The 230,686-nt window shown below is 41.4% G+C and carries 209 protein-coding genes, 13 tRNA genes, 1 other RNA gene and 7 pseudogenes (1 of these 230 running past the window's edge); 141 read left to right on the top strand and 89 right to left on the bottom strand.

Annotation, left to right across the window (positions count from 1 at the left end; genetic code table 11):
* From LZP46_RS11060 to LZP46_RS11035, 6 genes are all read right to left on the bottom strand, one after another.
* Nucleotides 1–458, bottom strand: the beginning of a protein-coding gene (locus LZP46_RS11060) for an OmpP1/FadL family transporter (RefSeq protein ID WP_236093854.1). 733 nt of this gene lie to the left of the window's left edge; the window shows 458 of its 1,191 coding nt (coding positions 1–458); it begins with the start codon at nucleotides 456–458; its stop codon lies off the left edge, out of view.
* A 356-nt stretch (nucleotides 459–814) separates the two neighbouring features.
* Nucleotides 815–2,437 carry an ABC transporter permease gene (locus tag LZP46_RS11055; protein ID WP_236093853.1) on the bottom strand — a complete coding sequence of 541 codons (1,623 nt, stop codon included), beginning with the start codon at nucleotides 2,435–2,437 and terminating at the stop codon, nucleotides 815–817.
* Nucleotides 2,438–2,524: 87 nt separating this feature from the next.
* Nucleotides 2,525–3,541, bottom strand: coding sequence for an extracellular solute-binding protein (locus tag LZP46_RS11050; protein WP_236093852.1), 1,017 nt, complete (start codon nucleotides 3,539–3,541; stop codon nucleotides 2,525–2,527).
* Nucleotides 3,542–3,562: 21 nt separating this feature from the next.
* The gene (locus LZP46_RS11045; protein WP_236093851.1) at nucleotides 3,563–4,681 is read right to left on the bottom strand and encodes an ABC transporter ATP-binding protein; all 1,119 of its coding nucleotides are present in this window, start codon (nucleotides 4,679–4,681) and stop codon (nucleotides 3,563–3,565) included.
* Nucleotides 4,682–4,948: 267 nt separating this feature from the next.
* Nucleotides 4,949–6,304, bottom strand: a complete 1,356-nt coding sequence (locus tag LZP46_RS11040) for an amino acid permease (RefSeq protein WP_236093850.1) — start codon at nucleotides 6,302–6,304, stop codon at nucleotides 4,949–4,951.
* A gap of 165 nt (nucleotides 6,305–6,469) precedes the next feature.
* A protein-coding gene (locus LZP46_RS11035; RefSeq protein ID WP_085947913.1) for an IS4-like element ISAba1 family transposase occupies nucleotides 6,470–7,560 on the bottom strand; the annotation gives its coding sequence in 2 pieces (ribosomal slippage) (nucleotides 6,470–7,020 and nucleotides 7,020–7,560; 1,092 coding nt in all).
* Between the two features lie 255 nt (nucleotides 7,561–7,815).
* Between LZP46_RS11035 and prpF the strand changes: the two genes are divergently transcribed.
* A complete protein-coding gene (gene prpF, locus LZP46_RS11030) occupies nucleotides 7,816–9,006 on the top strand; it encodes a 2-methylaconitate cis-trans isomerase PrpF (protein WP_236093849.1) in 1,191 nt (396 codons plus the stop codon).
* Between the two features lie 156 nt (nucleotides 9,007–9,162).
* Complete coding sequence (locus LZP46_RS11025) at nucleotides 9,163–10,098, top strand: polyprenyl synthetase family protein (RefSeq protein WP_442863508.1); 936 nt, start codon at nucleotides 9,163–9,165, stop codon at nucleotides 10,096–10,098.
* Nucleotides 10,099–10,223: 125 nt separating this feature from the next.
* On the opposite strand, the gene LZP46_RS11020 is transcribed toward LZP46_RS11025, so the two are convergent.
* On the bottom strand, nucleotides 10,224–10,580 hold the full coding sequence (locus LZP46_RS11020) for a hypothetical protein (RefSeq protein WP_236093848.1): 357 nt from the start codon (nucleotides 10,578–10,580) through the stop codon (nucleotides 10,224–10,226).
* Nucleotides 10,581–11,020: 440 nt separating this feature from the next.
* On the opposite strand from LZP46_RS11020, the gene ndhC reads away from it, so the two are divergent.
* The 16 genes from ndhC to LZP46_RS10940 all read left to right on the top strand — a co-directional run bounded on the left by ndhC (nucleotide 11,021) and on the right by LZP46_RS10940 (nucleotide 27,889).
* Nucleotides 11,021–11,566 (top strand): NADH-quinone oxidoreductase subunit A, encoded by a 546-nt coding sequence (ndhC, locus tag LZP46_RS11015; RefSeq protein ID WP_004975445.1) that lies wholly within the window; start codon nucleotides 11,021–11,023, stop codon nucleotides 11,564–11,566.
* A 6-nt stretch (nucleotides 11,567–11,572) separates the two neighbouring features.
* Nucleotides 11,573–12,250, top strand: coding sequence for a NuoB/complex I 20 kDa subunit family protein (locus tag LZP46_RS11010; RefSeq protein WP_004975447.1), 678 nt, complete (start codon nucleotides 11,573–11,575; stop codon nucleotides 12,248–12,250).
* An 85-nt stretch (nucleotides 12,251–12,335) separates the two neighbouring features.
* Nucleotides 12,336–14,123, top strand: coding sequence for an NADH-quinone oxidoreductase subunit C/D (nuoC, locus tag LZP46_RS11005; RefSeq protein ID WP_004975450.1), 1,788 nt, complete (start codon nucleotides 12,336–12,338; stop codon nucleotides 14,121–14,123).
* Nucleotides 14,124–14,137: 14 nt separating this feature from the next.
* Nucleotides 14,138–14,647, top strand: a complete 510-nt coding sequence (gene nuoE / locus LZP46_RS11000; RefSeq protein ID WP_004975451.1) for an NADH-quinone oxidoreductase subunit NuoE — start codon at nucleotides 14,138–14,140, stop codon at nucleotides 14,645–14,647.
* Complete coding sequence (gene nuoF, locus LZP46_RS10995) at nucleotides 14,644–15,981, top strand: NADH-quinone oxidoreductase subunit NuoF (RefSeq protein ID WP_004975453.1); 1,338 nt, start codon at nucleotides 14,644–14,646, stop codon at nucleotides 15,979–15,981. Before nuoE ends, nuoF begins: the two co-directional genes overlap by 4 nt.
* A gap of 11 nt (nucleotides 15,982–15,992) precedes the next feature.
* Nucleotides 15,993–18,677, top strand: coding sequence for an NADH-quinone oxidoreductase subunit NuoG (gene nuoG, locus LZP46_RS10990; protein WP_236093847.1), 2,685 nt, complete (start codon nucleotides 15,993–15,995; stop codon nucleotides 18,675–18,677).
* 3 nt (nucleotides 18,678–18,680) lie between these two features.
* Nucleotides 18,681–19,700, top strand: coding sequence for an NADH-quinone oxidoreductase subunit NuoH (gene nuoH, locus LZP46_RS10985; RefSeq protein WP_004975457.1), 1,020 nt, complete (start codon nucleotides 18,681–18,683; stop codon nucleotides 19,698–19,700).
* Between the two features lie 18 nt (nucleotides 19,701–19,718).
* The gene (gene nuoI, locus LZP46_RS10980) at nucleotides 19,719–20,261 is read left to right on the top strand and encodes an NADH-quinone oxidoreductase subunit NuoI (protein WP_236093846.1); all 543 of its coding nucleotides are present in this window, start codon (nucleotides 19,719–19,721) and stop codon (nucleotides 20,259–20,261) included.
* Nucleotides 20,261–20,779, top strand: a complete 519-nt coding sequence (nuoJ, locus tag LZP46_RS10975) for an NADH-quinone oxidoreductase subunit J (RefSeq protein WP_019836331.1) — start codon at nucleotides 20,261–20,263, stop codon at nucleotides 20,777–20,779. The genes nuoI and nuoJ overlap by 1 nt, the downstream gene beginning before the upstream one ends.
* Nucleotides 20,779–21,087, top strand: a complete 309-nt coding sequence (gene nuoK, locus LZP46_RS10970; protein WP_004975463.1) for an NADH-quinone oxidoreductase subunit NuoK — start codon at nucleotides 20,779–20,781, stop codon at nucleotides 21,085–21,087. Before nuoJ ends, nuoK begins: the two co-directional genes overlap by 1 nt.
* Nucleotides 21,084–22,979, top strand: a complete 1,896-nt coding sequence (gene nuoL / locus LZP46_RS10965) for an NADH-quinone oxidoreductase subunit L (protein ID WP_131261529.1) — start codon at nucleotides 21,084–21,086, stop codon at nucleotides 22,977–22,979. Before nuoK ends, nuoL begins: the two co-directional genes overlap by 4 nt.
* 1 nt (nucleotide 22,980) lies before the next feature.
* Entirely contained in the window at nucleotides 22,981–24,594 is a 1,614-nt protein-coding gene (gene nuoM / locus LZP46_RS10960; RefSeq protein WP_236093845.1) for an NADH-quinone oxidoreductase subunit M, read from the top strand.
* Nucleotides 24,595–24,597: 3 nt separating this feature from the next.
* Nucleotides 24,598–26,091 (top strand): NADH-quinone oxidoreductase subunit NuoN, encoded by a 1,494-nt coding sequence (gene nuoN, locus LZP46_RS10955; RefSeq protein WP_236093844.1) that lies wholly within the window; start codon nucleotides 24,598–24,600, stop codon nucleotides 26,089–26,091.
* A 126-nt stretch (nucleotides 26,092–26,217) separates the two neighbouring features.
* Complete coding sequence (gene upp, locus LZP46_RS10950; protein WP_019836328.1) at nucleotides 26,218–26,853, top strand: uracil phosphoribosyltransferase; 636 nt, start codon at nucleotides 26,218–26,220, stop codon at nucleotides 26,851–26,853.
* Between the two features lie 81 nt (nucleotides 26,854–26,934).
* Nucleotides 26,935–27,228, top strand: a complete 294-nt coding sequence (locus tag LZP46_RS10945) for a cold-shock protein (RefSeq protein ID WP_236093843.1) — start codon at nucleotides 26,935–26,937, stop codon at nucleotides 27,226–27,228.
* Between the two features lie 145 nt (nucleotides 27,229–27,373).
* Nucleotides 27,374–27,889, top strand: coding sequence for an excalibur calcium-binding domain-containing protein (locus LZP46_RS10940; protein ID WP_236095213.1), 516 nt, complete (start codon nucleotides 27,374–27,376; stop codon nucleotides 27,887–27,889).
* Nucleotides 27,890–27,927: 38 nt separating this feature from the next.
* On the opposite strand, the gene gigC is transcribed toward LZP46_RS10940, so the two are convergent.
* On the bottom strand, nucleotides 27,928–28,809 hold the full coding sequence (gene gigC, locus LZP46_RS10935) for a LysR family transcriptional regulator GigC (protein WP_019837525.1): 882 nt from the start codon (nucleotides 28,807–28,809) through the stop codon (nucleotides 27,928–27,930).
* A gap of 85 nt (nucleotides 28,810–28,894) precedes the next feature.
* On the opposite strand from gigC, the gene LZP46_RS10930 reads away from it, so the two are divergent.
* Nucleotides 28,895–29,656 (top strand): ferredoxin--NADP reductase, encoded by a 762-nt coding sequence (locus LZP46_RS10930; protein ID WP_236093842.1) that lies wholly within the window; start codon nucleotides 28,895–28,897, stop codon nucleotides 29,654–29,656.
* 4 nt (nucleotides 29,657–29,660) lie between these two features.
* Nucleotides 29,661–30,335: a hypothetical protein gene (locus tag LZP46_RS10925; RefSeq protein WP_236093841.1), complete on the top strand. Its 675-nt coding sequence runs from the start codon at nucleotides 29,661–29,663 to the stop codon at nucleotides 30,333–30,335.
* A gap of 138 nt (nucleotides 30,336–30,473) precedes the next feature.
* Here LZP46_RS10925 and LZP46_RS10920 read toward each other — a convergent pair whose 3' ends face one another.
* Nucleotides 30,474–30,896 carry a hypothetical protein gene (locus LZP46_RS10920; protein WP_070152645.1) on the bottom strand — a complete coding sequence of 141 codons (423 nt, stop codon included), beginning with the start codon at nucleotides 30,894–30,896 and terminating at the stop codon, nucleotides 30,474–30,476.
* 200 nt (nucleotides 30,897–31,096) lie between these two features.
* Here LZP46_RS10920 and LZP46_RS10915 point away from each other — a divergent pair, with 200 nt between their 5' ends.
* The 4 genes from LZP46_RS10915 (at nucleotide 31,097) to LZP46_RS10900 (ending at nucleotide 33,954) form a co-directional block, all read left to right on the top strand.
* Nucleotides 31,097–31,375 carry a hypothetical protein gene (locus LZP46_RS10915; RefSeq protein WP_236093840.1) on the top strand — a complete coding sequence of 93 codons (279 nt, stop codon included), beginning with the start codon at nucleotides 31,097–31,099 and terminating at the stop codon, nucleotides 31,373–31,375.
* A gap of 254 nt (nucleotides 31,376–31,629) precedes the next feature.
* Entirely contained in the window at nucleotides 31,630–33,351 is a 1,722-nt protein-coding gene (locus LZP46_RS10910) for a mechanosensitive ion channel (RefSeq protein ID WP_236093839.1), read from the top strand.
* 95 nt (nucleotides 33,352–33,446) lie between these two features.
* Nucleotides 33,447–33,617 carry a hypothetical protein gene (locus tag LZP46_RS10905; RefSeq protein ID WP_004975491.1) on the top strand — a complete coding sequence of 57 codons (171 nt, stop codon included), beginning with the start codon at nucleotides 33,447–33,449 and terminating at the stop codon, nucleotides 33,615–33,617.
* 169 nt (nucleotides 33,618–33,786) lie between these two features.
* Nucleotides 33,787–33,954, top strand: coding sequence for a hypothetical protein (locus LZP46_RS10900; protein WP_236093838.1), 168 nt, complete (start codon nucleotides 33,787–33,789; stop codon nucleotides 33,952–33,954).
* A 183-nt stretch (nucleotides 33,955–34,137) separates the two neighbouring features.
* On the opposite strand, the pseudogene LZP46_RS10895 reads toward LZP46_RS10900, so the two are convergent.
* A pseudogene (locus tag LZP46_RS10895) lies at nucleotides 34,138–35,340 on the bottom strand (NAD(P)/FAD-dependent oxidoreductase).
* 160 nt (nucleotides 35,341–35,500) lie between these two features.
* Here LZP46_RS10895 and LZP46_RS10890 point away from each other — a divergent pair.
* Together LZP46_RS10890 and LZP46_RS10885 are read left to right on the top strand one after the other, a co-directional pair.
* Entirely contained in the window at nucleotides 35,501–36,052 is a 552-nt protein-coding gene (locus tag LZP46_RS10890) for a hypothetical protein (protein ID WP_236093837.1), read from the top strand.
* A gap of 251 nt (nucleotides 36,053–36,303) precedes the next feature.
* Entirely contained in the window at nucleotides 36,304–36,636 is a 333-nt protein-coding gene (locus LZP46_RS10885) for a DUF4870 family protein (RefSeq protein WP_236093836.1), read from the top strand.
* Nucleotides 36,637–36,663: 27 nt separating this feature from the next.
* On the opposite strand, the gene LZP46_RS10880 is transcribed toward LZP46_RS10885, so the two are convergent.
* Nucleotides 36,664–37,536 carry a 1-aminocyclopropane-1-carboxylate deaminase/D-cysteine desulfhydrase gene (locus LZP46_RS10880; RefSeq protein ID WP_236093835.1) on the bottom strand — a complete coding sequence of 291 codons (873 nt, stop codon included), beginning with the start codon at nucleotides 37,534–37,536 and terminating at the stop codon, nucleotides 36,664–36,666.
* A gap of 123 nt (nucleotides 37,537–37,659) precedes the next feature.
* Between LZP46_RS10880 and LZP46_RS10875 the strand changes: the two genes are divergently transcribed.
* Both LZP46_RS10875 and LZP46_RS10870 read left to right on the top strand, forming a co-directional pair.
* Entirely contained in the window at nucleotides 37,660–37,869 is a 210-nt protein-coding gene (locus tag LZP46_RS10875; protein ID WP_236093834.1) for an NF038215 family lipoprotein, read from the top strand.
* Between the two features lie 76 nt (nucleotides 37,870–37,945).
* Entirely contained in the window at nucleotides 37,946–38,569 is a 624-nt protein-coding gene (locus tag LZP46_RS10870) for a LysE family translocator (RefSeq protein ID WP_236093833.1), read from the top strand.
* Nucleotides 38,570–38,632: 63 nt separating this feature from the next.
* On the opposite strand, the gene LZP46_RS10865 is transcribed toward LZP46_RS10870, so the two are convergent.
* On the bottom strand, nucleotides 38,633–39,601 hold the full coding sequence (locus tag LZP46_RS10865; protein ID WP_236093832.1) for an MBL fold metallo-hydrolase: 969 nt from the start codon (nucleotides 39,599–39,601) through the stop codon (nucleotides 38,633–38,635).
* A gap of 177 nt (nucleotides 39,602–39,778) precedes the next feature.
* Between LZP46_RS10865 and LZP46_RS10860 the strand changes: the two genes are divergently transcribed.
* Both LZP46_RS10860 and LZP46_RS10855 read left to right on the top strand, forming a co-directional pair.
* Nucleotides 39,779–40,234, top strand: coding sequence for a helix-turn-helix domain-containing protein (locus LZP46_RS10860; RefSeq protein WP_004973749.1), 456 nt, complete (start codon nucleotides 39,779–39,781; stop codon nucleotides 40,232–40,234).
* A pseudogene (locus LZP46_RS10855) lies at nucleotides 40,224–40,790 on the top strand (IS630 family transposase). The gene LZP46_RS10860 and the pseudogene LZP46_RS10855 overlap by 11 nt, the downstream one beginning before the upstream one ends.
* 13 nt (nucleotides 40,791–40,803) lie before the next feature.
* On the opposite strand, the gene LZP46_RS10850 reads toward LZP46_RS10855, so the two are convergent.
* The 3 genes from LZP46_RS10850 to metG all read right to left on the bottom strand — a co-directional run bounded on the left by LZP46_RS10850 (nucleotide 40,804) and on the right by metG (nucleotide 44,833).
* The gene (locus LZP46_RS10850; protein WP_236093831.1) at nucleotides 40,804–42,420 is read right to left on the bottom strand and encodes a hypothetical protein; all 1,617 of its coding nucleotides are present in this window, start codon (nucleotides 42,418–42,420) and stop codon (nucleotides 40,804–40,806) included.
* A 68-nt stretch (nucleotides 42,421–42,488) separates the two neighbouring features.
* On the bottom strand, nucleotides 42,489–42,626 hold the full coding sequence (locus LZP46_RS10845) for a hypothetical protein (RefSeq protein ID WP_236093830.1): 138 nt from the start codon (nucleotides 42,624–42,626) through the stop codon (nucleotides 42,489–42,491).
* 149 nt (nucleotides 42,627–42,775) lie between these two features.
* Nucleotides 42,776–44,833: a methionine--tRNA ligase gene (metG, locus tag LZP46_RS10840; RefSeq protein WP_236093829.1), complete on the bottom strand. Its 2,058-nt coding sequence runs from the start codon at nucleotides 44,831–44,833 to the stop codon at nucleotides 42,776–42,778.
* A 278-nt stretch (nucleotides 44,834–45,111) separates the two neighbouring features.
* Here metG and apbC point away from each other — a divergent pair, with 278 nt between their 5' ends.
* The 7 genes from apbC (at nucleotide 45,112) to LZP46_RS10805 (ending at nucleotide 54,737) form a co-directional block, all read left to right on the top strand.
* Nucleotides 45,112–46,365 carry an iron-sulfur cluster carrier protein ApbC gene (gene apbC, locus LZP46_RS10835; protein WP_236093828.1) on the top strand — a complete coding sequence of 418 codons (1,254 nt, stop codon included), beginning with the start codon at nucleotides 45,112–45,114 and terminating at the stop codon, nucleotides 46,363–46,365.
* Between the two features lie 373 nt (nucleotides 46,366–46,738).
* The gene (locus LZP46_RS10830; RefSeq protein ID WP_236093827.1) at nucleotides 46,739–47,332 is read left to right on the top strand and encodes a LysE family translocator; all 594 of its coding nucleotides are present in this window, start codon (nucleotides 46,739–46,741) and stop codon (nucleotides 47,330–47,332) included.
* Between the two features lie 134 nt (nucleotides 47,333–47,466).
* A complete protein-coding gene (dcd, locus tag LZP46_RS10825) occupies nucleotides 47,467–48,036 on the top strand; it encodes a dCTP deaminase (RefSeq protein WP_004975507.1) in 570 nt (189 codons plus the stop codon).
* A gap of 242 nt (nucleotides 48,037–48,278) precedes the next feature.
* Entirely contained in the window at nucleotides 48,279–50,288 is a 2,010-nt protein-coding gene (locus LZP46_RS10820; protein WP_236093826.1) for a hypothetical protein, read from the top strand.
* 13 nt (nucleotides 50,289–50,301) lie between these two features.
* Nucleotides 50,302–51,018 carry a hypothetical protein gene (locus LZP46_RS10815; protein ID WP_236093825.1) on the top strand — a complete coding sequence of 239 codons (717 nt, stop codon included), beginning with the start codon at nucleotides 50,302–50,304 and terminating at the stop codon, nucleotides 51,016–51,018.
* Between the two features lie 33 nt (nucleotides 51,019–51,051).
* A complete protein-coding gene (locus LZP46_RS10810; protein WP_236093824.1) occupies nucleotides 51,052–53,298 on the top strand; it encodes a DUF6160 family protein in 2,247 nt (748 codons plus the stop codon).
* 14 nt (nucleotides 53,299–53,312) lie between these two features.
* Entirely contained in the window at nucleotides 53,313–54,737 is a 1,425-nt protein-coding gene (locus LZP46_RS10805; protein WP_236093823.1) for a hypothetical protein, read from the top strand.
* Between the two features lie 58 nt (nucleotides 54,738–54,795).
* Here the strand turns inward: LZP46_RS10805 and LZP46_RS10800 are convergent, their stop codons facing one another.
* The 4 genes from LZP46_RS10800 to LZP46_RS10785 all read right to left on the bottom strand — a co-directional run bounded on the left by LZP46_RS10800 (nucleotide 54,796) and on the right by LZP46_RS10785 (nucleotide 61,630).
* Nucleotides 54,796–56,511 (bottom strand): proline--tRNA ligase, encoded by a 1,716-nt coding sequence (locus LZP46_RS10800; RefSeq protein WP_236093822.1) that lies wholly within the window; start codon nucleotides 56,509–56,511, stop codon nucleotides 54,796–54,798.
* 123 nt (nucleotides 56,512–56,634) lie between these two features.
* Complete coding sequence (locus LZP46_RS10795; RefSeq protein WP_236093821.1) at nucleotides 56,635–59,739, bottom strand: efflux RND transporter permease subunit; 3,105 nt, start codon at nucleotides 59,737–59,739, stop codon at nucleotides 56,635–56,637.
* Nucleotides 59,740–59,802: 63 nt separating this feature from the next.
* Nucleotides 59,803–60,936: an efflux RND transporter periplasmic adaptor subunit gene (locus LZP46_RS10790; RefSeq protein ID WP_236093820.1), complete on the bottom strand. Its 1,134-nt coding sequence runs from the start codon at nucleotides 60,934–60,936 to the stop codon at nucleotides 59,803–59,805.
* Between the two features lie 49 nt (nucleotides 60,937–60,985).
* On the bottom strand, nucleotides 60,986–61,630 hold the full coding sequence (locus LZP46_RS10785; RefSeq protein ID WP_236093819.1) for a hypothetical protein: 645 nt from the start codon (nucleotides 61,628–61,630) through the stop codon (nucleotides 60,986–60,988).
* A gap of 276 nt (nucleotides 61,631–61,906) precedes the next feature.
* Here LZP46_RS10785 and pilG point away from each other — a divergent pair, with 276 nt between their 5' ends.
* The 6 genes from pilG to LZP46_RS10755 all read left to right on the top strand — a co-directional run bounded on the left by pilG (nucleotide 61,907) and on the right by LZP46_RS10755 (nucleotide 70,559).
* Entirely contained in the window at nucleotides 61,907–62,290 is a 384-nt protein-coding gene (gene pilG / locus LZP46_RS10780; RefSeq protein ID WP_236093818.1) for a twitching motility response regulator PilG, read from the top strand.
* A gap of 36 nt (nucleotides 62,291–62,326) precedes the next feature.
* Nucleotides 62,327–62,695 carry a response regulator gene (locus LZP46_RS10775; RefSeq protein ID WP_019837497.1) on the top strand — a complete coding sequence of 123 codons (369 nt, stop codon included), beginning with the start codon at nucleotides 62,327–62,329 and terminating at the stop codon, nucleotides 62,693–62,695.
* Nucleotides 62,696–62,698: 3 nt separating this feature from the next.
* On the top strand, nucleotides 62,699–63,235 hold the full coding sequence (locus LZP46_RS10770) for a chemotaxis protein CheW (RefSeq protein ID WP_019837496.1): 537 nt from the start codon (nucleotides 62,699–62,701) through the stop codon (nucleotides 63,233–63,235).
* Between the two features lie 45 nt (nucleotides 63,236–63,280).
* Nucleotides 63,281–65,356 carry a methyl-accepting chemotaxis protein gene (locus tag LZP46_RS10765; protein WP_236093817.1) on the top strand — a complete coding sequence of 692 codons (2,076 nt, stop codon included), beginning with the start codon at nucleotides 63,281–63,283 and terminating at the stop codon, nucleotides 65,354–65,356.
* A gap of 169 nt (nucleotides 65,357–65,525) precedes the next feature.
* On the top strand, nucleotides 65,526–70,097 hold the full coding sequence (locus tag LZP46_RS10760) for a hybrid sensor histidine kinase/response regulator (RefSeq protein ID WP_236093816.1): 4,572 nt from the start codon (nucleotides 65,526–65,528) through the stop codon (nucleotides 70,095–70,097).
* Nucleotides 70,098–70,100: 3 nt separating this feature from the next.
* Entirely contained in the window at nucleotides 70,101–70,559 is a 459-nt protein-coding gene (locus LZP46_RS10755) for a hypothetical protein (protein WP_004975530.1), read from the top strand.
* Between the two features lie 82 nt (nucleotides 70,560–70,641).
* On the opposite strand, the gene dapE is transcribed toward LZP46_RS10755, so the two are convergent.
* The 3 genes from dapE to LZP46_RS10740 form a co-directional block, all read right to left on the bottom strand.
* Complete coding sequence (dapE, locus tag LZP46_RS10750; RefSeq protein WP_236093815.1) at nucleotides 70,642–71,775, bottom strand: succinyl-diaminopimelate desuccinylase; 1,134 nt, start codon at nucleotides 71,773–71,775, stop codon at nucleotides 70,642–70,644.
* A 141-nt stretch (nucleotides 71,776–71,916) separates the two neighbouring features.
* The gene (locus LZP46_RS10745; protein WP_236093814.1) at nucleotides 71,917–72,063 is read right to left on the bottom strand and encodes an entericidin A/B family lipoprotein; all 147 of its coding nucleotides are present in this window, start codon (nucleotides 72,061–72,063) and stop codon (nucleotides 71,917–71,919) included.
* Between the two features lie 120 nt (nucleotides 72,064–72,183).
* A complete protein-coding gene (locus LZP46_RS10740; protein WP_236093813.1) occupies nucleotides 72,184–73,068 on the bottom strand; it encodes a DUF1853 family protein in 885 nt (294 codons plus the stop codon).
* Nucleotides 73,069–73,155: 87 nt separating this feature from the next.
* Here LZP46_RS10740 and LZP46_RS10735 point away from each other — a divergent pair, with 87 nt between their 5' ends.
* The 11 genes from LZP46_RS10735 (at nucleotide 73,156) to LZP46_RS10685 (ending at nucleotide 75,885) form a co-directional block, all read left to right on the top strand.
* Nucleotides 73,156–73,536, top strand: coding sequence for a YbaN family protein (locus LZP46_RS10735; protein WP_236093812.1), 381 nt, complete (start codon nucleotides 73,156–73,158; stop codon nucleotides 73,534–73,536).
* A gap of 9 nt (nucleotides 73,537–73,545) precedes the next feature.
* A complete protein-coding gene (gene elsL / locus LZP46_RS10730) occupies nucleotides 73,546–74,070 on the top strand; it encodes a cell wall-recycling L,D-carboxypeptidase ElsL (protein ID WP_236093811.1) in 525 nt (174 codons plus the stop codon).
* A gap of 271 nt (nucleotides 74,071–74,341) precedes the next feature.
* Nucleotides 74,342–74,417: transfer RNA gene (locus LZP46_RS10725), tRNA-Val, on the top strand.
* A gap of 26 nt (nucleotides 74,418–74,443) precedes the next feature.
* Nucleotides 74,444–74,520 (top strand) — tRNA-Asp (locus LZP46_RS10720).
* A 51-nt stretch (nucleotides 74,521–74,571) separates the two neighbouring features.
* Nucleotides 74,572–74,648, top strand: a tRNA-Asp gene (locus LZP46_RS10715).
* 20 nt (nucleotides 74,649–74,668) lie between these two features.
* Nucleotides 74,669–74,744, top strand: a tRNA-Val gene (locus LZP46_RS10710).
* Between the two features lie 14 nt (nucleotides 74,745–74,758).
* Nucleotides 74,759–74,835, top strand: a tRNA-Asp gene (locus tag LZP46_RS10705).
* A 101-nt stretch (nucleotides 74,836–74,936) separates the two neighbouring features.
* A tRNA-Val gene (locus tag LZP46_RS10700) sits at nucleotides 74,937–75,012 on the top strand.
* Between the two features lie 65 nt (nucleotides 75,013–75,077).
* A tRNA-Asp gene (locus LZP46_RS10695) sits at nucleotides 75,078–75,154 on the top strand.
* Between the two features lie 99 nt (nucleotides 75,155–75,253).
* Nucleotides 75,254–75,329: transfer RNA gene (locus tag LZP46_RS10690), tRNA-Val, on the top strand.
* Nucleotides 75,330–75,423: 94 nt separating this feature from the next.
* On the top strand, nucleotides 75,424–75,885 hold the full coding sequence (locus LZP46_RS10685) for a DUF2750 domain-containing protein (protein WP_019837487.1): 462 nt from the start codon (nucleotides 75,424–75,426) through the stop codon (nucleotides 75,883–75,885).
* A gap of 26 nt (nucleotides 75,886–75,911) precedes the next feature.
* Here the strand turns inward: LZP46_RS10685 and LZP46_RS10680 are convergent, their stop codons facing one another.
* The 4 genes from LZP46_RS10680 to yccS all read right to left on the bottom strand — a co-directional run bounded on the left by LZP46_RS10680 (nucleotide 75,912) and on the right by yccS (nucleotide 82,510).
* Entirely contained in the window at nucleotides 75,912–76,730 is an 819-nt protein-coding gene (locus LZP46_RS10680; RefSeq protein WP_236093810.1) for a YdcF family protein, read from the bottom strand.
* Between the two features lie 121 nt (nucleotides 76,731–76,851).
* A complete protein-coding gene (locus LZP46_RS10675) occupies nucleotides 76,852–79,470 on the bottom strand; it encodes a PepSY domain-containing protein (RefSeq protein WP_236095212.1) in 2,619 nt (872 codons plus the stop codon).
* A gap of 154 nt (nucleotides 79,471–79,624) precedes the next feature.
* A complete protein-coding gene (locus LZP46_RS10670; RefSeq protein WP_070152580.1) occupies nucleotides 79,625–80,185 on the bottom strand; it encodes a YcxB family protein in 561 nt (186 codons plus the stop codon).
* 147 nt (nucleotides 80,186–80,332) lie between these two features.
* Complete coding sequence (gene yccS, locus LZP46_RS10665) at nucleotides 80,333–82,510, bottom strand: YccS family putative transporter (RefSeq protein ID WP_442863506.1); 2,178 nt, start codon at nucleotides 82,508–82,510, stop codon at nucleotides 80,333–80,335.
* Between the two features lie 245 nt (nucleotides 82,511–82,755).
* On the opposite strand from yccS, the gene LZP46_RS10660 reads away from it, so the two are divergent.
* The 3 genes from LZP46_RS10660 (at nucleotide 82,756) to gltS (ending at nucleotide 87,471) form a co-directional block, all read left to right on the top strand.
* Entirely contained in the window at nucleotides 82,756–83,940 is a 1,185-nt protein-coding gene (locus tag LZP46_RS10660) for a multidrug effflux MFS transporter (protein ID WP_236095210.1), read from the top strand.
* A gap of 400 nt (nucleotides 83,941–84,340) precedes the next feature.
* Nucleotides 84,341–85,615 (top strand): DcaP family trimeric outer membrane transporter, encoded by a 1,275-nt coding sequence (locus LZP46_RS10655; RefSeq protein ID WP_236093809.1) that lies wholly within the window; start codon nucleotides 84,341–84,343, stop codon nucleotides 85,613–85,615.
* A 614-nt stretch (nucleotides 85,616–86,229) separates the two neighbouring features.
* On the top strand, nucleotides 86,230–87,471 hold the full coding sequence (gene gltS, locus LZP46_RS10650) for a sodium/glutamate symporter (RefSeq protein ID WP_236093808.1): 1,242 nt from the start codon (nucleotides 86,230–86,232) through the stop codon (nucleotides 87,469–87,471).
* A gap of 91 nt (nucleotides 87,472–87,562) precedes the next feature.
* Here gltS and chrA read toward each other — a convergent pair whose 3' ends face one another.
* Nucleotides 87,563–88,789 (bottom strand): chromate efflux transporter, encoded by a 1,227-nt coding sequence (chrA, locus tag LZP46_RS10645; RefSeq protein ID WP_236093807.1) that lies wholly within the window; start codon nucleotides 88,787–88,789, stop codon nucleotides 87,563–87,565.
* 234 nt (nucleotides 88,790–89,023) lie between these two features.
* Between chrA and LZP46_RS10640 the strand changes: the two genes are divergently transcribed.
* The 3 genes from LZP46_RS10640 to LZP46_RS10630 all read left to right on the top strand — a co-directional run bounded on the left by LZP46_RS10640 (nucleotide 89,024) and on the right by LZP46_RS10630 (nucleotide 91,415).
* A complete protein-coding gene (locus LZP46_RS10640) occupies nucleotides 89,024–90,034 on the top strand; it encodes a patatin-like phospholipase family protein (protein WP_442863504.1) in 1,011 nt (336 codons plus the stop codon).
* Between the two features lie 355 nt (nucleotides 90,035–90,389).
* Nucleotides 90,390–90,560, top strand: coding sequence for a hypothetical protein (locus LZP46_RS10635; RefSeq protein ID WP_165492551.1), 171 nt, complete (start codon nucleotides 90,390–90,392; stop codon nucleotides 90,558–90,560).
* Between the two features lie 333 nt (nucleotides 90,561–90,893).
* Nucleotides 90,894–91,415: an acyl-CoA thioesterase gene (locus LZP46_RS10630; protein ID WP_004977311.1), complete on the top strand. Its 522-nt coding sequence runs from the start codon at nucleotides 90,894–90,896 to the stop codon at nucleotides 91,413–91,415.
* A 184-nt stretch (nucleotides 91,416–91,599) separates the two neighbouring features.
* Here LZP46_RS10630 and LZP46_RS10625 read toward each other — a convergent pair whose 3' ends face one another.
* A complete protein-coding gene (locus LZP46_RS10625; RefSeq protein WP_236093806.1) occupies nucleotides 91,600–91,812 on the bottom strand; it encodes a hypothetical protein in 213 nt (70 codons plus the stop codon).
* A gap of 519 nt (nucleotides 91,813–92,331) precedes the next feature.
* Between LZP46_RS10625 and LZP46_RS10620 the strand changes: the two genes are divergently transcribed.
* The 4 genes from LZP46_RS10620 (at nucleotide 92,332) to LZP46_RS10605 (ending at nucleotide 95,436) form a co-directional block, all read left to right on the top strand.
* Nucleotides 92,332–93,354: a CobW family GTP-binding protein gene (locus LZP46_RS10620; RefSeq protein ID WP_236093805.1), complete on the top strand. Its 1,023-nt coding sequence runs from the start codon at nucleotides 92,332–92,334 to the stop codon at nucleotides 93,352–93,354.
* Between the two features lie 92 nt (nucleotides 93,355–93,446).
* Nucleotides 93,447–93,977 (top strand): YaeQ family protein, encoded by a 531-nt coding sequence (locus tag LZP46_RS10615; RefSeq protein ID WP_236093804.1) that lies wholly within the window; start codon nucleotides 93,447–93,449, stop codon nucleotides 93,975–93,977.
* A 58-nt stretch (nucleotides 93,978–94,035) separates the two neighbouring features.
* Nucleotides 94,036–94,377, top strand: coding sequence for an FKBP-type peptidyl-prolyl cis-trans isomerase (locus tag LZP46_RS10610; RefSeq protein WP_019837472.1), 342 nt, complete (start codon nucleotides 94,036–94,038; stop codon nucleotides 94,375–94,377).
* Between the two features lie 162 nt (nucleotides 94,378–94,539).
* Nucleotides 94,540–95,436, top strand: a complete 897-nt coding sequence (locus LZP46_RS10605) for a hypothetical protein (protein ID WP_236093803.1) — start codon at nucleotides 94,540–94,542, stop codon at nucleotides 95,434–95,436.
* Here the strand turns inward: LZP46_RS10605 and LZP46_RS10600 are convergent.
* Nucleotides 95,398–95,937 carry an IS630 family transposase gene (locus LZP46_RS10600; RefSeq protein ID WP_236095208.1) on the bottom strand — a complete coding sequence of 180 codons (540 nt, stop codon included), beginning with the start codon at nucleotides 95,935–95,937 and terminating at the stop codon, nucleotides 95,398–95,400. The two genes, LZP46_RS10605 and LZP46_RS10600, sit on opposite strands and share 39 nt — an antisense overlap.
* A 16-nt stretch (nucleotides 95,938–95,953) precedes the next feature.
* Nucleotides 95,954–96,409 carry a helix-turn-helix domain-containing protein gene (locus tag LZP46_RS10595; protein WP_004973749.1) on the bottom strand — a complete coding sequence of 152 codons (456 nt, stop codon included), beginning with the start codon at nucleotides 96,407–96,409 and terminating at the stop codon, nucleotides 95,954–95,956.
* Between the two features lie 59 nt (nucleotides 96,410–96,468).
* On the opposite strand from LZP46_RS10595, the gene LZP46_RS10590 reads away from it, so the two are divergent.
* Complete coding sequence (locus tag LZP46_RS10590) at nucleotides 96,469–97,461, top strand: GGDEF domain-containing protein (protein ID WP_236093802.1); 993 nt, start codon at nucleotides 96,469–96,471, stop codon at nucleotides 97,459–97,461.
* A gap of 81 nt (nucleotides 97,462–97,542) precedes the next feature.
* On the opposite strand, the gene LZP46_RS10585 is transcribed toward LZP46_RS10590, so the two are convergent.
* Nucleotides 97,543–97,806 (bottom strand): thioredoxin family protein, encoded by a 264-nt coding sequence (locus LZP46_RS10585; protein WP_236093801.1) that lies wholly within the window; start codon nucleotides 97,804–97,806, stop codon nucleotides 97,543–97,545.
* A gap of 153 nt (nucleotides 97,807–97,959) precedes the next feature.
* Here LZP46_RS10585 and LZP46_RS10580 point away from each other — a divergent pair, with 153 nt between their 5' ends.
* The 3 genes from LZP46_RS10580 (at nucleotide 97,960) to LZP46_RS10570 (ending at nucleotide 100,255) form a co-directional block, all read left to right on the top strand.
* A complete protein-coding gene (locus tag LZP46_RS10580) occupies nucleotides 97,960–98,952 on the top strand; it encodes an NAD(P)H-quinone oxidoreductase (RefSeq protein ID WP_236093800.1) in 993 nt (330 codons plus the stop codon).
* Nucleotides 98,953–99,256: 304 nt separating this feature from the next.
* Nucleotides 99,257–99,436 (top strand): hypothetical protein, encoded by a 180-nt coding sequence (locus LZP46_RS10575; RefSeq protein WP_178318174.1) that lies wholly within the window; start codon nucleotides 99,257–99,259, stop codon nucleotides 99,434–99,436.
* A 312-nt stretch (nucleotides 99,437–99,748) separates the two neighbouring features.
* Nucleotides 99,749–100,255: a hypothetical protein gene (locus LZP46_RS10570; RefSeq protein WP_236093799.1), complete on the top strand. Its 507-nt coding sequence runs from the start codon at nucleotides 99,749–99,751 to the stop codon at nucleotides 100,253–100,255.
* Between the two features lie 133 nt (nucleotides 100,256–100,388).
* On the opposite strand, the gene LZP46_RS10565 is transcribed toward LZP46_RS10570, so the two are convergent.
* Both LZP46_RS10565 and LZP46_RS10560 read right to left on the bottom strand, forming a co-directional pair.
* Nucleotides 100,389–101,717, bottom strand: coding sequence for a hemolysin family protein (locus LZP46_RS10565; RefSeq protein ID WP_236093798.1), 1,329 nt, complete (start codon nucleotides 101,715–101,717; stop codon nucleotides 100,389–100,391).
* Between the two features lie 137 nt (nucleotides 101,718–101,854).
* Entirely contained in the window at nucleotides 101,855–102,844 is a 990-nt protein-coding gene (locus tag LZP46_RS10560; protein WP_236093797.1) for a LysR family transcriptional regulator, read from the bottom strand.
* Nucleotides 102,845–103,489: 645 nt separating this feature from the next.
* On the opposite strand from LZP46_RS10560, the gene LZP46_RS10555 reads away from it, so the two are divergent.
* On the top strand, nucleotides 103,490–105,091 hold the full coding sequence (locus LZP46_RS10555) for an isocitrate lyase (protein ID WP_236093796.1): 1,602 nt from the start codon (nucleotides 103,490–103,492) through the stop codon (nucleotides 105,089–105,091).
* A gap of 128 nt (nucleotides 105,092–105,219) precedes the next feature.
* Here the strand turns inward: LZP46_RS10555 and LZP46_RS10550 are convergent, their stop codons facing one another.
* Nucleotides 105,220–106,050 (bottom strand): copper resistance protein NlpE N-terminal domain-containing protein, encoded by an 831-nt coding sequence (locus tag LZP46_RS10550; protein ID WP_236093795.1) that lies wholly within the window; start codon nucleotides 106,048–106,050, stop codon nucleotides 105,220–105,222.
* A gap of 356 nt (nucleotides 106,051–106,406) precedes the next feature.
* On the opposite strand from LZP46_RS10550, the gene LZP46_RS10545 reads away from it, so the two are divergent.
* The gene (locus LZP46_RS10545) at nucleotides 106,407–107,033 is read left to right on the top strand and encodes a 1-acyl-sn-glycerol-3-phosphate acyltransferase (RefSeq protein WP_236095207.1); all 627 of its coding nucleotides are present in this window, start codon (nucleotides 106,407–106,409) and stop codon (nucleotides 107,031–107,033) included.
* A gap of 47 nt (nucleotides 107,034–107,080) precedes the next feature.
* Here the strand turns inward: LZP46_RS10545 and ykgO are convergent, their stop codons facing one another.
* From ykgO to mrdA, 3 genes are all read right to left on the bottom strand, one after another.
* The gene (gene ykgO, locus LZP46_RS10540) at nucleotides 107,081–107,203 is read right to left on the bottom strand and encodes a type B 50S ribosomal protein L36 (protein WP_236093794.1); all 123 of its coding nucleotides are present in this window, start codon (nucleotides 107,201–107,203) and stop codon (nucleotides 107,081–107,083) included.
* Nucleotides 107,204–107,308: 105 nt separating this feature from the next.
* The gene (gene rsmD, locus LZP46_RS10535; RefSeq protein ID WP_236093793.1) at nucleotides 107,309–107,866 is read right to left on the bottom strand and encodes a 16S rRNA (guanine(966)-N(2))-methyltransferase RsmD; all 558 of its coding nucleotides are present in this window, start codon (nucleotides 107,864–107,866) and stop codon (nucleotides 107,309–107,311) included.
* Between the two features lie 3 nt (nucleotides 107,867–107,869).
* Nucleotides 107,870–109,960, bottom strand: coding sequence for a penicillin-binding protein 2 (gene mrdA, locus LZP46_RS10530; protein WP_236093792.1), 2,091 nt, complete (start codon nucleotides 109,958–109,960; stop codon nucleotides 107,870–107,872).
* Nucleotides 109,961–110,214: 254 nt separating this feature from the next.
* Between mrdA and LZP46_RS10525 the strand changes: the two genes are divergently transcribed.
* The 4 genes from LZP46_RS10525 to LZP46_RS10510 all read left to right on the top strand — a co-directional run bounded on the left by LZP46_RS10525 (nucleotide 110,215) and on the right by LZP46_RS10510 (nucleotide 113,177).
* The gene (locus LZP46_RS10525) at nucleotides 110,215–110,733 is read left to right on the top strand and encodes a hypothetical protein (protein WP_004970721.1); all 519 of its coding nucleotides are present in this window, start codon (nucleotides 110,215–110,217) and stop codon (nucleotides 110,731–110,733) included.
* A 63-nt stretch (nucleotides 110,734–110,796) separates the two neighbouring features.
* Nucleotides 110,797–112,113: a hypothetical protein gene (locus LZP46_RS10520; protein ID WP_236093791.1), complete on the top strand. Its 1,317-nt coding sequence runs from the start codon at nucleotides 110,797–110,799 to the stop codon at nucleotides 112,111–112,113.
* A gap of 78 nt (nucleotides 112,114–112,191) precedes the next feature.
* Nucleotides 112,192–112,851 carry an adenylate kinase gene (gene adk, locus LZP46_RS10515; protein ID WP_236093790.1) on the top strand — a complete coding sequence of 220 codons (660 nt, stop codon included), beginning with the start codon at nucleotides 112,192–112,194 and terminating at the stop codon, nucleotides 112,849–112,851.
* Between the two features lie 128 nt (nucleotides 112,852–112,979).
* Nucleotides 112,980–113,177 carry a hypothetical protein gene (locus tag LZP46_RS10510; protein ID WP_236093789.1) on the top strand — a complete coding sequence of 66 codons (198 nt, stop codon included), beginning with the start codon at nucleotides 112,980–112,982 and terminating at the stop codon, nucleotides 113,175–113,177.
* Between the two features lie 328 nt (nucleotides 113,178–113,505).
* Here the strand turns inward: LZP46_RS10510 and nth are convergent, their stop codons facing one another.
* Both nth and LZP46_RS10500 read right to left on the bottom strand, forming a co-directional pair.
* The gene (gene nth / locus LZP46_RS10505) at nucleotides 113,506–114,195 is read right to left on the bottom strand and encodes an endonuclease III (protein ID WP_236095206.1); all 690 of its coding nucleotides are present in this window, start codon (nucleotides 114,193–114,195) and stop codon (nucleotides 113,506–113,508) included.
* Nucleotides 114,196–114,287: 92 nt separating this feature from the next.
* Entirely contained in the window at nucleotides 114,288–115,082 is a 795-nt protein-coding gene (locus LZP46_RS10500; protein WP_236093788.1) for an RnfABCDGE type electron transport complex subunit B, read from the bottom strand.
* A gap of 356 nt (nucleotides 115,083–115,438) precedes the next feature.
* On the opposite strand from LZP46_RS10500, the gene gdhA reads away from it, so the two are divergent.
* Entirely contained in the window at nucleotides 115,439–116,782 is a 1,344-nt protein-coding gene (gene gdhA / locus LZP46_RS10495) for an NADP-specific glutamate dehydrogenase (RefSeq protein WP_236093787.1), read from the top strand.
* Between the two features lie 71 nt (nucleotides 116,783–116,853).
* On the opposite strand, the gene LZP46_RS10490 is transcribed toward gdhA, so the two are convergent.
* The 3 genes from LZP46_RS10490 to rlmH form a co-directional block, all read right to left on the bottom strand.
* A complete protein-coding gene (locus tag LZP46_RS10490) occupies nucleotides 116,854–117,636 on the bottom strand; it encodes an META and DUF4377 domain-containing protein (protein WP_236093786.1) in 783 nt (260 codons plus the stop codon).
* Between the two features lie 139 nt (nucleotides 117,637–117,775).
* Entirely contained in the window at nucleotides 117,776–118,552 is a 777-nt protein-coding gene (locus LZP46_RS10485) for a DODA-type extradiol aromatic ring-opening family dioxygenase (protein WP_236093785.1), read from the bottom strand.
* 150 nt (nucleotides 118,553–118,702) lie between these two features.
* Nucleotides 118,703–119,185, bottom strand: coding sequence for a 23S rRNA (pseudouridine(1915)-N(3))-methyltransferase RlmH (rlmH, locus tag LZP46_RS10480; RefSeq protein ID WP_026438445.1), 483 nt, complete (start codon nucleotides 119,183–119,185; stop codon nucleotides 118,703–118,705).
* Between the two features lie 157 nt (nucleotides 119,186–119,342).
* Here rlmH and LZP46_RS10475 point away from each other — a divergent pair, with 157 nt between their 5' ends.
* Entirely contained in the window at nucleotides 119,343–120,308 is a 966-nt protein-coding gene (locus LZP46_RS10475) for a M28 family peptidase (RefSeq protein WP_442863503.1), read from the top strand.
* Between the two features lie 354 nt (nucleotides 120,309–120,662).
* Here the strand turns inward: LZP46_RS10475 and lon are convergent, their stop codons facing one another.
* Entirely contained in the window at nucleotides 120,663–123,089 is a 2,427-nt protein-coding gene (lon, locus tag LZP46_RS10470) for an endopeptidase La (protein WP_236093784.1), read from the bottom strand.
* Between the two features lie 148 nt (nucleotides 123,090–123,237).
* Nucleotides 123,238–123,834: a 5-formyltetrahydrofolate cyclo-ligase gene (locus LZP46_RS10465; protein ID WP_236095204.1), complete on the bottom strand. Its 597-nt coding sequence runs from the start codon at nucleotides 123,832–123,834 to the stop codon at nucleotides 123,238–123,240.
* A gap of 351 nt (nucleotides 123,835–124,185) precedes the next feature.
* Here LZP46_RS10465 and LZP46_RS10460 point away from each other — a divergent pair, with 351 nt between their 5' ends.
* The 7 genes from LZP46_RS10460 to LZP46_RS10430 all read left to right on the top strand — a co-directional run bounded on the left by LZP46_RS10460 (nucleotide 124,186) and on the right by LZP46_RS10430 (nucleotide 132,899).
* Nucleotides 124,186–125,436, top strand: a complete 1,251-nt coding sequence (locus LZP46_RS10460) for a YncE family protein (RefSeq protein WP_178319511.1) — start codon at nucleotides 124,186–124,188, stop codon at nucleotides 125,434–125,436.
* Nucleotides 125,437–125,533: 97 nt separating this feature from the next.
* Nucleotides 125,534–126,031 carry a hypothetical protein gene (locus LZP46_RS10455; protein WP_178319512.1) on the top strand — a complete coding sequence of 166 codons (498 nt, stop codon included), beginning with the start codon at nucleotides 125,534–125,536 and terminating at the stop codon, nucleotides 126,029–126,031.
* 518 nt (nucleotides 126,032–126,549) lie between these two features.
* Entirely contained in the window at nucleotides 126,550–128,220 is a 1,671-nt protein-coding gene (lldP, locus tag LZP46_RS10450) for an L-lactate permease (RefSeq protein WP_236093783.1), read from the top strand.
* Nucleotides 128,221–128,244: 24 nt separating this feature from the next.
* Nucleotides 128,245–128,994 (top strand): transcriptional regulator LldR, encoded by a 750-nt coding sequence (gene lldR / locus LZP46_RS10445; protein WP_019837849.1) that lies wholly within the window; start codon nucleotides 128,245–128,247, stop codon nucleotides 128,992–128,994.
* Nucleotides 128,991–130,145: an FMN-dependent L-lactate dehydrogenase LldD gene (gene lldD / locus LZP46_RS10440; RefSeq protein WP_016659249.1), complete on the top strand. Its 1,155-nt coding sequence runs from the start codon at nucleotides 128,991–128,993 to the stop codon at nucleotides 130,143–130,145. Before lldR ends, lldD begins: the two co-directional genes overlap by 4 nt.
* A 90-nt stretch (nucleotides 130,146–130,235) precedes the next feature.
* Complete coding sequence (gene dld / locus LZP46_RS10435; protein WP_236093782.1) at nucleotides 130,236–131,951, top strand: D-lactate dehydrogenase; 1,716 nt, start codon at nucleotides 130,236–130,238, stop codon at nucleotides 131,949–131,951.
* Between the two features lie 48 nt (nucleotides 131,952–131,999).
* Nucleotides 132,000–132,899: a LysR family transcriptional regulator gene (locus tag LZP46_RS10430; protein WP_236093781.1), complete on the top strand. Its 900-nt coding sequence runs from the start codon at nucleotides 132,000–132,002 to the stop codon at nucleotides 132,897–132,899.
* A gap of 105 nt (nucleotides 132,900–133,004) precedes the next feature.
* Here LZP46_RS10430 and LZP46_RS10425 read toward each other — a convergent pair whose 3' ends face one another.
* On the bottom strand, nucleotides 133,005–133,556 hold the full coding sequence (locus LZP46_RS10425) for a ricin-type beta-trefoil lectin domain protein (RefSeq protein ID WP_236093780.1): 552 nt from the start codon (nucleotides 133,554–133,556) through the stop codon (nucleotides 133,005–133,007).
* A gap of 423 nt (nucleotides 133,557–133,979) precedes the next feature.
* Between LZP46_RS10425 and LZP46_RS10420 the strand changes: the two are divergent.
* From LZP46_RS10420 to LZP46_RS10405, 4 genes and pseudogenes are all read left to right on the top strand, one after another.
* Nucleotides 133,980–135,553, top strand: a pseudogene (locus LZP46_RS10420) (sensor domain-containing diguanylate cyclase).
* A gap of 42 nt (nucleotides 135,554–135,595) precedes the next feature.
* Nucleotides 135,596–136,726 carry a DUF389 domain-containing protein gene (locus tag LZP46_RS10415; protein ID WP_236093779.1) on the top strand — a complete coding sequence of 377 codons (1,131 nt, stop codon included), beginning with the start codon at nucleotides 135,596–135,598 and terminating at the stop codon, nucleotides 136,724–136,726.
* Nucleotides 136,727–136,898: 172 nt separating this feature from the next.
* Nucleotides 136,899–137,276, top strand: a complete 378-nt coding sequence (locus LZP46_RS10410; protein WP_236093778.1) for a diacylglycerol kinase — start codon at nucleotides 136,899–136,901, stop codon at nucleotides 137,274–137,276.
* A 56-nt stretch (nucleotides 137,277–137,332) separates the two neighbouring features.
* Nucleotides 137,333–138,046: a phosphatase PAP2 family protein gene (locus LZP46_RS10405; protein WP_236093777.1), complete on the top strand. Its 714-nt coding sequence runs from the start codon at nucleotides 137,333–137,335 to the stop codon at nucleotides 138,044–138,046.
* Here the strand turns inward: LZP46_RS10405 and LZP46_RS10400 are convergent.
* The 6 genes from LZP46_RS10400 to LZP46_RS10375 all read right to left on the bottom strand — a co-directional run bounded on the left by LZP46_RS10400 (nucleotide 138,027) and on the right by LZP46_RS10375 (nucleotide 146,450).
* A complete protein-coding gene (locus tag LZP46_RS10400; protein WP_236093776.1) occupies nucleotides 138,027–139,337 on the bottom strand; it encodes an ATP-binding protein in 1,311 nt (436 codons plus the stop codon). The two genes, LZP46_RS10405 and LZP46_RS10400, sit on opposite strands and share 20 nt — an antisense overlap.
* The gene (locus LZP46_RS10395; RefSeq protein WP_236093775.1) at nucleotides 139,337–140,014 is read right to left on the bottom strand and encodes a response regulator transcription factor; all 678 of its coding nucleotides are present in this window, start codon (nucleotides 140,012–140,014) and stop codon (nucleotides 139,337–139,339) included. The genes LZP46_RS10400 and LZP46_RS10395 overlap by 1 nt, the downstream gene beginning before the upstream one ends.
* 1 nt (nucleotide 140,015) lies before the next feature.
* On the bottom strand, nucleotides 140,016–141,635 hold the full coding sequence (locus LZP46_RS10390; protein ID WP_236095203.1) for a phosphoethanolamine transferase: 1,620 nt from the start codon (nucleotides 141,633–141,635) through the stop codon (nucleotides 140,016–140,018).
* A 333-nt stretch (nucleotides 141,636–141,968) separates the two neighbouring features.
* A complete protein-coding gene (locus LZP46_RS10385) occupies nucleotides 141,969–142,670 on the bottom strand; it encodes a VIT1/CCC1 transporter family protein (RefSeq protein WP_236093774.1) in 702 nt (233 codons plus the stop codon).
* An 857-nt stretch (nucleotides 142,671–143,527) separates the two neighbouring features.
* Nucleotides 143,528–143,920, bottom strand: coding sequence for a Cu(I)-responsive transcriptional regulator (gene cueR / locus LZP46_RS10380; RefSeq protein ID WP_179991269.1), 393 nt, complete (start codon nucleotides 143,918–143,920; stop codon nucleotides 143,528–143,530).
* Between the two features lie 64 nt (nucleotides 143,921–143,984).
* Nucleotides 143,985–146,450 (bottom strand): heavy metal translocating P-type ATPase, encoded by a 2,466-nt coding sequence (locus LZP46_RS10375; protein ID WP_236093773.1) that lies wholly within the window; start codon nucleotides 146,448–146,450, stop codon nucleotides 143,985–143,987.
* Between the two features lie 149 nt (nucleotides 146,451–146,599).
* On the opposite strand from LZP46_RS10375, the gene LZP46_RS10370 reads away from it, so the two are divergent.
* From LZP46_RS10370 to LZP46_RS10345, 6 genes are all read left to right on the top strand, one after another.
* On the top strand, nucleotides 146,600–146,794 hold the full coding sequence (locus tag LZP46_RS10370) for a heavy-metal-associated domain-containing protein (protein WP_236093772.1): 195 nt from the start codon (nucleotides 146,600–146,602) through the stop codon (nucleotides 146,792–146,794).
* Nucleotides 146,795–147,297: 503 nt separating this feature from the next.
* Complete coding sequence (locus LZP46_RS10365) at nucleotides 147,298–148,299, top strand: putative oxygenase MesX (RefSeq protein ID WP_230245163.1); 1,002 nt, start codon at nucleotides 147,298–147,300, stop codon at nucleotides 148,297–148,299.
* A gap of 26 nt (nucleotides 148,300–148,325) precedes the next feature.
* Nucleotides 148,326–149,354 (top strand): methionine synthase, encoded by a 1,029-nt coding sequence (locus tag LZP46_RS10360; protein WP_070152464.1) that lies wholly within the window; start codon nucleotides 148,326–148,328, stop codon nucleotides 149,352–149,354.
* Between the two features lie 122 nt (nucleotides 149,355–149,476).
* Nucleotides 149,477–149,971 carry a flavin reductase gene (locus LZP46_RS10355; protein WP_070152461.1) on the top strand — a complete coding sequence of 165 codons (495 nt, stop codon included), beginning with the start codon at nucleotides 149,477–149,479 and terminating at the stop codon, nucleotides 149,969–149,971.
* A 71-nt stretch (nucleotides 149,972–150,042) separates the two neighbouring features.
* On the top strand, nucleotides 150,043–150,333 hold the full coding sequence (locus LZP46_RS10350; RefSeq protein WP_019836372.1) for a type II toxin-antitoxin system HigB family toxin: 291 nt from the start codon (nucleotides 150,043–150,045) through the stop codon (nucleotides 150,331–150,333).
* Nucleotide 150,334: 1 nt separating this feature from the next.
* Complete coding sequence (locus LZP46_RS10345; RefSeq protein WP_004970519.1) at nucleotides 150,335–150,736, top strand: helix-turn-helix domain-containing protein; 402 nt, start codon at nucleotides 150,335–150,337, stop codon at nucleotides 150,734–150,736.
* A gap of 47 nt (nucleotides 150,737–150,783) precedes the next feature.
* On the opposite strand, the gene ssrS is transcribed toward LZP46_RS10345, so the two are convergent.
* From ssrS to LZP46_RS10330, 3 genes are all read right to left on the bottom strand, one after another.
* Nucleotides 150,784–150,966: non-coding RNA, 6S RNA (ssrS, locus tag LZP46_RS10340), on the bottom strand.
* Nucleotides 150,967–151,076: 110 nt separating this feature from the next.
* The gene (locus tag LZP46_RS10335) at nucleotides 151,077–151,361 is read right to left on the bottom strand and encodes a cell division protein ZapA (protein WP_004970518.1); all 285 of its coding nucleotides are present in this window, start codon (nucleotides 151,359–151,361) and stop codon (nucleotides 151,077–151,079) included.
* Between the two features lies 1 nt (nucleotide 151,362).
* Nucleotides 151,363–151,914, bottom strand: a complete 552-nt coding sequence (locus LZP46_RS10330; protein ID WP_019836370.1) for a hypothetical protein — start codon at nucleotides 151,912–151,914, stop codon at nucleotides 151,363–151,365.
* Between the two features lie 64 nt (nucleotides 151,915–151,978).
* On the opposite strand from LZP46_RS10330, the gene LZP46_RS10325 reads away from it, so the two are divergent.
* Nucleotides 151,979–152,617, top strand: coding sequence for a UPF0149 family protein (locus LZP46_RS10325; RefSeq protein WP_004970514.1), 639 nt, complete (start codon nucleotides 151,979–151,981; stop codon nucleotides 152,615–152,617).
* 93 nt (nucleotides 152,618–152,710) lie between these two features.
* A complete protein-coding gene (gene pepP / locus LZP46_RS10320) occupies nucleotides 152,711–154,045 on the top strand; it encodes a Xaa-Pro aminopeptidase (RefSeq protein WP_236093771.1) in 1,335 nt (444 codons plus the stop codon).
* A 40-nt stretch (nucleotides 154,046–154,085) separates the two neighbouring features.
* Here pepP and LZP46_RS10315 read toward each other — a convergent pair whose 3' ends face one another.
* Both LZP46_RS10315 and LZP46_RS10310 read right to left on the bottom strand, forming a co-directional pair.
* On the bottom strand, nucleotides 154,086–154,418 hold the full coding sequence (locus tag LZP46_RS10315) for a type II toxin-antitoxin system RelE family toxin (RefSeq protein ID WP_236093770.1): 333 nt from the start codon (nucleotides 154,416–154,418) through the stop codon (nucleotides 154,086–154,088).
* Nucleotides 154,408–154,653, bottom strand: coding sequence for a type II toxin-antitoxin system RelB/DinJ family antitoxin (locus LZP46_RS10310; protein ID WP_004970507.1), 246 nt, complete (start codon nucleotides 154,651–154,653; stop codon nucleotides 154,408–154,410). Before LZP46_RS10310 ends, LZP46_RS10315 begins: the two co-directional genes overlap by 11 nt.
* Nucleotides 154,654–155,025: 372 nt before the next feature.
* On the opposite strand from LZP46_RS10310, the gene ubiH reads away from it, so the two are divergent.
* The 3 genes from ubiH to LZP46_RS10295 all read left to right on the top strand — a co-directional run bounded on the left by ubiH (nucleotide 155,026) and on the right by LZP46_RS10295 (nucleotide 157,906).
* A complete protein-coding gene (gene ubiH / locus LZP46_RS10305; RefSeq protein ID WP_070152455.1) occupies nucleotides 155,026–156,234 on the top strand; it encodes a 2-octaprenyl-6-methoxyphenyl hydroxylase in 1,209 nt (402 codons plus the stop codon).
* Complete coding sequence (locus tag LZP46_RS10300) at nucleotides 156,231–157,481, top strand: FAD-dependent monooxygenase (RefSeq protein ID WP_236093769.1); 1,251 nt, start codon at nucleotides 156,231–156,233, stop codon at nucleotides 157,479–157,481. The genes ubiH and LZP46_RS10300 overlap by 4 nt, the downstream gene beginning before the upstream one ends.
* 176 nt (nucleotides 157,482–157,657) lie before the next feature.
* Nucleotides 157,658–157,906, top strand: a complete 249-nt coding sequence (locus tag LZP46_RS10295; RefSeq protein ID WP_019836366.1) for a hypothetical protein — start codon at nucleotides 157,658–157,660, stop codon at nucleotides 157,904–157,906.
* A 119-nt stretch (nucleotides 157,907–158,025) separates the two neighbouring features.
* On the opposite strand, the gene rsmI is transcribed toward LZP46_RS10295, so the two are convergent.
* Nucleotides 158,026–158,868, bottom strand: a complete 843-nt coding sequence (gene rsmI, locus LZP46_RS10290; protein ID WP_236093768.1) for a 16S rRNA (cytidine(1402)-2'-O)-methyltransferase — start codon at nucleotides 158,866–158,868, stop codon at nucleotides 158,026–158,028.
* A 204-nt stretch (nucleotides 158,869–159,072) separates the two neighbouring features.
* Here rsmI and LZP46_RS10285 point away from each other — a divergent pair, with 204 nt between their 5' ends.
* The 3 genes from LZP46_RS10285 to LZP46_RS10275 all read left to right on the top strand — a co-directional run bounded on the left by LZP46_RS10285 (nucleotide 159,073) and on the right by LZP46_RS10275 (nucleotide 161,166).
* Nucleotides 159,073–159,501 carry a YraN family protein gene (locus tag LZP46_RS10285; protein ID WP_070152446.1) on the top strand — a complete coding sequence of 143 codons (429 nt, stop codon included), beginning with the start codon at nucleotides 159,073–159,075 and terminating at the stop codon, nucleotides 159,499–159,501.
* Nucleotides 159,502–159,611: 110 nt separating this feature from the next.
* On the top strand, nucleotides 159,612–160,289 hold the full coding sequence (locus tag LZP46_RS10280; RefSeq protein WP_070152442.1) for a BON domain-containing protein: 678 nt from the start codon (nucleotides 159,612–159,614) through the stop codon (nucleotides 160,287–160,289).
* Entirely contained in the window at nucleotides 160,279–161,166 is an 888-nt protein-coding gene (locus tag LZP46_RS10275; protein ID WP_236093767.1) for an alpha/beta hydrolase, read from the top strand. The genes LZP46_RS10280 and LZP46_RS10275 overlap by 11 nt, the downstream gene beginning before the upstream one ends.
* A 99-nt stretch (nucleotides 161,167–161,265) precedes the next feature.
* Here the strand turns inward: LZP46_RS10275 and nudC are convergent, their stop codons facing one another.
* The 3 genes from nudC to dnaQ all read right to left on the bottom strand — a co-directional run bounded on the left by nudC (nucleotide 161,266) and on the right by dnaQ (nucleotide 165,289).
* Entirely contained in the window at nucleotides 161,266–162,039 is a 774-nt protein-coding gene (gene nudC, locus LZP46_RS10270; RefSeq protein WP_236093766.1) for an NAD(+) diphosphatase, read from the bottom strand.
* Entirely contained in the window at nucleotides 162,039–163,682 is a 1,644-nt protein-coding gene (locus LZP46_RS10265; RefSeq protein WP_236093765.1) for a chemotaxis protein, read from the bottom strand. Before LZP46_RS10265 ends, nudC begins: the two co-directional genes overlap by 1 nt.
* A 128-nt stretch (nucleotides 163,683–163,810) precedes the next feature.
* Nucleotides 163,811–165,289, bottom strand: a complete 1,479-nt coding sequence (gene dnaQ, locus LZP46_RS10260) for a DNA polymerase III subunit epsilon (RefSeq protein WP_236093764.1) — start codon at nucleotides 165,287–165,289, stop codon at nucleotides 163,811–163,813.
* Nucleotides 165,290–165,501: 212 nt separating this feature from the next.
* Between dnaQ and LZP46_RS10255 the strand changes: the two genes are divergently transcribed.
* The 6 genes from LZP46_RS10255 (at nucleotide 165,502) to LZP46_RS10230 (ending at nucleotide 175,796) form a co-directional block, all read left to right on the top strand.
* Complete coding sequence (locus tag LZP46_RS10255; RefSeq protein WP_236093763.1) at nucleotides 165,502–168,771, top strand: lytic transglycosylase; 3,270 nt, start codon at nucleotides 165,502–165,504, stop codon at nucleotides 168,769–168,771.
* Between the two features lie 66 nt (nucleotides 168,772–168,837).
* Nucleotides 168,838–170,685 carry an extracellular solute-binding protein gene (locus LZP46_RS10250; RefSeq protein WP_236093762.1) on the top strand — a complete coding sequence of 616 codons (1,848 nt, stop codon included), beginning with the start codon at nucleotides 168,838–168,840 and terminating at the stop codon, nucleotides 170,683–170,685.
* A 64-nt stretch (nucleotides 170,686–170,749) separates the two neighbouring features.
* A complete protein-coding gene (locus LZP46_RS10245; RefSeq protein ID WP_236093761.1) occupies nucleotides 170,750–171,820 on the top strand; it encodes a microcin C ABC transporter permease YejB in 1,071 nt (356 codons plus the stop codon).
* The gene (locus LZP46_RS10240; protein WP_236093760.1) at nucleotides 171,820–172,830 is read left to right on the top strand and encodes an ABC transporter permease; all 1,011 of its coding nucleotides are present in this window, start codon (nucleotides 171,820–171,822) and stop codon (nucleotides 172,828–172,830) included. The genes LZP46_RS10245 and LZP46_RS10240 overlap by 1 nt, the downstream gene beginning before the upstream one ends.
* A complete protein-coding gene (locus tag LZP46_RS10235; RefSeq protein WP_236095202.1) occupies nucleotides 172,808–174,409 on the top strand; it encodes an ABC transporter ATP-binding protein in 1,602 nt (533 codons plus the stop codon). The genes LZP46_RS10240 and LZP46_RS10235 overlap by 23 nt, the downstream gene beginning before the upstream one ends.
* 142 nt (nucleotides 174,410–174,551) lie before the next feature.
* The gene (locus LZP46_RS10230; protein WP_236093759.1) at nucleotides 174,552–175,796 is read left to right on the top strand and encodes an NADH:flavin oxidoreductase/NADH oxidase family protein; all 1,245 of its coding nucleotides are present in this window, start codon (nucleotides 174,552–174,554) and stop codon (nucleotides 175,794–175,796) included.
* Between the two features lie 156 nt (nucleotides 175,797–175,952).
* Here LZP46_RS10230 and LZP46_RS10225 read toward each other — a convergent pair.
* The 8 genes from LZP46_RS10225 to pyrC form a co-directional block, all read right to left on the bottom strand.
* Nucleotides 175,953–176,028, bottom strand: a tRNA-Glu gene (locus LZP46_RS10225).
* Between the two features lie 55 nt (nucleotides 176,029–176,083).
* A tRNA-Glu gene (locus LZP46_RS10220) sits at nucleotides 176,084–176,159 on the bottom strand.
* A 24-nt stretch (nucleotides 176,160–176,183) separates the two neighbouring features.
* Nucleotides 176,184–176,259, bottom strand: a tRNA-Glu gene (locus tag LZP46_RS10215).
* Nucleotides 176,260–176,547: 288 nt separating this feature from the next.
* Nucleotides 176,548–177,966 (bottom strand): amino acid permease, encoded by a 1,419-nt coding sequence (locus tag LZP46_RS10210; RefSeq protein ID WP_236093758.1) that lies wholly within the window; start codon nucleotides 177,964–177,966, stop codon nucleotides 176,548–176,550.
* Between the two features lie 110 nt (nucleotides 177,967–178,076).
* A tRNA-Glu gene (locus LZP46_RS10205) sits at nucleotides 178,077–178,152 on the bottom strand.
* 149 nt (nucleotides 178,153–178,301) lie between these two features.
* Entirely contained in the window at nucleotides 178,302–178,460 is a 159-nt protein-coding gene (locus LZP46_RS10200; protein ID WP_236093757.1) for a hypothetical protein, read from the bottom strand.
* A 215-nt stretch (nucleotides 178,461–178,675) separates the two neighbouring features.
* A complete protein-coding gene (rnt, locus tag LZP46_RS10195; protein WP_236093756.1) occupies nucleotides 178,676–179,338 on the bottom strand; it encodes a ribonuclease T in 663 nt (220 codons plus the stop codon).
* The gene (gene pyrC, locus LZP46_RS10190; protein WP_236093755.1) at nucleotides 179,323–180,357 is read right to left on the bottom strand and encodes a dihydroorotase; all 1,035 of its coding nucleotides are present in this window, start codon (nucleotides 180,355–180,357) and stop codon (nucleotides 179,323–179,325) included. The genes rnt and pyrC overlap by 16 nt, the downstream gene beginning before the upstream one ends.
* Nucleotides 180,358–180,554: 197 nt before the next feature.
* On the opposite strand from pyrC, the gene LZP46_RS10185 reads away from it, so the two are divergent.
* The gene (locus LZP46_RS10185) at nucleotides 180,555–181,814 is read left to right on the top strand and encodes a GGDEF domain-containing protein (RefSeq protein ID WP_236093754.1); all 1,260 of its coding nucleotides are present in this window, start codon (nucleotides 180,555–180,557) and stop codon (nucleotides 181,812–181,814) included.
* 67 nt (nucleotides 181,815–181,881) lie between these two features.
* Here the strand turns inward: LZP46_RS10185 and tnpA (LZP46_RS10180) are convergent, their stop codons facing one another.
* Nucleotides 181,882–182,280 (bottom strand): IS200/IS605 family transposase, encoded by a 399-nt coding sequence (tnpA, locus tag LZP46_RS10180; protein WP_236093753.1) that lies wholly within the window; start codon nucleotides 182,278–182,280, stop codon nucleotides 181,882–181,884.
* 59 nt (nucleotides 182,281–182,339) lie between these two features.
* Here tnpA (LZP46_RS10180) and LZP46_RS10175 point away from each other — a divergent pair, with 59 nt between their 5' ends.
* Nucleotides 182,340–183,647, top strand: coding sequence for an RNA-guided endonuclease InsQ/TnpB family protein (locus LZP46_RS10175; RefSeq protein WP_236093752.1), 1,308 nt, complete (start codon nucleotides 182,340–182,342; stop codon nucleotides 183,645–183,647).
* 164 nt (nucleotides 183,648–183,811) lie between these two features.
* On the opposite strand, the gene argG is transcribed toward LZP46_RS10175, so the two are convergent.
* On the bottom strand, nucleotides 183,812–185,155 hold the full coding sequence (gene argG / locus LZP46_RS10170; RefSeq protein ID WP_019836347.1) for an argininosuccinate synthase: 1,344 nt from the start codon (nucleotides 185,153–185,155) through the stop codon (nucleotides 183,812–183,814).
* 363 nt (nucleotides 185,156–185,518) lie between these two features.
* On the opposite strand from argG, the gene LZP46_RS10165 reads away from it, so the two are divergent.
* The 5 genes from LZP46_RS10165 (at nucleotide 185,519) to LZP46_RS10145 (ending at nucleotide 189,635) form a co-directional block, all read left to right on the top strand.
* The gene (locus tag LZP46_RS10165; protein ID WP_236093751.1) at nucleotides 185,519–187,552 is read left to right on the top strand and encodes an NADPH-dependent 2,4-dienoyl-CoA reductase; all 2,034 of its coding nucleotides are present in this window, start codon (nucleotides 185,519–185,521) and stop codon (nucleotides 187,550–187,552) included.
* 129 nt (nucleotides 187,553–187,681) lie between these two features.
* Nucleotides 187,682–187,771, top strand: a tRNA-Ser gene (locus LZP46_RS10160).
* A 177-nt stretch (nucleotides 187,772–187,948) separates the two neighbouring features.
* On the top strand, nucleotides 187,949–188,410 hold the full coding sequence (locus LZP46_RS10155) for a hypothetical protein (protein WP_178319571.1): 462 nt from the start codon (nucleotides 187,949–187,951) through the stop codon (nucleotides 188,408–188,410).
* A 7-nt stretch (nucleotides 188,411–188,417) separates the two neighbouring features.
* Nucleotides 188,418–188,771: a DUF2513 domain-containing protein gene (locus LZP46_RS10150; RefSeq protein ID WP_178319572.1), complete on the top strand. Its 354-nt coding sequence runs from the start codon at nucleotides 188,418–188,420 to the stop codon at nucleotides 188,769–188,771.
* A 3-nt stretch (nucleotides 188,772–188,774) separates the two neighbouring features.
* Entirely contained in the window at nucleotides 188,775–189,635 is an 861-nt protein-coding gene (locus LZP46_RS10145; protein WP_178319573.1) for a trypsin-like peptidase domain-containing protein, read from the top strand.
* Between the two features lie 3 nt (nucleotides 189,636–189,638).
* Here LZP46_RS10145 and LZP46_RS10140 read toward each other — a convergent pair whose 3' ends face one another.
* The 7 genes from LZP46_RS10140 to LZP46_RS10110 form a co-directional block, all read right to left on the bottom strand.
* Nucleotides 189,639–189,815, bottom strand: a complete 177-nt coding sequence (locus tag LZP46_RS10140; RefSeq protein ID WP_171290418.1) for a hypothetical protein — start codon at nucleotides 189,813–189,815, stop codon at nucleotides 189,639–189,641.
* Nucleotides 189,808–190,128, bottom strand: coding sequence for a hypothetical protein (locus LZP46_RS10135; protein ID WP_178319574.1), 321 nt, complete (start codon nucleotides 190,126–190,128; stop codon nucleotides 189,808–189,810). The genes LZP46_RS10140 and LZP46_RS10135 overlap by 8 nt, the downstream gene beginning before the upstream one ends.
* Nucleotides 190,128–190,559 carry a DUF5681 domain-containing protein gene (locus LZP46_RS10130; RefSeq protein WP_004998933.1) on the bottom strand — a complete coding sequence of 144 codons (432 nt, stop codon included), beginning with the start codon at nucleotides 190,557–190,559 and terminating at the stop codon, nucleotides 190,128–190,130. Before LZP46_RS10130 ends, LZP46_RS10135 begins: the two co-directional genes overlap by 1 nt.
* A gap of 35 nt (nucleotides 190,560–190,594) precedes the next feature.
* Nucleotides 190,595–191,311 (bottom strand): hypothetical protein, encoded by a 717-nt coding sequence (locus LZP46_RS10125; protein WP_178319575.1) that lies wholly within the window; start codon nucleotides 191,309–191,311, stop codon nucleotides 190,595–190,597.
* A gap of 571 nt (nucleotides 191,312–191,882) precedes the next feature.
* On the bottom strand, nucleotides 191,883–194,027 hold the full coding sequence (locus LZP46_RS10120) for a phage NrS-1 polymerase family protein (protein ID WP_236093750.1): 2,145 nt from the start codon (nucleotides 194,025–194,027) through the stop codon (nucleotides 191,883–191,885).
* A gap of 139 nt (nucleotides 194,028–194,166) precedes the next feature.
* A complete protein-coding gene (locus LZP46_RS10115; protein WP_178319577.1) occupies nucleotides 194,167–194,409 on the bottom strand; it encodes a helix-turn-helix transcriptional regulator in 243 nt (80 codons plus the stop codon).
* 206 nt (nucleotides 194,410–194,615) lie between these two features.
* On the bottom strand, nucleotides 194,616–195,818 hold the full coding sequence (locus LZP46_RS10110; RefSeq protein WP_178319647.1) for a tyrosine-type recombinase/integrase: 1,203 nt from the start codon (nucleotides 195,816–195,818) through the stop codon (nucleotides 194,616–194,618).
* Nucleotides 195,819–196,952: 1,134 nt separating this feature from the next.
* Between LZP46_RS10110 and LZP46_RS10105 the strand changes: the two genes are divergently transcribed.
* The 7 genes from LZP46_RS10105 (at nucleotide 196,953) to LZP46_RS10075 (ending at nucleotide 202,020) form a co-directional block, all read left to right on the top strand.
* Complete coding sequence (locus tag LZP46_RS10105) at nucleotides 196,953–197,213, top strand: hypothetical protein (protein WP_002058491.1); 261 nt, start codon at nucleotides 196,953–196,955, stop codon at nucleotides 197,211–197,213.
* A gap of 17 nt (nucleotides 197,214–197,230) precedes the next feature.
* The gene (locus tag LZP46_RS10100; protein WP_058972171.1) at nucleotides 197,231–197,812 is read left to right on the top strand and encodes a hypothetical protein; all 582 of its coding nucleotides are present in this window, start codon (nucleotides 197,231–197,233) and stop codon (nucleotides 197,810–197,812) included.
* Nucleotides 197,813–197,823: 11 nt separating this feature from the next.
* Complete coding sequence (locus LZP46_RS10095) at nucleotides 197,824–198,204, top strand: hypothetical protein (RefSeq protein WP_058972172.1); 381 nt, start codon at nucleotides 197,824–197,826, stop codon at nucleotides 198,202–198,204.
* 113 nt (nucleotides 198,205–198,317) lie between these two features.
* Nucleotides 198,318–198,617, top strand: a complete 300-nt coding sequence (locus LZP46_RS10090) for a hypothetical protein (RefSeq protein WP_058972173.1) — start codon at nucleotides 198,318–198,320, stop codon at nucleotides 198,615–198,617.
* A gap of 111 nt (nucleotides 198,618–198,728) precedes the next feature.
* Entirely contained in the window at nucleotides 198,729–199,766 is a 1,038-nt protein-coding gene (locus LZP46_RS10085) for a DUF932 domain-containing protein (protein ID WP_079548917.1), read from the top strand.
* A gap of 144 nt (nucleotides 199,767–199,910) precedes the next feature.
* Nucleotides 199,911–200,984 (top strand): YqaJ viral recombinase family nuclease, encoded by a 1,074-nt coding sequence (locus LZP46_RS10080; RefSeq protein WP_086260878.1) that lies wholly within the window; start codon nucleotides 199,911–199,913, stop codon nucleotides 200,982–200,984.
* A 139-nt stretch (nucleotides 200,985–201,123) separates the two neighbouring features.
* The gene (locus LZP46_RS10075; protein WP_017395932.1) at nucleotides 201,124–202,020 is read left to right on the top strand and encodes a recombination directionality factor; all 897 of its coding nucleotides are present in this window, start codon (nucleotides 201,124–201,126) and stop codon (nucleotides 202,018–202,020) included.
* 190 nt (nucleotides 202,021–202,210) lie between these two features.
* On the opposite strand, the gene cadR is transcribed toward LZP46_RS10075, so the two are convergent.
* Nucleotides 202,211–202,618 carry a Cd(II)/Pb(II)-responsive transcriptional regulator gene (cadR, locus tag LZP46_RS10070; RefSeq protein WP_032000534.1) on the bottom strand — a complete coding sequence of 136 codons (408 nt, stop codon included), beginning with the start codon at nucleotides 202,616–202,618 and terminating at the stop codon, nucleotides 202,211–202,213.
* 95 nt (nucleotides 202,619–202,713) lie between these two features.
* On the opposite strand from cadR, the gene LZP46_RS10065 reads away from it, so the two are divergent.
* The 3 genes and pseudogenes from LZP46_RS10065 to LZP46_RS10055 form a co-directional block, all read left to right on the top strand.
* Nucleotides 202,714–203,610 (top strand): cation transporter, encoded by an 897-nt coding sequence (locus LZP46_RS10065; protein ID WP_004964805.1) that lies wholly within the window; start codon nucleotides 202,714–202,716, stop codon nucleotides 203,608–203,610.
* Between the two features lie 3 nt (nucleotides 203,611–203,613).
* On the top strand, nucleotides 203,614–204,126 hold the full coding sequence (lspA, locus tag LZP46_RS10060; protein ID WP_000905420.1) for a signal peptidase II: 513 nt from the start codon (nucleotides 203,614–203,616) through the stop codon (nucleotides 204,124–204,126).
* A 21-nt stretch (nucleotides 204,127–204,147) separates the two neighbouring features.
* A pseudogene (locus tag LZP46_RS10055) lies at nucleotides 204,148–204,360 on the top strand (transposase family protein); the annotation flags it as partial.
* Between the two features lie 32 nt (nucleotides 204,361–204,392).
* Here LZP46_RS10055 and merR read toward each other — a convergent pair.
* Complete coding sequence (merR, locus tag LZP46_RS10050; protein ID WP_042893593.1) at nucleotides 204,393–204,827, bottom strand: Hg(II)-responsive transcriptional regulator; 435 nt, start codon at nucleotides 204,825–204,827, stop codon at nucleotides 204,393–204,395.
* Between the two features lie 71 nt (nucleotides 204,828–204,898).
* On the opposite strand from merR, the gene merT reads away from it, so the two are divergent.
* The 7 genes and pseudogenes from merT to LZP46_RS10015 all read left to right on the top strand — a co-directional run.
* Complete coding sequence (gene merT, locus LZP46_RS10045) at nucleotides 204,899–205,249, top strand: mercuric ion transporter MerT (protein ID WP_001294659.1); 351 nt, start codon at nucleotides 204,899–204,901, stop codon at nucleotides 205,247–205,249.
* A 13-nt stretch (nucleotides 205,250–205,262) separates the two neighbouring features.
* Nucleotides 205,263–205,537, top strand: a pseudogene (merP, locus tag LZP46_RS10040) (mercury resistance system periplasmic binding protein MerP).
* 27 nt (nucleotides 205,538–205,564) lie between these two features.
* Nucleotides 205,565–205,990, top strand: coding sequence for an organomercurial transporter MerC (gene merC, locus LZP46_RS10035; RefSeq protein WP_000522996.1), 426 nt, complete (start codon nucleotides 205,565–205,567; stop codon nucleotides 205,988–205,990).
* Nucleotides 205,991–206,028: 38 nt separating this feature from the next.
* Nucleotides 206,029–207,714, top strand: a complete 1,686-nt coding sequence (gene merA, locus LZP46_RS10030) for a mercury(II) reductase (protein ID WP_042893591.1) — start codon at nucleotides 206,029–206,031, stop codon at nucleotides 207,712–207,714.
* 16 nt (nucleotides 207,715–207,730) lie between these two features.
* The gene (gene merD, locus LZP46_RS10025) at nucleotides 207,731–208,093 is read left to right on the top strand and encodes a mercury resistance co-regulator MerD (protein WP_025467726.1); all 363 of its coding nucleotides are present in this window, start codon (nucleotides 207,731–207,733) and stop codon (nucleotides 208,091–208,093) included.
* A complete protein-coding gene (locus tag LZP46_RS10020) occupies nucleotides 208,090–208,173 on the top strand; it encodes a hypothetical protein (protein WP_425265850.1) in 84 nt (27 codons plus the stop codon). Before merD ends, LZP46_RS10020 begins: the two co-directional genes overlap by 4 nt.
* Nucleotides 208,170–208,745, top strand: a pseudogene (locus LZP46_RS10015) (ISL3-like element ISPpu12 family transposase); the annotation flags it as partial. The gene LZP46_RS10020 and the pseudogene LZP46_RS10015, both read left to right, overlap by 4 nt.
* A gap of 67 nt (nucleotides 208,746–208,812) precedes the next feature.
* On the opposite strand, the gene LZP46_RS10010 reads toward LZP46_RS10015, so the two are convergent.
* Both LZP46_RS10010 and LZP46_RS10005 read right to left on the bottom strand, forming a co-directional pair.
* A complete protein-coding gene (locus LZP46_RS10010; protein WP_123793610.1) occupies nucleotides 208,813–209,409 on the bottom strand; it encodes a putative adenosine monophosphate-protein transferase Fic in 597 nt (198 codons plus the stop codon).
* Between the two features lie 12 nt (nucleotides 209,410–209,421).
* Complete coding sequence (locus LZP46_RS10005) at nucleotides 209,422–209,592, bottom strand: YhfG family protein (protein ID WP_000935322.1); 171 nt, start codon at nucleotides 209,590–209,592, stop codon at nucleotides 209,422–209,424.
* Between the two features lie 301 nt (nucleotides 209,593–209,893).
* On the opposite strand from LZP46_RS10005, the gene LZP46_RS10000 reads away from it, so the two are divergent.
* The 7 genes and pseudogenes from LZP46_RS10000 (at nucleotide 209,894) to tnpC (LZP46_RS09970) (ending at nucleotide 219,618) form a co-directional block, all read left to right on the top strand.
* On the top strand, nucleotides 209,894–212,179 hold the full coding sequence (locus LZP46_RS10000) for a type I restriction-modification system subunit M (protein WP_236093749.1): 2,286 nt from the start codon (nucleotides 209,894–209,896) through the stop codon (nucleotides 212,177–212,179).
* On the top strand, nucleotides 212,179–213,531 hold the full coding sequence (locus LZP46_RS09995; RefSeq protein WP_236093748.1) for a restriction endonuclease subunit S: 1,353 nt from the start codon (nucleotides 212,179–212,181) through the stop codon (nucleotides 213,529–213,531). Before LZP46_RS10000 ends, LZP46_RS09995 begins: the two co-directional genes overlap by 1 nt.
* Nucleotides 213,528–216,779: a type I restriction endonuclease subunit R gene (locus LZP46_RS09990; RefSeq protein WP_236093747.1), complete on the top strand. Its 3,252-nt coding sequence runs from the start codon at nucleotides 213,528–213,530 to the stop codon at nucleotides 216,777–216,779. The genes LZP46_RS09995 and LZP46_RS09990 overlap by 4 nt, the downstream gene beginning before the upstream one ends.
* 63 nt (nucleotides 216,780–216,842) lie before the next feature.
* Nucleotides 216,843–216,962, top strand: a pseudogene (locus LZP46_RS09985) (IS3 family transposase); the annotation flags it as partial.
* 282 nt (nucleotides 216,963–217,244) lie between these two features.
* Nucleotides 217,245–217,628, top strand: coding sequence for an IS66-like element accessory protein TnpA (gene tnpA / locus LZP46_RS09980; protein ID WP_004691518.1), 384 nt, complete (start codon nucleotides 217,245–217,247; stop codon nucleotides 217,626–217,628).
* Nucleotides 217,625–217,960 carry an IS66 family insertion sequence element accessory protein TnpB gene (gene tnpB, locus LZP46_RS09975; RefSeq protein WP_000618087.1) on the top strand — a complete coding sequence of 112 codons (336 nt, stop codon included), beginning with the start codon at nucleotides 217,625–217,627 and terminating at the stop codon, nucleotides 217,958–217,960. Before tnpA (LZP46_RS09980) ends, tnpB (LZP46_RS09975) begins: the two co-directional genes overlap by 4 nt.
* A gap of 74 nt (nucleotides 217,961–218,034) precedes the next feature.
* Nucleotides 218,035–219,618: an IS66 family transposase gene (tnpC, locus tag LZP46_RS09970; RefSeq protein ID WP_236093705.1), complete on the top strand. Its 1,584-nt coding sequence runs from the start codon at nucleotides 218,035–218,037 to the stop codon at nucleotides 219,616–219,618.
* 153 nt (nucleotides 219,619–219,771) lie between these two features.
* On the opposite strand, the gene cap3 is transcribed toward tnpC (LZP46_RS09970), so the two are convergent.
* The gene (gene cap3, locus LZP46_RS09965; RefSeq protein ID WP_002058114.1) at nucleotides 219,772–220,233 is read right to left on the bottom strand and encodes a CBASS system CD-NTase/cGAS isopeptidase Cap3; all 462 of its coding nucleotides are present in this window, start codon (nucleotides 220,231–220,233) and stop codon (nucleotides 219,772–219,774) included.
* Nucleotides 220,226–221,893, bottom strand: a complete 1,668-nt coding sequence (locus LZP46_RS09960; RefSeq protein WP_236093746.1) for an E2/UBC family protein — start codon at nucleotides 221,891–221,893, stop codon at nucleotides 220,226–220,228. Before LZP46_RS09960 ends, cap3 begins: the two co-directional genes overlap by 8 nt.
* Nucleotides 221,894–221,958: 65 nt before the next feature.
* On the opposite strand from LZP46_RS09960, the gene tnpA (LZP46_RS09955) reads away from it, so the two are divergent.
* The 3 genes from tnpA (LZP46_RS09955) to tnpC (LZP46_RS09945) all read left to right on the top strand — a co-directional run bounded on the left by tnpA (LZP46_RS09955) (nucleotide 221,959) and on the right by tnpC (LZP46_RS09945) (nucleotide 224,332).
* Complete coding sequence (gene tnpA / locus LZP46_RS09955; protein ID WP_004691518.1) at nucleotides 221,959–222,342, top strand: IS66-like element accessory protein TnpA; 384 nt, start codon at nucleotides 221,959–221,961, stop codon at nucleotides 222,340–222,342.
* Entirely contained in the window at nucleotides 222,339–222,674 is a 336-nt protein-coding gene (gene tnpB, locus LZP46_RS09950; RefSeq protein ID WP_000618087.1) for an IS66 family insertion sequence element accessory protein TnpB, read from the top strand. Before tnpA (LZP46_RS09955) ends, tnpB (LZP46_RS09950) begins: the two co-directional genes overlap by 4 nt.
* A 74-nt stretch (nucleotides 222,675–222,748) precedes the next feature.
* Complete coding sequence (gene tnpC, locus LZP46_RS09945) at nucleotides 222,749–224,332, top strand: IS66 family transposase (protein ID WP_236093705.1); 1,584 nt, start codon at nucleotides 222,749–222,751, stop codon at nucleotides 224,330–224,332.
* A gap of 157 nt (nucleotides 224,333–224,489) precedes the next feature.
* Here tnpC (LZP46_RS09945) and LZP46_RS09940 read toward each other — a convergent pair whose 3' ends face one another.
* The 6 genes from LZP46_RS09940 to LZP46_RS09915 all read right to left on the bottom strand — a co-directional run bounded on the left by LZP46_RS09940 (nucleotide 224,490) and on the right by LZP46_RS09915 (nucleotide 230,684).
* Complete coding sequence (locus LZP46_RS09940) at nucleotides 224,490–225,791, bottom strand: CBASS cGAMP synthase (protein WP_032000675.1); 1,302 nt, start codon at nucleotides 225,789–225,791, stop codon at nucleotides 224,490–224,492.
* Nucleotides 225,792–225,805: 14 nt separating this feature from the next.
* Nucleotides 225,806–226,882 (bottom strand): CBASS cGAMP-activated phospholipase, encoded by a 1,077-nt coding sequence (locus LZP46_RS09935; RefSeq protein WP_050675315.1) that lies wholly within the window; start codon nucleotides 226,880–226,882, stop codon nucleotides 225,806–225,808.
* Between the two features lie 316 nt (nucleotides 226,883–227,198).
* A protein-coding gene (locus LZP46_RS09930) for an IS3 family transposase (RefSeq protein ID WP_127820945.1) occupies nucleotides 227,199–228,274 on the bottom strand; the annotation gives its coding sequence in 2 pieces (ribosomal slippage) (nucleotides 227,199–228,022 and nucleotides 228,022–228,274; 1,077 coding nt in all).
* A gap of 125 nt (nucleotides 228,275–228,399) precedes the next feature.
* Entirely contained in the window at nucleotides 228,400–229,479 is a 1,080-nt protein-coding gene (locus LZP46_RS09925) for a hypothetical protein (RefSeq protein ID WP_032000678.1), read from the bottom strand.
* Nucleotides 229,480–229,506: 27 nt separating this feature from the next.
* Nucleotides 229,507–230,340 carry a YagK/YfjJ domain-containing protein gene (locus tag LZP46_RS09920; protein WP_236093745.1) on the bottom strand — a complete coding sequence of 278 codons (834 nt, stop codon included), beginning with the start codon at nucleotides 230,338–230,340 and terminating at the stop codon, nucleotides 229,507–229,509.
* A gap of 56 nt (nucleotides 230,341–230,396) precedes the next feature.
* The gene (locus LZP46_RS09915; RefSeq protein WP_236093744.1) at nucleotides 230,397–230,684 is read right to left on the bottom strand and encodes a hypothetical protein; all 288 of its coding nucleotides are present in this window, start codon (nucleotides 230,682–230,684) and stop codon (nucleotides 230,397–230,399) included.
* Nucleotides 230,685–230,686 lie beyond the last annotated feature (2 nt).

Raw genomic sequence — 230,686 nt, 5'->3', positions numbered from 1 at the left:
GCAGTTTGAATTACTGGACCTGCATAAAAATTCCAATTTTGATTCGGCTGAAAGCCGAATAAGAAAGTTAAATTTTCAGTTGTAACTTCTGCAGATGTGCCACCGGTAGCATCTGTAAAATTTAAATTAGGTGTATTGTATTCAGTATGAGCTCCAAAAGGTTGATCATAAAGTAAACCAAAGGAAAAGTTATCTGTAAGCTGAAGCTTTAACGCTGCTGCTGGAAAGTAATAATCATTTGCCAAATCACCTGTGTCTTGAGACGGTAATCCTGGAGCTAAAGGCGTAGATCGCCCTGATACATCCGCATCTAATACGGAAATACCTGCTTCAAAGTAATTACCCGGTTGCAGGAAGGCTGCAATAGATTGTCCTGAACGGTCCATTGCTGCAGCAAATGCACCTGTCATTGGTACAGTTGCTAAAATCATTGCTGTGCTAAGTGCTTTTAATTTCATTATACATTTCCTTTGGGCTATAAAGTCTTTTATGACAGTTTTTGTTGATGCTTTAAGCTTTCATCTAGGATGATTTCGGCTTGTACAAACCGAGACCATTTGTTACTCCATGTGACAAAAATATCACAATTAAAATAAGAGTAAATGCTCTAGAAAAAAACTATTCAGTATAAAAATTAAACTAAATAGAGTATTTGTTCTAATTGGTGTGGGTTTTTGGTTTGTTGGTGATTGAAATTAAAGAATAAAATTTAAAAATCAATCTTTTGTTTGAGTGTTTTTAATTGGTTAAAAAAAATACTTTTTATCAAAACTCATTTTGTTGCAAGGCATATCTTGCAACAAAATGGGGTGCATTAACGTGGGGTTTTTCCAAGCTTTGCCAAAAGAATGACAGGAATCAGCCCAACCAATACAATTAGCAAAGCAGCCACAGCACCATCTTCATAGGTTCCTCTAGAAGCTTCTGCATATAGCTGGGTGGCGAGCGTTTCCATATTTAGAGGACGGAGCAATAAAGTTGCTGGTAGCTCTTTCATGCAGTCTACAAAGATTAATAAAGCTGCAGAAATAATGGCAGGGCGTAATAATGGCAAGTGCACACGCCATAACAATGCAAAGCTGTTTTGTCCTAAATTACGTGCAGCATCATCAAAAACACCATGAATACGGTTATAGCCTGACTCAATGCCACCTACTGAAATAGCTAAAAAACGCACAGCATAAGCATAAATAAGGGTAAAACTAGTACCGAGAAATAATAAACCTGTGTGTATCCCTAATTTAAACTCTAAAAAATCTGCAACGGCATGATCAATTTTGCCCAAAGCCAACATGAGACCAATGGCTAAAACAGTTCCTGGAATGGCATAGCCTAAGCTAGAAATGCGGCTAAACCAGTTGTGTTTGCTAAAACGTGCCGCACTGACAATAAAGAAACCAATCAAAATGGTGACGATGGTGGCAAGGCTGGCAAGGATTAGTGTGTTGATTGAGGCTTGGATTAGGAAATCTGAAAAGCCTGCATATTGAATGCGTTTGTAAGATTCTACAAGTAAGTGACTGGTGGGAATTAAAAAGCCAATACAAACAGGAATTAAGCCCAAGCCTAATAACACAAGCGCTTTAAGCCCTTTGACCGATTGTGCAGGCATTAAACGGCTGCGTTGAGCCGAGTTCATATAGCGCTGTTTACGTCGTCCTAAACGCTCTACTAACACCAATAAGGTAATAATCATCAACATGAAAATGGCAATTTGTGCAGCACTGGCTAAATCGGACTGATTGGTCCAGGTTGAATAAATCGACAAAGTTAAGGTTTTAATGCCTAAAAATTCTGTTGCACCAATATCATTAATGGTTTCCATTAAAACCAGACTAGTACCCACAGCAATTGCAGGACGTGCCAGTGGAATTGCAACACGTAAAAACACTTGATCGGGTTTTAATCCTAATGTACGTGCAACCTCAATTAAACTGGCCGATTGCATCAGAAACATTGCACGGGTGCTTAAATACACATACGGATACAGCACAAAGCTAAGCAAGAAGATGCCGCCCCAAACGGTACGAATATTAGGAAACCAAAACTGTTGTAATTCTAAATTAAACCCATCCCGCAGGATACTTTGCACAGGGCCAATGGGGTGCAAAATGTCGATATAACTATACGCAATAATATAAGTTGGTACGGCTAAAGGCAGCAGTAAGGCCCAATCTAAAAATGCACGACCTCGGAATTGATACGCTGTTACAATCCATGCGCTGCCTGTACCAATCAGGATGGTGAGAATACCCACGCCCAACAATAAAAACCCTGTTTCTGCCAACGTGTGTGGAATAACATAACGCAGCAGATGCCCCCAAATTTCGCTATCACCTTGTAATGCCGTCCAAATTAAAGCGAGCACAGGTAAACAGGCGAGTAGCGTCAATAACCCACTGAGCGAAAATAAAAAATTAAATTTATTTTTAAGCATTGCAATAGAGGTATTAAATAAGGGGGAGGGAACAGCTGAGCATCTTACAGTGCAAAGCGCTGCACTGTAAGACAAAAGCAGAAAATTTTAGCGGTTAAACTGGACTTTATCGACCAATAAGTTGGCGGCTTTGCGGTGACGTGCAATATCGCTTAAACGAATTGAATCAATATTCAGTTTGCCAAAACTAGCGATAATCGGGTCAATTTTTACCCCAGGTTTGACAGGGTATTCAAAGCCGTTTTGTGCGTAGATGGCTTGCGCATGATCTGAAGCTAAAAACTCGAGCAGTTGTACAGCTTCTTTACGGTTTGGTGCATGTTTAGAAACCACTGCACCCGATACGTTTACATGCGTTCCACCATTTTTAAAACGTGGAAGTACCACGTTAATCGCATTGCCCCAGCGTTGTTGTTCCGCATCACCTGTACGCATCGTGCCGACATAATAGGTGTTGGCAACGCCAATATCACAAATTTTACCTAAAATATCACGTGCCACATCACGGTCACCACCGCTGGCTGGGCGAGCTAAATTGGCTTTCACACCACGCAACCAAGTTTCGGCTTGTTTTTCACCATGATGGGCAATATAAGCCGCAATCAAAGCGGTGTTATATGGATGGTTGCCTGAGCGAATACAGATTTTATTTTTCCATGTTGGATTGGCTAAATCTTCATAAGTAATCGCATTAAGCGGTGTACGGTCTTTAGAGGCATAGACGGCACGTGCACGCATCGACAAGGCATACCAATGACCATTGGCAGCACGTAAATTGGCAGGAATTGCACTATTTAAGGTTTTAGAACTCACGCGCTGAGTTAAACCACTTTCAACCAAATCAACCAAATTTCCAAAATCTACAGTCAACATAACGTCGGCAGGAGAACGACGGCCTTCTGCTTTCACACGTTCTAATAAACCATCTTTAATAAAAACCGTATTCACTTTTACCCCAGTTTTTTGGGTAAATTCAGTCAATAAAGTTTGAATGAGCACAGGTTCACGTGTGGTGTATAAATTGACTTCCGCTGCTTGTGCGACACTTGTACCAAATGCAAGTAAACCTGTAACAAGTAATGATAAATTCGACAATGGTTTCATACAGTATTCCTAATTAAAAATTTAAACCTGAACAGTAGCTTGAGTAGAAGATGAAGCAGTGGGTGATTGCTCATCAGAAGCCAAGTAATAACAGTTGTTTAAATCGACAGAAACATAGACCTGGTCAGTAGGTTGAATATCTTGAAGATGACTGACTTGTGCTAAAAGCGTGAGATCATGATCGCGTAGTTTTAGATGCAGTTGTTGCGCATGCCCCATAAAACTGGATGACACAATGCTTGCTGGCAACGCATTTTCACTTGGTGTTTGGCTGATACGTAATTGATGCGGGCGGAAGCAGCAGACCAGTGAATCTTGAGCGGTGGTATGTTCTGGTAAATCTATCTTGCCAAATACAGTGTGAATTTCTTGCTGCTTGATTTGCACTGGAATTTCATTCAATGCAGAAAAATAACGTGCAGCAAACAAGGTTTTCGGTTGTAAATAAAGTTGTTTCGGTGAACCAATTTGAATAATTTGCCCTTGGTGCATCAAAATAATTTGATCGGCAATTTGCAGTGCTTCTTCTGGGTCATGTGTCACGATAACCGTAGTCGTTTTAGTTTGTTTGAGCAGTTGAATGGTGTTTTGACGAATTTGATCACGCAGGCGATGATCCAAATTTGAAAAAGGTTCATCCATTAACAAGACTTGTGGTTCTGGTGCTAAGGCACGTGCTAAGGCAACGCGTTGTTGTTCGCCGCCTGAAAGTGTATATGGATAGCTGTCTTGATGATGCAACATAGAAACATGGGCTAAAGCTTGTTTCGCAATAGTTTCCCGCTGCGCTTTGGGAAATTTCTTTAAGCCAAAGATAACATTGTCTAACACACTTAAATGTGGAAAAAGTGCGTAATCCTGAAAAACTAAACCAATATGGCGAGCTTCTGCAGGAATCTGTGCTTGTTCACTCCACAAGGTATTCTGTTCTAGTTGAATTGTGCCGCTGCTAGGTGTTTCCAAACCTGCAATCAGACGCAGCATCGTGGTTTTGCCACAGCCTGAATGACCTAATAAACATACAATTTGTCCACTCATTGCCGACCATGTTGCTTGTTGCACTGCAAAACGCGAGCCAAACTTTTTACTGAGCTGTTGGATCGTCAAGACATTGGCAGGTTGAGCAGCGTACGCATTCATAGTTCATTCACACGACAAATTTCGTGCTCAAATAATAACTAAGAATTCTTCTCATGTAGAGTCTTTTTATCATTTAGAATGTAAATGATGTAGCTTTTGCTACAAAAAGTTGAAATATCAACTGAAAACAATAGGTTGGAATTTAAATTATTTTAAGTGCAGCACTTTATTTATGGGCTATTAAAAGGGGGGCTTAAAAGCAAAAAGTTACTGCCGAAGCAATAACTTTTTAATTTTTAGAAATCTGTACTATGCGTACTATGCAAATTAAGATTTTTTCGCATTAAGCACTTTATATAAAATGTACATCAAGACCACCCATACAGGAATCATAATGACAGATTCTTTAAAGCCTTGAGTCCACATAATATAAAGTACCACTGCAATAAACGCTAAAACTAAATAGTTGCTCAATGGTGACCATAGCGCAGGGAACTTGGTTGGAATCGCTAATTTTTTCAGTGTGCTAGTAAATTTGAGGTGAGTCAAACTGATCATCGCCCAGTTTAAAACCAATGCACCCACGACAATATACATGAGGTGGCTTAAAGCTTCTTCAGGAACAAAGTAGTTCAACAATACACAGCCGAAAATTAATACTGCAGAGAATAATACTGCTGGAATTGGCACACCTTGTTTATTCACTTTCAGGAAAATCTTTGGTGCGTTGCCTTGTTTGGCTAAACCAAACAGCATACGGCTGTTGGCATACATCCCACTGTTATATACAGAAAGTGCCGCAGTCAAAATCACGAAATTCAGTAAGTGAGCTGCCCATTCAATGCCCATTTGACTAAAAATCATTACGAATGGACTTTTATCTAACCCACCTAAATCTAACTGATTCCAAGGCACTAATGATAATAGAATGGTGAGTGAACCGATATAGAAAACCAGAATACGGAACACCACTTGATTAATGGCTTTAGGAATGGTTTTTTCAGGATCTTGCGCTTCTGCGGCTGCCATACCAATTAACTCAATGCCGCCAAAGGCAAACATGAGGAATGCAAGCATAAAGAACAGACCTTCAAAGCCATTCGGGAAGAAACCACCATGCGTCCAAAGGTTGCTGAATGATGCGGTTGAATTGGCATCTGCAGAAAGTAAGAGATATAAACCAAAGACAATCATCGAAACCACAGCTGCGACTTTAATGATTGCTAGCCAGAACTCTGATTCACCGTAGAACTTTACATTGCCCAAGTTAATAATGGTAATTACAATGAAAAAAAACAGTGCAGAAGTCCAAGCAGGAATATGCGGCCACCAATAGTTAATATATTTGGCAACTGCGGTGAGTTCTGCCATTGCCACCAAAATATACAAAATCCAGTAATTCCAACCTGCTAAAAACCCGGGGAATTTACCTGCATATTTATAGGCAAAGTGACTGAATGATCCTGCAACGGGCTCATGAACAATCATTTCCCCCAATTGGCGCATAATTAAAAATGCAATAAGACCACCAATGGCATAACCCAAAATAATAGAGGGGCCAGCAGATTGGATGACCTGCGCGGAACCTAAGAATAAGCCTGTACCAATTGCGCCACCCATGGCAATCAATTGAATATGGCGGTTCTTTAAGCCACGCTGAAGTTGTGAAGACTCGTTGTTCAAAGTATTCAGCCCGACAAATGAAAAAGTGACAAGATTGTAATAGATCAAATTTCATTAGCCTAGTAGCTAGGTAGTTATGAGTTAAATTTATGTAAATTATAAAAATAAGTTTATTGGTTTTTTATTTTAAAAATTAGTATAATTAATCTCTGTACACGACAAATTTCACAGAACCCTTATCCTATCAGGATTCTGCCTTCTTAAAATTGCCAAAATTTCCTTAAACTCTTCTTTTTTCCCAAAACCAATTAAACGCTGAATCGCCATTTGAACATAGTCTAAACCATAGCGAAATAAACTCATTGAGAGTCGTCCATGCTTCTTTATTTTTATCGCTTTTTTTTGATCATGTTGCCATTCACCCGTTAAGTAACACCAACAGAAGCTTATAGCTAACACCGCAATCAATTTTTTCACTCGTCTAGGGTCTGTCAAGCGCGTATTTTCAAGATTAAACCCGCGTCCTTTGAGACAACTGAATAAGGTTTCAATTTCCCAGCGTAATGCATAATCCTGAATAGCATTGGCATTAAACTGAGGAGAAACGACGAGTAAAAGCTCTCCATTTTCTAACTGTAGTGCACTTATATATAGTTTCACCCGACCAACCAAAATCCGTCGTTTACGACATTCAATTTGACCAACTTTAAGATGGCGAAATAAATCACTAATTTTATGATTCTTTCCTAAATGATTGGTGACAATGAAGTTTTTTTAACACGAATGCAGAAGTTGATGTCTTGTTCAATTAACCATGTAAACCACTGCTCACCGATAAACTCTCTGTCTGCGAACACATTCACAATACGGTCTTTACCAAAAATGGCTATAAAGCGTTGAATCAAAGCAATGCGCTCTTTCGTATCTGAATTTCCACGTTTATTAAGCAATGTCCAAAGGATAGGTATCGCTATTCCACGATAAACGATTGCGAGCATCAGGATATTAATATTTCGTTTTCCCCATTTCCAATTGGTTCTATCTAAAGTCAGTTGCACTTGGTCGAATGAAAACATATTGAAAATCAACTGAGAAATTTGACGATAATCAAAATACTGACCTGCAAAGAAGCGCTGCATACGTCGATAAAATGATTGTGGTAAGCACTTGATGGGCAAGGCTTTAGATGCAGAAGAAAGATTACATGTTTGCTTTAAAATAATCACAAGCATGATGAGCGCAAAGCACTTTAAATGTGACTTGTTCCATTTTAGAGATTTGTTTAAGATAAGATATAACTCATTGAGATGTGTCATAGTATTCGTCGTTAGAAAACAATTATTATGACATTATTTCAATGAGTTATCTATTTTTGTCGTGTACAGAGATAATTAATATATTAATTTTATTTTTACCATATAAATCAAGATGACTGGTTAGGGTAAATTTTACCAAATGTTGTTTTTTTATACTTAAGTCAAGGCCGCGATACCTTTTGAATAAAAACCGTTATGATGCAAAAAGGTCTTTTTATATGGCCATAACAATCAGAAAACAAGGGAATAAAATTCATGCGTTTTGCACCACAAGTTAAAATTCCAGCAACATATATGCGTGGCGGTACCAGTAAAGGCGTATTTTTTAAACTTGACGATTTACCTGAAGCAGCGCAGCAGCCAGGCAAAATTCGAGATCAAATTTTGTTGCGTGTAATTGGCAGTCCAGACCCCTACGCCAAGCAAATTGATGGAATGGGTGGTGCGAGCTCGAGTACCAGTAAAACCGTGATTTTAGCCAAAAGTACTCAACCCGATCACGATGTTGATTATTTGTTTGGACAAGTTTCGATTGATCAGCCATTTGTAGATTGGAGTGGTAACTGCGGTAACTTAACAGCTGCAGTCGGGGCGTTTGCAATCAGCAACAGCTTGGTCGATGCCAGTAAAATTCCAGAAAACGGTATTTGTACCGTACGCATTTGGCAAAAAAATATTGAAAAAACCATAATCGCGCATGTGCCAATGATGAATGGTCAGGTGCAAGAAACGGGTGATTTTGAGTTGGATGGCGTGACTTTTCCTGCCGCAGAAGTACAAATTGAATTTTTAGACCCTGCCGATGATGGCGAAGAAGGTGGGGCAATGTTCCCCACTGGAAATGTAGTGGATACTTTGCGTGTGCCAGATATTGGAACATTCCAAGCGACTTTTATTAACGCGGGTATTCCCACAATTTTCCTCAATGCAGAAGAAATTGGCTATACAGGCACAGAACTGCAAGATGCAATCAATGGTGATGCGCAAGCATTGGCTCGTTTTGAAACTATTCGCGCTTATGGGGCTAAACAAATGGGGTTGATTCAGGAAATTGCTGAAGCTGAAAAACGTCAACATACGCCAAAAATTGCCTTTGTTTCTGCCCCAAAAAGTTATGTATCTTCAAGTGGCAAACAGATTCAGGCTGAAGACACTGATTTGTTGGTCCGTGCATTGTCGATGGGTAAATTACACCATGCCATGATGGGCACTGCAGCTGTCGCAATTGGTACAGCTGCAGCTATTCCAGGAACTTTGGTTAACTTGGCTGCAGGCGGGGGCGAGCGAGAAGCTGTACGTTTTGGACATCCATCAGGTACGCTTCGTGTGGGTGCGCAAGCTGTACAGGAAAATGGACAATGGCAAGTGAAAAAAGCCGTGATGAGCCGTAGTGCGCGTGTATTAATGGAAGGTTGGGTGCGCATACCTGCGGAAACATTAGAATAAGTTTTGCTTTGAGCAAATAATAGCTAACTAAATACAGCCTCTATCTCGATAGGGGCTTTTTTATGGCTGGAATGTTATATCAGTTCAGTTAAGGCTTAAAAAACTTTGAATTATAGGTACAATGCAGCTACACAGGTAGCTTACTGCTTATTAGACATGAACCAATCACTCGAGGCGAATGTGTCATCTCTTCACGATTTACAGGCGCATGCATTAACCGCAGCCCAACAACGTATTCAGCCAGACTTGCTTACCGCTTTAGAGGCTTTTGCATTGCCAGAACCGTTAAAATCTGCTGTGCATCATGCAGTCATGTTGGGTGGAAAACGTGTTCGTCCTGCCTTGTGTTATGCCACTGCAGCATTAAGACCGAATCAAAACTCTGCTGCGGTACGCCGTGCTGCGGTTGCGATTGAACTCATTCATTGCTATTCATTGGCTCATGATGATTTGCCATGTATGGATAATGACTTATTGCGTCGTGGGCAACCGACATGTCATGCAGCGTTTGGTGAAGATACTGCGCTGCTGGCAGGCGATATTTTGCAGTCGATGGCATTTGAAATCTTAGGTAGCCGATTGTTTGATCAGTCTGCTGCAGTTGATCAAGGCATTGTGCTTAAACAGATGCAAATTTTAGCCACCGCTTCTTCAAAAATGGTGTGTGGACAGGTTTTAGATTTGCAGTCTGAAGGTAAACAGGTGGATCAGGCGACTTTGGAAAATATCCATCGTAATAAAACAGGTGCGTTAATTTCTGCAGCCGTGATGATGGCAGCGGTGACCGTGTTCGATGGGCGAGATAAAGCGATTCCGCAATTACGTGAATATGCACAGGCGATTGGTTTAGCCTTTCAGGTACAAGACGATATTTTAGATATTATTTCGGATACTGAAGTATTGGGTAAAACTGCAGGGAAAGATCAAGAAGTTGAAAAATCGACTTATCCTGCACTTATGGGCTTGGAAAAAGCACAAGCTTATGCACAAGAATTGCACGATCAAGCCTTTGCTGCATTAACATATTTTAAAACTGACAACGTCTTAGCATTAAAGCAGATTTCAGAGTTTTTATTGTCACGTAAAAGCTGAATTATTTTAGATAGGGAGCTTATGGCTCCCGATACCTAAAAGCGAGCAGATGCTCGCTTTTTTTTGCTTTATGGAAAGTGTTAGCTGTTTTAAACGACACACTTTAATGCAGATTCTATATGGCTTTATTCTTGAAGCGTTGCATCAGGTGGCAAAATTACTTTGCCTTGTTTTAAGCTGTCTAAAGCTTCACGATTAAAATCGACCAACAAAGAATTGTTTTGTGGATCAATCGCATAATGGCTAATTAGTTTTTGATCGCCCTGTAAGGTTTCAAGGCGGTATTCATCTGCAATATTCATAATGCCGTCTAAATTGATGGTGGCAGATGCTTTGTCTTGGCGAAATAATTCATAAATATCACGCAGGTCAAAAATTGCATTTTGTGCATCAGGATGCTTTTCAAAATAATTTTGCAAATGACGAATAAATAATTGCGCAAACATAAAGTAATTTGGTTTGTGGGTATAGTCTAAGCTCATGTGTTTACTCCTTATTATTCAGATTTTTAATGCTTACTAGGAATAGCACACTCTGGGCGAAAAATTAAAGAAACTCAGGGCTTAAGTTGCAAAAAATACACAAACTTTTGTGTGGCTTAAACTAAGCTGAAACCTGAAGTTGCGATGATCTCTCTATAAATTTAAAAACTTTGCAACGAAGCGCTTAATTGGTGTTATGGAAAAAATAATCACAACTGATTTATCTATTTATTAAAGCGATTAAGAGCCCTGCTGAGTAGTGGAATTCTAAAATATCAAGTATTTGAATAAAAAATCATCCGAAAGACTAAGACTTATGAACTAGCAAGTGAAATCATAAATCAGGTACAATTGGCGTGATTAATTTTGTGTTTGGTGTATTTGAAGGCCAATACATACATTCTTTGTTAATAAATAGGCCTGCCAGGAGTTATCCCCGCATGAGTGCCATTACTCCATACGAATGGGCAATTATTGCCTTCGTGATCGGCGTTACATTTTTATGCGTCTTTATGCTGACTGTTCCTTTACTCCTTGGGGGTAAATCATGGGGGCGTGCGAAGCAAGAGCAGTTTGAGTCGGGTGTTGTAGGTGCTGGTGGAGCACGTATCCGCTTATCTGCAAAGTTCTATTTGGTTGCAATTTTCTTCGTTGTTTTCGACTTAGAAGCACTTTATCTATACGCATGGGCAGCTTCTGTTCGTGAAGTAGGTTGGGTGGGCTTTGCAACGGCTGCTGTATTTATTTTAGTTTTACTCGTTGGCTTAATTTATGAATTATCAACCGGTGCGCTGAACTGGGCGCCATCTGATAAGCGTAAAGCAGCAGGGATTAAACCTAAAATTGGTTCGCCAAATATGGATCTTGCAGAAATCACACGCTTTAACTCAATTGAAGAATTGGTAACGGACCCTACCGGTCAAATTCCAGCTCAATCCTCTGGTCGTGTAAAAAAATCTGCGACTACCTCATCTGACAAGGAGTAACTCGGGATGAAATATACCTTAACCCGTGCGAATCCCGATGCTGATCAATATCCACTTCAAGAGCGTCAGATCGTAACCGATCCGCTTGAAGAAGAAGTGAATAAAAATGTGTTCATGACTCGTTTAGAGGACTTGGCACATACAGCAGTAAACTGGGGACGTAAGAACTCAGTTTGGCCGTTTAACTTTGGCACATCGTGCTGCTACGTTGAGTATGCAACCACCTTAACAGGTGTGCATGACTTGTCACGTTTTGGTGCAGAGGTTATTCGTGCTTCACCGCGTCAGGCAGACTTAATGATTGTTGCAGGTACGTGTTTTGTGAAAATGGCACCTGTAATTCAGCGTTTGTACGAGCAAATGCTTGAGCCTAAATGGGTCATCTCAATGGGCGCCTGTGCAAACTCAGGTGGTATGTACGACATTTATTCAGTTGTGCAAGGTGTGGATAAAATCATTCCTGTGGATGTGTATATTCCGGGTTGCCCACCGCGTCCTGAAGCATTAATCCAAGCATTGATGTTATTACAAGACCAAATTCAATTAGAGCGTCGTCCGTTATCTGCGGTGATTGGTGATGATCTTAAGCCAGTGTATAAGCCGAAGATGATGCCAGAACGTGACCGTAAGAATGCACAGCGTATTGCGGTGAAAAACTTACGCTCTATGGATGAAATTAAATAATTTAAACGTACAAATATTGATGCACCCGACGGGTGTAGTTGTCGTTTAGGTTGACTGAATTTGTATTAAATAGGAAGCCAAGCCAATGGCTGAAACTGACATTGCTATGCCAGAATCAACTGCAGTTGATTCACGCCCAGCATTTGCAATTGTAGAAGAGCTCAAAACCAAATTTGGTGAGAACTTCTACGTGCAAACGACTTTTGAAGATTTTCCAACAGTCTGGGTTGAGCGCGCACGTGTACAAGAAGTTTTAATGTTCTTGCGTACAGTGTCACGTCCATACGTGATGTTGTTCGACTTGTCTGCGGTAGATGAGCGTTTGCGTACTCACCGCGATGGTCTACCTGCGTCTGACTTTACTGTGTTCTATCACTTGTTATCGCTTGAGCGTAACACGGACATTCGTATTAAAGTTGCGTTGAATGAGAGTGATCTCAACATTCCAACAGCAACCAACATTTGGCCAAATGCCAACTGGTACGAGCGTGAAGCTTACGATATGTTTGGTATCAACTTCGAAGGGCATCCAATGCTTCGTCGTATCTTGTTGCCAACATATTGGGAAGGTCATCCGTTACGCAAAGAGTATTCTGCACGTGCAACGGAATATACACCGTATATGCAGAACCAAGCCAAACAAGACTTCGAGCAAGAACACCTTCGCTTTGTGCCTGAAGATTGGGGCTTAAAGCGCGGTAATAAAGACGAAGACTTCATGTTCCTGAACTTGGGTCCTAACCACCCATCTGCGCACGGTGCGTTCCGTGTAATTTTGCAGTTGGATGGTGAGGAAGTGAAAGACTGTGTGCCAGATATCGGCTATCACCACCGTGGTGTGGAAAAGATGGCTGAGCGTCAAACTTGGCATTCATTCATTCCGTATACAGACCGTGTGGACTACTTGGGTGGTTGTGCCCAAAACATGCCGTATGTCATGGGTGTGGAACAACTGGCAGGCATTACTGTGCCAGACCGCGCACAATGTATCCGTGTCATGATGTCGGAATTGTTCCGTATCAATAACCACTTATTGTTCATTGGTACTGCAATTCAGGATGCGGGCGGTATGACCCCTGTATTCTATATGTTCGCAGACCGTCAAAAAATCTACGATGCGATTGAAGCTATTACGGGTTACCGTATGCATCCAGCATGGTTCCGTATCGGTGGTACCGCACACGACTTACCAAACAACTGGCAACACCTGATTCGTGAAATCTTAGAGTGGATGCCAAAACGTATGAACGAATACTACACTGCGGCATTACGCAACTCGGTATTCATGGGTCGTACGCAAGGCGTAGCGCAGTATGATGCGAAATCTGCCTTGGCTTGGGGTGTGACAGGTACTGGTTTACGTGCAACAGGTATCGACTTTGATGTGCGTAAATACCGTCCATACAGTGGTTATGAAAACTATGACTTCGAAGTACCTGTAGAGTACGAAGGCGATGCTTACGCTCGTGTACTGGTTCACTTCCGTGAAATCGAAGAGTCATTGAAAATCATCAAACAATGTCTAGATAACATGCCATCTGGTCCATATAAAGCAGACCATCCATTGGCTGTTCCACCACCAAAAGATAAGACATTACAAGATATTGAAACCCTGATTACGCACTTCTTAAGCGTGTCTTGGGGTCCTGTAATGCCTGCTGGTGAAGCATCTGTAATGGCAGAAGTGGTGAAAGGTGCATCGAATTACTACTTGACTTCAGATAAGTCAACGATGAGTTACCGTACCCGTATTCGTACACCAACTTTCACGCATTTACAGCAAATGCCTTCTGTGATTAACGGCAGTCTGGTATCTGACTTAATCATTTATTTAGCGACCATTGACGTCGTAATGGCAGACGTGGATCGCTAAGGGGTAAACGCATTATGATGATTTTGACTGATAAAAAGCCACGTGTGAATGTTGAAGGGATTTTGACTGCGGAAGAAATCCATGAAATTGAACATCACATTGGTCATTATCCGTACCCACGTGCAGCATCTTTAGATGCCTTGAAGTGTGTACAGCGCCGTAATGGCTGGGTAGATGATGCGCAGTTAAATGCGATTGCACAGCTTCTAACCATCAGCGTTGCTGATTTAGAAGGTGTCGCAACATTCTATAACCGTATTTATCGCCAGCCTGTAGGTCGTCACGTGATTTTATTGTGTGACTCGATTGCATGCTTTTTGATGGGTGCAGAAACACTTGCAGAAGCATTCCAGCGTGAATTAGGCATTCAGTTTGGTCAAACGACTGCAGATGGTCGTTTCACGTTATTGCCAATTTGCTGTTTAGGAAATTGCGATAAGGGTCCAACCTTGATGATTGATGAAGATACTCACGGTTTAGTTGAGGTGACATCGGTGCAACAGTTATTGGAGAAGTATGTATGAATACCGAACCAAGACCAATTTATGGTGACGGTAACCCAGAAACGCATCCATTAACTTGGCGTTTAAGCAAGCAAGAGCACGTGCGTAATGCAGATGATTACGAAGCCCTAGAAGGTTATGCAGGTTTTAAGAAAGCGATTTCTATGCCGCCTAAAGATGTGCTTGAAGTCATTAAAGCTGCGACAGTAAAAGGTCGTGGTGGTGCAGGCTTCCCAGCAGGGATCAAATGGTCACTGATGGCGCCAAACGACAATTCAGGTCCACGTTACCTGATTTGTAATGCCGATGAGATGGAACCGGGTACTTTCAAAGACCGTTTGTTGATGGAAAAACTTCCACACCAACTGATTGAAGGTATGCTGATTGCTGCGTACACGCTTGAAGCAACCCACGGCTATATCTTTATTCGTGGCGAATACATCGAAGCTGCACAGTACTTAAATGAAGCGATTGAGCAAATTCGTGCCAAAGGTTATTTGGGCGAAAACATTTTAGGTACTAACTGGGGCTTTGAACTATACGTGCACACGGGCGCAGGCCGTTATATCTGTGGTGAAGAAACCGCATTGATTAACTCGCTTGAAGGTCGTCGTGCTAACCCACGTACTAAACCACCATTCCCGCAAGTTGCAGGGGCATGGGGTCGTCCAACGATTGTCAACAACGTAGAAACCTATAACAACTTACCTGCAATCATGTTGCGTGGTGCAGAGTGGTATATCGGTTTATCTGCAGGTAAATCGAAAGACCCTGGCACAAAAATTTACGGTGCTTCTGGTAAGGTGAAATTCCCAGGTCTATGGGAGCTTCCATTTGGTACGACTGCACGTGAAGTAATTGAAGACTATGCGGGTGGCATGCGTGATGGCTTGAAGCTAAAAGCATGGTTACCGGGTGGTGCATCTACCGACTTCTTGGCAGCAGAACACATTGACTTGCCAATGGATGCAGAAAGCATCATGAAGGCAGGTTCACGTTTAGGCACGTGTTTGCTTATGGTGGTCGATGAAACCCAATGTATGGTTTCTGCAACCCGTAACTTAGAAGAATTCTTTGCGCGCGAATCATGTGGTTTCTGTACCCCATGTCGTGATGGTTTACCGTGGGCTGTAAAAGCACTCAAAGCAATTGAAAATGGCGAAGGGAAAGAAGAAGACATTCAACATCTTCAAGAACTCACCAAAAAATTGTGGATTGGTAAGACCTTCTGTGCTCACGCACCAGGTGCGATGGAGCCATTAATGGGCGCACTCAAATATTTCCGTGGCGAGTTTGAAGCAAAAGTGGCAAATAGCCGTCCTGCTGCTCAAGCTAGCAACGTAGAACAAGCTTAAGGAATTCGACTATGGCTACAATTCATGTCGATGGAAAATCGTACGAAGTCAATGGCTCGGAAAACTTGCTGCAAGCATGTTTGAGCCTTGGGATCGACATTCCGTACTTTTGTTGGCATCCATCCTTAGGTTCTGTCGGTTCTTGCCGTCAATGTGCCGTGACCCAATATGCGAACCCTGAAGATACTCGTGGTCGCTTGGTGATGTCATGTATGACACCTGCTGCTGACAATACCTATATCTCGATTGAAGACAAGGAAGCAACTGAGTTCCGTGCTTCAATTGTAGAGTTCTTGATGACCAACCACCCACACGACTGTCCAGTCTGTGAAGAAGGTGGTCACTGTCATTTACAAGATATGACTGTAATGACGCAGCATGACCGTCGTCGTTATCGCTTCACCAAACGTACGCACTATAACCAAGAGCTAGGTTCGTTCATTGCACATGAAATGAACCGTTGTATCGCATGTTATCGTTGTGTGCGTTACTACAAAGACTATGCAGGCGGTACAGACTTTGGCGTTTATGCCAACGCATCACGTGTGTACTTTGGTCGTCCTGAGTCGGGTACTTTAGAATCTGAATTCTCTGGCAACTTGACTGAAGTATGTCCAACAGGTGTATTTACCGACAAAACACACTCTGCACGTTATAACCGTAAGTGGGATATGCAATATGCGCCAAGCGTATGCCAAGGCTGTTCTTCTGGCTGTAACATCTCTCCGGGTGAGCGTTATGGCGAATTGCGTCGTGTAGAAAACCGCTTTAACGGTGAAGTTAACCAATACTTCCTGTGCGACAAAGGTCGTTTCGGTACAGGTTATGTGAACCGTGAAGATCGTCCACGTCAGCCACAGTTCCGTAACGGTGCGAGCGTAGAAACCGTTTCTGTAGATACTGCGCTTGATACGATTATTGCCAAAGTTCAAGGCAAAAAAGTTTTGGGTATTGGTTCACCGCGTGCATCGCTTGAATCAAACTTTGCTTTGCGTGAGTTGGTTGGCCAAGACAACTACTCAACAGGTTTATCGCAAAAAGAGCAAAACTTGGTTGAACTTGCAGCTTCAATCATGCAAACCGAAGGGATTTACAACCCGGGTATGCGTGAAATTGAAGACTACGATGCTGTGTTAATTTTGGGTGAAGATTTAACCCAAACTGCACCACGTATGGCATTGTCTGTTCGTCAAGCGGCGAAAAACAAAGCCAAAGAAATGGCGGCAGAGCGTCGTACTCCAGACTGGTTGGCTGAACCTGTGCAACGTATTGCGCAAGATGCAAAATCACCAATTTATATTTTAGCTGCAACGCAAACTCGTTTAGCCGATGTTGCCACTGGTGAAGTTGTTGCATCTCCAAACGACATTGCACGTTTAGGTTTTGCCATTGCTGCTGCGGTAGTAGGTGACGTGATCACAGGTTTAGATAACGATGCCAAAGCATTTGCACAAACTATTGCCGACACGTTAAAAGCTGCGAAAAAGCCATTGGTGATTTCAGGTACAAGCTTACAAGAAGCTGCCATTATGGAAGCGGCTGCACAAGTGGCACAAAACTTGGGTGCAAACGCAGGTTTAACCCTAACTGTGCCAGAAGTGAACTCAATGGGCTTGGCAATTTTAGGTGGTCAAAGCTTAGAGCAAGCATTTGCACAAGATTATGATGCTGTGATTGTGGTTGAAAATGACTTATACCGTCGTTTACCTGCGGCACAAGTTGATGCCGCTTTGGCAAAAGCACAAGATGTAATCGTGTTAGATCATGCTGAAACAGCAACAGTGCAAAAAGCCAACATCGTACTTTCTGCAGCAAGCTTTGCTGAGGGTGATGGTACTGTAGTGAGCCAAGAAGGTCGTGCTCAACGCTTCTTCCAAGTGTATGACCCAAGCTACTACAAACCTGAACTAGCAATCAAAGAATCTTGGCGCTGGTTACACGCACTTGAAACAGGCTTAAAAGGTAAAGCAATTTCTTGGACTGTTTTAGATGACGTGATTGAATCTGTTGCGAAAAATATTCCAGCACTTGAAGCAATTCAGGATGTTGCACCAGATGCAGGTTTCCGTGTACATGGCTTGAAAGTTGCGCGTGAACCACGTCGTTACTCAGGTCGTACTGCAATGCGTGCGCCGTTATCTATTCACGAGCCAAAACAACCTGTCGATGTCGATTCTGCACTAACTTTCTCTATGGAAGGTTATGTTGGTAACCAAACACCATCGGCACTTGTACCATTTGCATGGTCTGCAGGTTGGAACTCACCACAAGCTTGGAACAAATTCCAAGACAATGTGGGCGGTCACTTAAAAGGTGGTGATTCAGGCATTCGTTTATTCGATCGCTTAGCAAAACGTCCTGCACGTAGCTATGTGGCACCAGCACCTGTGCTAGCTAATCCTGAAAGCTTCCGTTTAATTCCAATGCATCACATTTTTGCATCGGGTGAATTTACGGTGAAAACACCTGTAATGGAAACGCGTATTCCTGAAGCTGTATTTGCTGTAGGCACGCAAGATGCGCAGCGTTTGAATGTACAAGATGGTCAAACAATTACCGTACAAGCAGGTGAAACGTCTATCGTACTGCCAGTACAAGTGATTGAATATTTACCTACAGGTTATATTGGCTACCCAATTGGTCTTGCACCAACGGTATCTCTTGCAGAGCCTGTTTCAGTCGCGGTAGGAGTGTAATTCATGCAACAAGAATTAATCCGTCAGACGCCGCTGTGGGCTGAGAACTGGCCAATTGCCTATTCAGTCATTCAAGCGATTGTCATTTTACTGGTTGTGGTATTGATTGCTGCACTCATGTCTTTTATTGAGCGTCGTTTACTGGGCTTATGGCAAGACCGTTATGGTCCGAACCGTGTAGGTCCAGGCGGTATGTTCCAGATTGTTGCCGACATGCTTAAAATCATGTTCAAAGAAGACTGGACACCTAAATTTGCCGACAAACTAACCTTCCGTATGGCACCAGCAGTTGCAATGGCAACTGCGGTACTGTCGTTCATGGTTATTCCTGTATCACCTTATTTAGGTGTTGCAGACATGAGCATTGGCCTGTTGTTCTTTATGGCAATGGCTGGTATTGCAGTCTATGCGGTGTTATTTGGTGGTTGGTCATCAAACAACAAATACGCATTGCTTGGTGGTCTACGTTCAGCAGCTCAAACCATTTCGTATGAAGTGTTCTTGGGTATTTCACTTATGGGTGTGGTTGCAATTGCAGGCTCATTCAACATGCGTGAAATTGTTGAAGCGCAACGTGATGTTTGGTTTGTGATTCCACAATTCTTAGGGTTCTTGATTTTCGTGGTTGCTGGTGTTGCGGTAACACACCGTCACCCATTTGACCAACCAGAAGCAGAACAAGAATTGGCAGAAGGTTATCACGTAGAATATGGCGGTATGAAATGGGGTATGTTCTTCGTTGCAGAATATGTCAACGTGGTACTGATCTCTGCGCTTATCGTGACTTTATTCTTCGGTGGATGGCTTGCGCCGTTTAACCTTGAAATTCCATTCATTCCAGCAGCTTTCTGGTTCATTATCAAAACAGCATTCTTTGTAATGATGTTTGTCTTGGCACGTGGTTCTTTAATGCGTCCACGTTATGACCAAGTGATGAACTTTGGTTGGAAAATTTGCTTGCCATTGGCGCTTGTTAACCTTTTGGTAACTGGTGCTGTGATTCTTATGAATCATTCGGCCTAAGACAGCAGGGAGAACAATATGTTTAAGTTTCTAGCTGGGTTTGGGTCAATTGTACGTTCACTGTGGATGGTTTTCTCACACGTGACACGTAAACGTGACACCATTTTGTATCCGGAAGTACCAGCCGATGAAATTGTACCTCCACGCTTCCGTGGTCGTATTGTGTTAACACGCGATCCAGATGGCGAAGAGCGTTGTGTTGCATGTAACCTCTGTGCAGTTGCATGCCCAGTGGGTTGTATTTCACTACAAAAAGCAGAACAGGAAGATGGTCGTTGGTATCCGGAGTTTTTCCGTATCAACTTCTCACGCTGTATTTTCTGCGGTATGTGTGAAGAAGCATGTCCAACGACTGCAATTCAATTAACGCCTGACTTCGAGTTAGGTGAATATGTGCGTCAAGACTTGGTCTATGAGAAAGAAAACTTACTCATTTCAGGTCCTGGTAAATATCCTGACTACAACTTCTACCGTGTAACGGGTATGGCTGTTACAGGTAAAGACAAGGGTCAAGCGCAACGTGAAAGCGCACCTATTGATGTACGGAGTCTATTACCATGATGTGGCCGTTTTATTTGATGGCACTCGTGGCCATTGTTTCTACGGTTCGTGTAGTAACTAACGCGAACCCAGTACATGCTTTATTAAGCCTGATCGTGTCATTACTTGCTGTTGCAGGTATATTCATGATCGTGGGTGCACCATTTGCTGGCGCTTTGGAAATCATTGTTTATGCGGGTGCGATCATGGTCTTGTTCGTATTCGTGGTGATGATGCTCAACCTCGGTCAGCAAACTGTTGAACAAGAGCGTAAATGGTTGACTTCATCAACCTGGGCATACCCAGCTTTGATGAGCTTCCTGATTGGCTTGGTTTTAGTGTGGTCATTAAGCTCAGACTACACTGCACCAAGCGCGCTTATGGGCACCGAAATGGTGGGTCCAAAAGCAGTGGGTCAAGCACTCTTTACTCAGTACTTATTGTTGGTTGAAGTTGCCGCAATGTTATTACTTGGAGCCTTGGTTGCAGGCTTCCACATCGGTAAACGTGAACCAAGTGCAGAAGAGGAAAAAGAATAATGGGCAACATCCCTTTAGAACATGGTTTGATTGTCGCGACCATTCTTTTTGCACTCGGTTTTTACGGTGTGATGGTGCGACGCAACCTACTATTTATTTTAATGGGCCTTGAAATCATGATGAACGCTGCTGCATTGGCGTTTGTCTTGGCTGGTAGTGCATGGGTACAACCAGATGGTCAGATCATGTTTATCCTGATCTTGACACTTGCTGCGGCAGAGGCGTGTATCGGTCTTGCGATCGTCCTTCAGTTCTATCATCGCTTCCATCATTTGGATGTGGATGCTGCTAGTGAGATGCGCGGATGAGTTATTTATATCTAACAGTATTGTTTCCGCTCATTGGTTTTATCCTTTTAGCGGCAGGGCGTAACAACTTACCTGAAAAAGTTGCTGCGATTATTGGCGTAGGTTCAGTAGGTCTGTCTGCATTATTTGCGTTAATTGCAGGCATGGACTTTGTAAACAACGGTTCGGTTGCAACGACTCAACATTTATGGACTTGGTTCAATGTGGGTGGTTTTGCACCTGCGTTTAGCTTGCACCTAGACGGTTTATCTTTACTCATGCTGGGCATGATTACAGGCGTGGGTTTCTTAATTCACATCTTTGCATCATGGTATATGCGTGGTGAAGAAGACTTTGCACGTTTCTTCTCTTACTTCAACTTGTTCGTTGCGAGCATGTTGTTGTTGGTACTTGGCGATAACTTGGCGTTATTGTTCTTGGGTTGGGAAGGTGTAGGTCTGTGCTCTTACTTGCTGATTGGTTATTACTACCAAAACCCTGCAAATGGTTTTGCAGCAATCAAAGCATTTACCGTAACACGTGTGGGTGACGTTTTCCTACTGATCGCGTTGTTCTTGTTGTATCAACAATTTGGTACGTTGAACACACAATACATCGTAGAAAATGCAGCCAATGTAATGACTCAAAGCTCGTCGATCACCATTTGGACAGCGTTAATGTTGTTCTTGGGTGCTGCGGGTAAATCTGCACAAATTCCGTTGCAAACTTGGTTAGCCGATGCGATGGCAGGTCCTACACCTGTATCTGCATTAATCCACGCTGCAACCATGGTCACTGCGGGTGTTTACTTATGCTGCCGTATGTTCAGCGTATTTGAACTTGCACCTGAAGTGATGTTATTCATTTCAATTACAGGTGCTGTGACCTTGCTAGTTGCTGGTTTTGCAGCATTGGTTCAAACCGACATCAAACGTATTTTGGCTTACTCAACTATGAGTCAGCTGGGTTATATGTTTATGGCAGTTGGTGCAGAAGCATACCAAGCGGGTTTGTTCCACATGCTCACTCACGCATTCTTCAAGGCATTATTATTCTTGTCTTCCGGTGCGGTGATTTTGGCTTACCATCACGAACAAAACATTTTCAAAATGGGTGGCTTGTTCTACAAGAACAAATTCCTGTTTGCATGTTTCGCGATTGGTGGCGGTGCATTGGCAGCGATTCCATTCTTGACCATTGGTTTCTTCTCAAAAGACGCTATTTTGGCAGCAGTTTGGACGCAAAGTCATATCGCAGGTATTCCGCTATATAACACCTTATATTGGGTGGGTGTAGCAGGTGCATTCTTAACATCAATTTATACATTCCGCTTAATTTGGGTTGTATTCTTTGGTAAAGAAAACACACCGTATCACGAGATCAAAGGCGCAACTTATTGGTTTCCATTGGCAGTGCTTGCCGTACTTTCAACTGGTTTAGCAATTGTATTAAAAGCGCCAGTGATGAGTATTCTTGATGCTGCAAAAATCCCAGCATTTGTGATTCCTGAAGCATTAGAAGCAGGTGCACATGGTGCAGAGTATGTTGCAATTGGTGTGGCTTTGGCTGGTTTAGCTGTAGGTGTTGTGTTATTTGCCTTTGCTTATAATGCGGTAAAAGGATTCGCACAAACTTCATTGGGTGCAGGTCTTGCCAATATTTGCCGTAATGCACTTGGTTTCGATGCGTTGTATGACATCGTATTTGTAAAACCATACTTGCTGATTGCCAAACTATTAGGTCGTGATCCAGTTGATGGCATGTGGTTAGTACTGCCTGCACTGGTGAAAGGTGGTCATAGCTTCACAAGTTCACGTCAAACTGGTTCATTACGTGAGTACGCATCGAGTATGGCACTTGGTGTGGTGGTTTTACTAATGATCTTGATCGTGATTCAGGTCGTGGGGAAATAAGATGGATACTCCAAACAATTTAATTCTACCCGCGCTGATCCTTGTTCCGTTCATTGCAGGTTTTATTTGCTGGCTGGTCGATAAACTCGACGATAAATTACCGCGTTACATTGCTTTAGTGGGCATGCTCGTTACTTTGGGCTTAACCGTCGCATTGTGGCAAGGTGCCAGCTATAACTATGAATTAGGCGCTCAAGTTCCAACTTGGTCGGCTGAATTTATGTTGCCTTGGATTCAAACCCTAGGCATCAACATTCACCTAGCGGTGGATGGCTTATCTTTACTCATGGTGGGATTAACCGCATTACTGGGTATTTTAGCGGTAGGCTGTTCATTTGGTGAGATTCAAAAGAATGTCGGTTTCTTCCACCTTAACCTTTTATGGTCTTTGGGTGGGGTAATTGGTGTATTCCTTGCGATTGACTTGTTCCTGTTCTTCTTCTTCTGGGAGATGATGCTTGTACCAATCTACTTCCTGATTGCGTTATGGGGTCATAAAGGTTCAAACGGTCGTTCACGGGTTTACGCTGCAACCAAATTCTTCATCTACACGCAAGTTGCTGGTTTAATCATGTTAGTGGGTATCTTAGGTCTAGTGATCTACGGATACATGATGTCAGGTACAATTTCGTTCAACTACAACTATTTATTGGCTGTGGCGAATACCCTTGACGCACAATTACCAGCAGTCGCTTATGCCTTCATGATCTGTTTATTCATCGGTTTTGCGGTAAAACTTCCAGTTTTCCCATTACACGGTTGGTTACCAGATGCACACGCACAAGCGCCTACAGCGGGTTCTGTCGACCTTGCAGGTATTTTGATTAAAACTGCAGCATACGGTTTACTACGTTTCGTGATTCCATTCTTCCCAGCGGCTTCTGCTCAGTTTGCTGACATTGCCATTATTTTGGGTTTAATTGGTGTGTTTTACGGTGCGTGGTGTGCTTTCCAGCAAACCGATATGAAGCGTTTACTTGCGTATACCTCTATTTCGCACATGGGCTTCGTATTACTTGCAATTTATGCAGGTAATATTCTGACTTACCAAGGCTTAATGATCATGATGTTGGCACATGGCTTGTCATCTGCAGCTCTGTTCATTATGTGTGGTCAAATTTATGAGCGCGTACACACACGTGACATGCGTTTAATGGGCGGTATTCGTGGTCAATTCCAATACCTTTCATTCTTCCTGATGTTCTTTGTGGCAGCGTTAGTTGGTATTCCTGGTTTAGGTAACTTTATTGGTGAATTCCTGATTTTAATGGGTTCATTTGAACAGTTCCCAGCCTTCACAATTATTGCGGCAATCAGTTTAGTTTTTGCAGGTGTTTACGGTTTAATCCTGATTCACAAAGCCTTATTTGGTGTACCAAATGAAGAGCAAAAACAACACTATGCAAATCCGTTAAAAGATTTAAATGCACGTGAAGTTGTGATTCTTTCAATTTGTGCGCTGGGTCTAGTATGGCTTGGTCTCTATCCACAAACCTTCCTTGATATTTCAAATTCAAGTATGGCGTGGTTAGCAAATAGCTACATCCCAGTTCAAGAAGTAGTTGAAGTTACACAAGAAGTAACAGCTCAACTCGAAAATGTGGAGATCCAATAAGCCATGAACTTCACAATGTCATTTTCTGAGCTTATGCCTTTAGCTCCTGTGATGATCGTGGCTTTAACTGCGATTATCGTGATGATCCTTACTGCAATTAAGCGTAACCATAACTTAATTGCTACAGCATCAGTGGTGGGCTTGAACCTCGCTGCTGCTTACCTTTTACTCATGATGTTTGGCGGGAATTTTGCTCCTGCCAGCGTGATGGGCATGTTTATGATTGATCCGTTCACTTTGTTATATCAACTGGTGATTCTGATCGCAGCATTGGCATGTTCTACTTTGTCGCATGCGTATATTGAAACGTATAAAGACAACCGCGAAGAACTCTACATCTTAATGTTATGTTCGGTTACGGGCGCTATGTTGATGGTGGCAAGTTCGCACTATGCATCGTTCTTCATTAGCCTTGAGTTAATGTCAATTCCTGTTTATGGCTTATTGGCATATACCCACCAGCGTTCTAAATCTTTAGAAGCGGGCGTGAAGTACTTGGTATTGTCTGCAACTGCTTCAGCAATGTTGCTTATGGGCATGGCGTACATTTATGCATACACAGGTTCATTGTCGTTCTATGACTCTGTACAAGCATTAATGCAAAATATCCAACAGCCATTGGTCGTTTTAGGTTTAGGCTTAATTGTCTTTGCAGTGGCATTTAAACTCTCTTTGGCACCATTCCACAAATGGACACCAGACGTTTATGACGGTGCACCTGCACCAATCGCAACTTTCCTTGCGACTGCGGCAAAAGTAGCAACCATTGGTGTGTTTGTGCGTTACATGTTGGGGTCAGGTGCAATCCTGATTGACTCGATTGTGACCATCATGACCATTATTGCTGTGCTTTCAATTTTGCTAGGTAACTTCCTTGCTGTACGTCAAGTGAACTTGAAACGTATTTTAGCTTACTCATCAATTGCACACTTTGGTTATTTGATGATTGGTTTAATCAGCATGTCTTATGCAAGCTTGGGCAATGTCAGCGTTTATGTGATTACTTATGTCTTAACCACGATTGGTGCGTTTGGTGCAGTCGCATTAATGTCTAGCCCGTATAACAACGTAGCTGAAGCAGAAAGCTTGGCTGACTACCGTGGTTTGTTCTGGCGTCGTCCAGTATTGACTGCTGTCTTAACCGTGATGATGCTTTCTCTTGCGGGTATTCCACTCACTGCAGGCTTCATTGGTAAGTTCTTGGTAGTGATGGCTGCGGTCACGACTCAGCACTGGTTCTTAGCTGCGATGATCATCGTAGGTTCAGGTATTGGTTTGTACTACTACTTGCGCGTTATGGTGGTGATGTATATGACACCGCCAGATGAACCAAAAATGGACGCTGTTGATCATTGGGGCCAAAAAGTGGGCGGTATTATGGTATTGGTTGCAGCTTTAGCGGTATTGGTGATTGGTGTTTATCCAGACCCAATTATCAAAATGGCACTTGAAGCTGAAATTTTGTCACCCATCCATTTCATGCTGTCACAGCAATAATTTGAAAGAAGTTTAACTTTCAGTCAAAAAGCCTTCATAAATTGAAGGCTTTTTGGTTTATATATACAATAAAAACAGCATATAATAAAACGATATTTGCTTTTCTTTCCTTTTAGGTGTTCTCCCGTGGCTATTCATGAAATCCGTCATCCACTTATTCGTCATAAATTAGGGCTATTACGTCGTGCAGACATCAGCACCAAAAACTTCCGTGAATTAGCACAAGAAGTGACCATGTTGCTGACTTATGAGGCGACTAAAGATTTGCCAGTGGTCGAGCACGAAATTGCGGGTTGGAATGGTGCAGTCACTGTGGACCGTATTGCGGGTAAAAAAATTACGGTTGTGCCAATTTTACGTGCAGGTATTGGCATGTTAGATGGTTTCTTGAACCTGATTCCAAGTGCTAAAGTGTCTGTACTTGGCTTGGAACGCGATGAAGAAACTTTAGAAGCGCGTACTTACTACAAAAAATTAGTACCAGATGTACAAAATCGTATCGCGATGATTATTGACCCTATGCTTGCCACAGGTTCATCTTTAGTGGCAGCAATTGATTTGCTCAAAGCCAGTGGTTGTAAAGACATCCGTGTGATGGTTTTGGTTGCAGCGCCAGAAGGCATTCAACGTGTAGAAGCCGCGCACCCAGATGTGGTGATCTTTACTGCATCGGTTGATGAAGGTTTAAACCAAGATGGTTATATTGTGCCTGGCCTGGGTGATGCAGGCGATAAAATTTTTGGTTCAGTCCAAAAAGATTAAGCTGAATGTTGGTAAAAAAGAGGCATTAACTGTCTCTTTTTTATATACTCACATATAGTGCAGCTCGTAAAAGGTTAAGCCATGAAATCTGAACAATATCAAGGGAAAATCAAACAATACAATGCCGAAAAAGGCTATGGATTTATTGCCGCACCTGAAGGTGAAGTGTTTTTCCATATCTCAGATTTTCCTGCGGCTGAAGGCGAACCAAAGCGCAATGATCGGGTTAAATTTAATGTGGTCCAAAATGGTGATCGTTATAAAGCCATTAATATTGAACCTGTAGAAGATAAATCCAAGAAAGCGAAAAAAGCCAAAGCGGTGGCTGCAAATACGTCTATTACGTCTGCATTGTTATCGAACTTAAAGGGTTAATTTTAAATATTTTCATGAATAGAAAGGGGCATTTCAGTCTCTTTTTTTATACAATAATCAAAAACTAACGTGTAAAGAGTAATTTATGTTTTTAGAAGGGAAAATAAAAACTTATAACGAAGAACGAGGCTTTGGTTTTATTTAAATAGAAGGAGAGCCAAAAGATTTGTTTTTTCATATTAAAGATTTTCCTAATAAAAATCTGCCACCAAAAGTGGGAGAAAATCTAAAATTTCGTAAAGTAGAAGAAAATGGCAAGTTCAAAGCAGATAATATCGTCCGTCTAGATATTAAGGTTGCAGTCGAAAGGCATACGCCTCAATCAAGGGCAATTCATACGACAAAGCAGATTCAAAAAAGACAGCAGAAGTCTGAAAATAACTCATCCAATTTTGTGACTTATATGGGTATATTGATTATATTCGTCTTGGCTTATGCAGTATTTAATAAGTACCAAGCTTGGCAAAATAGCCAGCCTGAAGCTTTATCAGTACAAAAAGCAGTAGAAGTTCCAGTTGTCGAACAGAACTTTACTTGTGATGGGCGTGAGCACTGTAGTCAAATGACGTCTTACGAAGAAGCGTTATTCTTTATACGAAATTGTCCAAATACTAAAATGGACGGTGATGGTGACGGCATACCATGTGAGAGTCAGTTTTAAGTGTTAAAAAAGAGTACCTTGATTGGTACTCTTATGAATTATTTCGCGTCGCAGAACTTCATAAATGCCCTTAAACCAGGCCCTTGGTATTTCTGACGATGCACCAACATGAATAAGGGGCGCGTCAGTTGCCAGAAAGGTGTATCTAAAATCACCAATTGACCTTTTTCCAGTAAAGGTTCAATCGCCAATCGTGAAATACACGACATACCAATTCCACCTGCGACAATTTTTAAAATCGCTTCGTTATGACCCAAAGTTAAACGAATATTGGCATCAGGCAGGTCTTTTAAAATTGCATTGTCAAATACTTCACGAGTACCTGAACCTTCTTCACGTAAAATCCACTCGGCGTCTTCGAAATCTGCGATACTTAAAGCACGGTTTAACTGCGCTAAAGGATGACTTGGTGCACAGCACACTGCGAGCTCATCATCACGCCAATGAATACATTGGAGTTGTGGTAAGTGACAAGAGCCTTCTATCAGGGCTAAATCTAGCTGAAACTGATTTACAGCTTCAATCATTTGGCGGGTATTGCCCACTTGTAATTGTAAATGCGCTTGTGGTTGAATTTGCAAAAAGTCTGCCATTAAATCAGGCATCAAATAGTCACTGATGGTGAGGGTTGCACCTAAACGCAAATCGATGCTTTGCAGCTCGCCTTTAGCAGCCTGTTCAAATGCTTCACAACGCCCCAAAATTTCTAAGGCTTGAGGCAATAAAAAACGACCTAAATCGTTCAGTTGTAGGCGCTTACCCAAACGGTCAAACAGTGGAGCGCCTAAGCCATCCTCCAAATCTGCTAAGGCCATACTTGCAGCACTTTGGGTGAGCTTAACGGCATCACTGGCTTTGGTTACTGTCCCTTCTTGGGCAACTGCTACAAAAACCGCCAACTGGCGTAAAGTCATGCGCATGAATCAAGCCTTAACATTTAAAAAATATTCATAAATTACCCTGACATGCTAACATGAGCACAGTCTTTCATGCCACGCTCAAATCATGTCAATTGAAAAATTTACTTTAGAAAAAGTGCTTTCGGTTCATCGTTGGACCAACACCTTATTTAGCTTCACCATGACCCGACCTGCGCATTTTAAATTTACCGCAGGGCAGTTTGCACGTATCGGGTTAAAAGTGGGCGATGAATTGGTAGTACGTGCTTATTCGGTGGTGTCATCACCCTTTGATGAAACTTTAGAGTTTTTCTCGATTGTCGTGCCAGATGGTGCGTTTACTTCTAACTTGCAGCACCTTCAAGTGGGTGATGAACTGTACTTGGAAAAAATCCCTTATGGTTTTTTGACCTTGGCGCGTTATCAATTGCCTGCACCACACGATTTATGGTTGTTGGCTACAGGTACAGGTCTTGCACCGTTTTTATCCATGCTGCAAGATTTTGAAACGTGGACAAAATATCAATATATCTATTTGGTTTATAGCGTGCGTACCGCAGCCGAATTGGCTTATGTCGATAAAATTCACGAAATTGCCGAAACTTTTGGAGAAGGGCATACAGGCTTTAAATTTATCCCAATTATCACTCGCGACCCTCAAGCAGCTTTGCATGATCGTTTGCCTGTATTAATTGAAAATGGTGAATTGGAACAGGCTGCAGGCAGTGTACTCAACCCTGAAACTAGCCATGTGATGTTATGCGGTAACCCTGCCATGGTTGATGATACTAAAGAAGCCTTAAAAGCACGTGGTTTAAGCATGAATCGCCGCGGCGAAGGTAATATTGCAGTTGAAAATTATTGGTGAGGATGTGATACAACTATTCAAATATCAACTGTTCAAATATATAGCCAGCGCAGGGCTGATGTTTATAGTCGCACAAACCGTACAGGCTGAAACGGTGGAAACTCAGGTTGCTGTGCAAGATCACGTACTCATTTATGATGGGCCACTTAGCCCTGAAGCCAACGCACGTGCAGCGGAATTACTTAAACAGTCAGATAAAATTGATACCTTAAAAATCAACAGTCGGGGTGGCGAGATCGGCTTAGGTATTGATTTGGGCAATTTGGTCTTTGACCATCAACTTAATGTAGAAGTTGCGCAGTATTGCTTTTCTTCTTGTGTCAATTATGTGTTTGCTGCGGGCAAAGTCAAATATTTAAACTTGCGTAGTCAGCTCTGTTTGCATGGCGGCAGTTTGCAAAAAATGCAATTTGAAAGTGCTGAAATGGAGCAAATGTATAACGATTACATTGGCCCAATCCGTGCAAAGGAAACCGCTTTTTTTCAGAAAATTAAAGTTCAGCAAAGCTCAATCATTGCAGGGCAGACTCCTGAATATGAGAAGTATCAAGACTGTGTCGGTTGGCGTTATACATCTAAGAAAATGCGCAGTTTTGGCATAGATCAGGTGCGTTTTAAGCAGGTTTGGTGGCTGCCTAAATCGAGTTTTGAAAATAAATGTATTTTCACAATTCGCTAAAAATTGGTTGTTGAGGTGATCTTCACCATTCATATAAAAACCTCATCTACAATGCTGCAAATGAGGTTTTTGATTGGTGTGATACAATTTTGAAAGTAACTTTTGAGGGCAATACTTGAAAGTGATTCTTCAAAGAGATTAGTGCACAAACATATCCATATATTCGCGGATTTCCTGAATCGCGCTATCGACATCGCTACTTAGCCAAGTCGGTTCAAAAAAACCTGCATAATGCTCTAAGCGTTCTTGTGGAACCACCAAACGCACAGGACATTCTTCTTCAATTAAGCGCCACGGCAAAATTGGCACTTCATTATCCAAAAATGCAGCAATGTTGCGAATGTCAATGATCATAGCATTTACACAATCTGGAAATGGCATGACCGAAAACTCTTCGGTACGGCGACGAAAATATTCTAAATCGCCCCATTTAAGCAGATAGCTTGGCTTGCTAAATTCAATAATACCAATGAGATGCCCATCACGGGTATAGTGCAAGGCACATTGATGAGTGACGTCAGTGTCAAGATCAAGCGATACACTTTGTTGACGATACGCCATAAAGTTCAAAGTACACAAAAAACGGTAGGTGATTATAGCGCATTTCCCCGTGAGAGGCAGCTTTGTCGATATTGGGCAACATAGGTGGTACTTGAGGTATATTACATCTTTTCACCATCTTGCTATGTATTTTCACACAATAAGCGTGATGAGCTTGTTAGTATAAAAATTCATCAGATAAATACATAAGTGAGGGGAACATGCCACATGATTTGAATAAACCACCTCATGTAAACTCAGCTGAAGATATTAAGCGAAAAAAACGTATTCCAGTATATATGCTTGTACTGGTGGGAATTTTTTTATTGGCATTGCTGATTTACATGTTGGCGGATCGCAAACCGAGTCCAAGCGAAGCACCTCCTGGACATCCGAATCCAACTGTACAACAAGCAACGCCAAATAGCACGACTACGGGCACAGCTGGAGATGAAGCACGTGCGGATGACAGCAATACTGCAACAGCAACAGATCAGTAGTTTAGCCTAAGCGTCAAAAAATCGTATTTATAAATTTAGCCTTGCCTAGTTGCAGGGCTTTTTTGTGGATTTTCGCAAGCTTTATTATCCCTCCTTTGTAGAATTGTTGCGATTCTGCATCTCAAGGTTGAATAAAAAATATGCAAATTCTATGGTGGGTAGAGCTTAACTCAATAATTTGAATCGATAAAAAGCAGTTTTGCGCTGCAGCGCAAACCTAAAAATGAAGCTAAACACCATGAGGATTAAACAAGATGAATGATTATTTAAATGGCAACCTACATGGTAGAGGTTTTAATGCCATGTATTATTGGGAGCAATTTCAGCCCATTTTAGCTGCAGTCGCAATTTTACTTGTCGGGTGGGTGATTGCATTATTGGTTGCGGGTGGAATTAAAAAGGTTCTACAAAAATTGGGTACGGATCATAAATTATCAAATGCAACGGGGCATCGTTCAAATATTGAACTGATTGTGTCACGTGTCGTGTTTTGGGTGATTTTAATTATTGCGGTCATTGGAGCGCTAAATGTGTTGAATCTGACCAGTGTCAGTGGGCCATTCAGTAATATGATTCAGCAGTTCTTACTGTTTATTCCTTCTTTGCTTGCTGCTGTTGCTGTTGCTTTTATTGGTTGGATTTTGGCAAATCTGGTCAAAGTGGGCATGCAAAAACTGTTGGCACGTACCCAGTTGGATGAAAAACTCAGCGCCGATGTCGGTGTGAGTGGCTTAAGTCAAAATATCAGTGAAATTGTTTATTGGCTGATTTTATTGCTGTTCTTGCCAATTGTACTTTCTATATTAGGCTTAAACGGTCTGTTGTTCCCTGTGCAAAATATGGTGAATGAAGTTGTGCTTTATTTACCGAATATTTTCATTGCAGGCGTGATTGTTTTTGTCGGATATATTTTGGCAAAAATTGTTCGTGGCATTGTCGAAGGTTTACTGGGCAGCCTGAATATTCAACAGCATGCTGAAAAAGTTGGCATCTTTAAAAATTCAAATTTACCTAAATTACTCGGTTCGTTTGTTTTTGCCTTAGTTATTATCACAGCTTTAATCATTGGTTTTGAAGCACTCGGCATTGAAGCTATTTCGCAACCTGCAACAGCCATGCTGTATGAAATTATGAATGCGATTCCGCATATTATTGCTGCGGGTCTGATTCTTATTTTAGCGTATGTTGTGTCACGCTTTGTTGCCAATATTGTGGTAGAAGTGGTTGCAGGTACAGGTGTAGATGAAATTCCTGCCAAACTTGACCTACAACGTTTTTTAGGCACAACTAAAATTTCATGTGTAGTCGGTTATCTGATTGTGTTCTTTACCATGTTGTTTGCTGTATCTGAAGCAGCAAATCGCTTGGGCTTTGAGCAAGTCAGTGGCTTGATTGCCATGTTCATCCAGTTTGGTGCCGACATTCTGTTGGGTGCTGTTATTCTGGTAATGGGCTTCTGGCTAGCAAATTTGGTGGCCAAAGTGGTACAACGTGGCGAATATAATAGCTCACGTTGGTTAGCGAACTTGGTCCGTATTCTCATTATGGGCTTAGTGGTGGCGATGGGCTTACGTGCGATGGGTATTGCTGACTCTATCGTGAACTTGGCCTTTGGTTTAACTCTCGGTTCTGTTGCAGTGGCTTTCGCACTTGCCTTTGGTTTAGGTGGTCGTCAACCTGCAGAGCGTGTGTTAACTGATTTGATTGATAAAGCTAAACGTGAGGCAAATCAACCGAATCCTTTGCACAAGACAGAAACGGCAACGTCAGCATCAAGTGTGATGACACCTATTGTATCTGAGCAGCCGCAAGCGTCTGTAAGTGATGTGACTACAACACCTGAAGCGGCAACTGATCATGCAGTGCCAGATACCTTAAAGGTTGATCCTGAACATCCACCAGTCAACAACCCATTTGGTTCGACAGGTGATGCTGAACCAGATGTCGATGAACATCCAAAAAATGACCCGAAATAACCTGTTCAAATTTTGATTTGAATCGCTAAGATGATTGACCAATCACCGTATTGGTCGATTTCTTTTCGGTATTCATTAAAAAAGAGGAAACGATAATGTCCAAATCAGCACCCGATAAGTTTTTTGCCCCAATCGTGATTGCTGGCATCACCATCGGCTTTTTTGTTGCAGCCTATAAATTTGTTTTTGCCAAGCCAGAAGCCACCGCAAAACCAACTGAAAATGTTGAGAAAAATCATCCAAAAGAGGATAGACCAAGCTCTTAAATTATGTTAAAAATTAATCAACTTTGGCAGGAATGAGCCAAAGAATGATTTGGATAAATCAGATCAATAGCTTGGAAAGCTTGATGAGGGTTTAAGGGAAAAATAAAAAACTTGGGTTTTAACCAAGCTGAAATATTTGAGTCTTAAAATTCGCGCAAGGATGACAATAATGAGAGAAATCAATATGCTAAACAAATTACGTATCTGTTTAAGAGTTCAAGTGGCAAATTCGTTACCAATGCATCAGCAAAATGCGGTGCTCAAAATGCAGCAAACTGAATCACGTTTGGCAAATACGCCAAAATTAGTATTATTTCGTACCGATTATTTAGAATAAAATAACAGGATTCACGTATTGCTCAGTCGTTAAAGTGCGTGATGGTGTTAAAGAAAAAGCCAGTTTAGAAAAAACTGGCTTTTGTTATTTTAAAATTTGATCGGCAAGATCAATATTATTCTGTTTAGACTCGAAGCATTTTTATCACATTCATTTATTTGCATGTTTCATCTAAAAGCGAACTTAAACATACTCCGATGCTGCATGTGCAGATGACCATGCCCATTGAAAGTTATAGCCACCTAAATGTCCCGTTACATCTAAAACTTCCCCAACAAAATACAAGCCTTTTTGTTTTTTACTTTCCATAGTTTTAGAGGAAACTTCTTGGGTATCTATACCGCCTAAAGTGACTTCGGCAGTACGATAACCTTCTGTGCCTGATGGTTTGACTTCAAAAGCATTTAAACGTGCTGCAATATGTTCTAGCTTGTCATCACTAATATTGCCAACTGCAGTTTCAGAAAGCGTAGGCCAAATTAGTTGCTGTAACTCAGCTACTACACTTTTTGGCAAATGTTCACTGAGCAAGGTGCGCAGTAAGACTTTAGGACTTCTTTGCTTTTTATTTTTAAAAAAGTCATAGAGTTCTAAGTAAGGAAAAAAGTTAATTTTAAAATTTTGTCCGACATCCCAATAATTAGAAAGTTGTAAGGCACTTGGCCCACTTAAACCACGATGGGTAAATAGCAGTGCTTCGGTAAAACTATTCAATGAATTTGATAAAGTCACATCCACCGCATTGCCGCTTAAACGTGTAGTGATTTCTTTAAAGCTGTCTGAGAAGGTAAAAGGCACTAAACCTGCGCGGGTCGGGTAAACACGATGACCAAACTGTTTGGCAATTTCATAACCGATGCCTGAACCACCTAAAGTAGGAATAGATAAACCACCTGTGGCGACGACCACAGCACTTGCTTGGAAATACCCTAAAGTCGTTGCAATTTGAAAACCTTAATCATCTAGGGCATTCACAGCTTTGACTTCACAATTGGTTTGAATATCGACCAAATTGGTTTTTTCACATTCGGCTAAGAGCATGGCTAAAATTTCTTTAGCGCCGTTTAAAGTGAATAATTGCCCGTGTTTACGTTCTTCATATTCAATGCCGTATTCGCAGACCAAACCAATAAAATCCCAGTTGGTATAACGGGTGAGAGCAGAAATGACAAAATGTGGATTATGTGAAATATAATGGATTGGTTCGACTTCTAAGTTGGTGAAATTACATTTACCACCACCAGACATTAGAATTTTTTTGCCCACTTTATTGGCTTTTTCCAATACCAATACTTTACGACCACGTTGTGCTGCCATGTAAGCAGTCATCAGCCCCGATGCACCCGCACCTAATACCAAAACATCATATTGATTTGCAGTTGCCATGTTGCACCGAGAGAAATGAGAAAGCGCATTATTATAGACTTTATCGTTTGTCGTTGCCGCTTTTTTGCAATTGAATTGTGGTTGAGATGTCAGTCATGCCCCTGAAACACACGGAAACTGGGGGAGAATTACGCCTGCTTATGCACGTGAATGGGTGATTATGATTACCAACTTTGCCTATTTAATTGACAGCCCTGAATTTAAACATATCTGGTTTAATCATAAAGCGGTGATGGGGCATAATTTCTTAGGTAATAAAGGTCAAGTGGTCGCAGATGGTGGTTTCTTTACCGAAGCAGATTATAAAAAAAATTATGATCAGATTATGAAGCGAGGCACGATCCGATTAGGCGTATCTACAATATGTGGCGGTGAAGTTTTAGGTGTAGATACTTGGTTATTCTATGCACATTACTTTAATACCAGTATTGGGATTATCGGACATGAATTTGGACACCATTGGGGCGGACATAGCAGTGCTTGGTCGCTCAGCGGATATGGTTTGCAAGAGGTGAATGGACAGTTACACCAATATTTGCAGCGCAAACAACGCTTGCCGTATATGGATCCAGATTTAAACAAGTTCCACTTAACGCCACGTGACCAAATGTACAATGGTGTGGCTGCGCATATGCGCACCCCTCGTCCAGATTCTCATGTGAATCATTTGGAAAGATACTTTGCAGCAAATCCGCTTAAAATAACCAAGTGATTTATATTTTGATTTCCCATCCAGCGCTTAACGCAGCGTTGGATGGTTTTTTTATGCGTTTTAAGATATACAATTCTCAATGAATATAATTCTACATACAGAGTTTCAACAAAACTTTCATAAAACTCTTTTATGATGTTTCTATCTTTATTTTATGCTGATATAAAACACAATTTATTCATCCATTCATGATCTTAAATATATTTAATTATTGGTTTTAAACTGTATTTTTATATAACAAGGAAAATAACATGACACAAAATATTGATCTCAATCAGCTGAAACAATATAACCTGATCACCTATATTTTATATTTAGTCGGTTTTGTGGTGGGGATTACAGGTTTAATTGCTATTATTATGAACTATGTCAAACGCAATGAAATGCGAGGAACATGGTTGGAAAGTCATGTCGATTGGCAAATTAAAACTTTTTGGTACAGTCTAATTGGCTATGTACTTGGCTTAATTTTAAGTGTGATTTTGATTGGATACCTGCTTATTTTGGTGGTATTTGTTTGGCATGTTTATCGTTTAGTGAAAGGTTTAATTGCCTTGAATGATAATAAACCGATTCAAGTTTAACCGTATTATATTTAATTACTCGTTTAATCAGGCAGGTGTAATATGCCTGCCTTGTAAACCGCCTGTATGAATCACCAAAATACGCTTTTTATGATTCAATTCATTTCTTTGTAGCATTTTTGACAATCCCCATAGCATTTTTCCAGTATAGACCTGTTCTAGGGGAATTTGATATTGATCTTCAAAGGCGCGAATAAACGTCAGTAATTCAGGTGTGGTTTTGGCATAACCGCCACAGCAAAACTCATCAGAGATCTGCCAATTTCTTTTTATGGTTAGTTGTTTGACATCCTGCGTTAAAAAATTTCCTTTTAAAGCAGAAAAACCCAAAATCTGTTGATGTGGATGACTCGCTTCAATCAAACCTGTAAGCGTGCCACCTGTACCAACGGCACAACAAATCAGATCAAACTGATGTAAATCATCGGCACTTAAAATTTCCTGACAGCCCTGAATTGCCAATGCGTTAGTGCCACCTTCAGGGAGAATATAGGCATCGGGATATTCATGCTGCAAATCCTGTAAAAAATCTGGACCACTTTTCTGACGATATATTTCACGTGAAACAAATTGAAATTGCATGCCCATTTTATGGGCTAAAGCCAAAGTTGAGTTAAAAGGGCGTTCTGCCAACTCTTCACCACGGATGATTGCTGTACTTTTCCAACCAAACAGCTGAGCGGCAAAAGCGGTTGCAGCAATATGATTTGAATATGCGCCACCAAAAGTTAGAACGTGTTGATAACCCTGTGCTTGCGCAGCTAAAAAATTATATTTTAATTTATAAAATTTATTGCCCGAAATATAGGGATGCACTAAGTCAAGGCGCTTTATCCATAGCTCACGGCCATAAAAATTAATACGTTGTAAAGGAATTTCTTGCGCGATGGTATCGAACATACAGATCAGCAATAAGATTAATCACATAATTATAAATGGCACGGTAACAAACACAATGAATTTACGTGCTGAATGAATGCTATGCTCGAACGATAAATATAAAAGAAGAACAGGAGAAAAAACATGTCATTCTTTTCTCATCAATGGTGTTCTTTATTTTTGCTTAGTGTGATTCTGGGTTTATGTGGATGTGATGCCGCAAGTGTGCAAGAAACACAAACGCAAAGCTCAAACAAAATAGAAACTCGCGGAGTGATTATGGTGGGCATGCCTGTACATGAACATCACTATCAATTGGTTACGGCATCTAGTAGGAAAATGAGCCATAAATAATTTGACCAAATAGTACAACCATGGAAATAAAAACCGTAAAATAGCTAAATTGATTTTGCTGCGTCAGGTGTTGGTTTTGGAATCCTTGCTTATATTAGGTTCAATTGCGATGGCATTAATGTTGGGGGCAATGAGTCCTGGGCCTACCTTTATTTATGTGGCAAAAAATTCGATAGCCATTTCACGTAAGCATGGTTTATTTACTGCTTTAGGCACGGGTACGGGTGCCGCAATTTTTGGTTTATTGGCGGTGATGGGGTTGCAGGCTATTTTATTGGCAGTGCCTTCAGCATATTTGCTGCTTAAAATTTGCGGTGGTTTATATCTGTTATTTTTGGCTTATAAAATTGTGAAGCATGCCAAAGAGCCTATTCAAACCAATCTTGCGGATGGGCAGCAAATGTCGCTTCGCCGTGCGTTTACCACAGGTTTAATTACGCAGTTATCTAACCCTAAAATTGCAATTGTGCTTGCCAGTATTTTTACGGCTTTGTTGCCTAAAGAAATTCCAACTTATTTTTATGTGGTGCTGCCAATTCTGTGTTTTTTTATTGATGCAGGTTGGTGCTCATTAGTTGCAGTGGCTTTGTCTGCAGAAAAACCACGTAAAGTCTATTTGAAGTTTAAAGCGGGTTTTGATCGGCTAGCAGGGGCAGTGATGACAGTGCTTGGGTTAAAGCTGATTTTTGGGATGAAGTGAGTAATATGTGTATAGTGCCTTCATTCAAACCTTCTCCTAAATGGAGAAGGTTTTTTAGAATCATTAATCTTTAAAATGAATAGGCATCCATTGATAGCTCTTTCTATCCTGAGAATAGATATGACCGATCCCTGGGAAGGGTAAATGAGGAGCTGCAATAGTCTGACCTTGCTTCGCATATTCGGCAAAATGTTTTAAACGGGTTTGTACCGCAGTTTTAGGATCAACATCGAATTCGATTGCTGTTTCAGGTTTGTCGAATTGCAATGTATGCGAATGTACGATGTCACCGATAAAAACGACTTCCTGATCTGCGACTTTCAGCTTAAAGCTGTAATGCCCTGGGGTATGGCCAAAGGATGGTTTAAATTGGATGTCACCCAATGCCAATGATTTGTCCGAGAATACCTTCACTTTTTTGGCTTTTTCATACGGCGCTAAAGCCGCTTTAATTTTTTCAACTGTGCTTAAGAAGCCTGCCTGTTTGTCTTTTGGCAGTTTCTTCACTGTCTTGGGATTCAGCCAGAAATCGTATTCTATTTTTGAAATATGCAAAGTGGCATTTGGATAATGCGCTACGCCGTTGTTGGAAATACCGCAAACATGGTCAGGGTGTAAATGTGTCAGAAAGACACCATTCACTTGTTCTGGTTGATGGCCTGAGGCTTTTAAATTGTTATAGATTGAACCTAAGTGATCGCCAAAGCAGCTGGCTGCACCGCTGTCGACCATCAAGAGTTGATTGCCTATATTGATCAGGAAGGCATTCACGGAAGTTTGGATGCCTTTGGCCTGGTCAGCATAGTATTTTTTGAGAATCTCGGTTTTTTCAGTGTCATTTAAGCCTTTAAACATGGATGGGTTGAGGTGGTTTGTACCATCGAGTAGGGCGGTGATTTGGGTATTGCCGATTTGATGATGGTAATAGCCCGCTACTTGTTTTTGTTGGGCAATAGTCGGTTCAGCAGCGTAAGTGGTGAGGGCTGTGGTGCTTAGAGCGAGTGCTAGGAATAGTGGTTTTAACGTTTTCATGGGTTTTTTGTAAGTTCTAAATGGATAAGTTATTTTTAGCATGAAAAAATTTGATTATCCATTTAGCGCTATATACAAATAAGGGTAATTCTTCTTCCTATAAATTAATCTTGGTCATAAGTTGACAAAAATAATTAATCATGCGAAAAAGTTTTTTTAGTTAACAGATGTTCACACATGCCTCGAATTGTTTCTGTACCACTTAGTTTAGAACAGCGAGAACGACTCATTTTTCTGGCCAAGCATGCAAAACATTGGCGTGAAAGACAACGTGCCCAAACTATTCTCTGGCTTTCTGAAGGTAAAAGTGTTGCGGAAGTTGCCACTCTACAAGAACGTATCCCAGAAACCATAAGGCTACAACGCCGACGTTGGGAATTGTATGAGTTTGAATCGATTAAAGAAGGTCATCGCTCAGGTCGGCCCAATACATTGATCTCAGACTATCAGGCAAAAATCCTAGATTGGGTCAATACAAGTCCACTCAATGCAGAACAAATCCGAGTCAAACTACATGAAGAATACGAAGTGTCCGTGTCTGTTGAAACCATTCGTAAGTTTTTACGTGATTCAGGTATGGTCTTCAAGCGTACCCGTCATAGCTTGAAAAAAAAGAGATCCGATTGCATTTGAACAAGCAACACAGCAGATTGAAAAATTACGAGAGCAAGCGGCACGTGGTGAAATTATATTAGGTTATGTTGATGAAACAGGGTTTTCATCTACACCTGATAACCGCTATGCATGGACAAAGATAGGTGATGTTCATGCGGTTGATGCAATAAGATTAAAACGAGTTAATGTCATGGGGTGTTTGCTTTCAACGGGGAAACTGGTGACAAGTTGTTTACAAGAGTCAGTTACAAGCACTTGGTTTTATGCCTATTTAACTGGAATAGCTCAACAAGTAAAACAGACTTATAACCTTCCATTGGTTCTTATTGTTGATAATGCCTCGATTCATAGAAGTAAAAAGATGGCTGATTACAGAGAGCTACTTAAAAGTAACTTTTCGACGAATTTGTATTTTATTCCAGCTTATAGCCCTGAGTTAAATCGAATCGAGATGGTATGGAAGCAGATGAAATATTATTAGCGAGATTTTCAAGTCATGACAGCTGATAAAATAGAGCAATGGGTGGAGAGAGTATCAAACCAATTCGGAAAAGAATACATGTTTACTTTTTAATGACAGCTTATCTCTAATGAAAAACCATTTTTGCTAAAGTTCTCATATTCATATTATTTTTCATTTCTTCAAACGCTTTAAAATCATCTTTTTTAGCTTGATAAAGCTGTTTAATTTCCTCATCACTTTCTAAGTTAAATAAAGATTTTAATCCACCAAAATGGTTCATAAAAGTTCCCCACTTATAGGCTTTCTTAAAACTTTTGTAGCCTTTAGGATTAGATAAACTAATTAAAAGATACTCTTCCAAAAAGCGTTCTTGATGCTTACCTGCAGCATAACGAATTGTTTCAAAAGCACTATCCATAAAATTTAATGCTTCTTGATACTGATTTTTCTTAAAAGCAAGAACACCGCGAATCCATTGTTCTAACCATGGATAAACGACATCATTTTTACATAATTTATAAGACTCAAACCATGTATCAAAAGATATTTTGTTCTCAAGGACATCAAGGTGACCTTGATGGTAATTTTCAATATTTGTTAAAAACTCTGTAGGATTCGCTTGTGATTGCAAATAGCGAAAACCATCTTTTAATGTAATTAAATTAAAATTAGCAGGAAAATTATCATCAGAATCAGATAGATCATTCGTATGACCTACTTGCTGTACATGTAAAGCTAATTCTTCACCAGCTTGTAAGCAGTTTGTTGAGAAAGATTCAAATACGGCAAAATTTACCATTTCATCCACATTTGTATTCTGTTCAATGCTATAAGGATCTTTTTCTATAAGATCTTTTTGTCTTCTAATAGCTTGTTTAACTTTATTCTTAAACATATAAAAATCTTTATGAATTGCATCTATGTATATCCGTAGCGTAGTAATAATGCTTTCTAAAGTATGTACCCCATAAACTTCTTTAATTTTCTGAATACAATATGTACAGAAACGTGCAATAGCTAAAAAGAATAAATATATTTCTTGTTTCTCTGCTGAAATGGAGTTAGCAATAAAAGCCCTATCAAATACAGCCTTGATACGACTGAATGGTGGAAGAGATTGGTTAGTTAGCCACTTTCGCGTATTCCAAATATCTTTTTCATCTTGGTTGTCCTCATTATTTTTCAATTGGTTTTTAAGTAAAATGTGAAATTCTTCGTGAGATAAGCTCTCTGAATTATAAATCCACTGTATAATATAGCTTAGAGGTGTTTGATCTTCTGATCCTAAAAACCAATAAAAATTTTGTGGTGCATGAATTTCTTGAAAAAAATCAGCATAACTTTCTTTATGTTTTAAGAGTGAGATGGGTAATCTAGGTAAAAGAGTAGAAAAGATAATAAACTCAAACGACTTCTTTTTTTCTAAATATGTATGATTATCTAAAACAGTAGCTAAATAACACTGAAAGAACTCTTTCAGTGTATCTAGAATGCTATTATGCAATTGATACGATGGAAAGAGATCAGTTATTGCATTAATTAAGGCTTGAACGTGATTACTGAAATTCTCTAGATAATTTGAACCATCTTCATCTGCTAATCTTTGAAGACTTTTTTGTAGACTTTTATTTTCAATTTTTAAATCTAAAATTTGTTCAGATTTAGATGGGATAATCCCTAAAGCATCATAAGCAAATTTAATTAAATCACCTTGCGATGGAAATTGTGCCAAAGCGTACATAAAAAAGCCCTCTTAATTATAAATGAAAAAAAGAAGCACTCTTTAGAATGCTTCTTAAAACTTAAAAATTACTTTTTATGATTTGGATTTAATTGCTGACCACGATTACCTTGAGCACGATCATAGGCAATATTAGTCCCATTTGTTCCTTTATTTGCATTTGATTGATTAGCTGAGTTACTTTGTGGGGTGGTTTGTTTACTCATTTTAAAATCTCCATGATGTTGTGTTTGAGTACACGCATCATAAAAAATTAAGAATTTAAACTCGAAGAATTTTGGCGACAAATTTTATTTGAGCTGAGTTATAAAAAAGCCCCTACATCAGTAGAGGCTTTTTATCTTAATCTCAAATATTAAGACACTTTATCACCCGGTTTAGCACCACTTTCAGGTGAAATCACCCAAACACCTTCGCCATTACCCGCAGCGAGTACCATCCCGTTAGAAATACCAAAACGCATTTTACGTGGTGCAAGGTTAGCCACCATCACCACCAATTTGCCTTTTAAATCTTCTGGTTGATAAAATTCACGAATACCGCTAAACACGTTACGAGGTTCAGCTTCACCAACATTTAAAGTCAGTTGAAGAAGCTTATCAGAACCTTCAACAGTAGCCACTTCAAGAACTTCTGCAACACGTAAATCAATTTTGACAAAGTCATCAATGGTGATAATTTCTGCTTCACCTACTTTAGGCTCTGCTTTTTTCTCTTTGGCTTTTTCCTTTTTCTTTTCAGTTTTTGGTGCTTCAGCAGGAGCAGCTAAAGAATCCTTAGATGCATCTACCATAGCAGCCACAGCTTTCGGGTCTACACGTTGCATGAGTGGTTGGAACAACGCAATTTCATGACCGACTAAAACAGTTTTACATGATTCAAAGTTAAAGCTATCTAACTGTAAGAAGGCTTGAACTTGTTCAGCCAAGGTTGGCAGTACAGGCGCAAGATAAATGGCCAATTGACGGAACAGGTTAATCCCTACAGAACATACATCATGTACTTGTTGTTCTTCACCTTCAATTTTGGCTAAAGCCCAAGGCTTTTTCTCATCAATATATTGGTTGGCGCGGTCAGCAAGCGCCATAATTTCACGAATAGCAGTAGAAAATTCACGCGCTTCGTATGCTTTGGCAATTGAATCACCTGCAGCAATAAAGCTTTGTACCAACTCAGGTTCTGCGCAGTTTGCACTTAATTTGTTATCAAATTTGGTGTTGATGAATTTGGCACAACGGCTGGCAATGTTCACCACTTTACCTACAAGGTCAGAGTTTACTTTCTGCACAAAATCATCCAGATTTAAGTCAGAGTCTTCAACTTTGTCAGACAGTTTTGAGGCAAAGTAATAGCGTAAATATTCAGGGTTTAAATGCTGTAAATATGTTTCTGCTTTAATAAATGTGCCGCGAGATTTTGACATTTTTTGACCATTTACAGTCAAGAAGCCATTTACAAATAAACCTGTAGGGGTGCGATAACCCGCACCATCTAACATCGCAGGCCAGAATAAAGCGTGGAAATAGACGATGTCTTTACCAATGAAGTGATAGACTTCTTTGTCTGAATCTTTTTTCCAATAATCGTCAAAATTCAGGTCGGGGCGTTTGGTTTTTACGTAGTTTTCAAAACTCGACATATAACCAATTGGCGCATCAACCCAGACATAAAAATATTTATTTGGTGCATCTGGAATTTCAAAACCAAAATATGGTGCATCACGTGAAATATCCCAGTCATTTAAACCGTTTTCAAACCATTCATCCAATTTGTTGGCAATTGAAACTGGCAAACGACCTTCATCGCGCGTCCATTTTTGTAAATATTCACCAAAATTAGGCAATTTAAAGAAGTAATGATCTGATGATTTTTCTACAGGCGTTGCACCGCTCAAAGTCGATTTTGGATTAATCAGCTCAGTCGCGTTATAGGTTGTGCCGCAAACTTCGCAAGAGTCGCCGTATTGATCTTCTGCTTTACATTTCGGGCACGTGCCTTTAATGAAACGATCAGACAAAAACATGCCTTTTTCAGGATCAAATAATTGCGTAACAGGACGAACAGCAATATTGCCTGCATCACGGTTTTTGACATAAATTTCACTGGCACGTGCGCGGTTGGTGTCGCTATGCGTTGAATCATAATGATCAAAATGCACGCCAAAACCGTCAAAATCACGAATGTGTTCTTGTTGCACATTGGCAATTTGCTGTTCAGGGCTAATCCCGTTGGCTTCGGCACGCAGCATGATTGCTGTACCATGCGCATCATCCGCACAGACATAAGTCACGTCATGTCCCATTGCACGCATGGCGCGAACCCAGATATCTGCCTGGATATAACCGAGTAAGTGACCCATATGGATCGGACCATTGGCGTATGGTAGGGCGTTAGTGACTAAAATTTGACGCACGGATATAACTCTCTCAAATAGGGACGATGCAATTCGGGCAATTTTACCTTAGATAGCACATAGATGCACAAGGGATTCCATGAATTCTTTTCAAATCCGCCTAGAAGGCTAAATACAATATCTAAACAAGCTCTTGGTCTGCATTTGAAGATAAACCATGTTGAAAACCAAGCAATATACTCAGAATTAAGTATTTCAGTGAAAGCACGACTTAACCTTATACTGAATTATCGTTACACTATGAAAATCGCGGTATTTCCAAACTTTGGAGTAAATCTATGTCTTGGCTTTCTTCACTTAAATCAGTTTTTTCACCTTCGCATACGGTGAATGAGGAAGCTATTCAGCACGTGCTACAAAGTTATGTATTGCCTGAATCTGAACATGCTTTAAAAGACCGTATTTCTCAAGTGAATGTGCAAGGTGACATCCTGCAAATCACCATCAATACTTATCCTGAAGAAAAACAACATTTACAACAAATTCATGATGAACTGGCAGATGCTTTAGAAAAATGCGGCATTAAAGAACTGAATATGCATGTGATTCAGCAGAAATCTGGACAGAAAAAAGAAAGTTGTGGGCATCAACATGCTGAAGGTGAAAGCTGCTCAACATCGACCACACAGACCGTAGCATCTCATTTACCGCCAGTAGTCGATGCTGCAGGTCAAAGTTCAATGCAAGAAGCCGATCCGAATAATCCACCGATTCAAAAAGCTGCGCCACAACAGCGCGATGTGCCGAAACATCCGCGTATTCAAAACGTAATTTTGGTATCTTCGGGCAAAGGCGGGGTTGGAAAATCTACCACTACTGTAAATTTGGCTTTGGCATTACAAAAGCTAGGCTTAAAAGTTGGCGTATTGGATGCCGATATTTATGGTCCAAGTATTCCGACCATGCTCGGCAATGCAGGCAAAACTCCAATGATTGAAGCTGAGCAATTTGTACCATTGGATGCTTTTGGGATGCCTGTGTTATCCATCGGACATTTAACAGGTGATCACAATACACCTGTAGCGTGGCGTGGACCAAAAGCCACAGGTGCATTAATGCAGCTCTTTAATCAAACTTTATGGCCAGATTTAGATGTGTTGATGATTGATATGCCACCAGGAACGGGGGATATTCAATTGACACTTGCACAGCGTATTCCTGTAACGGGAGCGGTGATTGTGACTACACCACAAAATGTTGCCTTAATGGATGCTGTCAAAGGCATCGAACTATTTAATCGTGTGCAAATCCCTGTCATGGGCGTAATTGAGAATATGTCGACGCATATCTGCTCAAACTGCGGCTACGAAGAACAAATTTTTGGTCAAGGTGGTGGCGATAAACTGGCAGAACAATATGCCATTCCGTTACTTGGGCGTTTACCATTGAATGTCAGTATTCGTGAAAATGTCGATGCAGGTACGCCGTCAGTGATTGCAGGCGATGATGCTGCCGATAGTTACATTGCGATTGCTCAGCAAATTGCAAAAAAACTGCCTAAAGCTGAAAAAGATCAGAATCGTATTTTCTAGTGAGGGATCTCAGCTTGGAATGATTGCAGTTGCAGTCATTAAGTTATCATTCTTTAAATTTTGACTGATTCATCTTTAAAAGCTAAGTCACAATATTTTGAAAATTTGGCTCACTTCGGTGAGCTATTTTTTTTGATTAAAAAATACACAAGCATCTGATTTAATGGTGTTTAATCTCTAAATATCCTAAAAATGTTAAGATAAAATGACTTATAAGTTACCATTTAATTAAAAAATATTTTTTATATAAGTAATTGAATAAGAATAATAAATTTAAAATGTTAAACTGATCAAGAATTTGTCTTACAAAATACTTTTTGCCAATTGCAATGAACTATTTTAATCTGCGCTCATTCAGTAGTGAGGTCAATGCATGATTTCATGGTTTTTTATCGGTTTGGTGATCACAATTTTATTGACACCAGGGCCAACCAATACCTTGCTTGCATCATCAGGTATTCAGGTTGGTATCCGCAAATCTTTCCGATTAATTCCAGCAGAAGCATTGGGTTATTTGATTTCTATTACACTTTGGGGTGCCTTAATTGGTACGGTGTCTACTCATCTCCCGTTGTTGCCCACCATTCTAAAATTATTCAGTGCAAGCTATATTATTTTCTTGGCGATTAAATTATGGCGCACGGCTAAAGTAGAGCAAAGCTTTAATCAACCTACGATCCGTGCGAGTGAGCTATTTTTAGCGACTTTACTGAATCCTAAAGCATTGTTGTTCGCCTCTGCAATTTTCCCAACGATTGCATGGGTAAAAGCAGACTATTATGTGGCACACATGTTGGCATTTTTATGTTTAATCGTGCCGATTGCTTTTTTCTGGACATTTATTGGTTCGGTGCTCGCTAAAAATAATATTAGCTGGCTCAATCAGTGCAATCTACAAAAAACAGCTTCTATTGTGTTGCTGAGCTTTTCAATTCCTTTAAGTTATTCGGCTTTGTTGAGTCTATAAAGCTAAAGTTGTGTCCACCACAAATAATCATTGCACTTAAAAAAGCGGTGCGAGGGAAACGGCTGGTTTTCATTAACTTAGATTTCAGTTAAAGTACAGCACAGTTAAACATTCATATTTTGGATAGAAAATAAATGGCAATTAAGTCTGATCGTTGGATTCGTGAAATGAGCGAAAAACACGGCATGATTGAACCGTATGCAGAAAACCAAGTTCGCTTTGACGAAAATGGAGAGAAACTCATCTCCTATGGTGTTTCTAGCTATGGTTATGACGTACGTTGTGCACGTGAATTTAAAGTCTTTACCAATGTTCACTCAGCAATTGTCGATCCAAAAAACTTTGATGAAAAAAGTTTTATCGATATTGAATCAGATGTGTGCATCATTCCGCCAAACTCGTTTGCCTTGGCGCGTACCGTTGAATATTTCCGTATTCCGCGCAATGTATTAACCGTGTGTTTAGGTAAATCGACCTATGCACGTTGCGGTATTATTGTGAATGTGACGCCACTGGAACCAGAGTGGGAAGGTCATGTAACTTTAGAATTTTCCAATACCACGAACTTACCTGCACGTATTTATGCAGGCGAAGGTGTGGCACAAATGTTGTTCTTTGAATCAGATGAAGTCTGCGAAACTTCGTACAAAGACCGTGGTGGTAAATATCAAGGGCAGACAGGCGTTACCTTGCCTAAAGCATAAGTTATTAACTCATCATAATTTTTCTGTTGAACAAGCGAGCCCATGTGCTCGCTTTTTTTTCATTCATCGGAAAGCTGTGCAGTTTAGCCAGTTTGTTTTGCATTTGCATAAATATTCAGCATAATTAAATATGAGAATGCTTTGGCATAATCACGTTTTTAAGGATAAAAACACTCAAATAAATAGCCAAGCTGTAGATAAATAAAAAAAGATGCGGAGCATCAGATAAAAGGAAGGTCGAGATGACTGAACACGCAATTACTTACCCTTTTCGTAAGCATTGCTTAGCCACTGCGATAGGCTTATTTTTGGCGAACCCGAGTTATGCTTTACAAGCACTCTCCGATGACTCTTTGTCAAATACCACAGGCGAAGGGGTTGCTTTAGTCCTTGATGATTTCAAAATGGTGTTTCAGCAACCGAATGACCTATCAACAGGGTCGAGCTATACACGTGGGTTAGAAAACCCAAGTCAATATGATACGGGCTTTATTCGTATTATCCCGACGGGGGAGAATTATCAGAATATTTCAGAACATACCTATAAGAAAGTTTATAATCAGGTTTATGATGCTGAATATTTGGCAGGTGTTTCAACTACATCAACATTATATCAAAGTACCTATACAACGACTTTTAATAACTATAAAACACAAAATTATAGCTCTACAAAAACAGCAGTGAGCAGTGAAATCTCAGTTGGTGTACGTCAAAGTCTAGTAGCAGAATACTTTGAATCTGACCTAATGCAAGAATATTATCAACAGCGTTATACTGATTATTATAATGAAGGAAGGATTAATGCGACGAAGGATGGAACGACTATTCCTAGTGCTGCAAATCCAACTTGGAGGAATAAAGATGCATCTACCAAGTATGCATTACAGAATACCTATGAAATGATTGAAATTTTATATGGTAATAGAAGTACTCAAACTGTACCTTCAACACAGTGGACGCAAGGGGTTACAAGAGTTAATCATATTGATACTGAGGTTGCTCAAACTGTAGAAACTGTAACTCAAGAGCGGCTAAACCTTGAGGGTGATAAAGTTGCAAAAGCAGCAGCTACAAATGCAATCAAAGAATTAGAATTATTAGCAGTAAATAACGCAACTCAAGCAGCAAAAACAGCAGCAGCACAAACTTCAGTGGGTTCACTCAGAACTAAAGCAGATGTCTTTATTTATGGTCTGGCATTATCTAAAAGTGATAACTCATTAAGCAGTCGTTATAGCAATCAAGGCTTTAACTGGGGTTCAGCAGATAACCCATGGTTATTCCGTGCAGGCACAGAAAAAGTAAAACAATTTAAAAATGTAGAAAAAGATGTTGGTTATTTAGCATTAGAGGCACCGCTCGCAACTACAACGCCAACTGAAAGTGATAATAATATTAAATTGGGTTTTTGGACTGATATTTTTTCGCGTCAGTTGAACTCAAGCGCAGAGGTTGATCCGAGCACTGGAGCACCAAAATCGGGTTTAGATAAAGAGCACCGTTTACGTACTCAGTTTATTGCCAATGGTTTAAGTTTAAATGGTTCACAGACTCGACTATTTCAGACTTTAGACTCGGATAACCCAAATCATCATCAAACCTTGGGTATGGCAAGTGTATTGCGTTTAAATACCAATGATAATCCTGCGAATTTAAGTTTCACAGACTCAAACTTAGACAGTAAAGGAATTCGCATTAGTACAGCAGCAAAGTCAGACACTTTAGATGGAACTGCGGTCACACCAGCAATAGATGGTTCATTAGCACCAGTTTTTCATGATATAGAAGGTTTGTATTTATACAGCCCAAATATCAATTTAGTTTTAGGGAATATGTATCAGCCTTTTGTGGTTGGTTCTGAGGGCAATAATATTGTGCTGGAAGTAACACGTATTCCGAATGTTCCTGAAATTTACAATAAAATTTATCAAAATTATGAAGATGGAAAGGGTGGATATTTAGGTTCTACAGCATTTACAGGTTCTACCTGTAATGTGGTGAGCTGTGGCACACCGCTAAAAGCCAATGCCAATGACAGTGCTGCGATGTATCAAGGACGTAATGCGACGCATAGTAGTATTGCAATTGGTACTGTAGAACGCTTGCCAAATAATATGTTGCGTGCCAAGGATCATGATAATGCTACAGGTGTTGTATTTAAAGGTGTGGATGGTACTGCTAAGAATCTAGGTTCAGTTGCAATAGATGGTGTGCTGATTCAGCACCTTAAATTTAAAACAACAGGTCTATAAAAGGAGAATCATCATGTTGAAAAAACTGATTTGTATTGCATTGATGTGTAGTCCTTTGACCCATGCCAATTTAATTGCACTGGAAAATCATGAATTAACGCAGGCTACTGGTCAAGGTGGAGCAGACCTCAGTTGGACGTTATCGTTAAACCATGAATATGCCGAAAATTTAGAACTCAGCAATATTTCTAAATTTAATGGTGGGACTAAACCTACAGAAGTTTATTATCGCTATAGTAAAAATTGTGCTGACAATAATGTGCTTTGTCGTTTAGCCATTGCACCCAATAACCATGAAGATAATAACGGCAATAAAAAATGGCTGGTATTTAAACAAATTCAGGGCACCATACAAATAGATAAATTTTCTTTAGATGGCACGACTATTATTAACTATAAAAATGACCCACAAACGGCAATGCAGCTTAAGTTTTATGATGATAAGCCATTAAAAATAAGAAATTTGGGTTTCGCTGCATTATCTATTGAAACAGGTACAGGGCAGGGAGCAAATGAAGGTTATGCAAATTCAGAGGTATATACCAAATTTCAAGGAAGAAATTATCAACAAGATGGTAGTTATAACTTAGTTCAGCAAGATGTACCTTTGTTTGATCAGGGCGCTGAAAAAGGATTTATGGGCTTAAATATTCACGGCAATATGCACATGTCTGGCAATGTGAAAATATTTAGCTACAATTGTACAGGTTCAGCAGCAAGTCGTTGTTGAATATAGGATTAAGTACAGTATAGGGAAATAACAATGAAAAAAATAATGCAGTTGAATTTATTAACATTGAGCGTACTTTGTGCGCAACAAGTGTATGCTTTAGAGCTGATTGCAGACCAGCATTTGTCTGATGTAAGTGGGCAAGATGGTATTGTAATCACCCATGAAATGTCTAAAGCCACGATTAATCAAGTCAATTGGTATGATCCTGATTTAGTGGCTGGAACTCAACAGGGTTTAGGCTTACATAATGTAGAAATTAAAGGACAGAATAACCAGCCTATTATCAGTAAGCTTGCTTTAGATGTGGGGAAAACTGATGTTGGCGCAGGTGTGCGTATCGATGCGAGTATTGATGCTTTTCAATCGACTGCAGATTTAAACTTGGTCAAAAAAAACTGTGTCGGAAATAGTTGTACTAAAGAAACACAAAGCTTGGGTCAGTTCGGCTTAGAAACTAAATCACCTTTAAAAGTTTTATTAGAAACCAAAGCAGGTTTATTCAATCAAAATGAAACGGCACATTTAAACTTCCAGTTACAGAATGCCAAAATTAGTCATGGTTTAGGTAAGCATAAATTATCTATGCATGATTTTAACTTTAATTTTGCGACTGACGGCTATATGTACATTGATGCCGATGAGGGATTGGTCTTTACCACTAAAAATGGCACCACCGACCATTTTGTGAATCTTGGACGAGTGAAAGACCTGAGTGATGTTGCTAGTAGCCGACAAAATGCAACTAACCCTGGGGTCAATATTGACTTGCGTTATGATGATAAAAATTTAATTCGCTTTGGTGCATCAGGTGCGGTAAGCAATGCGAAATTGTTTTTTAATGGGCATCAAAAAAATGTTGCCAATTTTGACGTTTCGAATAAGGTCAATGGTGTAATTGAAACTAAAAATACCGCAGTTACAGGCTACGATACTGTGGTGGGGCAAGGTGGTTTGCATTTGGGCTTATCTGCTGATTTTACCAATCAAAATACGGCAGGCTTGGCTGCAGGGCAATTACCAACAACCTTAGAAATTGGGCACACAGGAAAAGGCAGTTATGCGGTTGAGTTTTCGAATTTAAGACCGCTAACCACACGTGATGCACAAGGTAATTTACACAATAAAAATGCCTCTATCGATTTTGGCGATATTTATATTAATACCGTACAAGCGAAAAACCTCAATTTTTTAGTCAATGAAAATATTAAAAATACCATTGGTGCAACCAGTCCTATTTTAAACCAGTTGCTATCGAGTAAGCTTGAAGGTGACCAGTTCTCACTGATCGCTGTTCGTGGTATGGACTTTCAGTCTATTGCAGCCAAAGCTAGAATTATTTCTGACAACTCTTTAAATGAATTGACAGGAGATGGTGGTTCTTGGGGTATTGGGATTCCAATTTATAATTTAAATGCCAATGTGGCCTTGTCGGGTAAACAATATCTGTCACCTTATGATGGAACGAACAAAACTGGAATTGGTTATAACGCTATTGTTTCTACCGAAGGTTATGGCATTGATTCAAAAACAGGCTTACCAAGTACCACTTCTATTATCTTAATTGACGGGCAAGACAGCCTGCATGCTGGTGAAGCTGTCAACTATTATGCTGGTTTAAGAAATATTGATGCATTAATTCAGTCCGACGGTGTGATTGGTTATGAAGATGAAGGGATTTATATTCGTGCAGATCATTTATTGATTGCAGCAAAAGCAGAGTTAGCGATTGGACAATTACCAGGTTCAAAGTACAACTGCGTCACAGGATCAACTAAATGCGGTGGCTTTGTACCTTACGATAATTTCTCTAAGAAAGATGATGTGTTGACCACAATTGCTTTTAAATTAGATGGCAATGGTGAATTGTTGGTAATTCCTGGAGTGGATCCTACCGATACTAATCCGAACTCAAACTTTTTGTCTTTTGATGCGAACTTTAAGTTTAGAAGTTTAGATAGCACAGAAAAGGCAGATCCGAAGAACTTAGGTAGTTATTTTAGTTTAATTAATGAAGATCAAGTGAATAATGAAACTGTTCAAACTTCTTCAATAAACTTGAATCGAATGGAAGGTCATTTAGGTGTTAAAGGAAAAGTTGTTGTCAGTGCAGATACGGTCACTTTAGACAATCAAGTTAAATTTAATTATAAAAATGATATTGCTCAACCCTTTAAAACAGACTTTGCAATGTCTACCAATGGCAATATGCAGAAAATCGCATCTGTCGTGCTTACAGGTGGAACCATGCGCAGCACATTGGGCATTACGCCACGCTAAAGGATAGAAATAAAATGAAAAAAACAATTTTAGTTGCATCTATTTTAAGTACAGCTTTTTCATTCAATTCTGCTCAAGCGATGCAGGCTTTAAATGATGATCAGTTATCTCATGTACAAGGTCAGGCACTTTTGAACCTGATGACTGCGACAGATCAATCGCAAGGGTTAAATTTTTATAAACTAAGTGTTGATGCACTCATGGAGCTTAATGCCAACATTAAAACGCTACAACTTGGTTGTGGCGGTGTAAATAACGCGATTGGTGGTAAAGCGGGATGTGATATTGATATTTCTAATATTTCGTTAAGTGGTTTGAATGAATCCTATGATTCAACAGGTAACCCAAAGTTTAATGGTGAACGTGCGGGTACCAGTGCACAAATTACCAATCCATTTATTGAATTTGCGATTAGTGGAAATAGTGCGTCAACACGTGAAGTGGTTGGTTTTCGCTTAGGTGCTGAAGAAATTTTAGGTCTACTGACTTTGGGTACAGATAACGTGCAAAACCCAAATGACGGGATTAAAAGTTTCAGTGGTTATATGAAAATGGCACAAACGCAAGGGAATTCATTTACTGAGCAAGCGATATTTGGTATGACCGATGATGAAATTATTTCTGGTCGTTTAAAAGCTTTGGGGCAAACAAGACAGTTTGATAGTAAGCCATTTACAAATGGTGTTAGAACAGAAGGGCATACCGGGATTACAGTTCCTTCTATGAAAGTAGATTTTACTATGCCAGAAACGGTGGTTACAGGTCAACGTATGACTGCTGCCAAAGTGAGTGGTATTCGCTCATCTATTCCTTCTATTCCTTTAGCTGTTGCAGAGCCGGGTAAGAGTTTACCGGGTAGTGTTCAAGGAACTCCTGATTTCTCTCAAGACCAGCTTTATGTAGAATTCCCTGCTTTATTATTTGGTTCTCTTGGGACACACTCATTCTTTAAAATGGCAGCAGGCTCGAGTTTGGATGAACTTAATATGGATATTACTTTTGTTCAAGCTTTGAATATGATTCACAATATTCCACTCAATGGCACAGGAGGGTATTTATCTCTGCAAAGTAAACCTGTGCATTGGCAAGGAGCCGATCAGGGTGATGTTGCTCAACAAGGGTGGTGGATGTCTTTTAAAGAACCTATACAACTGGGATATTTAGCAACAACAGATAAGGTTGATATTTCTGCGGTATTACCACAAGTAGCTACAGCGATTAGTGACTATTTGCTCAATAAATCCGAACCAATTGATGTTGGTGCTTTTGAGGCTTTAGGTTCTTTGGCTGGCGTAGCAGTTGAAAAAAAATTGAATATTAATGTAGGTCAATTTACGAATTATGCAACAGGAAATCCAGCTACGATTACATTAAAGGATAAGCTTTTAAATAACCAAAATGTTACCCCTAACTGTTATGGTGGTATGAAATTCTGCTAATCCCAAATGAAAAAAATCCCGCAACTTGTGCGGGATTTTTTATACTCAGTGTTCAATCTTATTTGGCAATTTTGATGAGTAATTCTTCTTTCGTAAGGTTGCTAGATTCAGCATCACGACGACCTTTATATTCAAAAGTACCTGCATCTAAACCTTTCTCACCAATCACAATACGGTGCGGAATACCTGTAAGCTCAAGGTCAGAGAATTTCACCCCAGGACGTTCATTACGATCATCCAGTAATACATCATAACCCGCAGCTTGAAGTTCAGCATAAAGTGCTTCTGCTGCTTCTAATGTGCGAGGTGATTTATGTGCGTTCATTGGTACAATCGCAATTTCAAATGGTGCGATGGCTGCAGGCCAAATAATCCCTTTATCATCAAAATTTTGTTCAATGGCAGAGGCAACGACACGTGTTACTCCAATCCCATAGCATCCCATGGTAACAGTAAACGGTTTGCCATCTTCACCTAATACTTTGCAGCCCAACGCTTCTGAGTATTTAGTACCAAGCTGGAAGATATGACCGACTTCAATACCGCGTTTAATTTGTAGAGTTCCTTTGCCATCTGGAGATGGATCGCCCTCAACGACGTTACGTAAATCGTAAACTTCAGTATATTGTGCATCGCGTTCCCAGTTCACACCTGTTGCGTGTTGATCAACTTGGTTTGCACCTGCAACGAAGTCAGACAATATCGATGCAGCACGGTCTACAATCACTGTTATGCCTTTTTCAACCAAACCTTGTGGACCAACAAAGCCAGCAGTTAAACCTAAAGCTGCAATTTGTGCATCGGTTGCAAAAGTAAGTGGTGCAGCAATCTGTGGATGCTTTTCTGCTTTAATTTCGTTGAGTTCATGGTCACCGCGCAGGAATAATGCAATCACAGGCACTTGACCTGTTTCATCTGCAACACCTTGAACCAAGAGCGCTTTGACTGATTGGTTACTATTTGTGCCTAAAAATGCAGAAACTTCCGCAATGGTTTTTTGGTTTGGTGTATCCACAATGTTGAGTTCTTGGGTTGCAGCAGCACGTTCACCCACCAAAATAGCTTCAGCCATTTCAATATTGGCTGCATAATCAGATTCGGTAGAGAAGGCGATATCATCTTCACCACTTGAAGCCAGAACGTGGAATTCATGTGAACCAGAACCACCAATAGAACCTGTATCTGCCTGAACTGGGCGGAAGTCTAAGCCTAAGCGCGAGAAAATACGGCAGTAGGTGTCGTACATTACATCATAGGTTTCTTGTAAAGAGGCTTGATCGGTATGGAAAGAATAAGCATCTTTCATAATAAATTCGCGTGAACGCATTACCCCAAAACGTGGGCGAATTTCGTCACGGAATTTGGTTTGAATTTGATAGAAGTTGATTGGCAATTGCTTATAACTTTTTAATTCGTTACGTGCCAAATCGGTAATGACTTCTTCATGTGTTGGACCGAGTACAAAAGGATTGTCGTGACGGTCATTAAAGCGCAGTAATTCAGGACCGTATTGCACATAACGACCTGATTCTTCCCAAAGTGAAGCAGGCTGAGTGACAGGCATAAAGGTTTCTAAAGCACCTGCGCGGTTCATTTCTTCACGAACAATGGCTTCAACTTTATTTAGCACACGCACACCCATTGGCAGCCAAGTATATAAACCTGAAGCCAATTTACGAATCATACCCGCACGTAACATCAGCTGGTGAGAAATCACCTCGGCATCGTTTGGGGTTTCTCTTAACGTAGCAAATAAAAAGCGACTCGCGCGCATGGAAACTGTCCTAAAAAGTGAAGCGTTAAATGGAGTTTTTTCAAAGCCAGATTATACAATAAAAATCGGGCTAAACTTGCGTTAAAATTTAGCCCGAACGATTGTGTGACTTTGCGTGAGATTTTAAGAAATCAGTTTACGCGTTTGGCGTAACATAAAATTCTTAAAATCATCTAAGTAAGTGAAAATGACAGGTACGACCACCAATGTGAGTAGGGTGGATGTAATTACACCGCCAATGACTGCGTGTGCCATAGGCGCACTTTGTTCGCCGCCTTCACCCAAGCCAAGTGCGAGTGGCACCATCCCCATCACCATTGCACTGGTGGTCATTAAAATAGGGCGTAAACGGGTTTTCCCTGCAGCTATAATTGCATCATAACGTGAATCGCCCTGATCCATGGCTTTTTTAATAAAATCAATTAGTAAAATCGCATTTTTGGTGACCAATCCCATCAGCATAATAATACCGATAATAGAAAACAGGTTCATGGTCGAGTTAAAAATAAACAGTGCCAAGAATACTCCAATCAACGATAAAGGTAGGGAAGCCATAATTGCTGCGGGGTGAATGAAACTGTTGAATTGCGAACCTAAAACAATATAAATAAACACAATAGACAGGGTAATTGCAGTCAGTGCATAACCTGCAGATTCAGCCATGTCAGCATTGGCGCCTTGAGTGTCGAAGCTATAACCTGCGGGTAATTTAAAGTTATCCTGAATTTTTTGAATGTCGGCACCAATGTCACCTGCAGGACGTCCAGCAGTGTTAGCTTCGACCAAAACTTCACGGGCCAAATCACGGCGGTTGATTTGCGCTGCACCTAAACTTTCTTCAAACTTCGCCACACTTGCTAGAGGCACTAAAATATTTTGTCCATTGGCATCGGTTTTTTGTGAAGTTAAATACATATTTTGCACATCGCTCGGCAAGCTACGATGGTTTTCTGTAAGGCGAACATTGACATCGTAGGTTTCGCCACGTTCATCTTGCCAAGTGGTGACATCATCCCCCGCAATCAGTGGGCGGATAATATTGGCAATTTGATTTACCGATAGCCCTAAATCGCTGGCAAGGACACGGTTAATATGAACAGCTAATGTAGGTTTAGGAGCTTTTAGCGAGCTTTCTAAATCGACAATACCATTCACCTGAGCAATTTCGGTCATAAAGCGGTCAGAGATTTTTTGTAATTCTGCTAAATCAGGGCCTTTAATAGACACCATCACAGGTTTTTGCCCACCAGAAACCGTTTCATCGGCAGATGCGACAGAGGTGATGGTGATGCCTGCAATACTTTGTAGACGCTGGCGGAATTCATTATTGAGCTCAGTCAGCGTTTGTTGACGTTCATTACGCGGGCTGACAGTTACACGCAAGTTAACATGATTTTTCCCGCGATCTGTCACGCTGTTAATTGCCCCGTAAGTCGCACGTACTTCAGGGTGTTGACGAATGATTTGATCTACTTGTTTTAATTTTGCTTGTGAATATTCAAGTGAGGCATCCACAGGTGTTTCAAATTTAATCCGAATTTCACCTTTGTCAGGTACAGGTACAAATTCTGTGCCAATCAGTTTAGATAATCCGAGTGCGGCAAATAATGAAGCTACGGCAATCAATAAGGTAATAACGCGAAATCGTAGCGCTAATTTTAAAAGTTTTTCATAATGATGACTTAAATTGTCGAGTTTGTTGGAAATCCAGTTTAAGAAACGTTTTACCCGTCCAGGTTGTTTATTGGGATTGGGTTTTTCTGCCCAATGTGCAGACAGCATTGGGTCTAGGGTAAAACTGACAAACATGGAAATCAGTACTGCAGTACTGACGGTTACACCAAATTGATAAAAAAAGCGTCCGATAATCCCGCCCATAAATGCCACGGGTAAAAATACCGCAACAATGGTTAAGGTGGTGGCTAAAACCGCCAAGCCAATTTCTTTGGTGCCATCCAAAGCAGCCGTGACGTGGTCTTTGCCCATATCTGCATGACGCACGATATTTTCACGAACAACAATTGCATCATCAATCAATAAGCCAATACTGAGCGAGAGCGCCAGTAAGGTCATCATGTTGATGGTAAAGCCAAATGCCCAAATAAAGGTGAGTGTACCGAGTAGGGCGATGGGCAGGGTCAATCCTGTAATGGCGGTAGAACGGAATGAACCAAGAAACAATAGTACAATCAGGACGGCTAGAATCGCACCCTCAATAATGGTGCGGGCTACATCTCGGATACTGCCTCGAATCCCTTTAGAAGAATCCGCCACGACTTTTGCAGTCATGCCTGCAGGCAGTTGGGTTTGAATACGTTCCAAGGTTTTGTAGGTGTTATCTACCACTTCAATGATATTAGAGTCTGAGCTACGCAAGATATCGACAGCAACCGCAGTTTGCCCATTTAGAAACGCGCTGGTTTCTAGCTCTGCCTGAGTGTCTTGAATTGTTGCCACCTGTTTTAAAAAGATTGGCGCACCATTTTTATTGGCAATAATTAAATCGCCAAAAGCCAGAGGGTGAATGACTTTGGATTGAATTTCGACCACCAATTCACTATTGGCTTGTTTGAGTGTACCGCCTGGCACTTCAATATTTTCAGCTTTGAGGGTATTGATCACCTGATCCACACCTAAGCCAAAACTCATTAATTTTTGTGGATCGACCTCAATTCGAATTTGTCGCTGTGCATCCCCCAATAAATTGACAGTTCCGACGCCAGACACAGTACGCAGTTGTGGTACAACCTGTTGATCTAAATAGGAGCTTAGATCTCGCAAGGACATTTGTGAGGATTCAAACACAATCGACATAACCGCATTGGCAGTGGGGTCGTAGCGCTCCACTACAGGGTCTTGAATTTCATCTCGAAAACCTGCACTGACTGAAGAAATTTTATCGCGTACATCTTGTGCCGCCACTGCCGAAGGAACATCTAAATTAAATTCGGCTATAATGGTAGATAACCCTTCACTGGATTGTGAAACCAGTTGTTTTAGTCCAGAAATGGTGTTGATCTGATCTTCCATTTTTTTGGTGATTTCAGACTCAACTGTTTCAGGTGATGCACCCGGATAGCTGGTATAAACCACTACAAATGGAAAATCGACGTCAGGAAATTCTTCCACGCCCATACGTTGCCATGACGCCAAGCCAAGTACCATCAGACAAAACATCATCATGATGGTAAAAACGGGATACTTGACGCTAACTCGGGTAAACCACATAACAACGATCCTGATTTTTTATTTATTGGACATCTGCACTACTGCATTGAGATGAAATTCAATTTATTGAGGGTTATTCTGAATGATCACCTGCTGCTGGATTTGATCGGGGGTAAACACCACTCGACTCACTAGATCATTGTTCTGTAAGCCTTGAATCACAGCAGAATTATCACTGTAGCGTTGTTCTAAAACTGTAATATCGACACGGGCAATTTTACGATCTCGAATCACCCAAACATAAGGTTTGTTTTGGATATCGTGAATGGTATTGAGTGGAATGATCTGTCCTGAAATTGTCGTGTTCGCTAAAATATAACCATCCACAAATGCCCCAATACTTAAAGAAGGAAGACGCTCAAGCGGGGTCGCAAAAAACTCAATTTGACGACTGGCTAAATCTGCAACAGGGGAAACGCGACTAATTTGTGCATTAAATATGTTTGCTTGACCTTGAAGTTGATATTCAATTTTTTGACCAATTTTGAGTGCAGCTTGTAATTCGCTTGGTAATTTTGCTTGAATTTCTAATTGCTTCGGATCGACGATTTCAAATAAGGTTTGTCCTGCAGCTACTGTTTGCCCAGGCTCAACCTGACGTTGTGTAATGACACCATGAATAGGGCTGGTAATTGTGCCATCTTGATCGGCTTTTAAAGCGATATCAACATTGGCTTGTTGCGCGCGTACACTTTCCATTTGTGCACGGTAATCTAGCTGACTTTGCTCATATTCCACTTGCGAAATAAAACCCTGATCGAGCAAACGCTTTTTTCGTTGCATCATGTTTCGGGCTTGGTTGGCTTGTGCTTGCGTTGCAGCTAAATTGGCGCGAGCTTGAGCCAAACGTGCAGCATTATCCTGATTATTCAAGCGCAGCAAGGTTTGACCACGTTGTACGCTATCGCCCACTTTGACATAGACTGAAGTTGCTGTGGCAGTCACTTGTGCTTGAATACTGCTTTGATTGACTGCACGTACTGTGCCTGTAAAGGCAGTTTTATTAATGGCACTGCCTTGTTGGGGTGACACTAAATCTTGCTGAATAAGTTCAATTTTTTCTGATACTATTGTTTTATTTTCAGTTTCTGGTTTTTGGCAGGCACTCAGTAAAATACATAATCCGATAGTACCAATACGAAAAATAGGTAAATACTGCCGATGAAACCTAACGGCGATACGCTGTGCAATGTGCATGCATATTTGTCCTTAATGATTGCCAAAATGGCAAGCTAATTCAAATCAATTATTCAAGTGCTTTCAAGCGAGTAATAATTTTGTCGTATTCAGCTTGAGTATTTCGATAGCTTGTTTGTAAAGATTGAATCATATTTTTTTTAAGCTCGATGTTTTTTAAGTTATTGTCCAAATTGTTTTTTATTTGCGCAGGCACAGGTTTGACCTTGCGTAGATACTCCATTTCTTGACGTTTAAAAGTAATACGGTCATTTTGCAGCTGCTTGAGTTGTTCTTGTTGGAAAATAATTTGCTTTTTAATATGTGCTAAAGCGTTATTGCGTTTAATGATCGCAGTTTGACTATTGGTATAAGCGTTTTTTAAACGCTGATCAGATTCCATCTGATGCGCTTGAGCAGCACGCTGTGGAGCTTTTTTAATATCCGCTTCGGTGTTGTATGGACGTGCGCGCTGAATCACTTGCATGTTACGGTCTAATGCTTCATAGCCATGACGAATATGATTAGGTGTCACATTGCTACTAATATTTGCAACGCCATGTTGATCATAATAGCGATACCACACCGCTTTGTTCTGGCTATCAGCCATGAGTGGGGTAGAGGGTAATAGCAGTAAAGTAAGCATGCCCAATTTAAGTGACTGCTTATTTTGTTTTAATTTGACAGCGAGTGATTTTGCAAAAAAAGTGCTCACGTTGTCCCCCACAATAAAGTTGACTAAATTACTTAAATTACACGTAATAATAGTGTTATATTAGATCAAAATTAGGAATTAAAAAAATACAACCGATAAAAAAATATCAATGGTCACACGAAAGTGTGAGCGGTTTGGTGATAATGGTGTAAAAGTGTAGCTTTACACTAAATATGTTCATTGAAACTACAAGTAAAGATATGTTAAAAATACCATCAATGTGTAAAATTTTTCTAATCAGTTGCTTGTACAAACAAAAATGGGAAGGGTCATTGAATGGACGATAAATTCCAAAATCTAAAAGTCATGGTGATTGATGATTCAAAAACCATTCGCCGTACAGCTGAAACACTTTTGCAACGTGAAGGTTGTGAAGTGATTACCGCAGTTGATGGATTTGAGGCTTTATCCAAAATTGCGGAATCAAATCCAGATATCGTATTCGTAGATATTATGATGCCACGCCTTGATGGTTACCAAACGTGTGCCTTAATTAAAAACTCGCAAAACTACCAAAACATTCCTGTGATTATGCTATCTAGTAAAGATGGTTTATTTGATCAAGCCAAAGGACGTGTTGTGGGTTCTGATGAGTATCTGACTAAACCATTTAGTAAAGATGAGTTATTAAACGCCATTCGTAACCACGTGACAGCATAATTATTAGTTAGTTAAATAGATTTATTGGGGAAAATAATGGCTCGTATTCTTATTGTAGATGATTCACCTACAGAAACATTCCGCTTTAGAGAAATCTTGACCAAGCGTGGGTTTGATGTCATTGAAGCAACGAATGGGGCAGATGGCGTGACCATGGCCCAAGCTGAATTACCAGATTTAATATTAATGGATGTAGTTATGCCAGGCGTGAACGGCTTTCAGGCAACACGTCAAATTTCGCGTGGTGATACTACTAAACATATTCCAATTGTAATTGTGAGTACCAAAGATCAGGCCACCGATCGTGTTTGGGGAAAACGCCAAGGTGCAAGCGATTACTTAACTAAGCCTGTTGACGAAAAACAATTAATTGATGTGATTAATCAACACCTTAATGCAGGATAAGTTATGGCTGCAAATGGTTTTATTGAATTACTTCGGCTATCTAAACGTGGAAACAAAAACTACGTTAGTACCGAAAATGAGGTAAACCGCTGGTCTGGTATTGCTTTTGAAATGATGGGGCAATATTTCGTTGCTCCATTAGGAGAAGTTTCTGAGGTAATTTATCCACCGAAATACACGCCAGTACCTAATACCCAGCCTTGGGTAGTGGGTCTAGCGAATATTCGAGGAAGATTACTTTCAGTTTCAGATTTGGCACATTATGTTTCTGGGCAAAGTAGCCAATATTCACCTACTCAAAAGGTAATGTGTATTAGTCATAATGACCATTATGTCGGTTTAGTTGTAGATCAAGTTTTGGGTATACAGCACTTTAATAAGAAAAGTTTCTTTTCTAAACACAATGATTTAGATAGTAATTTACAAGAATATTGTCAGGGGTATTTTCACCAACATAACCAACAATGGCATGTTTTCTTATTGAGTCGTTTATTGCAAAACCCAAAATACATGAACGCATCTATAAAATTTATAAATTAACTGTCGCGCACCTAAAAATGAAGGCGTCAATCGGGGAGAAGCTGCATGGGCTTTAAACTTAAAAAGAAAAATTCAGGCGAAGAAACCGTCCGTAAAGCAAGTGGTCCAGGTTTTTTTGCAAAACTACAGGCGCGAACAGAAGAGTTTGCGAGTGTATTTGGCGAAACAGAAAAATCTAAGCCACTTATTTTAGGTGCAGCTTTTTGTATCCTCTTATCGCTTTTCCTGTTGCTATACCTTTTTTATAGTGTGCCGCGTAATAACGACTTTACCCGTAGTTTGGGTGAATTACGTCTGTTATCACAAACCATTTCACGTCAAGCAACTGAAGCCACGGCATCAGGTACACCTGAATCGATTAAAAACTTAACAGATTCACAAAAAGCCTTTGCTGCTAATTTAGAAACAGTGAAAGACATTCATGCAAATACAGATACCTTGCGCGAAGTAGAAACACAGTGGAAATCGGTTTCTGAAAATATTGATTTGATTGCTTCACAACAAAAAATTATTAACCAGCTTTATGACACGAGCATTGCAATTGGTGAAACCATTCCAGGTATTCAGGCGGAATATAATTTGATGGTTGACCAAATGGCACGTCAAGACATGCCAAGTAGCCAAGTGGTTATTGCCAAGAACCAAGTATTCATTGCAGAGCGTATTTTACGTTCAATCAGTTCTGTATTGACAGGTACAGACAGTTCTCGTGAATCTGCAGATGACTTTAGTGCCGATACAGAAACGTTTGGTGCTTACTTAGCAGCGCAGTTAAATGGTAGTGCAGAACTGGGCGTACAGCGTATTACTCAAGAAGATTTACGTAGTTCATTAGAAGGCATTCAAGCAGAATATGAAGATGTATTGAAATCTGCGGCTGCAACGGTTTTAAGTAACTCATCACAAATTGTAAAAGTACGTCAGGCATCATCTTCTATTTTTGACCAGTCAGATAAACTTTTAACCAATTTAAATAAATTGTCTGGCAGTTCAGGTTGGTCGATTGCGATTCCTGCAATTGGATTGATTGCAGCATTACTTGCATTCTTGTTCTGTGTATTCAAACTCTTGAACTTACGTGGTGAAGCCGATAAAGCTCGCGTGGTTCGTCTACAAGATGAATATGACCGTAACCAAAACGCGATTTTACGTTTACTTGATGAGATTGCTGACCTTGCGGACGGTGACCTACGTTCTTATGCAACAGTATCGGAAGACTTCACCGGTGCTATTGCCGACTCGATTAACTTCGCGATTGACCAATTACGTGACCTGGTATCTCGTATTCACGAAACATCGCACGAAGTTGCACAATATACGGCAACCACACAGAACATTACGAACCAGCTTGCAGAAGCATCTGAGCATCAGGCGCAAGAAATTGCAGGTGCATCTGCCGCTATTAACGAAATGGCCATGTCAATTGACCAAGTATCTGCCAACGCCGAAGAATCAGCAGCGGTAGCAGAACGATCAGTACATATTGCATCGAATGGTGCAGATGTTGTAAACCGTTCAATCGAAGGTATGGATATTATTCGTGAGCAGATTCAAGAAACCTCAAAGCGTATTAAGCGTTTGGGTGAATCTTCACAAGAGATTGGTAACATTGTTGCCTTGATTAATGATATTGCTGACCAAACGAACATTTTGGCATTAAACGCAGCAATTCAGGCATCTATGGCGGGTGAAGCTGGTCGAGGTTTCGCAGTCGTAGCCGACGAGGTACAGCGTCTAGCGGAACGTTCAGCATCGGCAACTAAGCAGATTGAGACACTGGTAAAAACCATTCAGACCGATACCAACGAAGCCGTAATTTCGATGGAACAAACCACATCTGAAGTTGTACGTGGTGCGAACTTATCTAAGGATGCGGGTGTTGCACTGGATGAAATTCAAACGGTATCGAGCAACCTTGCGAAATTGATTTCTAACATTTCGGATGCTGCAAAACTTCAGTCGGCTTCTGCTGGTCACATTGCAACCACGATGAACGTTGTACAGGAAATTACCTCACAAACGACCAGTGCAACTTTTGATACTGCACGTTCGGTATCTGAGTTAGCCAACATGGCAGAATCGTTACGTGAATCTGTAACTGACTTTAAACTACCTGAATAAGCGGGATTCCAGCTTGGGGAAAGGTGTACCTATACACAGTTATGGGTACACCATCATTCAGAGATAAAGCATCGCAAAGATGAACTTAACTTTTGGGTTAGGGGCATTCAGGATGGTTACAATTAAGTTGAAGTACCTTTTGGTGCTGAAAACGTAAGAAGCCTTAGCTATGAAAGAAATATTAAAAAATTTAGTCGAAACAATGACGCTTCCTGAAGATAGTTATCTTGAGCAAGATGCAGAAATTCTTGAAATTTTTGTCGAAGAAATTGAAGAAATCTTCGAAGAGTTAAATCCATTATTTACAACATGGTTTGCTAACCCAACAGATCAAGAAACTTTAGTGACTATTCGTCGTCACTTTCACACTTTAAAAGGCTCGGGTCGCATGGTGGGTGCGAAGTCTGCGGGCGAATTGGCATGGACGGTTGAAGATACTTTAAACCGTGTGCTTTCGGGTGCGGTAACACTCAATACTGATATTCAACAATACGCAAAAACTGTTTTCAATCTTTATCAATACAAGCTTTATCCAATTTTTAAACAAGTCGGTTTAATTGATCTTGATTTACGCCCATTGGTGCTTTTAGGACAACAATTACAACAAAACCAAACTCCTGAACCTGCACTGGAAGAGTTGCTAGTTCTAGCGGATCAACTGACTGCAACTGATATGCCGACAGGACTAGAGTTGGCGGATGCTGCAATTAAAACAGCAGCTGTCGCAGCAGTTGAATCATCTGAGGATGTAATGACTGCTGAAGAAATGCTGCAGACAGAAGTTGCACAAGAAGCGGCTGCTGATGCGAGCCTATTGGCTGAAACTCTGGCTATTTTTGTGGAAGAAGCTGAAGAACATTTAGCGACCATTGATCAGTTCTTGGCGCAAGATCAGATTCACTCACAAGACTATAATGGCTTAATCCGTGCTTTACATACACTGCGCGGCAGTTCATCTATGGCGCAAATTGATCAAGTTTTTCAAGCCAGTTCTAAAGTTGAAAACTTGTTTAAAACATTTGTGCAAGATGAAATTGAATCCACCTCTAAAGAAACTGCGCTGTTGGTGCAATATGCAGAATTTGTCCGTGATTATTTGCATGTACTTCGCCAAGGTTACTGTGATGGTTTAGATGTTATCTATGCAACTTTTAATAAAGCATGGGATAGCTACGGCTTTACCACCAGCGATACAGAAGACTCTAATCCTCAAGGTTTGGTATCGAGACTCATCGAACTGAATATTGATCGTTTACTTGATGCTGAATTTGAATTTGATAAATTGGCGCAAGCGCAATTCCCAAGCTATTTAGAAGAACTCAGCGCACAAGCGCAATTATTGGTAGAGCATACCGATAACCGTGCATCAGTGGGTATCCATCAATTTACTGAAGAACTTAAAGCAGCTTACGACAGTGTTTTAGCCAAGCCAATTTTGCTTAACTCTGAATATGGTTATGAGTTATTTGCACAGGCGCACCAAGAGTTTATTCATTTATTTGATACCTTGGCTGCGGGTCAGCGTGTTACGGTTACTGAAGATATTCAGAAAACCTTAAATGACTTAACTGCATTCGTGCAGCAAGACATTGATGCAATTGCACTTGAAGATGCAGAAACATCGGTGAGCGACAATGCTGTAGAAAGAGCAGTTGTTGCAGAACCTGAAGCGGTGCCTGCTGTAGTTGCTAGCGAAAGTTCGGGCACGGTGAATTTATCGCAATTGTCACAACGTATTGCATCAGATCAACAAAACATGCATGCCGATGATGCCAATAAAGACTTCGATACTGATTTGCTGGATATCTTTTTGGAAGAAGCAGAAGAGCTTTTGGTGGGTATGGATGATGACGTCAATACTTGGTCAAAAGACGCCAGCGATACTTCGGCTTTAAACAACTTAATGCGTTATTTGCACACTTTGAAAGGTGGCGCAAATATGATTTCTGCGACGCATATTGGTTTAATTGCACACAACCTCGAGTCGATTTACGAGCGTATCATTAACAACCAAATTGTTGTTTCACCTGCGTTAATTCAAATTATCCGTTTGGTGCAAGATGATATTGCAGACCGTATTCAGACCATTCGCGATGAGCGTGTGGACTATGCTGCACCAGAGTCAATTGCGATTTTAGGCAACATTGTCAGCTTGGCACAAGGCGATGCAGATGTGTCAGTCACAAGTGCTGTAACCGCTGCGCAGCCTGAACAGGCTGTTGAAGCAGAAGAGGTTGATGCACAGCCTGTGTTGGCGGCAGAAGCCTTGCAAGACATGACTGCAGATTTAGCTGAAGATGACGCAGTTATTGCTGATGAGGCACATCTTGAAGACACCGCTGCTGCGTCATTTGAACCGCTCACAGATACTGCAAGTCATGAAGCAAATGCTGAATCTGAAGATGAGCAATTACATTCAATTGTGGTTGAAACTTTCCGAGAAGAAGCGGAAGAAATTTTGGATGCTGCAGATCAGCGCTTGAAACAATGGTTTGAGCAGCGTAGTGACCGTAGTGTCTTGCTTCAATTACAACGTGCGGCGCACAGCTTAAAAGGCGGTGCACGTATGGCTGAAATTGAGTCTGTTGCGCAAATTGCCTATCAACTGGAAAGTGCCTTTGAACAGTTTGCAGTGCATCAATTTAACTCAAATGTTTATGATGCCTTGCTGCAAACCACATTGGCATGGTTGCGTGATGCAATTTTCAAAGCAGATTACAGCAATTATGACAGCTTAAAATCAAGCTTATCGGCGATGCAGTTTGTAGATGTATCTGCACAATTGCCTGAGCGGTTAACGCATAACGACTTGTTATCACCAAGCCGTAGTTATGAGTTTGTTCAGGGTGATGGTACAGAGCCACCTGCAATGTCGGGTGAGTGGGGCGAAACCACACAGCTGGATAATAGCAATGAGATGATTCGTATCTCTGCCGATTTAGTCGAGAAAATGATTGACTTATCAGGCGAGAACTCGATTAACCGTTCACGTATTGAAATGGAGCTTGGGCAACTGGGCGGTACGTTGAATGAGATGGAATTGGCGATTAAACGTCTTGCCGATCAGTTACGTCGAATGGAAGGCGAGCTAGAATCGCAAATTATTGCCAAACATGGTTCTGAAAACTCACGTTATGCAGACTTTGACCCATTAGAGATGGACCAATATTCATCGTTGAATCAGTTGTCTAAATCTCTGGCAGAATCTGCATCGGACTTGGTGGACTTTAAGAGCACATTGGCTGACAAAATCCGTGATGCCGAAGGTTTGTTATTACAACAATCACGTATTCAGGCCGAAATTCAAGAAAGCTTGATGCGTACACGCCTTGTACCATTCTCGCGTTTATTGCCACGCTTACAACGTATTGTGCGTCAGACTTCATCGACCTTGAACCGTCCGACAGAATTGGTGGTTAATAACACTGAAGGTGAATTAGACCGTACTATTCTAGAACGTTTGGTGACACCTTTTGAACACATGCTGCGTAATGCGGTCGACCACGGTATTGAAGACCCTGCGCAACGTGCTGCTGCTAATAAACCTGAGGTTGGTAAAATTGAACTGAACATCACCCGCCAAGGCACAGATGTTGTGGTGACTTTTGTGGATGATGGTAAAGGTATTGATGATGCCAAGATTAAAGAAAAAGCATTGAGCTTAGGTTTAATCAAATCTGATCAGAATTTAGATAAAAATGAAATTCTGCAATACATTTTCCACCCAGGCTTTACAACAGCACAATCGGTTACACAAATTTCAGGTCGTGGCGTTGGTTTAGACGTGGTACAAAGTGAGATTAAGGCGCTCGGCGGTCACGTTTCTGTAGATTCAACATTAGGTCAAGGCACAACCTTTAGTATTCGTGTACCAACGACGGTTGCGGTATCCGATGCCTTAATGGTTAAAGTTGGTGATCAACAATTTGCTGTACCGTTGGCGCAAATTGACCGTATTGTACGTATTGCACCAACCACTTTGGAATCTTACTTCAATAGCAATGAAGATTTCTTCCAAATTGATAACCAGACCTATAAGTTACGTTACTTATCTGAGTTCGTTGGCAATCAGCCATTACCGCGTTTAAGCCATGTGGGTCATTCATTACCTGTCCTGTTAATTAAAGGCAGTACAGGTCAAACCATTGCCTTGCTGGTCGATCAGTTGATTGGTTCGCGTGGTCAAATTGTTGTGAAACCAATTGGACAACAGTTCTCAAGCATTGGTGCAATTGCAGGCGCAACCATTTTGGGTGATGGTCAAGTTTGTTTGATTTTGGATGGTCAGCACATTGCCCGTCAAATTCTTGCAACGCAACGTACTAAACAAGCCAGCGATCAACGTAATAGCCAACGTCGTGATACGCGCCGCTTAATTATGATTGTGGATGACTCAGTCACCGTACGTAAAGTAACTTCACGTCTGCTTGAGCGTCAAGGTTATGACATCGTGACTGCCAAAGATGGTGTCGATGCCATGGAGCAGCTTGAAAACGTCAAACCTGACTTGATGTTACTGGATATTGAAATGCCACGTATGGATGGTTTTGAGGTGACTAATCTTGTACGCCACCACGACATGCATAGCAATCTGCCGATCATCATGATTACGTCACGTACAGGTGAAAAACACCGTGAACGTGCGTTTAGCTTGGGTGTGACGCATTACATGGGTAAACCGTTCCAAGAGGCAGAATTGCTTGCCAATATTGAACAATTATTAGCAGTCAGTCAGGGGTAAACGATGAGTCAGACGAATAGTCCAAATTTACTCGGGCAAATCAGTCAGCAAGAGCTGCAACATTTAATTACCGTATCTACCGGTTTTATTGATGCTTATATTGTTGAATGTCATGGTAAACAACCAATGCTGATACCTCAAAATATTGTGTTGTCAGCGCTGGATAACGCCACTCAAGTTAAAACTGTGGAATGGCACGAATCGCAATTGCCTGTTTATGCGGTCAATGACCCAGAGAAAAAAATGGGCGTGGCACTGGTCATTGAAGGTGATGAAATGGAGCAGCGTTTTGCTTTGATGTGCAATGAAATGCCTAAAACACTGCGCTTGCGTATTTCTGAAGTAGTGGATGATGACCAACAAACCACGACTGATCCTGCGGTATTCCAATATGTCCGTATGGGTGAGCAGGTCTTTCATGTACCAAATTTACAATACATTCAAGAAAACTTGACGATCTAAACGCAATTTTCTCCGTTGTAAAATAGAAAAGGAACTCAAAATAGAGTTCCTTTTCTGCTTCATGCAACTAATCTTATAGGGTTTAAGTCAATAACCCTTCCAAAATCTGTTCATAAATTTCTGCTAATGGCTCTAAATCAGCCACATCAACATGCTCGTTAATTTGGTGAATGGTGGCATTGAGTACGCCTAATTCCAACACTTGCGCACCTGTTGGCGCAATAAAGCGACCATCAGATGTACCGCCACTGGTCGATAATTCTGTTTCAACACCTGTGACATTGCGAATGGCTTGACGTGCAGCATTAACCAATTCACCTACAGGGGTTAAAAATGGCAAACCTGAAAGCGTCCACTCGATTTCATAATCCACTTGATGGCGATCTAAAATTTCCAAGACGCGAGCTTTTAGTTCGTCTGCAGTCACTTCAGTCGAATAACGGAAGTTAAAGGTCACCGTCATATTGCCAGGGACAACATTGGTCGCGCCTGTTCCTGCTTGAATATTTGAAATTTGAAATGAGGTGGCAGGGAAGTATTCATTGCCATGATCCCACACCGTTTCACAAAGTTCCGAAATCGCTTTAGACGCGGTATGAATCGGGTTAATTGCCAAGTGTGGATAAGCCACATGACCTTGTTTACCTTTTACAGTCAAGACTCCATTCAGTGAACCACGACGCCCATTTTTAATAATATCGCCTAATTTATGCGTACTTGAAGGTTCACCGACCAAACACCAAGTCATTTTTTCCTGACGTGCTTCTAAAGTTTCAACGACTTTTACGGTGCCGTTAATGGATGGGCCTTCTTCGTCTGAGGTGATCAAAAAGGCAATTGAGCCTTTGTGATCAGGATGTTTGGCGACAAAGCGTTCAGAGGCAACGACCATGGCAGCCAATGCTGTTTTCATATCGGCACTGCCACGACCATAAAGTTTGCCATCACGAATTTCAGGTACAAATGGATTGGTATTCCATGCGTCTAAATTGCCAGTCGGTACAACATCGGTATGACCTGCAAAGCAAAAGACAGGTGCTTCTGTACCTTTACGCGCCCAGAGGTTATCTACATCGTCAAAACGCATAGACTCAATCTTAAATCCAATTTTTTCTAAGCGTTCTGCCATGAGGTTTTGACAGTTGTGATCGACAGGAGTGACAGACGGTTGGTGTAAAAGCTGAAGGCTTAAATCCAGAGTAGCAGAAGAGGTCATGAGAGTTTCAGACGTTTATCAAGAATAAGTAATAATAATAGGGGAAAAATGCAACAAAAGTGAAATTTTAGCGTGAAAAAACCTTGTCCGAGAACAAGGTTTTTTGTAGTTTTTGTGAAAATATTTCTGAAATGCTCAGAATTATTTGCGGATTTCTTGTTGGGTTTTTTCAGCAGTATTACTCACCGCATGACCTGCAGAAGATACGTCTTCGCCCACACCTTTAATTGTATTACAACCCGTTAAAATAAAGGCTAATAACAGTGAAGTCGCTAAAATTTTTTTCATGTTCATCTCCAATATGCGCTAGATAGATTATTTTGATGTGTTTTTAAGCATAGAAAATAATCAGAATAATAAATAGGTAACTTTTATGGTGCTTGCGTAATAAAATGTTGAAACTGTTATTCAGCGTGTTAAAGGGGGATAGCTAATCAGCGGTGCAGCGCGGTACATATAAAATTGTGAATGTGCTGCCTGAAAATATAAACCATCTCCCCACCATTGATTCGGATGGCTACTGACTTGAGCATTTTGGCAAATCCATTCATGCCGTTGCAGGCGATAAAACTGTTCTGCTGGCGCTGGAATATCACTCCCCCAAAGTCCTAAACGACGAGCGCGATTGACCCAGTGTGGCACAAGTATTGTAGCTGATTGTGCCAAGTGATGTATGGCGAAATACAATTGTCCTTTGAGTACGGCAAAGCGACGTTCAATTGACACATCTAAAGCTTGTTTAAATTGAAATTGCTTTTGACTAAAATGATTCAGTTTTCGCGCCAAAGTATCGGAGCGGTTTAAACCATACCAATGTGCCAAAGAGCAGTCCGTTTCAGCTAAATAGTATTTTAAAGCCACTTCCCAGTGTTCAACCTGCTTTGTGTCATGGTTGTGCAGTAAAAAATCCAGTTCACCCACAGTTTTAGCACCATCAATAATTTGAATACTGTGCCCCAATAATTCGAAGGGATGATAGTCACGATCACGCAGCCAAAACCACATCAACATTTCAAAGCGTAAGCCTAAACGGGTACTTTTCAGCTGATTTAAAAACTCGTACACCGCTTCGGGATGAGAATCTAAATAGGCTAAACGTGATTGATAAGCTTGATAATGCTTTTGCCAAAAAGCATTTGCATGGAATTCAAAAGTATGTTGAATGGGCAATTGCTCAGGCACAGCAGATAAAATATTCGGGCTGGCCACACTAAAAGCCAACTGACGGATAAGCGGGGTTTTATAAGTCAGCCAGACTTCGGGCATAAGCTCGGATTGATGCAACTCAATCATTATGAATCCATACTGAAAAATGCAGAATTACAACGGAAAATTAAAAAACGCTTTATACTACCGCAATTCGAAGTTTAGGACAGTAGTATGCAACGCTTGTTATGGCGAGGTTTAGTGGTGATCTTTGCCATCCTTGGCTTTATTGGTGCATTGTTACCAGGTATGCCTACTACTGTCTTCTTGATTTTAGCAGCTTGGGCATCATCACGTGGTTGGCCGCAAATGGATAACTGGTTACTGAATCATCCTAAATATGGCAGTACACTCAGGGATTGGCGTGCTAATGGCACAGTACCGCGTAAAGCCAAATGGTTAGCAACGATCATGATGAGTATCAGTGCCGTGATAATGCTGTTTACAACTGCGCCTGTTGCGGTCAAAGTTTTTACCAATACCACCATGTTGGTGGTGTGTATTTGGTTGTGGTTACGTCCTGAACCACAGCCGCTTAAGAAAGAAGAAGAATAGGGTAACGCAATGACTTTTTTATATACACAAGCAGATATTTTGATTGATTTAGCCGAGCAAACTTTATATTTGCCTAAGCATCAGAAATTTTATGTCATTTCTAGTGGGGTGAATGGCATTGGTGAAACTGAAAATAGTGGTAAAACACCGCGTGGTTGGCATGAAGTCGCTTTGAAATTTGGTGAAAATGAACCTGAAAATGCAGTGTTCATTGCGCGTCAACCTACGGGTGAAATTTACAATTTAGATTTAGCCGAACAATTTCCTGAACGGGACTGGATTTTAAGCCGTATTTTATGGCTTAGTGGTCTGCAAGAGGGTTTTAATCAGGGCATCGGCTGCGATACTTTTCAGCGTTATATCTATATACATGGCACACCAGACACAGAACCAATGGGCATTCCTGCATCGCATGGCTGTATTCGGATGCGTAACCAAGATATTTTAGAATTGTTTGAACTGATACCAGAAAAAGCGCTGGTTTATATTTCTGAACACAAACTGGATTTAAATAGTTTAGGTTTACTTAGTTGATGGTGCTTGCGAGGTGAATTTAGATGAATAATGTTGCATCTATCACTACCTAAAAGCTGGCTGATTGAGCAGGTAGATTGCAGCGCTAACAAGTTGAAAAGCACATTAATTTTGTTTGAAAACTAAAATAACCTGCAGAATTTGTTTGTTTTTATAGCGGATCACCTATTTTTTAATCACTTAGTCACAAAAAACTGAAAACAAGCCGAAAAGCGTTTGACAGGCGGTAAAGATTCTCTATAATGCACCTCACAAACGATAAAGACGTTAAGGGCGCTTAGCTCAGTTGGTAGAGCGTCTGCCTTACAAGCAGAATGTCGGCGGTTCGATCCCGTCAGCGCCCACCAAGCCTTTACGTTATAGATTCTTACGTGCAGCGGTAGTTCAGTTGGTTAGAATACCGGCCTGTCACGCCGGGGGTCGCGGGTTCGAGCCCCGTCCGCTGCGCCACTTAAGATTCTTTAACCATCGTTTGTACCACAAGAGTGACTTTGTGTAAGTGCAGCGGTAGTTCAGTTGGTTAGAATACCGGCCTGTCACGCCGGGGGTCGCGGGTTCGAGCCCCGTCCGCTGCGCCATTTACATAAATTTCTTTTGAGGGCGCTTAGCTCAGTTGGTAGAGCGTCTGCCTTACAAGCAGAATGTCGGCGGTTCGATCCCGTCAGCGCCCACCAGATTCTTTTGCGATGCAGCGGTAGTTCAGTTGGTTAGAATACCGGCCTGTCACGCCGGGGGTCGCGGGTTCGAGCCCCGTCCGCTGCGCCATTCAAAAGAGAAGTTTAAGTTTACTGATAGATATAAACTTAAATGATGCAAAATTTGACAGTTTTGCAAAATCAGAACAAAATGTTGTTTTGATCTTTTTAGGGCGCTTAGCTCAGTTGGTAGAGCGTCTGCCTTACAAGCAGAATGTCGGCGGTTCGATCCCGTCAGCGCCCACCATATTTTAGTATAGATGCTTGACATACATACAAAAAAGCCCTTAATTGCTTAATGCAATTACCGTTGCAGCGGTAGTTCAGTTGGTTAGAATACCGGCCTGTCACGCCGGGGGTCGCGGGTTCGAGCCCCGTCCGCTGCGCCATTTTTCATTCCCTGATATGAAAAGTGAGTTTCAAAGTTCAAGACGACGTTCTTTCCTTGTTTTGCATCGTAAAAAATAACAATGTTATTTTTATCTTCAGGGCGCTTAGCTCAGTTGGTAGAGCGTCTGCCTTACAAGCAGAATGTCGGCGGTTCGATCCCGTCAGCGCCCACCATATCTTTTCATACACCTTCATCTCATATTTCTTGCATATTGCAATAAATTCGCCTAGAATTTTTTATCTATAATAATACTTATATCCGTGACTTATGAGAAATCCTTATCAACGAAAAGCTGCATCTAAGCAAGCGCCGCAAATTTATAATGTGCAAGATATTTACAAGCAATTTATTGAAACCATTGTTTCTCAGGGGCATGTTTTTGCATTGTATGAAGATGGTTGGGCGCTTTGTGCTACCCCTACAGGGCAGCGTGCTTTTGCAATATGGCAAAATAAAAGTCTAGCTAAACTGTTAATCAAAGACAATTGGGCCAATTATCAAGTTGAAGAAATTTCACTGAAAGATTTTATTGAAAAAGTGATTCCGTTTTTACGTCAGGAAGCCACTAATGTTTCTATGAATCTAAGCCCTGAAGGGCAGAATGTATTGGTTGCTCCTGAAAAGTTATTGCTAGATCTAAAAAATTATTTGTATCAGGTGTATATACAAAAACCTGAATTTTTTAAAGAGATGCAAATTCCTTTGCCACGCTCAATTCGTTTGAATTAAGCGATGTGCATGTTAGATTTTATTTTTCAATACTCATTGAGCAGCCAACCACTGATATAAGCAAAATATTCGCGTAACCACGCGTTATAGCGGCTATAGAGCGGTGTTGATGCGCTCAAGATACTGAACTGTGTGTATCCCTGTCGTTTAGCAATAGCTGCTGCACGGAGGGTATGAAAATCACTCGTGACAATCGTAATTGGTTGGGTTTTATCTGTGCCGATTTGATGCAGCAAAGGTTGACTGTTTTTTAAATTGAGTGCCGTACTGGTACTTTGGGTTTCTAAGATAATGCGTGATGCTGCAATTGCATAGCGTTGTTGTAAATAGTTGGACATCACCTGCGCTTCAGTGAGTTGTTCCGCAAAAGCGGGGCCACCACTGACAATTAAATAACTGTGTGGATGTTCTAAGGCATAAGCTGCTGCGGTATCTAGCCGTTTGGCGAGCGTGGGCGATGGTTGTCCATTTTCTATGCCACTGCCGAGTACAATCACCACTTTGGCATTGTTGCTTGCAGTATTTTGCTGCTGTGTACTGAAATGAATATAAGCAAAAAAGATTAATAGGCTGATGCACCATAACCAAAATATGCCCCAACCGAATTTCCATAACCAATCTAAGCGTGTATGTTGTTTTAAGTGGCTTTGAATCCAAGTATAGAAAATGGCATAACACAGCAGCATCGTGCCTATTAAAACAGGTAAAACGGTGCCGAAATGAATTTTCTTTAAGCTGATGAGATAGACACCATCCAAAACTAAAATTAATCCAATTAGGCTACTTAATATTCTTTTGAATAGACTAAATTGCGGCTGTACGTGACTTTCTTGCATGCTTTGCATAACTGTATTGTACTATGATGCTGTACAAACAGTATAGCCGAAGCTGCTTAAAAATTTAGCCCCAACTGAAGTATGTTTCGGTTGAGGCTATGGGTAAAATTAGGTGAATTACAAGTTGAGATTAATACACATCTCGGCGATAACGTCCTTGCTGACGTAATTGTTCTAGTTGAGTTTCACCCAAAATATCTTTTAAAGCTTGGTCGACATCACTGGCCATGCCTTGAATACTACCGCAAACATAAATCACGGCACCTTGTTCAACCCATCGTTTTAAATCTTCAGCCTGTTCATGTAACTTATGGTGAATATAGACTTTATCGGCTTGATCGCGGGAAAAAGCTAAATCAAGCCGTTGTAGCACGCCTGTGCTTTGCCAAGCCTCGATGGTGCGTTGATAAAAGTAATCGTGCGCTTGCTGGCGTTCACCAAAAAACAACCAGTTTTGGGTGTAATTCAGGCGGGTACGTGCATGCAATAAGCTCATTAAACCCGCAAGTCCTGTGCCGTTGCCAATACAAATAATTGGGCGGTCATCATCAATTAAATGGAAAGATGGATTATTGCGAATGCGTAGTGCGATATTTTGTCCGATTGCTGCATGAGCAGTTAACCAACCTGAACCTAAGCCCAGCTCACCTTGAGCATCAAATTTTTGACGTACTACAAGTCTCAAAACCTGTTGTGAAGGAATACTGGCGATTGAATATTCACGACTAGGTAAGGGTGCAAGTTGTGCCAATAATTCATCTATAGTTTTAAATGTTTGAATAGGGGCTGTCAGGTCTTTATATGCCAAAGCGTGTGCTAGGGTTTGCTGACCATCCGCAATAATGGTATTGGCATCGAGTTGATGTTGTTTTAAAAAATCCTGAATCCGTACAGTACTGTTTTCTGGTTGAATTTCAGCAATATCACCTGCAGCCCAATGTGCTTCGTGCTGCGGGACAAGTTCAATATTAAACGCAGGGGCACCTAAACTATTCGGATTGAGCAAATCACGTTGTTGCAAACGCCATGTATCAAAAGTTTTGTCAATTTGCATGCTTTGTAATTCAAGCTGTGTCACCTGTGCCAATGCTTGATTCCAACGCTGTACATCTTCAGGATTGGCATTGTCTACCTCAATAGTGTCAAACAAAGCATGAGCCTGATTGCGTTGCAGCCATGCAGCAAGACGATGTCCAAAATCGCAATAACTGTCAGGATACTCTTTGGAGCCTAGGGCTAAAACGGCATAACGTAAATTAGAGAGATCTAAGCTTTGGGACATGATTTTTTTCACAAAGTTAGAGGATAAATCTGGGGCATCTCCTGTGCCGTATGTGCTGGCAACAAATAAAATTTGAGTATGGTTTTTGAGGTCAGTTATCTGCAATTCTTGAATAGCTTTGACTGTGACAGGTTGATGTGCCTCTTGCAGACTAGTTGCAGTGCGCCATGCCAATTGTTCGGCAGTACCTGTTTGGCTGGCATAGACGATGAGCCAGTGTTCAGCATTTGGGTCAATCTTAAATTGAGTTTGGTTTTGACGTGCAGCAAGAGTCAATCGCTTTTGTTTACGACGTTTTAAATATAGCATCCAGCCTGTGACAAAAAACAGCGGCATCATCAAGGCAGCAAGCATGGCTAAAAATTGATAAACAGGTCCAAAGAAACTACCGCGATGCACAGGCAGCATGCTGCTCATGATTTTTTCATTAAGCTGTTTGTCTGCATATAATTCAAGTTGAGTAATACGTGCCTGTTGATAATCAAAAGTAGCGCTATTGCGGGCACGTTCATGTTGTGGAATGACATCGACAAAGTTAATTTCAATTTCACTATTGGCATGTTTAGGCACGTTAAAAGTGATGCTCGAATAATCCTGCTCTAACTGCTGCGGGAAATGTTGCCATGCCTGCGTCAAAGCAAGATTAATTTGTGCCTGATCCAGTGTATTTTTTTTGGTAGGATCCGTGCTATTTGGGCCATGTTCCACAACTTGTGTCTGCCTTGCTTGATGAGGTGTTTGAGCGTTTTGATTTTCTTTTTTATTGCGTCCCTCTGCTTGTAATTGTGCTTGTGGTCTTTCTACGCCCATGACTTTAAACATGCCATTGCGCCACCAATCATACGACCAATATAGCCCTGTGCATGCCATAACAAGATAGAAGATCACTACCCATGTACCGACCACAGCATGTAAGTCCCAAATAAAATTGCGACCTTTGAGTTGTGGTTTAATCGCAAACCATTGTTTGAATGAATGGCGTTTCGGCCAGCGCAGATAAATGCCACTTAACACAAAGAACAACAACATGAGGGTACATGCGGCTGTAATTTGCTTACCAATAGGCCCTACGGTTAAATTGCGGTGTAATTGTTGGATAAATTGGAAAAATTCACGTCCCCGAATTTCAGGCAACACTGCTGCCGAGTAAGGGTTAATCAGGATATTTTGTCCACGTTTTGCACCTTCTTTCGCAATATTGATGGTTGAAGATGCAGCCGGGTCTTTTGCAACGGTGATGCTATTAATTTTATAGTCAGGTTGGGTACGCTGAAAATGTTGATAAATTTCTGCAGGGCTTAGTTTGGGTTTTTGCTCAACTTGAACTTGGTAACTGTTCGGATTCAACCATTTTAGAATTTGTTGTTCATAGGAATAAATTGCACCTGTCACGCCCATGAGTGACAAAATAAGCCCTGCTGTAATTCCAAGGAACCAGTGAATTTGGAAAAAGGCTTTCTTCAGCATAAGCGTTGGTTGTTGAGTATGAATTGTGATGCAGAATAATGCAGAGATGAAGTTAATGCAAATGCTATTTATTCTCATTATCGTTCATTATTTTGATTTTAAGAAAAAAAACCTCCATCGCAAGGGATAGAGGTTTATTTTTAGATCGGGATATTTAGATTTGCTTGGCTTCGCCTGCAGCTTCGGTTAAATGCTTGCGAATGGTGTTGAACGAAAAGTTCTTGCTGTCCATGCGTTTAGGTAGAATATAAGCACCTTGCTGACCTTTTACTTTGAAGTTCATCAAAATAAATTCAGGGGTGTTGTACCATTCATATACATCTTTCCAGCCGATTGCACCCACGCCTTCTTGAGCGCCCATTTGCTGACGCATTACGATTCCATGTGGTTGTACGCCTAAACGAATCCCTTTAATTTCTTGAACAGGAAATTCATTCATTTTGCGTTTAACGTACCATTCCAAGCCGTATTTACGCACCAGCAGGTAGAGTGCCACACAGACAATGGCGACCCAGCAGAAAATGGTCGAATAATTTTTTAATAGCAGAATGCCTAAAATGGAAAGGGCGACTATCACCCCCATAATAATCCATGCTTTCATGCCAATTTTATTGGTACTGCGCCATATTACCAGTTGAGCGTGACGTTGTTCTTCTTCAGAAACTTCGTAGATTACAGGCTGTAGGGTGTAGGCGTATAAACTTTTCGCGGTCATAGTGAAACTAACAAATTTAAAACTATAAAAAGTTTAGCATTAATTGCTGTCATTCAGTGAGTATATTGTCGCAAAATCATGCTAAGGTCGATGAATACATATTGTGCTTAGGCTGAGAAAGTAGACATGGATCCTTTGCAGAATGATTTATAAAGACGCCAGTTCAGTTGCATCCTGATCATGTTCGTGGCTTAAACTTTGTTTTAAGCGACTTAATTGCTGCAAGATACTCATCATCAAAGATAATTGCTGCAAAATAATCAATGATTTTTGATCTTGCTCATTGTTTTGACTTAAAAGCTGACGAATGGTTTGCAGCATATTGTGTGCGCTTAAATCAGGCGTTTCATCGTTGAGTAAAGCACCTTGAATATCGTCCATCGCTTGATCGAGCAGTTCCAAGACTTCCTGATCTTCAATTTTGTCACGATGCGCACCCAGTGCAGCGATATAACTAATAAAGGTGTGATTCAGACACAAGAACTCAAAGGCCTGAGCTTTTTGATCAGGATCAAAATCAGGTTCGGTGGCGAGTGTTGAAATCAGTGAAGCAACTTCTGCGTCGGCATTGTGAGCAGCGCGGCGCACCACACGATAATTCAAGCCGTTATTGCGCCCATTTTTATATTGTTGAATCACTTCTGCCAAATAGTCACATTGTGCGGTGAGTGAGCGACGAATCGTGCGTGATAGACGACGGAATTTCCAGTCGGGGAAGATAAAACTCACGCCAAACCATGCCAGTGCACAACCAATTAAGGTGTCGACCATACGTGGTACAGCTGCGGCAAAGCCCAAACCTTCTAGATTAAAGTTCATCAGCGCCAAAATAGTCATAAAAGCAGTCGCTTGTGCATATTGTTTACTGCGTAATTCAAAGAACAACATGCCACTAATAATTAAAACCACCAATTGCCCTTCTACGGATGGCACAAAATATAAAATGGTGTAGCCGACCACTATCCCTGCCAGTGTCCCAATAATACGCAAACGTAAACGCCGTTTGGTGGTATTAAAGTTAGGCTGCATGACAAACAAGGCGGTCAGTAAAATCCAGTAGCCATATTGAATATTGGTGACTTGTACAAAAACATAGCCAATTAACAGTACAATCGACAAACGAATGGCATGGCGGAACAAGACAGATTCAGGGGTTAAATGCTGTTTGATACGGATGACAATATCATCCCAGCTTTTTAAGTCGTCATCTATGAGTTGTTGTTCAATTTGCTTGGATTTATCCAGTTTAATATTACGTTCGGTTTCAAGATTAAGCAGTTGAGCGTCAATTGATTTTAGGTTTTGATATAAGGCAAACAGTGCATTAATCCAAACCTGGTCATATTGCTGCTCGCTGCGCAGCTTTTCTAAAGACTGTTTAAGATTTTCAAAAGCATGTTTAAAACGCTTGTTATGCACATAAGGTTTACGATGCAGAATACTTTCACTTAAATCTTTACAGGCTTTACCTTGAATAGACAAAATGCGCTGGAAGCGAAATAAAATATCGCTGTGCTGAAATATTTTCGCCAGTTTTTGATAATCAATATGTGCAGAGTCGGCACGTTCATGAATGTCTTGTGCGACAAAATAATACTGTAAGCTGCGTCGGGTATCTTTTTGCCCGCGGTCACCTTTTAAACGCGTCAGCAAAGCAGTTTTTAAGTCGTTAAAAATCGCAATTAATTTGCCATTTTCAAGTGATAAATCAATGATGCTTTGCTGATAACTAGATGCAGTCATATCCACATCGAATAGATTAGATTTGGCAAATAAAAAATCACCCAGAGAAGAATAACTGAGCGAAAGTTTGTCTTGTAAAGCGCGAACAGGAAATAGTAAAAAGCTGATGGTCGAAATTACACCGTACCAGATTGCGCCCGAGACCAAAAGTAGCGGCTGCATGTACCAGTCATCAAATAGATTGACACCTAGCATGGCATACACTGATACCACCAAACAGCCATAAGAAATAGTGGCATAACGCCGTCCGAGCGAACCGAGCAAAATTAAGACAATACACGACAGGATTAAGCCTGTGGCAAATAAAATAGGGTGCGGAAATAAAAACTGTATCGAAGTGGCGGTAACAAAGAAACCAATATAAGTATAGAGCTGATTGAGGATACGTACCGAAAAACGGTCATCTATATCACTCAAACCTGCGGCAACCACACCTAAAGTTAAAGGAATGGTAGCAACTTGCATTCCCATAAAATAGGGAACAAAAGCAGTTCCCGCAAATGCAATGAGCATGCGGATGTTATACATAAATGTGGTGTTATAGGTCGCTTGTTTGAGCTTAATCAGCCAAGGTTTCAACATCGTTCCTTTAAGTAAATTTTTTTTCTAAACAGTGATTATGCTATGAGATGAAAGGTTGCGTACATTGTAACTGTAGATGAGTGTTTAGAGAATTAAATATGTGAAAATTCATCTTTAATCACTACAAATGATATTATGGAGCGTGCAAGCTTCTCTATACATTTGTCATTCCACCTTAAAATATGAGCATATCGAAAACTTTACCAAGTTCAAATAGTACGCCACCATCTGCGCCAGAACCCAACATGCAGCAATATTCGACAGCCTGGATTTTGTTGTTGGCGTTACTGACCTCGCTTGGGCCTTTGTCGATTGATATGTATTTGCCTGCCTTGCCAGTAATGGCAAGCGAGTTTGGTGTATCGACCCAAATGGTCGCAAACAGTTTGCCTGCTTATTTTTTAGGTTTGGCATTGGGACAACTGATTTATGGACCGCTGAGTGATCGGATTGGACGTAAGCCGCCTTTATATATTGGCTTGGTATTGTTTTCACTGGCCAGTATGTTGTGCGTGTTTGCACACAATGAATGGGGATTGATTGCTGCACGTATTTTGCAGGCGTTGGGCGGTTGTGTGGGCGTGGTGATTGCACGAGCCGCCATTCGTGATCGCTTGGATTTGCAAACGTCCGCTCAAGCTTTTTCGAGCATGATGATTGTGATGACCATTGCACCCATTATTGCACCAACGCTGGGTGCATGGGTGCTTAGATGGATGAATTGGGAAGCCATTTTTGTGGTGCTGACCTGTGTTGGAATTATTTGCTGTTTATGTGTACATTTCTTTTTTAAAGAAACTTTAGCCAAAGAACGCCGTTTAAAGTTGAGTTTTCAGCAAGTCCTGACCTTATATTTCGCAATTTTAAAAGATCGTGATTTTCGTTTTCCAATGTTAGCAGGGTGTCTGACAGGTGGGGCATTGTTTTGCTATATCAGCGGTTCAAGTGCGCTCATGATGGATCAATATGGCTTGACTGAAACGGCTTTTGCTTATGTGTTTGGTGCCAATGCCTTTGGCATTATGTTGTTTTCGACCCTAAATAAAAAAATCAGTAGAAAATTGGGCGTGTTGCAACGCTTAAAACTAGGCAGCTTCATTCAACTGAGTGGTACGGTCATTCTATTGCTTGCAGGTAGTTTGGGGTATGCACCTTTGGCATTGGTCATGCTCGGTTTATTTCTTGCAGTGTCTGGGATCGGTTTTACAGGCCCGAATGCCATGGCGCTGGCAATGGCAAAACAAGGCGCACGTGCTGGAACAGCCAGTGCGATCATGGGCAGTGTGCAATTCTTTTGTGGCTTGATTGGTGGGATATTACTTAACTTTTTAACAGGCAGTGCTTTGCTGAATATGGCGGTATTAATGTTGCTATTTATTGGGTCTGGTATGTTTGCCGTTTTTCATATTTTACAACCTCAATCAGACTGAGTTGAGGTCAATACTTTTTCAAATGGTAATTTTTTTCGTAAAAATCGGGCTTTTAGACAGAACTGAAATATATACAATAGTCTAATAGTGGGGTAAATTCTTGAAAAATCAACCTATTTAAAGTATTGAATTTTATATGGTTTAATTATTTTAATCTGTAATTATGATTAATTATGATTTCTTATTCGGGAAAACTGATTTTAATAAACGTCATAACTTGATAGATTGAAGCCTGTAATAAATGACACAAATTGTAATATTTTAAATATTTGAGTGTCTTGGACTATTTGGCAAAAGTGTTTTGATTTTTAAGCCATTTTTATAATTCGATGTGAAATCGATAGATGACGAACAAAATCATCATGCACGGATGCAGCGTTGTTTTATTTTGGAGAGATAAATGAGTCAATTACTCAACGGTCAATTTATGATCAAAGGTTTAGCTATTGCTGTTACAACTTTAATGGTAGGTACTGCACACGCAGCAAAAACTGAGCAACAACAAATTCAAGAACTTCGTCAAGAAGTTGAAGCGTTAAAATCATTAATTCAGCAACAACAGCAAGTACAACAACAGCAGCAAACTCAAATTGCCCAAGTACAACAGGCGAAGCCTGCTGCACCCGCAAGTGTATTAAGCGCATGGAAATCTAAATCTGGTGCAGATGTTTCTATTTATGGTTCGATCCGTGGTGATGCAAACTATATTATTGATGGTGCTAATAATGACTTTAACTCAGCACATACAAGCAAAGAAGAAGCAAGTGACAAATTACGTGCTACCGCAAAAGTCACCCGCTTAGGTTTAGACTTTAATACACCTGTTGGTGATAACAAAGTAGGCGGTAAAGTTGAGGTTGACTTTGCAAGTTCGGACAATGCTAAGTCAGACAACTTGCGTATCCGTCATGCTTATTTAACTTTAAACAACTGGTTATTCGGTCAAACGACATCGAACTTCTTGTCAAATCATGCACCAGAAATGATTGACTTTGCAACGAATATTGGTGGTGGTACAACACGCGTCCCGCAAGTTCGTTATGGTTATAAGCTAGCACCTACAACTCAGTTATTCGTTTCTGCTGAAGAGGGGAATAGTTCAGGTGATAGCCTTACCTATCGTGTACCAAATTTGACAGCTAAAGTGGTACAAACTTACGCTGGAGGTAAAGGCTCTGCTTCTGCACGCGCATTGGTTGAACATTACAAATCAGAAGCAGCAAATGATGACAAAACAGGTTGGGGTGTTGCTGCAGGTGCGAATTACCAAGTTGCAGAGCCTTTAAAAGTATCTGCTGATGTCTCTTATGTTAAGGGTAACAACAACTACTTATATGGTAATAACTCTGCATTTGTTGTTGATAGTAATAGCATTGAGCAAAACGAAACGATTGGTGTACAAGTGGGTGCAACCTATAAGTTCTCTCCACAACTACGTTCAACTTTAGCGTATGGTGCTTTATTTGCGGATGATGGTACAGACTATGCGCGTGCAGCAAATAATTCTGATAATAAAGAGAATGAGAAAGTACAACAAGCATGGATTAACTTTATCTATTCACCTGTAAAACCAGTCGATTTAGGTATTGAATATATTAATGGTGAGCGTAAAAACTTTCATGGTCAAAAATTCAGTGATGACCGTGTAGGCTTTATGGCGCGCTATAGCTTCTAAGTCACTCCTTTTGAGCACAATCCAAAACAGAGCTTAATTTTAAGCTCTGTTTTTTTATGTTGAAAATTTATGTTATCAATTCAATAACTTAAATTTTATCCAGTTTTATAAAATGTTGTAACTTTCACTTATAGCTGAACACAATCATTAAAATTTATAGAAAAAATGCAGAAAATAGCAGCTTTTTGTCAAAAAAAATGCATAATGATCGACCTTTAATCTTGCTGTTTTTTGTCAAGTGGTTGAATATCTTTATCGGAAGGTATTTATCCACCTCAGATATTTGGGAGCTTATATGAGATTACCTCTCAGTGTTAAGCCGATTCAGTTGTTTGCACTAGAAGTCACCCCGAAAGTGAAAATGCTGTCTTTTGTCTTTCTTTTCTTCTGTTCTAGGCAAACGCAGATCATAACGCTTGAGTGAAACCAAAGGATGGGTTGGTTGAGCGAAATGCATACCTCTTAAACTTCGGTCAAATACGATACTGTTTACATACTTTGTATTGCGGCATTTTTTAGTTGATTTAGAGTCATAGTGATGCAAATGCTTTGGTTTGCATAGACTGTTCTTGATCATATTAAAAATAACCTGCAATCACTATATGGATATTGCCATGGAATTTACTTTTAATGCGTTTTATACGCTGATTGCTGCGGTCATCGTCCTGCTCTTAGGACGGCTTTTGGTCAATAAAATTGATTTTTTAAAACGCTATAACATTCCTGAACCTGTTGCAGGTGGTTTGGTTGCCGCAATTGTTTCATTGTTGGTGCATCAATTTTGGGGTTATAGCATTACCATCAGTAGCGCATTACAAACCAGTTTTATGCTGATTTTCTTCGCCTCGATTGGTTTAAGCGCGAACTTTACAAAATTGCGTCAGGGCGGAATTGGTTTAATTATTTTCTTGATTGCAATTTCCACATTTATTGTGCTGCAAAACTTTGTCGGCATTAGTCTTGCAACATTATTAGGTATTGATCCACTAATTGGTTTAATTGCAGGTTCGATTACCTTAACGGGTGGTCATGGTACTGCGGGTGCGTGGGGCGAAATTTTTGAAACCCAGTATGGTATTCAAGGGGCGTTGGCATTAGGTATGGCCAGTGCAACCTTTGGTTTGATCATTGGTGGTTTAATTGGTGGTCCACTGGCCAAAACCTTAATCAACCGTCATCAATTGGCCGTACCACGTACTGAAGAACAAATTGAAAAACGTGACAATACGCCTGCAGATCAAGACTCTAATGAGTTTATTCCATTTGAATATCCGCATCAGGTGCGTTTAATCACAGCAGATAATGCCATTACCACTTTGGGTTTATTTGCAGCGTGTTTGGCATTTGCCGAGTTTATGACAGGCGCTGCCAAAGGTACTATGTTTGAATTGCCAACTTTCGTTTGGGCATTGGCGGGCGGTGTGATTCTGCGTAATGTCTTGGAAAGTATTTTTAAAGTCAATATTTTTGACCGTGCGATTGATGTGTTTGGAAATGCGTCGTTGTCTTTATATTTGGCGATGGCTTTGTTGTCGCTTAAATTGTGGCAATTGGCAGATTTAGCAGGTCCGTTGATGGTGATTTTAGGTGCGCAAACTATCACCATGGCGTTATATGCGGCTTTTATCACGTTCCGTCTTATGGGTAAAAACTACGATGCAGCGGTATTGGCCGCAGGGCACTGTGGTTTTGGGATGGGAGCAACACCTACCGCGGTTGCTAATATGCAAGCCATTACCAATATGTATGGCCCCTCTTATAAAGCATTCTTGATTGTGCCGTTGTGTGGCGCTTTCTTTGTCGACTTGATTAACGTTGCGGTGATTCAGTCTATTCTAAAATTCTTTGGTGGCTAAGCTCCAAAGCATTCAGGCTTGATTCAGTCATCCACAAAAAATGCCAGTTCAATTGAACTGGCATTTTTATTTGATCTGTAGCATTTTTAATTTAAGCCATGAAATGCAAAAATGCTGTATAGACCAGGAAACTACCAATTAAACTGAGCCAAATAGGTAGTTTGGATTTTAATAATCCAATCACCAAAACAATAAACAGCAGATCAGCAATACTCAAAATATGACGCTGTGCCATTTCGAGCACCATATACAGCAGCAAACCGACTACAGCTGCATTAATCCCTGTTACCGCATGACGGATATAGGCTTGCTGCATTAACCAAGACCAATAAGGCAAGGTCGCAAATACCAAAAAGAAAGATGGCAGAAAAATAGCCAATGTAGCTAAAGTCGCATTCAGCAGCATAGATTCTGTCATTGGAATCAAACTGCCCAAATATGTTGCAAAGCTGAACAGTGGGCCAGGCACCAATTGCGCCATGGCATAACCCAAATCGAACTGTTCTGCACTGACTAAGCCTGTGCTAACAAAATCTTGATGCAATAAAGGCAAAATGACATGCCCACCGCCAAAGACCAAAGATGCGGCTTTATAGAAACTTAAATTGGCTGCATAGAGTAAATGAGGTTGTAGCCAGTTTAGCGCGGATAGCACAATAAAAGGTGCAACAAAAAGTACTACCCAAAATGCAGCATAACGACGGTGTTGGGGTAGGTGTGCCGCAGTAAAATGTGTATCTGTCGCCGTTGTATTGGCGGATGAGAGCGTTGCAGTGGGTGTTGTACGTTTGGCCATCCACATGCCAAAACAAGCTGCAATCAGAATCACCAAAACTTGATTGAAGCTCAAGGGCATCAGATAAATAAATAGGGCAGAAGCAAACATTAAGGCATATTGCCAAACCGTTTTACAAAAACTACGCAACATTTGCCAAAATGCCCAAGCTACCACGGCCAATACGATCAGTTGAATACTGTGAAAGCTATTTGAAGACAGGACATCTAAATATTGATGTCCCAAAACTGCAACCAAAGCCATAAACAACGCTGAAGGTAGGGTGAAACCCAACCAAGCTAGGACTGCACCCCAATAGCCTTTTTGCAAATAACCAATCGCTAACCCCACCTGACTACTAGTTGGGCCAGGTAAGAGTTGTGCAAGTGCGATAATTTGTGAATACTGGGATTCATCTAGCCATTTGAGTTGTTGCACAAAACGCTGATGGAAAAACACCAAATGCGCTGCAGGCCCACCAAAAGACAGACAGCCTAATTGCAGAAAAATCCAGAATAATAGGGAATAAGAAGGTGGTTGCATATTATTTTAGATTGATTCAAATTTTACGCCACTGTAGTCGCTAGAAGTGACAATTTAACGAATTACTACAAGGATCGGTTAAAATAATAGATAGACTATGGGCGCTCATGCAAGGTAAAAACAGAGAGCATAACTGTTGACGTTAAGAGGGTTGCTGTATCAAGTAGGCTGATCAACCTTGACACGATTGGCGGTGAAATATCGACTGAAACCTATGGATTCAAGAAGGTCATTATGAAAATTGGGTATGTATCTCTTACAGCATTATTGATGGTGGGATGTCAGGCAGTGCCATCACAGCAGCAATTTTCGACTCAAACTCTACTTGAGTCGCAGCCCATGGTTGAAGCAGAATCGCGCCTGAATCAAATTGATTTTCGGCAATTAAAACAACAAAAAAAACGTCCAGTTGTCGCCTTGGTTTTGGGCAGCGGTGGTGCACGTGGCTATGCACACATTGGAGTAATTGAAGTACTTGAGCAATACGGTATTCAGCCTGATTTGATTGTGGGCAGTAGCGCAGGCAGCATTGTTGGCTCAATTTATGCCAGTGGTAAAAATGCACAGCAATTACGTGAAATTGCCATGAATATGAAAGCCAATGATGTGCGGGATGTGACTTTAGATTTAAAAGGCTTTTTTGATGGTAAAAAAGTTGAAAATTATGTCAATGCACAAGTCGATCAACTCCGTTTGGAGCAATTTAAAATCCCGATGTACGTGGTGGCGACTGAATTAAAAGAAGGCAAAAAAGTCGTATTTAATTATGGCAATACGGGGCAGGCAGTGCGTGCGTCAGTGTCTATCCCAAGTATGTTTGTACCTACTAAAATTGCAGAACATGAATATGTCGATGGTGGTTTAGTGAGCCCTGTACCTGTCAAGGTTGCACGCGATTTAGGGGCAGATATTGTGATTGCCGTGAATATTTTGGCGCAGCCTATTCATACTGAAACCAGTAATGTGTGGGGATTGTTTAACCAAAATATTAATATTATGCAAAAGCATTTGGCCAATGAAGAATTGAAACTGGCAGATGTGGTCATTCAACCCGATTTACGTGAAAAAGCCCATATTTTTGATGTGAAAGGGCGCGAAGCGACCATGTTGGCAGGCGCAGAAGCAACTGCAGCGCAATTAAATAAAATTGATCAGGTCTATCAACAGCATCATTATGCGCATGGGCATAGAATTGTAGACTATAAAGTGAGTAATACTTTTGGGCTTTATGGACAGTTTAAATAGCTGTCCAGATCCTTCATTTAGGTCAATTCAATGAAATCAACAGATTTAACTTAAGTCTAATTAGGTGCTTGATAAAAATAACTTTAATGTTAGATTGCTTAGATTTATTATTTGTAAGTATTTGATATTATAGTTTAAAAATAAAGATACCATAAAGATATCTAAATACTGAGATGAGGTATTTAGACTTAAAATCAATTTTTTAGCGTGTTCTTTTGCACCGTTTCCATTTATTCTATGTAGCATTTACTGAATTCGTTTTTTAAGCAGTTTACCAATTGAACATGCTTCCAAGACAGCCTAACTTTTGTGCTTCAGGACTTTAAAACTTTATAAAAAATCGAGGGGATACTTCATGCACGGCTTTGAAATTGGACAGCAGGTGAAACTTGCCACTATGGAGCAAGTTATTTTTACAGTGACGATGATTAATCCAGATGGTTCTTATGTGATTGAAGCTGCCTTAAGTACCGAACAAACTTTGACTTATAGCAATGTGTCGCAGGAAATGCTGCGCTTGGCTTGAATGCTCCCACTAAATGAAATTTCTTGGCTAAAATAGCCGAAATTTGCTTAAATAATCCATTAAATAAAAGATTTTAGATTGTTTTTTGAACACTTGAAGCGATGGTATTCACTGTATATTCAATTTGAACAAATATTCTAATTAAAGAAATGGATTAAAAAATAACAGCTTGGGAGTCTTAGTCTTTAGTCTTATAATTTTAAATAAATGTTCACATAAACAATATAAATAATAATGATGCAGTTGTTGCCGAAATGAACATTCAAACTTTTATAAACGCGATATAATAATACGCTCATATCTTACTGTCTTTAAAAGAGTCTAGAGAACGCGATGTCACCATTAGATCAAATTGCCCCAGTGTTAGATGACCAGTCAGAATTAACCATGACCGTGTTAATGACACCCGACATGGCAAATTTCTCAGGGAATGTACATGGTGGAACAATTTTAAAACTATTAGACCAAGTGGCGTATGCATGTGCGAGCCGCTATTCTGGTAGTTATGTGGTGACCCTTTCGGTTGATAAAGTGAACTTTAAAGAGCCGATTCATGTAGGGGAATTGGTGACTTTCCTTGCTAGTGTGAATCATGTGGGTCGTACTTCAATGGAAATTGGGATTCGTGTAGAAGCACAAAATATTCAAAAGCGTACAGTGCGCCATACCAACAGCTGTTACTTCACTATGGTTGCAGTCGATGAAAATGGTAAACCAAAACAAATCCCTGCGTTGAAATTAGACAATGACTGGAAGCGTTGCCGTTTTGAAGCAGCAGAGCAACGTAAAGTTGCACGTTTGCAAGAAAATCATCATCCATCTTGCAGCATTTATAAGAAAACTGAACAAAACTAAGTTTTCATCAAATTTAGCTGAAAACCTGTTTGCAATTGTAGACAGGTTTTTTTGTGCCTATTTTTTAATTTTGTCCAAGGCAATATTGATTGGCTTTGTAGATAAACAAAAACTGAGTAAACCGAGAGAGTGGCGGAAAACTCATTTTTTGTATTCGATTTACATTTTTAAATGTATCTAAGTTTTAAGGCTGTTGCGTCGATGCAGCAGGGGTTTCAGTGCTTGCTTCAGATGCAGGTTGTGCAGCAGCTTGTTCTGAAGCTGGTTCAGCCACAGTTTCCTGCGTTGAAACAACCACTTTTTCCTGTTCTTGAACTGTCGATTCAGCCTTTGCAGCAAAAGTAGTTGCAGTGGCAAAAGCAAAAGTTGAAGCGAGTAAAATTTGTGTCAATTTCATGGTTTGGCATCCTTATTTAAAGTTTTCACGAATGATCAAAATGTTCAGCACAAGCATGAAGTAAAAAAACTTATTGCGGCTAAAGTGTTCAAGTCAGTCATCACCTGATTTGAACGGGCTGAACAGGAACTCATGCTAACAGCCATTGGTGTAGGATCAATGCTTGCAACAAAGCAAAACAATGACGGTTACTTGAACCGCACAATGATGATGAATAGGTTTCATTTTGGTAATTTTTGTTAAATAAAAGTAGCCAAATTTAGCGAAAATGACTGTATTTTATGCAAGAAAACTGCAGGGTTAGCAATAAAACATAACATCAAGCGACTAAAACTTGGTGAATCTGCTAAAACAAGTGGCAAATCATTACGCAATAAATGTAAGAAAATTTTTCAAGTCACGACATCAATGAATATCAACAATTGGATAAATTTGTGTGTGTTTAGATTCAGATTGAACTAATCGCTAAACTTGCTTAGCATGCTTGAGTTGTTTGAAATTCAATAAAGTGAGCTTATTTTGAAATTAATTGCACCACAAAAAGCAGTCCCGACGCATATTATTTCTGGTTTTCTCGGTGCAGGAAAAACCACCTTATTGAAACAGTTACTCAGCCAAAAACCAGAACATGAAGTTTGGGCGGTGCTGATGAATGAATTTGGACAAATCGGGGTCGATCAACAACTCTTACCTCAGCAACAGGGTTATCAAGTCAAAGAATTATTGGGCGGTTGCTTATGTTGTAGCAGCCAATTGCCTATGCAAATTGCCTTGTCGCGTTTATTGTCTGAAGCGAAGCCTGACCGTTTATTCATTGAACCGACAGGTTTGGGGCATCCTGCGCAACTCGTGGAACAATTGACTGAACCACATTGGCATACCCATTTATCGATGCGTGCCTTGGTTACGGTGGTCGATGGATCGCGTTTGCATGATCAGGCGTGGACGCAGCAAAACTTGTATGCCGATCAGCTCAAAGCTGCACAAATTATTGTGGTGTCACATGCAGATCAAATGCAGGTGGCAGATGAGCAGGCGCTGGTGCAGTTGCAACACGAATATCAAGCCTATGCGCAAAAATGGTTGAAAGCGGAACAGGGTAATCTGGCTTTGATTGAAATTGATACGCTGTATGTCGGCACACAGCGTAAAATTCAGCCTTTATTAAAATTACAAAAAACGCTGATTCAAGCTGCAAATACGTCTGAACCAGAAATTAAACAGTTGCCATATCATTATGTAGAAACTGCTCAGGGTTATTCGGTAGCGGGCTGGAAATTCCCTAAACGCTGGCAATTCGATTTTTATCCACTTCTAGATTTACTCTGTGAACAGCAAAATTGGTTGCGCATTAAAGGGATTTTTTATACCAATCAGGGCTGGAAAAGTTTTAACTTCAATCCCCAGCAATTTAACTATCAATCTACCGATGAAGGCATAGACAATCGGGTGGAAATTATTTATCAAACCGAGCTTGATTGGGAAAAATTTGAGGCTGAACTATTGGGGTGTCGGGTTGATGCTGCTACGGCTTTTGAATGAAATCTATGTGCTCTCGGGCAAACGATAAAGCAAAATCCCAGAAAATCTATTATGCTTAGCGGCAAATTTGAACATGGTTTTAGGAATAGACAATGGCGCTAAAAGCGACAATTTATAAGGCAGATTTGAACATTGCCAATATGGATGTGCATCAATATGGTGACTATCAACTAACCATGGCATTACATCCTTCTGAAACCATTGAGCGTTTGATGGTGCGTATTTTGGCATTCGCACGTTATGCAGATGAAGCTTTGGAATTCACCAAAGATTTGTTTGAAACCGATGAGCCTGCTTTGTGGGAAAAAGACTTAACAGGGCAGTTAATCAAGTGGATTGAAGTCGGTTGCCCAGATGAAGATAAAGTCAAAAAAGTCAGTGCACGTTGTAAGCAAGTTGCGATTATTGCCTATGGTTCATCGGTAGATGAGTGGTATAAACGCAACAGTAAAATCAAAACATTAAATAATGTTGAAGTATGGCAATTATCGCAAGCGAGTACTGAAGCCATTCAAGCTTTATGCGAACGTACCATGCAGTTGCAGTTGAATGTAATGGATGGTGAATGGACACTGATTGGCGCTCAAGCACAGGCGCAGATTGAGTGGATACAGTTACAATAACACTTACCCGAGTTGGCAATTATCTTAAACATCGAAGTGTAAATATTTGGAGATGAACATGACTGCGGAATTAGAAATTATTGATTTGGTGGTAGGAGAGGGTAAAGAAGCGGTCAAAGGTGCTTTAATTACTACGCATTACACAGGTTGGTTGGAAGATGGCACAAAGTTTGATTCATCCTTGGACCGCGGCAACTATTTCGAAACCGTGATTGGCACTGGTCGTGTGATTAAAGGTTGGGATCAAGGTATCATGGGGATGAAAGTGGGTGGTAAACGTAAACTTGTGGTACCTGCGCATTTGGCTTATGGTGAGCGCAAAATGGGCAATATCATTCCTGCCAATTCGAATTTAATTTTTGAAATTGAATTGTATGATGTGAAAACACGCGATCAATAAATCCTGTTTAATTTAGCCAAACCGCTAGAATTTAAGTCATTCATCCGATGTCAGTACGGTCTAATATGAATGACTTAATTTTTTTACTTTAAATTTAGTGCAAGAACGATTAGATTGAAAAATAAGCACAATAGGGTTTTTGCATTTTTGAAATTCATTCGGATGTGGCACAAGCGTGCATTATTATTCTTGATTTTACTGTTTAGTATATTCACTCCACAGTGTGTGTTGGCACAATATGAGTCTGCACCTAAATCTTATTATCTACATCAAGAACTGCTGAATTCTGTTCAATTTACTGAAGATAAAACGAGTATTTTGAGTGGGCAATGGTTGTTTTATCCGCAACAATTAATTCAAGAACCCAGTGCGGTACTGGCATCGAATACCGTTGAATTGCCTGCTTCATTTGAAGATTTAATGGGCAATGCCAATACGTATGGCACTTTTATTGGGCACTTTCAAATTCCAAAAGAGTTTTTAGGCAGGCGTATTGCGATTTGGATTCCCAACCAGTATGGCGCATATCGGGTATTTTTAAATGGCGATCCATTGGTGCGTGTTGGCACAGTCGGTGCAGATGCTAGTCATCACCAAACCGAAAATGCCCCACGAATTGCGTATTTTGTCCCTGAAAGTGAATATTTTACCCTAACCATTCAAGCGTCTAGTTTTCAAAGCTTGCAAGGTGGTTTAAAAAATCCAATGAAAATTGGTTTAAGTCGTACCATCAATCAACAGTATCAGCGTTTGATGATGAGTATTGCCATGATTTCTGGGGCAGTACTTGGTGTTGGTTTGTTTACCTTGATGTTTTCGGCATTTAGTCTTGCAAATGGCGGCAAGACCAAGCTTATGTTTATTTTTGGCTTGTTTATTGTTTTTCTAGCATTACATAATTTATTTTCTCCGCCCTATGCTTACACCACTTTCCTGAATTTAAGTTGGTCTTGGGGAATAAGGCTCGAATATTTATTTAGTTTTCTCGCGATTTTATTTTTCCTGAGTTATAAGCTGTCATTAAAAAGTAAACATGTATTCTTTTCCGAATTGGTTTGATACTCTCTCCACCCATTGCTCTATTTTATCAGCTGTCATCACTTGAAAATCTCGCCAATAATATTTCATCTGCTTCCATACCATCTCGATTCGATTTAACTCAGGGCTATAAGCTGGAATAAAATACAAATTCGTCGAAATGTTACTTTTAAGTAGCTCTCTGTAATCAGCCATCTTTTTACTTCTATGAATCGAGGCATTATCAACAATAAGAACCAATGGAAGGTTATAAGTCTGTTTTACTTGTTGAGCTATTCCAGTTAAATAGGCATAAAACCAAGTGCTTGTAACTGACTCTTGTAAACAACTTGTCACCAGTTTCCCCGTTGAAAGCAAACACCCCATGACATTAACTCGTTTTAATCTTATTGCATCAACCGCATGAACATCACCTATCTTTGTCCACGCATAGCGGTTATCAGGTGTAGATGAAAACCCTGTTTCATCAACATAACCTAATATAATTTCACCACGTGCCGCTTGCTCTCGTAATTTTTCAATCTGCTGTGTTGCTTGTTCAAATGCAATCGGATCTCTTTTTTTTCAAGCTATGACGGGTACGCTTGAAGACCATACCTGAATCACGTAAAAACTTACGAATGGTTTCAACAGACACGGACACTTCGTATTCTTCATGTAGTTTGACTCGGATTTGTTCTGCATTGAGTGGACTTGTATTGACCCAATCTAGGATTTTCGCCTGATAGTCTGAGATCAATGTATTGGGCCGACCTGAGCGATGACCTTCTTTAATCGATTCAAACTCATACAATTCCCAACGTCGGCGTTGTAGCCTTATGGTTTCTGGGATACGTTCTTGTAGAGTGGCAACTTCCGCAACACTTTTACCTTCAGAAAGCCAGAGAATAGTTTGGGCACGTTGTCTTTCACGCCAATGTTTTGCATGCTTGGCCAGAAAAATGAGTCGTTCTCGCTGTTCTAAACTAAGTGGTACAGAAACAATTCGAGGCATGTGTGAACATCTGTTAACTAAAAAAACTTTTTCGCATGATTAGTTATTTTTGTCAACTTATGTTTTTGCTCAGTTCGCGCTATTTGCATCGTTGGGTATATAGCGCGGCAATGCTGTTATTAAGCTTTAATATTAGGGTGACGCTGTGGGCAGAACCCACTATTTTTCAGCAGTTCGCATTTTATAGTTCTTTTTTCTTTGTGCTGGTTTTGGCAAATTTTGCCTATGGGTTTTATCAAACTCTGCGTTCAGGAGAGCATTATTCCAAAATCAATTTTTGGGCAGTAATTATTCTGTGTGGCACATTTATTCATGATTTTTTATTAATGTTGAATCTGGTCAATTCCATTCATTTATCATTTATTTCGACCAGTATTTATGCATTGCTCATCATGTTTCAGCAGGCACGAAATTATGCCTATCACACAGTGCATATTGAGCGCTTGAACCAAAAGCTGATTCATTTAAACAACTCGTTAGATTTAAAAGTGCAGGAACGCACTGAACAACTCAGTCTTTTGAATGAAAAACTGGAAATACAGATTAATACTGATGCATTAACAGGGGCGTATAACCGCCGTGCATTAAATGAAGAAATTCAGCGTTTGTATTTTGAAACCTTGCAAAATAAGCGACATATTTTGGTTTTTGCGATGCTCGATGTCGATTATTTTAAAAAATACAATGATCATTATGGGCACTTAAAAGGTGATCAAATTCTGCAAAACTTAGTTAAGGTTTTACAAAACACTTTGCCTAAAAATGCGTTTGTGGCACGTTATGGTGGCGAAGAGTTTGCCATTTTACTGCACGATATTCCACACCCTGCAATTGCACCACTTATGCAAAAAGTCTTGCAGGCTGTGCGTGATGCAGCTTTTGAGCATGTGGCACGAGAAGACCATAAACAATATGTGACTTTAAGTATGGGTGTGGCATGGATGACTCGTGAGCAAGCATACACGCACGTGGATGATTTTATGAAAGCCGCAGATGCGCATTTATATCAAGCCAAACAGGCAGGACGTGATCAGGTGGTCATTCAGACTTAAAATGTTGCAGTGACTCTTCATGACTTAAAGATGGCTTTGAATTTTTTATTGAAGCTGTGCGACAGAAACATTGCCCAATAGTCATTCAACAATTCGCTCATCTTTAAAAATTAAGGTGGTGAGTAAACCAAAGACTTGATAGCGCAAAGTCAAAATTGAAGATTGATCAACGTTCACTTTGCCAAACTTTACCGAAGCATCAAAAAGTTGGGCGAGCTGATCAAAAAATGGGGCATTTTGAACGCAAGGCGTACACCACGTTGCATAAAGACGAATCACCGCCACGCCTGTTTTATATTCAAACTCAGGGTAATTATTTTCGTTGTGTTCTACAATTTCTGACATCAAACACGCTTTAATCATAAATGAAAATTGAATCACGCATGAAAACAACACGGTACGAGAATTATACCTAAGTTGATCTGGGTTTTAATGCTTTGTTGTTATATGTTCAAATAGTAAAAATTCATCTCCATTTCAAACAATCAGGGATTTTCCATGACACAAAACACAATGCAGCAGATTATTATTACAGAACAAGGTGGACCAGAAAAATTAGCCTATGAAACGGTTGCAATACCTGAACCACAAGCCAACGAGGTTTTGGTTAAAGTCCATGCTTTTGGTTTAAATCGTCCTGATATTTTACAGCGCCAGGGGCTGTATCCTATGCCTAAAGGTGTGACACCAGTGCCAGGCTTAGAAGTAGCAGGTGAAGTGGTTGCTGTGGGTGCAGATGTCAGACAATTTAAAGTTGGTGATGCTGTGTGCGGCTTAACCAATGGTGGTGGTTATGCAGAATATTGTGTTGTACCTGAAAGCCAGACTTTGATAATTCCAACAGGTGTCAGTTTTGTACAAGCCGCAGCGATACCTGAAACATTTTTTACTGTGTGGGCCAATGTATTCCAAATGGGCAAAGCCAAAGCGGGCGAAACGGCATTAATTCATGGTGGCACCAGTGGCATTGGTACAACTGCTTTAATGCTGTGTAATGCCTTAGGTTTAAAAACCTTTGCCACTGTAGGTTCAGATGAAAAAGTACAGGCAATTTCACATCTCACCACAGCCATTAATTACAAAACTCAAGATTTTGAACAAGTGATTAACGCAGCGACAGACAATGCTGGGGTAGATATCATTTTAGATATTGTTGGTGCACCGTATTTGGAACGTAATTTAAATTTATTACGCCGTGATGGTCGCTTGGTGTATATCGCATTTTTGGGTGGTGCAAAAGCCAAAGAGGTGAAACTTGGTCAAATCATGATGAAGCGTCTTACTATTACAGGTTCGACCATGCGCGCCCGCAATCCTGTAGAAAAAGCTGAAATTGCCAAAGGGTTGCAAGAGATCGTTTGGCCATTGTTAGCAAAAGGTGAATGTCTGCCTATGATTTATAAAACTTTCCAGTTTGATCAAATTCAACAGGCACATGCCGAAATGGATACAGGCGAGCATGTGGGTAAAGTGGTAGTTGAAGTGATTTAAAGACTCAAATTTAAAATCAACATGCATAAAAAAACTGACTGAGTGTCAGTTTTTTTAGGTGTATTTTATAGAGGATTTTAACAAAGATTTTTTTGAATCAGTTTTAGCAATTATTTTAATCATAATTACATAAATATTCCTTTAAACTACAATTCAACACAATAAATTTTTTCCAAATAGTCAAATATTAAGGAGGTGTAGGACACACCCTGTCAATAATAAACCTTATCTTTATATTCATTGAATTCATTCTCAAGATTACAAAACGGTTCATGTAAAATAATTTGATAGAGAGAGCAGGCTTATGAAAATTTTATCTGCATATACGACAAAGCACAGTCTACGTGCATTAAAACGGTTACACAAAAATATTGTTCGTCAGCAAATCAATGTTGGGAACTTAAATAAAATGTATCGTGCGATGCTACATTTAGAGCGCTATATTGACCGCCTCGATCATGATAAACGCGAAAACTTGTATTGAGTGAAAAGTAAATCTGTTAATTATTTTTTACTAAAAAGTACAAGTGGATTGAGAAATTAAATCTGTTATTTATTGGATTATTCATTTGAAATAATGGGTTTTAAATAGACGATGAAATTCAGGAGAAAAACGAAGGGAACAATAAGAAATTTAAAATAAACAAGGATGATCAAAACTGAAAGATCAATTTTAAACTGCTGCACTGTAATAGGTACAGCACAGCCTTGTGTGAACAATTGATTCGGAATGTGTCGAGCTTTTAGCTAAATTATGCGAAAATAGCGTTTTGCTATTTTTGTCCAAGGACAGTACATGATTGACCAATCTCCTGAATCATTAAGTGATATCGAAATACTCGACATTTTGCAGTCTATGAAAAGCGATGAGTTAGACACAGAGGCAAAAGAAATTATCCGTAATGGTGGGAAAGCAGGTCGTCAGGAAGCGCATAAAGCAGCGTTGGTGGCATTGAATCAATCATTCGAAAGCAAATTCGTAGAAGCGGTAAGTTTGGCTTTGCAGTTAAACGAAGCGCAAATGAAAAAAATCCGTTATAAAAAAGACCGTGTGCGTATTTTAAAAGCACGTGGGATTGATTATTTAGCCATTGATGGCGCAGAAACTGCGCAAGTATTGGCTCAGGTTGCACAAGCAATTGTGCGTGAAGATGCTGTGGTAACGCATGATTTGCACAATATTTTTCCTTTCTGGAAGGAAGGTTGGCCAATGGTGCAATTCGACAATGCCTATAAAATTTTAGCTGAAGATATTGCGATTCATTATCAATCGGTATTAGATGAATTGATCAGTAAATATTAAATAGATACTCAGCTGAATTTTAGATGTATCAGTTAAGATTTGAAAAAAGCACCACTTCATTTTGATGTGGTGCTTTTTTGTAAATGCTAGAAAATGTAGATGCAATCAGGCTGAACGAATACAAGGAATCTCACTATCCATCTGCTTCAGTGTTGTTTTGTATTTCCTGCGTTTCTACAACTCGTGTCACTAAAAGTTGGTCAATTTTAAAATGATCGACATCGACTACTTCAAATTTATAACCATCAAAAAGTACGGAGTCGGCAGGACGCGGGATTTTACGTAGCTTATACATCATAAAACCTGCAATGGTTTCATAATTTTCATCATCTGGCATTTCATCAATTTGCAGCGCGTGTTTAATGTCTTCAATTGGCGTACTGCCATCAATTAACCAAGAGTTGTTATCACGTTTAATGATCTGCTGATCTTCTTCAATAGGTGTTACCCAATCGCCCATCACAGTAATCATAATGTCAGACAGGGTAATTACGCCTACAACCAATGCATATTCATTAATCACTACGGCAAATTTTTCTTTGGTCGAGCGGAAACGATCTAACACTTCAGAGAGCGTGAGTGTATCTGGAATGGTTAATACATTACGGATGGTGCTTTCATTCAGTTGTAGTAAAGATTGATTATTGAGGATTCTGACCAAAATATCTTTAGCATCAACATAGCCGATCACATCATCAATATTTTCACTACAGACTAAAAATTTCGAATAAGGATATTCTGCAAGTTTTTGACGAATACTGGCTTCTGATTCCTTTAGAGTAAAAAACACCACATTTTCACGTGTGGTCATACTCGAAGGTACGTTACGTTCTTCAAGTTCAAACACATTTTCGATAAAGTGATGTTCCTGCTTTTGTAAAACACCTGCTTGAGCACCAGCATCCATGACTGCAGAGATATCATCAAACGTAATATTGTCTTCGCGCGTGGTATTGACTTTAAATAAGCGGAACAACACATTGGCAATCGCATTAATCATCCATGCCAAAGGCTTGCATACCCGAATAAAAATTTGAATCGGGTTAATCACCGATATCGCAATTTTTTCAGGGGCAATCATTGCCAAACGCTTAGGCATCAGGTCAGCAAATAAAATAAATAGGGAAGTCACTAAGGTAAATGACAAGGCAAAACTAAGCGTTTCAGCCCATGGCCCTTGATAGAAGCGTACTACTAAGTTGTAGAAATAAGGACGAAAAGCACCTTCACCTAAAATACCACCTAAAATGGCAACTGCATTTAAGCCAATTTGGGAGGCAGCAAAAAAGTCAGCTGAATTTTCTTGCAGGTCTAAAACTTTTTGAGCACGTTCATCGCCTGATTCAGCTAGAATTTTCAGTTTAACTTTACGTGCACCAGCCAACGCAATTTCAGTAAGCGATAAAAAACCAGCTCCGACAATGAGGATGAAGATAATAACAATATTCTGGAAGAGGCTCACGAATCCACCTGTGGATTATATTATTTTAAATATAACAATTTGAATCTTTATTCAATCATGATTAAACAATGAGGAATATCTAAATATTCCTCATCTGAGTATAAGCGTTTGTGCCAATAAGTTCAGTGAATTTTTAATTAATAGGCTGAAAATTGAGAGTTATTCAATAAAAACTCACGGTTTTCTTCTTCAATCATTTGCCGTGCCACATATAAAATTAATTGGCGTAACCAACGGTGTGCAGGGTGATGATGTAACAACGGACACCATGCCATCTTTAATTCAAATTCTGGAATATAAAATGGCGGGTCTTTAATGAGCAAACTTTGGCTTTTGGCCTGTAAGAGCGCAATACGGGTAGGCAATGTTGCGACTAAATCCACATTAGATGCAAGTAGTGCAGGCATTTGATAATGACGGGTAAACACAGAAATTTTACGTTTTTGTCCAATACGCTCTAAAGCCTGATCAATCCAGCCGAGACCTGCTTGTTTTTCAGGATTCACTCCAAAACCAACGCCCATACCTGTTTTAGAGACCCAAATATGTTGTGCATCTAAGTAGCTTTTTAAATTGAGGTTATTGGCAGCAGGGTGTTTATGATTGAGCAGGCAAGAGAAACTATCACGCCAAACTAAAACTTGATGGAAACTTTGAGGAATTTCATTAAAACGGTTAATCGCTAAATCAACTTTACCTTGCTCCATGTCACGGTAAGACACATCACTTGGTGTTAAAAAGTCCAATACCACATTGGGTGCTTCAGAGCGTAAAGCTTTAACCAAGCGTGGTACTAATGTGGCTTCTGCGTAATCGGAAGTCATAATCCGAAATACACGATTTGAAGTATAAGGACGGAACTCGGTACGAGGTTCCAAAATCATAGAAAGGTCAGATAAAGCATCACGGATACGCGGTTGTAATTCTAAGGCGCGTTCAGTTGGTGTCATACCTTCAGAAGAACGAATCAGCAGGGGATCATTAAATAAATTGCGCAAACGGCGTAAAATGTTACTCATTGCAGGTTGGGTAACACCCAATTGTTCTGCAGCACGGGTTACATTTTTTTCACGAAGTAATACGTCAAGATAAATTAATAGATTAAGATCAACCCGCTCCAGATTCATAAAATAAATACCGAAAATAAAATCACTAAATTATAGGGATTATGCCATAAGCCGTAAGGCTTGTGTATAAATGATGATGAAAAAAACGACGAGATAAACAGTAAAAAATCTGAATAAAAACAGCCAGCCCCATCATTATTTCCTAAAGCAATGTAGGTTGCCTAGTACTGCATCTATACTTTTTAATTTTAAATGCAAAAACACTTAAAAGCATTGGCTGAATTGATAGCAAATTCTATATTGTCTGAAAATTATGCAGTTACGTTGAGCTGAAAGGCATCAAAACTTTGCTATAAAATGGCAGATATTGCCAATGCATGTATTTTTTATGAAAGGCAAGACTTAAGTCTAATGCAGAAAATATCGGCACAGAGATGAATTTGTAAGCAAAGATATTTGATTGATTTTCTAAATAAGGTTTTTAAAATCAATATGTTGTGTTTTTATTGTTTTTGTGAATTAAGACTTTGATCTATACATTTTTTTAAAAAATACCGAGAATTACACTAGAATATTGGATTAATTCATTCAGTCACTCTACTCTGTATCCATCGTAACGAAGTGCTCTAAATCTGAGCAATCAAACATAAGCGCGATTTAGCCTTCGATTGATAAATCCTAAATAATATTACAGGGTACAATATCATGACTACATACCAAACAGCGATTGATGCAATCCGCGAATTAAAAGCAAAATTCGGCAACACTTGGGCAGACATCAGTCCTGAAGATGCTGCGCGTATGCAAATGCAAAACCGTTTTAAAACTGGTTTAGACATTGCTAAATATACAGCTGCGATTATGCGTCGTGATATGGCTGCTTATGATGCAGACTCTAGCAAATACACTCAATCACTAGGCTGCTGGCACGGTTTTATCGCTCAGCAAAAAATGATTGCGAACAAAAAATACTTCGGTACAACTGAGCGTCGCTATATCTACCTTTCTGGTTGGATGGTTGCTGCACTTCGTTCAGAATTCGGTCCACTTCCTGACCAATCTATGCACGAAAAAACTTCTGTTCCTGCATTGATCGAAGAAATCTACACATTCTTACGTCAAGCTGACGCAAAAGAATTAAACGATTTGTTCCGTGCACTTAAAAAAGCACAAGACGCTGGTGACACTGCTAAAGCTGCTGAAATCACTGCACAAATCGACAACTTTGAAACTCACGTTGTGCCAATTATTGCGGACATCGACGCTGGTTTCGGTAACGAAGAAGCAACTTACTTATTAGCTAAGAAAATGATCGAAGCGGGTGCATGTGCACTTCAAATCGAAAACCAAGTTTCTGACGCGAAACAATGTGGTCACCAAGCTGGTAAAGTAACTGTTCCACACGAAGACTTCATCGCTAAAATCCACGCGTTACGTTATGCGTTCTTAGAAATGGGTCTTGACGACGGTATCATCGTTGCACGTACTGACTCTGAAGGTGCTGACTTAACTCAAAAAATCCCAGTAGTTAAAGAGCCAGGCGACATCGCTTCTCAATACATCAGCTACTTAGACACTCAAGAAATTGACATCTCTGAAGCGAAAGAAGACGAAATCCTAATCAAGCGTGATGGTAAATTACACCGTCCTAAGCGTTTAGCTTCTGGCTTGTACCAGTTCCGCGAAGGCACTCAAATTGACCGCGTTGTACTTGACTGTGTAACTAGCTTACAAAACGGTGCTGACCTTCTTTGGATCGAAACTGCGACTCCAAACGTAGCTGAAATCGCTCACATGGTTAACCGTGTACGTGAAGTTGTTCCAAATGCGAAACTTGTTTATAACAACTCTCCATCGTTCAACTGGACACTGAACTTCCGTCAACAAGCTTACGACCGTTGGGTTGCTGAAGGTAAAGACGTTTCTGCATACGACCGTGCTAAGTTAATGAGCGCTGAGTACGACAACACTGAATTAGCTGCTGAAGCTGACGAAAAAGTACGTACATTCCAAGCAGACGCTTCTCGTGAAGCGGGTGTGTTCCACCACTTGATCACACTTCCGACTTACCATACTGCTGCGCTTTCTACTCATGAGCTTGCAGAAGGTTACTTCGGTTCTGAAGGTATGTTGGCTTATGTTGCTGGCGTACAACGTAAAGAAATCCGTGGTGGTATCGCTTGCGTTAAACACCAAGCAATGGCTGGTTCTGACATCGGTGACGATCACAAAGAAATCTTCTCTGGTGACAACGCGCTTAAAGCAGCAGACGAAGCTAAAAACACAATGAACCAATTCAACGCGTAATCGCTTGATGGTTTAAAAGAAAACCCTGCTGATGCAGGGTTTTTTTTATGGCTATTTAAAATAGTCAAAGAACTTTGAAACATCCTTAAATTGATGTTCCTTCATTTATGAAATGCAGCAGCTGTAACCTATTTAATTTTGATCACATCTGCCTGTGCAGAAGTAGGGTAATTGAAAGACACCTTAATCCATTGTTTTTGTTGTGCGGGGATAGGCTCTAAAAACTGTGGATCGACTACCGCAGTATATTCCTGATACTGCTGATCGACCAAAATTAAATCACTGGCATGTAATTGCAATGCTTGATTAGATTGATTGTGAATTGCCAGAAAATAATCGTGTGCCATCACAGGGTCGTTTAACTCTTTGACCTCAACATTTTGTACGTGTTCAGCCTGAATATCGACATGCTTCAGCGCATTACTGACTTGCATACTTTCTACAGGATGTAGGAAAACCTGAGTTTCAATTTTCTGTTGATTTTGTATATTTTTTTGCTTGTATAAATTGAATTTAAGACCGTGAGTTGTAAGCTGAATGCGCGCGTAGGCTTGCCCATTTTCTGTGTTGAGCAACCATTCATTTGCAGTGGTTTGTGATGGGTGTTGGTTCTGTTTGTCTTGCTGATTGTTGTCCTGAGCAGCTTGAATCGTTCCTGTCACTAGGTTTTCGCGATGGCGCTGTTTCCAACGTTTAATGTCGCTCAGTTGAAAGGTTTGATCATCATTCAGGCGTAAGTGAATCACATGTTGTTCACAGTGGTCACAAGGTAATAAGGCTTTAAAGTTACCTGTAGCTTGTCTTGACCAAGAAGTTGCTGATTTTTGAACTTCAGTTTTGGGCGTAATTTGTGGCTCAGAAGGCAAAGCGGATTGATATTCCCTGCTTGGATCAGTTGACCCGCAAGCTGCTAAAAGTAAGCTAAGTGTACTGAGTGCAATCGGATAACGATTCAGCATAAATGTTCTGAACTTCAAACTTGTCTTGCTGCCACCTTAAACTTTCACCTTGTATCTGAAAAGCTAATTTGCCTTATATTTAATGAAAATTTGTAGCAAATCATAACAAGCCCGGTGTTTTAAAGTTTTAAGTTTCACTTCAAGGATTACATCGGATTAGACCGTAAAAAACTCAGCAAACTGTGCGTAAATTTATATATTTACCATTTTAAACTTGCTTGAATCTAGCAATGAATAAGCGCAAAAACAGTATGATTTTGCATGGAATGAGAAAATTGAGATGAGTGCAGGGAATTTTTATACATTTATAAAGTATTTGTTTATTTATTCATCGTTTTAGACTTTTATATTTGTCGATGCTTGCTAGAATTCGCACACTTTATTTGGGGTATGCGGTTGTGTTTGAAAAGTTAGCTGAGCGAAGCTTAAATTTAATGGGTTGGGAAATCGACAATCATTGTCCGTTGGAATTAGACCAATATGTGATGATTGCAGCACCGCATACCAGTAATTGGGATGCCTTATATGCACGCTTAGGGCTTAAAGCTTTGGGCGTCAATGTTCGCCTGACCATTAAAGACAGCTATATGAAATTGCCGTTTGGGCCGTTTGTCCGTGCCATGGGTGGTATTGGTATCGACCGTCGTCCGAAAGCACGAGGCGAACCACGACCAAGTATGGTTCAGCTCATGACGGACTTATTTAAAACCCATCCTAAATTGGTGATGTTGGTGACGCCAGAAGCCACACGTGCGCGTCAAGAACAATGGAAAACAGGTTTTTATCATGTTGCGTTAAATGCAGGTGTGCCAATTGCTTTGGCGTATATGGACTATGCAAAAAAGAAAACGGGTGTGGGAAAAATTGTCCATCCAACTGGTGATTTTGAAAAAGATATGGCTGAAATCATGGCATTTTATGCGCAGGTTCAAGCGAAATTTCCTGAAAGTTTTAGTGTCGATACACGTTACTATTCAGAATAAGCACGCTATTTGAGTGTAATAATCTATCAAAACTAAAAGACAGGGGATTAGCCCTGTCTTGCTTTAAAACGTGGATTGGATTTGCTAATCACAAATAATTTGCCACGACGTTTCACAATTTGACAATCGGCACGCGATTTTGCACTTTTTAAAGATGAACGAACTTTCATGAAGATAAACACCACAATATGTAATGTTATAATATAACATTAATAGATGACTCTTGAAAAGTGTCGATAGTCATAAAATTACCGCGTATCTTTTAAGGGGAAAATTTAAACAATAATCTTTTGGTACAAGCCTGCACGTACAGTGCCCGCTTTGCTCTCTTTAATTTTTTGCCATGTATGCGGTAATTTTAACAGGTTTAAATCACGATCTGCTTCAACATAAATCAGACCTTGTGCTGCAATGAGTGGATCAGCCAACGCTGCCAATTCTTCCCATAAATCTAAACTGTAGGGTGGGTCTAAAAATACCAAATCAAACTGATCTTTCAGTGTTGCCAAGGCATGCTGTGCGGTAGAAACTTTTAATTGTGCTGTGCTTTTATTCACACGTAATAATTCTAAATTTTGCTGTAAAAACTGCGCTTGTGTGCGGTTTGGCTCAATCATGACCACGTGTGCCGCACCGCGGGACAGGGCTTCAAAAGCTAAAGCGCCCGAACCTGAACAGAGGTCTAACACTTTGGCGTTTTGCACATCCCACATTAACCAGTTAAATAAGGTTTCGCGTACTCGGTCAGGCGTTGGTCGTAATCCCTCAATTGAAGCAAAAGCCAACTGACGACGTTTCCATTCTCCACCAATAATGCGTAGTTGATTTTTCATGGATTAGTCGCTCTCAATTGGGTTAGTGGGTACAACTGCTGCAGGCGCAGCTGCAGGTGAATTGGTTGGAGCTGAACTCGGAGTAGTTTGCGAAGGATTTGGGTTGAGCGCAGGATGATTGGTTGCTGTATTCGGATTATTCACGTTATTCGTATTTGGTGCAGTAGATGACGGGACTTCACCACTTGGTAACTCACTTGGTTTTAAACCCGCAGTCATTAAGCCACCACTTACTTGTGCGGCAGATGGACGAATAGGCTTTTTATTTTTATTGAGTAACCAATAATCTAAAATTGGACGCGCCAAGGCTGTTGCGGCAGAACCACCACGACCATTTTCAAGAATAATTGCAATGGCAATTTCAGGGTTTTCAGCAGGTGCAAAACCGACAAACAAGCCGTGGTCAAGCTGACGATCTGTCAATAAGGCTTCATTATAGCGTTTGCCCTGTGCAATACTTTTAACCTGTGCTGTACCCGTTTTACCTGCAACTGAATATTGTAATCCGCCTTTAATCCCTTTACCTGTACCAGATTGAATCACATCAACCATGGCATCGCGCATTTTAATCCAGTCTTCTTCTGTGCCGTTAAAATCAATTTTACCGTTGGTGCCATTGTGAACTTTAAATGGTTTCGCGCCACGACTTTCACGTAACACGTGCGGTGTAACTTTAAAGCCTTTGTTAGCGGTGATGGCGGTAGCCATTGCTAATTGCAATGGTGTCGAGGTAAATGCACCCTGACCAATACTGACGGAAATTGTTTCACCTTTCATCCATTTGGCTTTGCGCGTACGCATTTTCCAGTCTGGGTTTGGGTATAGCCCTGTGCTTTCACTCGGTAAATCGACCCCAGTTTTTTCACCAAAACCAAATTGACGCATCCACTCATTCATTTTTTCAATGCCCATGCGATACGACAATACATAGAAGTAGGTATCACATGACACGATTTGTGCTTTGTGCAAATCGACAATACCGTGACCTGTTTTTTTATGGTCACGGAAACGGTGGCTGTCACCCGGTAAAGTGAAATAACCATAATCCTGAATGGCTGTTTTCCAATCGACATAGCCATAATGAATACCGCCTAAACCAAACATCGGCTTAATAGTAGAACCAGGTGGATAAACACCTTGTACCGCACGGTTATAGAGCGGCTGATCTAAATTATCGCGTAGGGCTGAGTAGTCGTTATGACTAATGCCTGTGACAAATAAGTTGGGGTTAAAGCTAGGACTAGAGACCAAAGCTAAAATTTCACCTGTGCGTGGGTCGAGTGCCACAATTGCACCACGACGTTCTGCCAATTGTTCTGAGGCAACAACTTGTAAGCCATAATCCAATGACAAAAACAAATCATTGCCACGTACAGGGTCTTTACGTCCTAAATTGCGCAGAACATTACCATGCGCATCGGCTTCTACAGATTCGTTGCCAGGTACGCCATGTAGTAAGTGTTCATAAGATTTTTCCACCCCAATTTTACCAATTAGGTTCGTGCCTGCATAAGCATCTTTGTCAATTTCTTTCAGTTCTTTGTCGTTAATACGTCCTACATAACCAATCACATGCGCAAATAATTCACCATGTGGGTAATAACGGGTCATCTGAGTTTCAATATTGACCCCAGGGAACTGAAATTTGACTTCACTAAAACGCGCAATATCTGATTCATTTAAATTTAGCTTGATCGATACACGTTCGGTTTTACGTGAAGTTTTAATCCGACTTTTAAAGCGTTCAATATCTTCTTCAGTCAGTTGTAAAACAGGTGTCAGTCGCGCAATGGTGTCATCAATATCTTCAACATCTGCTCGGCTTAAGGTAGCAGAGAATACAGGGTAGTTATCGGCCAATAACACGCCATTGCGGTCATAAATATAACCACGTGCAGGCGCGAGTGGTTGTAATCGAATACGGTTTTTATCTGATGCAGTTGAAAATTCATCGTAGCCACTAATTTGTAAAAAGGCATAACGTGCCACCAAAAGCAGCAAGAAAAAAACCACAACACCCACCGAAAAAAAGATGCGATTGCGAAAAATACGCTTCTCTTGCTGAGCATTTTTTAACGGATAGTGTTGTTTCATACAAAAATTGGCTTAACAAAAATGAGGGAGAACGAATTTGGACTATTCTAACGCATCTATTGGCAATTTTGAGTAACCATGTTTGACTGAATTGCCCGATTTATCCTAGAAGATGGGCGCAATCTTAATTTTTGACTTTAGCGACATCAAAATTGTAATTTGCTGTATATAAGAATCCTGACAATTCTGCTAGAGTCAAAACACGAAAACAGGACTGTTTTTAAAATTAAAACAAATGGACACTGGTGACAATAATGACAAAAGTCTATTCTTTCGTGGCATTACTTGCCTTTTCAAGTTTTAGCTTTGCTGGGAACACTACTTTTTTACCTGAAGCAAAAATTAGCGCAGATAGCGCAAAAACCTGGAATGTAGGGGCGGGTATTACCCAAAAATTACTGCATTTGAATGGTGAATGGGTCAATCCCTATGGCATTGCCTATCTAAAAGCGGGGGCTTTTTTAAATGGTGACCATGAAGTCGGTGGGCAAACAGGTTTTCGTTACCCATACCACCTCACAGGTAAGGACAAAAATGGTTATTATATTGGCGCTTACGCAGGACACCTAGAATCTAAATGGGTGGATGGTGAAGAAAAAGCGCGTTTAGGTGCAGGCATTGATCTGGCTTATGTATTACTGAGCCCTGAACGCATCAGTAGCTTTAGTGTTGGCATTGGCGCAGGTGAAAAATTGGAAGATCGACAAGGGCGAGTGATTGCGGAAACTGAGCCTAGACTACAATTTTCCTATACGCTCAGTATGGGTTTGTAGTCAGAATAGTGACTTTTAACTACTTTAGAATCTTGTAATTAGAACTAAATATGGAAAAAATGCATGCTTGAGTACGTCAATCAGTTGTGGCAAACCTTTTTGAATCGTCCAGATTTTTGGGCCGTGCTCAGTATTATTCCTGTGACTGCTTTTGTGACTTGGGCGCACGTGTGGATGGCACTAAAAATGGTGTTCTATCCAATTAGCTTTTGGGGCTTTCACCTTGGGCCTATTCCTGTGGGATGGCAGGGGATTGTTCCGCGTAAAGCAGGGCGTATTTCAGGCATCATTACCGATAACACCTTGTCAAAACTGGGCTCGTTGCGTGAGTTTCTTAACGCCATGGACCCAGAAGACATGGCGCGTATTATTGGTGAGCAAGTGGGTTTTGAACTTGAACACTTGATTGATGAGGTCATGTTAGACCGTAATGCAGTGCTTTGGGAAAACCTACCCTATTCGATTAAACGCCGTATTTACGCACAGGCGCATAAACAATTGCCAGGTGTGCTGCGTGAATTGGTGACTGAACTGACCTTGAATGTTGAATCCTTAGTGGATATGCGTGAAATGGTGGTTAGCCAAATGGAAGGTGACCGTCGCTTAATGGTTCGTATGTTCCTCAAAGTCGGTCAAAAAGAAATTAATTTTATTTGGCATATCAGTGCATTAATTGGGATGTTCTTTGGTATTTTCCAGATGATTGTTTGGTTTCTGGTGCCATGGCACTGGACGGTCCCATTTTGGGCGGCAATTTGGGGCTTCTTGACCAATTGGATTGCCATTTGGATGGTATTCAACCCAGTCGAACCACATTACGTGAAATATCCGCAGTTCTTTAAATTGACCGAAAATCGTCAATTTCCGTGGATCAAGCCAGTGATTCCACGCATTGGGACTTATAATATTCAGGGTGCGTTCATGAAACGCCAAGATGAAGTCTCGGATGTGTTTGCAAAGGTAGTAACAGAAGATCTGATTACGTTAAAATCCATTATGACTGAAATGATGTATGGCAGTAAAAAAGACAAAACCCGCCGTATTGTCAAACGCCACATCAACGCAATTATGGAAACACCATTGGTTCGTACCTCTTTACAGTTGTCTTTGGGGCCAAAAGAGTATGCCAAACTCAAGACTGACTTGATTGATCGTTCGATTGAAATTACGATGGTGCCTGTATGCGACCCTGCCTTTAATGCGAGCCGTGCACAGAAAATTTATCAAATGTTCAGAGATCGTATTCGTGAACTGACGCCAAAAGAATTCCAGAATCTCTTGCGCCCTGCCTTTCAGGAAGATGAGTGGATTTTAATTGTCTTGGGTGGTGTAACTGGTTTTATTGCTGGTTTAATACATTTGTTTGTCGCTTTCTTATAAGAGGATGCTGGCTGCGTAAAGGGCGATGGCTCTGATGCAACGAGTGTCAAATACATTGTTAAAATGAGGATGTTTTTTATGCGCATTATCTTACTCGGACCACCTGGAGCAGGTAAAGGTACACAAGCTCAGTTGATCTGTAAGCGCTACAATATCCCACAAATTTCAACCGGTGATATGCTCCGTGCTGCAATTCGTGAAGGTACTGAATTAGGTCTACAAGCCCAAAGCGTTATGGATGGTGGAGGTTTGGTATCTGACGAACTTATCATTGGCTTAGTTAAAGAGCGTATTGCGCAGCCAGATTGCGTGAATGGTTGTATTTTTGATGGTTTCCCTCGCACAATTCCACAAGCTGAAGCTTTGGAAAGCGAAGGCATCAATATTGATCATGTGATTGAAATTGATGTTGCAGACGAAGAAATCGTACAGCGTTTGTCTGGTCGTCGTCAGCACCCTGCGTCTGGCCGTATTTATCACCTTGTTTACAATCCTCCAAAAGTGGAAGGTAAAGATGATGAAACAGGTGAAGACTTAGTACAACGTCCAGATGATCAAGAAGAAACTATTCGTAAGCGTTTAAAAGCGTATCACTCAGAAACTGAGCAATTGGTTGGCTTCTATCAGGGTCGTGCTGCTTCTGGCGAAAATGCACCAAGTTACAACAAATTGAATGGTCTTCGTCCAATTGAAGAAGTTCAAGCAGATTTGTTTGCGATTTTAGACCAAGCAAAATAAGCCTAGGTTTTAGACCAAGTCTGTTTAAATGAAAATAAAACCGTTTAAACAGGCGGCTTGTTTTGACTTTAAAAGAGTCCTGATTCATATTAGGGCTCTTTTTATTTGTTTCAGTTTAGGAGAGTGCTTTGCAACATGCTGCTGTGATCATCATGCTATTGGCAAGTATTGCTGTTTTAGGCTTTCTTGTTGTTGTGAGCTATAAGTTATTGCGCAATACACAAGCTCAAAATTCGTCTGAAAAAAAATCAGGCAAGCACTATCAGTTGCATCCGAAACTTAAACAACAGCAACAACGTCAGTCTGAAGATTCTCAGGATAAATAAACCATCACACATCTGCAAAAGATTGCAATTTTAAATTTGGGCAGTTTTTATAAAACCTTATGAAAAAGAATAAAATTCTATTAATAATTCTTGTGGTTGGTATTATTACTTTAGGTATTGTAATTTTTATAAAATCTCAAGCAGTTACAGAGACAAAAAGATTAGGTAACGGTGAAAATACCAACCATGAAGAAACAAGTTCATCTCTGAACAATCTTGTGTATAGATTGCACAGTTATCCACACTATTTTGGATGATCCACATTGCTTTAATGATTTAGCTTGTCTTCAATAAGTTTAGATCACTTTGCAAAACTCTACCGAAGCACTTACTTAGATACGGGCTCGTGATGAATTTCATGCAGCTTAATCTGGCGGTGTGCACCAAATTCAAAGCGATCTGGCCAGTTACACACATCAGACACTACACATTCACCACATTTAGGCTTTCGCGCAATACAGCAATAACGTCCATGCAAAATTAGCCAGTGATGCGAGTCAATCAAAAACTCTTTGGGAATGACTTTAATTAAACGCTGTTCGACTTCTAAAACATTTTTACCCACAGCCAAACCTGTACGGTTACCCAAACGGAAAATATGCGTATCAACCGCCATAGTGGGCTGTCCAAATGCAGTATTTAACACCACATTGGCAGTTTTACGTCCCACGCCAGGTAAAGCTTCTAAATCGGCTCGATTATCAGGCACCATACTGCCATGTTTTTCGATAAGAATTTTACAGGTTTTAATAACATTTTCGGCTTTGGAGTTATACAGCCCGATGGTTTTAATATATTCCTTTAAGCCTTTCACACCTAAGGCATAAATTGCTTCGGGAGTATTGGCAACAGGAAACAATTTGTCAGTGGCTTTATTGACGCTGACATCGGTGGATTGTGCAGATAATGTCACTGCAATCAGTAATTCAAAAGGGTTGGAAAAATTCAGTTCGGTTGTTGGATTTGGGCGTTGTTCACGTAAGCGTTCAAAAAAAGTCTGAATTTGTTTTTTGGTCATATTTTTAGACGGATTTTCTTTAAGCGTTGTGCTTTTGGCAGTCGTTTTTTTAACCGCTTTATTGGTCAGACGTGCATTTCTTTCGGGCATGTTTATGCTCCTAATTCACGTAACTGTTGTTGTAGATTGGCAAGCAACAGCCGTTTTTTTTCATCTTCACGCACACTGAGTTGTTTTTCGAGTTTTTTAATTTGCGTGCGTAATTTTGCCAGTTCGATGGTGGTTTGTGCATCGGCAGTAGAAATCTGTTCATTTTTTTGTACAGGCAACTCAATCACAGGAACAGCAGCATCGGTTTGTGCAGAAAATTGTGCAAACAGCTCAGTATCAATTTCTGCACGTACTACGGGGCCTTTACGTTGCAGACGGCGTTGTTCTTCACGTTGAATGTGGGCGTAGTAGCGTTGACGTAAATCATTCTGTTCTGCAACACGTGCGCTTTCAGAAAGCAGAGGTTGTGTATCTTCCACCAAGTCAATGCAATCGACAGGACAAGGTGGAATACATAATTCACAGCCTGTACATAAATCAGTCAAAATGCTGTGCATGAGTTTGCCTGAACCTAAAATTGCATCGACAGGACAGGCATTAATACATTTGGTACAGCCAATGCACTCATCTTCACGTATAAGCGCTTTCATACGTTGTGGACGTCCATCTGCCTGCACAGGCCAAACACTGGCTTCTGCGGTCAATACAGGCCGTTGTAATAAGTTTGCTAGTGCATCCGCAACAGGTTGTCCACCAGGTACGCATTTATTGGCCGCTTCACCTTCAGCGATCGCTTTGGCATAAGGTAAACAACCATCACGATGCCCGCATAAACCGCATTGGGTTTGTGGAAGCAGCGCATCAATATTTTGGATCAGGGCAATTTGCGAATTCATGGACAAACCAATGCCACTTTAACAGCAGTAGAAAAACGGAAGATAAAGCTAGGGCAAAATTCTAGGTCGATGATTTTAGCACGATTTCTGCTTTTAGGCTTGTGCGCAAATTCAGAACAACAATTGCTAGCTTTTTGGGCGAAAATGCTCAAAACTATGAATTAATTTGTTACATTAACTTATAGGCTTAACACGCTAAAAAATAAGTTAAATTTATGAAAATACAAATGTTTTAAAGTTTTTTGAAAAAAACTATTGTAGATTGTTAACAAAAGATATTTAATATTTTGCGCCAAAATATATCATTGATTGAAATTTTGACCAATTTTGATCCATTTTCTGCTGAGGATTAAGCGTTGAAATACAACAGCCTTAACGAATTCCTAGATTACGTTAAAACACGTGATGCACATCAACCAGAGTTTCTTCAAGCTGTAGAAGAAGTAATGACTAGCCTTTGGCCATTCATTGAAAAGAACCCTCAATATGCAGCACATGGTTTGCTTGAGCGTTTGGTTGAGCCTGAGCGTGCGATTCAATTCCGCGTTTCATGGGTAGATGACCAAGGTCAAACTCATGTAAACCGTGCATTCCGTGTACAGTACAACTCAGCAATTGGTCCATTTAAAGGGGGAATGCGTTTCCACCCTTCAGTGAACCTTTCTATTTTAAAATTCTTAGGTTTTGAACAAACCTTTAAAAACGCTTTGACTACATTGCCAATGGGTGGTGGTAAAGGCGGTTCAGACTTTGACCCTAAAGGTAAGTCTGAAGGCGAAATCATGCGTTTCTGCCAAGCGTTGATGATTGAGTTATACCGTCACTTAGGTTCTAACACAGATATCCCTGCGGGTGATATTGGTGTGGGTGGCCGTGAAGTAGGTTACATGGCGGGTATGATGAAGAAGCTCAGCAATGACACTTCATGTGTATTCACAGGTAAAGGTTTGTCTTTCGGTGGTTCTTTGGCGCGTCCAGAAGCAACGGGTTACGGTACTGTGTATTTCGCTGAGGAAATGCTCAAAACACGTGGCGATAGCTTCAAAGATAAAGTCGTTGCAATTTCAGGTTCAGGCAACGTGGCACAATTCGCTGCAGACAAAGCGATGTACTTGGGTGCGAAAGTCGTTTCACTTTCTGACTCAAACGGTACTGTGTACGTGAAAGAAGGTTTCACACCTGAATTACTTGCTGAAGTAATGGAACTTAAAAACGTAAAACGTGGTCGTATTTCTGAATTTGCGTCTAAACACGGTTTTGAATATCTTGAAGGTCAACGTCCTTGGGGTATCAAGTGTGACATCGCGCTTCCATGTGCAACTCAAAACGAACTTGATGCGAATGATGCAGCAGCGCTTCTTGCAAACAGCGTAATCTGTGTGGCTGAAGGTGCGAACATGCCTTCTACACTTGAAGCTGTAGAGAAATTCGTAGAAGCGAAAATTCTTTATGCGCCAGGTAAAGCATCAAACGCCGGTGGTGTGGCAACTTCTGGTCTTGAAATGTCTCAAAACGCAATCCGTTTAGGTTGGACTTTCGAAGAAGTTGATGAGCGCTTACATGCAATCATGAAAGAAATTCACCGTAACTGCGTAAAATTCGGTACGAAAGAAGACGGTACCGTGAACTATGTAGACGGCGCAAACATCGCTGGCTTCGTAAAAGTTGCTGATGCAATGCTTTCTCAAGGCGTATTCTAAGTCTGACTGAGTTTAAGCTTGAAAAAAAACCGAGGTGAATGCCTCGGTTTTTTTATATTGCGATTTTATCGTTATAGAGTGCCTTTGACTGCTTCACGCTCTACGGTCATGTCGAATACATAGGCATATTTAGACTGGTCAGCTGCCGGATTTTTAATTTCATAACGTTTTACCCGAATAATCTGACGCTCATTCGATGAATGCTGAAAACCTTCGATCTGATCGTAAAATAAAGTCCAGTCTTTATCGACCTGAGTCTTTAAGCCTTTTTCATCATATTTGATTTCTTTCACCTGTAAGCAGGTTTGCTGAGCTACACCCATACAGGCTTTAGTCTGTGACGAAACTTCCAGGAAAATGGTTTCTGCCTGACCTTGGTATTTGGTTTCCGGTGTCATTTTTCCGGTAAAGACATATTTTTGACCATCAGCTGCAGTAATACTCAGTTTTGGCTGATTGGCATCATTTAGATCCAGACTAAACGGAATATTACGCTTTTGCAGAAGCTGGCTGATAAAACGTTCCTGTTCCATTAATGGTGCATCACATGCCATCATGGTGCCCATCATGTCACCCGTACTCAGGGTATTATCTTCAACAGTCCAGCTCGTGCCAAGGCCATTACAGCCAGAAGCTACACTTAGTCTGCCTCGTTGATCAAAGCTCAGAACAATCGGGCGTTGCAGCCCACGATCAAGTTCCCAGGTATAAGCGGGCAAAATTTGTGTAGGCGTTTTTAATGTGGTGGATAGAGTAGAAATAGCCGGATCTCCTGAAGTGGCAGGAAGATGTGAAGATTGACATGCAGTTAAAGCCAAAGGGAGCAGGGCAAGCGCAAAAATACTGAATTTCATTGGTTTATATTCTATGTGCTAAAGTTTCAACGTGATTATAATCAAGAGATTAACAAAAAATATGGATACAAATCGTAGCTTTTGCTAACAAAATGTATCCAAATTAAAAAGTCAGATTTTAAATAAGCGGAGCTATCGGTTAGTCAAAACGATAAATATCCATACCGAGTGAACCCATGCTAAAGCTGCTATGTACAATGTTAAATCGATCTCCCGTACCCATTGCAAAAAACAGCGGTGCAAAGTGTTCTAGGGTTGGGTGATTACGTGCTACATGTGGCAATTGTTGCCAATCTAGTACTGCATCATAATTGCGATGACTTAAATGCTGCACCACACGATTACGGAAACTAAATGCCCATTCAGGCACAGCCGCATTGGGTGTATTCCATGATAATTCACGTAAGTTATGGGTGATACTGCCTGAGCCAATCAGTAAAATTTGCTGTTCACGTAATGGCGCTAAACTTTGCCCAATGTGATAAATCTGTTCGGCGCTCATATTCATGGGCAAAGAAATGGTAATCACTGGAATATTGGCATCGGGATACATGTGCAGTAACGGCATCCACACCCCATGATCATGTGGGCGTGTGCTGTTGGCATGCGCAGCAAAGCCTGCATCTGCCAGACGTTGTAAAATATCTTCGGCAAGTTCTGGCAAGCCCGGAGCAGGGTAGCGTAGGGCGTATAATTCTTCTGGAAATCCACGAAAATCATGCCATGTTTCAGGGCGAATACCTGTATTGACCTCCAGTGCATTACTTTCCCAATGCGCCGACATTACGACTATGGCCTGCGGTGTTGGCAAATTTTCACTTAAACGGCTGAGCGCAGGCCCAACCTGTTCAGGATTGAGTGCCAACATGGGTGAACCATGCGAGATAAATAAACCGGGTAATGTCTGTAAGTTCATGCCAAAATCCCTAAAGCCTGCTGTTCTACAGCATCGCAAAAAAGTGTGTATAGCGAAATGTACTTTTATTCAACGCTATGTTGCAGCTTTGCAACGTCGTTTGAGTTGAAGATATTTTGATAACTCAACGTACAAATTGAATAAGTTGATTTAACCTGCACGATGATAAGGATGATTGTGGTTAATGCTCATGGCACGGTATAGCTGTTCAATGAGCATCACGCGAACTAAAGGGTGTGGTAGAGTCAGTTTAGACAGTGACCAATGCCAAGCTGCGGCTTTTCGTACCGCTTCAGAGTGACCATCTGGGCCACCAATCGCAAGCACGACATCATTGCCTTCTAGCATCCAGCCTTTCATGGTTTCTGCAAGTTTTTCGGTGCTGAACTCTTTGCCGCCCACTTCCAAGGCAATTAACAGCTCATTGTTTTTCATGGCATTTAAAATGCTATCACCTTCAATTTGGCGATATTTTAGAATATCGGCCTCAGAATCATTTTTGCCACGTTTCGCCATTGGGAGTTCGACAATTTGGGTCTGAACAAAGGGTTGAATGCGTTTGAAATAGTCTTCAAAACCAGTTAACACCCAAGCTGGCATTTTTTGTCCGATGGTCAGAATTCGAATTTTCATAAGCGAGTGCATGTAGCGGTCAATCAGAATCTCGCATTATAACCATGATTCAACACAAGCGCTGTGTAACGACACAATTTGCAATTGAATTTGCCAACAGGCTGTTGCTTTAATACTCAGCAATCTTATTGGTCTTTTTTGTCTTGGAATTATCAGCATGCGCGCGTTTCAAAGTCAGCAGTTATATTCATGGATATTGGGCGCGGGTATGGGATTGATGACCACTGCTACATTTGCTGTGCCTGAGGCTCAATGGGCAGAACCAAACAATTTGCAAGTCTATATGCAGCAAGTGATTGGGCAGCAGGGTTTGGGTAATTCCGAACAGTATCGTCATTATAAAAATGTGAATGAATTGAATCGGGTTTCGGCTTGGATTCGTGAACAGATGCGTGTATTTGGCATACCCTGTCAGTTTCAGAATTATGTGGTCAATCAACAAAGCTATCGCAATGTGGTATGCAAATTAAACGTAGGTGCGGCTAAAAAAACAATTTTTGGTGCGCATTACGATGTGTATGGACAGCAGCAGGGCGCAAATGACAATGCTTCTGGCGTGGCTGGGGTAATCGAAACAGCACGAATTTTGGCGCAGGAAAAGAATAAACTTAGTCAAAATGTCGAATTTGTATTCTATACCTTGGCAGAGCCGCCATTTTTTAAAACCGAGTCGATGGGCAGTTTTATACATGCCAAATCTGTGCAGGCAGAAAAAGAAAAAATCCGTGCGGTGTATGTGCTGGATATGATTGGTTATTACGACAGTAATTTGGTGCAAAATTACCCAATCGGTTTAAAGTGGATTTACCCAAGTCATGGCAATTTTATTGCGGCATTGAGCAATATGCAGTCACGTGAAATGAGTGCAACCTATTGCAATGCGATGCAGCGTTTGAATCAATTGCAATGTGAGCGTGTGGTCGCACCGACTTTCGTCAAGGGCATGGATTTTTCAGATCATTTAAATTATTGGAAATATGATATTCCTGCCATTTTAATTACCGATACAGGCAGTTATCGCAGCACACTTCGCCATACCACAGGTGATACTTTAAAAACAGTAAATTTTGAAAAAATGGCACATGTCGTGAATGGCTTGGTTGCACAGATTTTATCACCTTGATGATTGATCGCAGCGCATAAAAAACGCAGCCCTGAATTGAACTAGTACTGCGGTTAAAAGGTCATCCACCTGGAGATATGGATGACCAGAACATGAAGCACGCTTCAATCAAAAGCGTCTGATCAATTTATCGGTCTAAATAGACCAAACAAGAAACATACAGCGCGATGTATCTTAAATTTATATATGTGGATGGTTTACCTATTTTTCAAGGAAATTGAATTAAAAATAGGCTATCCATTTGAAAAATAATTAAAAAATTATTCAACTATTTTAAATCTAGAGTCTAAATACAACAAAAGAGCACCGTAGTGCTCTTTTGAGATGTTCTATGCTTAAAGCAGAGTAACTTGCTTAATGACGTGCGGCTTTGCCTGCTGCTACTGGCTTCACAATCGGTGCCTTGGTTAAAGGCTTAGGCATACTGGTCAGTGCCAAAGGCAAGATTTCATCAATGCTTTTCACAGCTTTGATTTCCAAACCTTCTTTGACATTGTCTGGAATTTCAGACAAGTCACGCACGTTTTCCTCTGGAATAAATACCAGTTTGATACCACCACGATGTGCCGCAAGAAGTTTCTCTTTCAAGCCACCAATGCGCATTGCACGACCACGTAAACTGGTTTCACCAGTCATGGCAATATCAGGACGAATTGGAATACCTGTAAACGCAGACACCAACGCTGTGGTCAATGCCAAACCTGCAGATGGACCATCTTTAGGTGTTGCACCTTCTGGCAAGTGTACGTGCACATCGGTTTCGGCAAATACACTCGCTTCAATGCCTAAGCTGTCAGCACGGGTACGCACAACGGTCATCGCAGCTTTGATCGACTCTTGCATCACGTCACCCAATGAACCTGTGGTGATGAAATTGCCTTTACCTTTCATGGTTGCTACTTCAATGGTAAGTAATTCACCACCCACTGAAGTCCAAGCCAAGCCATTTACGCGACCCACTTCGGCTTCTTCTTCTGCCATACCATAGTCAAATTTGTGTGGACCAAGGTAATCCGGCAAGTTTTGTGAAGTCACATCTACCTGTAGGTTTTTGGCTTTTTTGCTGACTGCTTCTTTCACCACTTTACGGGCAATTTTTGACACTTCACGCTCAAGACTACGCACACCTGCTTCACGCGTATAGCGCTGTACAATGTCACGAATCGCTTCCTCATGAACCGTCAATTCTTTAGCACGCAAGCCATTATTTTTGATGGCTTTAGGTACAAGATAGCGTTCAGCAATATTCACTTTTTCATCTTCGGTATAACCCGGTAGACGAATCACTTCCATACGATCTAGCAGAGCTTCTGGAATATTCATGCTGTTGGCAGTACAAATGAACATCACTTCAGACAAGTCTAAGTCTAGATCTAAATAGTGATCGTTAAACTTGTTGTTTTGTGATGGATCAAGCACTTCTAACAAAGCAGATGCAGGGTCGCCACGGTAATCCTGTGCCATTTTATCAATTTCATCGAGCAAGAACAGTGGGTTCTTCACACCGACTTTGGTCAATGACTGTACAATTTTACCTGGCATCGCACCAATATAGGTACGACGGTGACCGCGAATTTCCGCTTCATCACGTACGCCACCTAGTGCCATACGCACAAACTCACGTCCAGTGGCTTTTGCAACCGACTCACCTAGTGAGGTTTTACCTACACCTGGAGGGCCAACCAAGCATAGAATTGGGCCTTTGAGTTTTTTCACGCGCGACTGCACAGCAAGGTATTCCACAATACGGTCTTTGACTTCATCTAAACCGTAATGATCAGCATCTAAAATTTCTTGTGCTTTCGCCAAGTTGATGCTGACTTTGCTGGCTTTGTTCCATGGCGTATCTAAAATGACTTCTAGATAGTTACGTACCACAGCTGCTTCGCTAGATGCAGGTTGCATCGCTTTAAGTTTACGGAACTCAGCTTCTGCTTTTTTACGTACATGCTCAGGCAAGTCTGCTTCTGCCAGACGTTTTTCAATTTCAGCGACATCATCTTCCGCACCGCCGTTTATATCGGACAGCTCGCGTTGAATGACTTTCATCTTCTCATTTAAGAAGTATTCACGCTGATTTTTTTCCATCTGACGTTTAACTGAGTCATGCAAAGTTTGCTCAATCTGCTGTTCTTCAGACTGTTGCAATAAATAAGTCATTAACTCCGTTAAGTGAGCTTCAAACTCGTCGTGCTCAAGGAATTTTTGTTTAATATCAATGTTCAACGGCACGCGAGTTGCAACAAAGAACAACAATTGCGATAAATCTTCAATTTTATTGGCAGCAGCAATCAGTTCACGTGCATTGCGTAATTTTGCTTCAGCATATTGCGCAAATAAGGCACGTAATTCTTGCAAGCGTGTTGCTTGGGTATTCTCATCCATCGCAACAGTCATTGGGCTTAAGCTGTGCTCTGCAGTTAAATACGCGTCTTCATCAATAATTTTTTCGAGTTTGGCGCGGAATAAGCCTTCAATCAGCACTTTAATACAGTTTTCATCATTTTCGTGATTTACAACTTGCACAATTTTCGCGACAGTACCGTATTGATACAAATTGTCGTGATCAATTTCTTCTGTAAGCGAATCTTTTTGCGCAACTACAAATACTAGATTGTCACTGTTACGAGCCACATCAACTGCATTGATCGATTTTTCACGACCTACAAATAGCGCGATTTGCATGTGCGGATAAACCACCACATCACGTAGCGCTAAAAGCGGTAATACACTTGGAACCTGAGGCTCTAAGGTTTCTTGATTCATAATAATTTCAGACATGGGCACTCCTAATGAGTGACAACGGTGTTGCCATTTTTTTAATAGTGATGGGTATTTTTTAAAATACAAGGGCAGGTCAACATAAATTGTTTAAAAAAGTAGCTAAGTATTTGATTTTAAATTGACCTATTCAGTCAAAATGATCAATTTAGCGTTTCAAGTTGCGTTTAAACTGTAAAAAATGTTGTGGAGTCAGTAAGGCATCTACAGGTTGATCCCAATTTTCACGTGGCAAGTTTGCATGAATCAGCTGAAAATCATGTGCGATACCTAAGCGATAAGGACGCTGTGGAGCAGAGGCTAAAGTGCGGTCATAATAACCACCACCCATTCCAATGCGGGTGCCATGCGTATCGCAAGCCAATAAGGGCATCAAGACTAAATCTAAATGGGAGATGTGTTTTCCGCGACTTGTTCTTGGTTCTTGCATCCCCAAACGATGATGGGCAAAGCGATGCTGACGATATTGTTGTGGGGTGATTTGTACCCACACCAAGTGTTGATTCATGTTGCAAATCATGGGTAAATACACTTGTTTGCTATGCACGAAGCAGTATTCAATGATGCGCTGTGTATGAATTTCACCAAAAGCATGTAAATACATACCCACTTTTTTTGCGTACTGAAATTTTGGCAGTCGTATTAGCCGCTGCAAAACAGCTTGCTGTGCGTGTTGCTGTTGGGTACGCGTGACTGCTCTGCGTTGTTGTCGAAGCTGTTTACGCAAGGTTTTAAGTTCCAACAACTGCATCTCGGCACATCCTTATATTCTTGAGTTTAAATGCTTGAATGGGTATGGGATTACTGTCATTTCATCGACAAAAACAAGCTTTTATCATACTTGGCATTTTAACAGGATGTGATGCTGTATTTCTGTTTATCTGAAACTTGACCTGCTATCGGCTAGTCTAGCTCGAACCCTAGACGCAAAATTACAAAAACTCTTATGCTATTGCCCAATCAATGCCACGCCAACAATCTTCAAGATCGCTTCAAGATGGATTAGGCAGGCTTTAGTTAAAAACAACAAATATGTAAAAACACAAGCCAAAACAAAAACAACACTTTCATTTTGCTGTTCAGGGAGAACAAGAACATGAATTATTCCAACAAGGTGTTTAAACATCTACTTCAAGGCGTGCTGGCTTTAGGAAGTTGTGTCAGCGCACAAAGTTATGCAGATTCGACCTATTTACCGCAGCCACCGAATACCCAACAAGTCTTTTTTGTCGGCAATAACTGGGATGGCACAGTGACGGTGATTCACCCTTCACAAGACTTTGGCAAAGTGGGTGTGGTCAATATGATTCCTGACCGCAAAGAGCGTTTATTAGAAATTCATTTAAATCCAGTGAAATTGATTGCCTACACTTACATTCAACAAACTGCAGGTGAGGGCAATGACCAGTTGGTGGATGATATGTATTCCACGCCAGATGGACAGTCGATTGTGGCTTCACGTCCAAGTTTTGCCGATGTGGTATCCATCAACATTAAAACGGGCAAAATTAATTGGCGTACGCCAGTCGAAGGTTTCCGCGCAGACCACATGGCGGTTTCACCAGATGGACAACGTGTTGCTGTGTCGGCATCGTCAGGTAATGTGGTGCATGTTTTAGATATTCATACAGGTAAAGAATTGGGGCGTTTTGCAACAGGGGATAAGCCGCACGAAAATATTTACTTTGCAGGTGGAACGAAAATCTTAAACTCTGCGATTGGTAACGTAGAAACTTCGATGGATGCACAGTGGCAAGATTTTACCAAAGGTAAGCGCTTTATTACCATTGCCGATGCCAACAATTATAAAGTTCTGAAAAAAATTGATTTCCGACCTGCGTTAGATGCCTTTGGACGTAAAGATTTATCCAACTCAGTGCGTCCTATGGTGCTAAGTAAAGATGAAAGCAAACTTTATGCACAGGTTTCATTTTTTAATGGTTTGGTGGAATACGACTTAAAAACCGATAAAGTCACCCGTATTGGACAATTACCGGGCAGCAGTACAATTCCAAAAGACCGCAGTAAATGGGTAAATGATTCACGTCATCATGGTTTATCCATCAGTGCAGATGGCGAAAAATTCTGTGTGGCTGGTACGATGGATGATTACGCGACCATTGTAGACCGTCAGAGTTTAAAAGCAGGCAAACTGATTCCTGCAGGTAAACCATATTGGGCAACCCGTAGCCCAGATGGAAAAAGCTGTGTGATTTCAGAAAGTGAAACCGATGTGGTAACGGTGATTGACTTTGCTACGGGAGAAAAAGTCCGCAGTGTGCCAGTGGGGAATCACCCACAGCGAGTGCGTTTGGGTTATGCACCAAGCGATTGGTCGACGCCGTAATTTTTAAGCCGATCATAACAGGCAAAGCATGCTAAGGCGCTCAAGACGATATTTGAATTGAGCGCATTTTAGGATGGTTTGCTTATGGAGCATGCACATGAATGGGACTCGATGGCTCGGTATTGGCTTTTTTGTTTTGGCGGTCGCGGTGTTGTTTACCGTGGTGTATGTGTTTCAACCACCGAATAAGACTGTTTCGGAAACAGTGTGGGTGAAACCGAACACGGCTTCCACAGAGATAGAAACAACGCAAAGTCTATATTCAGATGAATCTGAAAATGTACTGGAAACAAACGCTATGCTAGAGCGTGCTGCGGTATCTGCAGTTGAAATGCAGCAATTAATCCAGCAACGTGATCAGTTGTATTTAGGCTTTAAGCAAATTAGTACAGGTTTAAGCCAAGGGCAAAAGCCTGATTTAAACCGTGTACAAAGTATGTTGCTACAGCAGGAACAATTGGTACAAGCAGGCGTATTAAGAGCAGAAGATGCAATGAACTATAGCCAGTTTTTAAAGCAAATTTTACCTGAAATTGCAGGGCAAATTGATTTGCATATTTCGCGTTTAAAGCGCCTGATCGTGGTGACAGGTTAAGCCACAGTAAGGTGTGAGTTGCTGTTATAAATACACGATGACGCCATTGTTGCAGTCAATAATGGCGTTATTTTTTTGTCTAAAAAATTCTTTTAATCCACATGTTTTTAAGCCGAATAGCGGCCACTTGAGCTGAATTTATCCATGATTCCTTTGATCAAGCGTTCAATTCATCTTAGAAGAAAGCACACGTATTTTACTGTATTGGACTAAAGTTGTATAAAGCTGTGCCGAATAAATTTAGTTTTTCCTTCCTTTTAAAAACTGCAGAAAAAACAAAGTTTAAATTTTTCTTCACCGTATTTTTTATGCTGCGAACAAAGATCATCTTTATTTAAATTGGTATGACCATATAAATAAATAACCAGACCAATGTTGACATTTATTTGTATAAAACTATTATTTGTTGCAAATATTAAGAGTATTTTGATTTTTATCTTAATATTGGTCAGACCAAAATTAGAATTTTACCTCTATGCTTAGACCTATGTTTACGTTTGAGTGAGCATTTCAAGGAGATGACAATGCTTCAACATTGGCAACAGATCTATGATCCAATGGCAAATATTTGGATTTCGAGTCTTATTGCATTAATCCCGATTATTTTTTTCTTTTTGGCACTGGCTGTATTTCGCTTAAAGGGAAGTGTTGCGGGAACAATTACGGTGATTTTGGCGTTATTAGTGTCTTTATTCGCCTATGGCATGCCAGCACCAATGGCTTTTGCTTCATTGATCTATGGCTTTTTTTACGGTTTATGGCCAATCGCATGGATTATTATTGGCGCATTATTCTTATATAAAATCTCTGTAAAAACAGGGCAATTTAACATTATTCGCTCATCTATTCTTTCGATTACAGAAGATCAGCGTCTCCAGATGCTATTAGTCGGCTTCGCGTTTGGGACATTTTTAGAAGGTGCAGCGGGTTTTGGGGCGCCAGTGGCAATTACTGCAGCTTTATTGGTGGGTTTGGGCTTTAAGCCTTTATACGCTGCGGGTTTATGTTTAATTGTGAACACTGCACCGGTTGCGTTTGGCGCAATGGGGATTCCAATTATTGTGGCGGGTCAGGTTTCGGGTGTAGAAACCATGGAAATTAGCCAGATGGTTGGACGTCAGCTGCCATTTATGGTGCCAATTGTGCTGTTCTGGATTATGGCAATTATGGATGGTTGGCGCGGTGTGAAAGAAACTTGGCCTGCAGTATTGGTGGGTGGCGGTGCTTTTGCCATTGCACAATACTTGACCTCTAACTTTGTTGGGCCTGAGTTACCTGACATTACAGCTGCGATTGCATCTTTGGTCAGTTTAACGGTGTTGTTTAAATTCTGGCAGCCAAAACACATTTTCCGTTTTAGTGATGCAGATACAAAAGTAGATGCCAACTTGGTTGCAGAACAACAGCAAAAATACAGCATAGGGCAGATTGTTAAAGCATGGTCACCTTTTGCAGTATTAACGGTGATGGTCACCATTTGGAGTATTAAACCGTTTAAAGATTTATTTGCCAAAGATGGGGCAATGCATGACTGGGTAATTTCCATCAAAGTGCCATTTTTACATCAATTGGTGCAAAAAATGCCGCCTGTGGTGGCAGATGTCAAAGACTACGATGCAATCTTTAAGTTCGATTGGCTGAGTGCAACGGGTACTGCAATTATGATTGCGGCTGTCATCACCATCATTTACTTAAAAATGAAACCGCGTGAAGCTGTTAAAACTTTTGCAGAAACCATCAATGAGTTAAAAACACCGATTTATTCGATTGGGATGGTGTTGGCTTTTGCTTTTATTGCCAATTATTCAGGCATGTCTGCGACTTTGGCACTGGCTTTGGCTCATACAGGCAATGCTTTTACATTCTTCTCGCCATTTTTAGGTTGGATTGGAGTGTTCTTGACAGGTTCAGATACATCAGCCAATGCCTTATTTGCTGCCTTGCAAGCCACAACTGCACAGCAAATTGGTGTACCAGAAGTGTTACTTGTTGCTGCCAATACCAGTGGTGGAGTAACAGGCAAAATGATTTCACCACAATCGATTGCAATTGCCTGTGCGGCAGTGGGTTTAGTCGGAAAAGAATCTGATCTATTCCGCTTTACCGTGAAACACAGTATCACGTTCACCGTAATGATCGGTATTATTATCACTCTACAAGCTTATGTGTTCCCATGGATGATTCCATAACCACATGCACAAGAGGATAGCCGCATGAAAGTCTCCGACAAAGTTGTACAAGACCTGCGCACACTGGTTGAAAAAAATCAGATGCAAGTCGGAGACCGATTGCCTGCCGAAAGAAAGTTATGTGAACAACTCGGGGTTTCCCGTTCCTCTTTGCGTGAGGCTATTCAGCAATTGACCAGTCAGGGCATGCTGGTCAGCAAAGTTGGAGCGGGTACTTTTTTGCAACAGCTACCCACCAATTGGTCGCAATATCAAATTGTGCAGCCTTTAAGTAACCTGATTGATGAAGACCCTGCTTATCGTTTTGATGTGCAGGAAGCTCGAATGGTGCTTGAAGGTGGTACGGCATGGTATGCCGCACAGCGGGCAACCGCTGAGGATTTGAAAAAAATCCGTGCATGTTATGAGCAAATCGCCCATTTTCAAATTTTAGGTGATGACGATCAGGCAGCAATTGCCGATGCCAAGTTTCATTTGGCAATTGCCGAAGCATCGCACAATTTGGTGCTCATTCAAATGATGCGTGGCTTATTTGATTTGTTGCAATACAACGTAGTTTTGGGCAGACGCAAAGTCTATACCGAAGCCCACCGTTTCGATCAGTTGCATGATCAACACTTTCAAGTGATGGATGCAATTGAACGCCAGGATCCAGAAGCTGCCCGTTCGGCAGTGTGTGGACATATTGAATTTGTAGTTCAACAAGTACGTATGATAGACGAGGAAGATGCGCGTCGTCAGCGTGCGAGTCGATTAAACAGGATAGCGCCATGATTATTTCTTCTGCGAATGATTACCGCGAAGCAGCTAAACGCCGTTTACCGCCATTTTTATTTCACTATATTGATGGAGGTGCGTACGCGGAACAAACGCTAAAAAGAAATGTGGAAGACCTTTCACAGATCGCCTTGCGCCAACGTGTTTTGAATGACATGTCGGCTTTGAGTTTAGAAACCACTTTATTTAATGAAACCTTGTCAATGCCTGTGGCGTTGGCACCTGTGGGTTTAACGGGCATGTATGCGCGCCGTGGTGAAGTGCAGGCTGCGGTAGCAGCAGACAAAAAGGGTATTCCGTTTACATTATCTACAGTGTCGGTGTGTCCAATTGAAGAAGTGGTGCCTGCCATTTCACGCCCAATGTGGTTTCAGCTTTATGTATTGCGTGACCGCGGTTTTATGCGCAATGCTTTGGAACGTGCTAAAGCCGCAGGCTGTTCAACACTGGTCTTTACAGTAGATATGCCTGTGCCTGGTGCACGTTATCGGGATGCACATTCGGGCATGAGTGGTCCAAATGCTGCTATGCGACGCTATATGCAGGCAGTGATGCATCCAAACTGGGCATGGGATGTGGGTTTACTGGGTCGTCCGCATGACTTGGGCAATATCTCCAAATACTTGGGCAAGCCGACTGGACTGGAAGATTATATTGGTTGGTTGGGCAATAACTTTGATCCATCCATTTCATGGAAAGACTTGGAGTGGATTCGTGAATTTTGGGATGGCCCGATGGTGATTAAAGGCATTTTAGACCCTGAAGATGCTAAGGATGCTGTTCGTTTTGGGGCTGACGGAATTGTGGTGTCCAATCACGGTGGTCGTCAGTTAGATGGTGTGTTATCTACTGCACGTGCCTTGCCACCTATTGCTGATGCAGTAAAAGGAGATCTAAAAATTCTAGTGGATTCAGGTATTCGTAATGGCCTAGATGTGGTGCGCATGTTGGCGATGGGTGCGGATACTTGTATGCTCGGACGTGCCTTTATTTATGCACTAGGCGCTGCAGGCGGGGCGGGTGTGAGTAATTTACTCGAATTGATTGATAAAGAAATGCGCGTCGCAATGACCTTAACGGGTGCTAAAAACATTCAAGCGATTAACTCAGATTGCTTGGTACAACTTGAGCGTGAACTGAAAGGCTAAATTGCCAGCAAGAGCGATCAATCCATCAACTGATACGTTTGGCTGAATCGCTCAATTGTATTTTTCATCTTGTTTCAGGACTTGTACACTATGCCACAGACAATTTCTTCTGCAACACAATTTGATGCTGCAGCAACCCTCAAAAACTTGGTCGATATTGTGGGAAAAGCGCATGTATTGACCCATGAATCAGATACTCGTTTATATCGTCAAGGGCGACGTTTTGGCGAAGGACAGGTTTTTGCGGTGGTCACGCCAGGTTCTTTATTGCAGCAGTGGCAAGTGTTACAAGTGGCTGTGGCAGCAGATTGCATTATTATTATGCAAGCCGCCAATACTGGACTCACGGGTGGTTCTACCCCTTTTGGTGATGACTATGATCGTCCTGTAATTTTGATCAACACCCAACGTTTAAAAGGTATTCAGCTCATCAACGATGCCAAGCAAGTGATTTGCTTGCCTGGTGCAACATTGGATGCTTTGGAACAACAATTGGCGCCACATCAGCGTGAGCCACACTCAGTCATTGGTTCATCTTGTATTGGCGCTTCGGTGTTGGGCGGGGTATGTAATAATTCAGGTGGTGCATTGGTCAGACGTGGCCCTGCCTATACTGAGTTGGCCTTATATGCACAAGTCAATGAACTGGGCGAGTTGCAACTCATCAATCATCTGGGGGTGAATTTAGGAAACTCGCCAGAAGAAATTTTAACCAGACTTGAGCAAAAACAATATCGCCCTGAAGATATTGAATATTCGGAACATTGTTGTGCTTCTGATCAGCGTTATGTGCATGATGTTTCCCAAGTCGACGCCGATACGCCTGCACGGTTTAATGCCGACCCGAGCCGTTTGTTTGAAGCTTCGGGTTCGGCAGGTAAAGTCTGTGTGTTTGCAGTGCGTTTGGATACGTTTGAGAAAATTCCGAGTCAGGTGTTTTATATCGGCAGCAATCAGCAGGATGATTTAACCGCGATTCGCCGTTTTTTATTACGTGATTTGCCGCGTGTACCGATTGCTGGCGAGTATATTCATCGAGATGCCTATGACATTGGTGCAGAATACGGCAAAGACAGCTTCTTGTTTATCGAGAAGTTTGGCACCAGTAAAGTACCTGCAGCTTTTGCCATGAAAGACAAAGTTGATGGTTTTCTAACCCGTTGGGGCATGCGTGGATTGTCGGATAATGTTTTGCAAATGTTCACGAAACTACTGCCAAATCATTTACCAGAACGCATGAACCAATTTCGTGATTTGTATGAACATCATTTAATTTTGCGCATTGAGCAGCAAGATGTTGCGGCAGTACAGCAGTTTTTACTGGATTATTTTATCACGCGCAATTCCGGCAGTTTTTTTCTATGTAATGAAGATGAAGGTCGCAAGGCTTTTTTGCATCGCTTTGCAGTGGCAGGTGCTGCAATCCGTTATCGTGATACACACCGAAATGAAGTGGAAGACATTGTTGCTTTAGATATTGCGTTAAGACGTAATGATCAGCAATGGGTTGAAAATTTACCCGAAGAGTTGGAGCAGGCGATTATACATAAGTTGTATTATGGTCATTTTTTATGTCATGTCTTTCATCAGGACTATATTATTAAAAAAGGCGTAGACCCATTGGCAATGGAACATCAAATGTGGTCATTGCTAGATGCACGTGGGGCAGAGTATCCTGCAGAACATAATGTTGGGCATTTATACGTGGCGAAGCCTGCCCTCAAGCAGCATTATCAAAAATTGGACCCGACCAATTGTTTTAATGTGGGCATTGGACATAGCTCAAAATTAAAAGCTTGGCGTTAAATAAGGATGAAAACTGAGCAGTGAAACTGATTCTAAGGATAGAGGGATATGTTTAAGTTAGATAGCAGACTGCTACAGATTTTTTATTATGTGTATAAATTAAAAAATGTGTCTGCTGCCGCAGATGCGTTGGGCATGAGTCAGCCTGCGGTTAGTAACTGTTTAAATAAAATTCGTCAGCATTTTAATGACCCATTATTTTTAAGGGTGGGCAATGAAATGTTGCCAACAGAGTTGGCGAAACAGATTTTTTCACCGATTAGTGAAATTCTTAATAAAATTGAAACGGTTAATAACTTTAAAGTCGATTTTGATCCGACCCATTCCGATCAATTATTTACCTTGGCAATGACCGATGTTTCGCATTTGGTTCTATTGCCAAAGCTGACAAAGTTTTTAAAAAAATATGCACCTTCGGTACGGATTAAAATTCGTCCTATTACCCGTGAAACCAGTTATCAAATGGCAAATGGTGAAATTGATTTTGCGATTGGATTTTTACCTGAATTAGAACAGGGTTTTTATCAGCAGCAATTATTTTTACAATATTATGTGGTGATAAGTCGTAAAGATCATCCACGTATTTGTGAAAAAAGTTTAGATGTTGAAGCTTATATTCGTGAATCGCATGTCGATGTGGATACCAGTATAGGTCACTACCATATTGAAAATGAATTAAGCAATCGCGGTTTAAGACGTAATATTTTAATGAGTATTCCAAGTTATTTAGGGGTTGGTTTAATTGTGCAAGAAACCGATATGATTGCGACAGTACCTTATTATTTAAGTGAGGTATTGTTGGCACGTGGGAATTTACAAGTAGTAAGTGCGCCGTTGAATTTTCCAACTTATCCTGTACGACAGTATTGGCATACGTCTTGTCATCACCAAACCTGTCATCAGTGGTTAAGAAAAGTGATTTTTGATTTGTTTAGCCAGCATCCTTAATTAATGGTGTTTAAAGTAAAATTTTTATAATTTTTTAAATCATCATTCACTAATTCCCTCATCTTCAAAAGAGCAGGCTAGGCTGAGGGAATTAGTGATTCTTTTTTATAAGGCAATAAAATTGAATTTCTGACCACGATTTTGATTGCAGCTATACATTTTCATTTTTCCATTATAAATGTCTAAACATTCGCTTGTATCTAAACTACGAATACACTGTCCATCGAGATACCATTTTTGGTTACATTGTCCATTAAAGGTATAAGCAATAACTTCAGCATCATCATGTTTCTGTTTTCCTGCTACATCTAGGCATTTGCCTTGCACGGCAATGTTTTGATCAGGATGGAAAATAAAATGCTGATTGGTACCATCATGACAATGTGAAGTCTGAATGGAACGTTGATTACTGCGACTAAAATCTACGCAGCGACCATCATAGGTTTTAATTTTGACTTTTTGTTGCCATGTTTGTGCAGGATAAGGCATAGGTGTTGGCATATAAATGGTTTGTTGTGCAGGACGTTCTACAGGTGTACTTGCTGGAATTTGAGGTTGAATGACGATATTGGGAATCTGCCCCGATGCTGTTCCGTCAACTACAATACATGCTGTTAAAAGTGAGCAACTGCTTATAGTGAAAAGTGTCTTAAACATAAGAGAAAACAATATATTTATTAAGTGCATAGGATAAATTTAAAGCATGGAATAAATATTTATTTTTTGTAATTTTGTGTGTAATTGACCAAAAAATTTTATCTATTAGACATGGTTTCCTAGACACGGTTTTCAAGCAAAAAATTAAGTATGAAAAAACTTCAACTCGCGATTCTATGTATTCTTAGTTTGCTAGTGGGTGCATTCTTGGGAGGTGTGTGGTAGAAGTTCTATTTACAGGATATATTTATGAATTGAGGTGGTGGTCAGCAACAAGGGAACTATCTAATTTGTGCAATTGAACATCAAAAATAGACAACTAAAATTCAACTGTATTGCTTTAAATTATGTGATTGAGTTGTAAAGTTATGTGTTAAAATTGGCACTTGTCACAGTTTTTTGAATTTTTTGGGGTAGGAACTGTTGAAACATTTTTTACTAAGACTCGGATTGAATCTGCGTAAACTTATTTTAATTTCCACAATTTTAAGTGTATCAGGCTTATTTGTCGTAAGTGTATTTATTTTAAATTATGTAATTAAACAACAATTAATTCAAAATTCACTTTCGATCAATGAAAAATATGCAGAAAAAATTGCCACCAGTGCCAATCAACATTTTTCAGATATGCTGCAAGAGTTGGATTATAGTGCACGTTTATTAGAAAAAAATTTTTATAATACACAACTTAGAAAAGAAGAAGTACAACGCTTAAAAAATCAATCGAATAATTTTAATAGTGTTTTATTGGTAGGGCAGAATAAACATATTTTAGCTTATGCACCTAATACATTAAAACTTAATTTTAATCATGCTTATAGTAGTGTTGGTATTGATGGATCTATTGAAAAAAAGAAAACTTATATTTCATCTCCCTATTGGTCTATAAGTAATAATTTAGTTGTCATGATGTCACAACCTATTTATGATAAAACACATCAATATTTAGGCTTGATCAGTGGTACGATTTATTTACAACGGAAGAACTTATTAAATACCATGCTCAATACTCAGTATGATTATAAAAAAGTTATATGTATGTGATTGATCAACATAATCGTATTATTTTTCATCCAGATAAAAATCGCATTGGTGAAAAAATTATCAATAATACAGGTTTGGATTATATTAATCATCATAAAAAGGGATCAATTCGTTTAAAGAATAGTTTAGGTATAGATAATTTGGCGGGTTTTGCACATATTCCAAGTGTAAATTGGATTGTAGTTTCTCAGCAGCCCACAGATGATTTACTTGCCCAAGCCAATACCTTGATTTTAAAAGTATCGATTGGTGTCTTTATTTTCTACTTTTTTATTTTTTTATTGATTTGGTATATCTCAAGCTTTATTTCTTCACCTTTGAACCGCTTGGCACGTATGGCAAGTATGCTCAATCATGCTGAAATCCAAGATAAAATTAAAGAAGTTGATCCATGGTATTTCGAGGTTTTAAAGTTTAGAACCTCATTATTAATGAGTTCGGAAACCTTTAGTCATCGGATTGCGGAGTTAAAACATCATGTCAATACGGACCCGTTGACAGGTTTATATAACCGTCGTGGTATGCAATTATTTTTAAATGAACTGCTAGAGACTCGTACCGAATTTGCAGTATTAGCCATTGATATTGATTTTTTTAAGAAAATTAATGATCAGTATGGACATGATCAAGGTGACGTGGTACTTAAAACGCTCGCGCAACTAATGCTAACTAATTTTAGGGAACAGGATATTTGCTGTCGTTCCGGGGGCGAAGGATTTTTTGTGCTGATGACGACTGCCGACCCAAGTGTGGCATACAAAGTTGCGGAGCGTTTAAGAACGACCATGCAACAAACCAATATTGATGGTATGGGTCAAATCACCATCTCAATTGGCATCGCTTTTTGGCCTCAAGATGCAGAAGATGTTTCTGATGTACTGAAACTTGCAGATAATAAATTGTATGAAGCTAAACTTGATGGACGTAATTGTACAAAGTCTACGGCTACATGAGGATTTGGAAAGATTCCTATTCAGCTGACAAAGAGGTATGCGATGGAAAAAGATCAAGATCCAACGATAGTGGTTGAAGACAGTCCTGAACAAGAAAAATATGAACTTTTGAAAGAAAAGCTGAAATACAAACAGGCGGAGCGCGAAAATTCTAAAAAAATTGATCATAAACAAGTACGGTTGAACATTCAGGCGGATGCCTTACCAAGCAAAACCTTTTTTATTATGAATGCTTTGGCAGCAATTATTGCGGGCTACGGTTTATTGTCAAATTCAGCCGCAGTGGTGATTGGTGCAATGCTAGTTGCGATGATGCTAGGTCCCATTTCAGGTATTGCTTTAGCCTTTATTGATAATCGTTGGTTGTTTTTTAAAACGGCCTTTAGAACCTTAGTTTTAGGTGTATCGATGATTGTCAGTATTGGCATCATTTTAGGTCTGATCAATTTTAACTTGCCCATCACCCATGAAATTTTGTCTAGAACTCAGCCCACTATTATGGATTTAATGATTGCACTTGCGGGTGGTGCGGCAGGGGCATTTGCAGCCGTTTCGCCGCGTCTGTCTGTGGCTGTTGTTGGTGTTGCAGTTGCGACCGCTTTAGTACCGCCGCTGGTTGCAAGTGGCATATTAATTGCGCATCTAGAATGGAAACATGCAGCCAACGCGCTACTGTTGGCACTGACCAATATTGTCGCGATTCAAATTAGTTCTTCACTGGTGTTATGGGCAGCAGGTTTTAGACGCGGTTCCGATGAAGAAGTAAATAGCACAGTAATTGAATTTATTAAAAGAAATATCGTGAGTCTTTTAGTACTTTTTGCGCTGGGTATCTATTTAAGCTTTAACTTTATGATGATGTTAAATAAACAGATGTATGAACATCAGGTAGAAAGCTTGATTGAAAGTCAATTTAATCAGCATAATAATTTAATTGATACGGTGCAGTTTGATCGGCGTAAAGAGATGACTCTAATTCGCGTAGTATTGCGTGGAGATATAGCGCCAAAAGCTCAACAGATTTCTGCATTAAATCAAAAACTGGCACAGGATCCACGCGGAAAACCCAGTGTTGTTCAAGTGCGCTTTATTCCTGTGCAAATTATTCAAGCCATAGAAAGTCCTGATTTTGAGATGAAGCAAGTTGAAGCCGAGCAGTTGATACAACCTTAGATTAAGAAATTGATGGTATTTATAGCTTACTTTAGATGGCGTCTTATTATTCAATAGGCACTCATAATGTTACATATTGCACCGATTTAATTTAATAGTCTCAAAAGGTTATAGTTAAGCCAATTTTAAGCTAAACCACTTAACATCCGATTTATTTCAAATCAGATTCACTATGCTTCCACGCTCTCCTCACAAAGGCACTTCTGGTTTACAACGGATTTTGAACGCCACAGGTTATTCTTTGGCAGGCTTTAAAGCCGCCTTTCAAAACGAAGCGGCATTTCGGCAAATCATTCTGATTAATTCACTGCTGATTCCACTCAGTTTTTTCATGCCTGTTAGTCATGTCGAACAAGTGCTCATGATCGTGGTGTGTTTACTTGCCATCATTATCGAACTGATTAATTCAGCCATTGAAGCTGTGGTCGATCGTGTTTCAATGGAGCAACATCCCTTGTCTAAAAATGCCAAAGATATGGGCAGTGCAGCGCAATTTGTTGCTTTGGCAATTATCGCATTGACTTGGGGCGCATGCCTGATTCCTGCTTAATCCTTCAAAAAAGCATAAAACAGACTTTAAAATAGATAGTGAGTTGAGTATTCCTCATGCGGCATCAGCATTCAAAATTTTTACTTCTGAAAGCAATTTTACTCCTTCTGAGTTTGCTGATCTTGCTCAATTTTTTTAGCGTTGCAGGCATGCTAGATTTACACCTCATTCAACCCTTTATGGATGCTCATGCAGAATTTCCACTTCGACAAGACTGGGCATTGGCTGAATTAAATCATCGGTATGTCAAATATATCCTCATTGCGGTATATCTGAGTTATTTACTGGCTTGGTTGCTGTCTTTCAGATTTCAAAAATTACGTGCTCGTCGTTGGGAGTTTGGCTATTTCTTTTGGATGGTGGTGATTTCGACCAGTGTGATTGCAATACTTAAATCACAGTCGGCACATGCTTGCCCGTGGGATATGAGTATAGCCACATCGCATGGTGTTCGGTGGGATTTAAGTGCAACAGCAGGGCATTGTTTTCCAGGGGGGCATGCCTCAAGTGGTTTTGCTTTATTGGTAGGATATTTTGTTTATCGGGTTGCTCAACCTAAACGTGCTTATTTTTTCTTGATTGCGGCTTGCATTTTAGGCATGGGGATGGGCTGGGCGCAAATGATGCGCGGGGCACATTTTTTTAGTCATAATCTTTGGACAGGCTGGATTACTTGGTGTTTGAACGTAGTCGCTTATGCGTTCTTGGCGCATAAATTGCCACAATCAAAATCTAACTTAAAACCCGATCTTAACGCATCGGAAATTTAACCTGCACACACAAACCACCTAAACTGTCACTTTTAGAAAACTCTAAACTTGCACCTAAGCGTTGGGTGGCTTTATCTACAATAGGTAAACCTAAACCGCTGCCAATTTCTGCATGGTTGTGAATACGGTAAAAACGCTGTCGAATTAGATTGAACAGTGCGGGGTCAATACCTGCACCACTGTCTTCAATTTGCAAAATTGCATGTTGTTCTTGCTGAAAAATAGTCACATTAATCACGCCTTGTTTGGGCGTATATTTAATCGCATTATCAATTAAATTATAAATAATGGAATGCAAAGCAGAACTTTGCCCATGAATATTCAACTCTTGGCGTTGTTCGACACCTAAATCAATATCTTTTTGCAATGCCAATTGAATGAGCTGTTCCACACAGGCAATGGTCATTTGATTTAAAGATAGAGTTTGATTGCTTTCAATCAGACTATCTAAGGCATCTTGCTTGGCTAAGCTTAATAATTGATTGACCAAATGCTGTAAACGCAAAACCCCTTGGCTTAAATTATTGAGGGCATCACTATGTGGAAATTGCTGCAATAAAATTTGTACTTGTAAGTTGAGTGCAGTGAGCGGGGTACGTAATTCATGTGCAGCATCGGCAACGAACTGGCGCTGTTCCTGCTGTGCGACAGAAATTCGCGTAAATAATTGATTCATTTCCTGAATAGTAGGTGCAAGCTCAACTGGATAATCTAGCATGTGAATTGGGTTGAGATCCTGCGCTTTACGACGTGCCAGTTCACTTTTAAAGTCATTTAGAGGTCGGAAATTATGGCGAATTAGCCAACTTAAAGCCAAAAGGGCAAAGGGTAAAAATAGTGCATAGGGAATAAACATATTTGCTGCTAACTCTAAAGCTAAATATTGGCGCACAGAGTTTTGCTGGCTAATTTGAATTTGCAGATTTTCCTGCGGCAAAATATAAGTACGCCACAATTCAACTTGAGTTTGATGACTATAAAACCCTGGTTTTTCTACGGGTTGTAGTAATACATCTTGAGGGTGTAATTGTGGTGTTGCATCAGCATATGCCCAAATATCGACAAATAAGTCTTCTTCACTATATTTTTGATTTAAATTGATTTGGCTTCGCGTAGGTTTTGGGTGGTTCGCTGCAATGCGTTCCGCCAAACTTTGCATTTGAGCATCTAAAATTTCATTGATCTCTTCTAGGGCAATTCGATAGGCTGCAAATACCAAAACGCAGCCCAACATGACACTAAAGATAGAAACATAAACAATCAGACGTTTTTGCAAAGAATAGGATTGCATTAAATTTGCCCTAAACGGTAACCTAAACCACGAATAGTACGAATAAAGTCCTTACCTAGTTTGGCGCGTAAATGGTGAATATAGACTTCAATTGTGTTGCTACTGACTTCACTGTCAAAATCATATAATTTATCTTCTAAATTATTTTTAGAGAAAATTTTATTTGGGTGGCTGAGCAAAGCCATTAAAATTGCCCATTCACGATTCGACAGTTCAATATATTCACCTTTGAATTTTGCCAAATGTTGTTCGGTATCTAAGACTAAATCGCCATAACTTAAAATATGTGCAGTATCGTTTACAGGATTTTGTGCGCTGCTGCGTCTGAGTAGGGCATAAATTCGCGCCAGTAATTCATCAAACTCATAGGGCTTAATTAGATAATCATCTGCGCCCTGATTCAAACCATCAACTCGTTGTTGCAATTGATCACGCGCAGAAATAATCAGCACGGGCAATTGTGGATGTAACTGGCGAATATTTTTTAATACCTGCATGCCGTCCATCATGGGTAAGCCTAAATCCAGCAACACCAGCTGGATATCTTGCTGCTCTAATTGCTTTAAGCCATCCATCCCGTTATTCACCCAAGTAACATCAAATTGCTGTAGCTTAAGCAAGGTCTGGGTCGATTCGGCAATCATAAAATCATCTTCGATGATTAATATTTTAGGCATGTTACGACTCGTGCTGCGGTTGAGTGGTATATGGAGTAGGACATTGATTCAGCATATCATTTTTCGGGTCAATTACTTTGCTGTTTACATCCAGCAAGCCCAGTAAACTTGGGAAAAGATTATCCTGACTCAATGTTGCTTGACGTTGTGCTTTTAAGCAATTCACTTGCGCAGAATTTTGTTGTTGCCAGGTTTCTGAAAACCACATCAGCATAGGTACATGGGTCTGTTGAGTAGGCGCCATAGAATATGGTGCACCGTGCAAATATAAACCATGTTCACCTGTCGATTCACCATGGTCAGACAAATACCAAAAACCGGTTTGATAGTGCTTTTGTTGCGCTAAAGTTTGAATCAACTGACTTAAAACATGGTCGGTATAGACAATCGAGTTGTCATAGGTATTGCGTAAGGCATCGGCACTGCACCCCTGAATCGCATTGCTGTTACACGTCGGTTGGAAGGGTTGATAAGCTGCGGTTGAGCGTTTGAAATAAGCAGGTCCATGACTGCCCATTTGGTGCAATACAATTAAATGTGAGCGCGTGTCTTTCGGGTCCAGTTGAGCAAGATAAGCCTGTAAACTGTCTACTAAAATTTCGTCTAAACATTCACCGCTGGCATCACACCATTTTTGTTTTAGCGCTGCAGGAATTTGATATTGCTGCACCCGATCACAGGCACCTTTACAGCCTGAATTGTTATCAATCCAAGTGACTTGATAACCTGCACGCTGAGCAATATCCAGTAATCCTTCACGGTGACTTGCCAGTTGTGCATCATAATTTTGGCGTGGCATCCCCGAGAACATACACGGCACAGAAACAGCCGTGGCTGTACCACAAGAGCTGACTTGAGTGAAATTAATCACAGGCAGCTTAGAGAGTTCAGGGTTGGTATTTTTTGCGTAGCCATTCAGCGAGAAGCTTTCGGCACGTGCAGTTTCACCAACCACCAACAGCATAATTTTGGGTGCTGTGCCTGTTTGCGCACGTTGAATTAAATGTGCATCTTCACCATAGCGCAGCAGCGGCAAATTCTGTTTGGGTGCTTTCTTTTTATAATACGATAGACTAGAGGCAATCGCATTTTGTGGAGAAAGCATGCCTTTTAAATCACGATGTTCACGGAAGATTGCAGCATAATCCACATAAAAACAGAACAATAAACCCAAAATCAGCACAATAGAAACTACACTACCCAAGGTCTTTTGCAGTAATTGTCGAGCAAAATGAGTCGGCTGAATTTTAATAGACCACACCAAGACCAATGGCAGCAGCACAAACAGCACACTCCAAACCACCAAACGTACAGACCAAAGATCACGTACTTCGCGTACATCGGTTTGCAGCATATTTTGAATTTGGTCTGCGGTAATCACTACGCCCAAACTATTAACAAAATAAGCGCTGAATCCACCAACTACAATCAAAATACTTGCTAATATTTTGGCATTCCAACGCCAGTTCAGCCATTGCAGCAACAGATGATATGCTGACACAATCACGATCATAGTTGCGATCAATAGGCCTATGGCTTTAATTCCTTGATAAGGTGTGAATTGTTGAATTTTCTCATAAAATCCATAGTTCAATACCAAGCTTAACCATAGGGCAAGCATTAGATTGAAATAGAATAAAGAAATCGGTTTTTGCCAAAAGCGCAGTCGGTCTAAGAAAGACGGAGCAAGTGGTGAGTGGGGCTGCTTAGACATCGTCAATGATTCAAAAGACTTTAAGATGCTTTAGCCTAAAATTTGAAACTTAAAACTGACTTAAAATTGTGGGCTGAATCTGTCGTAATTTTATTTGAATAACTTTGAAGATAGAAATTTTAGAGATATAAACTTTGCATGGATAAGCTGTTCATTCATGTTATTTCTGAAGCTTGCCCTATCTCTGAACATATTTTTATTCGAAGACAGGGCAGATTTTTATACTGAATTTTCTAGGTTTTAAGCCACTGCAACATGGAACATTGAACCAATCCACGCACTAAATACCATGGCGACAATACCCCAAATCATGACGCGCAATGCGCCTTTCCACATACTAGCACCACCGACATAGCTGGCAAGCGCGCCCATAACCCCTAGGCTGATTACACCGACCAACATCACACCTTTATCTAACAGATGCTCAGGTAAGAGTAAAATAGACACCAACGGGAATAATGAACCTATAGTAAATGCCAATGCCGATGAAAAAGCTGCCATAAATGGCTGCGCTGAGGTGTGTTCTAAAATACCAATTTCGTCACGGGCATGGGCATCTAGAGCATTGTGAGCAGTCAGTTGTATGGCAACTTGTTCTGCCAATTCGGCATCTAAACCACGAATCATATAAATATTGGTGAGCTCTTTTAGCTCATGCTCTGGGTTGAGTTTTAATTCACGTGCTTCCATCGCAAGGTCATTTTTTTCAATGTCTTGTTGAGATTTCACTGAAATATATTCACCCGCTGCCATAGAAGCAGCGCCCGAAATTAAACCCGCAATACAGGTAATCAACAATGTTTGTGAAGATGCACCACTAGCTGCCATCCCAACGACCAAACTCGTCACAGAAATGATCCCATCGTTCGCACCCAATACTGCAGCACGTAACCATCCAGATCGTGAAATATAATGTTTTTCGAGGTGGTAAGAATGAGGCATAGATCAAATTCTCTTGTTATTCAATTTTCATTGATTGATGTGTGATATAGCATAAATCATTCTAAAAAATTTATCGTTTAAAAATGAGAGGTATTTCACAAAATAGATGAAGTCGTAATGTGGTTTTTGAGTTTGAGCTTGGAGTTTTTTATAAAATTTCCTTAAATTTCAACCTTTAAATGCCTTAAAAAATGATCAATAGCTTGTAAGATGATAAAAGAGATTGATTCAATCAGGCTTGCAAGTAAATAGGAAATATCGTGATGTCTTTTCAGAATATTGTCGTACCTGTAGTGAGCGAAGTCAGTCTAAAAACCATTCATCGGTTGGGTGCAGGGTAAAGTATGCCTAAATTATCTCGTGACTTAGTATCGCCAGACGTATTTGACTTAAAGTCATTTATTTCTCCTCGCATTAGGGGTAGATGTCGCACTTGCAGAAGTCATACGTGGACACGGTACAATTTATGATGCAGAAGTCTGTGATGCTGCGGTTCGTTTAATTAATGAAAAAGGGTATGAATTACCGCGCTAAAATATGCGTAATGAATAGTGCTAAAACTTGATTGTTGTGCAGTTTATCGGAGAGATTCTTAAAAAGTGTTAAATTTATCTCGTAAATTATATAGAATGCTCACTAATTCAAATTGTGTTTATATATAATACGCTCCCATAAAGTAACAGATATTCCAAGTTTCCCCCCACACTTCCCCAAAGTGTGAGTTTTTTTATGCTATGTATTAAAAAGATAGGGATGTAGATTTCCTAAGTTAAATTTAAGCTGACAGATACAACAATGGTTTCTAACAAGTGGATAACTGTCAGGTCTTGTTTGAATGGGGGAAGCTTAATTCCAAATCACTTGCCCAATTCAATATCTTTCAAAATCACACAATCTGCCTGTTCATCGCCAGAGCAATGGTCTGCAGAACTTTGTAGCCAATTCGCCATTTCCTGTAATTGCGCAATCTTCTGTTTTAAGGTTTCAATATGTTTAAGCGTGAGCTGCTTCACCTCTGCACTTTGTCGGTCAGCATTTTTCCATAAACCTAGCAATTCTTTCATTTGCTCAGAAGAAAAACCCAAATCCCGCGCATGTTTAATAAAAGACAAAGTTTTTAAATCTTGCTCAGAATAAATCCGATAACCCGAAGCAGAGCGTTTGGCGCTATCCAACAAACCAATTTGCTCATAATAACGAATCATTTTGCTGGAAATACCCGATAGTTTAGAGGCTTGACCAATATTCATGTGACTTCTCTCATAAAAAGGGCATAGAACAATCTTCTAAACCCTTTGTATGTTGCATTTAAACCTATGCTGCTTGGAAATATTTTAAGCGGAGCGCATTCCCCAATACAAATACTGAAGATAATGCCATCGCACCCGCAGCAAAAATAGGCGAGAGCAAAATACCTGCAAACGGGTATAGCACGCCTGCAGCAATTGGAATCAAGGCAATATTATAAATAAATGCCCAAAATAGATTTTGACGAATATTGCGGATGGTGGCTTTACTCAATGCAATTGCATTGGGTACACCTTGTAAATTTCCCGACATCAACACAACTTCAGCCGCTTCAATTGCAACATCTGTACCTGTACCAATCGCAATTCCAACATCAGCTTGTGCCAAAGCAGGGGCATCATTAATACCATCGCCCACAAAAGTCACACGCCCGAATTGATGTTGTAATTCACGTACAACATCGACCTTGCCTTCAGGTAAAACCTCGGCCACCACATGATCAATCTGTAAGCGGGCAGCAATCGCCTGAGCCGTATGTCGGTTATCACCCGTAATCATCGCCACTTTTAAACCCAGTTGATGTAAGGCTGCGATTGCAGCAAAAGTCGTATCTTTAATCGGGTCTGCAACGGCTACAATAGCTGCCAGTTGTTGATCAATCGCCATATAAATTGGCGTTTTGCCTTCTTGTCCTAAACGCGCAGCTTCTGCATCAAAAGCGCTAACATCTAGCCCGATTTGCTGCATGTAACGATCTGCACCAATCTGAATACGCTGACCATTCACCAGTGCTTCAATGCCTGAACCTGTGATGCTGTCAAACTCGGTCACAGGCAGTAAACTGACTTGCTTTTCTGTTGCGGCTTGCACAATCGCCAATGCAATAGGATGCTCAGACTTCGCTTCTACCGATGCTAAAAGTGCAAAGACTTGATCTGCTTCAAAACCCGATTGCACATGAAAATCAGTCAAAGTCGGTTTGCCTTCGGTGAGTGTTCCTGTTTTATCCACCGCGACCACTTTGACGTCTTGCAAAAGCTGCAAAGCCTCGCCTTTACGAAACAGCACGCCCATTTCTGCGCCACGACCTGTTCCTACCATAATTGAAGTAGGGGTGGCTAAACCCATTGCACATGGGCAGGCAATAATCAGAACTGCAACGGCATTGACCAAACCAAAGGTCAGGGCAGGTTCTGGGCCAAAAATAAACCAGACCATAAAAGTCAGTGCAGCCAATAACATAACGGCAGGTACAAACCACATGGTTACTTGATCCACCAAGGCTTGGATGGGCAATTTAGAACCTTGCGCCTGCTCGACCATGCGAATAATTTGCGCCAACACCGAAGCCTCACCAATGGCGGTAGCACGAATATTCAGTGTGCCATTTTGGTTGATGGTGCCGCCCACAACTTGATTGCCCACTTGTTTGGCTACAGGAACAGGTTCACCCGTAATCATCGACTCATCTATATAACTATGACCTTCGACTACCTCACCATCTACAGGAATGCGCTCACCCGGACGGATTTCAACAATGGTATTGGAGCTCACTTCTGCCACAGGTACTTCAATAATTTGACCATCCCGATGAATACGGGCAGTTTTGGCTTGCATGCCAATTAAATGCTGAATGGCTTGTGAAGTGCGCCCTTTAGCTTTGGCTTCAAAATAACGACCCAGCAAAATCAAACTGACAATCACTGCTGCAGCTTCATAATAAACATGCACTGTGCCTTCGGGTAAAAGCTGTGGCATAAATGTTGCCACCAATGAAAAGCTGTATGCAGCCAAAGTTCCCACAGCCACCAAAGAGTTCATATCAGGCGCAAAACGTAATAGCGCAGGAATCCCTTTTTGATAAAAACGACGTCCAGGTAAAAGCAGTACCAATGTGGTTAAAACAAATTGAATCCACCAGCTTTGTTGTTGTCCAATATTGTGCATTACCCACATGTGAAATGCGGGAATCATGTGTGATCCCATTTCTAGAATAAATACAGGCAAGGCTAAAATGAGTGAAATCACTAAATCACGTTTCAGTTGTTGCTGTTCTAGATTCTTTTTATCGTTTTGTTCATTAGCGTCGTGTTGCAGCAGTTTGGCGTCGTAACCTGCTTTTTGAATCGCTTGAATTAGGTCTTGGCTAGAAACTGTGGCATTCGGCTGAATCCATGCGCGTTCAGTCGCCAAATTGACATTGGCTTGGTCTACACCAGACACTTTCTTTAAGGCTTTTTCGACACGCGCCACACACGAAGCACAGGTCATGCCATCAATAGACAGTTCGATTGGTTGAATGGCAGCTACATCAAAACCTGCACGTTGCACCGCCTTAATGAGCAGCGCACGGTCTAAAGGTTGCGATGCGTGAATCAGTGCTTTTTCAGTTGCAAGATTAACTTCAGCTTTTTCTACACCATCAATTTTTTTTAAGGCTTTTTCGACCCGCCCGACACATGAGGCACAGGTCATACCTTCTATAGACAAGGTTTCCTGATAGAGAGAGGCATTTTGGTGTTTTGCGTCCATGGTCATCTCAATAATTTGGGGGATGTGCTTAGCATATAGATTGACATGATGGTAAGGTCAAGTAAATTTTAGCTCAGAATAAGCTTGACCTTGCCAGCATGGTAAGCTTTAAACTACAGATCAACAAATGCAGAAGTGTGGAGTTCGCAATGAAACTATTGATTGAAAATATGACTTGTGGCGGTTGTGCACGTGGCGTCACTGCAACGGTTCAAGATGTTGATCCTGCTGCAAAAGTTGAAGTCGATTTAGTAACTAAAATTGTGACTGTAGAAAGCACTGCAACCGTAGATCAAATTACGGCTGCATTGGCTGAAGATGGTTTTCCTGCACAAGTTCAATAAAACTGCATCATCTATCATGCCCCAAAGTGTGAGCTTATAGTAAGGTCAATTGGTCAACTGACGAATTGACCTATTTTTTTGTCTGCTAATTTTTACTTGTTGTTTTTTGATATGACCAACTGCATACATTTTGATCACGAAGATGCTCAACCAAACCAATCAGAAGCTGAGATTTTTTAACTTGAAGCTGAGTTTCATTCATTCAGGGGTGAAATCTGCTGAATGAACGATGTGCTGTCATCTAAAATCTACGCTTCAATATTTATCGGAATAAAAATATTTTTTGGTTTTAACTTGTTGTTATTGAAATATTTATTTTAATTTTTAAATTTAAGGGATAACAGAAAAACCATCATTTTTAGATGTTCTACTGCTTGCTTTAAATTAAGGTGAATAAAATTCACTTTGGACTGAGGTTAAATCATTTTTATTCACTTTGTCATTGCAGTATAAATACCCTCATTCAGAAATTTTAACTTTTTAAATTTGGGTAGTAGATCATCATGACCAAGCCATTCACCTGTTCAATTAAACGCATTCGTTTTGACGAAAACTATGAACCTGCTAACAGCACGCGTTTAACCACCAACTTTGCAAATTTAGCGCGTGGTGAAAGCCGTCAGGAAAATTTACGCAGAACCTTAGCGATGATCAATAATCGTTTTAACTCGCTCGCATCTTGCGATAACCCGAAAGGTGATCGTTATTCGCTTGAAATTGACATCATTTCTGCAGAAATTGATATTGAAGGAAACGGCAAAACTTTCCCATTCATTGAAATGCTAAAAAGTACGATCACAGATCATCAAACAAATGAACGCATTGAAGGCATGATTGGTAACAGTTTTTCTTCTTATGTCCGCGATTATGACTTTAGTGTGGTATTGCCTGCATTCGGCTGTAAAGTGAATGAAAAGCCTGAAAGTTTTGGCGATTTACACGGGAAGCTTTATCAGCATTTGGTCAGTTCAGCAGTGTTTCAAACTGAGTTTCAAAAACAACCAGTGATTTGCCTGAGCGTATCAACCACGAAAACTTATTACCGCACAACCAATGTGCATCCTGTTTTAGGTACAGAATATAAAAATGATGAATATTCACGTACCGATGACTACTTTGAAAAAATGGGTTTAACCGTGCGTTATTTCAAACCTGAAAATAGCAATGCACCGCTTGCGTTCTATTTCTCTGGTGATTTACTGCGTGATTACACAGATTTTGAGCTGATCAGTGCCATCAGCACCATGGAAAGCTTCCAGAAAATTTACCGTCCTGAAATTTATAACACCAACTCACCTGCAGGCGAGGTCTATCAGCCAAGTTTGAATTATCAGGATTATTCATTGACCCAAGTTGTGTATGACCGAGTTGAGCGTGCTCAGTTGGCAGTGAAGCAGGGTAAATGGACTGAAGAAAACTTTATCAAGCCTTATCAAGACATTCTTGAACAATGGGCTGCTAATTTCGTACCGCCGCATGCTGCTAATCAAGAACGTGTTGCTTAACTTAAAATACAGATAGAAGATTCAAAATGACTATTTTATTACCGACATCAACGGCTGGCAGTTTACCTAAACCTTCGTGGCTGGCAGAACCTGAAAAGCTTTGGTCGGCTTGGAAATTAACAGGGCAAGAATTACTGGACGCAAAACAAGATGCGCTACGTCTATCACTGCATGAACAACAGCAAGCAGGGATTGATATTGTGAGTGATGGGGAACAAACCCGCCAGCATTTTGTTACCACTTTTATTGAACACCTTGAAGGTGTCGATTTTGAGAAACGTGAAACAGTCAAAATTCGTGATCGTTATGATGCCAGTGTCCCTTCTGTGGTGGGTGCAGTTTCTCGGCAAAAACCAGTATTTGTCGAAGATGCCAAATTCTTGCGTTCACTGACAGATCAACCTATTAAATGGGCGCTGCCTGGCCCTATGACCATGATTGATACTTTATACGATGCACACTACAAGAGCCGTGAAAAGTTGGCATGGGAATTTGCCAAAATCCTGAATCAGGAAGCGCGTGAACTTGAAGCTGCAGGAGTAGACATCATTCAGTTTGATGAACCTGCGTTTAACGTGTTTTTTGATGAAGTGAATGACTGGGGCGTGGCAACATTAGAGCGTGCTTTAGAAGGTTTGAAATGTGAAACGGCCGTGCATATTTGCTATGGTTATGGCATTAAAGCCAATACTGATTGGAAAAAAACACTCGGCTCAGAATGGCGTCAATACGAAGCAGTTTTCCCAAAATTACAGCAATCAAATTTGGATATTATCTCACTCGAATGTCACAACTCACGTGTTCCGATGGATTTGCTTGAACTTATCCGTGGTAAAAAGGTGATGGTGGGTGCGATTGATGTCGCAACGAATACGATTGAAACAGCCGATGAAGTTGCAGATACATTGCGCAAAGCATTGCAATTTGTCGATGCTGACAAGTTGTACCCATCGACTAACTGTGGAATGGCACCATTGAGTCGTCAGGTTGCACGAGGCAAGTTACAGGCTTTGGCTGCTGGTACGAAGATTATTCGCCAAGAATTATCTAGTTAAGCGTTCGATCAGGCGAAGTGAATTCAAGCCAAGTGAATTTAAGTTAAGTGAATCAGGGATGCTTTTTCAGGCAAAAAGCATCCTTTGAACTTTCTAAAAAAGTTGAGTGTTGGAATACGGTGATGGTTAAAGCAACAGACTTCAAAAATGCAATGTCTTTCTTATCAAGTGCAGTCAATGTAGTGACGACAATGGGAGATGCAGGACGTCATGGTTTTACTGCATCTGCGGTATGTAGCGTGACAGATACACCGCCAACATTATTGGTGTGTATGAATAAATCATCGCGTTCACATCTCAGTTTTTTAGAGAATAAAGTGCTGTGTGTGAATGTGCTGAATGCAGAACAAGAACACCTTGCCAATTCGTTTGCCTCATCAAAATTAAGCTCAGATGAGCGTTTTAAGCTGGCGGAATGGGGTGCTTTAGAAACGGGTGCTCCTATATTAAAAAATGCATTAGTGAGCTTTGATTGTGAAATTTCGCAAATTCAAGAAGTCGGAACGCATACTATTTTTATTTGCCCAATAGTTGCCATTCAAAAAAATCAACAAGATCAGGCGTTGGTTTATTTTAATCGTCACTATCATCAAGTTGGTGAAACTGAGTTTGTTTAATTCGCTATAAAATATTGCAATATGCGATAATCAGTTTATACTTGATTTATAGCAAAATGCGATAAAATATTATGCATGTGATCACCCACGCTAGAATTATAGAGGCAATGCACAAGTGGCCACAGGCTGAAACAGCACTCGATGGTTGGTATCGAATTATTAAGGCAAATGATCCGAAAGACTTTGCCGAAATGAAGCAGTTATTTCCAGCAGTTGATAAAGTTGGAAAGTTTCATGTATTCGATATTGGTGGGAATAAGATTCGACTTATTGCTGTTGTGATGTATCAGGCAAAGCGTGTGTATATTCGTCATGTGTTATCCCATAAAGAATATGACAAAGGTCATTGGAAGGAGGATTAGTATGAACGCAATGATTAAACAGGCTGTAGATCACTGGCACTACGTTGCTCCTTTGCTGAGTAAACCAGAAAATGAAAAAGATTTTCATGCACTTGTCGAGGCTTTAGATGAGCTTTTAGATATTGTTGGTGATGATGAAACGCATCCTTTAATGGGGCTGATTCATCAACTCGGTGACTTGGTTTCTGTTTATGAAAATGAACACCTGCCTATTCCTCATGGAGATGGTCGTGCTGCTTTAGCTTTTTTGATGGCGCAACATGGATTAGGTCAATCTGACTTGGCAGAGGTTGCAACTCAATCTGTGATTTCGGAGATTTTAAGTGGCAAACGCCAGTTGAATATTCGTCATATTAAAGCGCTGTCTGAGCGGTTTAAGGTTTCTGCTGATACATTTTTCTAAACGATTTTATATTTTTTAGACATTTTATTTTTAGATATTTAAAAATAAATAGCTCCGAAGATGCCGCTGCATGTCGTTACCCTGAACCCGAAAAAGTTCAAGGCGGACGCGACGCATACTTGCTGGGTTTCCCATACGAGATGGGCATACGCTCTAAATATGCAGAACACAATCCTAAGATTTAAGTATCGGCAGGGATATAGACTCGCTGGCGAACACCTCAGAGTTAGAATTAGTATAACCCATCTCAGTTGCTTGGCAACTCATGTTCACGAATTAACTGTAAAGATAGAGCTTGTTTGCATAGCCTTTATGCAAACTTAAGTCAAAAAAACGACACTTAAGTAAGGGCTTCAACTTCTTGCAAAATGGTGCTGAGTAAACGCTCACAATGCTCATAATGCTGCAAAGATTTATTCATAGAAAGAACCTCTTGCATCAACTCTAAAGCCACCACAATAATCAGTTTGCTCGGTTCCATATTGGGCGCTTTACGACGAAACTCATCATAGCGTTCATTCAATAATTGTGCTGCACGCTCTAAATCTTCTCTTTTTTCTTCAGTTGTGGCTAAACGGAAACTATGTCCTAAAACACGTAAATCAATTGGAATTTGAACTGACATATTAACCTTCCTCGCTCACTTCGGCAGGGTGGGCAAGTTGTTGAATTTCTTGCGCATGATGATCTTGAGCTGTACCTAAAATTGCAAGACGCTGAATAATAGCTTCAACTTTGGCTTTGGCATGCTCATTTTTTTGTAACAATCTTTCACGTTCTTGTTTGAGTGTCTGAATTTCATGCTGATTCATACGCTGATCATTCAGCATTTTTTCTTTCAGAATGCGTAATTCATTGCGCTCAGCCAAAATTTCCTGAAAGCGGTTTTTCAAATCAGTACAGCTTTTTTCCAAACGACTGTAACGGTCTGCCAGTGCTGTCGCATCTTGGTTTAACTGCTGAAATTGCGCCTGAGTGCTGCTTAATTGCTCAGTCAGATTCTCAATTTCATCTTGCTTGGCAGTAATAATGCTGTTTCTTTGCACAATTTGTGCATGATGCTGTTCCTCAGCAGTTTGCTTGGCTGTGCTGAGGGCGGTATTTTCACTTTCATAATGATCAATTCGTGTTTTTAAAACACCAATATGCGCTTGTAGACGCTGTAATTCTTCTAACATATCGTGGTCGCACAGTATTGCAAACAAAGGTAATATATACGAAGTATAGAGATTGGATAAACGAATGCAAGACGATATTTCAGGTTGGTCGGAATGGTTCCGCAATTTTTCTAACATTGAAGAAATTTCAAGCCCAAGTGAGTTACATGGCTTGCTGACAGGTATAGTTTGTGTGACAAATGCACCAACTGAAACCGAGTGGCAGCAGATTTTAGAAACCCTCAATGTGCCAGAATTAGAGCCAGCCGCACTGTCACTTTTAACCGATGAATCGGAAGATGTCGCACATGCTTTGTCTGAAGATGAGTTAGATTATCTGCCGTTATTGCCAGATGATGAACATCTTTTACAAGAACGTGTGCAAGCTTTGGCAGATTGGTGTGCAGGCGTTGTGCTTGGTTTTGGTTTGGCTTCTGGGCATATTCGTTCAGATGAAATTGAACTGATTGAGCATTTACAAGATGTTGCTGCGGTTGAATTTGAAGATTCAGACAATGACGAAGAAGGCGAAGAAAGCTATCAGGAATTGTATGAATTTGTACGTTTGATTCCTGTGAGTTTATCTGTTGGGCGTAAAAAAGTACCAGTAGAAGAAAGCTCTTTATTGCAAAACTTACATGCTAAGTCGCGTCAACAAACTGCACAAACCACACAAAACGCAAGTGCTGTTGTTGAAATGTTTACGCCACACCGTCCGAGTTAATCGGGCGTTGTGTGCCTAAGTATGTCGGTGTAAGGTGCTTTAAGTCATTACAACAATCATATTTTCATCATTTTATATATGTAGACCGTATTTATGAAAAAACTGACTCAAGTCGAATTTAAAGAACGTCGTGATCAACTTGCAGAACTGATGGGGCCCAATAGTGTCGCAATTATTGCAACCAGTCCTGTGGCAATGCGGAATCGTGATGCAGATTATAAATATCGTGCCGACAGCAGTTTTTTCTATTTAACAGGTTTTGCTGAACCTGAAGCAGTCGCTGTGATTGAAACCTATGAATCAATTGATGAAGGTTATACCTACACCTTGTTTTGCCGCGAACGTAACCGTGAAATGGAAATCTGGAATGGTTATCGCGCAGGGCAAGAAGGCGCAATTGAGCTATTTGAGGCAGATGAGTCTTTTGCAATTGCGCAATTAGATGCAGAAATCATTGCCAAAATTGTCAATAAAGACACGTTGTATTATCGCTTAGGGCATCAGACTGAATTTGATCTACGTGTTGCGGCATGGAACCAACAAGCCGATGCACAACATCGTCAAGGCAATACTGCACCTGCTAAAATTGTTCAGTTAGATCGTTTGCTGGATAAAATGCGTTTGCATAAAACTGAGTCTGAATTGGAGTTGATGCAAATTGCCTCAAATATTAGTGCAGAAGCGCATATTCGTGCTATGCAAACAGTAAAAGTAGGCATGATGGAATATGAGCTAGAAGCTGAACTGAATTATATTTTTGGTAAAAATGGCTGCGTACCTGCCTATAACAGTATTGTCGGTGGTGGTGAAAATGCCTGCATTTTGCATTATGTCGAAAATGACAAAGTGCTTAAAGATGGCGATTTAGTCCTGATAGATGCTGCCTGTGAATATCAGTGCTATGCCTCAGATATTACCCGTACTTTTCCCGTGAATGGTCAATTCAGTCCAGAACAAAAAGCACTGTATAACATTGTATTGGATGCGCAAATTGCAGCAATTGAAGCTGTACAAATTGGTAACTCCTATAAAGAACCACACCATGTTGCGGTGCGTATTTTGGTGCAAGGTTTGCTTGATCTAGGCATTATGCAGGGCGATTTAGAAGAAATTATTGCTTCAGAAAGTTATCGTCAGTTTTATATGCACGGTACAGGGCATTGGTTGGGCATGGATGTGCATGATGTCGGTAGCTATAAACACGGTGAAGACTGGCGTGTGTATGAAGAGGGTATGGTGGTGACCATTGAGCCAGGTCTGTACATTGCACCCGATGATGAAACTGTAGATGCTAAATGGCGTGGTATAGGCATCCGTATTGAAGATGATATTGTGGCGACTGCGAACGGGCCATTGAATCTGACTTCAAAAGTGGTGAAAACCGTGGAAGAGATTGAAGCATTGATGGCAAAAGCAAAATCTGCTTAATTGGGTCTAATTAAAGCTGGTCAAGTGATCAGCTTTTTTATTAGAAAGCGCGTGTAAATTTTGAGTAAGTAAATAATTTTAAGTCTTTGATCCGCTTTTTTGCTTCATCATAAACAATGTTATCAGCACGCTTTCCAACGGTAATGAGCAAAATAACGACCTGATCATCTTTGACCTGATAAATAAGTCGGACACCCGCTTTTAATAATTTGATTTTATAGCAGCCAGCAAGATCACCTTTAAGCATGTTCTTTGGAATATGTGGCTGCTCAATGACTTTGGCTAATTTTTTCTTGAATTGGTCGCGGATAGCACTCGGAAGCTTTTCCCATTCTGCAGTGAAGTCCTTGTGACGTAAAAGATTATAAGTCATCTAATGTGACTTCCTCGAACATCTCTTTAGGATCATTCATGCGTTTACGGACAAGTGCCAATAGTTCAGCATCTTCTTCTGAAAGCAACGCTTTCTGTACTGGAAGCTTTCCAGTCGTTGCCACATATTCAAGAATATTGGTAAAGAAATCGGTAGGTGAGATACCTTGTTCTTTAAGGATTGAATAAGATTTTTCTTTAAGGGCTTCATCGACCCTGAAATTAACAGTAGCCATCACTTCTCTCAGTTATTGAATGTATGGAAATATTGTAATGCAATATGCATTACAAAGATAGTTTGTATAATAACCATTATGTGAGATCATTTTTATCGTTGAGCTTATTCTAAAATCAATCATCAGCCATCAATAATACTAAGTATTGAATTTATCTTCTCTTGTGTCATACATGGCTCGGAGCAAGAAGATGGGGGATTAATAATTATAGTTTGAATCGGACATTTGCCAGAAGTCTAATCATCTTCCATAGCTTCAACACTAATTCATTATAAAAATAAATGACTTTGCGGTAAGATAAAATCCATTACAGATTATACGTATTTCGATTGAATCTTTTGAAGTCGAATACCTCATAAAAAGGATCAAGGCATGCAACAAGAAGTGATCATTGTAGGCGGTGGTATGGTCGGGCTAAGCTTAGCCTTGATGTTGGCTAAGTCAAACATTGCAGTGAAGTTGCTAGAAGCGATTCAATACCCCAATTATGATGATGCCAACCTTGCGCCGTATCACTCCAGTTTTGATGCACGTAACAGTGCCTTGTCGCGTCGCAGCGTACAAATTTACCAAGAGCTAGGTTTATGGGATGCCTTGCAAGAACATGCTACGCCTATTTTAGAAGTTCAAATTACCGAACAAGGTAGTTTTGGCAAGGCACGTTTATTGGCCGAACAAGAAAAAGTCGAAAGCTTTGGTCAGGTGATTGAAAATGCATGGTTAGGTCGGGTGTTACTGACCGAAGTGCGTAAACAACCTTTGATTGAATTGATTGATGGTGTACAGGTCACCAGTCTTAAACAAGATACAGATTTTGCCTATATTGAAGCCGTTCGTGGTCAGGAACAATTACAGCTTGCTGCCAAACTACTGATTGCTGCCGATGGTCGTGATTCTTTCTGCCGTAAAGCCTTGGGCATCGGTGCATCGGAACATGATTATGACCAAGTGGCGATAGTGACGACAGTACAAACCTCCAAACCGCATGCACATGTCGGCTTTGAGCGTTTTAGCCATTTAGGGCCTTTGGCATTGTTACCACTACCAGGTGAATATCGCCGTTCTGTGGTGTGGCCTGTACCAAAAGGTACAGAACATGAATGGATAGGCGATGAAAATGATCAACACTTTTTAAATGCCTTGCAACAAGCCTATGGTGATCGTGCAGGGAAATTTGAAAAAACAGGACGTCGTTTTAGTTTTCCATTATCACAAGTTCTGGCGGAAAAACAGGCGGTTGGTCGCGTTGTACTGATGGGCAATGCAGCCCATACCATTCACCCAGTCGCAGGGCAGGGCTTTAACCTGTGTATGCGAGATGCATATGTCTTATTGCGTTATCTCACCGAACAGGCGGCTCAGTCAGGAGATTTAGGTGATGCTACAATGCTGCGTGACTATGAACAATCGCGTTTGAAAGATCAGCAGCGAGTCATCAAATTCTGTGACAGTGTCGTACGAGGATTTAGCAATCAAAACCCAATCCTGAAATTTATGCGCAATACAGGCTTAGTCGCGTTTGATACTATTCCAGGCATTAAACCTTTGGTCGCCAACTATGCCATGGGGTTAAAAGCATGAGCACAGCAAATCAACAAACTCAAGTTTTAGATGTCGTCATTATTGGTGGGGGCTTGGTGGGGGGCTTAACTGCACTCTTGTTGGCACAAGGGGATGTGCAGGCGACAGTTTTAGATGCGGCACCTATTTTAGATGCAGAGAAAACTCTTGCAGTTGCCAATCCGCGTGTATTGGCTTTAAGTCAAGCAACCATCCACTTGTTAAAAACAGTTGATGTCTGGTCTAAACTGGCGCGACACATGCCGTATAGCGGCATGCAAGTGTGGAATAAAAATGGCTATGGCGAAATTAATTTTGGGGTAAGTGCCGCACGTACACCCGCCATTGAGCATGCTCTGGGGTCAATGGTTGAGCCAAGTATATTAAATCTAGCGATTCAGCAACAAATGTTACAACAAGTGCATGATTATCGCACTCAAGTCAAAGTGACGCGTTTAGAGCGCGGTGTAGGAGTTTGGCATATTCATTTAGCCGATGGTACGCAATTACAGACCAAATTGGTGATTGGGGCAGATGGTGCCAACTCCTTTGTGCGCGAACAAGCCTATATTGATTTTGATGTACTGGATTATCGTCAGGCAGGTTTAACCTGTGCAATTCGTACTGCGTTGCCGCATCAGCATGTTGCACGTCAAATATTTTTAGAAACAGGTCCTTTGGCCTATTTACCGATGGCGAGTTTACAGGATGAGCAGGAAGGGCATTGGCAGTCGATTGTTTGGACTTTACCTGATGATTATGCCGAAGAATATGCCAAGCTCAATGATGCCGACTTTACTCAGCTTTTGACTCGTGAAAGTCATCATATGTTGGGAGAAGTCTTAGAGGCAACCCCGCGTGCTATTTTTCCACTGAAAGCACGTGCAGCGCAGCGCTATGTGCAAGATGGTCTGGCATTGATTGGTGATGCCGCGCATGTGATTCATCCACTTGCAGGGCAAGGGGTGAATATTGGTTGTCTGGACGCTGCAGTACTGTGTGATGTACTACTGCACGACTTTAAACGTGGCGTTTGGGCGCATGAGCAGACCTTAAAGCGTTATGAGCATCGCCGTAAAGGACAAAATGATGCCATGATGCATAGCATGTCTGCGATTGGCTGGATGGAAACCACCACTTTATTCCCGGTGGTGTGGGCACGTAACTTTGGTTTGAAACAGGTAGAACAGCAGCCTGCGCTAAAAGATGCCTTCATGGCACAAGCCAATGGATTAAGTCTGTTACAAGACACACGCTACGAGGTTTAACCCTAAAGAGTCGTTTTTTGTACGGTCATACATACGTTATTACCAATTTGATTAAAAAAGATACGATTTTTTTAATCTAGACTCTATGCGAAAGGTCAAGAGATTGCTAAATTTCATCGTAATTCATAACCAGTTTTCACTTGGACTAAATTGAAGTCATTTGTGGGGAGATTAAGATGACGGACATGAACGATTACGATGATGTAGAAGATTCAACTGTTGACGAAGATGAAGCGAAAGCTGCCGAAAAAGGCGCTGCAGATTCAGAAGAAAGCGCTGCAGATGGAGATTTAGCAGAAGCAGAAACTTTGACCGTAACTGCCAAACTGAAACAGCGTCAGGCATTGGAAGATGAAGTTGCTGCATTCTTGGCACGTGGTGGAAAAATTACCGAAGTACCACCAGATGAGTCTGCACGCGACTAAGAGGTCGTATTCAGGCAAGTTGTACTGACTACGGTCGAAATATATAAAAAAGCATCACCTTCAAGGTGATGCTTTTTTATTGAACGTATATTCAGAATAATGCAGTAAGCTAAACGTGCTTAGTCTGCTGCTTGGCTTAACTCCAGTGCACGTTGATAGGCAATTTTCTTTTTAATTCCTGTTAGATCAGCAGCCAATTGTGATGCTGCTTTTACCGATAAATCTTGCAATAAACGCTGCAATAGCTGATCTAATTTTTCTTGTTCAAGGTCTTTTTCTTCGCTCGCTCCACCCACCACCAATACAATTTCACCTTTTTGTTGATGATGATCTGCTGCGATAAATTCAGCCAATTCGCCCAAAGTCATCTTTTTAATGGTTTCAAAGGTTTTGGTAATTTCACGGGCAAAGCCAACAGGACGGTCTGCACCAAATACGCCCGCCATATCTTTGACCGAATCTAAAATTCGATGCGGTGCTTCATAAAAAATCAGGGTTTGGGTTTCATCTTTTAGCTTTTCAAGTTGCTGTAATCGCTGTGATTGTTTAGACGCGAGAAATCCCTGAAAACTAAAGCGATCACTGGGTAAACCAACTGCACTTAGCGCTGCAATGGCTGCACATGCACCGGGTACTGGAATCACACGGATACCATTGGCTTGTGCTGCACGAACCAATTTAAAACCTGGGTCGCTAATCAGTGGCGTACCTGCATCGCTAATGAGCGCAATATCTTCGCCATTGAGTAATTTTTGGACTAAAATATCAATCTTGTTACTTTCGTTGTGTTCATGGCAGGCTGTAAGCGGAGTTGAAATATTAAAATGTTTCATTAATTGTGCAGAGGTGCGGGTATCTTCAGCAGCAATTAGGCTGACCGATTTGAGCACATCAATTGCACGGTAGCTCATATCATCTAAGTGACCAATTGGGGTAGCAACAACAAATAACTGGGCACTCATTGAGTTTTCTCCGTGGGAAATAACAAACTAAAATAAAAAAAGATCAAACACGAAACAACGGCAGTATTGGCTTGCGTCTGATGCAAGTTACAGACCAAACGCGTATTCTACCTGAATTGCAGTCTGACGTGTGAAACTCGCGTCATCTCACCTCAGTGAATACTATGATTGCGCAGCATAACAAAATAAAAAATTGGATATAACATGAATCAAAAAACACTCCAGCAAAACATTGGCACATGGGCAGAGCAGGCGGCTTGGCAATATTTACAACAACATGGCTGGCGCATGTTGGAGCAGAATTATCACAGTGCTTTTGGTGAAATAGACGGTATTTTTATTCAAGCAGAACAACTGATATTTGTAGAAGTTAAAGCGCGTTCACAAACTGGCTATGGCAAAGCCTATGAAGTGGTGTCTACATCTAAGCAGCGTAAAATTATGAAAACCGCCCTGCAGTTTTTAACAAAATATCCACACTATTCAGAATATTATTGTCGTTTTGATGTGATTTGCTTTGATTTTTCTCGGCAATTTGCAAAAACAGTACAGCAAGACTTTTCCAAATACCCGTATGATTTGCAATGGATTGAAAATGCTTTTACTTTTGATGCAGACTTGATTAATCTTTGAGTGAAATTTAAAGCAAAAGCATCAGTCGGTGTATTGTTGATCGTGCAAATCTAAGGATGAAATGCACAGCACAAGCCAGAATTGAAAGAAAATAATAGGAGTCTTGCTGAGTGTTCAATCGTATTGCAGTGACCTTGCTGTGTGTAGCAAGTTTATCGGGTTGTGCAAGTTTTATTTCAAGTGGTACAGGCACTGCGCCAGTGGGTACAGAAAGTGGTGCACGCTCACTTGGGCAAGTGTTTATAGATAATTCTATTGAACGTACTGCAAAAATTAATTTATATAAATTGGATTCACGTTTTAAACAATCGCGTGTCAATATAGAAAGTTTTCATGGCAATGTGTTGTTGACAGGGCAAGTGCCTGACGCGCATTTAAAACAGTTGGCAGAAGACAATGTGCGTGCCATGAGTGATGTAAAAACCATCCATAACTATATTACAGTGGGTAATCAAATCAGTTATAGCACTATTATGCAGGACACTACGGTCACTGCAAATACACGCGGCTTGATTATGAAAGCGCCTGTAGTGTCAGACAGCAAAGTGCGTATTCATACCGAAGATGGCGTGTTGTATGTGATGGGACGTTTAAACAATGCGGAATCGCAGGATTTAAACCAAGTGCTACAGCAAGTAGGTAATGTCACTAAAATTATTACCTTAATTGATAATATTGAGCTACGACCAAGCAATAACGCGAACTTTGTAAGTCCAATGGTTGCTCCAGAAACACAAACGCCTGTCGCGATTGACCCAGATCAGGTTGAACCGACGCATGTTCAATAATGTGGAACACTTGTTTAAACAACTAAATAAAACTTTAGAACAGGCGAAACGTATTTATGAAGAATTTCGCCTGTATAGTTTGGGTAGCTATGCGCTGAACCGTTTAACGCCACGTCAGGGTTATACCGTTCAAAGCAATATTGCTTATGGTTTACGCGCACGGCATCGTTTGGATTTGTACCGCACCATAACACCACGCCCACAGCGTCCACTCATTGTGTTTGTGCATGGTGGGTCATGGTCACATGGCGATAAGCAAGATTATCGTTTTGTGGGCGAAGCTTTTGCAAAAGAAGGCTTTGATGTCGCGGTGATGAACTATCAGCTCGCGCCACAACATATTTTTCCCACCTATATTGACGATTTAACCCTTGCGTTGAATTACTTGACTCAGCAGCAACATAAACTGGGTATTGCCACTGCACAGGTGGTGTTGATGGGACATTCTGCTGGGGCATTTAATGTGATGTCTTTGTTGTACCATCCACAGCCGTATGCTTTAAGATGTAAAGATCACATCCGTGCGATTATCGGCTTAGCTGGGCCTTATCATTTTGATTATAAGGATGATCCGCTATGTGCCGATGCCTTTGATCAAGAGGTGCCATATCAGGATGTGATGCCGTATTATTTTGTGGAGTCGAATTCAGTCAAACACTATTTATTGGTGGCAGAAAAAGATCAAATTGTGGGTGCAAATAATGCCACAGATTTCGATCACGTATTAAAGAAATATGGCAATCACAGCGAAATTATGGTCATTCCAAAAACAGGGCATGTCAGTGTCATGGCATCGGTGTCGAGTCTGTTTAGCCGTTTCTTTGCGACCAAACGTCAAATTATGCGTGCTTTAGATCAGGCGCTTAAAGATGCGTGATGTTGATTGATCCTCCGCATTGAATTGAAATGGTCATAAAAAAACCGTTGCAGCTTATAGAGTGCAACGGTTTTTTTAATGCAAGACTGCAAATTAGATTTATAACCACGCTTTGGTATCATCAGCCACAGGCGTGCCTTGAGTCACATGCATAATCATGGCATGGGCGATACTGCCTTTAAATGGAATATCAGGCAGTTGATCAAACTTAAAGAACTGCGCATCTCGAATTTCTTCTTCCTGTAACTGAATTTCACCACCTGCATATTCAGCTTTAAATGCGATCATTAAGTTACTTGGAAAAGGCCACGGCTGGCTGGCAAGATACTGAATATTTTTAAGCTGTACGCCAACTTCTTCAAAAGTCTCACGACGCACGGCTTCTTCAAGTGTTTCACCCACTTCCACAAAGCCTGCGATTAAACCGTAAATGGGCAATTTATTGCTTGCATGACGTGCCAATAAAACTTCATCTTTACCACGGGTAATCACGGTAATGACACAGGGATTTACGCGCGGATATTGGTGATAGCCACAAGCAGGGCAGACCATGGCATATTGAGTCGCATGGGCTTCGGTTTTATGACCGCAATGGCTGCAGAATTTATGATTGCGACGCCATTCGAGTAACTGAATAGCACGGCTGGCTTGTTCAAACTGCTGCGTGTTCCAGACTTGTAGAAGTTGTCGGATTGGAACCAGTTGAAATCCTTCAGGTATAGACTCATCGTCAAGCAGATCTCGGGCAATCACTTGATCACCCGAGCTAAAACTTAAATCACTTGCCAACTTTTCTACACGTGGTAATTGGAAGTTTTCATCGACTAAAAGCTGTTGTCGCTGAAATATATATGCAAGTGAGAGTTCAGTCATTAGGCTACAGTTTTCAATTTTTCACTACTGTCCAATGCTACCTTAAACATGCTGTGTAGAACAGGCTGTTTGTTCTTTAAATTGTCAATCAGCATGTCTGCGCTCGCAAGCGTATCCAAGATATTGTTGACTTGCTCAGCTGTTAAGTTTTGCCATGCTTCAACTTGTGCATACACAAAATCTGCAGATACTTTCAGTGCTTTTTGACCATTTTCAGCATTTAAGAACAGCATAGCCCCTGCAACTTCACGAATTTGTGCAGAAGTATGCTCTAAATCTGCAACGTTTTGATTTTCTAGGTGAAGTGTTAGTGTTTGCGTGATGAGGTCAATCAGTAATTTGGTTTCATTCAGTAAGGCTTCATGTGCTTCATCTAAACGATCTAGCGAAATGTTCATGTTATTCACGCGTAATTGTAAACGGCTAGAAGTGTGATGACGTTCAAGCACACCAATAGAGTTCATCGCCGATAAAATCACGTTCATTAATTGCTGAGCAAAGTTTTCATCTTTAAGCAATTCAGGTCGACTTAAAGATTCTGCTTGACGTTGTAAGTCCAAATGCGCTTCATTTAAGTTCAAGACTTTAAATAAATTGGCTAACTCTGTTAATTTGCTTTGCAATTCCAGCGTTTTTTCAGGACTCATGTTTTGATAGTTGTATTCGATGTCATTGCGAATTTGTGTCATTTCAGTGGTCACTAAATTGCTAATGGTGTGCATGGTGTCAAAGTCTGGACCATACAAATGACGGCTGAATACTTGTAACTGCATGTCGGTGAGTAGGTCGTCACCAATATTGATTTGACTGCGAATATGTTGAGAAACTTCATCTTCCTGACTAATGCACAAGCTTAAAACATTGGCAAGGTCAGACAAGCTGGCGGTAAAGCTTTCTGGCGTAGCAAAGTATTGACGCATATTGTGCTCAATACCAATAAAAGTACGCAAACGTGGCTCATTCAACAACAAGTTATCAATATGGTTAAAGGCAACGTGTACTAAGCCCCAATATTGCTGACTAGGATGTTGTTCTGCCAAGCCTGCCAAATATGTTCCTACTAATTTGATTGCTTGAAGATCCATTACAGATTCTTCTTGCTTGAGCAGTTTATGTAATGACAGCTTATATAAGCGATGCACATAAGCCGATTTTTCTAAAGAAGGCACTTGCGGCAATTGGAAACTTGGGGTGATGCAGTCCAGTAAAGTTTCGATATGCTGACCTTCTTGGGTCAACGGTTTCCCCAATGCCAATTCTAAACGGTTTAAAGTATCGAGCAGAAATTGTGGGATTTTAACTTCACGTAGGCAAATGAACTCAATATAACGCTTGAGCATGGTGGTGCCTTCGCTAAGTGCAATCACTTCCTGCGTGTTGATATTGCTTGGGTTCCCCATAATTTTACGCATGAGCTCTGCTGAGTATTGCGCAATTTTTGCCAAGCTTTCCATATCAATTAAGGCTAAAACCTGAGCACACTGCTCAAATTGATTCAGTGCATCGTCAATCCCAAAAGGCAAAGTTTGATCTTCAGCTAGGGTGCTTACTGCGGATTCAACCAATTTGATAGAATTATCAACCTCATTTTTTATTATCAGCAAGGCAGTTGGATCAAAATGTATAGAGGTTTGGTAAGACATGGATCTGCACCTTTCCTAGAGTTTTATCTGTTTGTTGGTTCTTTGCAAAATACACAAAGTCCTATTTGCTTTAACTATAACTGAACTGGCAAATCTTTAAATACATAAAATTACAAAACTTGTCGATTTTATTTGGCAAAAAAGCAAGGTTTACCGTGTTTTTCTTCGAATTGTTTGATCCAGTTCTCATGTGCAGCTAATTCTTCTTCAGACGGTAGAATGACAGCAAGATCAATATCAATACTTAAACGATCGCTTTGACGTTGCTGTTCTTCACTTGCAGACAGGGTATCCATATCAAAGGCGACTTGTCCCCCCGTCATTGCCAAGTAAACGTCGGCTAGAATTTCAGCATCCAGTAATGCGCCGTGGAAGGTACGGTCACGTGCAGGTATTTCATAGCGTCTAACGAGCGCATCGAGTGAGTTTTTTTGCCCAGGGTGTTTGCTTTTTGCCATCAGCAATGAGTCGGTCACTTCGCATACTTCGGACAAATTGCCCAAACCTGCACGACTGAACTCCATATCCAAGAAGTTCATATCGAAGCTAGCGTTGTGCGCGATAATTTCTGCACCTTTAAGATACTGATACAGCACATCAGCAATTTCGGCAAATTTGGGTTTGTCTTTTAAGAACTCATCTGAAATGCCGTGAATGTTTTCTGATTCACCGACCAGTTTCTCAGGCTGAATATAAATGTGGATAGAGCTGCCCGTGAGTTTACGGTTAATCATTTCTAGTGCACCGACTTCAATAATTCGGTCACCATCTTGATAGTAAAAACCTGTGGTTTCGGTATCAAGAATCAGTTGGCGCGGGCCGTGTAAGCTTAGCGTGGCAGGGGTGACCACAATATGCGGATGCGATTGAGTTGTGTTCACTGCGTCAACGCGAGCTGATGGATTGGTTTTTTCTACTTCTGCTTCGTCTGTGATTGTTGATTCAGTTGCAGGCACGTTCTCTGCTGTTTCAAGTTCCGTGTCAGTTGTCTGATGAGTTTCCTGAAGCGAATTTTGCATATCTTCTGTTTCAGCCTCGGCATCATCGCCCATTAAATCAAAACCAAAGGGGTCATCTAACAACCAGTCAGATTCGGCTTTTTTTTTATCATGTTCTGCTATGTCTGCTGCGGATGTGACTAAGGTTGCGTTGAGGGTTGGATTTGAGTCTCCTGTTTTTAACATTTTGCTGACTTGATCTGCACCCACATTGGCGAGTTGATCTGCCATTTCATTGCCCGCATGTCCTGCATGACCTTTAATCCAGTTCCATTCAATTTCACGACCTTGACAGGTGGCATCTAGTTTTTGCCAAAGATCAGGATTTTTGACATCTTTCCAGTTTTTCTTTTTCCAGCCGTGAATCCACTCAGTAATGCCTTGTTTGACATAATTGGAGTCAGTCCAAATAATCAGCTTGGCATCCGTTGGGCAAAATAAAATGCCTTCAATCGCTGCAGTCAATTCCATACGGTTATTGGTGGTTTGAGCTTCGCCACCATATAATTTATGTTCTGCTTGTTCAGTAACAATATACGCACCCCAACCACCTAAGCCAGGATTACCACGACAAGCACCATCAACATATAATGTGATTGTTTGAGACATAAATCAGATCCGAAGGTTGTGCAAAATAAATCAAAATGAAAAGCTATTGTATATCGCAAATTCAGTTTAGACGTGTAAATCCTGTCTATTTTTTAATTTCTTGTAACATTTATAGACGAAACGCGCTAAATTAATGCCTTGTGTCGTTGTCTAGCTCTACTACAATGGCAAGTCTAAAAAATAATTTATATACGAGTTGTTTGGATTTTTTTATGTATAAACCAACCACGCGCATGTGGCAGCCGACTTTACCTTCATTTTTAAAAATTACAGTTTTAGGTTCAGCATTAGCTGCCCTTGGCTTGATGACGGGTTGTAGCTCGACGCAGGGTGCGAGCAAGCCACTCACTTCAAGTCAGGTTGGGTCGGGTTATTTAGATGCCAGTACTTTAGATGGTCTGGAAGATCTACTCTCTGCAACCGATATGCGCGCGGTAGAAGGTGACCGTTTATTAATTTTAAAACACGGTGATGTCTGGAAGCGTATGACCGTTGGTTTCAAAATGGATTTAAACCATTGGAATCCACGTATTGAAGCGCAGCGAGGCTGGTTTATTTCACGTCAGCCGTATTTGGATCGTTTAAGTGCACGTGCGTCACGTTATTTGTATCACACAGTTAAAGAAGCTGAACGTCGTGGCATGCCAACTGAATTGGCGTTATTACCTGTCATTGAAAGTTCTTATGACCCTGCCGCGACCAGTAGCGCAGCTGCCGCAGGTTTATGGCAGTTCATTCCAAGTACGGGGCGTATTTACGGCTTAAAACAAACTTCAATGTACGATGGTCGCCGTGATGTCGTGGAATCGACTCGTGCTGCCTATGAATTTTTGGGCAGTTTGTATAATCAGTTTGGTTCTTGGGAATTGGCATTGGCAGCTTATAACGCAGGCCCGGGTCGTATTCAACAAGCCATTAACCGCAATAAAGCTGCAGGTTTACCAACCGATTATTGGTCTTTAAAACTGCCGCAAGAAACCATGAACTATGTGCCGCGTTTCTTGGCGGTGGCACAAATTATTAAAAGCCCGCATGCTTATGGCGTGTCTTTGCCGCCAATTGCCAACCGTCCACACTTCCGTGAAATTAATGTAGGTGCGGTAAATTTAAATGATGTGGCCAATATTACAGGGCTAAGTCGTGCCGAATTGTATTCGCTTAACCCAGGACATCGTGGGGATCGGATTGATAGCCAAAGTCCAATGCGTATTTTGATTCCTGCAGATTTAAGCCCGACAGTCGATGCACGATTGAAAAAACTCCAAGGTGGTGGCGGTTTATTGGCAAGTAATAACAGCAATACCCCATCGTTTTCATCTTCTGGTGTGACCATTACACCGTCTAAATCTGAACCACCTTCGTTAACGACCAGTACAACAACCAGAACGACTACAAGTAAACCTGCAGCATCTGCGGCAGTCACGACTACCAATACACCAAGCACAGCATCAACTACAGCCAGTGTTTCAAAACCAGCAACCACTACGCCTGCACGTTTGTCACGTACCCCACAAGGTTCGGACGCTTTGGCTGCATTTGCTGCGGGTAGCGATATTCCAAGTGCGCCGCGTATTCCTGTTGCTGTTACACCTGCTGCCAATATTCAGCCTGTGCGGATTGAGCCACCAATTTCCAGTACTGAGCGCGAGCAAATTCTTGCAGCAGTGCAGGCTGAAGGTAGCAATAAAACTGTAGAAGAAGTATTGCAACCTGTAGCTTCTAAAGCCGAACAAGAACAACTTGTGGCAGAGTTGAAACAAATTGCGCCGCAAGGCACTGAAATTGTCGATCCATACGATGGCAAAATTAAGCTGACCGCTATTCAGACCAGTCTGTCTGTTGCAGAGCAGCAAGGTAAAGAATTAACCAAAGGTTTTGCTTACCCGAAAAGTGTGGCAGAAAATACGCGCCCAGATTCAGAAGAAGCAAAGCGTAACCAAGGTAAGAACTATTTACGTACGGAGTCTGAGGTGGTGGTCGTACCACCAAAAGGCAAACGTACCACGTATACCGTGTTAGCGGGGGACACCTTGGCTAGCATTGCTATGAAAAATGGCTTGAACTGGCGTGATATTGCCAAGTGGAACCAAATTGCTCCAGATGCAACTTTGTATGTGGGCACCAGTATTTATTTATACGATGCCAAGCCACAAGTACAGGCAGAGCCTGCTAAGCCAAAAACCATGCCAGAGCAGTACGTGGTGCAAGCCAATGACACCTTAACAGGTGTTGCCAGTCAGTTTGGTTTAACTGTAAAACAATTGGCAGACTTGAATAACTTAAGCACCACCAGTGGTTTATTTGTAGGGCAGCGCCTAAGTTTAAAAGAAACGGCTGCATCTAAAGCCAAAGCAGAAGCCGACAAAAAAGCTGCAGAACAGGTTGCAAGAATCGCAACCAAAACTTACGTGGTGAAGCGCGGCGAATATTTAAAATTGATTGCAGACCGTTATGCCTTGTCGAATCAGGAATTGGCCGATTTAACCCCAGGATTAAACCCGAACAGTAGCTTATTGGTTGGGCAGCGTATTAATGTGCCTGTGAATGAAGTGACCGCACAAAAAACGGAAGCGAGCAAAGCTGACGCCAGTAAGTCAGAAACAAAAGCAGCAGAGCCAAACTATCCGACTGAAAACTACCAAGTACAGCGTGGCGATACTTTATCGAGCATTGCCAACCAAGCCAAAATTTCTTTGGCTGAGCTCGCCAGTTTAAACAATTTAAGCACTCAAAGTGGGGTACGCATTGGCCAAACCCTTAAAGTACCTGCAGGTGTTAATGTGCCTGAACGTTATACGGTACAACGTGGCGATACCTTATCGGCGATTTCGACAAAATTTAATCTAAGCCAAGACTATATTGCAGACTTAAACAATCTAAGCCGTAACAGCGGTTTAAGAGCAGGGCAAAGTCTGAAACTCACGGGTGATGTTCCTGAGAAAAAAGTCCAAGTTGAAGCGGTGGCTGAAACCACCAATGACATTCACGTGGTCAAAGCAGGGGAAACTTTAAGCAGTATCGCGCGCCAATATAAATTGCAATTGAATTATTTGGCAGAGCTGAATGACCTTTCACGTACTGCCAATGTACGCATCGGGCAACGCTTAAAAGTCGATGCCAGTGCTGCAAAAAATCAAGTAAAAACTGAGGTCGTAAGTGCTGCGAAAAGCAGCAGTAGCAAAGCCACCGAAGCTTATACCGTTAAAAGTGGTGAGTCGTTAAATTCGATTGCTAACCGTGTAGGTGTATCGGTTGCTGAATTGGCGAGTTTAAATAACTTAACGCCACGTTCAGGTTTACGCATTGGACAAAATATTCAAGTTCCCAAAACCGTAACTGAATATAAAGTGAAACGTGGGGATACGCTGATTGGCTTATCCAGTCGTTATGGCATCGACACCAAAGCATTGGCAGATTTAAATGATATGCAGCCAAATACTCAATTGCGTATTGGCGATGTGATTAAAGTCCCGAATCTGTAAAGTTTAATCCTGAGGATGTCATGTTTTGACGGCATCCTCAGGAATACTGCACAAGGAGCTGTGTGCATGTCATTTGCCATAAAAAAGACACATCAATATCTGGGCTGTATTTTAGGTTGTGTGGTCTTGCCGCAGTTTGGATGGGCTGCGTTACAAACCACGCCCTATATTGCCGTACATAGCCAGCCTCAGTATGTGGGGCGCTCGGCTATGCCTTATGCCAACCCGCAAGCGCCCAAAGGTGGCGATTTAATTCGTGCCAGTAATGGCACTTTTGATAATTTAAATGACATGAATGGCAAGGGCAGCTCAACCGATGGGGTGAGTTTTATATTCGATTCACTCATGAGCAGTTCTTTAGATGAGCCCGGGGTGATGTATCCCTTATTGGCAGAAAAAGTCAGCTATGATCCGAAGCAAACTGCATTCGTCATTTTTCATTTAAATCCTAAAGCCAAATTTAGTGATGGCAGCCCAGTTACAGCAGATGATGTCAAATTCAGTTTTGATGCTTTTCAGACCAAGTCCAATCCGGGTTTACAAATGTATTTATCCGATTTAGATAAAACCACGGTCTTGTCTAAGCATCAGGTCAAAGTGAGTTTTAAATCCAATAACAATGCCGAAATGCCACTGATTTTGTCGCAAATGCCAATCTATTCTAAGAAAGACTGGCAAAAGCGTGATTTTACCCGCATTACCCTAGAACCGATTTTAGGTTCAGGGCCGTATCTTATTGAGCGGATTGATGCAGGGCGCAGCATTACTTATAAGCGTAATCCAAATTATTGGGGCAAAGATTTACCCGTAAATAAAGGGCGCTATAATTTTGATCGCCTGAAGTATGTTTATTATCGTAATCTAGATATTGCCTTTGAAGGGTTTAAGTCGGGGCAATACACGCTGCATGAAGAATATACCGCACGAAAATGGGTTACGGAATATCGTTTTCCTGCTGTGAATGCGGGTATGGTGGTCAAGCATAAATTTCAGCACCAAAACCCCATTCCGACCCAAAGTTTTGTTTTTAATACCCGCAGACATGCGTTTCAGGATATTCGCTTTAGGCAGGCTTTAACCTACGCTTATGATTTTGAATGGCAAAACAAAGCCTTGTTTTATGGGCAATATCACCGTTTGCAAAGTTATTTTTCTAATAGCGAGTTAGAAGCCAAAGGCACTCCTTCAGCCGCAGAATTGGCTGTTTTAAAACCCTTTTTAGCCAAGCTGCATCCTATTCAACGTCAAGGCGTATTGCAAAATTGGCAGTATCCTGTGACCGATGCCAGTGGCTTTAACCGTAACGGTTTGCTGAAAGCCCGTGAACTGCTTTTGAAAGCGGGTTATCGCTTTCAGCAAGGTAAATTGATAGATGCCAAAGGCAAAGCCATTCAAGTTGAATTTTTAATCCATCAGGATGGTTTGCAACGCACATTAGTGCCTTTTGTGCGCAATATGAAACGGCTGGGCGTTACGGTAAATATTCGGCATGTCGATGTGCCGCAATATATTGAACGCATGCGTCGTGCCGATTTTGATATGACCACCAGTGTCATGCCGCAATCTTTAAGTCCGGGCAATGAACAGGCACAGCTTTGGAGTAGTGCTGCCGCAGATCAACCAGGAAACTACAATTATGCAGGCATTAAAAACCCAGTGATTGATGAAGTGGTACAACAGTTGATTCGTGCACCTAATCGTGAACAATTGATTGTGCGTACCAAAGTTTTGGATCGTTTATTGCGTGCGGGGTATTATCAAATTCCAACCTATGGCAAAGGTGAAAACTGGTATGCCTATTGGAATATGTATCGTCAGCCCGCCATCAAACCTAAACTATCGGCAGGAATTGATTATTGGTGGAGTGATGCGGCACAAGCCAAGAAAGTTGCACATTATTTACGTCAACAATAACGATTTTAAAACTCAAGCATGACAGTGTTTGCGATAAACCAGAACATTGCCAAAAGGTAAGCACATGGGCACATACATACTCAAAAGATTGCTCCTGATTATTCCAACCTTGTTTTTCATTTTATTGATTAACTTTGTGGTGATTCAAATTGCACCAGGCGGGCCAGTCGAACAAGCAATTCAGCAAGCCGAAGCTTTTCAGGGCATGGGGACGACAGGCGGTGAAACTGCTGCAACATCCAATAGCAGCAATTATCAAGGTGCTAAAGGTTTAAGTGATGAAATGGTCGCAAAAATCGAAGCACAATATGGATTTGATAAACCCGCACATGAACGTTTTTGGCAAATGCTCACGAGCTATGTGCAGTTCGATTTTAGCACCAGTTTTTTTAAAGACAAACCTGTGACCCAATTGTTATGGGAAAAATTGCCCGTATCGCTATCTTTAGGTTTATGGAGCACCTTGCTGATTTATTTAATTTCTATTCCATTAGGTATTAAAAAAGCCCGTCAGCATGGTTTGTTGTTTGATAAAGCGACTTCTATTTTGTTGGCGATTGGTTATGCCATTCCTGCGTTTGCCTTTGCTATTTTACTGATAGTATTTTTTGCGGGTGGTTCATATTTTCAGTGGTTCCCTTTACAGGGTTTGGTGTCTGAGAACTTTGCACAATTAAGTCTGTGGGGAAAAATTACCGATTATTTCTGGCACATGACATTGCCTTTATTGGCGATGGTGATTGGTGGTTTTGCAGGGCTGACTTATCTCACCAAATATTCATTTATGGAAGAATTAAACAAACAATATGTGTTGGCGGCACGTTCTAAAGGCCTAACCGAATCGCGTGTGTTATATGGGCATGTGTTTCGTAATGCCATGCTAATCGTAATTGCAGGTTTGCCCGAAGCGTTGGTGGGTATTTTCTTTGTCGGGAACTTGTTCATCGAAATTATTTTTAATTTGGATGGATTAGGCCTGCTTGGTTTTGAGGCGATTGTGCAGCGTGATTATCCTGTAATTTTTGGTACTTTGTTTATTTTTACCTTATTGGGCTTAATTCTGCGCTTAATCAGTGATGTGTTATATCAGGTGATTGACCCACGTATTAGTTTTGAGTCGCGAGGGGCAAAATAATGTCACCGATCATGCAGGCGCGCGTGCAGCGTTTTAAACAGAACAAATTGAGTTTTGGTTGTTTAATTGTCTTTATCATTATTTTTGTATTGTCTTTAGCGGCAGAATTGATTGCCAATGACAAACCGTTATTGGTCAAATATGAGCAATCTTTATATCTGCCAGTGTTCAAGGCTTATCCTGAAACGACCTTTGGCGGTGTATTTGAAACTGAAGCCGATTATAAAGACCCTGTGGTGCAACAACTGATTGCAGACCGAGGATGGGCAGTTTGGCCGCTCATTGAGTTTTCTTACCAGACTCCGAATTTAGATTTGACCGTGCCTGTACCTTCAGCACCAACTGCACAAAACTGGCTAGGTACAGATGACCAAGGACGTGATGTGTTGGCGCGAATTTTATATGGCTTGCGCGTATCTCTGTTATTTGGTTTTGCACTGACTTTTGCATCGGCAGCTCTAGGTATTTTGGTCGGGGCAATACAGGGCTACTATGGTGGTTGGGTCGATTTAATTGGTCAGCGTGTTTTAGAGGTGTGGGGTGGTTTACCGATGCTGTTCATGGTGATGATTTTGGTCAGCATGTTTACCCCAAGTGTGTATTGGCTATTTGTAATTATGCTGCTGTTTGGCTGGACGACACTGGTCGGCTTAGTTCGGGCAGAGTTTTTGCGCGCCCGAAATTTTGATTATGTCCGTGCAGCGCGAAGTTTAGGCGTAACCGATCGTACCATTATGTTTCGGCATATTTTACCCAATGCCATGAGTTCGAGTTTGTCGCAGTTGCCTTTTATGCTGACCGCCAATATTACAGCTTTAACCGCACTGGATTTTTTGGGTTATGGTTTACCGCCCGATGCAGCATCTTTAGGGGAATTGCTGTTACAAGGTAAAAATAATTTAAATGCGCCGTGGTTGGCGTTGTCAGGCTTTTTTACCTTAGCGATTGTGCTGTCCTTGTTAATTTATATTGGAGAGGCGACCCGTGATGCATTCGATCCAAGACGTTAATCCTTCAACTGCATCACAGCCTGCAGTATTGCTAACAGTCAGTCATCTGCATATTCGGCAGCAGCAACAGGTTTTGCTGCATGATTTAAACTTTGAGCTGCATGCAGGCGAAACTATTGCATTAGTCGGTGAAAGTGGTTCGGGAAAATCTATTAGCAGTTTGGCATTACTAGGTTTATTGCCTGAACATCTACAGGTGCAAGGTCAGGTAATCTTTGCAGAACAGGACTTGCTTCGCCTTAAACCGCAACAATTGCGGCAAGTTCGTGGTCAAAAAATTGCCATGATTTTTCAGGAACCGATGACGGCTTTAAATCCGTTGCATCGCGTGGAAAAAATTATTGGTGAAAGTTTGTTGCTCCAAGGTTGGAGCAAGGAAAAAACGCGTGCACGGGTATTGCAATTACTTGAAGATGTTGGCATTTCTCAGCCTGAAGAAAAACTAAAGCGTTACCCACATGAATTATCTGGGGGGCAACGTCAGCGAGTGATGATCGCAATGGCGTTGGCACTTGATCCCGATATTTTAATTGCCGATGAACCAACCACTGCTTTAGATGTCACTTTGCAGGCGCAGATTTTGGATTTACTAAAAAGCATGCAAGTGCGTCATTATATGGCTATGATTTTGATCAGCCACGATTTGAACTTGGTCAAACACTATGCAGATCAGGTCATTGTCATGAATCAGGGTCGGGTCGAAGAACAGGGCAGTGTGGCAGATATTTTTAATAGACCGCAGCAAGCCTATACTCAAAATTTGTTAAACCATGATTTTGACGAAGCTTTGCAAATTGATGAGTTGCCGACTATTTTGGCGTTAGAACAGGTGGCTGTGAAATTCCCGATTAAACAAGGTTTACTGAATCGGGTTAAAGATTATGTGGTTGCGGTTGAACCGTTAAGCTTCGAACTTCCGCAAGGTCAATCGATTGGTATTGTTGGTGAAAGCGGTTCGGGTAAAAGTTCATTGGCACTTGCCATTGCAAGACTGATTGAAAGTGAGGGAAAAATTGAACTACATGGGCGAGATCTGAATCAACTGAATGAACGTCAATTGCGTCCCTTACGACAGCAGTTTCAAATTGTATTTCAAGATCCGTTTAGCAGCTTAAATCCACGTTTAAATGTGGAACAAACCATTGGTGAAGGTTTGACATTGCAACATTTATCCAAACCTGAAATCATTCAGCGCATAGATGAAGCTTTAAGCAAAGTAGAATTGCCTGTGAGTTTTAAACAGCGCTATCCGCATGAATTGTCGGGTGGGCAACGTCAACGGATTGCATTAGCACGTGCGTTGGTGCTGCGTCCTAAACTGTTAATTATGGATGAGCCGACCTCTGCCTTAGATCGTAGCACCCAACGCGCTGTAGTGCAGTTGTTGCGCCGCTTACAGCGGCAAGAACAGATAAGTTATTTGTTTATCAGCCACGATTTGCAAGTGGTGAAAGCGCTTTGTCAAAAAGTGTTGGTGCTCCATCAAGCTAAAGTTATGGAATTTCAAGATACTGCACAGCTATTTAGCCATCCGCAAACGGAATACACCCGTCAATTGATAGCAGCCAGTGAGTATTAAACCTTCAATATTTTTAAACAGCTATTTCGGCTGGCTGACTTGTTTTACCATTATTGACAATAAGATTTGTCAAAATGGCATTGACCTGTTCTGAAAAATCTTTAGAGTAAAAAGACCAATAAAATACAATACGGAACAGTGTATGAGCCATCTTGCCGAAACAATTCAGATTCGTAATAGCATGTTTAAAAATCGCATTATCAAAGGTGCCATGAGTGAGGCGCTTGCCAACACGGCAGGGCAGCCGAATAGCCTGCATTTAGGTCTATATGAAGCATGGGCAAAAGGTGGTTTGGGCTGTGCCATCACTGGCAACGTAATGGTCGATTTACGTGCCAAAAATGAACCGGGTGTTGTGGGAATTGAATCAGACCGAGATATAGAAAAGCTCAAACAGTGGGCAGAAGTTGGTAAACGTCATGGCATGGTGCAACTGGTACAGTTGTCTCATCCTGGACGTCAATGTCCGAAAGGCTTGAATAAAGAAACGGTTGCACCTTCGGCTGTGCCTTTTAGTCCAAGTTTAGCTTTGAGTTTTGGTACACCACGTGAACTACATGAAGATGAAATCCTCGATATTATTCAGCGTTTTGCCAAAGCTGCACAGATTTGTGAGCAAGCGGGCTTTGAGGGGATTCAACTGCATGGTGCGCATGGCTATTTGATCAGCCAGTTTTTATCGCCACTGACCAATAAACGCCAAGACCAATGGGGCGGCAATATTGAAAACCGTATGCGCTTTTTGATGCAAATTTATCAAGCGGTACGTGCAGCGACCTCAGACAATTTTATTGTATCAGTCAAACTAAACTCTGCAGATTTTCAACGTGGCGGCATCACTGAAGAAGAAGTGATTAGCGTGTTTAAAGCCATGGATGAAGCAGGTATAGATATGATTGAAATTTCAGGTGGTACTTATGAAGCACCCGCGATGGCAGGCTCTAAAGCTGATAAACGTAAACCAAGTACCATTGCCCGTGAAGCCTATTTTTTATCTTTTGCGGAATTGATTCGCAGTCAGGTGAAATGCCACTTAATGGTGACAGGTGGTTTTAGAACGGTAGTTGCCATGAATGCTGCTTTGGACAGTGGTGCATGTGACTTTATTGGGATCGCCCGACCATTTGCGGTAGAAACCGATTTAGCCAACCGTTTGTTGGCGGGTCAAGATGTACGTTACGGGGTCGATAAAATTAAAACTGGTATCCCGATGATTGATAAAATGGCAATTATGGAAATTATTTGGTATGCCGCGCAGTTCAAAGCAATTGCACAAGGCAAGCGTCCAAACCCGAAACTCTCGCCTTTAAAAGTCTTTTTCAAATATTTAAAAGGCAATTTAACTGCGGTGATTAAAGGACAGGTCAACTCACGTAAATCAGCTTGATTCGTATTTTTCAAACCTCAGTGGACGGATTCAAAGCTTAAACTATGGTTTTTGAATCAGTCCGCACAGATTGAAATATAAAACTAATGCGTTAGATAGCAAAAAGCCCAAGTCATATTGATTGGGCTTTTTGTTGAGATGTAAACATCTCGAATATGGCGTCCCTACGGGGATTCGAACCCCGGTTACCGCCGTGAAAGGGCGATGTCCTAGGCCTCTAGACGATAGGGACAAATAGAAGTTTATATTTTCAAACCATGTAACAACCAATGCAGTTGTTGAGAATATGGCGTCCCTACGGGGATTCGAACCCCGGTTACCGCCGTGAAAGGGCGATGTCCTAGGCCTCTAGACGATAGGGACTTAATAAAATATTACTTCTGAAATTGGCGTCCCTACGGGGATTCGAACCCCGGTTACCGCCGTGAAAGGGCGATGTCCTAGGCCTCTAGACGATAGGGACGTTTCAGAGGTGGGCGTATAATAGGGCGTATAAAGGGGGGTGTCAAACGCTTTTCGGCAATAATTCTGAAAAAAATGATCAACTGAATAAAATTAAAACTATTCTCCTGTCGTAATATGTTTGAAGCGCTAAAAATCATGCTTTTCAAGTTATTTTTAAATGGACACATTTATTAGAGCAGCATGATTTTCTTTGTATTTTGCAGTATTAATTGCTAATCAACACAACTCAAAAAACAAGGCAATCCGAAGATCGCCCCTATTGTTTTACATCATCGCTAAAAAAGCATTATGATTTTTTGTGATAAATCATGTAATAACTGACATAGCACAACACAATAAAAATCATACAGCCGATAAAACCTACTAGCATTTCTGGGTCAAATAACATACTCAGGCAAGTTATAAAACAGAACACAAAACCTAAAATAGGCACTATTGGAAATAGCGGTGCAGCAAAACCTAAATCCTGTACGGTTTTGCCTTGTTTATACCATTGGCGACGGAAGTTAAACTGGCTTAAACAAATACTCATCCAGACCACAACCATTGTAAATGCAGCCACACCTAAGAGGTTTTTAAAGATGGTTTCTGGCGCAAATTGCTCAGACAATAAACCTGGCATTGCTCCGAGCATGGTGACGATGACTGCTATATAAGGAATACCACGCGCATTCACCTTAGAAAAAATCTGTGGCAATTGCTTTTGGTGTGAGAGCGACCACATCATTCGTGAAGCTGCAAATAAGCCTGAGTTCGCTGCAGAGAGCAAGGCTGTGATAATCACAAAACGGATAATATCTTCAGCATAAGGAATGCCAATCTGATTAAATACCGTCACAAAAGGGCTACTGCTTACCCCTTCTGCAGCCAAACCTGCAGCCTGATGTGGTAATAAGGCACTAATTACCACAATAGTACCTACAAAGAAAATCAACAGGCGGAAAATTGCAGTATTGATTGCTTTAGGCACGTTTTTGGCAGGGTTTTTGGTTTCACCTGCAGCAACACCAATTAACTCCGTACCCGAAAAAGCGAAATTAACAATCAACATGGTGGCAAAAATAGGGAATAGCCCTTCAGGAAACCAGCCTTGTGCAGTTAAATTGCTAAATAAAGGTGCCGAGCTATAACCTTGATAGGATACAACACCAAAAATTGCCATTAAACCCAAAACAATAAAGGCAATAACAGTCACGACCTTGACCAAAGACAGCCAAAACTCAGATTCTGCAAACAAGCGTGTGGAAATCATATTTAAACTAAATACGACACCACCAAAAATCAGTGTCCAAATCCACATGGAAATATGCGGGAACCATTCCTGCATTAACAACGCGGCGGCGGTAAACTCTGTGCCCAAAGTGACCGACCACGTGAGCCAATACAACCAAGTGATGGTATAGCCCGTGCCTGGCCCAATATATTGTTTAGCGTATGCGCCAAACGAACCTGAAACAGGCATGTGTACGGCAAGCTCACCTAAACACAGCATCACCATATAGGCAATTAAACCACCAAAAATATAAGCGATGATGGCGCCAACGGGGCCTGTTTGTGCAATGACTTCACCTGAGCCTAAAAATAGACCTGTGCCAATGGCACCGCCTAGTGAAATCATGACCAAATGTCGAGTGCTCATGGCACGTTTTAAAGGCATAGTATTACCTTGATGCACAGCACCATTTTGATGATTCGATGACGGCATAAGTGTTAGGAGAAAATATGGAATGAAGCGAAGTATTGTAGAGAAAAACTACAAATCTGCAATCTTGAAATAATAAATTTGGATTAGAAATGATCGTATAGCAAGATATATGGCGTCCCTACGGGGATTCGAACCCCGGTTACCGCCGTGAAAGGGCGATGTCCTAGGCCTCTAGACGATAGGGACGATGCGAGGTGAGGCGTATATTATGAATTTTTTGCGACAGTGTCAAACCTGAATCTAAAAAAACTGCCGCACTATTTGTTATTTGCTTAAAAAATAATACATCTTTAAAAATAAATCAGTGCATGTAAATTTGAATACGGTGCATCATTTTAATGATCAGGGGTTTGATATTGTTTTTCAGTGGTTGTTGTTTGTGTTGCTGCGGGTTGAGTGTTTGGTTCAGGTTGGGCAGGCTCACGATTCACAATATAAAGATACAACGCAGAAGGCGCGAGAATGACCAAAACCAATACAATTTTTTTCAACATGGCAGAATCAATAACACAAATTGGAATATTGCCATTATAACCAAAGTCAGCTTAAAAGACTGCATGCATAAAAACTGATTCAAAGTAAAAATGATTTCGATACTCAGCCTTGAGGTTGAAAAGCATGAATCAAGACCACAATATTAAAAAGAAAACAGGATGACAAATGCAGTTTGTCATCCTGTAAACCTCTCAATGTTTGAGTACCAATCGTATTATTGATCTGTGTTGAGTAAGTTCTCTACCATGTGCGGTGCAAGTTTATTCAGAATAAAACAAAACAGTTCTGCAGTTTTTTGCGTATCGTATAAAGCTGAATGTGCTTCTTTGCCATCAAACTCAATACCTGCCTGAATACATGATTTTGCCAACACTGTTTGACCAAACATCACAGCACTTAAAGTCACTGTATCAAACACTGAAAAGCTGTGGAATGGGTTTTGGTTCTTCGTACCTGTGCGGGCAATGGCTGCTTGCACAAAGCCTAAATCGAAATGCGCGTTGTGACCGACCAAAATGGCATGGGTGCAATTTTGTTGGCGACGCACTTCATTGACCGATTTGAAAATCCGTTTTAATGCAGTTTTTTCATCTTCAGCCATGGCCATACGCATAGGATTGAAAGGATCAATCCCAATAAAGTCCAACGAGCGGCGGTCTAAATTTGCCCCTTCAAACGGGTTGATATGCGCATGACACGCTTCGCCTGGTACAAATTTGCCTTCCGCATCATAAACAATTGGAATAGCTGCAATTTCTAACAAGGCATCAGTTTGGGCATTAAAGCCTGCGGTTTCCACATCGACCACCACAGGCAAAAAACCACGAAAACGTTGCCCCATCACGGGCAAAGTTGTATTTGTCACACTTTTCTCCATTGAATGGTTTTACCCGCATATAACGGAATAATTTGTTCACCATCCAAGTAGTCTAAACTGGTTGGAATGATTTGCTCTTCTTTTACCAAGGTAATGGTGTTGGTATTACGCGGCAAACCATAGAAATCTGCACCAAACAAGCTTGCAAAGCCTTCTAAGCGCTCAATACGTCCAGCTTGATCAAAAGCTTGTGCATACAGCTCAATTGCCGTAGGTGCACTATAGCAGCCTGCACAGCCACATGCATTTTCTTTGGCATTTTTTGAGTGCGGTGCGCTATCTGTCCCTAAGAAAAACTTAGGATTTCCGCTAGTCGCGACTTCCAATAAGGTTTGCTGATGGGTTTGACGTTTTAAAATAGGCAAACAATAGAAATGTGGTTTCACACCACCCACCAACATATCATTACGGTTAAATAATAAATGTTGTGGGGTAATGGTTGCAGCGACATTCCGGCCTTGTTCTAAAACAAATTGTGCTGCTTCAGAGGTGGTTATGTGCTCAAGCACCAATTTCAAATTTGGAAATTGTTGTAATAATGGTGAAAGCACTTCATCTAAGAAGCGTTTTTCACGGTCAAAAATATCGACATGATTATGCGTGACTTCACCATGCAATAATAATGGCACTTGTTGTTCTTCAAGTTGCTCTATCACCGCATAAACTTTACGAATGTCGCTTACCCCATTGTCTGAATTGGTGGTGGCACCAGCAGGGTAAAGTTTAATAGCATTTACATGCGCCGAGGCTTTAATTTTCTTGACTTCTTCAGGAGAGGTTTGATCGGTAAAATACAACACCATACGCGGATCAAAATTTACACCTTTAGGAACATGTGCCATGATGCGTTCACGATACGCTTCTGCTTCTCCTACCGTTTTTACTGGCGGAACAAGGTTAGGCATACAAATTGCGCGTGAAAATTGCTTGGCAAGATCAGGAACAGTACGTTGTAGTGCTAAACCATCACGTAAATGAGCATGCCAGTCATCTGGCTGGATAAGAGTAATTGTATTCAAGGCGCTGCCAGTTTGAAAAATAAAACAGATGATAATCTATAAATGTTAAAATGATAACGCCGAAAGCCATAAAAAATAGAAATGCCTGAATGAATAGTTTAGACATTGTGTTATTTTTAAACCATTAAAAAAATTATATTCAGGCTGTTACAGGTTTGCTGTGCAACAATCGTGATTAAATGGAATTTAAAGCATCCATGGAATACAAATATAAGTTAGCCAAGCTACAGTACGACAAAGAAAAAAATGAAGAGTTGATTAAACATCAACGTAAACGTGCGGGTCAGGTTTTTCCGAAACAACTCGAAGTGGAGTTTTGGAAACAGCATCTTGAACAAGCACGGCATAACATTAACCAATATTTTTGGTCGGGCGTACTCATCTACTTTATTATCACTGTGATGATTATTACTGGGGATTACTGGATTATTGATCGAAATTTTTTTAAGCACGACTTTATCCATTCCTTACTAGGCCTAGTCAATGGTGCATTTTGCTTACTGACCCTGTTCTTTTTTGCCCATTATAAAATTTTACGCTCATATTATGCCTATGCGGCCATGGCTATGACTTTTTGGGCCATTGTGTCGATGACTTGGCTGACCATGACAGTGCTTACCGAAGTGTTTAGATATCAAGCCATGATGATCATTAGTATGATTTATATTATGGGCTTTGTACTGACAGGGGTGAAGCCGTTTCACATGCTGCTGACAGGGCTAATGGCTGCTGTGGTTGCCATGATTATGTTATTAAGCTTGCATATTCCAATTGATGTGATGGTGATGGGGCGGGTGTTGGTTGGCAGTACGGTAGTGGGTTTTTTAATCAGCAAAATGCTGTGTACCCGAGAGCGGATGATTTTTTTGGTGATGCACCAAGCTCGACTTAGTGAAAAAATTAACCGTATCCATGCCGAAGAGTTGTTGCATTTAAGTCAGCATGATGCGCTGACCAAAGTGTCTAACCGACGTACCTTTGATGAAATGCTGGATAGCTATTTTGAACAGGCACGGCATGATGAAGTACCATTATCCCTAATCTTTATAGATGTCGATTTTTTTAAAAAATATAACGATCATTATGGGCATCAAAAGGGAGATGAAGTCATTTCAGCGATTGCCAAATCGATTAAAGACTCGATTCGTCACATGGATTTTGTCGCGCGGTATGGTGGGGAAGAATTTGTGGTGTTATTGCCAGAAACAGATGCACATGGTGCTTATGCTGTGGCTTCCAATATTTTTAAAGCAGTTGAGCGTTTGGCGATTCCCCATAGCCAATCTTTAGTTTCCAGTAATGTCACAATCAGTTTAGGTTTTACTGTTTATAAAGGTGAGGCGGAAATTTTTAAAAGCGATTTCTTGCAACGTGCAGACCAAGCCTTGTACCGTGCGAAACAGTTGGGACGTAATCAAATTTATTACCACACTGTGCAGGTGGAAGAGGTCCTGTAAGTTTTTCTATCTCCAAGTGAAAGAGGACTCCACCCGTCAGTCAGGGTGGAGGTGAATTTCACAAATTTCAAACTTGTTGATTCTGAATATATTGTTTGATTATTTCCAAAGGCGCACCACCACAAGACCCTGCAAAATATGATCTTGACCATAAAACAGGTTTTGTATAATTCCCTCTCAAGTCTAAAAACTCATTTCGCATTCTTCTACTTGTTACAGACTTTAAATTATTAACCAATTTGCTTAACTGTACCGTTGGTGGATACTGAATAAGCATGTGAACATGGTCGGATTCACCATTACATTCCTTTAATTCAGCATCAAAATCTTTACATATTTCAGTTGCACACTCATTGAAATATTTATGATGCAACTCACCTAGTATTTTTTTTCGATATTTCGTTATAAAAACTAAATGAACATGAAGATTAAAGGCTGAATGTCGGTTTTTATATATCTCACTCATTGAAAAAATATACCTAAAATGTTAGAATCAGCACCATATTAACAGATACACACTCATTAATGAAAATCAACAAAGCGTATAAATTTAGGCTTGAGCCTAATGTCGAGCAAGAGGTTATTTTAAATAATCTCGTTGGCTCTGCACGCTTTGTTTGGAATCAAATATTAGCAATTTCATTTGAAATGTTTGCTCAAAATAAACACATTAATGCGGTGAATCTAGTAAAAAAGATAACAGCACTGAAAAAGAATCCTCAGTTTAGCTTTTTAGATGGAAATTCAAATGCTGTGTCACTTCAACAAAAAGTTCGTGATCTTGCATCAGCATGGGGGAGGTTTTTCAACCCTAAAGAACATGCTCGACTAAAAGAAAAAAAGCGCAAACCTAAGAAACCTAAATTTTTTAAATTGGCTGATGGTACTGAGGTTCAGTTGCGCCCACTTATGCCTAGATTTAAGAAAAAATCAGACGGTTATGATTCCATTCGCCTTGTACAATTCGATAAATACTGTTGGGTTAAAGGAAATAAACTCAAACTCCCTAATGGCGTAGGTGTTATTAAATTCAGGAAGTCGCAAGAGATTCTAGGTACAATAAAAAATGTGACGATCAGTAAGGTGTCAGGACGTTGGTACGTTTCATTCTGTACTGAAACAGAACTTACTGAAATGCCGATCCACCCATCAAAATCAGCGATTGGTGTTGATCTTGGTGTTAAGAAATTAATCACTACCTCAAATGGTCAGGTCTTTGACCCGATCAATAGCTTTAAAACCAATCAGATTAAATTAGCTAGACTTCAACGGAAGCAGAGAAAGAAAGTTAAATTTAGTCAAAATTGGAAAAAACTGAATTTTAAAATCAATAAACTACATCATCACATTGCCAATATTCGTCATGACTACTTGCAAAAAATCACTACAACGCTCAGCAAAAACCACGCAATGATTGCTGTTGAGGATTTAAAAGTAGCAAATATGTCGAAGTCAGCAAGTGGCACAATCGAAAATCAAGGAAAGAATGTAAAAGCTAAGTCAGGCTTAAACAAATCAATCCTAGATCAAGGTTGGGGCATGCTCGTTAGTATGTTGGAATATAAGCAACAATGGCGAGGTGGATTACTTGTAAAAGTTGATCCGAAGTACACAAGTCAAACCTGCTGTGAATGTGGTCATGTAGCAAAAGAAAACCGACAAACTCAAGCTAAATTTGAGTGTGTCGGATGCGGTTATGTTGCGAATGCGGATTTAAACGCATCTCGTAATATATTGTCGGCAGGACATGCCGTTTTGTCTGTGGAGGGTGGATGCGGTAAAGGTCGCCCTAAGAAGCAGAAAGCAAGCGAAATCCGTGAGGAAGTCGCCTAAGAGCTTTGCTTTTAGAATCTCCCACTTGAGTGAAAACGAAAGTGGTGGGAGTATGTCAATGCAGCTTTCATTTAGTATGAATTTTTTAGTCTTCATGTTTAAACGTATATAAAAAAGCCGCTCAATTTGAGCGGCTTCGATTTCACAAAATGATCAGCAAGTGATTATTTGTTTTTGTCTTTCAATTGAGGCACTGCAGAACCTGAACCAATCGACAATAAGCCAGAATTGGTATAAAGACCTAATTTAGCGCGTGTATCGGTAATGTCTAGGTTACGCATCGTTAACTGACCAATACGATCCATTGGCGTAAACATTGAATCACCTTTCTCCATGGTTAAACGCTCAGCTTCATAAGTGAGGTTCGGAGATTCAGTGTTCATAATGGTATAGTCATTACCACGACGTAACTCTAAAGTCACAGTACCTGTAATCGCTTTCGCCACCCAACGCTGTGCAGTTTCACGTAACATTAATGCTTGAGAATCGAACCAACGACCTTGATACAATAAACGGCCTAAACGTAAACCGTTAATGCGGTATTGTTCAATCGTATCTTCGTTATGAATACCCGTAACTAAACGCTCATAAGCAATGTGTAATAATGCCATGCCCGGTGCTTCGTAAATACCGCGAGATTTCGCTTCAATAATACGGTTTTCGATTTGGTCAGACATTCCCAAACCATGACGACCACCAATACGGTTCGCTTCAAGAATCAACTCAACAGGGTTTTCAATACGCTGACCGTTCAGTGCAACAGGCATACCTTCTTCAAAGGTTACTGACACTTCTTCGGCTTTCACTTCAACGTCATCTTTCCAGAATGCTACGCCCATGATTGGGTCAACAATTTTGATGCCAGCATTTAGGTACTCAAGGTCTTTCGCTTCGTGTGTTGCACCGAGCATGTTTGAGTCAGTTGAATACGCTTTTTCTTTTGACATTTTATAGTCAAAACCATTGTCGATGAGGAATTGTGACATTTCCGCACGACCGCCCAACTCATCAATAAAGGTTTGGTCTAACCATGGCTTATAAATTTTAAGCGCAGGATTGGTCAATAAACCATAACGATAGAAACGCTCAATATCGTTACCCTTATAAGTTGAACCATCACCCCAAATGTTGACGTCATCTTCTTTCATGGCAGTCACGAGCATCGTACCTGTTACTGCACGACCAAGCGGGGTGGTGTTAAAGTAAGGCATACCACCTGTGCTGATATGGAATGCACCACATTGAATGGCAGCAATACCTTCCAAAGCCAACTGTAAACGGCAGTCAACCAAGCGTGCTTTTACCGCACCATATTCTTCTGCTTTCTTTGGAATGGCATCATAGTCATCTTCATCTGGCTGCCCCAAGTTTGCGGTATACGCATACGGTTCAGCGCCTTTTTGCTTCATCCACAATAAAGCAGCTGAAGTATCTAGACCACCAGAAAAGGCGATACCGACTTTTTTGCCTACTGGTACATTCTGCAAGATAGTTGCATTATCAGTCATTGCTAGTCCTAATTTTTTAAAATATGCACCACATTTTGGTGGCCAAGGAGAATTCTAAACTGCAAATTATAGCACTCTTTAAAATGCTTGTTTTCGTTAAAAAAGCACATTTGATAAAAAAATCAGGTTCTCGCTTAAATTTTCATTTAGAAATGGCAAACTGAGGATAGAAGATGATAATCAAAACAGATATTTTTTGGGCATCATTAAAATGCTCTATTTTTAACAGTTTGAGATCAAGGAAAGCGGTAGATTGACGTTTGCGCCACGCAGTCTAACTTTAGAGTCATAAACAGTTTATAAAAATCGGTTAAAGTATTATTCATGCAACAAGTTGCAAAGCTAATTATATAAGGATTCATCATGACAACTCGCTATGCAAACATTCTAAAACCATTACATTTAGGGTTTACCACCATTAAAAACCGTGTCGTGATGGGTTCAATGCACACGGGATTGGAAGATCGTTTTTATAATTATCCAAAACTGGCTGCTTATTTTGGCGAACGTGCTAAAGGTGGCGTGGGTTTGATTATTACGGGCGGTATTTCACCTAACCGTCAAGGCTGGTTATTGCCTGCGGGTGGTACCATGAATACATTGGGTGATGTTGCACCGCATCGACTGGTGACACATGCAGTTCATAAGCATGGCGCGAAAATTTTAATGCAAATTCTGCATTCAGGACGCTACGGTTATCAGCCATTTGTGGTGTCTGCAAGCCCGATTAAATCTCCAATTTCACCATTTAAACCTCGTAAAATGAGTGAAAGACAAATTTTAAATACCATTGAAGATTACGCCAAAACAGCCAGTCTAGCCAAAATGGCAGGCTACGATGGTGTCGAAATTATGGGTTCGGAAGGCTATTTGCTGAACCAGTTTTTAAGCCGTCATGTGAATCAGCGTGAAGACCAATGGGGCGGTTCGATTGAAAATCGTATGCGTTTTGCTTTAGAAGTGGTGAAAGCTATTCGTGCTGAAGTAGGTGAGAAGTTTATTATTTGCTTCCGTTTGTCGATGCTTGATTTAGTACATGATGGCAACACCATGCAGGAAGTGATTACCGTTGCCCAAGCCTTGGAGCAAGCAGGTGTGAACTTACTCAATACTGGTATTGGCTGGCATGAAGCTCGTATTCCAACTATTGTGACATCTGTACCGCGTGCTGCTTTTGTGGATTACACAGCCGAGGTGAAAAAGCATGTTGAAATTCCTGTGATTGCCTCTAACCGTATTAATATGCCTGATACAGCAGAAGAAATTTTGGCAGCAGGTAAGGCGGATATGATTCAAATGGCACGCCCATTATTAGCAGATGCATTCTGGGTTAATAAAACTGCGACTAATCGTGTCAATGAAATCAACACGTGTATTGCCTGTAACCAAGCATGTTTAGATCATACCTTTAAAAATCAGCGTGCGACTTGTTTGGTCAATCCGCGTGCAGCCTACGAAACTGAATTGGTCTATGAGAAAACCAAGCAACCGAAGCGTATTGCCGTTGTGGGCGGTGGTGTTGCGGGAATGTCTGCAGCCACAGTTGCTGCCAGTCGTGGGCATCAGGTGACTTTATTTGAAGCCAGCAATGAAGTGGGTGGGCAATTCAATTTGGCTAAAGTCGTGCCAGGCAAAGAAGAATTTCATGAAACCATCCGCTACTTTAAAGTGCAAATTGAAAAAACTGGGGTCGATTTACGTTTAAATACCAAAGTCAACCGCGAGCAACTCGAACGTGAAGGTTTTGAGGAAGTTGTAATTGCAACAGGTGTTGTACCACGTGCTTTAAAAATTGAAGGTAGCGATGCACCGCAAGTATTGTCTTATGCAGAAGTATTACGTGGCGCACCTGTTGGTCAAAAAGTTGCTGTGATTGGTGCAGGCGGAATCGGTTTCGATGTGTCGGAGTTTTTACTGAAACCTGAACATCAGCCACAACCACAGCCATTAGTAGAATGGCAGCGTGAATGGGGAGTTGATCCAAATCCTAATTATGTGACTGAAGGCGGTATGTTGGCTCCAGAAGTACATCCACCTATTCGTGAGATTTACTTATTACAGCGTAAAACTACAGCTTTAGGCGCGGGTTTGGGTAAAACATCAGGTTGGGTGCATCGTGCACAATTGAAAAAACATGCAGTGCGTATGTTACGTGGGGTGCAGTATAAAGCCATTAGTAACGAAGGTTTGTGGATTGAAATGGCTGGGCAATCGCAACTGTTGCGTGTGGATAGTATTGTAGTCTGTGCTGGGCAAGAATCAGTTAAAGATTTAATGCCGAAGGCAGATGAAAATACTTTGGCTAATTATCATATTATTGGTGGGGCGAAACTTGCTGCAGAGTTAGATGCAAAACGTGCGATTCGTGAAGGAGCAGAGTTGGCAGCACAACTTTAAAAAGTTTAGGTGCTATGCTGTTGTTTTGATGAAACATACAGATAATTTGGTGAAACAATATTCATTTGATTGACTGGGTGCTATTTTTTACTTGTCATCAAATCAAAAGCTTCGTATCATGGCCCACATGGAAGCGTGGCAGAGCGGTTTAATGCACCGGTCTTGAAAACCGACGAGGGTGTGAGTCCTCCGTGAGTTCGAATCTCACCGCTTCCGCCAAATATCAACGACTTAGCCCTGACATCCTCAGGGCTTTGTTGTTTCTAGGGTTATGTAACGTAAGCCTGTAGTAAGCAAAAACAAAATTAAAAATAAATATCTTTCATTAAATCAGTGTATTGAAGTTCTTCTCTATGATAATTTACTTTGTATATTTCTTAGACTAAAGACAATGATATGAAAAAAATAATTGTGAGTATTTTAGCTTTTTCCATTTCTACTTTATCAATGGCTTATAAGCCACCAGTAGGCGAGAGTAAAAGTATTTCAGTAGAAGTTCAAGCAACAAAGGAAGAAATATTTAAAGCTTCTAAACGTACTTTGGCTTTAGAGGGATACCAGATAACAAGTTCAGACTTGGATGCAGGTGTGATAACCACAGCTTCTAAGGACTATAGAATAGATCCAAGTTATGCTGATTGTGGCAAGGTAATGGGTATTGATTATCTAAAAGATAAGCGAACAAAAACCACAGTAGCACAGAATATTATTATTGATGACAATTCTTTAAGTATTAAAAGTAATATTCAAGGTGAATATAAAGTTGGAAGCACAACATTTGATGTGACGCTAACTTGCTTGTCAAAAGGTTTAATTGAAGCGGATTTAGCAGACAAGATTAAAAGTAATCTAAAGTAGGGTAGAGATGAAAAGAGATTGGGAAATTATTAGACAGGTTCTTATTGCTGTTGAAGAAGATAGATTTGAAGACTATCTCCAAGAAACCGAAATGGAAAATAAAATATCAGTACTTGAAAATACTGTGCTTTTAATAGATTCAGGCTTCTTAAATGGCAAACCATTGTTAATGAGAGGTAGTGTAGCTCATGTGTCTATTAGTGGTCTTACTTGGGAAGGGCATGACCTTTTAGATACTATTAGAAGTAAGCCTGTATGGGAAAATATAAAAACTACAGCTTTAGAGAAGGGGCTTGAATTAACTTTTGACGTTGTTAAAGCACTTGGTGTTAAAGCTATTGCAATGATTGTAGGGAATTAAATAATGGAAGTTTTTACCATCGCGGAACAGCTTTATTACTTAACCTTAAAAATAAATACGTTAAGTGCTAACGGAGAACAAGGCTCTGGCACTGGATTTATTTATGGATATAAAAGTAAGCAAGATCCACAAATTGATTATTTATTTTTAGTTACCAATAAACATGTGATAGAAAATACAGTATCGGGTTCTATTGTGATGCATCTAGGAGAAAATAATCAACCCAAAATAGGTGAGACATTCAATTTGGATATTCAAAATCCTGCTTGGCAAGATATGTGGTTGGGGCATCCCGATCCTAATGTTGATATAGCTATTTGTCCTTTTGTCCCATTAATAAATTTTGTGAAGCAACAGTCGGGTAGACAGCCATTTTTTAGATGTGTATCAAATGCTAGTGTTCCCACCGAAGCTGTACTAAAAGATTTAGATGCATTAGAAAATATTACCTTTGTTGGTTATCCAAATGGAATTTGGGATAGTTATCATAATTTGCCAATTGTTCGAAAAGGCACAACTGCTACACCATTACAAATAGATTTTGAGAATCAACCTAAGTTTCTTATAGACGCTTCTGTGTTTGGGGGTTCCAGTGGTAGTCCAGTCTTTTTATGTGAAACTGGTGGGTATACTGATAAGAATAATAATACAATTATGGGAGGAAGTAGGTTCTACTTTTTAGGAGTAGTTGCTGCCGTTTATCTCAAACGTAATATAACTGATGTGATTTCCGTTCCAATTCCAACGGCAGTAAAACCAGCGGTTCAGTATCAAGAAATGATTGATTTAGGGATTGTATTTAAATCTCGGACTGTTAATGAGGTTGTTGAAGCTTTCTGCGCATTAAACAAAATAACTTTATAATAATTAACTCCTAGTATCATCTACTAATTGTTGTTGATGTGGTACAGCAATAGCTTCCCACTCATCATAAGATAAAATAGGTGGAAAAGCGGCTACTAATTTAATAGTAGTCGCTTTATTCTTTCTGTTGGTTTCGACTTTAGCTAAACGCCTTTGAAAGTCTTTTAATACCTTAGCCATTATCGGTATGACCACAATTAGGGTTAGGGTATTGTGCCCACAGTTGCCCCTGTAGCATGTTTTTAACCGTTACTGGTACTGTAGGAGGTACATAGTCGCTAAATGGGTGTAATGGGCTATTTAGCTTTTCTTCAAGCTTTGCAAATAAGGGTTTAATAAATACTTCCTCAAGTTCATCGCTAGAAGCATATAACGCCATGATGTGCATTAGATTATGCATTGCAACCAAACGTTCACTTGGTGAACCATGTGCAATATCCTGTGTAAATTTAAAACGTAAAAATTCATATTCTTCTCGTGTTGGCAGGTTCATTAGTGTTTCTCCAGTGCATTAATACGTTGTTCTAATTCATCAATCTGACGAATACCATTTAAAGCATTAATTGCTTCAATAATTTGTTTACCCACATCAGGCGCAACATTGCCGTCAGCAATAGCCTGTAAAACAGATTGTGCTTGTTCGGTTACACTTGCTGTGGCATCTAATTCAAACTGGACTGTTTCAGTCTGAGCTTTAAGCGTTGGCGCAATACGTGAAAGGACTAAGCTAGCCGCTTGCATATCGCCTGAAAGAGCAGATTGAATCACTACTTTGGCAATATCATCAGCATCAGCGAGTAGGGATTGATTTACTTTCATTCGTTTATCAATAATCCCTTTTGGGCGACCTTGTGGGTTAGGGGAGTTCATCCCCTTACGCCAATTTGGATTTCCTGCTGTTTTAGTCTTTGAATTTGTGGTCATTACAATTCCTTGATCTAAACTATTAATTATCAATTTCAAAGATCGACACGTTGGTCTTTTAAAATGAACGCTTGTTCTGCTTCATTTTTTGCTTTGCGAAGTTTTTGAATAACGTGTGATGGTTTACCTACTGCTTTTTCTACTTCTTTAAATACCAAGCCACCACGTTCACCCAGTAACGTTGCTGCATTCTTCATTACTTTTAATCGCTTAGCTAAAGCAGGATTTTGAATTTCATGGAGCTGACGTGTGTAATGTTGAACTTCAATATCTGTTAAGCCTGAAAGGTATGATGGAGCACCTAAAAGAGCTTGAAGTGTTTGCAAGTCTTTTTTCTGCTGTGCTTCTTCAATGAATTTGCGACGCTTGCTGTTATTCATATTTTTAACATGCGAGCGGATTTCATTAGCCACAGGGTCATTAGCACCTGCTTTCAAAGGTGTGGTTAGTTCCTTTTCAATATGAGCAATGCTTTTACTTAGGTTTGCATTTGCAGAATCAATAGATTTAGTAATTTTAAGAAGCTTCTTATTGGCAAAGTCATCAGTTTGGATTAATTGAGCTGCTTCATTCCAAACAGGATTTCGCTTACTTGCTTCACGTGCTTTATGAATATCATTGATACCTTCGTAGGCTTCACTCAATGCTTGTGCAGCAATGTGAACATAAGAAGCAGTTTCTTCATCATAGCCTTGAAGGTGCTTGATATTGTCGGGATGTAGTGATGGTGTAATTAGAGGATATATAGACATTTTGAACTCGCATACTGGTTGCATAATTACTTATTGCTTACAACATACGAAAAACAAATTAAAATGGCGACGAAATCAAATAGATGCAAATTATTTACAGCAAATAACAAATTATATGGGGGTATAAACAAGCGTTTTTGTAGTGCGAAAAACAGCCGTTTTAAGCGAGTTTTTAGGGTAGCCAGTACCTTTGTACCAACCGAGTGCTTAAAGAGGCTATTTACCCCTGAAAGTCGTGCTAATTTCGTTATGTTTAAACCTGTATTTCGGGGTAAAGGGTTTAGTAATTTAATTAGCAGCAAGTAATCATATTTTTAACCACAGTATTAATAAGATCGCTGGGGCATGTAATCTATTGAGCTAAGAAATAGTTATACAAATGAACGAAAATAATAAGTGAACCCCCTATATGAGAAAAAAATAATTTTGTATAGGGGGGTGGGTTCACCAGTAGGGTTCGCTACCTAAAGGTATATACCCTCTAGCGAACCCTATTCGCTAGGGTATCGGGGGTAGGTCGGGTTCACCAAATTAACCTACTGGTGAACCCTTAGCGAACCCCTAGTGAACCCTAATAATTTGGTGAACCCCCTAGTGGTGCTTGGTTCGATATAACTTTTAAGTGGGGATTGCCATTGTGTTTATCGCTTTTAATTTTTTCTGTTGCTAATAAACGGTCAACAGCAGAGTAAATTCTCTTTTGGGTAATATCCCATTTCACTTTCATTTCATTTAGCTGACCTTTTAGTGAGTTTTTACTTGGGTAATTACCTTGACTACACTCACGAGAAATCCAGTTCCAAATAAAAATATCATCCGATTTATCAAGCTCAGCTAATTCTTGTTTTTCTAACTCTGATTTTTGTATTGTGGTTATATCGATTATTGGGGACACTGCTAATGAAGTAATTGCTTTACCATTATCCTCATTGCCAGTATTAATTATATTCAATGTAAAATTATAATCTAAAGAATCATCGCCATCTTTAGATTTGGCAATTTTAAAACTTGCTTTACGCTTGTTTTTATCTGCAATACATTCTAAAGCAAAGTCTAAAGAAGCATATAAACTGGAGTGTCCTCGCATACCTTTATCATTAGCTTTACCAGTGTGGTGAACAATCAATACAACGCCTCCAAGCTCTTGTTGAATATATTGGAAAGTTTTAATCATATAGCCCATATCTTTACTACTGTTTTCATCCATGTCGCCCCCTGCCTGAGCAAGTGTATCAATGCAAATAACACCTCCATCTAACCCAGCATCTTTAATTTTTTCAATTAGATAATCAATATTAGAGTTGTCTCTAAAATTAATATTAATGTCACGATTAAGATTATTGATATTTGAGTTGGTACGGTTATGAATTTTCCAAGCTTTAATCCTTTTAGGTATTCCAGCATTGCCCTCTAAAGCAATATAGATTACAGGTTTCTTCTTAGTATCTTTTCCGAACCAAGCTTTCCCATTACCTATATGGGCTAATAGGTCGATTGTTAAAAATGACTTATATGAGCCTGATTTGCCATAAATAGCGCCAATACCAGTTTCAGGGATAATGTCATCCACTAGCCAAGACGGAGGAGGTAGCTTTTCTAAATCTTCATCAGTCATGAAAAATGGTAATTTGGATTTATTAAACTTTTTTTCAGCATGATTTTTTAATAATTGCTCAGCAATTTCTTTTCCCTCCTGAATAGATTTTGCTGCCTCAATATTATCTACCATCGTATGTAAACGAGCTTTATTAATGGTGCGATTAATATAATCTTTACGCTTTGCCTTTTTTCGTTTTCCAAGGTTTGATTGATGCCATAAACGAATAAGTTGTTCGTTATTAGGTGTATAGAATGCAAGGATTTGAACTAACGATGCATCAGCTTGACTGTGGTCAAGACCAATAGTATGTAAATCTGTATCTAATTCAGCATTCCATAATGCTAGAAATTTATGCTTATTTTCTGCATTAAAAGCTTTTTCAATAATTAACTCATCAGATTCAACTTGAGGTTGGTCATCTATTGGCTCAATGTCACTTGTTAACTTTAATGGTGATAATTGCGTCACCATATTATTCAAAAATTCAGAACGTTCATTAATTGAATGATTTTTGTAGATATTACCTGTACAAACAATAAAACGTTCTTGACTATAAAGTTCAACACCTTCACGACGTCGACCCTTGCCAATATTGCCTTTGACCCATATATGGAATCCTTTTCCACTTCGAGAATATTCAGTAAAACTTGCAAAGTTTAGAATAATACGCTGATAGAGTTCATATTGGTCTGGTGTAGTCCATTGCGATGCGTCTGTGCAGTTACTAGCATCCTTAACATCAAGGTCAATACAGGTAAATGGATCGTCTGCGCTTAGCATGTATCCAATGCAGTAACCTTGCTGTTTTACTTCAATACCGTGTTTGTCTGTGTGTGACGTTACCCTGTCACGATTGTTCCATGCAAAGGTGCAAGCATCATTAAAGTTCATCCATGTTGCAGGGTCATTTGATTTAGCAGGAACGGGATAGCCATCTACAACATAAAGGGGGGCTTTACTTGCTCCACTTACAGCCCATTGAGCACGCTCTTTTAATTCCTCGGGAATATTAGCCCACAGATTTGAATCATTAATAATGACAGAGGTTTGCTGTGGGGCTTGGCTGCCTTGCGTAGTTTGCTGTGGTAAAATAGGGGTACGGTTTAAGCTATTCATGCCAGTTTATTCCTATCAAAAAGACTGCTTCGGCAGTCTTTTTTTTGATTGTATGTTTACGATAGGCTTAGGTCGGGAGAGGTGTTGGACACAGGTTTCAATAAGCGCAATACGTTTAAGGTTTAGAACAGAAAATTAATTATTTGTCGGAGGTTTGAATTGAATACGAAGACGTACTTGAATGCGCTTGTGCTTCAAGCCATGCCATTAAGGTTGAACGTAAATAACGGACACGTGACTGGGTATCTGATCCCACTTTAATAAATTGTGGTCCTTTACCTTTAGTACGCCATATTTCAAGGGTGTTCTTTTTAAAGCCAAGTAATGAAGCGGCTTCTTTAGTCGTCAGTAAATCTTTATGATTGTTTGCTGAAATAGTCATGTCAAAAGTTCCTTTAGTAATGAGCTATCTGACATGCAATAAAAAAGGGACAGATAGCTCAAGTTTAAATTAACCTTGAAGCCTCTATCCCATGATAGATACAAGCTTAATAATGTAACCCATGTTACGTGAATATTAAGCGAGGTGTTTGCAGTTAAAAACAACTATATTATGTTTTATGTTAATGCACAAATGATTTTTTATGATTAACTTTTATCAATCCAATCAGCCACTTGCTGAACTTCGGGGCGTAAATATTGCAAGTGCGTAGTTTCTAAATAATGAATTGCTGTAACCCCTTTAGGCACATGGTTTGTCAGCAATTCAACCTTGTTTAAATCAATACCACAATGCGCCACTCCTATTGTGGTAAACGTCCGTCTAAGGTCATGTGCTGTAATTGGTGTTCCAGCAACTTCACTCATACGTTTCAATGAATCTCTAGGGTCAATAATGTGTCCTGACTTTGACCATGAAGCAAAAACAAAAGGTGAACTCTCTGTTCTAGGTCTAGCTTTGAGCAGCTCTATTGCTTGAGTTGATAAGGGTAAATAGACAGGATTGTGGTTTTTAGGGTCGGGTATATGCCACCATGCTTCCTCTAAATTAACTCTATCCCAAGTTAAAGAACGAGCTTCGCCTAATCGTGCGCCTGTGAGCATTAGGAAAATAATTAAATCAATGCTTGCTAGAGTTTCACGGTTAAAAGCAGTTTCCCTTGTTGACCACAGGTATTTCCAAACATCATTTACCTTAGAATCAGGAATACGACTGGTACGAGGTTTTAATTTCACCATTTTCTTTTTAAGAATATTTACAGGGTTTTCCTGAATTAATGGTGTGCCATCTTCCTTTCTATATTCATCGATTGCGTAATTAATTAATGCTCTTAATACGCTGAATGCTTGATTAGCTTGGGCAGGTGCAGGGGCATTACCACGTAAACCATGTTCTTTAAGTTGGTTGTAGCGTTTATTCACATCCTCACGGTTTATGGCTGCAATAGGAGTATCCTGCCATGCTTCAAAACTTGTGGTCACATGTCTACGAATTTCACTTTGCGAACTTGCTTTAAGCGACCTGTCTTTAATGTAAGAGTCGCAGACTTCGCGTAACGTAATAGACATTAATGCATGTGCTTTTGCCTGCGCTGTTGGGCTTGTACCCATGCGCATTGTGCGTAAATGCTCGCGGGCAATGTCACGTGCTTGGTCAGGGGCAAAGACACCATACTGCCCGATAGTAATGCGCTCAGAGCGACCATTAACACGGTTTTGCACAATAAAGCTAACACGACCTTTAGGGGTAACTCGAATACCGAAACCTTTTAATTCAGTATCCCATTCAAATTTATCTTTGTTGATTGGTGCAGGGTATTTGTCGATGAAGCTCTTAGTCAACTTAGGCATGATAGAACTCCTCACCGACATTGTAGTTGGCGATAAATGTAGTATGATTCATTTGTTGTTTCCTAGTAGGGATATAACCACAGGCAAGGACTATTGGCGTAGTCGCTTGCCTTTTTTGCACTGTAACTCGTAAGCAATTTGTAAGCGATACAGGGAAAGCATAAACAAGCTACATAAAACAAAATATAGCTTCAAGGCATTGTTTTGTAAAGGAATGTATGGCTTACTAAATGTTAATAAAGCCCAGTAAAGTGTAAGTCCCAATAACTTGAAAACCGACGAGGGTGTGAGTCCTCCGTGAGTTCGAATCTCACCGCTTCCGCCAAATTTTAAGATAAGCCCTTGTATTTGCAAGGGCTTATTTTTTGTCTGTGTTTTTACCCCACAACCTACCCCTCATCAAATTTCGGATTGGATTGGCTTTTTTTAGCTGTATTTAGAAGATTAAGGAATGTAGTTTAAAAAACTGTATTTAAATCTAACTATATTCTTATTCAAACATTTCATAATTCTAAATATTTTCACTATTCATTCACTTAGCTTGCTTGACGCTATATAACGTGCAGATTATCCTTAGCCTGCTGACCTACATCGTCAGCGGGTTTTAGCAGACCCATTTACCTAAGTACACTAAAAAGTCTAACTTTTTGGTGGGTATCCCTACGTGCCCCCCTCTGCGGCGGAACGGGAGGGGGGACGTCTTCGGACGTGCTGATTTCTTAGGTATCAGTCTGCTAACCCGTCTTCTGTTTCGCCACCATCATTTAGCAGTGATTTGGTGAAACTTCTTTATACCTAAGGAGTACGCCATGTGCTTACATCAAGACCGTCTTTTATATTTCTCTTTTTTTTATGTGTGTGCCCGATCTACACCACAGGGGTAATGTGACCTGATGCTCTGTATTTCACGCATTGCTGTGTCGATGACTTTCTAAGAATAAAACTTTTTCAATTACATATTACCGATATGAAGATGAATCTCTCATGCTGTTTTGAGGGGCGTAGATTTGTGTGCTTTATCGTCTATAACACTTCAAAAAAACATAGATATTCATTCCAATATTTATGACATGGGGAACACTGTGTCTGATTAAGACCAAGACCAGTGATGCCTATAAAAAAGAGAAAATGATGATGTTTAAAACTTTCCTAAAAACGACCCTGATTTCATCACTACTTGCAGGCGCATCATTGGCGCAGGCAGGCTGGTTTGCACAAGCCAGTGAATCCTACCTTGTTCAAGCACGTCATACAGGCGGTGGGGTTTATCAATGTCTTTATAAAACCAATCCTGGCAACCGTGGTTGGCGTAATTTCACGGTGAACTTTCAAGGTGGTTGTCCACGCTTTGTTCACTTTAATGCGCAGAATGGTCAAGTCACTGTGCCCAACTAAATGAGGGGAACATTCAAATGACCCAAAAAACCATATTGGGCTTGGCGGCAATCTTAGCCCTGACCTTGATCAGCATCGCAGGCTTCTACTTCTTTAGCCCTAAATACGCAACTGAAAAAACGGTTCCAGCCAACACTTCTGAGGTCAGCTCTGCACAACTTTTAGAATCCGCCGGTTCAGAAGCAGTATCCACTGAGATTGCAGCAGCAGAAGTGGATGGGATCGATGTCAAAGAATTGACCACGGGAAGAAAAAGTCTAAGTCCATCAGATCATGAACCTGAATTGCTGAGTTTTGAGTTTGATCAAAACCTTAAGGCGGTGGATACCTTACTGTCGATGCTGCCCTATGATCAACTGCCTGAATTTGAGCAGGACAATATAGACAAGTATCAACGCTATATCTTTGCCAAAGCCGCAAAAGATACAGGCAAATCAGTGCAAGACTTTAGCTTGCAAGAACATGGCGCACTGGAGTCGGAGCAAGCGGGTAATCGCTACTACGTTTATAAATTTGATAACGGCACAGACTGTGAAATCCATTTGGCCAGCATTGATTTAAATACAGGCGATTATGGCGTGAGCTATAACTACTGCTAAGGATGAACTAGATGAAGCAACTTTTAAAACCCTTACTCATCGCAGTGACTACAACGACAGGCATCATGTTGAGTGGCTGTAATGCAGGTCTTGATCCAAACACGTTTACGGTCGAACTCGATGTAATTGATACCAGTAACTGGTATGCCCAAAATCAATCCGCTACGGTATTGACCATCCGTTCCAATATTGCAGAGCCTATCGATGTCAGCCATGTTTCTGTCAATCATGGACAATGCCGTTATGAAGGCTATCGTCGATCATTGGAATATCCGCAGCATTTTAAGATGGGGCAACGTTTAAGACTGAAATTAACAGACTGTAGCTACAGTAATGTGGTGCAGGTTGATGTCGAAACAGATAAAGGCACTGCAAGCTATAACTTTCAATAGCGACTCTCCTCGCCAAAGTAAAATTTAAATCAAACCGTGTCCTCAATGGGCACGGTTTTTTTATGCCCTCAATTCAGCTTTTCGTACCCAATTCATTTAACAAGGAATATTCAATGTCCTTAATTCAATGCCCCTATTGTCAATCCACCTATGTCAGACAGACTGATTCAAGTCATGCAAACGCCAACTATTTCGAACAACTGCAACGCTGTATTTCACCGACACAGATGGCGCTGTTCGGCATGCAGCTTGCCAAAAAGGCAGGATTCCCGCCTTTTACAGGCGCAGCCATCGGTGTTGTGGTGGGTGGTGTATTGGTTATTGTCAGTCAGTACTGCTATGAAAAATATTACAGCAATGCCGAGCAGTATCTCTGTTTGGATTGCCAACAAACGTTTGCATGGGTGCCGTAATCGCATCTCTGACTTTACACGGTTACATCTTTGAATAGATGGATTGTTTAAACCCTTACAGCGCATTTCTGCATTTTCACATCTTTCACTTTTATTTAAGGAATAATCAAAATGGCACATCAACTTGAACAAATGGCGTATGTCGGACAAACCCCGTGGCATGGTCTGGGCAATCAACTTAGCCAAAACCAACCGATTGAAGTCTGGGCCAAGCAAGCAGGTATGGATTGGCGCATTGAATCATCCAATGTCAGTTACATGGCTCAAAACTCACGTGGACAAAGCATCATCATGCCGTATGAAGAACAACGGGTACTGTACCGTTCAGATACTCATGCCCCTTTATCGGTGGTGAGTCAGCGTTATCAGGAAGTCCAACCGATGGAAATTCTGGAGTTCTACCGTGATCTAACCGAGCAATCCGGCTTTGAACTGGAAACCGCAGGTGTACTTAAAGGTGGGAAAAAGTTCTGGGCCTTGGCACGCACAGGCCAAACAGCAGAATTGAAAGGTGGGGATGTCAGCAATGGCTATATCCTGCTGGCAACAGCATGTGATGGCACCTTAGCCACAACCGCACAATTCACCAATATCCGTGTGGTGTGCAATAACACCTTAGCGATTGCCTTACGAGGGCAGAGTTCCAATGCAGGCGTGGTCAAAGTACCGCACAGTACTAAGTTTGATGCCGACAAAGTCAAAGATCAACTCGGTATTTCAGTGAAAACATGGTACGACCACATGTATGAAATGAAACAACTTACCCAACGTAAAGTCACCCAGAAGGAAGCAGCAGCTTATTTTGATGCGGTATTTAACAACAATAGCCTAAGTGCGATGGAACAGGAGGATAACATTATTCAGTACTACCGTAATGTCGCGTCTCAAGCCAATCCACAACCCAATAAAACTGAACCGAATGGACGTGCCATGACCAAAGTCATGAATATGTTTAATGGGCAGGGACGTGGGGCAGACTTATCTTCAGCCAAAGACACCGCCTATGGACTGCTTTGTGCAATCACCGAATTTGTAGATCATGAACGTCGCGCGATGAGTACCGATCACCGCCTTGACTCTGCTTGGTTTGGTGCAGGCGCAGCATTGAAACAACGTGGATTGGAACAAGCTTTACACTTAGCTGTTTAAGCTTGATTTAATCTTGAGATTTTATCATCAGGGCATGTGATCAGCACGATCAAGTGTCCTCCTAATCAACGATCCCTCTTTGCCACATCTTCGGATGTGGCTTTTTTTATGCCGTTTTAAAATCAATGATAGAAGGATAAACCCATGAATCAGATTATAAACCCAACAGTAACGTCTCAATCTCAGTATTTACCAACTATAGCCAATGACAAGCCTAAACAAAGTCAATCAGGTTCAAAACGCAGCTTAAATGCCAAACGTCTGATCAACACCAAACAACTGGACTATCAGGCATGGCTGGAAGTGCGTAAACAGGGAATAGGCAGCAGTGATGCCGCAGCTGCCTGTGGCTTGAATCCTTATATGTCGATGCTAGAACTGTGGATGATTAAAACAGGACGGGTACAGCAAAATATTGAAGATGAAAGCTCAGGACATGCACCTTTATATTGGGGCAAACAGTTGGAACCCTTGGTCGCAGAATACTACAGCATGCACACCAACAATAAAGTCCGTCGGGTCAATGCTGTACTGCAGCATCCTGATCCTGACAAAGCCTTTATGTTGGCAAACTTGGATTATGCCGTGGTGGGCAATGAAGAAGTACAAATACTGGAATGCAAAACTGCAGGGGAATATGGTGCCAAACTGTGGAAGGAAGGCGTACCTCTGTATGTACTGTGTCAAGTACAACATCAACTGGCGGTGACAGGCAAGCAAGCGGCACATATTTGTGTGTTGCTGTGTGGGCAGGAAACCAAAATCTACAAAGTCAGTCGTAATGAAGCTCTGATTGAACAGATCATTCAGGCAGAACGGCTGTTTTGGGAATGTGTAGAAAATGATGTTCCACCAGCAGTGGATGCCAGTGAATCGGCAGCCAAAGCTTTACAACAGCTCTATCCTGAACATACCCCACTGAGCTGTGTTGATCTAACGGAGGTGGAACTTGCCAATGAACTGTTTGATCAGCTGATACAGGAGAAACAGCAGATTGAACAGCACCAAAGCCAATTTGACCTACTTAAACACCGTGTTCAGGCACTGATGCAGGAACATGAACGTGCCGTATTTCAGCAAGGCTCGGTGACTTGGAAAAAGAGCAAGGACAGTATCAGCCTAGACATCAAGTCCTTACTTCAGCACCAACCTGAACTCATCCAACAGTACCCACTGCAGAAAGCAGGCAGTCGTCGTTTCAACATTTATCACGATTAGCTCAAAGTTTAGAGTTAATCACTCAGCAAGAAGAAATCTGAAATCCCGTGCAGCCCTGCATGGGATTTTTTTATGCCGATTTTATTTTAAGCACATAGGACAACACATCTAAACATCTCAACGACAGAGGAATTTCAACATGATTAAAGGTTTAGCAATCACACCACCCATCTTGGGACGGATCAGTATTGGCCGTGTAATAGAAAAGAATGGCAAGCGTCTGCCAGAGAAAGACGATCAGTTCACCATTACCAGTCAAATACAGGGTAAGGACGGTTGGATTAAACACCCCTTGGATGAGCAATTGCGTAGTCAAGCACCGAATCAAAAGCTGCGTAGCATCCCTGTACGTATGATCTTCAATGACCCTGAACTCAATCTTCGAGCTGAATATAGTTTATTTGACCGACAGACAGGTCGCCCGATTTGTGTGGGGAATGGTCAGACGTGTCAGCGTATGACATCACAAGGTGTAGAGCAACATCCTTGTCCATCCCCCGACTTATGCCCACTTGGACAGGGTGGACATTGTAAGCCTTATGGACGCCTGCATGTCAATTTAGGCGAAGCCGATGAGTTTGGGACTTTTATCTTCAGAACCACTGGTTTTAACAGCATTCGCACTTTGGCAGCACGTTTGAATTACTACCATGCGGCATCAGGTGGTTTGTTGTCGTGTTTGCCGTTGCAGCTCACGTTGCGTGGGAAAAGCACAACCCAAAGCTATCGTCAGCCCGTGTATTACGTGGATTTAACGTTACGGGAAGGCGTGGATTTACAAACAGCAATTCAGACAGCCAAGGAGATTGACCAACAGGGAAAACAGGCAGGGTTTGATCAGGCGGCATTAGATCAGATTGCACGGCAGGGTTTTGCCAATGCCAAGTTTGAGGTGCATGCAGAGGAGGGGATGGAATTGCTGGAGGAGTTTTATCCACACAGTGACAGTGCTGTAGATACAGAGCATTCAGCGCAATTGAGCTATGTGCAGGAGATTCAGCAGGGGTTGCAGCAGAGTGTTAGAGCTGTGAATTGAGCACAGTTGAATTATCTAGTCAGTTTGGTAAGTCAATTAATGGATTCTGAACAAGTTGGCTAGTCACTAATTGAAGGGAGCTTTGGCTCCCTTAATTTTTTTGGGTAAGCGGATTAAATGGTTGATCTTACCTTTGCATGAGAGTGAGGCAAACCGGCATCTCATCGGATTATCTGGTTGGCACTCCAACCTACTGCTGATGCATGCTTCCCTCGCTAATTCCAGCAAGAACCCCACACGCCTTAACTTCCCGGTCATCGTTGCAACGCGCTCTTAGTGAAACGAGTTCTTTCTCAAGCGCCTGTAGAGCGGTTATCTGCGAGCGCACATGAGAGATGTGATCATCGAGCAAGGCATTGACAGCGGTACAGGACTGATGAGGGTCGTCCTGATAGCGCTTTAGTTCGTGAATTTCTGCCAGTGACAGATCCAGGATGCGGCAGCGACGAATAAAGGCCAGCCGCTCAACGTGTTTCTCGGTATAGACACGGTAACCGTTCTCCTGCCGACCAGGCGGCGGCAACAAGCCCTGCCGTTCGTAGAAGCGGATCGTCTGTGTATCTACCCCTACTGACTGTGCCAACTGACCAATACGCATCGGGTTCCTCCGCAACGGATTCTCTACGCTATTGACATTATAGCTACTATATAGTTTTAAATGAAAACCCGATCACATTCAAGTGGAGTCATATCATGAGTAAAAACTGCGGAGGCCCCTGTGGCGACCATGCAAGGCCTGCGGCGGATATCGATATGCAGGCCTCCTCCGAGGCGCCAGGGAGATGGGTCAGTGTTTATGCCGTGCCGAAGATGGACTGTCCATCAGAAGAGCGCATGATTCGCCTGGCCCTGAACGGCGTTGAGGGGATTCGGGCACTGTCCTTCGACTTGTCGAACCGCCGGTTGAAGGTCGTGCATGACGGCGAGGCTGAGCCCATTACCGCGAAACTGGCGACCTTGGGGCTAGGCGCCTCGCTTCAGGAAACCGTCATTGCCGACCCAGAGACGATCAAGGCCGCTGAGAGCTCGGCAGTCTCTGCTACGCAGGAGTCAGGCACTCTGCGCGTGTTGCTCGGTATCAATGCGATCATGTTCGTGGTGGAAATGACTGCTGGCCTGATCGCCCAGTCTACCGGCCTGATCGCTGATTCCCTGGATATGTTTGCCGATGCAGCCGTCTATGGTCTGGCTCTCTATGCCGTAGGGCGCAGTGCGAAAATGCAGGTACGTGCCGCGCATCTGGCAGGGGTACTGCAACTGATTTTGGCTATCGGCGTACTCGTCGAGGTGGTGCGACGCTTTGTTTTCGGTAGTGAGCCTGAATCGCTGATGATGATGGCGATCGCCTTCGTCGCATTGATTGCCAATACCAGTTGTCTGCTGCTCATATCCAAACATCGGGAGGGCGGAGCGCACATGAAGGCAAGCTGGATATTCTCGGCCAACGACGTGGTGATCAACCTGGGGGTCATCACCGCCGGCGCTCTGGTCGCGTGGACCGGGTCCAATTATCCGGATCTGATTATCGGCACCATCGTGGGGGTAATTGTACTTAACGGTGCTAGACGCATTTTGGCGTTGAAGGGTTAAATAATGCTCATTATTGGCAAAAAGCTCTCGCCGTATGCCCTATTGTCCATATCGGGCCTGCTGGCAGCGTCTGATCAGGCCGTAAAATGGCTGGTGCAACAATCAATGGCATATGGCGAGTCTATTTCAGTGACCTCATTCTTTAACTGGGTACACGTATGGAATACCGGTGCCGCATTCAGTCTTTTTGCGAATGGTGGAGGCTGGCAGCGCTACTTTTTTATCGGAATCGCGGTAGTGGTCTCGATTTTTCTGATCAAGCTGATCCTTGAAAATCGTCATAAAGGAGAAGCCATCGCTTACAGTCTTATCCTCGGTGGCGCCATGGGCAACCTGATTGACCGGGTCTTTCGCGGCTATGTTGTGGATTCCTTTGATTTCTATTGGCGAGACTGGCATTGGCCGGCCTTCAACCTGGCTGATATTGCAATTGTCCTCGGTGCCTTACTTTTAGTTTCCAGCAGCTTGTTGGGTAAAAAAGCAAACACCAATGCCGAGTCGGATGGATCTGACTGACACCTACGCCTATACAACACCATGACCGAACTTCCCGACAACATCCTTGACCTGCCGCAATACCAAGTACTGGGCTGCAAATCAACCGACGACGAAATGCACTTCGAGGTGGACGTGCCCGATCCCATCGCCTGCGAGGAATGCGGCGTGCAGGGTGAGTTCGTACGGTTCGGCAAGCGTGACGTTCCCTATCGTGATCTGCCCATCCACGGCAAGCGGGTCACTCTCTGGGTGGGGGCACCTCAGAAATCGGAAAATAAAGCACGCTAAGGCATAGCTGACCTTGCCAGGCCTGCTTCGCCCTTTAGTGACGCAATCAGCGGGCAGGAAACGTTCCCTTTCCGCGCATGGCAGGCGCACATCAGTTCAGACAGCACGGCCTCCATGCGTGCCAAGTCGGCCATCTTCTCGCGCACATCCTTGAGCTTGTGCTCGGCCAGGCCGCTGGCTTCCTCGCAATGGGTGCCATCCTCCAGCCGCAGTAGCTCGGCGATTTCGTCCAGGCTAAAGCCCAGCCGCTGGGCCGATTTCACGAACCGCACTCGTGTTACATCCGCCTCGCCATAGCGGCGAATGCTGCCATAGGGCTTGTCTGGCTCCGGCAGCAGGCCCTTGCGCTGGTAGAACCGGATGGTCTCCACATTGACCCCGGCCGCCTTGGCAAAAACGCCAATGGTCAGATTCTCAAAATTAATTTGCATATCGCTTGACTCCGTACATAACTACGGAAGTAAGCTTAAGCTATCCAAACCAAATTTGAAAGGACAAGCGTATGTCTGAACCACAAAACGGGCGCGGCGCGCTCTTCGCCGGTGGGCTGGCCGCCATTCTTGCGTCGGCCTGCTGCCTGGGGCCGCTGGTTTTGATCGCCTTGGGGTTCAGCGGGGCATGGATCGGCAACCTGACGGTATTGGAGCCGTATCGGCCGATCTTCATCGGCGCGGCGCTGGTTGCACTGTTCTTTGCCTGGCGGCGCATCGTCCGACCGACCGCAGCCTGCAAGCCGGGCGAGGTGTGCGCGATTCCGCAAGTGCGCACCACCTACAAGCTCATTTTCTGGTTCGTCGCCGTGTTGGTCTTGGTCGCGCTTGGTTTTCCCTACGTCATGCCATTTTTCTACTAATCAGGAGTTCATTATGAAAAAGCTGTTTGCCTCCCTCGCTCTCGCCGCTTTCGTTGCCCCCGTGTTCGCCGCCACTCAGACCGTCACGCTGTCCGTGCCTGGCATGACCTGCGCCTCTTGCCCGATCACTGTCAAGCACGCGCTTTCCAAGGTGAGGGCGTGAGCAAGACCGACGTAAGTTTCGACAAGCGCCAGGCCGTCGTCACCTTCGACGATGCCAAGACCAACGTCCAGAAGTTGACCAAGGCGACCGAGGACGCGGGCTATCCGTCCAGCCTCAAACGCTGATCCGTTAACCGAACTCGGGAGCGACACATGGGACTCATCACGCGCATCGCTGGCAAAACCGGCGCGCTCGGCAGCGTCGTTTCCGCGATGGGCTGCGCCGCCTGTTTTCCTGCCATCGCCAGCTTTGGCGCGGCCATCGGACTGGGCTTCTTGAGCCAGTACGAGGGGCTATTCATTGGCATCCTGCTGCCGATGTTCGCCGGCATCGCGTTACTCGCCAATGCTATCGCTTGGCTCAATCATCGACAGTGGCGACGCACGGCGCTCGGCACGATAGGCCCGATCTTGGTGCTGGCAGCGGTGTTTTTAATGCGGGCTTACGGCTGGCAGAGCGGTGGACTGCTCTATGTCGGCCTGGCCTTGATGGTTGGGGTGTCGGTCTGGGATTTCATCTCGCCAGCACATCGCCGCTGCGGGCCGGACAGCTGTGAATTGCCAGAACAACGTGGCTGACGGCAACAGCCGTAGCCACCACAGAAAAGGAAAAATACATGACCACCCTGAAAATCACCGGGATGACCTGCGACTCGTGCGCGGCTCACGTCAAGGAAGCCTTGGAGAAAGTGCCCGGCGTGCAATCGGCGCTGGTGTCCTATCCGAAGGGCACAGCGCAACTCGCCATTGAGGCGGGCACGTCATCGGATGCGCTGACTACCGCCGTGGCCGGACTGGGCTACGAGGCAACGCTTGCCGATGCGCCACCGACGGACAACCGCGCCGGCCTGCTCGACAAGATGCGCGGCTGGATAGGGGCCGCTGATAAGCCCAGTGGCAACGAACGCCCGTTGCAGGTCGTCGTCATTGGTAGCGGTGGCGCGGCAATGGCGGCAGCACTGAAGGCCGTCGAGCAAGGCGCGCAGGTCACGCTGATCGAGCGCGGCACCATCGGCGGCACCTGCGTCAATGTCGGCTGTGTGCCGTCCAAGATCATGATCCGCGCCGCCCACATCGCCCATCTGCGCCGGGAAAGCCCGTTCGATGGCGGTATTGCGGCAACTGTGCCTACGATTGACCGCAGTAAGCTGCTGGCCCAGCAGCAGGCCCGCGTCGACGAACTGCGGCACGCCAAGTACGAAGGCATCCTGGGCGGTAATCCGGCCATCACCGTTGTGCACGGTGAGGCGCGCTTCAAGGACGACCAGAGCCTTACCGTCCGTTTGAACGAGGGTGGCGAGCGCGTCGTGATGTTCGACCGCTGCCTGGTCGCCACGGGTGCCAGCCCGGCGGTCCCGCCGATTCCGGGCTTGAAAGAGTCACCCTACTGGACTTCCACCGAGGCCCTGGCGAGCGACACCATTCCCGAACGCCTTGCCGTAATCGGCTCGTCGGTGGTAGCGCTGGAGCTGGCGCAAGCCTTTGCCCGGCTGGGCAGCAAGGTCACGGTCCTGGCGCGCAATACCTTGTTCTTCCGTGAAGACCCGGCCATCGGCGAGGCGGTGACAGCCGCTTTCCGTGCCGAGGGCATCGAGGTGCTGGAGCACACGCAAGCCAGCCAGGTCGCCCATGTGAACGGCGAATTCGTGCTGACCACCGGACACGGTGAATTGCGCTCTGACAAGTTGCTGGTTGCCACCGGTCGGGCACCGAATACGCGCAGCCTCGCGCTGGACGCGGCGGGGGTCACTGTCAATGCGCAAGGGGCCATCGTTATCGACCAAGGCATGCGCACGAGCAACCCGAACATCTACGCGGCCGGCGACTGCACCGACCAGCCGCAGTTCGTCTACGTGGCAGCGGCCGCCGGCACCCGTGCCGCGATCAACATGACCGGCGGCGACGCAGCCCTCAATCTGACCGCGATGCCGGCAGTGGTGTTCACCGACCCGCAAGTCGCCACCGTGGGCTACAGCGAGGCGGAAGCGCACCACGATGGCATCGAGACCGACAGTCGCACGCTGACACTCGACAACGTTCCGCGAGCGCTTGCCAACTTCGACACACGCGGCTTCATCAAACTGGTCATCGAGGAAGGTAGCGGACGGCTCATCGGCGTGCAGGCGGTGGCCCCGGAAGCGGGCGAACTGATCCAGACGGCGGTGCTCGCCATCCGCAACCGCATGACGGTGCAGGAACTGGCTGACCAGTTGTTCCCCTACCTGACAATGGTCGAGGGGTTGAAGCTTGCGGCGCAGACCTTCAACAAGGACGTGAAGCAGCTTTCCTGCTGCGCTGGATAAAAAAAGGAGGTTTTCAATGAGCGCCTACACCGTGTCCCGGCTGGCCCTTGATGCCGGGGTGAGCGTGCATATCGTGCGCGACTACCTGCTGCGCGGATTGCTGCGTCCGGTGGCGTGCACCCCGGGCGGCTATGGCCTGTTCGATGATGCCGCCTTGCAACGGCTGTGCTTCGTGCGGGCGGCCTTCGAGGCGGGCATCGGCCTGGACGCGCTGGCGCGGCTGTGCCGGGCGCTGGATGCTGCGGACGGCGATGAAGCGGCCGCGCAGCTTGCCGTTCTGCGCCAGTTCGTCGAGCGTCGGCGCGAAGCGTTGGCCCATCTGGACGCGCAACTGGCCTCCATGCCAGCCGAGCGGGCGCACGAGGAGGCATTGCCGTGAACGCCCCTGACAAACTGCCGCCCGAGACGCGCCAACCCGTTTCCGGCTACCTGTGGGGTGCGCTGGCCGTGTTGACCTAGAGAGAGTGCGCAAGGGCCTCAGAAAGGAGCTGAAACCGTCCCAGAGCCGGACTCTCAAGGGAGACCGGAAAATCCTGCTGAAACGCGCTCACGAAGTCTCAGACCGGGAGCGCCTCATCATGGAGACCTGGACAGGCGCGTTCCCGCAACTGCTGGCCGCCTACGAGCACAAGGAGCGCTTCTACGGCATCTGGGACGCCACCACACGGCTCCAGGCAGAAGCCGCCCTGGACGAGTGGATAGCCACCATCCCGAAGGGCCAAAAGGAAGTCTGGAGCGATCTGGTCAGGGCAGTGGGAAACTGGCGCGAAGAGACCATGACCTACTTCGAGACGGACATGCCCGTCACCAACGCTTACACGGAGTCCATCAACCGACTGGCCAAGGACAAGAACCGTGAAGGGCGCGGTTACTCCTTCGAGGTGATGCGGGCACGAATGCTCTACACCACGAAGCACAAGAAGAAGGCACCGACTGCGAAGGTCTCTCCTTTCTACAAGAAAACCATCGGTTACGGACTGCCGGACTTCGCAGAGGAACTCAACTACGGAGTCGATCTATCAACCATCTGAGGGTGGTATCAGATTGATGGGGTGAAGGTGCCCCATCAACCATTAAATCCGTATACCCATTTTTTTGTTATTCAGGAGTGATAATGCAGGCTTCAAAAATAGCGATCAGTCCATCTAGCCGGCAGTTGAATCCATCAATATTGGCCTGAATCCAAACTTCTTTATTGTCAATTTTATCCCATTGTACGCCATAGCCGCAGTGGGCGAGTAAATGCTCAAAGAAAATACGCTGAGTGCGTCCATTGCCTTCTCTGAAAGGGTGAATGACATTAAGTTCACAATAAAAATCAGCGATTTTTTGGATAAGTGCTGGTTTGGCTAAACCTTGAAAATAGTTCTGCTGCTCAAGTTGCTTGAAGAGCTTATTGGCTTCAATTTCAATACGCGGGAAGGTACAAAAGCGGGTATCGCCTTTGGCAATATCCACTTGTCTTAGTTCACCTGCCCAGACATACAGGTCTGAAAAGAGCTGAAAGTGAATGGATTGCAGGTATTTGAGATCGTAAGGTGGCTCCGCGTACTCAATTCGTGTGCTGGCATACTCAGTCAACTCCAGTTCTGCCTGTTGCAGAATTTCAGCATCCTGAATGTTCAGTTTGTTTTTGAGGACGTCCGAGTCGGGGTAACAGTAAATGCTGTCACCCATTTCACCATATTTATCCATAAGGAAGCCTGATCACGATTCCGAGGTCTGTGAGAATTTCTTATATTTCTGTAGAATCTGAGCTTTACTTAATGCCGGTGCGGTTGAGGACGGGTTAATGCCTTCCAGCTTTAAACTGGCTTGATAATTCTGCAAGCGCGTAGCTTGGATATATTTTTTTTTCTGTTCGAGAGTGTTTAGCATTTCGGAATTTCCTTGAACAAAGGTAATGTAAGCCTAGTTTAGCAGATGGGCTTATAAATAGGCACGGCTTTCAAAAGCAGGGTTGTAGCGTTATGGTGGATGAACCTTCTATCAGAAAAATCTGAAATCAGACGACAAAATTTGTCGCTTAACTGTCATGCAATAAATGAATAATCAACAATCTGCTTTTTAAATAATATAATATTATCCAACAGTTAAAAAATTATCAGTATTATCTCTAGCAACCGAAGTGTCGCCAGATACTGATCACAGATAAGAATTCAGGAATTGATTCACCACTATGACCAACAATAACTTTTCACAAATCGCTTCTTTCATCTGGTCGGTTGCCGACCTGCTGCGTGGTGACTTCAAACAATCGCAATATGGCCGCATCATTCTGCCATTTACCTTGTTGCGTCGTCTGGAGTGTGTACTGGAAGAAAGCAAGGCGGCGGTACTGGCAGAACATGAAAAAGTCTCCAAGCTGAATCTACCAGAAGAAGCTCAAGAAAAGTTATTGCTGCGTGCCACCAACGGTCTAGCCTTCTTTAACACCTCCCCAATGGATCTCAGCAAAATGGGGCAGAGTGATATCAAGGCCAACTTGAGCACCTATGTGCAAAGTTTCTCTAAAGATGCCCGCGAGATCTTTGAATACTTTAACTTCATCGAATTTGCGGGCCTCCTCGATGATGCCAACCTCTTGTATAAAGTCGTGCAAAAGTTTGCCACCACGGATCTGAGTCCAAAGAGCGTATCCAACCATGACATGGGCTTGGTGTTTGAAGAACTGATCCGTCGTTTTGCCGAGGGTTCTAATGAAACCGCAGGGGAACATTTTACCCCGCGTGACATTGTACGTTTGACCACTGCACTGGTGTTTATGGAAGATGATGATGTCCTGACTAAAGACGGCATTATCCGCACCATTTACGATCCTACAGCGGGGACAGGCGGCTTCCTGTCTTCAGGTATGGAATATCTGCATGAGCTGAACCCGAATGCGGTGATGCGTGCCTTTGGTCAGGAACTCAATCCAGAATCCTACGCCATTTGTAAAGCCGACATGCTGATCAAAGGGCAGGACGTGAGCCGGATTAAACTCGGCAACACGCTGTCGAATGACCAGCTTGCTGTGGATCAGTTTGACTACATGCTGTCGAATCCACCCTTTGGCGTGGACTGGAAAAAAATCGAACAGGACATCAAGGACGAACATGAACACAAGGGCTTTGATGGCCGTTTCGGTGCAGGCTTGCCACGGGTATCGGATGGTTCACTATTATTCCTGATGCACCTGATCAGCAAGATGCGTGATGCCAATAGTAGCGAGAGTGGCAGCCGCATCGGGATTATCCTGAATGGTTCACCATTGTTTACTGGCAGTGCAGGCAGTGGCGAAAGTGAGATCCGTCGCTACATTTTAGAAGCCGACTTGCTGGAAGCCATTATTGCCTTACCGAACGACATGTTCTACAACACCGGGATTGCCACCTATATCTGGGTACTCAGCAATAAAAAAGCCGCTGAACGTAAAGGCAAGGTACAGCTGATCAATGCCTCAAACCTCAGTACCAAAATGCGTAAGTCGCTGGGTTCAAAACGTAACTATCTGACTGAAGCTGAAATTGCCACCATTACCCAAAATTACGGTGACTTTGTCGCGGTAGACACCTTGGCGCAGGATGGTGAAACCGAACAGCAAAAACCATTTGCCAGCAAAATCTTTGACAGTCATGAATTTGGTTACCGTCGCGTGACCATTGAACGTCCATTACGTTTATCGGCACAAATCACTGATAGCGCGATTGCTGCATTACGCTTTGCCCCGAAACCGTTTAATGCCGTGATGCAAAGTATCGATGCACAATTGGGCACAGCCTTTGGTACAGCGTGGACAGCAGAAACTTATGGTCAGTTGCAGGACGCTGCGCTTGAGGTCCGTGCCCTCATTAAAGCGGAATTCCCTGAGCTAAAAGAAAAAGACATTAAAGAGGTACTGGACAGCAAAATCTGGCTATTCCAGAAAGCCCTGATGGAAAAAGCCCAAGTGTTACAGAACGTGATTGGCACTGAGCAGTTTGATGATTTTAACCAGTTTGATGAAATGCTGAAAAAAGCTTTGAAGCAGGCCGACATCAAGCTGGATGCCAAAGAGAAGAAACAGCTGTTAGACGCCATTACCTGGAAGAATTCGGAAGCAGAACCAGTGATAAACAAGGTCGTGAAACAGGCGGAAAACCCACTATATGGCCAGTTCAGCTACCAGGGCAAAGTGGTGGAGTTTGTGCAGGATGGGGATTTGCGTGATGCTGAAAATATTGCACTGAACCCAAAAATTAGCACCACAGAGTTGATTGAAGAATACTTTAAACGTGAAGTACAGCCACACGTGGCCGATGCCTGGATCAATGCCGACAAGCGCGATGAAAAAGATGGCGAGATTGGCATCGTGGGTTATGAAATTCCGTTTAACCGTCATTTCTACGTGTACCAGCCACCACGTGACCTAAGTGAGATTGATTCTGATCTGGATGCGGTGAGTGCCGAGATTATGCAACTGCTACAAGAGGTGCATTCCTGATGGTTAAGACAGCCGCAAAGTATCAAGCTTATGCAGAATATAAGGATTCAGGGGTTGAATGGGTCGGAGATATTCCATCAACATGGGATGTAAAACCTGTATTAGCTTTATTTTCCTCGCTAGTTGAAAAAAATACTGATGGCTATGAATCTAATGTTTTATCTCTAAGTTATGGTCGTATTGTACGAAGAGATATTGAAGATAATTTTGGATTATTACCAGAGTCATTTAATACTTATCAAATAGTAAAAAATGGAGACATAATTTTAAGATTAACTGATCTTCAAAATGATAAACGTAGTCTTAGAGTTGGATTGGTCAAGGAAAAAGGGATTATTACATCAGCCTATTTAAAATTATCAGCCAATCAACATATTGATCCTCGATTTGCTTATCGTTTATTACATTCATACGACACAACAAAAGTTTTCTATGGAATGGGTGGTGGTTTACGCCAGTCGATGAAATTTGAAGATTTCAAGAGATTGCCAATACTTCTTCCTTCCAAAGATGAACAAACCCAAATCGCCAACTTCCTCGACCATGAAACCGCCAAAATCGATCACCTGATTGAAAAACAACAACAACTGATTGAGTTGCTGAAAGAAAAACGTCAAGCGGTGATTAGCCATGCCGTGACCAAAGGACTCGATCCAAATGTTCCGATGAAAGATTCGGGTGTGGAATGGTTAGGGGAAGTGCCGGAGCATTGGGAATTGAAAAAATTGAAATATTTGGGTGAAGCTATTATCGGTTTAACCTATTCTCCTGATGATATTGTAGATGAAGGTGAAGGTACTTTAGTTTTACGTTCATCAAATGTTCAAAATAAAAAATTAGTATTTAATGATAATGTTTATGTGAATAGAGACATTCCTGAAAAACTAAGAACAAAGAGAAATGATATTCTGATTTGTGCAAGAAATGGTAGTCGAGCACTTATTGGGAAAAATGCTTTGATTGACGAAAGAGCTGAAGGGGTTAGCTTTGGTGCATTTATGTCTATTTTTAGAAGCAAATATAATAATTATTTATCAAAAGTATTTAACTCTTCGTTATTTGAATATCAGTCAGGTACTTTTTTAACGGCGACGATTAATCAACTTACTACTGGGAATCTCAATAGTTTTGAAGTTCCTTTACCTCCATTTGAAGAAAGGGAATTAATCGTTAGCACTCTCGATAATGAAACTACAAAAATTGATAGTCTTATTGTTAAAGCTGAATCAGCTATTCAACTCATGCAAGAACGCCGTACAGCCCTTATTTCTGCTGCGGTGACAGGCAAAATTGATGTTCGTAACTGGCAAGCCCCAACGCTTGCTGAGGCACACACGGAGTTAAACGCATGAATCTAGACGCCACCCGTGAAAGCATTTTCCAGAACGATATCATTCAACAGATGCTGGCTCAGGGCTGGCAACTCGGTACGCCACAAGGCTACAACCGTGAAACCGCCTTGTATGAGCAGGACGTACTAGATTTTGTGCAACAAACCCAAGCACAAGACTGGCAGAAGTTTCAGCGCATCTTTCCGAATGATACCGAACGGCATTTTCTAGAAGCCGTGGTTGCCCAGCTGAAGAAAGCCGACATCAATGCCACTGATGAACAGTCACGTAGCTATGGCACTTTAGGTGTGCTGCGTCACGGAGTGAAAACCCGCAGCGCACGATTTTTCCTCTGTCAGTTTAAACCAGAACATGCGCTAAATCCGGATACCCTAGCCAATTACAAAAAGAACATCTGCCGCATTGTACCGGAATTGGTCTATAGCCCGTATGCCACCGCTGCCGAGTTACAGGACATGGGCAAACAGGCCAAGAAATGGCGTATTGACTTGGTATTGTTCATTAACGGCTTTCCTGTTGCTACTCTGGAACTCAAGTCCGAGTTTAAACAGGCGGTGCAGAATGCCATGTTGCAGTACAAACGCACCCGCTTGCCGAAAGATCCAGAAACCAACAAGCCTGAACCCTTGCTGATGTTTAAGCGTGGCGCATTGGTACACTTTGCCGTGAGTCAATACGAAGTCTATATGGCGACCCAACTGGCCGGAGAAGATACTTTCTTCCTGCCATTCAATAAAGGCACGCATGACGGTGGCGCAGGCAATGATGTGCCAGAAGACCAGAATCAGTACGCCACCGCCTATCTGTGGAATGAAGTTCTCACCCCGGACAATATGCTGAATATCATTGGACGTTTTGTCCATCTGCAAATTGAAGAAAAAGAAGACTGGGAAGGACGCAAGTACAAAAAAGAACTGCTGATCTTCCCACGTTACCACCAATGGAATGTGGTCACCAAACTGATCAATGCCGCCTTAGAGGAGGGCACTGGGCAGAAATATCTGATTCAGCACAGTGCAGGTTCAGGTAAGTCCAACTCGATTGCCTGGACAGCGCATCAATTGTCGACCCTGTACGATCAACACAATCAGAAACTGTTTGATTCGGTGATTGTAGTCACTGACCGTACCATTCTGGATGCCCAGCTACAGGACACCATCTACCAGTTTGAACATGCCGATGGGGTAGTCGGACGCATCAATAACAAAGAAGGCGATGGCTCCAAATCGGAAAAACTGGCCAAGGCACTCGAAACCTCACAGCCGATTATCATTGTGACCATCCAGACTTTCCCCTTTGTGTTGCGTGCGATTGAAAACAGCACTAACCTGAAACAGCGACGTTATGCTGTGATTGCCGATGAAGCGCATTCTTCACAAAGCGGCTCTACGGCACGACAGCTGAAAGAAGTGTTGATGCTGGAAGAGCGTGATGAGGATGCAGAACTGTCCTCGGAAGATATTCTGGATGCGGTGGTGGCTGCACGTAAGGGCAGTAATAACCTCAGCTACTATGCCTTTACCGCCACCCCGAAAGATAAAACTCTGCAACTGTTTGGCCGTGTACCGAATCCTGAGCTACCGCCCTCCAAGCAGAACAAGCCGGAAGCCTTCCATGTCTATTCCATGCGTCAGGCCATTGAAGAAGGCTTTATTCTGGATGTGCTGAAAAATTACACCAACTATAAAGTGGTGTATAAGCTCAAACAAAAAATTGAAGAAGCCGATAAACAGGTCGATGCCAAAAAAGCTAAGATCCGACTGAATCAGTGGGTGCGCCTGCATGACCACAACATTTCTCAGAAAGTGAAAGTCATTGTCGAGCATTTTAAAAATAACGTGATGGGCTTATTGGGTGGACAGGCCAAAGCCATGGTGGTGACAAGTTCACGTAAGGAAGCGGTGCGTTACAAGCTGGCCTTTGATAAATACGTGGCGGATCAAGGCTATAAGTCGATTCAGGCTATGGTCGCTTTCTCGGGTGAGGTTGAGTTTAATGACAAGGATACCGACAGCAGTGGTTTAGTCGGGCAGACCTTTAATGAACGTAACATGAACCCGGGACTGAAAGGGCGGGAAATGCGTAAGGCCTTTGATAGTGATGACTATCAGGTGATGCTGGTGGCCAACAAGTTCCAGACTGGCTTTGACCAACCGAAACTGTGTGCCATGTACGTGGACAAGAAACTTGGCGGTGTGGAATGCGTACAGACCTTATCACGCCTGAACCGCACCTATCCAGGCAAGGCAGAATCTGGCACCTTTGTATTGGATTTCTTTAATGATCCTGAAGACATTCTTGAGGCCTTCCAGCCTTACTACCAAACCGCAGAACTGGCTGATGTATCGAATCCGGATCAGATCTTTGACCTGTTTGAAAAGCTGAAAGCCAGCAAGATTTTTCTGTGGACGGAAGTCGAGCAGTTTGTAGAAGCCTTTTTTACCAAGAACAAATCCAATGCTGCGATCAGTAATATCTGCAAACCCGCGGTTGAACGCTGGCAGAAACGTTATAGTCAGGCCATCGAAGCCTATAACACCACCCGTGACATGCTGGAACGCTGCAAGAAAACCAATGATGCGGTGCTGATTGCCAATGCCGACAATGCCTTTAAAGAGGCCAAGCTTGAAAAAGACAAGCTGGAAATCTTTAAAAAAGACTTGGGAAGCTTTACTCGTTTTTACGAGTTTATGTCGCAGATCGTGGACTACGATGACAAAGAACTGGAGAAGCTCAGTCTGTATGCGCGTAATCTGCGTCCATTGCTGCGTGAAACCGCAACGAAAGATGATGAGGTGGATCTGAGTAATGTCAGCATGAGCCATTACCGCTTGTCCAAGATCCGTCAGCAGGACATCAAGCTGAAAGAAGATGCCGAAGATTTTAAGCTAGAACCGGGCAATGACCTCGGTGCAGCCAAGCCACGTGACAAGAAAGAAGAGTTCCTGTCACAGATTATAGAGCGTCTGAATGATGTCTTTATCACTGATAACCTAACCGATAAAGACATGCTGAACTATGCCTATACGGTACGTGACAAGCTGGCGGAAAATGAGATTGTGATGAAGCAGATTGCCAACAATACCCGTGAACAAGCCATGCTGGGTGATTTCCCGAAAGCGATGGATGATGCCATTCTTGGCAGTAGTGCTGCACATCAGGAACAGATGATGCAGTTGCTGTCTGATCCGGCGAAAGCCAGCATATTTGCAAGAGTGATCTTTGATATGTTGAGCAGTCCAAGATGACCGCTATATTAACCAAGGGGGTCAGTTTTTAAATGCCGTTAGGGGGGCATTTTTACACTGCCGCTAACAATTTATTACAATCGGGTCAGAAGGCATTCCGCAAACGGCTGGTTAAGCCCAGAAGCCTTTGAACAGAAATATTTTAAGAATTTAGAGGGATTTGTTGTCCACGATACTGTCTAGGATCACTTCAAGCATTTCTGCAAAAGTTGAAGGTTGTATTCCGACAAGTCGTTTAAACTGCTGGCTTGGCAGTGTTTTTACTTTTGAGTAGTTCATGCAACAATGATAACCGAATATGGCTTATTGATCGGTACGAAAAATAATCACTAAATTGGTCGTTTTTTGATTTATGCTAGAGGTCTATGAAAAAAACTACGTAAGCGTCCGCTGAACACACCTTATGAATTCATCCTATAAGCCTTAATTTAGTCCCCACTTAAAAACAAGTGGGGACTAAAATTTATGACTACAAATCACCAGACATCCATCGCATCTCTTGCGAAAAAACGAAGAACATACAGTGCTGAATTTAAACAGCAGATCGTTCAGGCTTGTAAAGCACCGGACGTTTCAATTGCTTCGGTCGCTTTGCAACATGGATTGAATACAAATCTTGTATCCAAATGGATTCGCTTAATTGATGCTAAGCCTGGGAATGATCGCTCACCACTACCGAATAAACCTGCATTTATTGCCTTATCCTGCTCTGCACCACTAGATCCTACTCCTACTGACATGTTAACGGTTCAAATTACTTTACCCCACTCAAAAGCAGAAATTGGCTTGAAATGGCAAGTATCAGAAATATCTGCTTTAGCAGAATTACTCAAGGCACTTGCAACATGATCCGCATTGATGAAATCTGGCTTTCTACCCAACCTCTGGATATGCGAGCAGGGATGGATACTGTCATGGCTCAGGTGGTGAGAGCCTTTGGCTACATTAAACCGCATTGTGCTTACCTGTTCTGTAATAAACGTGGCCATCGTATGAAAGTGTTGGTACATGATGGACTGGGCATCTGGCTGTGTGCCAGGCGTTTGGAACAGGGAAAATTCCACTGGGCTCAAGTTCACCAAGGTGAAACCGTGGCCCTCAGCCCGGAACAGTTACAGGCATTAATCCAGGGTTTGCCCTGGCAGCGCATTGGACGACAGCAAGTGGTCACAATGCTCTAAACTAGCTTGATCCATTCTGCTATTCTCCAAACGTTCTATTTCATTCTCTTCATGACCTCAGGCATACTGGGGTCATGAATACGCTGCCTGACTTAAGCCAACTGACCCATGAACAACTGCTGGAATTCACCAGGCAGTTGGCGATGCAGCATCAGTCTTTGGCACAATCAAACCAGCAATTAGATGCCAAAGTTCAACATCTTTCTATTCTCAACCAAAAATACGAGCATGAACTGGCGCTGTTTAAACAGCACAAATTCGGCAGTAAAAACGAACATCTCACTGCAAAACAAATCCATCTATGGGACGAAGCGGTCGAAGAAGATATCGCAGCCGTTGATCTGGAATTAGAACGATTAAATGCAGATAAAACCGATGCAGGGACACAGAAAGCCACAGTCAACAAACCTAAACGTCGACCACTGCCAGATCATCTACACACCATCCGTATTGAGCATGAACCTGCATCAACCCAATGCAGTTGTGGCTGCCAGTTACGTCGTATCGGCGAAGATGTCAGTGAAAAACTGCATTTCAGACCGGCACAGTTCTATAAGGAACAGCATGTGCGTGGTAAATGGGTCTGTGATCAGTGTGACACCCTGACTCAGCAAGCGATGCCCGCCTATGTGATTGATAAAGGCATTGCTTCACCTGAACTGCTCAGCCATGTGTTGGTATCGAAATATGCCGATCATTTGCCGCTGTACCGTCAGCGCCTGATCTATCAGCGGGCGGGCATTGATCTGTCCAGATCTACTTTATCTGACTGGATTGGTCGCTGCGGTGTGGAACTGGAACCTCTGGCCAATGCCTTAAAACAGGTGGTGCTGCAACAGCGGGTGATCCATGCCGATGAAACGCCGGTCACCATCATGCGGATGGGTGATGATGAGAAAAAACCGAAGAAAGGTTATGTCTGGGCCTATGCCACTACACAGTACAATCCAGTTCAGGCGGTGATCTATGACTTTCAGGATAGTCGTTCAGGCCAGCATGCTGCAGAGTTCTTGAAAGGCTGGCAGGGTTATCTAGTCTGTGATGATTACAGTGGTTATAAAGCACGCTTTAAATCAGGCCAGGTCATAGAGGTGGGCTGCATGGCGCATGCACGTCGTAAATTCCATGAACTGCATGTAACTGGGAAAAGTCAGGTCGCTGAACAGGCATTAGTGCTGATTCAGAAACTGTATGCGATAGAAGCAGAGCTCAGGAAAAAGACCGATGGTACAGCGGAAGACCGCCGCGAATACCGACAACAGCATAGTCAACCAGTGATGCAACAACTATATGAATGGCTCAACCAACATTATCTGACAGTGCCATCGAGTTCTCCCACCGCCAAGGCCATCAATTACACTCTGAAGCGTTGGCCAGCTTTAAGCCGCTATCTGGATGATGGCAATCTACCGATTTGCAATAATTGGATTGAAAATCAGATGCGTCCCTGGGCCTTGGGGCGCAAGAACTGGCTGTTTGCAGGTTCGCTGCGCAGTGGTCAGCGAGCGGCAAACATCATGACGTTAATCCAGTCAGCAAAGCTGAATGGCTTGGATCCGTATGCCTATTTAAGTGATGTGCTGAAAAGGCTGCCGACACACAAAGTGACCCAAATTGAAGAGTTACTGCCACACCGCTGGAAACCTAAATCGAATTAAAAAATAGGCATGGGGTTCAGCGGACGCTTACAAAACTACTACAAGATAGTAATTAAAACTCACATAAAAATAAACTTTATTGGGGATTTTTTACTAACTACTGAATAATTCAAAACAAATCGGATTAATAGAAATATACGAGTTATAAAAACTTTATATCTGTTTTAAAACCTCAATATTCTCGTTAATTTTCTTACCTACCCAAAAATTTGTCCGACCTGCAATAATCAAAATTAGAGGATTTGACGATTTTAGATTTTTATACCAACTGCTATAATCCGTCACAGATGGTTTTGGTACATCTTCTGGATGTGTGTGCCACTCACCTAAATACTGCCATTCACCATTACTTTTTTTGAAAGCATTATCAACAGCCTTTTGGTGATGCTTACTCACACGATCTACCATGAAACGACTTCTAATGTCCCAACGACTAGGCTCAGATAGCGTCCTAATAACAATATGAACACCCCTACGTTCACCAATAAGCACTCCGGCACTTTCTTGGCTAAAATCACTTAATTGACGGTATGACACTAATATATTGACAACCTCAGTGGAGATCACAACTAACGATCGATCCTGAGCTTTAAACACAAGTTCTTTATCAATCATTACAGATGTCACAAAAGTCTTTTTTTCTGATCCAAGTCGGCTTTTTAGTGCGACTGCCCATGAAGATATGTTCTTTATAATTCCAATCTCTTTCATGCTCCAGAGTTGATAAAACTGCTTCTTGAATCAATGCGGCAGTCATAACACTAACTGCTGCATCATACGGTGTGTATGTATTGCCGCATGAGATTTTTTTTTGATTAATATCTAATAGGTTCTCAAAACGTCTATCAACACCGTTTTTATAGAAAGCTGTATCACCACATAGACAATTATAGCAACCATCCAAGCTATCTATAAAGACCTTCGAAGCAATGCCATTTCCATCATTGAATCCATGGATAATGATAGGTTTTTTAGTACCATCGAGCTGACGCACCAACTTCGCTAAGCGTTTTGATACTGGTGCCCGACCAGTAGCATCGATCACAATGTCGTATAGGGACAGATACGGTTTCAAAAGAGGAAACCCACACTTATAAGAATTGATGTTGATTACAAGATGGGTTGAATCTTCAAGCCTATTTTTAAGTGCTTCTGATTTGTACTTACCAAAATCATTACTACTTAATGTGTGACGACTGAAATTGTGTGGACCATACTTATCCTGATCATATAAATCTAAGCTTTTGGTTCCCATACCGGCACCGGCACGAATCAATAGCTCAGCCACATACCCACCAATCGTTCCACAGCCAATTAATGCGATTTTCTTTGTGCGTAGATCTCCAATCTCAGGTCGAGACCGATTGCGGGAAAGAATTGAGTCTTTATCTGACTTCACAAAAGAAATTCTTTGGAACTGATTAAAAGCGTACTTACCTGTAAGGACTGAACTTGCTCGTCCTAAATCGAGTTTACGGCCACCTTTTCCTTTTTTTCTAGAATTGGCATAAGTCGTAAACTGTACTGCTGTTTGATTCAGTTCAAATATCACCCCAAATGTATCTTGCTTATCTACCTCCAAAACAATCAAATGATGTTTATAAGGATGTTCTACAAAATACTTTATCAAATGTGCCTTAGCATTATGATCTACGAGAGATAGCCACTTGAATAAGGCTGGTGCATCTTTAGGAGGCCAATAAACTCCGGAAAGTCGGGTTGGTCTGACTTTGAGGATGAATACATTGAGCTTTTGGGAGTCAAATTCCTTGAGAGATCTCTGGCTAAGCCATTTCTCTTGAATATCTTTATCTTGTATCCCAAACAAAATAGATTCGAGGCAATCAGATCCATCAGTAGATATGTTTCGAGTTAGATAAGCTACTTCACCATTCAGTGCATTTAAATCTGACAGAGCATAGGTCACTCTCTCAGCTTTCCAATAGGCTACAAACTCACCCTCTAATTCAGTTTGGTCTACATGGCCGTTTTCTAATGATTTTATGGAGTTGTCTAAGGTGATTTGGATCTGATAATCTACAGTCTTATACAAATTCCCAATATCATTCGGGTCCCAATCTGCTTCTAGTTGTTCTACATAGCAAAGATAACCAGCATTATTGACGTGAGGAAGCAGGACATCTTCAAGTTGTTCAGGTTTACTGATGATGTGCGCCCACGGCAAGATTGTATATGCATCATAGCCAAACTCTAACGCAATGGTAAAAGGACCCTTAGATGTAGAATATTCTTTGTAAGCGTCCGCTGAACACACCTTATGAATTCATCCTATAAGCCTTAATTTAGTCCCCACTTAAAAACAAGTGGGGACTAAAATTTATGACTACAAATCACCAGACATCCATCGCATCTCTTGCGAAAAAACGAAGAACATACAGTGCTGAATTTAAACAGCAGATCGTTCAGGCTTGTAAAGCACCGGACGTTTCAATTGCTTCGGTCGCTTTGCAACATGGATTGAATACAAATCTTGTATCCAAATGGATTCGCTTAATTGATGCTAAGCCTGGGAATGATCGCTCACCACTACCGAATAAACCTGCATTTATTGCCTTATCCTGCTCTGCACCACTAGATCCTACTCCTACTGACATGTTAACGGTTCAAATTACTTTACCCCACTCAAAAGCAGAAATTGGCTTGAAATGGCAAGTATCAGAAATATCTGCTTTAGCAGAATTACTCAAGGCACTTGCAACATGATCCGCATTGATGAAATCTGGCTTTCTACCCAACCTCTGGATATGCGAGCAGGGATGGATACTGTCATGGCTCAGGTGGTGAGAGCCTTTGGCTACATTAAACCGCATTGTGCTTACCTGTTCTGTAATAAACGTGGCCATCGTATGAAAGTGTTGGTACATGATGGACTGGGCATCTGGCTGTGTGCCAGGCGTTTGGAACAGGGAAAATTCCACTGGGCTCAAGTTCACCAAGGTGAAACCGTGGCCCTCAGCCCGGAACAGTTACAGGCATTAATCCAGGGTTTGCCCTGGCAGCGCATTGGACGACAGCAAGTGGTCACAATGCTCTAAACTAGCTTGATCCATTCTGCTATTCTCCAAACGTTCTATTTCATTCTCTTCATGACCTCAGGCATACTGGGGTCATGAATACGCTGCCTGACTTAAGCCAACTGACCCATGAACAACTGCTGGAATTCACCAGGCAGTTGGCGATGCAGCATCAGTCTTTGGCACAATCAAACCAGCAATTAGATGCCAAAGTTCAACATCTTTCTATTCTCAACCAAAAATACGAGCATGAACTGGCGCTGTTTAAACAGCACAAATTCGGCAGTAAAAACGAACATCTCACTGCAAAACAAATCCATCTATGGGACGAAGCGGTCGAAGAAGATATCGCAGCCGTTGATCTGGAATTAGAACGATTAAATGCAGATAAAACCGATGCAGGGACACAGAAAGCCACAGTCAACAAACCTAAACGTCGACCACTGCCAGATCATCTACACACCATCCGTATTGAGCATGAACCTGCATCAACCCAATGCAGTTGTGGCTGCCAGTTACGTCGTATCGGCGAAGATGTCAGTGAAAAACTGCATTTCAGACCGGCACAGTTCTATAAGGAACAGCATGTGCGTGGTAAATGGGTCTGTGATCAGTGTGACACCCTGACTCAGCAAGCGATGCCCGCCTATGTGATTGATAAAGGCATTGCTTCACCTGAACTGCTCAGCCATGTGTTGGTATCGAAATATGCCGATCATTTGCCGCTGTACCGTCAGCGCCTGATCTATCAGCGGGCGGGCATTGATCTGTCCAGATCTACTTTATCTGACTGGATTGGTCGCTGCGGTGTGGAACTGGAACCTCTGGCCAATGCCTTAAAACAGGTGGTGCTGCAACAGCGGGTGATCCATGCCGATGAAACGCCGGTCACCATCATGCGGATGGGTGATGATGAGAAAAAACCGAAGAAAGGTTATGTCTGGGCCTATGCCACTACACAGTACAATCCAGTTCAGGCGGTGATCTATGACTTTCAGGATAGTCGTTCAGGCCAGCATGCTGCAGAGTTCTTGAAAGGCTGGCAGGGTTATCTAGTCTGTGATGATTACAGTGGTTATAAAGCACGCTTTAAATCAGGCCAGGTCATAGAGGTGGGCTGCATGGCGCATGCACGTCGTAAATTCCATGAACTGCATGTAACTGGGAAAAGTCAGGTCGCTGAACAGGCATTAGTGCTGATTCAGAAACTGTATGCGATAGAAGCAGAGCTCAGGAAAAAGACCGATGGTACAGCGGAAGACCGCCGCGAATACCGACAACAGCATAGTCAACCAGTGATGCAACAACTATATGAATGGCTCAACCAACATTATCTGACAGTGCCATCGAGTTCTCCCACCGCCAAGGCCATCAATTACACTCTGAAGCGTTGGCCAGCTTTAAGCCGCTATCTGGATGATGGCAATCTACCGATTTGCAATAATTGGATTGAAAATCAGATGCGTCCCTGGGCCTTGGGGCGCAAGAACTGGCTGTTTGCAGGTTCGCTGCGCAGTGGTCAGCGAGCGGCAAACATCATGACGTTAATCCAGTCAGCAAAGCTGAATGGCTTGGATCCGTATGCCTATTTAAGTGATGTGCTGAAAAGGCTGCCGACACACAAAGTGACCCAAATTGAAGAGTTACTGCCACACCGCTGGAAACCTAAATCGAATTAAAAAATAGGCATGGGGTTCAGCGGACGCTTACTATTCTTTAAGATATATAAGGAATTTATCGTCTATGTCAGCTAATGCTTCATATTTTTGACGTTGCCTGATTGCTAAGTGTTGATACCCGCAATCAAGCATTACTGAATGTAATTCTGACACTCGATCAGCCACTCTTCATTGAAGTGCTGATGATGGCAGCCTCTTTAGCTTTTAGTGGATTGCTTTCATAAGCTGGGGCAGCTGCCTGAGACACAATAAGGCTTAAATCCTGAACACGGTCGCCGTACTCACCATTTAGAATATTCAAAGCATCTTGTTTAGTATAGGCTGCATATGCAGATTCAAGTGAAGTTACCAGTTCCTCTAACTTCGTGATAACTTCCTTGTGCTTAGCTTCATGCTCATAGTGCGGAGGAAACAATGGACGCTCATCATTTTCATCAGGACTTTCAACCCCGTTACGGAAAGTATTTGGAAGCTTTCTTGCTACAGTCAGCATCAACAATCCGAAATCTTTAGGATCTACATAAGTACGATCCAGAATATCTACTACTGCCGCCATCAGTGAAATGGATGATGGGCCATTACTTTCTTTCCAATCACCAGCATCACGCCATGCTTTAAGAATACGGCATACTTTTCGTAAATGCTGACCTGTACGTTGGCAAGCATCTTGAAACCATAAGTGAACATCTTTAGGATCACTTTTAATCCATTTTGCATCGTCTTTACGTACCGCTAGATTTACGCAGTCTGTCTCAAGCTGATCATAGAGTGCATGATCAGCAGCTGCAACTCCATCATACATTTCAGCAAAGATTTGAGAAGCCGCAGCCTTTCGTAACAGAACATCTTTTTCCAAGAACTTTTCGTATGGGATCGCATACATTGGTACGTCAATATGGACACTCTTTGCAGGGATCTTAATACGACCACATGTATCCTTAGCCTCAAATGACCATCCATGACGTTCAGAAGCCAAAGATTTAAGTGAGGCATCTACCAATAGCAATAATAGTTGATGTGCAATTGCCGGTTTATCTTCAAAGAACTGCATTGGCAGGTATGTACCGTCATCAATATCCATTTCTTGTGTAGGCTTATATGGCCGATTCAACGTATCATACATGAAGCTACCTTGGGTCCAAAAACGTGGGTTTAGCTTCAAAAATTCTGCTTTTAGATCTTCCGATAGATCCATAATCAATTCAGATAGAATCTTTTGATCATCTGGTGATAGATACTTAAAATTTGTACCAACAAACTCGGCACGAAAAGATAGAGCTGTATAGTGATGCTTAGATGACTTTACAAGCTGTTTGGCTTCATCAAAAACATCCCGTGTACGTTCACGTACGATATGACGTAATGCTTTAAGACCATCTTTATCATGATCATCAAGGATCAACTGACCGATCAATCCAGTATCACGATTAGTATAGTAGCTGTGAAAATTCCAAGTCATGCTGCATTCCCCTATTATTGTGTATCGGCTATAAATGGTTTAACTGGTTTTAGGAAGAATTTCCGCAATTCGGGATCTTCAGTATAACGTTCAGCACCTAACTTCTTACCCATTCCACGAAGTGCATCTAAACTGCTAGAAGTTGCGTTATCCAAAGTGATTTCGGAGGCTGCTTCATTCGGTATGGTTGCATCAATTTCAACATAATTTTTTTCAATATTGTGTGCTTTAAATTCACGTAATAGCATAAAACGCTGTAGATGTTGGTTAGCAGTCATAGTAGTTAATACTATGCGCTCCCCCATATTCCATAGCCCCAAATAACCTTTACCACATTTTTTGGAAAGTGTATCTGGACTGATGCAGTAATCTTCACTCAACGTACCGATGTTCAAGACTTTCACATCTTTAGGCTCGGCATTAGGGAAATCAGTATTCATATCGATTAAAACTTCACGGATACCAACAAAACTTGGATTGTTTGCTACCAACCCACCATCGGCAAAGTAATGACCTAATTTTTCAATATAATGAGGTTTAAAATAGGTCGGGGCAGCTGATGTTGCCATTGCTGCATCAATAAGCCGAATTTCACGGTCAAAGGTGAACATCGGATTATGTGGCGTTTTAAAAAACTTCGGCCTACCAGTAGACAAGTTGACTGAGGTGATCATTACCCGTTTATTGAGATCTTCAAATTTAATTGAATCACCAATCATATTTTTAACTGTTTCGTACAAGGGCTCACTTTCATAGATTGAACGCCGCAGTAGATTCCACCATTTTTTTTGTTTAAAACGCTTTAACGGAAAGATATGCTGTGCATTGTCCTCGAAAGCTTGTTTTAATTCCCGGGCACTTTTGCCACTTGCTAAACCAAGTGCCAGAATACCGCCGATAGATGTGCCGGTAATTAAGTCAAAATAGTCACCAATTTTGACATTTTCACGTTTTTCGCGTTTCTCAATGATTGATTCAAGTTCAGCAAGCAAGGTGATGGTAAATAACCCCCGCACGCCTCCACCATTTAAGGCTAATACTTTAATCAAATTTGACTGTTCTGCCAGTGAATCTACCGTTCCTGTTGTCATTATTTTCTCTTATTTATCAAGTATTTTTTATATTGTGCTAAAAATATAAATTTCAAGGGAGACTAGAGTAATAATTTTTATTTATAATCGCATAATTAATGGGCCATATCTCCGCTAAATTAAACATTATATTCCACTTAAGTTGATTTATCTTAGTGGGTTAGCAATGTATGATTTTAATCATCAATACACTACACATTTGTTAATGTAATAAAAATCGATCAGAAATATGGAAGGTTACTAACTTTTACAATATCTGAATAGCCACTCTTTACTCGGTAATCCGCCCATAAATAACCGAAGTTAAAAGTAGAGGTTAAGCAGCCATTAGAGGTGGCTTTCCTTTGCAGGCTTGATGTGGCCTTTCATGGTTGTAATGCCACAACCAGTTTGTTGCATAATCTTGCACTTCATCCAAAGTATCAAATAAATGTTTGCTCAGCCAACCATAACGTATGGTTCGATTATAACGTTCAACATATGCATTCTGTTGTGGTTTGCCTGGTTGAATATATTCAATACGAATACCTTGTTCGGTTGCCCAACGTACAAATTCGTTACTGATAAACTCTGGTCCATTGTCGCATCGGATCACTAAAGGCTTTTCCCGATATTCCAGTAACTGATTGAGTGTTCGAATCACTCGCATTGCTGGCAATGAGAACCCTACCTCAATCGCTAAACCTTCACGACGGTAATCATCAATCACATTCAATAATCGGAACTTACGACCATCAGCAAGCTGATCGTGCATGAAATCTAATGACCAAACCTGATTTGCACGGATTGGCTCTTTCAGTGGTTCAGGTGCATGCCTTTTCAGCCTTCTTCTTGGTTTAATGCGCAGATTTAATGCCAATTCACAGTAAATACGGTAAACACGCCTTGCGGAGCAGTGCTCCTCATTCCAAGCGTAATTTTCAACATGGCGTAAATAAGAGAAACACAGACCAAAACCCCAATCGGTGTTTTCCTCAGTCAGCTCAATGAGTGCATTATCATCACTATGTTTAGACTGATAACGGTAGCAGGTTTCACTGATGCTAAATGCACGGCAAGCTAGTCGAATGCTAATAGCATGCAGTGCTACTGCCTGTTGTGCCATCTGACGCCGGTGAGATGGCTTCACCACTTTTTTGACATCGCTTCCTGGATGATCTCTGCCTTTAATCGTTCCTCAGCATACATCTTTTTAAGTCTGGTATTTTCTGCTTCCAACTCTCTGAGTCGAGCCATTAATGATGTATCCATACCACCATATTTGGCACGCCATTTATAGAAAGTAGCATTACTCATACCGTGTTCACGACAAAGGGCAGCTACGGGTGTCCCAGATTCAGCCTGCTTCAAAATGGACATGATCTGGCTGTCAGTGAATTTAGATGTTTTCATGCAGAATCTCCTGCTCGTATCTTAAGAAAAATTCTACTTTTAGATCCTATTATTTTTAGGGGGATTACCAGTTAGAGAACATAAATCCAACGAGCAGACAGCTCGTTGGATTTATTTAGCTTATATCAACCGTATAGGTGTTCAATTCGCACAGTAGCTCTATCCCCATCTACACGCATCCAATAGTCAGTACCGTAAAGATGTGCCTTTAAACGATTTAACCTTGGAGCAATGCCAGACTGATTGATGTCGTAAAAGTTTGAATGCTGCCCTTGGAACATTGGAGCTATACCAGCATTCATTGATGGCACGTCACCATAAGAAATACTGTGAGTAATCGTATTTTCAAAAAATGGACTGAGAGATTGAAATAATTGAGAATCTGCCCAATCATCTATATCTGTAAATTCTTTTTTCACAAAGAAAATCAGTCTTTTACTTATATCACCAACAATATCGATCTCATTTTTAGACAGAATGCCAATCACATCGTTTGAATCTTTGTTCAGCCAGACCGCTTTTATGATTGGCTTTACAAGATCAGCCAACATTTCATTCTCCGTTTGATCCTTGAATTGTTCATCGCCGAATTGAGGCATTCTCCCTGAAGCTGTTTTTAATTGAACAACAATAGAGTGAACTTCGAATCTTGGAGATTCATCGATTATTGTATCGATAAAGCGATTGATATCCCCTTGAGATTTTACATACATGGCTCGCCAAGAGTTAAATATGGTGGTGCTGTTTCGCGTACCACATCGAACCTTAAAGTCTGAAAAACAGGTATCTACAGCTTTTTCATAGTATTCACGATTTATAAACTGACCACTGGAAAGTTGGTGTGCAGTCAAGGTCTCAGCCATGAGTTTGATCAAAGGATTGACCGTCATATTCCTAAAGCGTCCATTCACAAAGGGATTAAAGGTGTAATCGTGTATAACTGGTATCACTAATTGCCCCAACTTGGTTAGGTATAAATCAGGAAACCCAGTTGGCATCCCAGTGGGTTGATGCGTAAATATTTTTAGGTTCTTTGCTGAACGTATTTTTTTTGCCATGGTGTTATACATTGAAAGTGCAACTGGCTGTATATGCGGTGGATAATTTGTAAATCCTCGATTTCCAGCTTTGGTCACATGATTCAGCATTTCCAGAGAATCAAATTGTTCTTGGGCAGTTAAAATATCGCGGGCATGGATTGGCATGAGTGTCTCCCATATCATAAGCATGATTTAAAAATTTAAATTGAGTTGCTGAGCATATTTACGTGGACGACCAGCATTTGATGTGTTTTCTGGAACTTCGCCGAGTTGGAAGCCTCGTGCGCCTTTCATATTGGTAAAATCAAACAGCTGTGAGGTTTTGCAAATGTAATCAAAGGTTTTATACAGATACCTCAGTTTTTCAGTATCTGCATAATGAACCATGCCAATTGCACAGTGACGATAAGAATCCTTTTTCATGTTGCAGATATAGCTTGTACCTTGGCCCTGTGTGACTTTGTTCCACAATTTGCCAATGCCTTGAGCGAGGGTAATATCTTCTAAATTTTTATTCCCGTTGAACAGAAAGTAGCAGTGCACATGAAACCCAGTACGGACGGTATATTCGAAGCGAAAGATATAACCCACAAGCATTTTCATGACTGGATTATTCCGTTTGTTATTCAGCAGCTTTTGAGTACATGCTTTGATATAAGCCAGATCATGCTTGGAGCGAATTTCTTTCAGGCTATAAGCATTTTTCAGTAAAGTCTGTTGATCTCGCATAAGGGATAAATCCATTCGCACGACCAACAACCTAGAGTAGACTTCCAGCAATTGTTGAATGTATCCAACGCAAACCATTTTCATCTTTTTACAATGGTTATTTTGGTCACGGACTTTTTTTTTGACTTTAGGATCGTTCATATACGACTTAATCAATTCTACAAAGTGTAGAAAGGCATCAACAAACGGCTGAATAACTTCAAGGTGATGTGATGATCCAATGCCTTGAGTTGCCAGTTCATTGAATTCATCTTGAGTAAGTTGAGATCGAGCATGATCAAACGCAAGACAGGCCATACCAGGCTCTATCTCTGGAGGTGTGTATGCATGAAGCAGTTCAAAGAAACTTTGCATTAAAGGTTCAATGGGTTTTGCAAATTTACGAAAAAACGATCAGTTAAACCGTGCTGTTTTACAGTTAATATCTTAACAATAGGGGTTTTACACTTCAGAACAGCTTGCACAAACTCAATTTTCTGCAATATCGGCATAACGATATTGTCTAGATGATGGATGACAACTCTCTGGTTTTCACCGTGATTCAGTATTGTGTGTTGATGATCAAATTTCGCTTGCTCTAGAAGCTCATGATCAAACATCGTAAACAGTCCAGCTGTATTGGATAATTTGGGTTTAGTCATGT

The organism is Acinetobacter sp. SCLZS86 (genome assembly GCF_021560715.1).
Taxonomy (GTDB): domain Bacteria; phylum Pseudomonadota; class Gammaproteobacteria; order Pseudomonadales; family Moraxellaceae; genus Acinetobacter; species Acinetobacter towneri_A.
The sequence above is the reverse complement of the archived record's forward strand: the minus strand, read 5'-3'. Positions and strand labels throughout refer to the sequence as shown.

Excerpts from the sequence above, each read along its gene's own strand:
- LZP46_RS11055 (WP_236093853.1), bottom strand. The coding sequence starts at position 2,437 with ATGCTTAAAAATAAATTTAATTTTTTATTTTCGCTCAGTGGGTTATTG.
- LZP46_RS11050 (WP_236093852.1), bottom strand. The coding sequence starts at position 3,541 with ATGAAACCATTGTCGAATTTATCATTACTTGTTACAGGTTTACTTGCA.
- LZP46_RS11045 (WP_236093851.1), bottom strand. The coding sequence starts at position 4,681 with ATGAATGCGTACGCTGCTCAACCTGCCAATGTCTTGACGATCCAACAG.
- prpF (WP_236093849.1), top strand. The coding sequence starts at position 7,816 with ATGCGTTTTGCACCACAAGTTAAAATTCCAGCAACATATATGCGTGGC.
- LZP46_RS11025 (WP_442863508.1), top strand. The coding sequence starts at position 9,163 with ATGAACCAATCACTCGAGGCGAATGTGTCATCTCTTCACGATTTACAG.
- LZP46_RS11020 (WP_236093848.1), bottom strand. The coding sequence starts at position 10,580 with ATGAGCTTAGACTATACCCACAAACCAAATTACTTTATGTTTGCGCAA.
- ndhC (WP_004975445.1), top strand. The coding sequence starts at position 11,021 with ATGAGTGCCATTACTCCATACGAATGGGCAATTATTGCCTTCGTGATC.
- LZP46_RS11010 (WP_004975447.1), top strand. The coding sequence starts at position 11,573 with ATGAAATATACCTTAACCCGTGCGAATCCCGATGCTGATCAATATCCA.
- nuoC (WP_004975450.1), top strand. The coding sequence starts at position 12,336 with ATGGCTGAAACTGACATTGCTATGCCAGAATCAACTGCAGTTGATTCA.
- nuoE (WP_004975451.1), top strand. The coding sequence starts at position 14,138 with ATGATGATTTTGACTGATAAAAAGCCACGTGTGAATGTTGAAGGGATT.
- nuoF (WP_004975453.1), top strand. The coding sequence starts at position 14,644 with ATGAATACCGAACCAAGACCAATTTATGGTGACGGTAACCCAGAAACG.
- nuoG (WP_236093847.1), top strand. The coding sequence starts at position 15,993 with ATGGCTACAATTCATGTCGATGGAAAATCGTACGAAGTCAATGGCTCG.
- nuoH (WP_004975457.1), top strand. The coding sequence starts at position 18,681 with ATGCAACAAGAATTAATCCGTCAGACGCCGCTGTGGGCTGAGAACTGG.
- nuoI (WP_236093846.1), top strand. The coding sequence starts at position 19,719 with ATGTTTAAGTTTCTAGCTGGGTTTGGGTCAATTGTACGTTCACTGTGG.
- nuoJ (WP_019836331.1), top strand. The coding sequence starts at position 20,261 with ATGTGGCCGTTTTATTTGATGGCACTCGTGGCCATTGTTTCTACGGTT.
- nuoK (WP_004975463.1), top strand. The coding sequence starts at position 20,779 with ATGGGCAACATCCCTTTAGAACATGGTTTGATTGTCGCGACCATTCTT.
- nuoL (WP_131261529.1), top strand. The coding sequence starts at position 21,084 with ATGAGTTATTTATATCTAACAGTATTGTTTCCGCTCATTGGTTTTATC.
- nuoM (WP_236093845.1), top strand. The coding sequence starts at position 22,981 with ATGGATACTCCAAACAATTTAATTCTACCCGCGCTGATCCTTGTTCCG.
- nuoN (WP_236093844.1), top strand. The coding sequence starts at position 24,598 with ATGAACTTCACAATGTCATTTTCTGAGCTTATGCCTTTAGCTCCTGTG.
- LZP46_RS10945 (WP_236093843.1), top strand. The coding sequence starts at position 26,935 with ATGAAATCTGAACAATATCAAGGGAAAATCAAACAATACAATGCCGAA.
- gigC (WP_019837525.1), bottom strand. The coding sequence starts at position 28,809 with ATGCGCATGACTTTACGCCAGTTGGCGGTTTTTGTAGCAGTTGCCCAA.
- LZP46_RS10930 (WP_236093842.1), top strand. The coding sequence starts at position 28,895 with ATGTCAATTGAAAAATTTACTTTAGAAAAAGTGCTTTCGGTTCATCGT.
- LZP46_RS10920 (WP_070152645.1), bottom strand. The coding sequence starts at position 30,896 with ATGGCGTATCGTCAACAAAGTGTATCGCTTGATCTTGACACTGACGTC.
- LZP46_RS10915 (WP_236093840.1), top strand. The coding sequence starts at position 31,097 with ATGCCACATGATTTGAATAAACCACCTCATGTAAACTCAGCTGAAGAT.
- LZP46_RS10910 (WP_236093839.1), top strand. The coding sequence starts at position 31,630 with ATGAATGATTATTTAAATGGCAACCTACATGGTAGAGGTTTTAATGCC.
- LZP46_RS10905 (WP_004975491.1), top strand. The coding sequence starts at position 33,447 with ATGTCCAAATCAGCACCCGATAAGTTTTTTGCCCCAATCGTGATTGCT.
- LZP46_RS10900 (WP_236093838.1), top strand. The coding sequence starts at position 33,787 with ATGAGAGAAATCAATATGCTAAACAAATTACGTATCTGTTTAAGAGTT.
- LZP46_RS10890 (WP_236093837.1), top strand. The coding sequence starts at position 35,501 with ATGATTACCAACTTTGCCTATTTAATTGACAGCCCTGAATTTAAACAT.
- LZP46_RS10885 (WP_236093836.1), top strand. The coding sequence starts at position 36,304 with ATGACACAAAATATTGATCTCAATCAGCTGAAACAATATAACCTGATC.
- LZP46_RS10880 (WP_236093835.1), bottom strand. The coding sequence starts at position 37,536 with ATGTTCGATACCATCGCGCAAGAAATTCCTTTACAACGTATTAATTTT.
- LZP46_RS10875 (WP_236093834.1), top strand. The coding sequence starts at position 37,660 with ATGTCATTCTTTTCTCATCAATGGTGTTCTTTATTTTTGCTTAGTGTG.
- LZP46_RS10865 (WP_236093832.1), bottom strand. The coding sequence starts at position 39,601 with ATGAAAACGTTAAAACCACTATTCCTAGCACTCGCTCTAAGCACCACA.
- LZP46_RS10860 (WP_004973749.1), top strand. The coding sequence starts at position 39,779 with ATGCCTCGAATTGTTTCTGTACCACTTAGTTTAGAACAGCGAGAACGA.
- LZP46_RS10850 (WP_236093831.1), bottom strand. The coding sequence starts at position 42,420 with ATGTACGCTTTGGCACAATTTCCATCGCAAGGTGATTTAATTAAATTT.
- LZP46_RS10845 (WP_236093830.1), bottom strand. The coding sequence starts at position 42,626 with ATGAGTAAACAAACCACCCCACAAAGTAACTCAGCTAATCAATCAAAT.
- apbC (WP_236093828.1), top strand. The coding sequence starts at position 45,112 with ATGTCTTGGCTTTCTTCACTTAAATCAGTTTTTTCACCTTCGCATACG.
- LZP46_RS10830 (WP_236093827.1), top strand. The coding sequence starts at position 46,739 with ATGATTTCATGGTTTTTTATCGGTTTGGTGATCACAATTTTATTGACA.
- dcd (WP_004975507.1), top strand. The coding sequence starts at position 47,467 with ATGGCAATTAAGTCTGATCGTTGGATTCGTGAAATGAGCGAAAAACAC.
- LZP46_RS10820 (WP_236093826.1), top strand. The coding sequence starts at position 48,279 with ATGACTGAACACGCAATTACTTACCCTTTTCGTAAGCATTGCTTAGCC.
- LZP46_RS10815 (WP_236093825.1), top strand. The coding sequence starts at position 50,302 with ATGTTGAAAAAACTGATTTGTATTGCATTGATGTGTAGTCCTTTGACC.
- LZP46_RS10810 (WP_236093824.1), top strand. The coding sequence starts at position 51,052 with ATGAAAAAAATAATGCAGTTGAATTTATTAACATTGAGCGTACTTTGT.
- LZP46_RS10805 (WP_236093823.1), top strand. The coding sequence starts at position 53,313 with ATGAAAAAAACAATTTTAGTTGCATCTATTTTAAGTACAGCTTTTTCA.
- LZP46_RS10800 (WP_236093822.1), bottom strand. The coding sequence starts at position 56,511 with ATGCGCGCGAGTCGCTTTTTATTTGCTACGTTAAGAGAAACCCCAAAC.
- LZP46_RS10795 (WP_236093821.1), bottom strand. The coding sequence starts at position 59,739 with ATGTGGTTTACCCGAGTTAGCGTCAAGTATCCCGTTTTTACCATCATG.
- LZP46_RS10790 (WP_236093820.1), bottom strand. The coding sequence starts at position 60,936 with ATGCACATTGCACAGCGTATCGCCGTTAGGTTTCATCGGCAGTATTTA.
- pilG (WP_236093818.1), top strand. The coding sequence starts at position 61,907 with ATGGACGATAAATTCCAAAATCTAAAAGTCATGGTGATTGATGATTCA.
- LZP46_RS10775 (WP_019837497.1), top strand. The coding sequence starts at position 62,327 with ATGGCTCGTATTCTTATTGTAGATGATTCACCTACAGAAACATTCCGC.
- LZP46_RS10770 (WP_019837496.1), top strand. The coding sequence starts at position 62,699 with ATGGCTGCAAATGGTTTTATTGAATTACTTCGGCTATCTAAACGTGGA.
- LZP46_RS10765 (WP_236093817.1), top strand. The coding sequence starts at position 63,281 with ATGGGCTTTAAACTTAAAAAGAAAAATTCAGGCGAAGAAACCGTCCGT.
- LZP46_RS10760 (WP_236093816.1), top strand. The coding sequence starts at position 65,526 with ATGAAAGAAATATTAAAAAATTTAGTCGAAACAATGACGCTTCCTGAA.
- LZP46_RS10755 (WP_004975530.1), top strand. The coding sequence starts at position 70,101 with ATGAGTCAGACGAATAGTCCAAATTTACTCGGGCAAATCAGTCAGCAA.
- dapE (WP_236093815.1), bottom strand. The coding sequence starts at position 71,775 with ATGACCTCTTCTGCTACTCTGGATTTAAGCCTTCAGCTTTTACACCAA.
- LZP46_RS10745 (WP_236093814.1), bottom strand. The coding sequence starts at position 72,063 with ATGAAAAAAATTTTAGCGACTTCACTGTTATTAGCCTTTATTTTAACG.
- LZP46_RS10740 (WP_236093813.1), bottom strand. The coding sequence starts at position 73,068 with ATGATTGAGTTGCATCAATCCGAGCTTATGCCCGAAGTCTGGCTGACT.
- LZP46_RS10735 (WP_236093812.1), top strand. The coding sequence starts at position 73,156 with ATGCAACGCTTGTTATGGCGAGGTTTAGTGGTGATCTTTGCCATCCTT.
- elsL (WP_236093811.1), top strand. The coding sequence starts at position 73,546 with ATGACTTTTTTATATACACAAGCAGATATTTTGATTGATTTAGCCGAG.
- LZP46_RS10685 (WP_019837487.1), top strand. The coding sequence starts at position 75,424 with ATGAGAAATCCTTATCAACGAAAAGCTGCATCTAAGCAAGCGCCGCAA.
- LZP46_RS10680 (WP_236093810.1), bottom strand. The coding sequence starts at position 76,730 with ATGCAAAGCATGCAAGAAAGTCACGTACAGCCGCAATTTAGTCTATTC.
- LZP46_RS10675 (WP_236095212.1), bottom strand. The coding sequence starts at position 79,470 with ATGCTGAAGAAAGCCTTTTTCCAAATTCACTGGTTCCTTGGAATTACA.
- LZP46_RS10670 (WP_070152580.1), bottom strand. The coding sequence starts at position 80,185 with ATGACCGCGAAAAGTTTATACGCCTACACCCTACAGCCTGTAATCTAC.
- yccS (WP_442863506.1), bottom strand. The coding sequence starts at position 82,510 with ATGTTGAAACCTTGGCTGATTAAGCTCAAACAAGCGACCTATAACACC.
- LZP46_RS10660 (WP_236095210.1), top strand. The coding sequence starts at position 82,756 with ATGCAGCAATATTCGACAGCCTGGATTTTGTTGTTGGCGTTACTGACC.
- LZP46_RS10655 (WP_236093809.1), top strand. The coding sequence starts at position 84,341 with ATGAGTCAATTACTCAACGGTCAATTTATGATCAAAGGTTTAGCTATT.
- gltS (WP_236093808.1), top strand. The coding sequence starts at position 86,230 with ATGGAATTTACTTTTAATGCGTTTTATACGCTGATTGCTGCGGTCATC.
- chrA (WP_236093807.1), bottom strand. The coding sequence starts at position 88,789 with ATGCAACCACCTTCTTATTCCCTATTATTCTGGATTTTTCTGCAATTA.
- LZP46_RS10640 (WP_442863504.1), top strand. The coding sequence starts at position 89,024 with ATGAAAATTGGGTATGTATCTCTTACAGCATTATTGATGGTGGGATGT.
- LZP46_RS10635 (WP_165492551.1), top strand. The coding sequence starts at position 90,390 with ATGCACGGCTTTGAAATTGGACAGCAGGTGAAACTTGCCACTATGGAG.
- LZP46_RS10630 (WP_004977311.1), top strand. The coding sequence starts at position 90,894 with ATGTCACCATTAGATCAAATTGCCCCAGTGTTAGATGACCAGTCAGAA.
- LZP46_RS10625 (WP_236093806.1), bottom strand. The coding sequence starts at position 91,812 with ATGAAATTGACACAAATTTTACTCGCTTCAACTTTTGCTTTTGCCACT.
- LZP46_RS10615 (WP_236093804.1), top strand. The coding sequence starts at position 93,447 with ATGGCGCTAAAAGCGACAATTTATAAGGCAGATTTGAACATTGCCAAT.
- LZP46_RS10610 (WP_019837472.1), top strand. The coding sequence starts at position 94,036 with ATGACTGCGGAATTAGAAATTATTGATTTGGTGGTAGGAGAGGGTAAA.
- LZP46_RS10605 (WP_236093803.1), top strand. The coding sequence starts at position 94,540 with ATGTGGCACAAGCGTGCATTATTATTCTTGATTTTACTGTTTAGTATA.
- LZP46_RS10595 (WP_004973749.1), bottom strand. The coding sequence starts at position 96,409 with ATGCCTCGAATTGTTTCTGTACCACTTAGTTTAGAACAGCGAGAACGA.
- LZP46_RS10590 (WP_236093802.1), top strand. The coding sequence starts at position 96,469 with ATGTTTTTGCTCAGTTCGCGCTATTTGCATCGTTGGGTATATAGCGCG.
- LZP46_RS10585 (WP_236093801.1), bottom strand. The coding sequence starts at position 97,806 with ATGTCAGAAATTGTAGAACACAACGAAAATAATTACCCTGAGTTTGAA.
- LZP46_RS10580 (WP_236093800.1), top strand. The coding sequence starts at position 97,960 with ATGACACAAAACACAATGCAGCAGATTATTATTACAGAACAAGGTGGA.
- LZP46_RS10575 (WP_178318174.1), top strand. The coding sequence starts at position 99,257 with ATGAAAATTTTATCTGCATATACGACAAAGCACAGTCTACGTGCATTA.
- LZP46_RS10570 (WP_236093799.1), top strand. The coding sequence starts at position 99,749 with ATGATTGACCAATCTCCTGAATCATTAAGTGATATCGAAATACTCGAC.
- LZP46_RS10560 (WP_236093797.1), bottom strand. The coding sequence starts at position 102,844 with ATGAATCTGGAGCGGGTTGATCTTAATCTATTAATTTATCTTGACGTA.
- LZP46_RS10555 (WP_236093796.1), top strand. The coding sequence starts at position 103,490 with ATGACTACATACCAAACAGCGATTGATGCAATCCGCGAATTAAAAGCA.
- LZP46_RS10550 (WP_236093795.1), bottom strand. The coding sequence starts at position 106,050 with ATGCTGAATCGTTATCCGATTGCACTCAGTACACTTAGCTTACTTTTA.
- LZP46_RS10545 (WP_236095207.1), top strand. The coding sequence starts at position 106,407 with ATGCTTGCTAGAATTCGCACACTTTATTTGGGGTATGCGGTTGTGTTT.
- ykgO (WP_236093794.1), bottom strand. The coding sequence starts at position 107,203 with ATGAAAGTTCGTTCATCTTTAAAAAGTGCAAAATCGCGTGCCGATTGT.
- rsmD (WP_236093793.1), bottom strand. The coding sequence starts at position 107,866 with ATGAAAAATCAACTACGCATTATTGGTGGAGAATGGAAACGTCGTCAG.
- mrdA (WP_236093792.1), bottom strand. The coding sequence starts at position 109,960 with ATGAAACAACACTATCCGTTAAAAAATGCTCAGCAAGAGAAGCGTATT.
- LZP46_RS10525 (WP_004970721.1), top strand. The coding sequence starts at position 110,215 with ATGACAAAAGTCTATTCTTTCGTGGCATTACTTGCCTTTTCAAGTTTT.
- LZP46_RS10520 (WP_236093791.1), top strand. The coding sequence starts at position 110,797 with ATGCTTGAGTACGTCAATCAGTTGTGGCAAACCTTTTTGAATCGTCCA.
- adk (WP_236093790.1), top strand. The coding sequence starts at position 112,192 with ATGCGCATTATCTTACTCGGACCACCTGGAGCAGGTAAAGGTACACAA.
- nth (WP_236095206.1), bottom strand. The coding sequence starts at position 114,195 with ATGACCAAAAAACAAATTCAGACTTTTTTTGAACGCTTACGTGAACAA.
- LZP46_RS10500 (WP_236093788.1), bottom strand. The coding sequence starts at position 115,082 with ATGAATTCGCAAATTGCCCTGATCCAAAATATTGATGCGCTGCTTCCA.
- LZP46_RS10490 (WP_236093786.1), bottom strand. The coding sequence starts at position 117,636 with ATGAAATTCAGTATTTTTGCGCTTGCCCTGCTCCCTTTGGCTTTAACT.
- LZP46_RS10485 (WP_236093785.1), bottom strand. The coding sequence starts at position 118,552 with ATGAACTTACAGACATTACCCGGTTTATTTATCTCGCATGGTTCACCC.
- rlmH (WP_026438445.1), bottom strand. The coding sequence starts at position 119,185 with ATGAAAATTCGAATTCTGACCATCGGACAAAAAATGCCAGCTTGGGTG.
- LZP46_RS10475 (WP_442863503.1), top strand. The coding sequence starts at position 119,343 with ATGCGCGCGTTTCAAAGTCAGCAGTTATATTCATGGATATTGGGCGCG.
- lon (WP_236093784.1), bottom strand. The coding sequence starts at position 123,089 with ATGTCTGAAATTATTATGAATCAAGAAACCTTAGAGCCTCAGGTTCCA.
- LZP46_RS10460 (WP_178319511.1), top strand. The coding sequence starts at position 124,186 with ATGAATTATTCCAACAAGGTGTTTAAACATCTACTTCAAGGCGTGCTG.
- LZP46_RS10455 (WP_178319512.1), top strand. The coding sequence starts at position 125,534 with ATGAATGGGACTCGATGGCTCGGTATTGGCTTTTTTGTTTTGGCGGTC.
- lldP (WP_236093783.1), top strand. The coding sequence starts at position 126,550 with ATGACAATGCTTCAACATTGGCAACAGATCTATGATCCAATGGCAAAT.
- lldR (WP_019837849.1), top strand. The coding sequence starts at position 128,245 with ATGAAAGTCTCCGACAAAGTTGTACAAGACCTGCGCACACTGGTTGAA.
- lldD (WP_016659249.1), top strand. The coding sequence starts at position 128,991 with ATGATTATTTCTTCTGCGAATGATTACCGCGAAGCAGCTAAACGCCGT.
- dld (WP_236093782.1), top strand. The coding sequence starts at position 130,236 with ATGCCACAGACAATTTCTTCTGCAACACAATTTGATGCTGCAGCAACC.
- LZP46_RS10430 (WP_236093781.1), top strand. The coding sequence starts at position 132,000 with ATGTTTAAGTTAGATAGCAGACTGCTACAGATTTTTTATTATGTGTAT.
- LZP46_RS10425 (WP_236093780.1), bottom strand. The coding sequence starts at position 133,556 with ATGTTTAAGACACTTTTCACTATAAGCAGTTGCTCACTTTTAACAGCA.
- LZP46_RS10415 (WP_236093779.1), top strand. The coding sequence starts at position 135,596 with ATGGAAAAAGATCAAGATCCAACGATAGTGGTTGAAGACAGTCCTGAA.
- LZP46_RS10410 (WP_236093778.1), top strand. The coding sequence starts at position 136,899 with ATGCTTCCACGCTCTCCTCACAAAGGCACTTCTGGTTTACAACGGATT.
- LZP46_RS10405 (WP_236093777.1), top strand. The coding sequence starts at position 137,333 with ATGCGGCATCAGCATTCAAAATTTTTACTTCTGAAAGCAATTTTACTC.
- LZP46_RS10400 (WP_236093776.1), bottom strand. The coding sequence starts at position 139,337 with ATGCAATCCTATTCTTTGCAAAAACGTCTGATTGTTTATGTTTCTATC.
- LZP46_RS10395 (WP_236093775.1), bottom strand. The coding sequence starts at position 140,014 with ATGCCTAAAATATTAATCATCGAAGATGATTTTATGATTGCCGAATCG.
- LZP46_RS10390 (WP_236095203.1), bottom strand. The coding sequence starts at position 141,635 with ATGCTTGCCCTATGGTTAAGCTTGGTATTGAACTATGGATTTTATGAG.
- LZP46_RS10385 (WP_236093774.1), bottom strand. The coding sequence starts at position 142,670 with ATGCCTCATTCTTACCACCTCGAAAAACATTATATTTCACGATCTGGA.
- cueR (WP_179991269.1), bottom strand. The coding sequence starts at position 143,920 with ATGAATATTGGTCAAGCCTCTAAACTATCGGGTATTTCCAGCAAAATG.
- LZP46_RS10375 (WP_236093773.1), bottom strand. The coding sequence starts at position 146,450 with ATGGACGCAAAACACCAAAATGCCTCTCTCTATCAGGAAACCTTGTCT.
- LZP46_RS10370 (WP_236093772.1), top strand. The coding sequence starts at position 146,600 with ATGAAACTATTGATTGAAAATATGACTTGTGGCGGTTGTGCACGTGGC.
- LZP46_RS10365 (WP_230245163.1), top strand. The coding sequence starts at position 147,298 with ATGACCAAGCCATTCACCTGTTCAATTAAACGCATTCGTTTTGACGAA.
- LZP46_RS10360 (WP_070152464.1), top strand. The coding sequence starts at position 148,326 with ATGACTATTTTATTACCGACATCAACGGCTGGCAGTTTACCTAAACCT.
- LZP46_RS10355 (WP_070152461.1), top strand. The coding sequence starts at position 149,477 with ATGGTTAAAGCAACAGACTTCAAAAATGCAATGTCTTTCTTATCAAGT.
- LZP46_RS10350 (WP_019836372.1), top strand. The coding sequence starts at position 150,043 with ATGCATGTGATCACCCACGCTAGAATTATAGAGGCAATGCACAAGTGG.
- LZP46_RS10345 (WP_004970519.1), top strand. The coding sequence starts at position 150,335 with ATGAACGCAATGATTAAACAGGCTGTAGATCACTGGCACTACGTTGCT.
- LZP46_RS10335 (WP_004970518.1), bottom strand. The coding sequence starts at position 151,361 with ATGTCAGTTCAAATTCCAATTGATTTACGTGTTTTAGGACATAGTTTC.
- LZP46_RS10330 (WP_019836370.1), bottom strand. The coding sequence starts at position 151,914 with ATGTTAGAAGAATTACAGCGTCTACAAGCGCATATTGGTGTTTTAAAA.
- LZP46_RS10325 (WP_004970514.1), top strand. The coding sequence starts at position 151,979 with ATGCAAGACGATATTTCAGGTTGGTCGGAATGGTTCCGCAATTTTTCT.
- pepP (WP_236093771.1), top strand. The coding sequence starts at position 152,711 with ATGAAAAAACTGACTCAAGTCGAATTTAAAGAACGTCGTGATCAACTT.
- LZP46_RS10315 (WP_236093770.1), bottom strand. The coding sequence starts at position 154,418 with ATGACTTATAATCTTTTACGTCACAAGGACTTCACTGCAGAATGGGAA.
- LZP46_RS10310 (WP_004970507.1), bottom strand. The coding sequence starts at position 154,653 with ATGGCTACTGTTAATTTCAGGGTCGATGAAGCCCTTAAAGAAAAATCT.
- ubiH (WP_070152455.1), top strand. The coding sequence starts at position 155,026 with ATGCAACAAGAAGTGATCATTGTAGGCGGTGGTATGGTCGGGCTAAGC.
- LZP46_RS10300 (WP_236093769.1), top strand. The coding sequence starts at position 156,231 with ATGAGCACAGCAAATCAACAAACTCAAGTTTTAGATGTCGTCATTATT.
- LZP46_RS10295 (WP_019836366.1), top strand. The coding sequence starts at position 157,658 with ATGACGGACATGAACGATTACGATGATGTAGAAGATTCAACTGTTGAC.
- rsmI (WP_236093768.1), bottom strand. The coding sequence starts at position 158,868 with ATGAGTGCCCAGTTATTTGTTGTTGCTACCCCAATTGGTCACTTAGAT.
- LZP46_RS10285 (WP_070152446.1), top strand. The coding sequence starts at position 159,073 with ATGAATCAAAAAACACTCCAGCAAAACATTGGCACATGGGCAGAGCAG.
- LZP46_RS10275 (WP_236093767.1), top strand. The coding sequence starts at position 160,279 with ATGTTCAATAATGTGGAACACTTGTTTAAACAACTAAATAAAACTTTA.
- nudC (WP_236093766.1), bottom strand. The coding sequence starts at position 162,039 with ATGACTGAACTCTCACTTGCATATATATTTCAGCGACAACAGCTTTTA.
- LZP46_RS10265 (WP_236093765.1), bottom strand. The coding sequence starts at position 163,682 with ATGTCTTACCAAACCTCTATACATTTTGATCCAACTGCCTTGCTGATA.
- dnaQ (WP_236093764.1), bottom strand. The coding sequence starts at position 165,289 with ATGTCTCAAACAATCACATTATATGTTGATGGTGCTTGTCGTGGTAAT.
- LZP46_RS10255 (WP_236093763.1), top strand. The coding sequence starts at position 165,502 with ATGTATAAACCAACCACGCGCATGTGGCAGCCGACTTTACCTTCATTT.
- LZP46_RS10250 (WP_236093762.1), top strand. The coding sequence starts at position 168,838 with ATGTCATTTGCCATAAAAAAGACACATCAATATCTGGGCTGTATTTTA.
- LZP46_RS10245 (WP_236093761.1), top strand. The coding sequence starts at position 170,750 with ATGGGCACATACATACTCAAAAGATTGCTCCTGATTATTCCAACCTTG.
- LZP46_RS10240 (WP_236093760.1), top strand. The coding sequence starts at position 171,820 with ATGTCACCGATCATGCAGGCGCGCGTGCAGCGTTTTAAACAGAACAAA.
- LZP46_RS10235 (WP_236095202.1), top strand. The coding sequence starts at position 172,808 with ATGCATTCGATCCAAGACGTTAATCCTTCAACTGCATCACAGCCTGCA.
- LZP46_RS10230 (WP_236093759.1), top strand. The coding sequence starts at position 174,552 with ATGAGCCATCTTGCCGAAACAATTCAGATTCGTAATAGCATGTTTAAA.
- LZP46_RS10210 (WP_236093758.1), bottom strand. The coding sequence starts at position 177,966 with ATGCCGTCATCGAATCATCAAAATGGTGCTGTGCATCAAGGTAATACT.
- LZP46_RS10200 (WP_236093757.1), bottom strand. The coding sequence starts at position 178,460 with ATGTTGAAAAAAATTGTATTGGTTTTGGTCATTCTCGCGCCTTCTGCG.
- rnt (WP_236093756.1), bottom strand. The coding sequence starts at position 179,338 with ATGGAGAAAAGTGTGACAAATACAACTTTGCCCGTGATGGGGCAACGT.
- LZP46_RS10185 (WP_236093754.1), top strand. The coding sequence starts at position 180,555 with ATGGAATACAAATATAAGTTAGCCAAGCTACAGTACGACAAAGAAAAA.
- tnpA (WP_236093753.1), bottom strand. The coding sequence starts at position 182,280 with ATGAGTGAGATATATAAAAACCGACATTCAGCCTTTAATCTTCATGTT.
- LZP46_RS10175 (WP_236093752.1), top strand. The coding sequence starts at position 182,340 with ATGAAAATCAACAAAGCGTATAAATTTAGGCTTGAGCCTAATGTCGAG.
- argG (WP_019836347.1), bottom strand. The coding sequence starts at position 185,155 with ATGACTGATAATGCAACTATCTTGCAGAATGTACCAGTAGGCAAAAAA.
- LZP46_RS10165 (WP_236093751.1), top strand. The coding sequence starts at position 185,519 with ATGACAACTCGCTATGCAAACATTCTAAAACCATTACATTTAGGGTTT.
- LZP46_RS10155 (WP_178319571.1), top strand. The coding sequence starts at position 187,949 with ATGAAAAAAATAATTGTGAGTATTTTAGCTTTTTCCATTTCTACTTTA.
- LZP46_RS10150 (WP_178319572.1), top strand. The coding sequence starts at position 188,418 with ATGAAAAGAGATTGGGAAATTATTAGACAGGTTCTTATTGCTGTTGAA.
- LZP46_RS10145 (WP_178319573.1), top strand. The coding sequence starts at position 188,775 with ATGGAAGTTTTTACCATCGCGGAACAGCTTTATTACTTAACCTTAAAA.
- LZP46_RS10140 (WP_171290418.1), bottom strand. The coding sequence starts at position 189,815 with ATGGCTAAGGTATTAAAAGACTTTCAAAGGCGTTTAGCTAAAGTCGAA.
- LZP46_RS10135 (WP_178319574.1), bottom strand. The coding sequence starts at position 190,128 with ATGAACCTGCCAACACGAGAAGAATATGAATTTTTACGTTTTAAATTT.
- LZP46_RS10130 (WP_004998933.1), bottom strand. The coding sequence starts at position 190,559 with ATGACCACAAATTCAAAGACTAAAACAGCAGGAAATCCAAATTGGCGT.
- LZP46_RS10125 (WP_178319575.1), bottom strand. The coding sequence starts at position 191,311 with ATGTCTATATATCCTCTAATTACACCATCACTACATCCCGACAATATC.
- LZP46_RS10120 (WP_236093750.1), bottom strand. The coding sequence starts at position 194,027 with ATGAATAGCTTAAACCGTACCCCTATTTTACCACAGCAAACTACGCAA.
- LZP46_RS10115 (WP_178319577.1), bottom strand. The coding sequence starts at position 194,409 with ATGACTATTTCAGCAAACAATCATAAAGATTTACTGACGACTAAAGAA.
- LZP46_RS10110 (WP_178319647.1), bottom strand. The coding sequence starts at position 195,818 with ATGCCTAAGTTGACTAAGAGCTTCATCGACAAATACCCTGCACCAATC.
- LZP46_RS10105 (WP_002058491.1), top strand. The coding sequence starts at position 196,953 with ATGTTTAAAACTTTCCTAAAAACGACCCTGATTTCATCACTACTTGCA.
- LZP46_RS10100 (WP_058972171.1), top strand. The coding sequence starts at position 197,231 with ATGACCCAAAAAACCATATTGGGCTTGGCGGCAATCTTAGCCCTGACC.
- LZP46_RS10095 (WP_058972172.1), top strand. The coding sequence starts at position 197,824 with ATGAAGCAACTTTTAAAACCCTTACTCATCGCAGTGACTACAACGACA.
- LZP46_RS10090 (WP_058972173.1), top strand. The coding sequence starts at position 198,318 with ATGTCCTTAATTCAATGCCCCTATTGTCAATCCACCTATGTCAGACAG.
- LZP46_RS10085 (WP_079548917.1), top strand. The coding sequence starts at position 198,729 with ATGGCACATCAACTTGAACAAATGGCGTATGTCGGACAAACCCCGTGG.
- LZP46_RS10080 (WP_086260878.1), top strand. The coding sequence starts at position 199,911 with ATGAATCAGATTATAAACCCAACAGTAACGTCTCAATCTCAGTATTTA.
- LZP46_RS10075 (WP_017395932.1), top strand. The coding sequence starts at position 201,124 with ATGATTAAAGGTTTAGCAATCACACCACCCATCTTGGGACGGATCAGT.
- cadR (WP_032000534.1), bottom strand. The coding sequence starts at position 202,618 with ATGCGTATTGGTCAGTTGGCACAGTCAGTAGGGGTAGATACACAGACG.
- LZP46_RS10065 (WP_004964805.1), top strand. The coding sequence starts at position 202,714 with ATGAGTAAAAACTGCGGAGGCCCCTGTGGCGACCATGCAAGGCCTGCG.
- lspA (WP_000905420.1), top strand. The coding sequence starts at position 203,614 with ATGCTCATTATTGGCAAAAAGCTCTCGCCGTATGCCCTATTGTCCATA.
- merR (WP_042893593.1), bottom strand. The coding sequence starts at position 204,827 with ATGCAAATTAATTTTGAGAATCTGACCATTGGCGTTTTTGCCAAGGCG.
- merT (WP_001294659.1), top strand. The coding sequence starts at position 204,899 with ATGTCTGAACCACAAAACGGGCGCGGCGCGCTCTTCGCCGGTGGGCTG.
- merC (WP_000522996.1), top strand. The coding sequence starts at position 205,565 with ATGGGACTCATCACGCGCATCGCTGGCAAAACCGGCGCGCTCGGCAGC.
- merA (WP_042893591.1), top strand. The coding sequence starts at position 206,029 with ATGACCACCCTGAAAATCACCGGGATGACCTGCGACTCGTGCGCGGCT.
- merD (WP_025467726.1), top strand. The coding sequence starts at position 207,731 with ATGAGCGCCTACACCGTGTCCCGGCTGGCCCTTGATGCCGGGGTGAGC.
- LZP46_RS10010 (WP_123793610.1), bottom strand. The coding sequence starts at position 209,409 with ATGGATAAATATGGTGAAATGGGTGACAGCATTTACTGTTACCCCGAC.
- LZP46_RS10005 (WP_000935322.1), bottom strand. The coding sequence starts at position 209,592 with ATGCTAAACACTCTCGAACAGAAAAAAAAATATATCCAAGCTACGCGC.
- LZP46_RS10000 (WP_236093749.1), top strand. The coding sequence starts at position 209,894 with ATGACCAACAATAACTTTTCACAAATCGCTTCTTTCATCTGGTCGGTT.
- LZP46_RS09995 (WP_236093748.1), top strand. The coding sequence starts at position 212,179 with ATGGTTAAGACAGCCGCAAAGTATCAAGCTTATGCAGAATATAAGGAT.
- LZP46_RS09990 (WP_236093747.1), top strand. The coding sequence starts at position 213,528 with ATGAATCTAGACGCCACCCGTGAAAGCATTTTCCAGAACGATATCATT.
- tnpA (WP_004691518.1), top strand. The coding sequence starts at position 217,245 with ATGACTACAAATCACCAGACATCCATCGCATCTCTTGCGAAAAAACGA.
- tnpB (WP_000618087.1), top strand. The coding sequence starts at position 217,625 with ATGATCCGCATTGATGAAATCTGGCTTTCTACCCAACCTCTGGATATG.
- tnpC (WP_236093705.1), top strand. The coding sequence starts at position 218,035 with ATGAATACGCTGCCTGACTTAAGCCAACTGACCCATGAACAACTGCTG.
- cap3 (WP_002058114.1), bottom strand. The coding sequence starts at position 220,233 with ATGATTGATAAAGAACTTGTGTTTAAAGCTCAGGATCGATCGTTAGTT.
- tnpA (WP_004691518.1), top strand. The coding sequence starts at position 221,959 with ATGACTACAAATCACCAGACATCCATCGCATCTCTTGCGAAAAAACGA.
- tnpB (WP_000618087.1), top strand. The coding sequence starts at position 222,339 with ATGATCCGCATTGATGAAATCTGGCTTTCTACCCAACCTCTGGATATG.
- tnpC (WP_236093705.1), top strand. The coding sequence starts at position 222,749 with ATGAATACGCTGCCTGACTTAAGCCAACTGACCCATGAACAACTGCTG.
- LZP46_RS09940 (WP_032000675.1), bottom strand. The coding sequence starts at position 225,791 with ATGACTTGGAATTTTCACAGCTACTATACTAATCGTGATACTGGATTG.
- LZP46_RS09935 (WP_050675315.1), bottom strand. The coding sequence starts at position 226,882 with ATGACAACAGGAACGGTAGATTCACTGGCAGAACAGTCAAATTTGATT.
- LZP46_RS09925 (WP_032000678.1), bottom strand. The coding sequence starts at position 229,479 with ATGCCAATCCATGCCCGCGATATTTTAACTGCCCAAGAACAATTTGAT.
- LZP46_RS09920 (WP_236093745.1), bottom strand. The coding sequence starts at position 230,340 with ATGGCCTGTCTTGCGTTTGATCATGCTCGATCTCAACTTACTCAAGAT.
- LZP46_RS09915 (WP_236093744.1), bottom strand. The coding sequence starts at position 230,684 with ATGACTAAACCCAAATTATCCAATACAGCTGGACTGTTTACGATGTTT.